216 protein-coding genes, 2 pseudogenes and 2 riboswitches (1 of these 220 only partly in view) are annotated in these 225,609 nt (G+C 62.0%); of the genes and pseudogenes, 126 read left to right on the top strand and 92 right to left on the bottom strand.

The genetic code is table 11. The annotated features are described in order from the left end of the window. The coding region (gmd, locus tag YUO_RS0118050) for a GDP-mannose 4,6-dehydratase (RefSeq protein ID WP_028348552.1) at positions 1-984 on the top strand (984 nt) is incomplete at its 5' end. Next, positions 965-1,918 carry a GDP-L-fucose synthase gene (gene fcl / locus YUO_RS0118055; protein ID WP_028348553.1) on the top strand — a complete coding sequence of 318 codons (954 nt, stop codon included), beginning with the start codon at positions 965-967 and terminating at the stop codon, positions 1,916-1,918. The genes gmd and fcl, both read left to right, overlap by 20 nt. 71 nt (positions 1,919-1,989) lie before the next feature. On the opposite strand, the gene YUO_RS0118060 is transcribed toward fcl, so the two are convergent. The 3 genes from YUO_RS0118060 to galE form a co-directional block, all read right to left on the bottom strand. Beyond that, the gene (locus tag YUO_RS0118060) at positions 1,990-2,691 is read right to left on the bottom strand and encodes a fumarylacetoacetate hydrolase family protein (RefSeq protein ID WP_028348554.1); all 702 of its coding nucleotides are present in this window, start codon (positions 2,689-2,691) and stop codon (positions 1,990-1,992) included. Between the two features lie 99 nt (positions 2,692-2,790). Then, a complete protein-coding gene (locus tag YUO_RS0118065) occupies positions 2,791-4,611 on the bottom strand; it encodes an ABC transporter ATP-binding protein (RefSeq protein ID WP_028348555.1) in 1,821 nt (606 codons plus the stop codon). Positions 4,612-4,715: 104 nt separating this feature from the next. After that, positions 4,716-5,729 (bottom strand): UDP-glucose 4-epimerase GalE, encoded by a 1,014-nt coding sequence (gene galE / locus YUO_RS0118070; RefSeq protein WP_028348556.1) that lies wholly within the window; start codon positions 5,727-5,729, stop codon positions 4,716-4,718. A gap of 128 nt (positions 5,730-5,857) precedes the next feature. On the opposite strand from galE, the gene YUO_RS0118075 reads away from it, so the two are divergent. Then, the gene (locus YUO_RS0118075; RefSeq protein ID WP_028348557.1) at positions 5,858-6,904 is read left to right on the top strand and encodes a glycosyltransferase family 4 protein; all 1,047 of its coding nucleotides are present in this window, start codon (positions 5,858-5,860) and stop codon (positions 6,902-6,904) included. Here YUO_RS0118075 and waaF read toward each other — a convergent pair. Continuing rightward, positions 6,886-7,950 carry a lipopolysaccharide heptosyltransferase II gene (gene waaF, locus YUO_RS0118080; protein WP_028348558.1) on the bottom strand — a complete coding sequence of 355 codons (1,065 nt, stop codon included), beginning with the start codon at positions 7,948-7,950 and terminating at the stop codon, positions 6,886-6,888. The two genes, YUO_RS0118075 and waaF, sit on opposite strands and share 19 nt — an antisense overlap. Before the next feature lie 165 nt (positions 7,951-8,115). On the opposite strand from waaF, the gene rfaD reads away from it, so the two are divergent. From rfaD to YUO_RS41005, 5 genes are all read left to right on the top strand, one after another. Further along, positions 8,116-9,093, top strand: a complete 978-nt coding sequence (gene rfaD / locus YUO_RS0118085) for an ADP-glyceromanno-heptose 6-epimerase (RefSeq protein ID WP_028348559.1) — start codon at positions 8,116-8,118, stop codon at positions 9,091-9,093. An 18-nt stretch (positions 9,094-9,111) separates the two neighbouring features. Next, on the top strand, positions 9,112-10,581 hold the full coding sequence (rfaE1, locus tag YUO_RS0118090) for a D-glycero-beta-D-manno-heptose-7-phosphate kinase (protein ID WP_028348560.1): 1,470 nt from the start codon (positions 9,112-9,114) through the stop codon (positions 10,579-10,581). Beyond that, a complete protein-coding gene (locus YUO_RS0118095) occupies positions 10,578-11,867 on the top strand; it encodes an O-antigen ligase family protein (RefSeq protein ID WP_028348561.1) in 1,290 nt (429 codons plus the stop codon). Before rfaE1 ends, YUO_RS0118095 begins: the two co-directional genes overlap by 4 nt. An 83-nt stretch (positions 11,868-11,950) precedes the next feature. Next, positions 11,951-13,867: an SDR family NAD(P)-dependent oxidoreductase gene (locus YUO_RS0118100; RefSeq protein WP_028348562.1), complete on the top strand. Its 1,917-nt coding sequence runs from the start codon at positions 11,951-11,953 to the stop codon at positions 13,865-13,867. 55 nt (positions 13,868-13,922) lie between these two features. Beyond that, on the top strand, positions 13,923-15,167 hold the full coding sequence (locus YUO_RS41005) for a glycosyltransferase family 4 protein (RefSeq protein ID WP_051379511.1): 1,245 nt from the start codon (positions 13,923-13,925) through the stop codon (positions 15,165-15,167). Here the strand turns inward: YUO_RS41005 and YUO_RS0118110 are convergent. Further along, positions 15,115-16,137, bottom strand: coding sequence for an MraY family glycosyltransferase (locus YUO_RS0118110; protein ID WP_028348563.1), 1,023 nt, complete (start codon positions 16,135-16,137; stop codon positions 15,115-15,117). The genes YUO_RS41005 and YUO_RS0118110 overlap by 53 nt on opposite strands. Before the next feature lie 21 nt (positions 16,138-16,158). After that, the gene (locus YUO_RS0118115) at positions 16,159-17,118 is read right to left on the bottom strand and encodes a lysylphosphatidylglycerol synthase transmembrane domain-containing protein (RefSeq protein WP_028348564.1); all 960 of its coding nucleotides are present in this window, start codon (positions 17,116-17,118) and stop codon (positions 16,159-16,161) included. A 181-nt stretch (positions 17,119-17,299) separates the two neighbouring features. Here YUO_RS0118115 and YUO_RS0118120 point away from each other — a divergent pair, with 181 nt between their 5' ends. The 7 genes from YUO_RS0118120 to YUO_RS0118150 all read left to right on the top strand — a co-directional run bounded on the left by YUO_RS0118120 (position 17,300) and on the right by YUO_RS0118150 (position 26,753). Then, entirely contained in the window at positions 17,300-18,289 is a 990-nt protein-coding gene (locus YUO_RS0118120; protein ID WP_028348565.1) for an NAD-dependent epimerase, read from the top strand. A 7-nt stretch (positions 18,290-18,296) separates the two neighbouring features. Beyond that, complete coding sequence (locus YUO_RS0118125; protein WP_028348566.1) at positions 18,297-19,709, top strand: mannose-1-phosphate guanylyltransferase/mannose-6-phosphate isomerase; 1,413 nt, start codon at positions 18,297-18,299, stop codon at positions 19,707-19,709. 172 nt (positions 19,710-19,881) lie between these two features. Further along, the gene (locus YUO_RS0118130) at positions 19,882-20,898 is read left to right on the top strand and encodes a Gfo/Idh/MocA family protein (protein ID WP_028348567.1); all 1,017 of its coding nucleotides are present in this window, start codon (positions 19,882-19,884) and stop codon (positions 20,896-20,898) included. Positions 20,899-20,925: 27 nt separating this feature from the next. Then, positions 20,926-22,077, top strand: a complete 1,152-nt coding sequence (locus YUO_RS0118135; RefSeq protein ID WP_028348568.1) for a DegT/DnrJ/EryC1/StrS family aminotransferase — start codon at positions 20,926-20,928, stop codon at positions 22,075-22,077. 111 nt (positions 22,078-22,188) lie between these two features. Continuing rightward, positions 22,189-23,730, top strand: coding sequence for a murein biosynthesis integral membrane protein MurJ (gene murJ, locus YUO_RS0118140; protein WP_028348569.1), 1,542 nt, complete (start codon positions 22,189-22,191; stop codon positions 23,728-23,730). A gap of 162 nt (positions 23,731-23,892) precedes the next feature. Next, on the top strand, positions 23,893-26,202 hold the full coding sequence (locus YUO_RS0118145) for a xanthine dehydrogenase family protein molybdopterin-binding subunit (protein ID WP_028348570.1): 2,310 nt from the start codon (positions 23,893-23,895) through the stop codon (positions 26,200-26,202). 104 nt (positions 26,203-26,306) lie between these two features. Then, entirely contained in the window at positions 26,307-26,753 is a 447-nt protein-coding gene (locus YUO_RS0118150; protein WP_028348571.1) for a c-type cytochrome, read from the top strand. A 212-nt stretch (positions 26,754-26,965) separates the two neighbouring features. Here the strand turns inward: YUO_RS0118150 and YUO_RS0118155 are convergent, their stop codons facing one another. Further along, positions 26,966-27,388, bottom strand: a complete 423-nt coding sequence (locus YUO_RS0118155) for a CHRD domain-containing protein (protein WP_028348572.1) — start codon at positions 27,386-27,388, stop codon at positions 26,966-26,968. A 169-nt stretch (positions 27,389-27,557) separates the two neighbouring features. Here YUO_RS0118155 and YUO_RS0118160 point away from each other — a divergent pair, with 169 nt between their 5' ends. Beyond that, on the top strand, positions 27,558-28,487 hold the full coding sequence (locus tag YUO_RS0118160; protein WP_028348573.1) for a c-type cytochrome: 930 nt from the start codon (positions 27,558-27,560) through the stop codon (positions 28,485-28,487). Positions 28,488-28,508: 21 nt separating this feature from the next. On the opposite strand, the gene YUO_RS0118165 is transcribed toward YUO_RS0118160, so the two are convergent. Beyond that, positions 28,509-29,303 (bottom strand): J domain-containing protein, encoded by a 795-nt coding sequence (locus YUO_RS0118165; RefSeq protein WP_028348574.1) that lies wholly within the window; start codon positions 29,301-29,303, stop codon positions 28,509-28,511. Between the two features lie 249 nt (positions 29,304-29,552). Continuing rightward, a complete protein-coding gene (locus YUO_RS0118170; RefSeq protein WP_028348575.1) occupies positions 29,553-29,798 on the bottom strand; it encodes an Lrp/AsnC ligand binding domain-containing protein in 246 nt (81 codons plus the stop codon). Positions 29,799-29,931: 133 nt separating this feature from the next. On the opposite strand from YUO_RS0118170, the gene thiD reads away from it, so the two are divergent. The 4 genes from thiD to YUO_RS0118190 all read left to right on the top strand — a co-directional run bounded on the left by thiD (position 29,932) and on the right by YUO_RS0118190 (position 33,898). Continuing rightward, positions 29,932-30,732 (top strand): bifunctional hydroxymethylpyrimidine kinase/phosphomethylpyrimidine kinase, encoded by an 801-nt coding sequence (thiD, locus tag YUO_RS0118175; RefSeq protein ID WP_028348576.1) that lies wholly within the window; start codon positions 29,932-29,934, stop codon positions 30,730-30,732. Positions 30,733-30,987: 255 nt separating this feature from the next. Then, positions 30,988-31,800, top strand: a complete 813-nt coding sequence (locus YUO_RS0118180) for a UDP-2,3-diacylglucosamine diphosphatase (protein ID WP_028348577.1) — start codon at positions 30,988-30,990, stop codon at positions 31,798-31,800. Next, a complete protein-coding gene (locus YUO_RS0118185) occupies positions 31,797-32,855 on the top strand; it encodes a glycosyltransferase family 4 protein (protein WP_028348578.1) in 1,059 nt (352 codons plus the stop codon). Before YUO_RS0118180 ends, YUO_RS0118185 begins: the two co-directional genes overlap by 4 nt. A gap of 53 nt (positions 32,856-32,908) precedes the next feature. Further along, complete coding sequence (locus YUO_RS0118190; RefSeq protein WP_028348579.1) at positions 32,909-33,898, top strand: threonine ammonia-lyase; 990 nt, start codon at positions 32,909-32,911, stop codon at positions 33,896-33,898. A 71-nt stretch (positions 33,899-33,969) separates the two neighbouring features. On the opposite strand, the gene YUO_RS41010 is transcribed toward YUO_RS0118190, so the two are convergent. Next, positions 33,970-35,655, bottom strand: a complete 1,686-nt coding sequence (locus YUO_RS41010; protein WP_083754623.1) for a caspase family protein — start codon at positions 35,653-35,655, stop codon at positions 33,970-33,972. 173 nt (positions 35,656-35,828) lie between these two features. Here YUO_RS41010 and YUO_RS0118200 point away from each other — a divergent pair, with 173 nt between their 5' ends. After that, positions 35,829-36,863, top strand: a complete 1,035-nt coding sequence (locus YUO_RS0118200) for an AI-2E family transporter (protein ID WP_028348580.1) — start codon at positions 35,829-35,831, stop codon at positions 36,861-36,863. Positions 36,864-36,992: 129 nt separating this feature from the next. Here the strand turns inward: YUO_RS0118200 and YUO_RS41015 are convergent, their stop codons facing one another. Continuing rightward, complete coding sequence (locus tag YUO_RS41015; protein WP_051379495.1) at positions 36,993-38,771, bottom strand: metallophosphoesterase family protein; 1,779 nt, start codon at positions 38,769-38,771, stop codon at positions 36,993-36,995. A gap of 405 nt (positions 38,772-39,176) precedes the next feature. Between YUO_RS41015 and glsA the strand changes: the two genes are divergently transcribed. From glsA to YUO_RS0118220, 4 genes are all read left to right on the top strand, one after another. Further along, positions 39,177-40,175 carry a glutaminase A gene (gene glsA / locus YUO_RS0118210; protein ID WP_051379496.1) on the top strand — a complete coding sequence of 333 codons (999 nt, stop codon included), beginning with the start codon at positions 39,177-39,179 and terminating at the stop codon, positions 40,173-40,175. A 73-nt stretch (positions 40,176-40,248) separates the two neighbouring features. Continuing rightward, the gene (locus YUO_RS0118215) at positions 40,249-41,898 is read left to right on the top strand and encodes an MFS transporter (protein ID WP_028348582.1); all 1,650 of its coding nucleotides are present in this window, start codon (positions 40,249-40,251) and stop codon (positions 41,896-41,898) included. 49 nt (positions 41,899-41,947) lie between these two features. Beyond that, positions 41,948-42,250 (top strand): twin-arginine translocation signal domain-containing protein, encoded by a 303-nt coding sequence (locus YUO_RS48935; protein WP_156908671.1) that lies wholly within the window; start codon positions 41,948-41,950, stop codon positions 42,248-42,250. Between the two features lie 92 nt (positions 42,251-42,342). After that, positions 42,343-42,906, top strand: coding sequence for an HdeD family acid-resistance protein (locus tag YUO_RS0118220; protein WP_028348583.1), 564 nt, complete (start codon positions 42,343-42,345; stop codon positions 42,904-42,906). Positions 42,907-43,204: 298 nt separating this feature from the next. Here YUO_RS0118220 and YUO_RS0118225 read toward each other — a convergent pair whose 3' ends face one another. Further along, positions 43,205-43,912 (bottom strand): TetR/AcrR family transcriptional regulator, encoded by a 708-nt coding sequence (locus YUO_RS0118225; RefSeq protein WP_051379497.1) that lies wholly within the window; start codon positions 43,910-43,912, stop codon positions 43,205-43,207. 160 nt (positions 43,913-44,072) lie between these two features. On the opposite strand from YUO_RS0118225, the gene YUO_RS0118230 reads away from it, so the two are divergent. Both YUO_RS0118230 and YUO_RS0118235 read left to right on the top strand, forming a co-directional pair. Next, positions 44,073-45,356 carry an HlyD family secretion protein gene (locus YUO_RS0118230; RefSeq protein ID WP_083754624.1) on the top strand — a complete coding sequence of 428 codons (1,284 nt, stop codon included), beginning with the start codon at positions 44,073-44,075 and terminating at the stop codon, positions 45,354-45,356. Positions 45,357-45,418: 62 nt separating this feature from the next. Then, the gene (locus YUO_RS0118235) at positions 45,419-46,951 is read left to right on the top strand and encodes a DHA2 family efflux MFS transporter permease subunit (RefSeq protein WP_051379513.1); all 1,533 of its coding nucleotides are present in this window, start codon (positions 45,419-45,421) and stop codon (positions 46,949-46,951) included. An 81-nt stretch (positions 46,952-47,032) separates the two neighbouring features. Here YUO_RS0118235 and YUO_RS0118240 read toward each other — a convergent pair whose 3' ends face one another. Continuing rightward, on the bottom strand, positions 47,033-48,340 hold the full coding sequence (locus tag YUO_RS0118240; RefSeq protein ID WP_028348587.1) for a hypothetical protein: 1,308 nt from the start codon (positions 48,338-48,340) through the stop codon (positions 47,033-47,035). A 76-nt stretch (positions 48,341-48,416) separates the two neighbouring features. Here YUO_RS0118240 and YUO_RS0118245 point away from each other — a divergent pair, with 76 nt between their 5' ends. After that, positions 48,417-49,616, top strand: coding sequence for an MFS transporter (locus YUO_RS0118245; protein ID WP_028348588.1), 1,200 nt, complete (start codon positions 48,417-48,419; stop codon positions 49,614-49,616). Here the strand turns inward: YUO_RS0118245 and dgcA are convergent. After that, positions 49,586-50,581 (bottom strand): N-acetyl-D-Glu racemase DgcA, encoded by a 996-nt coding sequence (gene dgcA / locus YUO_RS0118250; protein ID WP_028348589.1) that lies wholly within the window; start codon positions 50,579-50,581, stop codon positions 49,586-49,588. The two genes, YUO_RS0118245 and dgcA, sit on opposite strands and share 31 nt — an antisense overlap. A 138-nt stretch (positions 50,582-50,719) precedes the next feature. On the opposite strand from dgcA, the gene YUO_RS0118255 reads away from it, so the two are divergent. The 3 genes from YUO_RS0118255 (at position 50,720) to YUO_RS0118265 (ending at position 53,621) form a co-directional block, all read left to right on the top strand. Next, positions 50,720-51,853 carry an MlaE family ABC transporter permease gene (locus tag YUO_RS0118255; RefSeq protein ID WP_028348590.1) on the top strand — a complete coding sequence of 378 codons (1,134 nt, stop codon included), beginning with the start codon at positions 50,720-50,722 and terminating at the stop codon, positions 51,851-51,853. A 2-nt stretch (positions 51,854-51,855) separates the two neighbouring features. After that, positions 51,856-52,626: an ABC transporter ATP-binding protein gene (locus tag YUO_RS0118260; RefSeq protein ID WP_028348591.1), complete on the top strand. Its 771-nt coding sequence runs from the start codon at positions 51,856-51,858 to the stop codon at positions 52,624-52,626. A 110-nt stretch (positions 52,627-52,736) separates the two neighbouring features. After that, positions 52,737-53,621, top strand: coding sequence for an MlaD family protein (locus YUO_RS0118265; RefSeq protein WP_028348592.1), 885 nt, complete (start codon positions 52,737-52,739; stop codon positions 53,619-53,621). Between the two features lie 291 nt (positions 53,622-53,912). On the opposite strand, the gene YUO_RS0118275 is transcribed toward YUO_RS0118265, so the two are convergent. Next, the gene (locus YUO_RS0118275; RefSeq protein WP_028348593.1) at positions 53,913-59,180 is read right to left on the bottom strand and encodes an apolipoprotein A-IV repeat region-like domain-containing protein; all 5,268 of its coding nucleotides are present in this window, start codon (positions 59,178-59,180) and stop codon (positions 53,913-53,915) included. Positions 59,181-59,595: 415 nt separating this feature from the next. Between YUO_RS0118275 and YUO_RS0118280 the strand changes: the two genes are divergently transcribed. Both YUO_RS0118280 and YUO_RS0118285 read left to right on the top strand, forming a co-directional pair. After that, positions 59,596-59,943, top strand: a complete 348-nt coding sequence (locus tag YUO_RS0118280; protein ID WP_028348594.1) for an Hpt domain-containing protein — start codon at positions 59,596-59,598, stop codon at positions 59,941-59,943. 131 nt (positions 59,944-60,074) lie between these two features. After that, positions 60,075-60,395, top strand: a complete 321-nt coding sequence (locus YUO_RS0118285) for a 2Fe-2S iron-sulfur cluster-binding protein (protein ID WP_028348595.1) — start codon at positions 60,075-60,077, stop codon at positions 60,393-60,395. A gap of 25 nt (positions 60,396-60,420) precedes the next feature. Here the strand turns inward: YUO_RS0118285 and YUO_RS0118290 are convergent, their stop codons facing one another. After that, positions 60,421-60,876: an acyl-CoA thioesterase gene (locus tag YUO_RS0118290; RefSeq protein WP_028348596.1), complete on the bottom strand. Its 456-nt coding sequence runs from the start codon at positions 60,874-60,876 to the stop codon at positions 60,421-60,423. Between the two features lie 157 nt (positions 60,877-61,033). Between YUO_RS0118290 and YUO_RS0118295 the strand changes: the two genes are divergently transcribed. Continuing rightward, positions 61,034-62,062, top strand: a complete 1,029-nt coding sequence (locus tag YUO_RS0118295) for an NAD(P)/FAD-dependent oxidoreductase (RefSeq protein WP_028348597.1) — start codon at positions 61,034-61,036, stop codon at positions 62,060-62,062. Positions 62,063-62,185: 123 nt separating this feature from the next. Beyond that, on the top strand, positions 62,186-62,794 hold the full coding sequence (locus YUO_RS0118300; RefSeq protein WP_028348598.1) for a DUF2147 domain-containing protein: 609 nt from the start codon (positions 62,186-62,188) through the stop codon (positions 62,792-62,794). Here the strand turns inward: YUO_RS0118300 and YUO_RS41020 are convergent. Together YUO_RS41020 and YUO_RS0118310 are read right to left on the bottom strand one after the other, a co-directional pair. After that, positions 62,791-64,779: an SGNH/GDSL hydrolase family protein gene (locus tag YUO_RS41020; RefSeq protein ID WP_051379499.1), complete on the bottom strand. Its 1,989-nt coding sequence runs from the start codon at positions 64,777-64,779 to the stop codon at positions 62,791-62,793. The two genes, YUO_RS0118300 and YUO_RS41020, sit on opposite strands and share 4 nt — an antisense overlap. 97 nt (positions 64,780-64,876) lie before the next feature. Then, positions 64,877-65,932, bottom strand: coding sequence for a lysylphosphatidylglycerol synthase transmembrane domain-containing protein (locus tag YUO_RS0118310; protein ID WP_028348599.1), 1,056 nt, complete (start codon positions 65,930-65,932; stop codon positions 64,877-64,879). Between the two features lie 383 nt (positions 65,933-66,315). Here YUO_RS0118310 and YUO_RS0118315 point away from each other — a divergent pair, with 383 nt between their 5' ends. After that, on the top strand, positions 66,316-66,822 hold the full coding sequence (locus YUO_RS0118315; RefSeq protein ID WP_028348600.1) for a YciE/YciF ferroxidase family protein: 507 nt from the start codon (positions 66,316-66,318) through the stop codon (positions 66,820-66,822). A gap of 172 nt (positions 66,823-66,994) precedes the next feature. Continuing rightward, on the top strand, positions 66,995-69,397 hold the full coding sequence (locus YUO_RS0118320; RefSeq protein ID WP_028348601.1) for an EAL domain-containing protein: 2,403 nt from the start codon (positions 66,995-66,997) through the stop codon (positions 69,395-69,397). A gap of 34 nt (positions 69,398-69,431) precedes the next feature. On the opposite strand, the gene YUO_RS0118325 is transcribed toward YUO_RS0118320, so the two are convergent. After that, entirely contained in the window at positions 69,432-69,866 is a 435-nt protein-coding gene (locus YUO_RS0118325) for a hypothetical protein (RefSeq protein ID WP_028348602.1), read from the bottom strand. Positions 69,867-69,937: 71 nt separating this feature from the next. On the opposite strand from YUO_RS0118325, the gene YUO_RS0118330 reads away from it, so the two are divergent. Both YUO_RS0118330 and YUO_RS0118335 read left to right on the top strand, forming a co-directional pair. Next, entirely contained in the window at positions 69,938-70,570 is a 633-nt protein-coding gene (locus tag YUO_RS0118330; protein WP_028348603.1) for a hypothetical protein, read from the top strand. Between the two features lie 80 nt (positions 70,571-70,650). After that, positions 70,651-71,259 (top strand): YdcF family protein, encoded by a 609-nt coding sequence (locus YUO_RS0118335; protein WP_028348604.1) that lies wholly within the window; start codon positions 70,651-70,653, stop codon positions 71,257-71,259. A 2-nt stretch (positions 71,260-71,261) separates the two neighbouring features. On the opposite strand, the gene YUO_RS0118340 is transcribed toward YUO_RS0118335, so the two are convergent. Further along, a complete protein-coding gene (locus YUO_RS0118340; RefSeq protein WP_028348605.1) occupies positions 71,262-72,602 on the bottom strand; it encodes an aminotransferase-like domain-containing protein in 1,341 nt (446 codons plus the stop codon). Between the two features lie 179 nt (positions 72,603-72,781). On the opposite strand from YUO_RS0118340, the gene YUO_RS0118345 reads away from it, so the two are divergent. Continuing rightward, complete coding sequence (locus YUO_RS0118345) at positions 72,782-73,018, top strand: DUF1127 domain-containing protein (RefSeq protein ID WP_028348606.1); 237 nt, start codon at positions 72,782-72,784, stop codon at positions 73,016-73,018. 276 nt (positions 73,019-73,294) lie between these two features. Here YUO_RS0118345 and YUO_RS0118350 read toward each other — a convergent pair whose 3' ends face one another. Then, positions 73,295-73,720, bottom strand: a complete 426-nt coding sequence (locus YUO_RS0118350; RefSeq protein ID WP_028348607.1) for a universal stress protein — start codon at positions 73,718-73,720, stop codon at positions 73,295-73,297. Positions 73,721-73,877: 157 nt separating this feature from the next. After that, positions 73,878-74,432 carry a SixA phosphatase family protein gene (locus tag YUO_RS0118355; protein ID WP_028348608.1) on the bottom strand — a complete coding sequence of 185 codons (555 nt, stop codon included), beginning with the start codon at positions 74,430-74,432 and terminating at the stop codon, positions 73,878-73,880. 94 nt (positions 74,433-74,526) lie between these two features. On the opposite strand from YUO_RS0118355, the gene YUO_RS0118360 reads away from it, so the two are divergent. The 5 genes from YUO_RS0118360 to YUO_RS0118380 all read left to right on the top strand — a co-directional run bounded on the left by YUO_RS0118360 (position 74,527) and on the right by YUO_RS0118380 (position 82,385). After that, positions 74,527-76,011: an NAD(P)/FAD-dependent oxidoreductase gene (locus tag YUO_RS0118360; protein ID WP_028348609.1), complete on the top strand. Its 1,485-nt coding sequence runs from the start codon at positions 74,527-74,529 to the stop codon at positions 76,009-76,011. A 63-nt stretch (positions 76,012-76,074) separates the two neighbouring features. After that, positions 76,075-76,575, top strand: a complete 501-nt coding sequence (gene msrB, locus YUO_RS0118365) for a peptide-methionine (R)-S-oxide reductase MsrB (protein ID WP_028348610.1) — start codon at positions 76,075-76,077, stop codon at positions 76,573-76,575. A 188-nt stretch (positions 76,576-76,763) separates the two neighbouring features. Beyond that, positions 76,764-78,575, top strand: a complete 1,812-nt coding sequence (locus YUO_RS0118370) for a flagellar hook-basal body complex protein (RefSeq protein WP_028348611.1) — start codon at positions 76,764-76,766, stop codon at positions 78,573-78,575. Positions 78,576-78,619: 44 nt separating this feature from the next. Beyond that, a complete protein-coding gene (gene flgK, locus YUO_RS0118375; RefSeq protein WP_028348612.1) occupies positions 78,620-80,500 on the top strand; it encodes a flagellar hook-associated protein FlgK in 1,881 nt (626 codons plus the stop codon). A gap of 7 nt (positions 80,501-80,507) precedes the next feature. Then, complete coding sequence (locus tag YUO_RS0118380; protein WP_028348613.1) at positions 80,508-82,385, top strand: flagellar protein; 1,878 nt, start codon at positions 80,508-80,510, stop codon at positions 82,383-82,385. A gap of 71 nt (positions 82,386-82,456) precedes the next feature. Here YUO_RS0118380 and flbT read toward each other — a convergent pair whose 3' ends face one another. Next, positions 82,457-82,885, bottom strand: a complete 429-nt coding sequence (flbT, locus tag YUO_RS0118385) for a flagellar biosynthesis repressor FlbT (RefSeq protein ID WP_028348614.1) — start codon at positions 82,883-82,885, stop codon at positions 82,457-82,459. A gap of 75 nt (positions 82,886-82,960) precedes the next feature. Beyond that, entirely contained in the window at positions 82,961-83,359 is a 399-nt protein-coding gene (locus YUO_RS46280; RefSeq protein WP_156908672.1) for a hypothetical protein, read from the bottom strand. 88 nt (positions 83,360-83,447) lie between these two features. Here YUO_RS46280 and flaF point away from each other — a divergent pair, with 88 nt between their 5' ends. Next, entirely contained in the window at positions 83,448-83,813 is a 366-nt protein-coding gene (flaF, locus tag YUO_RS0118390) for a flagellar biosynthesis regulator FlaF (protein WP_028348615.1), read from the top strand. Positions 83,814-83,830: 17 nt separating this feature from the next. Beyond that, positions 83,831-84,196, top strand: a complete 366-nt coding sequence (locus tag YUO_RS0118395) for a hypothetical protein (RefSeq protein ID WP_028348616.1) — start codon at positions 83,831-83,833, stop codon at positions 84,194-84,196. Between the two features lie 7 nt (positions 84,197-84,203). Here the strand turns inward: YUO_RS0118395 and YUO_RS0118400 are convergent, their stop codons facing one another. The 4 genes from YUO_RS0118400 to YUO_RS0118415 form a co-directional block, all read right to left on the bottom strand. Further along, positions 84,204-84,584 carry a hypothetical protein gene (locus YUO_RS0118400; protein ID WP_028348617.1) on the bottom strand — a complete coding sequence of 127 codons (381 nt, stop codon included), beginning with the start codon at positions 84,582-84,584 and terminating at the stop codon, positions 84,204-84,206. Positions 84,585-84,742: 158 nt separating this feature from the next. Beyond that, complete coding sequence (locus YUO_RS0118405) at positions 84,743-85,240, bottom strand: hypothetical protein (RefSeq protein ID WP_028348618.1); 498 nt, start codon at positions 85,238-85,240, stop codon at positions 84,743-84,745. Positions 85,241-85,259: 19 nt separating this feature from the next. Then, positions 85,260-85,598, bottom strand: a complete 339-nt coding sequence (flgJ, locus tag YUO_RS0118410; protein ID WP_035727002.1) for a flagellar assembly peptidoglycan hydrolase FlgJ — start codon at positions 85,596-85,598, stop codon at positions 85,260-85,262. Further along, positions 85,598-86,728 carry a flagellar basal body P-ring protein FlgI gene (locus YUO_RS0118415; protein WP_028348620.1) on the bottom strand — a complete coding sequence of 377 codons (1,131 nt, stop codon included), beginning with the start codon at positions 86,726-86,728 and terminating at the stop codon, positions 85,598-85,600. Before YUO_RS0118415 ends, flgJ begins: the two co-directional genes overlap by 1 nt. Before the next feature lie 267 nt (positions 86,729-86,995). Here YUO_RS0118415 and YUO_RS0118420 point away from each other — a divergent pair, with 267 nt between their 5' ends. Next, positions 86,996-87,409: a flagellar assembly protein FliX gene (locus YUO_RS0118420; RefSeq protein ID WP_028348621.1), complete on the top strand. Its 414-nt coding sequence runs from the start codon at positions 86,996-86,998 to the stop codon at positions 87,407-87,409. 62 nt (positions 87,410-87,471) lie between these two features. Here the strand turns inward: YUO_RS0118420 and YUO_RS0118425 are convergent, their stop codons facing one another. Continuing rightward, positions 87,472-87,858 (bottom strand): winged helix-turn-helix transcriptional regulator, encoded by a 387-nt coding sequence (locus YUO_RS0118425; RefSeq protein ID WP_028348622.1) that lies wholly within the window; start codon positions 87,856-87,858, stop codon positions 87,472-87,474. A gap of 114 nt (positions 87,859-87,972) precedes the next feature. Between YUO_RS0118425 and YUO_RS0118430 the strand changes: the two genes are divergently transcribed. The 4 genes from YUO_RS0118430 to YUO_RS0118445 all read left to right on the top strand — a co-directional run bounded on the left by YUO_RS0118430 (position 87,973) and on the right by YUO_RS0118445 (position 90,912). Continuing rightward, complete coding sequence (locus YUO_RS0118430) at positions 87,973-88,584, top strand: NAD(P)-dependent oxidoreductase (protein ID WP_028348623.1); 612 nt, start codon at positions 87,973-87,975, stop codon at positions 88,582-88,584. 200 nt (positions 88,585-88,784) lie between these two features. After that, a complete protein-coding gene (gene dksA / locus YUO_RS0118435) occupies positions 88,785-89,150 on the top strand; it encodes an RNA polymerase-binding protein DksA (RefSeq protein ID WP_141686941.1) in 366 nt (121 codons plus the stop codon). 69 nt (positions 89,151-89,219) lie between these two features. After that, positions 89,220-90,005 (top strand): 2-keto-4-pentenoate hydratase, encoded by a 786-nt coding sequence (locus tag YUO_RS0118440; protein WP_028348625.1) that lies wholly within the window; start codon positions 89,220-89,222, stop codon positions 90,003-90,005. A gap of 94 nt (positions 90,006-90,099) precedes the next feature. Continuing rightward, the gene (locus YUO_RS0118445) at positions 90,100-90,912 is read left to right on the top strand and encodes a hypothetical protein (RefSeq protein ID WP_028348626.1); all 813 of its coding nucleotides are present in this window, start codon (positions 90,100-90,102) and stop codon (positions 90,910-90,912) included. Positions 90,913-90,916: 4 nt separating this feature from the next. Here YUO_RS0118445 and YUO_RS41025 read toward each other — a convergent pair whose 3' ends face one another. After that, complete coding sequence (locus tag YUO_RS41025) at positions 90,917-91,276, bottom strand: ClpXP protease specificity-enhancing factor SspB (RefSeq protein ID WP_051379500.1); 360 nt, start codon at positions 91,274-91,276, stop codon at positions 90,917-90,919. A gap of 576 nt (positions 91,277-91,852) precedes the next feature. Between YUO_RS41025 and YUO_RS46285 the strand changes: the two genes are divergently transcribed. Beyond that, the gene (locus YUO_RS46285) at positions 91,853-92,212 is read left to right on the top strand and encodes a hypothetical protein (protein ID WP_156908673.1); all 360 of its coding nucleotides are present in this window, start codon (positions 91,853-91,855) and stop codon (positions 92,210-92,212) included. 94 nt (positions 92,213-92,306) lie between these two features. On the opposite strand, the gene YUO_RS0118460 is transcribed toward YUO_RS46285, so the two are convergent. Beyond that, complete coding sequence (locus YUO_RS0118460) at positions 92,307-92,666, bottom strand: PRC-barrel domain-containing protein (protein ID WP_028348627.1); 360 nt, start codon at positions 92,664-92,666, stop codon at positions 92,307-92,309. A 312-nt stretch (positions 92,667-92,978) separates the two neighbouring features. Here YUO_RS0118460 and YUO_RS0118465 point away from each other — a divergent pair, with 312 nt between their 5' ends. Continuing rightward, a complete protein-coding gene (locus YUO_RS0118465; protein ID WP_028348628.1) occupies positions 92,979-94,574 on the top strand; it encodes an ATP-binding protein in 1,596 nt (531 codons plus the stop codon). 173 nt (positions 94,575-94,747) lie between these two features. On the opposite strand, the gene YUO_RS0118470 is transcribed toward YUO_RS0118465, so the two are convergent. The 6 genes from YUO_RS0118470 to flgF form a co-directional block, all read right to left on the bottom strand. After that, entirely contained in the window at positions 94,748-95,011 is a 264-nt protein-coding gene (locus YUO_RS0118470) for a GlsB/YeaQ/YmgE family stress response membrane protein (RefSeq protein WP_028348629.1), read from the bottom strand. 51 nt (positions 95,012-95,062) lie between these two features. Continuing rightward, positions 95,063-95,515: a YidB family protein gene (locus YUO_RS0118475; protein ID WP_028348630.1), complete on the bottom strand. Its 453-nt coding sequence runs from the start codon at positions 95,513-95,515 to the stop codon at positions 95,063-95,065. 226 nt (positions 95,516-95,741) lie between these two features. After that, positions 95,742-96,494, bottom strand: a complete 753-nt coding sequence (gene flgH, locus YUO_RS0118480; protein WP_028348631.1) for a flagellar basal body L-ring protein FlgH — start codon at positions 96,492-96,494, stop codon at positions 95,742-95,744. A gap of 5 nt (positions 96,495-96,499) precedes the next feature. Continuing rightward, positions 96,500-97,582, bottom strand: coding sequence for a flagellar basal body P-ring formation chaperone FlgA (flgA, locus tag YUO_RS0118485; protein ID WP_035727004.1), 1,083 nt, complete (start codon positions 97,580-97,582; stop codon positions 96,500-96,502). 10 nt (positions 97,583-97,592) lie between these two features. Continuing rightward, a complete protein-coding gene (flgG, locus tag YUO_RS0118490; RefSeq protein WP_028348633.1) occupies positions 97,593-98,381 on the bottom strand; it encodes a flagellar basal-body rod protein FlgG in 789 nt (262 codons plus the stop codon). Between the two features lie 18 nt (positions 98,382-98,399). Next, positions 98,400-99,164 carry a flagellar basal-body rod protein FlgF gene (gene flgF, locus YUO_RS0118495; protein WP_028348634.1) on the bottom strand — a complete coding sequence of 255 codons (765 nt, stop codon included), beginning with the start codon at positions 99,162-99,164 and terminating at the stop codon, positions 98,400-98,402. 386 nt (positions 99,165-99,550) lie between these two features. Between flgF and fliL the strand changes: the two genes are divergently transcribed. From fliL to YUO_RS0118515, 4 genes are read left to right on the top strand one after another with little or no spacing between them, the layout of a single operon-like run. After that, entirely contained in the window at positions 99,551-100,042 is a 492-nt protein-coding gene (gene fliL, locus YUO_RS0118500; protein WP_028348635.1) for a flagellar basal body-associated protein FliL, read from the top strand. An 18-nt stretch (positions 100,043-100,060) separates the two neighbouring features. Further along, complete coding sequence (gene fliM / locus YUO_RS0118505) at positions 100,061-101,263, top strand: flagellar motor switch protein FliM (RefSeq protein ID WP_028348636.1); 1,203 nt, start codon at positions 100,061-100,063, stop codon at positions 101,261-101,263. After that, on the top strand, positions 101,260-101,697 hold the full coding sequence (locus YUO_RS0118510) for a DUF6468 domain-containing protein (RefSeq protein WP_028348637.1): 438 nt from the start codon (positions 101,260-101,262) through the stop codon (positions 101,695-101,697). The genes fliM and YUO_RS0118510 overlap by 4 nt, the downstream gene beginning before the upstream one ends. Then, complete coding sequence (locus YUO_RS0118515; RefSeq protein ID WP_028348638.1) at positions 101,694-102,476, top strand: MotE family protein; 783 nt, start codon at positions 101,694-101,696, stop codon at positions 102,474-102,476. The genes YUO_RS0118510 and YUO_RS0118515 overlap by 4 nt, the downstream gene beginning before the upstream one ends. A 39-nt stretch (positions 102,477-102,515) precedes the next feature. On the opposite strand, the gene YUO_RS41030 is transcribed toward YUO_RS0118515, so the two are convergent. Together YUO_RS41030 and YUO_RS0118525 are read right to left on the bottom strand one after the other, a co-directional pair. Beyond that, positions 102,516-102,959, bottom strand: a complete 444-nt coding sequence (locus tag YUO_RS41030; RefSeq protein WP_375293125.1) for a hypothetical protein — start codon at positions 102,957-102,959, stop codon at positions 102,516-102,518. A gap of 5 nt (positions 102,960-102,964) precedes the next feature. Then, positions 102,965-103,186 carry a hypothetical protein gene (locus tag YUO_RS0118525; RefSeq protein WP_028348639.1) on the bottom strand — a complete coding sequence of 74 codons (222 nt, stop codon included), beginning with the start codon at positions 103,184-103,186 and terminating at the stop codon, positions 102,965-102,967. A gap of 387 nt (positions 103,187-103,573) precedes the next feature. Between YUO_RS0118525 and YUO_RS0118530 the strand changes: the two genes are divergently transcribed. The 3 genes from YUO_RS0118530 to YUO_RS41040 all read left to right on the top strand — a co-directional run bounded on the left by YUO_RS0118530 (position 103,574) and on the right by YUO_RS41040 (position 109,277). Beyond that, positions 103,574-107,332 (top strand): tetratricopeptide repeat protein, encoded by a 3,759-nt coding sequence (locus YUO_RS0118530; RefSeq protein WP_035727007.1) that lies wholly within the window; start codon positions 103,574-103,576, stop codon positions 107,330-107,332. A gap of 142 nt (positions 107,333-107,474) precedes the next feature. Next, complete coding sequence (locus YUO_RS41035; RefSeq protein WP_051379501.1) at positions 107,475-108,794, top strand: hypothetical protein; 1,320 nt, start codon at positions 107,475-107,477, stop codon at positions 108,792-108,794. A 132-nt stretch (positions 108,795-108,926) separates the two neighbouring features. After that, the gene (locus tag YUO_RS41040; RefSeq protein ID WP_083754627.1) at positions 108,927-109,277 is read left to right on the top strand and encodes a DUF1488 family protein; all 351 of its coding nucleotides are present in this window, start codon (positions 108,927-108,929) and stop codon (positions 109,275-109,277) included. A 33-nt stretch (positions 109,278-109,310) separates the two neighbouring features. Here the strand turns inward: YUO_RS41040 and YUO_RS0118545 are convergent, their stop codons facing one another. Continuing rightward, complete coding sequence (locus YUO_RS0118545; RefSeq protein ID WP_028348641.1) at positions 109,311-110,705, bottom strand: FAD-binding oxidoreductase; 1,395 nt, start codon at positions 110,703-110,705, stop codon at positions 109,311-109,313. Between the two features lie 649 nt (positions 110,706-111,354). Here YUO_RS0118545 and YUO_RS0118555 point away from each other — a divergent pair. Then, complete coding sequence (locus YUO_RS0118555; RefSeq protein ID WP_028348643.1) at positions 111,355-111,582, top strand: hypothetical protein; 228 nt, start codon at positions 111,355-111,357, stop codon at positions 111,580-111,582. Positions 111,583-111,799: 217 nt separating this feature from the next. Here YUO_RS0118555 and YUO_RS0118560 read toward each other — a convergent pair whose 3' ends face one another. The 4 genes from YUO_RS0118560 to YUO_RS0118575 all read right to left on the bottom strand — a co-directional run bounded on the left by YUO_RS0118560 (position 111,800) and on the right by YUO_RS0118575 (position 115,282). Beyond that, complete coding sequence (locus tag YUO_RS0118560) at positions 111,800-112,126, bottom strand: copper-binding protein (RefSeq protein WP_028348644.1); 327 nt, start codon at positions 112,124-112,126, stop codon at positions 111,800-111,802. A gap of 160 nt (positions 112,127-112,286) precedes the next feature. Then, positions 112,287-113,273, bottom strand: a complete 987-nt coding sequence (locus tag YUO_RS0118565) for a GGDEF domain-containing protein (protein WP_028348645.1) — start codon at positions 113,271-113,273, stop codon at positions 112,287-112,289. Between the two features lie 222 nt (positions 113,274-113,495). Beyond that, positions 113,496-114,251 carry a flagellar type III secretion system pore protein FliP gene (fliP, locus tag YUO_RS0118570; RefSeq protein WP_028348646.1) on the bottom strand — a complete coding sequence of 252 codons (756 nt, stop codon included), beginning with the start codon at positions 114,249-114,251 and terminating at the stop codon, positions 113,496-113,498. Then, positions 114,248-115,282 (bottom strand): flagellar biosynthetic protein FliO, encoded by a 1,035-nt coding sequence (locus YUO_RS0118575; RefSeq protein ID WP_028348647.1) that lies wholly within the window; start codon positions 115,280-115,282, stop codon positions 114,248-114,250. Before YUO_RS0118575 ends, fliP begins: the two co-directional genes overlap by 4 nt. A gap of 435 nt (positions 115,283-115,717) precedes the next feature. Here YUO_RS0118575 and flgB point away from each other — a divergent pair, with 435 nt between their 5' ends. The 10 genes from flgB (at position 115,718) to YUO_RS0118625 (ending at position 124,461) form a co-directional block, all read left to right on the top strand. After that, on the top strand, positions 115,718-116,128 hold the full coding sequence (gene flgB / locus YUO_RS0118580) for a flagellar basal body rod protein FlgB (RefSeq protein ID WP_028348648.1): 411 nt from the start codon (positions 115,718-115,720) through the stop codon (positions 116,126-116,128). A gap of 26 nt (positions 116,129-116,154) precedes the next feature. Beyond that, on the top strand, positions 116,155-116,580 hold the full coding sequence (gene flgC / locus YUO_RS0118585; RefSeq protein ID WP_028348649.1) for a flagellar basal body rod protein FlgC: 426 nt from the start codon (positions 116,155-116,157) through the stop codon (positions 116,578-116,580). A 16-nt stretch (positions 116,581-116,596) separates the two neighbouring features. Continuing rightward, positions 116,597-116,908: a flagellar hook-basal body complex protein FliE gene (gene fliE / locus YUO_RS0118590; RefSeq protein ID WP_028348650.1), complete on the top strand. Its 312-nt coding sequence runs from the start codon at positions 116,597-116,599 to the stop codon at positions 116,906-116,908. Positions 116,909-117,046: 138 nt separating this feature from the next. Further along, positions 117,047-117,310 carry a flagellar biosynthesis protein FliQ gene (gene fliQ, locus YUO_RS0118595; RefSeq protein ID WP_028348651.1) on the top strand — a complete coding sequence of 88 codons (264 nt, stop codon included), beginning with the start codon at positions 117,047-117,049 and terminating at the stop codon, positions 117,308-117,310. A gap of 14 nt (positions 117,311-117,324) precedes the next feature. Further along, complete coding sequence (fliR, locus tag YUO_RS0118600) at positions 117,325-118,095, top strand: flagellar biosynthetic protein FliR (protein WP_028348652.1); 771 nt, start codon at positions 117,325-117,327, stop codon at positions 118,093-118,095. A gap of 96 nt (positions 118,096-118,191) precedes the next feature. After that, positions 118,192-119,265, top strand: a complete 1,074-nt coding sequence (flhB, locus tag YUO_RS0118605) for a flagellar biosynthesis protein FlhB (protein WP_028348653.1) — start codon at positions 118,192-118,194, stop codon at positions 119,263-119,265. 148 nt (positions 119,266-119,413) lie between these two features. Next, positions 119,414-121,978 (top strand): cell cycle histidine kinase CckA, encoded by a 2,565-nt coding sequence (cckA, locus tag YUO_RS0118610; RefSeq protein WP_028348654.1) that lies wholly within the window; start codon positions 119,414-119,416, stop codon positions 121,976-121,978. Positions 121,979-122,146: 168 nt separating this feature from the next. Continuing rightward, on the top strand, positions 122,147-123,133 hold the full coding sequence (locus YUO_RS0118615) for a Tim44 domain-containing protein (protein WP_028348655.1): 987 nt from the start codon (positions 122,147-122,149) through the stop codon (positions 123,131-123,133). A gap of 204 nt (positions 123,134-123,337) precedes the next feature. Beyond that, positions 123,338-123,967 (top strand): lectin, encoded by a 630-nt coding sequence (locus tag YUO_RS0118620; RefSeq protein ID WP_035727057.1) that lies wholly within the window; start codon positions 123,338-123,340, stop codon positions 123,965-123,967. Between the two features lie 221 nt (positions 123,968-124,188). After that, positions 124,189-124,461 carry a hypothetical protein gene (locus YUO_RS0118625; protein ID WP_028348657.1) on the top strand — a complete coding sequence of 91 codons (273 nt, stop codon included), beginning with the start codon at positions 124,189-124,191 and terminating at the stop codon, positions 124,459-124,461. Between the two features lie 109 nt (positions 124,462-124,570). Here the strand turns inward: YUO_RS0118625 and YUO_RS47770 are convergent, their stop codons facing one another. Continuing rightward, the gene (locus YUO_RS47770) at positions 124,571-124,783 is read right to left on the bottom strand and encodes a hypothetical protein (RefSeq protein ID WP_235782761.1); all 213 of its coding nucleotides are present in this window, start codon (positions 124,781-124,783) and stop codon (positions 124,571-124,573) included. Here YUO_RS47770 and atzF point away from each other — a divergent pair. After that, positions 124,748-126,049, top strand: a complete 1,302-nt coding sequence (atzF, locus tag YUO_RS0118630) for an allophanate hydrolase (RefSeq protein WP_235782758.1) — start codon at positions 124,748-124,750, stop codon at positions 126,047-126,049. The genes YUO_RS47770 and atzF overlap by 36 nt on opposite strands. On the opposite strand, the gene YUO_RS0118635 is transcribed toward atzF, so the two are convergent. The 4 genes from YUO_RS0118635 to YUO_RS0118650 form a co-directional block, all read right to left on the bottom strand. Beyond that, positions 126,046-126,771 carry a Crp/Fnr family transcriptional regulator gene (locus tag YUO_RS0118635; protein WP_028348659.1) on the bottom strand — a complete coding sequence of 242 codons (726 nt, stop codon included), beginning with the start codon at positions 126,769-126,771 and terminating at the stop codon, positions 126,046-126,048. The genes atzF and YUO_RS0118635 overlap by 4 nt on opposite strands. A gap of 88 nt (positions 126,772-126,859) precedes the next feature. Next, positions 126,860-127,723: an ABC transporter ATP-binding protein gene (locus tag YUO_RS0118640; RefSeq protein ID WP_035727059.1), complete on the bottom strand. Its 864-nt coding sequence runs from the start codon at positions 127,721-127,723 to the stop codon at positions 126,860-126,862. Then, positions 127,723-128,541, bottom strand: coding sequence for an ABC transporter permease (locus tag YUO_RS0118645; protein ID WP_051379505.1), 819 nt, complete (start codon positions 128,539-128,541; stop codon positions 127,723-127,725). The genes YUO_RS0118640 and YUO_RS0118645 overlap by 1 nt, the downstream gene beginning before the upstream one ends. A gap of 11 nt (positions 128,542-128,552) precedes the next feature. Next, positions 128,553-129,554 carry an NrtA/SsuA/CpmA family ABC transporter substrate-binding protein gene (locus tag YUO_RS0118650; protein WP_028348662.1) on the bottom strand — a complete coding sequence of 334 codons (1,002 nt, stop codon included), beginning with the start codon at positions 129,552-129,554 and terminating at the stop codon, positions 128,553-128,555. Between the two features lie 381 nt (positions 129,555-129,935). On the opposite strand from YUO_RS0118650, the gene YUO_RS0118655 reads away from it, so the two are divergent. After that, positions 129,936-130,643, top strand: a complete 708-nt coding sequence (locus YUO_RS0118655) for a glutathione S-transferase (protein WP_028348663.1) — start codon at positions 129,936-129,938, stop codon at positions 130,641-130,643. Between the two features lie 99 nt (positions 130,644-130,742). Here YUO_RS0118655 and YUO_RS0118660 read toward each other — a convergent pair whose 3' ends face one another. The 5 genes from YUO_RS0118660 to YUO_RS0118680 all read right to left on the bottom strand — a co-directional run bounded on the left by YUO_RS0118660 (position 130,743) and on the right by YUO_RS0118680 (position 133,311). Next, positions 130,743-131,102, bottom strand: coding sequence for a GFA family protein (locus YUO_RS0118660; RefSeq protein WP_028348664.1), 360 nt, complete (start codon positions 131,100-131,102; stop codon positions 130,743-130,745). A 16-nt stretch (positions 131,103-131,118) separates the two neighbouring features. Beyond that, positions 131,119-131,793 (bottom strand): methyltransferase family protein, encoded by a 675-nt coding sequence (locus YUO_RS0118665; RefSeq protein ID WP_028348665.1) that lies wholly within the window; start codon positions 131,791-131,793, stop codon positions 131,119-131,121. A gap of 91 nt (positions 131,794-131,884) precedes the next feature. After that, entirely contained in the window at positions 131,885-132,070 is a 186-nt protein-coding gene (locus YUO_RS41045) for a hypothetical protein (protein WP_156908674.1), read from the bottom strand. Between the two features lie 160 nt (positions 132,071-132,230). Continuing rightward, positions 132,231-132,701, bottom strand: coding sequence for a hypothetical protein (locus tag YUO_RS0118675; RefSeq protein ID WP_028348666.1), 471 nt, complete (start codon positions 132,699-132,701; stop codon positions 132,231-132,233). A gap of 79 nt (positions 132,702-132,780) precedes the next feature. Then, the gene (locus YUO_RS0118680) at positions 132,781-133,311 is read right to left on the bottom strand and encodes a hypothetical protein (RefSeq protein ID WP_028348667.1); all 531 of its coding nucleotides are present in this window, start codon (positions 133,309-133,311) and stop codon (positions 132,781-132,783) included. Between the two features lie 210 nt (positions 133,312-133,521). Here YUO_RS0118680 and YUO_RS0118685 point away from each other — a divergent pair, with 210 nt between their 5' ends. The 3 genes from YUO_RS0118685 to YUO_RS0118700 all read left to right on the top strand — a co-directional run bounded on the left by YUO_RS0118685 (position 133,522) and on the right by YUO_RS0118700 (position 136,572). Continuing rightward, positions 133,522-135,174 (top strand): fumarate hydratase, encoded by a 1,653-nt coding sequence (locus YUO_RS0118685; protein WP_028348668.1) that lies wholly within the window; start codon positions 133,522-133,524, stop codon positions 135,172-135,174. 265 nt (positions 135,175-135,439) lie between these two features. Then, the gene (locus YUO_RS0118695) at positions 135,440-135,883 is read left to right on the top strand and encodes a MaoC family dehydratase (protein ID WP_028348669.1); all 444 of its coding nucleotides are present in this window, start codon (positions 135,440-135,442) and stop codon (positions 135,881-135,883) included. Further along, positions 135,880-136,572, top strand: a complete 693-nt coding sequence (locus tag YUO_RS0118700; protein ID WP_198028049.1) for a DUF429 domain-containing protein — start codon at positions 135,880-135,882, stop codon at positions 136,570-136,572. The genes YUO_RS0118695 and YUO_RS0118700 overlap by 4 nt, the downstream gene beginning before the upstream one ends. 8 nt (positions 136,573-136,580) lie before the next feature. Here YUO_RS0118700 and YUO_RS0118705 read toward each other — a convergent pair whose 3' ends face one another. The 3 genes from YUO_RS0118705 to YUO_RS0118715 form a co-directional block, all read right to left on the bottom strand. After that, positions 136,581-136,877: a hypothetical protein gene (locus YUO_RS0118705; protein WP_028348671.1), complete on the bottom strand. Its 297-nt coding sequence runs from the start codon at positions 136,875-136,877 to the stop codon at positions 136,581-136,583. Between the two features lie 125 nt (positions 136,878-137,002). Beyond that, the gene (locus YUO_RS0118710; RefSeq protein ID WP_028348672.1) at positions 137,003-137,560 is read right to left on the bottom strand and encodes an inner membrane-spanning protein YciB; all 558 of its coding nucleotides are present in this window, start codon (positions 137,558-137,560) and stop codon (positions 137,003-137,005) included. A 106-nt stretch (positions 137,561-137,666) separates the two neighbouring features. Continuing rightward, a complete protein-coding gene (locus tag YUO_RS0118715) occupies positions 137,667-139,070 on the bottom strand; it encodes a carotenoid oxygenase family protein (protein ID WP_028348673.1) in 1,404 nt (467 codons plus the stop codon). Positions 139,071-139,180: 110 nt separating this feature from the next. On the opposite strand from YUO_RS0118715, the gene YUO_RS0118720 reads away from it, so the two are divergent. Next, positions 139,181-139,912, top strand: a complete 732-nt coding sequence (locus YUO_RS0118720) for a TetR/AcrR family transcriptional regulator (protein WP_028348674.1) — start codon at positions 139,181-139,183, stop codon at positions 139,910-139,912. A 72-nt stretch (positions 139,913-139,984) separates the two neighbouring features. Here the strand turns inward: YUO_RS0118720 and YUO_RS0118725 are convergent, their stop codons facing one another. Together YUO_RS0118725 and YUO_RS41050 are read right to left on the bottom strand one after the other, a co-directional pair. Then, positions 139,985-140,332, bottom strand: coding sequence for a hypothetical protein (locus tag YUO_RS0118725; protein WP_028348675.1), 348 nt, complete (start codon positions 140,330-140,332; stop codon positions 139,985-139,987). A gap of 108 nt (positions 140,333-140,440) precedes the next feature. Beyond that, positions 140,441-141,019: a hypothetical protein gene (locus YUO_RS41050; protein ID WP_051379515.1), complete on the bottom strand. Its 579-nt coding sequence runs from the start codon at positions 141,017-141,019 to the stop codon at positions 140,441-140,443. A gap of 193 nt (positions 141,020-141,212) precedes the next feature. On the opposite strand from YUO_RS41050, the gene YUO_RS0118735 reads away from it, so the two are divergent. Next, positions 141,213-141,920, top strand: a complete 708-nt coding sequence (locus tag YUO_RS0118735) for an SET domain-containing protein (protein ID WP_028348676.1) — start codon at positions 141,213-141,215, stop codon at positions 141,918-141,920. A gap of 84 nt (positions 141,921-142,004) precedes the next feature. On the opposite strand, the gene YUO_RS0118740 is transcribed toward YUO_RS0118735, so the two are convergent. Genes YUO_RS0118740 through YUO_RS41055 form a run of 4 tightly spaced genes read right to left on the bottom strand, consistent with a single transcriptional unit; the run spans position 142,005 to position 143,412 of the window. Next, positions 142,005-142,646: a class I SAM-dependent methyltransferase gene (locus YUO_RS0118740; RefSeq protein ID WP_028348677.1), complete on the bottom strand. Its 642-nt coding sequence runs from the start codon at positions 142,644-142,646 to the stop codon at positions 142,005-142,007. Between the two features lie 35 nt (positions 142,647-142,681). Further along, positions 142,682-142,972: a DUF6522 family protein gene (locus YUO_RS0118745; protein WP_028348678.1), complete on the bottom strand. Its 291-nt coding sequence runs from the start codon at positions 142,970-142,972 to the stop codon at positions 142,682-142,684. A gap of 28 nt (positions 142,973-143,000) precedes the next feature. Next, positions 143,001-143,135 carry a hypothetical protein gene (locus tag YUO_RS48500; RefSeq protein ID WP_283806417.1) on the bottom strand — a complete coding sequence of 45 codons (135 nt, stop codon included), beginning with the start codon at positions 143,133-143,135 and terminating at the stop codon, positions 143,001-143,003. After that, a complete protein-coding gene (locus YUO_RS41055; protein ID WP_235782747.1) occupies positions 143,110-143,412 on the bottom strand; it encodes an RrF2 family transcriptional regulator in 303 nt (100 codons plus the stop codon). The genes YUO_RS48500 and YUO_RS41055 overlap by 26 nt, the downstream gene beginning before the upstream one ends. 84 nt (positions 143,413-143,496) lie before the next feature. Here YUO_RS41055 and YUO_RS0118755 point away from each other — a divergent pair, with 84 nt between their 5' ends. Both YUO_RS0118755 and YUO_RS48505 read left to right on the top strand, forming a co-directional pair. Continuing rightward, entirely contained in the window at positions 143,497-143,967 is a 471-nt protein-coding gene (locus tag YUO_RS0118755; protein ID WP_035727020.1) for a group III truncated hemoglobin, read from the top strand. Then, the gene (locus YUO_RS48505) at positions 143,967-144,101 is read left to right on the top strand and encodes a hypothetical protein (RefSeq protein WP_283806414.1); all 135 of its coding nucleotides are present in this window, start codon (positions 143,967-143,969) and stop codon (positions 144,099-144,101) included. The genes YUO_RS0118755 and YUO_RS48505 overlap by 1 nt, the downstream gene beginning before the upstream one ends. Before the next feature lie 109 nt (positions 144,102-144,210). Here the strand turns inward: YUO_RS48505 and YUO_RS0118765 are convergent, their stop codons facing one another. Further along, the gene (locus tag YUO_RS0118765) at positions 144,211-144,609 is read right to left on the bottom strand and encodes a hypothetical protein (protein WP_028348680.1); all 399 of its coding nucleotides are present in this window, start codon (positions 144,607-144,609) and stop codon (positions 144,211-144,213) included. Positions 144,610-144,651: 42 nt separating this feature from the next. Then, positions 144,652-144,873 (bottom strand): hypothetical protein, encoded by a 222-nt coding sequence (locus YUO_RS0118770; protein ID WP_028348681.1) that lies wholly within the window; start codon positions 144,871-144,873, stop codon positions 144,652-144,654. Positions 144,874-144,973: 100 nt separating this feature from the next. Here YUO_RS0118770 and YUO_RS0118775 point away from each other — a divergent pair, with 100 nt between their 5' ends. Then, positions 144,974-146,539: a tyrosine-type recombinase/integrase gene (locus YUO_RS0118775; protein WP_235782748.1), complete on the top strand. Its 1,566-nt coding sequence runs from the start codon at positions 144,974-144,976 to the stop codon at positions 146,537-146,539. An 8-nt stretch (positions 146,540-146,547) separates the two neighbouring features. Here YUO_RS0118775 and YUO_RS0118780 read toward each other — a convergent pair whose 3' ends face one another. After that, the gene (locus tag YUO_RS0118780) at positions 146,548-146,757 is read right to left on the bottom strand and encodes a MerR family transcriptional regulator (RefSeq protein ID WP_028348683.1); all 210 of its coding nucleotides are present in this window, start codon (positions 146,755-146,757) and stop codon (positions 146,548-146,550) included. A 1,377-nt stretch (positions 146,758-148,134) separates the two neighbouring features. Here YUO_RS0118780 and YUO_RS44805 point away from each other — a divergent pair. Beyond that, positions 148,135-148,314, top strand: a complete 180-nt coding sequence (locus YUO_RS44805; RefSeq protein WP_083754628.1) for a hypothetical protein — start codon at positions 148,135-148,137, stop codon at positions 148,312-148,314. A 122-nt stretch (positions 148,315-148,436) separates the two neighbouring features. Here the strand turns inward: YUO_RS44805 and YUO_RS46290 are convergent, their stop codons facing one another. Together YUO_RS46290 and YUO_RS43840 are read right to left on the bottom strand one after the other, a co-directional pair. Then, a complete protein-coding gene (locus YUO_RS46290; RefSeq protein ID WP_156908675.1) occupies positions 148,437-148,880 on the bottom strand; it encodes a metallophosphoesterase family protein in 444 nt (147 codons plus the stop codon). Positions 148,881-148,968: 88 nt separating this feature from the next. Further along, the gene (locus YUO_RS43840) at positions 148,969-149,457 is read right to left on the bottom strand and encodes a hypothetical protein (RefSeq protein ID WP_051379506.1); all 489 of its coding nucleotides are present in this window, start codon (positions 149,455-149,457) and stop codon (positions 148,969-148,971) included. 524 nt (positions 149,458-149,981) lie between these two features. Here YUO_RS43840 and YUO_RS47170 point away from each other — a divergent pair. The 8 genes from YUO_RS47170 to YUO_RS0118835 all read left to right on the top strand — a co-directional run bounded on the left by YUO_RS47170 (position 149,982) and on the right by YUO_RS0118835 (position 164,671). Beyond that, positions 149,982-151,316: a Wadjet anti-phage system protein JetA family protein gene (locus YUO_RS47170; protein WP_283806416.1), complete on the top strand. Its 1,335-nt coding sequence runs from the start codon at positions 149,982-149,984 to the stop codon at positions 151,314-151,316. Beyond that, complete coding sequence (locus tag YUO_RS0118805) at positions 151,306-151,947, top strand: DUF4194 domain-containing protein (RefSeq protein WP_028348686.1); 642 nt, start codon at positions 151,306-151,308, stop codon at positions 151,945-151,947. The genes YUO_RS47170 and YUO_RS0118805 overlap by 11 nt, the downstream gene beginning before the upstream one ends. Continuing rightward, positions 151,944-155,444, top strand: a complete 3,501-nt coding sequence (locus YUO_RS0118810; protein WP_028348687.1) for an SbcC/MukB-like Walker B domain-containing protein — start codon at positions 151,944-151,946, stop codon at positions 155,442-155,444. Before YUO_RS0118805 ends, YUO_RS0118810 begins: the two co-directional genes overlap by 4 nt. Then, positions 155,441-156,652, top strand: a complete 1,212-nt coding sequence (locus YUO_RS41065) for a Wadjet anti-phage system protein JetD domain-containing protein (RefSeq protein WP_051379507.1) — start codon at positions 155,441-155,443, stop codon at positions 156,650-156,652. The genes YUO_RS0118810 and YUO_RS41065 overlap by 4 nt, the downstream gene beginning before the upstream one ends. Before the next feature lie 282 nt (positions 156,653-156,934). Further along, on the top strand, positions 156,935-159,298 hold the full coding sequence (locus YUO_RS0118820; protein ID WP_235782760.1) for a TerB N-terminal domain-containing protein: 2,364 nt from the start codon (positions 156,935-156,937) through the stop codon (positions 159,296-159,298). Continuing rightward, positions 159,295-160,629 (top strand): ATP-binding protein, encoded by a 1,335-nt coding sequence (locus YUO_RS0118825; RefSeq protein ID WP_028348689.1) that lies wholly within the window; start codon positions 159,295-159,297, stop codon positions 160,627-160,629. Before YUO_RS0118820 ends, YUO_RS0118825 begins: the two co-directional genes overlap by 4 nt. Next, positions 160,541-162,835: a DEAD/DEAH box helicase gene (locus tag YUO_RS0118830; protein ID WP_235782750.1), complete on the top strand. Its 2,295-nt coding sequence runs from the start codon at positions 160,541-160,543 to the stop codon at positions 162,833-162,835. Before YUO_RS0118825 ends, YUO_RS0118830 begins: the two co-directional genes overlap by 89 nt. Positions 162,836-163,477: 642 nt before the next feature. Continuing rightward, positions 163,478-164,671, top strand: coding sequence for a Fic family protein (locus tag YUO_RS0118835; RefSeq protein ID WP_028348691.1), 1,194 nt, complete (start codon positions 163,478-163,480; stop codon positions 164,669-164,671). Between the two features lie 573 nt (positions 164,672-165,244). Here the strand turns inward: YUO_RS0118835 and YUO_RS0118845 are convergent. The 5 genes from YUO_RS0118845 to YUO_RS0118865 all read right to left on the bottom strand — a co-directional run bounded on the left by YUO_RS0118845 (position 165,245) and on the right by YUO_RS0118865 (position 170,944). Then, entirely contained in the window at positions 165,245-167,128 is a 1,884-nt protein-coding gene (locus tag YUO_RS0118845) for a TRAP transporter large permease (protein WP_028348692.1), read from the bottom strand. Between the two features lie 5 nt (positions 167,129-167,133). Then, positions 167,134-168,159 carry a TRAP transporter substrate-binding protein gene (locus YUO_RS0118850; RefSeq protein ID WP_028348693.1) on the bottom strand — a complete coding sequence of 342 codons (1,026 nt, stop codon included), beginning with the start codon at positions 168,157-168,159 and terminating at the stop codon, positions 167,134-167,136. A 164-nt stretch (positions 168,160-168,323) separates the two neighbouring features. After that, entirely contained in the window at positions 168,324-169,334 is a 1,011-nt protein-coding gene (locus tag YUO_RS0118855; protein WP_028348694.1) for a transketolase family protein, read from the bottom strand. Then, complete coding sequence (locus YUO_RS0118860) at positions 169,331-170,176, bottom strand: transketolase (RefSeq protein ID WP_028348695.1); 846 nt, start codon at positions 170,174-170,176, stop codon at positions 169,331-169,333. The genes YUO_RS0118855 and YUO_RS0118860 overlap by 4 nt, the downstream gene beginning before the upstream one ends. Before the next feature lie 18 nt (positions 170,177-170,194). Beyond that, on the bottom strand, positions 170,195-170,944 hold the full coding sequence (locus YUO_RS0118865; protein ID WP_028348696.1) for an SDR family NAD(P)-dependent oxidoreductase: 750 nt from the start codon (positions 170,942-170,944) through the stop codon (positions 170,195-170,197). A gap of 138 nt (positions 170,945-171,082) precedes the next feature. On the opposite strand from YUO_RS0118865, the gene YUO_RS0118870 reads away from it, so the two are divergent. From YUO_RS0118870 to YUO_RS49275, 3 genes and pseudogenes are all read left to right on the top strand, one after another. Continuing rightward, positions 171,083-171,973 (top strand): LysR substrate-binding domain-containing protein, encoded by an 891-nt coding sequence (locus YUO_RS0118870; RefSeq protein ID WP_028348697.1) that lies wholly within the window; start codon positions 171,083-171,085, stop codon positions 171,971-171,973. A gap of 479 nt (positions 171,974-172,452) precedes the next feature. Beyond that, complete coding sequence (locus YUO_RS48670; protein WP_347335936.1) at positions 172,453-172,770, top strand: transposase; 318 nt, start codon at positions 172,453-172,455, stop codon at positions 172,768-172,770. Positions 172,771-173,432: 662 nt separating this feature from the next. Continuing rightward, a pseudogene (locus tag YUO_RS49275) lies at positions 173,433-173,642 on the top strand (IS5/IS1182 family transposase); the annotation flags it as partial. Between the two features lie 286 nt (positions 173,643-173,928). Here YUO_RS49275 and YUO_RS46305 read toward each other — a convergent pair. The 4 genes from YUO_RS46305 to YUO_RS47775 all read right to left on the bottom strand — a co-directional run bounded on the left by YUO_RS46305 (position 173,929) and on the right by YUO_RS47775 (position 177,360). Beyond that, a complete protein-coding gene (locus tag YUO_RS46305) occupies positions 173,929-174,072 on the bottom strand; it encodes a hypothetical protein (protein ID WP_156908676.1) in 144 nt (47 codons plus the stop codon). Beyond that, the gene (locus YUO_RS48940; RefSeq protein ID WP_430649549.1) at positions 174,006-174,317 is read right to left on the bottom strand and encodes an AbiU2 domain-containing protein; all 312 of its coding nucleotides are present in this window, start codon (positions 174,315-174,317) and stop codon (positions 174,006-174,008) included. The genes YUO_RS46305 and YUO_RS48940 overlap by 67 nt, the downstream gene beginning before the upstream one ends. 2,016 nt (positions 174,318-176,333) lie before the next feature. Next, on the bottom strand, positions 176,334-177,023 hold the full coding sequence (locus YUO_RS0118925; protein WP_028348705.1) for an IclR family transcriptional regulator: 690 nt from the start codon (positions 177,021-177,023) through the stop codon (positions 176,334-176,336). Between the two features lie 46 nt (positions 177,024-177,069). Next, positions 177,070-177,360: a hypothetical protein gene (locus YUO_RS47775; protein ID WP_235782762.1), complete on the bottom strand. Its 291-nt coding sequence runs from the start codon at positions 177,358-177,360 to the stop codon at positions 177,070-177,072. On the opposite strand from YUO_RS47775, the gene YUO_RS47780 reads away from it, so the two are divergent. Next, a complete protein-coding gene (locus YUO_RS47780; protein ID WP_225672882.1) occupies positions 177,298-177,444 on the top strand; it encodes a hypothetical protein in 147 nt (48 codons plus the stop codon). The genes YUO_RS47775 and YUO_RS47780 overlap by 63 nt on opposite strands. Before the next feature lie 128 nt (positions 177,445-177,572). Here YUO_RS47780 and YUO_RS47785 read toward each other — a convergent pair whose 3' ends face one another. Then, complete coding sequence (locus YUO_RS47785; protein ID WP_235782751.1) at positions 177,573-177,776, bottom strand: hypothetical protein; 204 nt, start codon at positions 177,774-177,776, stop codon at positions 177,573-177,575. Between the two features lie 32 nt (positions 177,777-177,808). Between YUO_RS47785 and YUO_RS47790 the strand changes: the two genes are divergently transcribed. From YUO_RS47790 to YUO_RS0118945, 4 genes are all read left to right on the top strand, one after another. Further along, positions 177,809-177,952, top strand: coding sequence for a hypothetical protein (locus tag YUO_RS47790; protein ID WP_235782752.1), 144 nt, complete (start codon positions 177,809-177,811; stop codon positions 177,950-177,952). 123 nt (positions 177,953-178,075) lie between these two features. After that, a complete protein-coding gene (locus YUO_RS48510; protein WP_283806415.1) occupies positions 178,076-178,198 on the top strand; it encodes a hypothetical protein in 123 nt (40 codons plus the stop codon). A 42-nt stretch (positions 178,199-178,240) separates the two neighbouring features. Further along, positions 178,241-179,503 (top strand): CaiB/BaiF CoA transferase family protein, encoded by a 1,263-nt coding sequence (locus tag YUO_RS0118940; protein WP_028348707.1) that lies wholly within the window; start codon positions 178,241-178,243, stop codon positions 179,501-179,503. Positions 179,504-179,566: 63 nt separating this feature from the next. After that, complete coding sequence (locus tag YUO_RS0118945; protein ID WP_028348708.1) at positions 179,567-180,394, top strand: citryl-CoA lyase; 828 nt, start codon at positions 179,567-179,569, stop codon at positions 180,392-180,394. An 824-nt stretch (positions 180,395-181,218) separates the two neighbouring features. On the opposite strand, the gene YUO_RS0118950 is transcribed toward YUO_RS0118945, so the two are convergent. The 4 genes from YUO_RS0118950 to YUO_RS0118965 form a co-directional block, all read right to left on the bottom strand. Further along, positions 181,219-181,803, bottom strand: coding sequence for an anthranilate synthase component II (locus YUO_RS0118950; RefSeq protein ID WP_028348709.1), 585 nt, complete (start codon positions 181,801-181,803; stop codon positions 181,219-181,221). Further along, positions 181,800-183,194, bottom strand: a complete 1,395-nt coding sequence (gene pabB / locus YUO_RS0118955; RefSeq protein ID WP_028348710.1) for an aminodeoxychorismate synthase component I — start codon at positions 183,192-183,194, stop codon at positions 181,800-181,802. Before pabB ends, YUO_RS0118950 begins: the two co-directional genes overlap by 4 nt. A gap of 102 nt (positions 183,195-183,296) precedes the next feature. After that, positions 183,297-183,656: a Dabb family protein gene (locus YUO_RS0118960; protein ID WP_028348711.1), complete on the bottom strand. Its 360-nt coding sequence runs from the start codon at positions 183,654-183,656 to the stop codon at positions 183,297-183,299. Positions 183,657-183,829: 173 nt separating this feature from the next. After that, the gene (locus YUO_RS0118965) at positions 183,830-184,465 is read right to left on the bottom strand and encodes a GntR family transcriptional regulator (RefSeq protein WP_156908677.1); all 636 of its coding nucleotides are present in this window, start codon (positions 184,463-184,465) and stop codon (positions 183,830-183,832) included. Between the two features lie 312 nt (positions 184,466-184,777). Here YUO_RS0118965 and bioB point away from each other — a divergent pair, with 312 nt between their 5' ends. The 10 genes and pseudogenes from bioB (at position 184,778) to YUO_RS0119030 (ending at position 196,432) form a co-directional block, all read left to right on the top strand. Then, entirely contained in the window at positions 184,778-185,773 is a 996-nt protein-coding gene (bioB, locus tag YUO_RS0118975; protein ID WP_028348713.1) for a biotin synthase BioB, read from the top strand. A 54-nt stretch (positions 185,774-185,827) separates the two neighbouring features. Beyond that, positions 185,828-186,181, top strand: a complete 354-nt coding sequence (gene panD / locus YUO_RS0118980; protein ID WP_028348714.1) for an aspartate 1-decarboxylase — start codon at positions 185,828-185,830, stop codon at positions 186,179-186,181. A 78-nt stretch (positions 186,182-186,259) separates the two neighbouring features. Beyond that, on the top strand, positions 186,260-187,414 hold the full coding sequence (locus YUO_RS0118985; RefSeq protein ID WP_028348715.1) for an 8-amino-7-oxononanoate synthase: 1,155 nt from the start codon (positions 186,260-186,262) through the stop codon (positions 187,412-187,414). Continuing rightward, positions 187,411-188,043 (top strand): dethiobiotin synthase, encoded by a 633-nt coding sequence (gene bioD / locus YUO_RS0118990; RefSeq protein WP_028348716.1) that lies wholly within the window; start codon positions 187,411-187,413, stop codon positions 188,041-188,043. Before YUO_RS0118985 ends, bioD begins: the two co-directional genes overlap by 4 nt. Beyond that, positions 188,040-189,302: an adenosylmethionine--8-amino-7-oxononanoate transaminase gene (locus tag YUO_RS0118995; RefSeq protein ID WP_028348717.1), complete on the top strand. Its 1,263-nt coding sequence runs from the start codon at positions 188,040-188,042 to the stop codon at positions 189,300-189,302. The genes bioD and YUO_RS0118995 overlap by 4 nt, the downstream gene beginning before the upstream one ends. 1,071 nt (positions 189,303-190,373) lie before the next feature. Next, positions 190,374-190,574, top strand: coding sequence for a hypothetical protein (locus YUO_RS46310; RefSeq protein WP_156908678.1), 201 nt, complete (start codon positions 190,374-190,376; stop codon positions 190,572-190,574). A gap of 2,037 nt (positions 190,575-192,611) precedes the next feature. Beyond that, positions 192,612-192,788 carry a hypothetical protein gene (locus YUO_RS46315; RefSeq protein ID WP_156908679.1) on the top strand — a complete coding sequence of 59 codons (177 nt, stop codon included), beginning with the start codon at positions 192,612-192,614 and terminating at the stop codon, positions 192,786-192,788. Between the two features lie 181 nt (positions 192,789-192,969). Beyond that, positions 192,970-193,166, top strand: a riboswitch (cobalamin riboswitch). Positions 193,167-193,267: 101 nt separating this feature from the next. After that, positions 193,268-195,596: pseudogene (metE, locus tag YUO_RS41090) on the top strand (5-methyltetrahydropteroyltriglutamate--homocysteine S-methyltransferase). A gap of 325 nt (positions 195,597-195,921) precedes the next feature. Further along, a complete protein-coding gene (locus YUO_RS48945) occupies positions 195,922-196,194 on the top strand; it encodes a Rieske (2Fe-2S) protein (protein ID WP_430649550.1) in 273 nt (90 codons plus the stop codon). A gap of 34 nt (positions 196,195-196,228) precedes the next feature. Then, complete coding sequence (locus tag YUO_RS0119030) at positions 196,229-196,432, top strand: cold-shock protein (protein ID WP_028348719.1); 204 nt, start codon at positions 196,229-196,231, stop codon at positions 196,430-196,432. Between the two features lie 414 nt (positions 196,433-196,846). Here YUO_RS0119030 and YUO_RS0119035 read toward each other — a convergent pair whose 3' ends face one another. The 4 genes from YUO_RS0119035 to fixL form a co-directional block, all read right to left on the bottom strand. After that, positions 196,847-197,536, bottom strand: coding sequence for a helix-turn-helix domain-containing protein (locus YUO_RS0119035; protein ID WP_028348720.1), 690 nt, complete (start codon positions 197,534-197,536; stop codon positions 196,847-196,849). 116 nt (positions 197,537-197,652) lie between these two features. After that, positions 197,653-198,048, bottom strand: a complete 396-nt coding sequence (locus YUO_RS0119040) for a response regulator (RefSeq protein WP_028348721.1) — start codon at positions 198,046-198,048, stop codon at positions 197,653-197,655. An 85-nt stretch (positions 198,049-198,133) separates the two neighbouring features. Continuing rightward, entirely contained in the window at positions 198,134-198,751 is a 618-nt protein-coding gene (gene fixJ / locus YUO_RS0119045) for a response regulator FixJ (protein WP_028348722.1), read from the bottom strand. Then, a complete protein-coding gene (gene fixL, locus YUO_RS0119050; RefSeq protein ID WP_028348723.1) occupies positions 198,741-200,267 on the bottom strand; it encodes a sensor protein FixL in 1,527 nt (508 codons plus the stop codon). The genes fixJ and fixL overlap by 11 nt, the downstream gene beginning before the upstream one ends. 195 nt (positions 200,268-200,462) lie before the next feature. Between fixL and YUO_RS0119055 the strand changes: the two genes are divergently transcribed. From YUO_RS0119055 to YUO_RS41095, 11 genes are all read left to right on the top strand, one after another. Then, on the top strand, positions 200,463-200,903 hold the full coding sequence (locus tag YUO_RS0119055) for a CBS domain-containing protein (RefSeq protein WP_028348724.1): 441 nt from the start codon (positions 200,463-200,465) through the stop codon (positions 200,901-200,903). A gap of 1,180 nt (positions 200,904-202,083) precedes the next feature. Then, on the top strand, positions 202,084-202,803 hold the full coding sequence (locus tag YUO_RS0119065) for a cyclic nucleotide-binding domain-containing protein (RefSeq protein ID WP_028348726.1): 720 nt from the start codon (positions 202,084-202,086) through the stop codon (positions 202,801-202,803). A gap of 402 nt (positions 202,804-203,205) precedes the next feature. Beyond that, positions 203,206-204,828, top strand: coding sequence for a cytochrome-c oxidase, cbb3-type subunit I (gene ccoN / locus YUO_RS0119075; RefSeq protein WP_028348727.1), 1,623 nt, complete (start codon positions 203,206-203,208; stop codon positions 204,826-204,828). A gap of 11 nt (positions 204,829-204,839) precedes the next feature. Continuing rightward, entirely contained in the window at positions 204,840-205,574 is a 735-nt protein-coding gene (gene ccoO / locus YUO_RS0119080; protein WP_028348728.1) for a cytochrome-c oxidase, cbb3-type subunit II, read from the top strand. 11 nt (positions 205,575-205,585) lie between these two features. Then, a complete protein-coding gene (locus YUO_RS0119085) occupies positions 205,586-205,750 on the top strand; it encodes a cbb3-type cytochrome c oxidase subunit 3 (protein ID WP_028348729.1) in 165 nt (54 codons plus the stop codon). Positions 205,751-205,756: 6 nt separating this feature from the next. Continuing rightward, the gene (ccoP, locus tag YUO_RS0119090; RefSeq protein WP_028348730.1) at positions 205,757-206,626 is read left to right on the top strand and encodes a cytochrome-c oxidase, cbb3-type subunit III; all 870 of its coding nucleotides are present in this window, start codon (positions 205,757-205,759) and stop codon (positions 206,624-206,626) included. 77 nt (positions 206,627-206,703) lie between these two features. Further along, on the top strand, positions 206,704-208,167 hold the full coding sequence (ccoG, locus tag YUO_RS0119095; RefSeq protein WP_028348731.1) for a cytochrome c oxidase accessory protein CcoG: 1,464 nt from the start codon (positions 206,704-206,706) through the stop codon (positions 208,165-208,167). After that, a complete protein-coding gene (locus YUO_RS0119100) occupies positions 208,164-208,685 on the top strand; it encodes a FixH family protein (protein ID WP_051379508.1) in 522 nt (173 codons plus the stop codon). The genes ccoG and YUO_RS0119100 overlap by 4 nt, the downstream gene beginning before the upstream one ends. Positions 208,686-208,696: 11 nt before the next feature. After that, entirely contained in the window at positions 208,697-210,889 is a 2,193-nt protein-coding gene (locus tag YUO_RS0119105; protein WP_028348733.1) for a heavy metal translocating P-type ATPase, read from the top strand. Next, a complete protein-coding gene (gene ccoS, locus YUO_RS0119110) occupies positions 210,889-211,074 on the top strand; it encodes a cbb3-type cytochrome oxidase assembly protein CcoS (protein ID WP_028348734.1) in 186 nt (61 codons plus the stop codon). Before YUO_RS0119105 ends, ccoS begins: the two co-directional genes overlap by 1 nt. 155 nt (positions 211,075-211,229) lie before the next feature. Beyond that, positions 211,230-211,637 (top strand): DUF6455 family protein, encoded by a 408-nt coding sequence (locus YUO_RS41095; protein ID WP_051379509.1) that lies wholly within the window; start codon positions 211,230-211,232, stop codon positions 211,635-211,637. A 32-nt stretch (positions 211,638-211,669) separates the two neighbouring features. Here the strand turns inward: YUO_RS41095 and hemN are convergent, their stop codons facing one another. After that, entirely contained in the window at positions 211,670-213,022 is a 1,353-nt protein-coding gene (hemN, locus tag YUO_RS0119120; RefSeq protein ID WP_028348735.1) for an oxygen-independent coproporphyrinogen III oxidase, read from the bottom strand. A 1,053-nt stretch (positions 213,023-214,075) separates the two neighbouring features. Here hemN and YUO_RS0119130 point away from each other — a divergent pair. Continuing rightward, positions 214,076-214,651 (top strand): hypothetical protein, encoded by a 576-nt coding sequence (locus tag YUO_RS0119130; RefSeq protein WP_156908680.1) that lies wholly within the window; start codon positions 214,076-214,078, stop codon positions 214,649-214,651. A gap of 2,096 nt (positions 214,652-216,747) precedes the next feature. Here the strand turns inward: YUO_RS0119130 and bluB are convergent. The 3 genes from bluB to cobU all read right to left on the bottom strand — a co-directional run bounded on the left by bluB (position 216,748) and on the right by cobU (position 218,744). After that, the gene (bluB, locus tag YUO_RS0119145) at positions 216,748-217,380 is read right to left on the bottom strand and encodes a 5,6-dimethylbenzimidazole synthase (RefSeq protein ID WP_028348737.1); all 633 of its coding nucleotides are present in this window, start codon (positions 217,378-217,380) and stop codon (positions 216,748-216,750) included. After that, entirely contained in the window at positions 217,380-218,168 is a 789-nt protein-coding gene (cobS, locus tag YUO_RS0119150) for an adenosylcobinamide-GDP ribazoletransferase (protein ID WP_028348738.1), read from the bottom strand. The genes bluB and cobS overlap by 1 nt, the downstream gene beginning before the upstream one ends. Positions 218,169-218,240: 72 nt before the next feature. Further along, positions 218,241-218,744, bottom strand: coding sequence for a bifunctional adenosylcobinamide kinase/adenosylcobinamide-phosphate guanylyltransferase (cobU, locus tag YUO_RS0119155; protein ID WP_028348739.1), 504 nt, complete (start codon positions 218,742-218,744; stop codon positions 218,241-218,243). A gap of 130 nt (positions 218,745-218,874) precedes the next feature. Between cobU and cbiB the strand changes: the two genes are divergently transcribed. Next, the gene (cbiB, locus tag YUO_RS0119160) at positions 218,875-219,816 is read left to right on the top strand and encodes an adenosylcobinamide-phosphate synthase CbiB (protein WP_028348740.1); all 942 of its coding nucleotides are present in this window, start codon (positions 218,875-218,877) and stop codon (positions 219,814-219,816) included. Between the two features lie 11 nt (positions 219,817-219,827). After that, positions 219,828-220,793, top strand: coding sequence for a threonine-phosphate decarboxylase CobD (cobD, locus tag YUO_RS0119165; RefSeq protein WP_028348741.1), 966 nt, complete (start codon positions 219,828-219,830; stop codon positions 220,791-220,793). Positions 220,794-220,803: 10 nt separating this feature from the next. Here the strand turns inward: cobD and YUO_RS0119170 are convergent, their stop codons facing one another. Both YUO_RS0119170 and cobO read right to left on the bottom strand, forming a co-directional pair. Then, positions 220,804-222,252 carry a cobyric acid synthase gene (locus YUO_RS0119170; RefSeq protein ID WP_028348742.1) on the bottom strand — a complete coding sequence of 483 codons (1,449 nt, stop codon included), beginning with the start codon at positions 222,250-222,252 and terminating at the stop codon, positions 220,804-220,806. A 25-nt stretch (positions 222,253-222,277) separates the two neighbouring features. Beyond that, positions 222,278-222,931, bottom strand: a complete 654-nt coding sequence (gene cobO / locus YUO_RS0119175) for a cob(I)yrinic acid a,c-diamide adenosyltransferase (RefSeq protein WP_028348743.1) — start codon at positions 222,929-222,931, stop codon at positions 222,278-222,280. Positions 222,932-222,970: 39 nt separating this feature from the next. Further along, positions 222,971-223,187: riboswitch (cobalamin riboswitch) on the top strand. A gap of 90 nt (positions 223,188-223,277) precedes the next feature. Here cobO and YUO_RS0119180 point away from each other — a divergent pair. The 3 genes in view from YUO_RS0119180 to cobN are tightly spaced (each overlapping or abutting the next) and all read left to right on the top strand, a layout consistent with a single transcriptional unit that may run on beyond the window. Next, positions 223,278-223,652 (top strand): DUF1636 family protein, encoded by a 375-nt coding sequence (locus YUO_RS0119180; protein ID WP_028348744.1) that lies wholly within the window; start codon positions 223,278-223,280, stop codon positions 223,650-223,652. Next, a complete protein-coding gene (gene cobW, locus YUO_RS0119185) occupies positions 223,649-224,683 on the top strand; it encodes a cobalamin biosynthesis protein CobW (RefSeq protein ID WP_028348745.1) in 1,035 nt (344 codons plus the stop codon). Before YUO_RS0119180 ends, cobW begins: the two co-directional genes overlap by 4 nt. After that, positions 224,683-225,609, top strand: the 5' end (the start) of a protein-coding gene (gene cobN / locus YUO_RS0119190; protein WP_028348746.1) for a cobaltochelatase subunit CobN. Its footprint extends 2,316 nt past the window's final position; 927 of the gene's 3,243 nt are visible here — the first part of the coding sequence; the start codon lies at positions 224,683-224,685; the stop codon falls past the right edge of the window. The genes cobW and cobN overlap by 1 nt, the downstream gene beginning before the upstream one ends.

Below are 225,609 nucleotides of genomic sequence, written 5' to 3' on the forward strand. Positions count from 1 at the left end.
GTCCACGGCATCAAGCGGCGGTCGTCCTCGTTCAACACGGCGCGGATCGATCACCTCTACCAGGACCCGCATTCCCGCAAGGTGCCGTTCCTGCTGCATTACGGCGACATGACCGACTCGACCAACCTGATCCGGCTGATGCAGCAGATCAGGCCGACCGAGATCTACAACCTCGCCGCCCAGAGCCATGTCGGCGTCAGTTTCGAAAGCCCGGAATACACCGCCAACGCCGACGCCATCGGCGTGCTGCGGCTGCTGGAGGCGATCCGCATCCTCGGCATGGAGAAGGAGACGCGGTTCTATCAGGCCTCGACCTCGGAGCTCTACGGCCTGGTCCAGGAGGTGCCGCAGAAGGAGACCACGCCGTTCTACCCGCGCTCGCCTTACGGCGTCGCCAAGCTGTACGGCTACTGGATCACGGTCAATTACCGTGAGGCCTACGGCATGTTTGCCAGTAACGGCATCCTGTTCAACCACGAGAGCCCGATCCGCGGCGAGACGTTCGTCACCCGCAAGATCACCCGCAGCGTCGCCCGCATCGAGACCGGCCTGGAGGAGGCGCTCTACCTCGGCAACCTCGAGGCCAAGCGCGACTGGGGCCATGCGCGCGACTATATCGAGGGCATGCACAAGATCCTGCAGGCGGATGCCCCGGACGATTTCGTGCTGGCGACCGGCGAGACGCGTTCGGTGCGCGAGTTCGTCGAACTGGCGTTCGCCGAAGTCGGCCGCCGCATCGAGTGGCGCGGCCAAGGCGTCGACGAGACCGGCGTCGACACAAAATCCGGCAAGACCGTGGTCCGCATCGATCCGGTCTATTTCCGCCCCACCGAGGTCGATCTTCTGGTCGGCGATGCCAGCAAGGCGCGCGAGAAACTGGGCTGGAAGCCCAAGACGTCGTTCGCCCAGATGGTCAAGGAAATGGTCGCGAACGATCTCGACGAAGCGAGGCGGGAGGTCGCCAATGGCAAGCCTGCCGTTTGAGCTGAAGGGCAAGACGGTCTACGTCGCCGGCCACCGCGGCATGGTCGGCGCCGCGCTGGTGCGCCGGCTGGCGCGGGAAGACGTCGAACTGCTGACGACGCCCCGCAATGAGGTCGATCTGCGCAATCAGGCCGCGGTCAATGCGTGGTTTGCCGCCAACCGGCCCCAGGTGGTGTTTCTGGCGGCCGCCAAGGTCGGCGGCATCGTCGCCAACAACACGCTGCGCGCCGAATTCCTCTACGACAATCTGGCGATTGCTTCGAACGTGATCCATGCGGCGCATCTCCACGGCGCCGAGAAGCTGATGTTTCTCGGCTCCTCCTGCATCTATCCCAAGCTGGCGCCGCAGCCGCTGCGCGAGGACTCGATGCTGACGGGGCCGCTGGAGCCGACCAACGAACCCTATGCGATTGCCAAGATCGCCGGGATCAAGATGGTGGAGGCCTATCGCAGCCAGTACGGCGCCGACTTCATCAATGTGATGCCGACCAATCTTTACGGCCGCGGCGACAATTATCACCCCGAATACAGCCACGTCGTCGCCGCCCTGATCCGCCGCTTTCACGAGGCCAAGGTTGCCGGCGCCAAGGAGGTCGTGGTCTGGGGTACCGGCACGCCGCGGCGCGAATTCCTCTATGTCGATGATCTCGCCGACGCCTGCATCCATCTGATGAAGACCTATTCGGAGAGTGAACTGGTTAATATCGGCACCGGCGAGGACATCACGATCGCCGAATTCGCCCGCGTGGTCGCGGCAATCGTCGGCTATACCGGAGCGATTAGTTTTGATGCCTCGCGCCCCGACGGCACGCCGCGAAAGCTGCTCGACGTCAGCCGCCTGGCAAAACTCGGCTGGCGGGCCAGCACGAAGCTTGAGGACGGCATCCGGCTCGCCTACCAAGCCTATCTCAGCGAGCACGCAATAACCAAGTAGAAATAGGCGTTTCTGCAATAAAAAAGCCCCGGATGTATCCGGGGCTTCTTGCTGTCGAAAGTATCGTCGGCCTATTCCGGCTTACCGATATTCACCTTCAGCGTGCCGACGCCGTCGACGCCGCACTCGATCTTGTCGCCGGGATTGAGCTGCGAGACCCCGGCCGGCGTGCCGGTCATGATGATGTCGCCGGCGGCGAGTTTCACCTGCTGCGAGAGCTGCCAGATGATTTCGGGCACGCTCCAGATCAGTTCGGTGAGGTCGCCCTTCTGCGTTTCCTTGCCGTTGACCGTTAGCCAGATCTTGCCCTTGGCAGGATGGCCGATCTTGGATGCGGGCTGGATAGCGGAGCAGGGTGCGGAATAATCGAAGGACTTTCCGACTTCCCACGGCCGCTCCTTCTTGCGCGAGGCGATCTGCAGGTCGCGGCGGGTGAGGTCGATACCGACGGCGTAGCCGTAGACATGATCGAGCGCCTTGTCGGCCGGGATGTTGAGGCCGCCGCTCTTCATAGCGACGATCAGTTCGACTTCGTGATGCAGGTCCTTGGTCAGCGGCGGATAGGGGATCGTGGCGCCGTCGGGAACCAGCATGTCGGCGTGCTTGGCGAAGAAGAACGGCGGCGCGCGCTCGTCATTGCCCATCTCTCTGATGTGCTCGAGATAGTTGCGGCCGACGCACCAGATGCGGCGAACCGGATAGGAGCCGGTCTCGCCGACAACGGGAAGCGTGGGCTGCGGGGCTGCTGATATGACGTAGGAGGCTGCGGTCATGAAAAGGGTCTCGGGTTACGGTGGAAATCCGGAGTCTTCTAGTTGAGCATGATCTTTTCGGAAAACCGGTGCCCACTTTTCCGGATCATGCTCTAGCTTTTACGCGGTTGCGCTGACCGGCGCCAGACTGGGCGGACCGGCTTCGCGCTGCTGCAGGCGGAAGAAGGAAGCATAACGCCCGCCGCGGCGCAGCAAATCGTCATGCTGGCCGCGTTCGACGATCTCGCCGGCCTCGACCACCAGGATGGCATCGGCATGCATGATGGTGTGCAGGCGGTGGGCGATCACGATGGTGGTGCGGTTCCGGCAGAGATGCTCGATCGCCTCCTGCACGGCTTTCTCGGACTCGGAATCGAGCGCCGCGGTGGCCTCATCGAGCAGAATGATCGGCGCGTTCTTGATCAGCGCCCGGGCCACTGCGATGCGCTGGCGCTGGCCGCCGGATAGTTGCGTGCCGTGCTCGCCGACCGGCGTGTCATAGCCGAGTGGAAAGCCCATGATGAAATCGTGCGCGCAGGCCGCCTTCGCCGCCGCCACGATCTCGTCCTGGCTGGCGCCTTCCTTGCCGAAGGCGATGTTGGCGCCGATCGTGTCGCGGAACAAATAGACGTCCTGGCCGACATAGGCGGTCTGCCGCCGCAGCGAGCGCCGCGACACGCTGGAAATGCTCTTGCCGTCGACCAGGATTTCGCCTTGGTTCACCTCGTAGAGCCGCAGCAGCAGCGCGAGTACGGTTGACTTGCCGCCGCCGGAAGGGCCGACCAGCGCGGTGGTCTTGCCGGGCTCGGCGACGAAGCTCATTCGATTCAGGACCGGCTCGCCTGGCCGGTAGCAGAAGGTCACGTCGCGGAATTCGACCCGCGCGTCAGTGAGCTTTAGCGTCGGCTTGTCACCGTCGTCAGGCTCGCTCGGTGGGCTGTCGACGATTTCGAGCAGCTTGCGCGCGCCGATCAGGTTGCTGTTGAGCTCGATGTTGAGCCGCGCCAGCCGCTTGGCCGGCTCATAGGCCAACAGGAACGCGGTCAGGAATGAGAAGAACTGGCCGGGCGAGGCGCCCATCGCGACCACGCGATAGCCGCCATACATCAGGCCGCCGGCGATCGCGAAGCCGCCGAGGGTTTCCATCAATGGGCTGGAGCGGTTGGAAACGCGCGCCATCTTGTTGGCGTTGCGCTCGACCGCGGCGATGCTGGCGTCGATCCGTTCGCGCATCGCCTGTTCGAGCGTAAAGGCTTTCACGGTGCGGATGCCCTGCAGCGATTCCTGCATCGTCTCCATGATGTCGGCGGTGCCCGAGAACTGGTTGTGTGCAAGACCCTTGATGCGCTTCACCAGCTTGCGCAGGACGATCATCGCCGGCGGCGCCACCGCAAAACCGAGCAGCGCCATCAGGGGATCGGTCATCACCATGACGACGACGAGCGCGATCAGCGACAGCAGATCGCGGCCAATGGCGTTGATCAGGAGATTGAGCACCTGCGTCACCGCGGTGGCGCCAGCAGTGAGCCGCGCCAGGAATTCCGATGAATGCCGCTCGGAGAAAAACGCGATGTTTTCGCTCATCAGCTTGGCGAACAGCCGGCGCTGGTTATTTGCGAGGATCGCATTGCCGATCTGCGACAGGATCACGGTGTGCCCGTAGGTCGCCGCACCCTTGATCGTAAAGATGACGACGGTGACCAGCGACAAGAGCGCAATCCCGCGCACATCCTTGTCGACATAGGCCTTGTTGATGACCTCGCCGAGCAGGTAGGCGGAACCCGCGGTTGTCACCGCCGCCAATCCCATCAGCGAAAAGGCGAGCAGATAGCGCCGCCAGTAGGCGAGCCCCTGTTCAGCGACGAGGCGCCGAATCAGGATCGCCGCACCATAGGGGTCGTCGGTGATTTTCTTCGGAGTTTCTGTAGGAAGTTCGGTCATCCGCGTTCCATTGACGGCGCCTGGATAGCCCGGCGCGTCAGGGCTGCTGCGATGCCTCCTTGCCCGCTTAGAGAGGCTTTTTCAAGCCAAATAAGCGCTTGATTTCAGGCCGATTCCGCACGCTGCGGAAGGCCACCGCGTTCGCTGAACAGTCGCTTTTCCCAGGTCAGCGCGTGGCCGGCAATGGTTTCGAGATTGTCGTATTGCGGCGTCCACTCCAGCATCGAACGAATGCGGCTGGTATCGGCAACCATGGTCACGATGTCGCCCGGGCGGCGCGGCGCATAGGAGACCGCGAAATTGCGCATCGAGACGCGGCGGACGGCCTCGATGGTTTCCAGCACCGAATAGCCGCGGCCGTAGCCGCAGTTCAGCGTGATCGAGCTTCCACCGCCTCGCAGGTATGACAGCGCGGCGCGATGGGCCTCCGCGAGATCGCTGACATGGATGAAATCGCGGATGCAGCTTCCGTCTGGCGTCGGGTAGTCGGTTCCGTACACGTCGACCTTGGCGCGCTGCCCGGTGGCGGCTTCGACCGCAATCTTGAACAGATGCGTCGCGCCGACGGTCGAGAGGCCACAGCGGCCGTTCGGATCGGCGCCGGCGACGTTGAAATAGCGCAACACGACGTACTTCATATCGTGTGCACCGGTGACGTCATGCAGCATGATTTCAGTCATCAGCTTGGATGAGCCGTAAGGCGACATCGGCCGCGTCGGCGCGTGTTCCGGCACCGGCACCTGGTCCGGATTGCCGTAGACGGCAGCCGTTGACGAAAAGATGAAGCGGCTGACTCCACTCTTCACCGCTGAATTCAAGAGGCTGCGGGTCGTCATGGTGTTGTTGCGGTAATAGCCGAGCGGATCGCGCATCGAATCCGGCACCACGACGGAGCCGGCGAAATGAATGATGCTCTCGACGCGGTGCTGGGCGATCACGCCCTCGACGAGATTTTCGTCCCCGGCGTCGCCGATGAACAGCGGCACGGGGCGGGGCAAAAGCGAGGAAAATCCGGTGGACAGGTTGTCGATCACGACGACGCTTTCGCCGGCGTCCACCAGCGCATGAACCGTATGACTTCCGATATAACCGGCGCCACCGGTGACGAGCACGGTCATGGGTCACCTCTCCCGATTTATTTGCAGGCAATGCTAGGGGGCTCGCGGTGAAGAGGGGGTTTCGGCGCTGGCGAACTGGCCACTATGCTTAATGTTGCGTATAGGAACTGGCCGAAACGGAGCCGGACGTGCCGATCGAGAACAATTTGGCCAGTGATCTGCAACTGATCGTGCCGAATCTGCACAGGCGCTATTCGGGCGTCACGGCGACCAACCGGATGGTGGCGCCGAAGCTCGCGCAAATGTACCGCGCAGCATGGCTCGGGCCGCACGCGCCCGACGCCATCGCGCGGATGGGTTTTGCGGATCTGTTGAAACTCTGGCGGCATCGCAACTCCCTGATCTGGCACGCGCGACGCAATGACGAGATGATTGTCGGCGTCTTGCTGCGTGCGCTGGGCTGGCCGCTGAAACTCGTCTTCACCTCGGCGGCGCAGCGGCATCACACCTGGCTGACGCGCTGGCTGATCCGGCAGATGGATGCCGTGATCGCAACCTCCGAACTGTCGGCGTCGTTTCTCAAACGCGAGGCGACGGTCGTGATGCACGGCGTCGATACCAACGCCTACGCGCCGCCGGCCGATCGCGCCGCAGCGTTTGCCGAGGCGAAACTGCCAGGACATTACGCGATCGGCTGCTTTGGACGCGTGCGCGCGCAAAAGGGCACGGACGTGTTCGTCGAGGCGATGTGCCGGCTGCTGCCGCGCTATCCCGATTTCACCGCCGTCATCGTCGGCGCGGTCGTGCCGGAGCAGCAGGGTTTTGCCGATGGCTTGAAACGGCAGATCGAGGCGGCCGGGCTGCAATCGCGCATCGTCATCACGGGCGAGCTCGAAATCGAGGAAGTGCAGCGCTGGTACCAACGGCTGACGATCTACGCCTTCACCTCGCGCAATGAAGGCTTTGGCCTGACGCTGATCGAGGCGATGGCGGCAGGTGCGGCGCTGGTGGCGGCGCGGGCAGGCGCAGCGGAGTTCGTGGTCGAGGACGGTGTGACCGGCGTGCTGACGCCGCCGGGCGATACCGAGGCGCTGGTCGCGGCGCTTGAGCCTTTGATGCGCGATCCGGCCTCGGCACATGCGATGGGCGAGCGGGCGCGTGCGCGCGTGCTGGAAAAGTTCAGTCTTGAGGCGGAGGCAAAGGCGATCGCCGCAGTCTATCGCACGCTCGATTGAGCCATCACGCGCTGCGCGATGTCGGCGACGTCAGACGCCGCGATGTCACGCATGCAACGATGGTTGTTCATGGTGCAAACCGTGCGCTGGCAGGGCTGACAGGCGAGCTTCGATTTGGTCTGCAGCACCGTGGCGGCAAGGCCGTTCAGCGGCGCCCAGAGATAGGGGCTGGTGGGGCCGAAAATGCCCATGGTCGGCGTGCCGATCGCGGCCGCGATGTGCATCAGGCCGGAGTCGTTCGAGATCGCCACGCTCGCCGCCGCCATCGCCAGTATGCCGTTGCGCAAGTCAGTCCCGGTGAGGTCGCGGGCCTTGCCGCCGGTGGCGGAGACGATTTCCTGCGCCAGTGCCTTTTCGCCGGGACCGCCGACCACCCAGACGTCGAGGCCGCGCTCGATCAGGAGCCGCGCGGCTTCCGGATAATAGGTCCATCGCTTTGAGGCGCCGACGGAGCCCGGGCCGAGCGCTACGGCGGGGCCCGTGCCGAGCCCGCTCGCCTGCCGCCAGCGGGCCGTTTCCTCCGGCGGAACTACGAGCTGCGGCACTGGCCATTCCGGCGGCAGCGGCGTGCTGTCGGGCAGCGCCAGCGCGGCATTCTTGTCGATAAAGCGGGGCAGGGCCTTTTCGCCCCAGCGCATCCGGTTGATCAGCCCGAATCGCGCCTCGCCGAAAAAGCCGACGCGCTCGGGGATGCCGGCCAGCGCGGGCGCAATCGCCGCCTTCCAGGTGCGGGGCAGGACGAGGGCGGTTCCATAACCGCGGGCGCGCAGTTCGGTGGCGAGGCCCCGCTGCTTGGCCAGCGCAAGCCGGCTGCGCGGCAGGTTCCAGACGATGCCCGCCCGGACACCGGGCATATAGTCGACCAGCGGTGCGCAAAGGGGGGTCACCAGGAGGTCGACCGGGCGGTTCGGCCAGCGCTGCTTTAATACCCGCACCACGGTATGGCCGCGGACGAAATCGCCAATCCACATATAGGGAACGATCAGGATAGGCCTGGTGTCGGCGCTATCTTCCATTTCGATCCCATTTGGTGAATTGAAATTCATATCTTGGCTTATTTCGTCGCTAACCGATTGCCGGCCCGTCGGTAGCCGCTCGAAGGCGACACGTAAAGCCGGTCGATTCGGTCTTCGATCCGCCGAGGAGCAAAGTTGCCTGCCGCGCGGGAGTGAGGCAAAGCTTTCGCCCGAACAATCATGGCAGGGGATGGCATGTTGCTGGTGACCGGGGGTGCCGGTTTTATCGGGTCGAACGTTGTGGCTGCGTTGAATGACGCCGGCCGGGACGTCGTCGTGTGCGACGTGCTCGGCCATGACGGCAAATGGCGCAATCTGGCCAAACGCCGGCTGGCCGATTTTGTACCGCCTTCGGAACTGATGGACTGGCTGAAGGGCCGCCGGTTGGAGGCGATCATCCATCTCGGCGCCATTTCCGAGACCACGGCGACAGACGGCGACCTGGTGATCGAGACCAATTTCCGCCTGTCGATGCGGTTGCTCGACTGGTGCACGGCCAACGCCACGCCGCTGATCTACGCGTCCTCGGCCGCGACCTATGGCGACGGCGAGCAGGGGTTTGGCGACGACCAGTCAATGGACGCACTGAAGCGGCTGCGGCCGATGAACCTCTATGGCTGGAGCAAGCATCTGTTCGACATGGCGGTCGCCGAACGCTCAGCGCGCGGCGAACGGCTGCCGCCGCAATGGGCGGGATTGAAGTTCTTCAACGTGTTCGGCCCCAATGAATATCACAAGGGCACGATGATGAGCGTGCTGGCGCGGCGCTTCGACGACATTAAGGCCGGCCGTCCGGTGCAATTGTTCAGGTCGCATCGCGAAGGGATCGCCGACGGGGACCAGCGGCGCGACTTCATCTATGTCGACGACGTCGTGCGCGTCACGATGTGGCTGCTCTCGACGCCTGATGTCAGCGGCATCTTCAACGTCGGAACCGGCACGGCGCGCAGCTTTCGCGATCTGATGCTATCGGCCTATGCCGCGCTCGGCATCGCACCGAACATCCAGTATATCGACATGCCCGAGCAGATCCGCGGCAGCTATCAGTACTTCACCCAGAGCGAGGTCGATCGGTTGCTGAACGCCGGGTATAATGGCGGCTTTACCGCGCTCGAAGATGCAGTCGAAACCTACGTGAAGGTTTTTCTCGATCGTCCCGATCGCTTTCGCTGATGGGCACCAGGTAGACAGATGTTCGATTTTGAAGCCCTGAGCCAGGCGATCCCAAATCAGACCGTGCTCTGCGTCGGCGATCTCATGCTCGACGAGTTCGTCTATGGCGACGTATCCCGTGTTTCGCCGGAAGCGCCGGCGCCCGTTATCGCGGTCCAGCGTAGCGAGACCAATGTCGGCGGTGCCGGCAACGTCGCGCGCAACATTGCGTCTCTCGGCGCACGGTGCATCTTTGCCGGCCTGATCGGCGAAGACGAGGCGGGTGCGAAGCTGAAGACCGATTTGGCGCGGGAAAGCCTGATCGAGGCCGTGCTGGTATCCGATCCTTCCCGCCCGACCACGCGCAAGGTGCGCTTCGTCTCAGAGCATTTTTCCACCCATATGCTGCGCGCGGATTGGGAGCAGGCCGTGCCGGCCCCGGCCGATGTCGAGCAGCGGCTGATCGATGCGATCCTGCCGCTTGTGCCCCGCGCCGACATCGTGCTGCTGTCCGACTACGCCAAGGGCGTGCTGACGGCGCGCGTCATCCGCAACATCATCGACGCCGCGAAGAAGCTCGGCAAGCGCGTGATCGTCGATCCCAAGAGCGCCAATTTGGCGATCTATCGCGGCGCCACGCTGCTGACACCCAACCGCAGGGAGTTTGCGGCGGCCACGCGCAGCCGCGACACCGACAAGAACATTGCCGAGGCGGCGCAGGATGCGATGCATCTGGCCGATTGCGAGGCCATTCTGGTGAAGCAAAGCGAGCACGGCATGACGCTGGTGCTGCGCAGCGGCGAGACGATCCACGTGCCGGCGCTGCCGGTCAAGGTGCGCGACGTCTCGGGTGCGGGCGACACGGTCGCTGCATTGCTGGCGCTGACTCTGGCTGCCGAGGCCGATTGGGAGACTGCGATGCGGATGGCGAATGCGGCGGCGGCCGTCGTCGTCGGCAAGAAGGGCACCGCTACCGTGACGCCCGCGGAGCTGCGGCGGAAAATCCTGCCGCATGCGTCGCTGGCGGCCGAAGAAAAGATCGTGCCGGCAGGCGGCGATCTCGCCGTGCATCTGGCAGAGTGGCGCCGGCAGGGGCTGCGCATCGGCTTCACCAATGGCTGCTTCGATATTTTGCATCCCGGCCACGTCAAGGTGCTGACAGCGGCGCGCGGTGCCTGCGACCGCCTGATCGTCGGCCTCAACAGCGATGCCTCGGTAAAACGATTGAAGGGCGAGGGACGCCCAGTGCAGGATGAGCGGGCGCGCGCCGAAGTGCTGGCAGCGCTGGAGGCGGTCGATCTCGTCGCGATCTTCGCGGAGGACACGCCGATCGACCTGATCACGCGGGTGAGGCCGAGCGTGCTGGTAAAGGGCGGCGATTATACGCGCGAGCAGGTCGTCGGCCACGAGATCGTCGAGGCCACCGGCGGCGAGGTCGTGCTCGTCGATATCCTGCCGGGCCACAGCACGACGTCGCTGGTCGGCCGCGCGAGGGGAGGCAAGGCGTGAGCGCGAACGCAGCTACGACGTCGATCGCCAAGGCGCTGCCGATCTGGCGCGATTCCGCCGCATGGATGAAGGTGAGCGACCTCGTCGCGGTCCTGCTTGCGCTGTCGCTGCCGTGGTCGACTTCGCTGGTCGGTATTTTCGGCGCTGTGCTTCTGGTCACGGTTGCGCCGACGATAGAGTTGAAGGGCTTTCTTGCCTCGCTGAAGCGCCCGATTTCCGCGCTGCCGATCGCCCTGTTCGTTCTAGCGTTTGCTGGAACCCTGTGGTCGGACGCCGCTTGGGGCGCGCGATTCTATGCCGTGGGGCCGGCCGCGAAGCTCCTGGTGCTTCCGGTCCTGCTCTATCATTTCGAGCGCTCGGCGCGCGGGTCGTGGGTGTTCGTGGCGTTCCTCGCTTCGTGCACGCTCTTGATGCTTATGTCCTGGCTGGTGTTTCTCCGTCCTGAACTTTCGTTGCGGACGCCGGAGCTCGCCGCACGCGGCATCTTTGTCAAGAACTACATCGCCCAGAGCCAGGAATTCACGCTGTGCGCGGTTGCGCTGGCCTATCCGGTTATCATGCTGCTGCGGGCAAAGCGGATTGCGCTGGCCGTGCTGCTCACCGCCATCGCCTTCGGCTTGTTCGTCAACATGGCGTTCCTGGTGGTGTCGCGCACGGCATTGGTCACGGTGCCGATCATGTTCGCGGTGTTTGCACTGTTGCATCTGAGGTGGCGCAGCATCGTCATCATCCTGTGCGTAGCGGCCGCGTTCGCCGCCGTTGCCTGGCAGACCTCGCCGGCGTTGCGCTGGACCGCGGAGACGTTTGCCCGGGACTACCAGCTCTACAAGGAACAAAACATCCCGACATCGATCGGGCTGCGGCTCGAGTTCTGGCGGAAGTCACTCGGCTTCTTTGCCGAGGCACCGCTGATCGGCCATGGCACGGGCGCGACGCGCGGCCTGTTCGAGCGCGTCGCCACGCACGACTCATACCAGGCCAGCAGCGAAGTGATCGGAAATCCCCATAACCAGACGCTCAACGTTGCGGTGCAATGGGGCATTGTCGGTGTCGTCATTCTGTACGCGATGTGGCTGTTGCATTTGCTCCTGTTCCGTGGCGATGGGCTTGCGAATTGGATCGGGCTTTTGGTCGTAGTGCAGAATATCTTCACCTCGCTGTTCAACTCCCACATCTTCGACTTCCATGAAGGCTGGATGTATGTGCTGGGCGTCGGAGTTGCCGGAGGCATGGTGCTCCGCGCCAGATCAGAGGCAATGGAATCTTCCGGAACAGTCCGGCCATGATCTGGCATGCACGCCAGAGATGAGATATCAGCGGGCGAAGGACGCCCCGCGAATCCCCCTCGTTCCCGCAGCCGGCCAATGGAATGACACCTCTTTCGCAACTGACCCGTCGCAATTACCTGATCGCAGCGCATGATGCGTTGGTGACTGCGCTTGCGCTGCTCGCAAGCTTCTATCTGCGATTCGAGGGCGGCGAGGCCTTCTATGCCCGCCTGCCGCTGCTGTTGAAGATCTTACCGCTGTTCGTCGCCTTCAGCGTCGTTATCTGCTACGTCTTCAATCTGACGACGACGAAATGGCGTTTCATTTCGCTTCCCGATGCACTGAATATCCTGCGCGTGGCGACCCTTCTGGCGGTAACGCTCGTCGTGTTGGACTATGCCTTCATTTTCGCCGCATCGAACGGCAAGACGCCGGTGCTGTTCGGCCGTGTCACCATCGTTCTCTACTGGTTTCTGCAGGTGTTCGCGCTGAGCGCGCTCCGCTTCGGATATCGCTATTTCCGTTACACGCGGGTTCGCCGCCATGCCCGGACCGAAGGCGCGTCGGCGACGCTGTTGATCGGCCGCGCCGCAGACGCCGAGGTGCTGTTGCGCGCGATCGAGAGCGGCGCAGTCAAGCAGCTTTGGCCGGTTGGCGTGCTGTCGCCGTCGGCCGCGGACCGCGGGCAGTCGATCCGCAACGTGCCGGTGCTGGGCGGGATCGACGACGTCGAGGACGTGGTCCGCGATTATGCCGGGCGGGGAAAGCCGATTTCGCGGGTCGTCATGACGCCGTCGGCGTTCGAGCCCGAGGCGCACCCCGAGGCTGTTCTGATGCGGGCCAAACGGCTCGGGCTGTTCGTCAGCCGCCTGCCGTCGCTCGAAAGCGGCGACGTGCCGAGGCTGACCAATGTCGCCGTCGAAGACCTTTTGCTGCGGCCAAGCGAGAAGATCGACTACGCGCGGCTTGAAACGCTGGTGAAGGGCAAATCGGTGATCGTCACCGGCGGCGGCGGCTCGATCGGTTCGGAGATATGCGACCGCGTCGCGACCTTTGGCGCTGCGCGGCTATTGGTGATCGAGCACTCGGAACCGGCGCTTTACGCCGTTACGGAAGCGCTGACGGCACGCGGGGCCAATGCCGCCATCGAAGGCCGGATCGCCGACATCCGCGATCGCGACCGGATCATGGGCCTGATGCGGGAGTTCAAGCCCGATATCGTGTTCCATGCCGCAGCGCTGAAGCACGTGCCGATCCTCGAGCGCGATTGGAGTGAGGGCGTCAAGACCAACATCTTCGGTTCGGTCAACGTCGCCGACGCAGCGCAGGCGGCCGGCGCCGAAGCCATGGTGATGATCTCGACCGACAAGGCGATCGAGCCGGTCTCGATGCTGGGACTGACCAAGCGCTTCGCCGAAATGTATTGCCAGGCGTTCGACCACGACCTGATGACCCAGTCGGAGGGCAAGCCGCACATGAGGCTGATCTCGGTGCGGTTCGGCAACGTGCTGGCCTCGAACGGATCGGTGGTGCCGAAGTTCAAGGCGCAGATCGAGGCCGGCGGTCCTGTTACGGTGACGCATCCGGACATGGTCCGGTATTTCATGACAATCCGCGAAGCCTGCGACCTCGTGCTGACCGCAGCCACGCATGCGCTGACGCCGGCGCGGCCCGACGTCTCTGTCTATGTTCTCAACATGGGACAGCCGGTCAAGATCGTGGAGCTTGCAGAGCGGATGATCCGCCTGTCCGGCCTCGAACCGGGCGTCGACATCGAGGTCGTGTTCACCGGCATGCGGCCGGGCGAGCGGTTGAACGAGATCCTGTTCGCCACCGAGGAGCCGCCGGTCGAGATCGGGGTCGCCGGCATCATGGCGGCGAAGCCGAATGAGCCGCCGATGCAGACCCTGCGCAAATGGCTTGCGGCGCTGGAGGATGCAATCGCGCGGGATGACCGCTCCACCATCCGTGCGGTGCTCAAGGATGCCGTGCCGGAATTCGGATCGAACGCCGCCTGATTTTGGGCCTCGCCCGGTCGGTCCCCGCGGCCGTTCGGGCCCTTCGGAAGCCATGATGCAGAAGTCCGGAAAAGTCGTCGTCGTCAGCCAGCATTATCCGCCCGATCCGAGCACGACGGCGGCGATCATGGCCGCGATTTCCGACCGCGTGGCGCAGGAGGCCGAGGTGCTGGTGCTGTCGGGAACGGCGGGCTCGGCGATATCGGCGCAAGCGGGCAAGCCTGAGGTCGTCGAGGTCAAGAACTGGATGCCGGGCAAGGGCGCGCTGGGAAAGCGCGCCGTGGCTGAATTGCTGTTCACGGTCCGGATGTTTTTCGTGCTGCTGGCGAGGTTGCGGCGCGGTGATGTCACGCTGACCGTGCCGGCGCCCTTCATGCTGCCTTACGCTTTTGCCGCCGCGGCCAAATTGAAAGGCGCGAGATCGGCGCTGATCATGCACGATCTCTATCCCGACGTCCTCGTCATGGCTGGCCTGTTGAGGCCGCAGTCGATTGTGGCGAAGGCGATGCGCGCCTTGAACGCGCCGATGTTTCGCGCGCTCGATGCCGTCGTCATCATCGGCCGCGACACCGAGAAGCTGCTGCTGCGCTATGGCGGAATGACAAGCGACAAGATCCGCTTCATTCCGAACTGGGCGACACTTGCGCGTGGCGTTCGCGCGGTCGACCCGGGCAATCCGTACCGCCGGTCGCTTTCCGCCCGCTTCGTCGTCGGACTGTCAGGCAATCTCGGCTTTACCCACGATCCCGTCATCGTGTTCGAAGCGGCGCGCCTGCTGCGCGACGACAAGGATATCCACTTCCTGCTGTCGGGCTGGGGGATCGGGTTCGACCAGTTGAAGGCCATGCAGGCTGAGGCAAAGCTCCCGAACGTTACCCTGGTCGATCGCGTCGAGGAGGAGCAGCTAGAGGCGTTTCTTTCGGCGGCGGACGTCTGGATCATTCCCTACCGCAGGAACGTCGCCGGCGTGTCGGTGCCCAGCCGATTCTACAATCTGCTGGCGATCGGCCGTCCGGTGATCCTGGTTTCCGAAGCGGATGCCGAGGCGGCGCTGACGGTCATCGAGCACGATGTCGGCTGGGTGGTGGAGCCCGGCAACGCCGGCGAACTGGCGAAAACGGTCAGCCGCGCCGCCCGGGCCGACGACCCACAGCGGGCAGAACGCGCGGCCGAAATCTCCAGGCGTTTTGATTTTGAAATCGCCATGGCCAACTATTGCGGCCTGATCCGCGAGCTCTTGCAGAAGACTAGCCGGGGGACGGGCGCCGGCGCGAGAAGCGGTGCATCAGGAACGCCGTGACGATGCCGCCTGCAACGAAGAGTAGGATTGCGATTGCCGTCGACGACGTCATGACCGAGCCGATTGCGAACGCAGCGAGCAGGATGTTGAGCGCGAATACCTCGCTCACCACGCGCGATACCGAAAAGCCGTTGTCGGTGGCGCGCTGATAGAAATGGCTGCGATGTGCCGCCCAGAACGGTTCGCCCCGCGCGATGCGGCGGAACAGTGTGACGGTGGCATCGGCGAGATAGTAGAGCGGCAACAGCAGGGCGGCCGCGACTTGCTGGTGCCAGGCGAGCTGCAGCAGACACCAGCCAACGAGCAGGCCGATCGGCAGGCTGCCGACGTCGCCGAGAAAGATTTTCGCTACCGGCCGATTGAAGGGCGCGAAGCCGAGCATCGCGCCGAACAGCGCTGCGGCGGCGACCGTCGTTGATGCCGGAAGTCCGCCGAGCCAGCCGAGCAGAACGAGTGCGCCGGTGATGGGCACGATCTCGGCGACCGTCATCAGGTCCAACCCGTCCATGAAATTGACGAGGTTCACGAACCACAGGCCTGCGAGGATCAGGAGGCCGCGCTCGAGCCAAAGCGGGCAGGCGGGAACGATCCTCAAATTTTCGGGCGCGGCCAGGATCACCGCGGCGACGGCAAGCCCCTGCAGCAACAGTCGCGGCAGAACGGGAATCGATTTGACGTCATCGGCGATGCCCACGGCCCCAATGAACAGCGTCGCGGCAAATACAGCGACGGGAATCTTCATCTCCGCTGCCCCGGCAAACACGATGACCGCAACAGTAGTGATCAGCGTGGCCATGATCACCGCGATGCCCGCGCCCTGCGGCGTCGGAATCCCGTGGGAAGAACGCGCGTTCGGTTTTGCCAGTGCTATCCGCAAGAGCAGCGGCCGGAGCGCCCATGTCAGGACGGCTGACAACAGCGCCGCCAGCACCGCGGCGGCAAACGACAACAGTAGTTGCGAATTGGCCATTCTGTCTGCGCTGGGAGAAGATTATTTGGGAACTTCAATGGGCGCCGTGCCCTGCGCGGCCTTCTCGGCGCTCAAGATCCAGACCAGTCCGCCGATCAAACCGACGACGAAGGATACCGCGCCATAGAGCAGGGAGATGTTGACGCCCTCGTTGGCCATCAGGCCGGCATATCCGAACGCCAGCCCCATGGTGGCCTCGCGGACGCCCCAGCCGGCAATCGAAATCGGCAGCATGGTGATCAGCATCACCGGCGGAACAAGCTGGAAGATCTGGCCGAACACCACGGGGGCGGCGATCGACTGCACCACGCACCAGGCGATCACGACGGCAAGCACGTGCACTAATATCGACAGCACCGCGACTTTCGGGCCGTGGGTGCGGCTGAACAGCACGCGATTGGCGATCACCGAGCAGGCGTGGATGTGATGGGTGCCCCACCAGTGCTTCAGCCACGGCCACCGCAGCCTGCCGAGCAGGAGAAATCCGAGGCCACCGGCAAGCGCTGCGAAATCGACGAACAGCAGCGCCGACCTGCCATGGGGATCGGTGATCAGCCGATAGCTCCACGGCAGGCTCGCAACGATGACGACCGCGAGCGCGATCAGGCCGATGGCACGATCGACGAAGATGGAATAGGTCGCCGCCCGCCAGCCGGCGCCGTTGCGCGCGACGAGCCATAGCCTGACCGCATCGCCGCCGATCGAGGACGGTAGCGTCTGGTTGAAGAACATCCCGATCACGTTGAAGCGCATCGCCTGCCGGGTCGGCAGCGGAGCGCCGCATTCCGCACCGATCTCGCGCCATCGCAACACGCCGACGAATATCTGCAGGAACGTCACGGCAATCGCCACGCCGAGCCAGCCGAGGCTGGAAACGTCGATGCGGGCCGCGAGGTCGGCGAGGTCCACCTTGCGCAACGAAAAATACAAGAGCGCCGCCGAGACCAGTATCTTCAATGTCGAAAGCAGGATTCGGCGCATCTCGCCCGTGCCGGGTTTGAGGAGAGGGTGCAAAAAGCGGTGCAATTCGGCGCCTTGGTATGGTTTTCGGGCCGATCTGGCAATAGCGGGGCTGGTAGGTGTTGCGGTGGCCTCGGCAACGCAGGTAAAGAGGCCCAGCGACAGAAATTTCAGCCATTGAGCGGCGCCTTCCAAGGATACGATGCCGGATCAACCCATATTGGTCACCGGAGCTGCGGGTTTCATCGGCTTCCACGTTGCGCGCCGGCTGCTGGCCGAAGGCCGCGCCGTGGTCGGCCTCGACAATCTCAACGACTATTACGATCCGGCGCTGAAACGGGGGCGGCTCGATATCCTGCGCGGGGAGCAGGGTTTTGCGTTCGAGCAGATCGATCTCGCCGATCGCGCGTCAATGGAACGCCTGTTCGCCAAACACCGCTTTCCAAGCGTGGTACATCTCGCAGCCCAGCCCGGCGTGCGTTATTCGATCGATCATCCGCACGCCTATGTCGATGCCAATCTCGCAGGCTTCGTCAACGTGCTGGAAGGCTGCCGGCATCATGGATGCGGCCATCTGGTCTATGCCTCGTCCTCATCGGTCTACGGCGCCAACGCCAAAATGCCATTTTCGGTGGAGGACAAAACCGACCATCCGATCAGCCTCTATGCCGCCACCAAGAAGGCCAATGAGCTGATCGCGCATTCCTACAGCCATCTCTACCGTCTTCCGGTAACAGGCCTGCGGTTCTTCACCATCTATGGGCCATGGGGACGGCCCGACATGGCGGTTTACCTGTTTACCAAGGCGATCGTGGAGGGTACCCCGATCAGGCTCTTCAACCATGGCAGGATGCGACGCGACTTTACCTATATCGAGGACGTGACGCGTGCCGTCCTGCGACTGGTCGACCAGGCCCCGCGCGACGGCGGGCAGGGCGCTGGGGCGCCGGCAAAAGTTTACAATGTCGGCAATAATCATCCGGAAGAGCTGACCCATGTGGTAGCGGTTTTAGAGCGGGAATTGGGCCGCGCGGCGGTCAAGGAGATGTTGCCGATGCAGCCCGGAGATGTGACCGAGACTTTTGCTGACGTAACCGAACTGATGCGCGACACCGGCTTCAGGCCGCAGACTTCGATCGAGGAAGGGCTTCGCGACTTCGTTGCCTGGTATCGCGACTACCATAAGATTTGAGGCGCCGATGAACCGACGAATTATTCCTCTCATCATGTGCGGCGGCGCCGGAACGCGGCTGTGGCCGGCCTCGCGCGAGGTTCATCCCAAGCAGTTCCTCTCCCTGTTCGGCGCGCGTTCGACGTTCCAGGATACGCTGTTGCGGGTTTCGGATGCTGGTCTGTTCGAACGGCCCGTCATCATCACCAACAATGCCTATCGCTTCATGGTGCTCGAGCAACTGGCGGAGATCGGACTGGAAGCCGATGTGCTTCTGGAACCGATGCGGCGCGATTCCGGGCCTGCGATCGCGGCAGGCGCTGCCTTTGCGCAGGCGCGCGACAAGGATGCCATCGTGCTGGCGCTCGCCGCCGACCACGTGGTGCGCGACACGCCCGCTTTCCTCGCCGCCTGCCGCGAGGGGCTGGCTGCCGCGGAAGCCGGCCACATCGTGACGTTCGGCGTGCAGCCCGAACGCGCCGCCACCGAATATGGTTACATCAATCCCGGTGAGGTCATTTCCGGCAAGGTTCGCGCAGTCGCGAAGTTCGTCGAGAAGCCCGATCCGGCAACCGCGGCCGATTACGTCAAGTCAGGCTATCTCTGGAACAGCGGCAACTTCATGTTCCGCGCCGCGGTGCTGTCGGATGAGTACGGCAAGGTCGATGCGGACAGCGTCCAAGCCGTCACGGATGCAGTGACGAAGGCAGGCACCGACCTCGGCTTCGTCAAGCTCGACGAGGGCGCGTTCGGATCGGCGAAATCGATCTCGATCGACTATGCGGTGATGGAGAAGACCTCGCGTGCCGCGGTCGTGCCGGTCGCGTGCGGCTGGTCCGATGTCGGCTCCTGGCATGCGGTGTGGGAATTGTCCGGCAAGGACGGCGAGGGCAACGCGGCGCGCGGCGCAGCCGTGTTTGAGGATTCGCGCAATTGCAACGTATCGACTGATCGCGCGCTCGTCGCGCTCGAAGGCGTCGACGACCTCGTGGTGGTCGCCACCCAGGACGCCGTGCTGGTGAGCCGGCAGAAGGATGCCAACGGGCTGAAGCGGCTGGTCGCGAAACTGAAGACAGTGGCGCCGCAGGTGACGGAAGACCACATCAGGGTGCATCGGCCCTGGGGATCCTATCAGTCGGTCGACAATGGCGATCGGCATCAGGTCAAGCGCATCATCGTCAAGCCGGGCGGGCGGCTGTCGCTGCAGAAACACCACCACCGCGCCGAGCACTGGATCGTGGTGCGCGGAACGGCGCAGGTGACGGTCAACGAACTGGTCAAGACCGTGCACGAGAACGAATCGATCTACATCCCGATCGGCGCGGTGCACCGGTTGGAAAACCCGGGCAAGATCCAGCTCGAGCTGATCGAGGTCCAGACCGGCAGCTATTTCGGCGAGGACGACATCATCCGCATCGAGGACGACTACCAGCGCAGTTGAGCAGACCGTAGTTCTACCGAGTCGACGGTTGTAATTGTTTGAATCAAAACGTGTCCGAAAACCGCCGATCGCGTTCGCCACATCTGTGATGGCGTGCTAGAGAACCGCCGGGGATACTACCGGCGCGGTTCTGCCTAGAATCTGCCTAGAATCTGCTTGGGGTCGACAAATCATGAGTTCCAAAGGGTCCGCATTCGAGGCGAAGGCCGATGCGAAACGCGGCTTGCGCGTCGGCGTGGTCGGCGCGGGTGTGATGGGCAGCAACCATGCCCGCGTGCTGGCCGGTCTGCCCGGCGTGACGCTGGTCGGCATTGTCGATCCGTTGCCCGAGCACCGCGCCCGCGCCACCGCGCTCGCTGGCTGCCGTGCGTTCGCCGAACTCGACGAGCTGTTTGACGAGGGCGTCGATGCCATTACGATCGCGGCGCCGACCCATCTCCATCACGAGATTGCGCTCGCCTGCATCACCCGCAACATCCACCTCCTGGTCGAGAAGCCGGTGGCCTCGACCGTCGAGGAAGGGCAGGACATCGTCAATGCGGCGCGCAGTGCCGGCGTGACGCTGATGGTTGGCCATGTCGAGCGCTTCAATCCGGCGGTCGCCGCGATCAAGCAGGCGATCTCGGGCGAGGACATTCTTTCGATCGGCATCACCCGCGTCGGACCGTTTCCGCCGCGGATGTCCAATGTCGGTGTTGTGATCGATCTCGCCGTCCACGATATCGACCTGATCCGCTGGTTCACCGAGTCCGATATCGTCGAGGTGCAGCCGCAGCTTTCCAGCGCGGTTGCCGAGCGCGAGGACATCGCGCTCTTGCAATTCCGCACCGCCTCCGGCGTGCTTGCCCATATCAACACCAACTGGCTGACGCCGTTCAAGGCGCGCAGCGTTACGGTCGCAACCCGCGGCAAATATGTGATGGGCGATCTTTTGACACGGCAGGTGACCGAGTGCTTCGGCTTCAAGCCGGACGGCAGCTACTCGATGCGGCATCTGCCGGTCGGCCATGATGAACCGCTGCGCGCCGAGCTGATCGCATTCCTCGATGCCGTCCGCACCGGCAATATGCCGGCGGTTTCCGGCGACGAGGGCGTCGCCAGTCTTGAAATCGCCATTCGCTGCCTCGAGCAGCCTGCCAAGCCCGCGGCCTCCGCCACGCGCAAGGGACCGCGCCGTATCGCCGGCTGAATTCCTTCCAGAACCGAGCAAGGCTCCATGAACCAGCACATGCGTCCAGAACCCGTTCCCTTCGCTGATATCGCCGCGCAGCGCCGCCGGCTCGGCAAATCGATCGATGAGGCCGTTGCCCGCGTGCTCGATCACTGCCAGTTCATCAACGGACCGGAGGTCACCGAGCTGGAAGCTGCGCTGGCAAAATTTTGCGGCGCCAAGCATGTCGTGAGCTGCGCCAGCGGCACCGACGCGCTGCTGATGGTGCTGATGGCGAAAAATGTCGGCCCAGGCGATGCCGTGCTGTGCCCGTCCTTCACTTTTTGCGCGACCGGCGAGGTGGTGGTGCTGACTGGCGCCACGCCCGTCTTCGTCGATGTCGATGAGGTGACCTTCAACATCGACCCCGGCTCGCTCAAGCGCGGCATCGTGACGGCGCGGCAGCGTGGCCTGAAGCCGCGCGCCATCATTCCGGTCGATCTGTTCGGACAGCCGGCCGACCAGGACGCGATCAGCGCCATCGCCGAAGCCGAGGGCCTGTTCGTGCTCAACGACGCCGCCCAGAGCTTTGGCGCCAGCTACAAGGGCCGCCGGCTCGGCACCTTCGGTCTGGCGACCACCACCAGCTTCTTTCCCGCAAAGCCGCTCGGCTGCTTCGGCGACGGCGGCGCGATCTTTACCGACGACGATGCGCTGGCCGAAACGCTGCGCAGTATCCGCGTCCACGGCCAGGGCTCGGACAAATACGACAATGTCCGTATCGGGCTTACCGCGCGGCTCGATACCATGCAGGCTGCGATTCTGATCGAGAAGCTGAAAATCTTCGAGGACGAGATCGCGGCGCGCAATGTGGTCGCGGAGCGCTATGCAAGGGGCCTCGGCAATGTTGTGACGGTGCCGCGTCTTGCCAGCGGCTGTAGCTCGATCTGGGCGTGCTATACGATCCGCCTTCCCAAGGGCACGGACCGTGACCGCTTCGCTGCCGACCTGAAGGCGCAGGGGATTCCGACCGCGATCTATTACACGAAATCGATGCATCAGCAGACCGCCTATCGCGATTTCCCAGTCGCGGGTGGCGGACTGCCGGTATGCGAGAGCCTGTCCGCCGACGTCATCAGCCTGCCGATACACGCCTATCTCGACGAGCTGACGCAGGAGCGGGTCATCAAAGCCGTACGCGGCGCGCTTCAGGCGTGATCCCGACCCGAAGCGCCGCGTCGGCAAAGTGGGCCGGTTTCGGTCAACATCATGGCTAAGCTGCTAGCGGACTGATTTCCCCGCTTTGCGAATATGCGCTAGAAGCAGCGCATGCTCGGACGCATCTTCACCGTCGGCGGTTATACGCTGCTTTCGCGGCTGACCGGATTCGCGCGCGATATCATGCTCGCCGCGATTCTCGGCGCAGGCCCCGTCGCGGACGCGTTTTTCGTGGCGCTGCGGCTGCCCAATCATTTTCGCGCTATCTTCGCCGAAGGTGCCTTCAACGCTGCCTTCGTGCCGGCTTACGCGCATCTGCACGGCAAGGGTGAAGCCTCGGCGCGGCTATTCGCCGATCGCATCTTCACGCTGCTGTTCGCCGTGCAGGTGATCCTGCTCGTCCTGGCGTGGTGGTTCATGCCGGAGGTGATCGCCATTCTCGCGCCGGGGTTCAAGGACGACCCGGTGCGTGGCGAGCTGGCGATTTCGCTGACACGGATCACGTTTCCGTATTTGCTGCTGATCACGCTGGTGACGCTGTACGGAGGCATGCTCAACGTGATGCATCGCTTCGCCAGCGCTGCCGCCGCGCCGATCTTCCTCAATCTGTCGATGATGGCGACGCTGGCGCTGGCGGCGTTCTTTCCGGGCGCGGGTTACGCAGCGGCATGGGGCGTTCTGCTCGCCGGCATCCTCGAGTTCCTGCTGCTGGCGGGCGATGCGGCAAAGACCGGCATCCTGCCGAAATTCGCTTCGATCAAATTCGACGAAGACGTGCGCGCGTTCTTCCGGGCGCTGGGGCCTGCGACCATCGGCTCGATGGGAACGCAGATCGCGTTGTTCGCCGATACGATCATCGCGACCTTTCTGCCGGCAGGCGCGCTTTCGGCGTTGTATTACGCCGACCGTCTCAACCAGTTGCCGATCGGCGTGATTGGAATCGCGATCGGCACCGTGCTGCTGCCGGAAATGTCGCGGCGCCTCACGGCAAACGATATTACCGGTGCATCCGCCGCGCAGCGGCGCGCATTCGAATTCTCGCTGCTGTTTTCAGTGCCCTTCGTCGCCGCCTTCCTCACCGTGCCTGACGTGATCATGCGCGCGATGTTTGCGCGCGGCGCGTTCTCGAACGCGGACGCGGTGGCTGCCGGCGCCACGCTGGCCGCTTACGCAATCGGACTCATCCCGTTCGTGACCATCCGTAGTGCGGTAGCGACCTTCTATGCCCGTCATGACACCGCGACGCCGGTCAAGGCGGCGCTGACCGGCGTTGCCGTCAACGTCGCGCTGAAGGTCGCGCTGATGGGCGCGCTGGCGCAAATCGGCCTGGCGCTCGCCACCGCCATCGGGGCCTGGGTCAATCTTTTGCTGGTGCTCGCCTTCGCGGTGCGGGCGGGCTACCTCGAACTCGATCGCGCCTGGATGACGTCGCTCGCCAAGTTCGCCGCGGCCGGTATCGTGCTCGGCGGCGCGCTGTGGGCCACCGCGCGATTCGCGAGCGTCTATTTTGCGCAGATGCACACGTTCCGCGATGAGACCGTGTTGGCGTTGCTGATTGCATCCGGCGCGTTCGTGTACGGGGTTTGTATCCTGCTGCTGTTCGGCAGGGGGTGGCTGTTCTCGCTCCTCCGCGATCGCCAATCCTCGCGCTAAATCTCTATAGTTAAACGAAAAATTCCGACGAACCGCCCGGACGCAGCTCCGCGTGATCCGCATTGCGCCGCAACCACGAATTCGTCGGGCGAAAGCGGTTTGCGCTGAGCCGACAACCGCTGCAATATGGCGGCCGCTCTAAACACCGGGAATGGAGATACGATGGCAGCTCCCATCAAGTTCGGCGTCGGTCAAAGCGTTCTTCGCAAGGAAGACGACGCGCTCATTCGCGGCAAGGGCCGCTATACCGACGACCATTCGCCACAGCCGGCGTTGCACGCGCTGATGCTGCGCTCGCCGCATGCGCACGCGAAATTCACCCTCAACGTCACTAAGGCCCGCGGGATGCCGGGCGTAGCGGCGATCTTGACCGCCGACGACGTCAAGGATCTCGGCGACCTGCCGTGCCTATTCAACTTGGAAGTCGATCCGTTCACCGGCCCGCCCTATCCGATTCTTCCCAAGGACGAGGTGCGCCATGTCGGCGACGCCGTCGCCTTCGTGGTCGCCGACACCATCGACCAGGCCCGTGACGCGATCGAGGCGATCGATGTCAACTGGACGCCGCTTCCGTCGGTGGTCGGCGTCGTCAACGCCGTGAAGAAAGACGCGCCGCTGGTCTGGCCTGACAAGCCCGGCAACGTGCTGTTCGACGTATCGATCGGCGACAAGAAGGCGGCTGAGGCCGCCTTTGCCAAGGCGCATGCGATCGCCGAGATATCGATCGTCAACCCGCGCGTCATCACCAACTTCATGGAGACGCGGGCCGCGGTCGCCGAATACGACGCCAAGCGCGATCATCTGACGCTGACCATCGGCAGCCAGGGCAGCCATCGCTTGCGCGAAATCCTGTGCGGCATGGTGCTGAAGATTCCGATGGAAAAGATGCGGGTGATTTGCCCCGACGTCGGCGGCGGCTTCGGCACAAAACTGTTTCCCTATCGCGAGTATGCGCTGATTTCGGTGGCGGCGCGCAAGCTGCGCAAGACCATCAAATGGACCGCCGATCGCTCCGATCACTTCATGGGCGACGCGCAGGGCCGCGACAACGTCACGACGGCTAAGATGGCGTTGGCCGAGGACGGCAAATTCCTCGGCATGGACGTCGATCTGATGGGCGACATGGGCGCCTATCTCTCGACCTTTGGGCCCTACATCCCGCATGGCGGCGCCGGCATGCTGCCCGGGCTCTACGACATCCAGGCCTTCCACTGCCGCGTCCGCACCGTGTTCACCAATACCGTGCCGGTCGACGCCTATCGCGGCGCCGGGCGCCCCGAAGCGGCCTATGTGGTCGAACGTCTGGTCGACGCGGCCGCGCGAAAGCTCGGCATGACGCCTGACGCTATCAGGCGCAAGAATTTCATTCCGCCGAAGGCGATGCCCTACAAGACCGCGACCGGAAAGGTCTACGATTCCGGCGACTTCACCGCGCATATGAAGCGCGCCATGGAAGTCGCCAACTGGAAGGAATTTCCGAAGCGCGCCAAGGCGGCGAAGAAGCAAGGTCTTGTGCGCGGCATCGGCATGTCCTGCTATGTCGAGATCTGCGGCACGATGGGCGAGGAGACCGCCAACGTCGCGCTCGATCCCAACGGCGACATCAACATCCTGATCGGCACGCAGTCGAGCGGGCAGGGCCACCAGACGGCCTATGCACAACTCGTCGCCGAACAGTTCGGCGTACCTCCGGAGCGCGTTCACGTCCTGCAGGGCGATACCGACAAGATCCCTACGGGCCTCGGTACCGGCGGCTCGTCGTCGATTCCGACCGGCGGCGTCAGCGTCGAGCGCGCCACCCGCGAGCTTGGCAATAAGCTGAAGGAGATCGCAGCCGAAGCGCTGGAGACCAGCGCCGGTGATCTCGAGATCAGCAACGGCCTCGTGCGCATTGCCGGCACCGATCGCTCGATCAGCTTCGCCGACCTCGCAAAACGCCCAGGTGTCGATCCCTCGAAACTGAATGCGAGCGCGACCTTTGCGCAGGCGGACGGCACCTATCCGAACGGCACGCATCTCGCCGAAGTCGAGATCGATCCCGCAACCGGCATCATCAGAATCGTCAACTATGTCATCGTCGACGATTTCGGCGTGACGCTCAATCCGCTGCTGCTCGCCGGTCAGGTGCATGGCGGCGCGATGCAGGGCATCGGTCAGGCCTTGATGGAGCACGCGGTCTACAGCGCGACCGACGGTCAGCTCGTCACCGGCACCTTCATGGACTATGCGGTGCCGCGCGCTTCCGACGGCCCGTCATTCCATTTCGAAACGCACAATGTGCCGTGCACGACCAATCCGCTCGGCGTCAAGGGCGCGGGCGAGGCGGGCGCGATCGGTTCCTGCCCCGCAGTGGTCAATGCGATCATCGAGGGCCTGTGGCGCGAGTACAAGATCGACCACATCGACATGCCGGCCACGGCGGAACGGGTCTGGATCGCGATCCGCGAGGCGCAGAAACGGCATAATCTCTGATATTTTATCGCATGCGGAATGATGCGCCAAATGCGGTGTTTGCAAACAGCCGGTCTGCACCATCTTGGGGCCGGTACAAACCCGAATTGAAGGGAATTTTGCCAATGAAGCGGATCGTCGTCGTCGCAGCCGTGCTTGCATTCAGTGCCGGTGCGGTCGTTGCACAGCAGGACCAGGTCAAGCGGACCCAGGCTATGATGAAGGACAATGGCAAGAACGCAGGCGCGTTGTCGGCGATGGTCAAAGGCGAAAAGCCTTACGACCAGTCGACTGTCAATGCCGCGCTGGCCCAGTTCGATGACACCGCCAAGAACCTTCCGACGCTGTTCCCCGAGAGCATGAAAGGTGTCAGGCTCGAGGGTGATTACGACCCCTCGCCGAAAATCTGGACAGACAAGGCCGGCTTCGAGTCCCAAATTAAGAGTTTCGCCAAGGTCGTCGCCGATGCGAAGGGCAAGGTCAAGAATCTCGACACGCTCAAGGCGGAATTGCCCGTCATCGGCAAGCAGTGCAGTGGCTGCCACGAGACATACCGGATCAAGAAGGGCTGATCGCATTATAACTTTGAGCATGATCTCCGCGCAAACGCGTTCCGCGTTTGTCGCGAGGGAAAGCCGCTACACATTTTTCCGGATCAGGCTGTGACCTCACAAAAGGGCGGACGCCGCGAAGCGTCCGCCCTTTTGTGTTACCTTTTCTTGTTTCTTGTTTACTCGCGTTCGAACCTACCTACTTCGTCACCAAATTTACTTGGTGACTTGATTTATTTGGTTACCTGACCGCGGATTTCGCCGCCCGGATTGGCTGCGGTGTGGATGTTGATGTAGTACCTGCCCGCCACGAGATCTGCGGCCTGCGCATCGGTCAACGTCGCGCTGCCCTCGACCGGGCTCGATGTCGCATTGGGAATGGCGACAGCGACACCGGCATTCTTGCCAGCTTCTGCGGGCCCGTGGAAATGAGCGGCGGTGGCAGGGCCGGACAGGCCGGAATAGGAGAGCTTCCAGCTCAGCTTCTTGCTGGCGGGATCGTAGTCGATGTCGGCGGTACCCTTCGCCGCGCTTGTGTTGGGCGGCACCTGGGTCTTGCCGTCGAGTGTCGCCTTCATCTTGTCGGCAGACGCGGGTCCGGAAAAAGCAATCGCTGCCCCCAACGCAAGCGTGACAAGCATGGTCTTGTTCGACATGGTGTTCCTCCCTGTGGACGTCAAAACGGCGATGTCAGCCTCAAAACAACGCCTTTGCGAATTTATTCCCGAAACGCAGACAAAGGCTCGAAATTTCGCAGAAGCCTATGGCGCAAAGTGCGTCCATACTGGTTGTTGAGTTTGGGACTCCCTGACAACGGATCAGTGAATGCTGCGACGAATTCTCCTTGGCTTGATTTTGGCTGGCGTCGCCGGCGCCGGTGTTTTCTGGTGGCTCACGATCCCGGCGGTGGTTGCCCCAGCCTTGCTTCCTCCCCGCACGCCGAACCTTGCCAACGGCGTTGCAACGTTCAATGCCGGAGGCTGTTCCTCCTGCCATGCCGTTCCCAACCAGCCCGATCGGTTGAAACTGGGCGGCGGGCTCGCAATGCCGTCTCCGTTCGGGACGTTTTACGTTCCCAACATCTCGTCAGATCCCACCTACGGCATTGGCCGCTGGAGCGAGGCTGATTTCGTGACGGCGGTGCTCAAGGGGACGTCGCCGGACGGCGAGCATTATTTTCCGGCCTTTCCATATACGTCATACCAGAACGCGAGCGTCGACAACGTGCGCGATCTCTTTGCCTATCTGAAGACGCTTCCAGCGGTGGCCGGCAAGACGCGCGATCACGACGTGCCGTTTCCATTCAACATCCGCCGCAACATCGGCGTCTGGAAATGGTTGTTCATGGACGGAAAGCCTCACATAGCCGACGCCTCACATTCGGCGTCGTGGAATCGCGGAGCTTACCTCGTCAACGGTATGGGCCATTGCGCCGAGTGCCACAGCCCGCGCAATTTCCTCGGCGGCATCGTCGAAGCGCAACGCTTCGCAGGCGGGCCTAACCCGGAAGGAGAGGGCTGGGTACCCAACATCACCCAGAAAAGATTGGAGGAGTGGAGCGCGAAGGATATCGCCTACTTCCTCGAAACCGGGCAAACGCCGGATGGCGACAGCGCCGGCGGATCGATGGTGCGCGTGATCAAGAACACCTCGCAATTGCCGCCGCAAGATCGCGATGCCATCGCGGAGTATGTCAAGTCGCTGCCGCCGGTCGAAGGACCGCCGCGGCCGAAGAAGGACGCAGAAAAGTCGTGACAGAAATAGCTTCGCGCGCCGTCAAGGCGTAATGGCCGCGGGGATCGGTTGTCGCGGTTCCGGCAGGGTGGGCACGATCGTCAATGGCTTGCGCGGCACGGGCGCGGCAGTCTTGGTCCGTTTCAAATCCGCGGCACGTTTGGCCGACGCAATGTCGGCGAACGAGCGATCGGAATCACCCATCTGGTACAGCACGACGCCGCGATCGAAATAGGCGGTTGCGAAGCGCGGATAATATTGAACGCCCAAATTGTACGTGGCGAACGCCGGGACAGGCTCGAAGCGGCCGATGGGGGCCGCGCCCGATTCCTTGGCCGCGGGTACTGCGGAGGCGAGCGCGACCGCTCCGCCGGTCAAACCCTCTCCACCGGGCTGGATGCGCGGTTCGTCCTGCGCCGGAGCGTCGGCCTGCATGGCCGCAACTTGCTGCACGCCGCGGCTGTCCTCCGGCATTTCTGCGGCGCCCGGTGGTTTTGAAAACAATCCGAACACGGTGTAGCCGCCGACCAGCACCGCGGAAATGATCGTTGCCGCCATCGTATTGGAGGCGACCTTTCGTACGGTCTCGTATGTCTGGACCGCCTTCGTGGCAGGCGGCTGCAGCGCAATGGCGAGCAACTGATCGTAGGTCGCGCGCTGCTCGGTGTCGGTCAGGATGTCATAGGCGCGCATGAGTTCCCGGAACCTCAGCGCGGCCTCGGGATTGTCGGGATTGATATCGGGATGGGTCGCCTTCGCGGCCTTGCGGAATGCCTTCCGCAACTCCTCGGCGTCATCACTCGGAAGCGCTCCGAGCAAATCGTACAGCGTCCCCATGGTGGTACTCGCGACCGTTTCCCCCTCGGACCGTCCCCGCCGCGGAACTTCCGATTGACGACGCCCTAGATAATCAAAAATATCAAGGCGATAGCATGATCCCCTTATGGCAAAAGCATGCCATGGTTAACGTCGTTAACCATCCGTTGCGGTCAGGGCGCTCAATTGGCGTGGCAGGCGGGCAGGGCAGGCAGCCCCTCCATCACAGGCGGGCCTACGGCCGCGCCGGGGACGCGGTCTTAAGTGTGCCTAACCCGCGCCGAACGCCTTGAAGGTGATGATGGTGTGGGTGTCCTGGATACCCGGAATCACCTGCACCCTCTCGTTGACGAAATGGCCGATGTCGGTGTCCTTATCGACGTAGAACTTGACCAGCAGATCGTAGTCACCGGCAGTGGAATAGATCTCCGAGGCGATCTCGGCCTCCGCGAGCGCATTGGCGACGGCATAGGATTGGCCGAGTTTACACTTGAACTGGACAAAGAAGGGAACCATCGCTGTCGTCTCCCGAATTGGTTGGTCCCAATAGGCCAAAAACCGCCGATAATGGCAAGCCAGCTTGCTGCCCATGCCGTGGCGCGGTAGGAGATTCCATGGCCTTCGACATACGACTTGCACGAGGCTTGCGATGACGGCGCCGATCGCGCTGACCATCGCCGGCTCCGATTCCTCCGGCGGCGCCGGTATCCAGGCCGACCTGAAGACGTTTGCCGCGCTCGGCGTCTACGGCGCCTCCGTGATCACGGCGCTGACCGCACAGAATACCGAGGGCGTCAGCGGCATCCATCAGGTGCCGGCGGAGTTCGTGACCGCGCAGATCGATGCGGTGTTTTCCGATCTCGACGTCGGAGCGGTCAAGATCGGCATGGTGGCGCAGCCATCGATTATCGACGCCATCGTCGCCGGCCTCAAGCGCTGGTCGCCGAAGCATGTTGTGCTCGATCCCGTGATGGTCGCAACCTCCGGCGACCGGCTGCTGGCTGCAGAAGCGGTCGAGTCGCTCAGGACCAAACTCATTCCGGTTGCTTCGGTCATAACGCCCAATTTGCCTGAGGCCGCCGCGCTGCTCGACGAACCGGTGGCTGCGGGTGAGGCCGCCGTCGAAAGCCAGGGCAGGCGATTGCTTGCCATGGGGTGCAAGGCGGTGCTGATCAAGGGCGGCCACGGGGAGGGCGCCGAGTGCATCGACTATCTGATCGGCACGAGCGGCACCATCGCGCTGGCCGCGCCGCGCATTGCGACGAAAAACACCCATGGCACCGGCTGCTCATTGTCCTCGGCGATTGCGGCGGAGCTCGCGAAGGGCGAAGGCATGGAAACCGCCGTGCGTAACGCCAAGGCGTGGGTTAGCGCTGCGATTGCGGCGGCAGATCGCTTCAGCGTCGGCCGCGGTCACGGCCCGATCCACCATTTCCATAAGTTTTATTAGCCGTCGTCCCTACGAACGCGCCGCGGCTCATCCGTTGAATTACGGGAATAGCTAACGTCCAGGACAATTGAACCTGGTGGTGATGGGATCCTGCGCGCAAGCATGGACAACATCGAGATGTTGCCTCTCCAATGTCGCTTGCCTGTCGCATCGCGCTGCTATCCGCGAGTCTAAGGGCGCGGCATTGATTCTCGTGGGGTTATCGGTCGCGTGAACAGTCATCGCCCTGTCACAGAAATCTGTCAGGGGACAGGCATGGGTAGTGACTCCTTGAGTGAAGAGAGCCCCGAACGGCGCTTTCGTACCTTGTTTATCTCCGACGTCCATCTCGGAGCCCGCGGCTCGCAAGCCGACCGTTTGCTGGACTTCCTCAAAGGCCACGACGCCGACACCATCTATCTCGTCGGCGACATCGTCGATGGCTGGGCGCTGAAGTCGAGCTGGTACTGGCCGCAATCGCATAACGACTTCGTGCAGAAGATGCTGCGCAAGGCGCGCAAGGGCGCCAAGATCATCTACGTGCCGGGCAATCACGATGAATTCCTGCGCAACTACTACGGCACGCATTTCGGCGGCATCGACGTGGTGGAGAACACCATCCACACCGGCGTCGACGGCAAGCGCTACCTCATCATCCACGGCGACATCTTCGATCTCGTGGTGCAGAACGCGCGCTGGCTCGCTCATCTCGGCGACAAGGCCTACGACTTCGCCATTCAGATGAATCGCCTCGTCAACTTCTTCCGCCGCATGTTCGGTGTGCCCTATTGGTCGCTGTCGCAATGGGCGAAGCTGAAGGTGAAGAACGCCGTGAACTACATCGGCGCGTTTGAACAGACGCTGGCCGGCGAGGCGCGACGTCACGGCGCCGACGGCGTGATCTGCGGCCACATCCATTACGCCACCATCCGTGACGAGCACGGCATCCGCTACATGAATTGCGGCGACTGGGTGGAAAGCTGCACCGCGCTGGTCGAGCACGAGGACGGCCGGTTCGAGATTATCACCTGGACCGATCCGGTGCGAAGGGCGGCGCCCGTTCCCCGCGTCGCGGCGCGCGCCGCATGACGCGTATCCTGGTCGCGACCGATGCGTGGCATCCCCAGGTCAACGGGGTAGTACGCACGCTGACCGCGATGACGGAGGCGGCCACGGGGCTTGGCGTCGAGGTGAGTTTTCTGACGCCGCAATCGTTTCGCACCTTTGCGATGCCGAGCTATCCGGACCTGCGGCTGGCTCTGCCGCTTCCCGGCAAGATCGCGCAACTGATCGAAGCGGCAAGGCCCGACAGCATACATATCGCGACCGAGGGGCCAATCGGGCTGTTGGTGCGGCGCTATTGCCGCAAGCGCGGCTTGCCATTCACCACGAGCTTTCACACCCGGTTTCCGGAATATGTTTCGGCGCGCTCGCCGATTCCGGAATCCTGGGTCTGGTGGGCGCTGCGTACCTTCCACCGGCCGAGCCGGGCAGTGATGGCGGCGACGCCGGCGCTGGCGGCTGAGCTGCGCCTGCGTGGCTTTCGTAACGTGGTGCTGTGGTCGCGCGGCGTCGATACCTCGCTGTTCCATCCGCGCAGCGCCGATCTCTGCCTGCCGACGCCGGTATATCTCAGCGTCGGCCGTGTCGCGGTAGAGAAGAATCTCGAAGCCTTCCTCGATCTCGATCTGCCCGGCACCAAGCTCGTCGTCGGCGATGGGCCGGCCCGGATGGCGCTGGAGCGCAAATATCCTAACGCCGTGTTCCTCGGCGCGCGGCATGGCGAGGAACTTGCCGAAATCTATGCGGCGGCCGATGTTTTTGTCTTTCCCAGCAAGACCGACACGTTTGGCTTGGTGCTGCTGGAAGCGCTGGCCAGCGGCCTGCCGGTTGCGGCTTTTCCAGTCAATGGTCCCCGCGACGTGATCGGCTCGGCGCCGGTTGGCGTGCTGAACGAGGATTTGCGCACCGCCTGCCTGGAGGCGCTACAGATTTCGCGGAAAGAATGCGTGGAATTTGCCGCCGCCCATACCTGGCAGGCCTCGGCGCGGGTTTTTGTCCATCATGCTCTCAATCTTGGTCCTCTGCAGCCGGAAGGCGAGCTGGCCGAATTTGTGGCCGAGGACCCGCATTTCGCCGCCTGATATCACCTGAATCTGTATTGCCCGCCGGTCCGCTTGCGCGATACAAAGTGCGCATGACGGAAAAGGCCTCAACGGCACCGGTCGGTGCTGCAGATATCGATGCGGCGGCGCGAGTAGTTGGCCCGTTCGCGGTGCGGACGCCGCTGTTGTCGTTCCCCGTTCTCAACGAGCGCGTCGGCACCAAGGTCTTTCTGAAGCCCGAAATGCTGCAGCGGACCGGATCGTTCAAGTTCCGCGGCGCCTTCAACAAACTGGCCTCGATCCCGCAGGACAAGCGCGGCGGCGGGGTGGTCGCATTCTCTTCCGGCAACCACGCCCAGGGCGTGGCGGCGGCGGCGCAGATCCTCAACATGCAGGCCACCATCGTGATGCCGGCGGACTCGCCTATCACCAAGCGCGAGCGCACCAAGGGCTATGGCGCGGAGGTGGTGCTCTACGACCGCGACAAGGAAGACCGCGAAGCGATCGCCAACGGCATCGCCGGCAAACGCGGTGCGACGCTGGTACGGCCCTATGACGATCCCTTCGTCATTGCAGGGCAGGGCACTGCAGGCCGCGAAATCGCCGAGGATATGACAGCGCTCGGGCTCGTGCCCGATATCGTGGTAGCGCCGGCCTCCGGCGGCGGGCTGATCGCCGGTGTTGCGACGGCCGTGAAGGCAAAATTTCCGCAGGCGCAGGTGATCGTCGCCGAGCCCAAGGACTATGACGATCACGGCCTGTCGCTCCGCGCCGGCCACCGCGAGGCCCATCACGCCGCCGGCCGCACCATCTGCGATGCTCTGATGGCGGCGATGCCGGGCGAACTCACCTTTTCGATCAACAGCAAGCTGCTCGCAAACGGCGTGACCGCATCCGACGAGGAGGTCGGCGCGGCGGTGGCCTATGCCTATCGTGAACTGAAGCTGGTGGTCGAGCCCGGCGGAGCTGTCGGCCTCGCCGCACTGTTGGCCGGCCGCATCGATGCCAGGGGAAAGAACGTCGTCATCGTACTTTCCGGCGGCAATGTCGACGCGGACCTGTTCGCCAAACTGGTTGCCTGATCATCACGTCTTAAACGGAAGCGGGCAGAGCATGTGCTCTGCCCGCTTTTTTGTTGTCCGGAGCTCCTTATTCAGCGCCTGAAGCCGCCGCCGCCGAATGACCCGCCGAATGAGCTGCGGGACGGGCTTGAGGCGAAGCGCTGGCTGAAACCACCTCCGCCGCCCATGCCGCCGCTGAACCGACGCGGCGCTGTGGTCATCATCGGCCTGGTCATCATAGGCCTGGTCGTGATGGGTTTGGTGACCCGTATCGGATTGTTATGAATCCTGGGCGGCAAGGTCGTGACCTTGCCGACCTTGCTGCTGTTGTTGCCGGCATTGACGGGGATCGGGTTGATCTTACCGGGCAGGGACGTGGCTTTTCCGCCAATGCCATTGCTGTTGCCTGTGAGCTTGCCAGGCAGGGTCGTGATCTTGCCCATCTTGCCGTTGTTGATGCCGCCATTGATCGGGTTATTCGTTGCCGTGCCCTTGGCAGGCAGCGTGATGATCTTGGAAGGCGCCGGCATGTGGGCCTGGGCACCAAGATTGTGCTTGGAGATGCCGAGCATGGGTGAATTGCCGATGTTCGCCGGTTTGAAGTTCGGCGACTGCTTCGCCAGATGCGTGAACTGCATCAGGGGCACGGCCTTCGGCGCAACCTGCAGCTTCAGCGCGGACTTGGCGTAGGGGCTGTTGGAATAATTGTCATGGAACGTCTTGTAGGCGAACGGCGAGTTGGCGACCACCGCTTTGTGCCACGCTGTTGCCATCCGCAGATTGCCGAGCAGCATGCGGATGTGGTCGCACAGCGGGTCATGCGGGTAAAGGCGGATGAATTCCTCATAGTATTCGGGCGAGCCTTCCGACAGCACGTAGTCGTAAGCCTGGCGCACCGAACGCGACGGCAGATTCGACGCGGCCTGGAGGATCGGGCGGCGATCCGGCGCGCGGCCTGCGGCGACCGCGGTATCGCCGAAGAAGTAGAAGTCGGAGGTTAGCGACGAGCTTTCCCACGGTGTCTGCTTTCCGGAGGTGGTGTTGTTCACTTCGAGCCGGACGCGCTTGAACAATTGCTCGATCGGCAGGTTCGGCTCGCGTGCGACATTCAGGAAAGCTGACGTATACGGGCTGTGGTTGCCGTCGCCGTCCTGCGCTTCCATGCCCGGCGCGGTCGAGTAGCCGACGATCGAGCCTCGGGGCGCATCGACGATTGCCAAGCCCCGCCCGGCATCGTTGATCTCGGGGAACGGATTGTTGCGGCAGGCATCGAGCACCACGATGCGCATCCGGCTCGGGATCGATTCCAGCGTGCCCATCACGTCGACCAGCCGGACCGAATTGCCGTCAAGATCGGACGGCGAGGCGATCTTCGCATCGACCGGAAGCAGATAGTTCTCACCTGCCACCTGCACGCCGTGACCGGCATAGTAGATCATGGCGACGGTGCCGGGGCCGCGCTCGGCGACCCTGGCGGAGAAGACTTGCACGACCTTGACCATGTCGCTGCGCGTCAGGTCGGTGGCCTGGGTGACTTCGAAGCCGGCGGAGTTCAAAAGCTGCGCCATCGACTGCGCGTCGTTGCCGGGATTGGCGAGCTTTGGCGCGATCTGGTAATTCGAGTTGCCGATCACCAGCGCGACGCGCTGGTCCGCCGGCGGCGTTTGCATGCCGTTGCGGATGTCGACGTTCGGGGCTTCGGCCAACGCCGCACCAGCGAAGCCGAGCAGGCCTGCCAGCAGGCCGGCACCCAATAGCGATGACTTAAAACGGGACATGGCTGCCTCCTCAGGCGAGACCTCGTTGCGAGGTTTGCTGCCGGAACGCTAAGCCGGGTGCGGGCCGTCGTACGTGACCGCGATCACGGTTGCAGCACGCGGCGCTTCCACGCTTGCCGCCGCACGATGCCGCTGACAATCTCGGGTTGCTGAACGGTCGAAGGAACCCCAAAATGGGCTTCGGACTAAAGACCACCACAGGAATCATCGCGGCCGTGCTGGTCACGGCGGCGCTGGCTCAGGCGAGCAACGTATTCGCGCCGCTTGCGGCGGCATTGTTCATTATTGCGATTGTGTGGCCGATCCAGAAGCAGTTGCAGTCCTGGATGCCAAAACTTGCCGCGCTGGCGATCACCATCATCGCCACCGTGGCAATCTGCCTCGGCTTCGCCTCGCTCGCAGCCTGGGGATTTGGTCGCGTAGGGCAATCACTGCTCGCCGACCTGGCGCGTTACCAGGCCCTTTATGCGGCGACCGTAAATTGGCTGGACGGTCACGGCGTCTCGGTTGCGGGGCTGTGGGCTGAACATTTCAACGTAAGCTGGCTGCTGCGCGCCACGCAATATGTCACCGGACGGGTGAACACGACGCTCAGCTTCTGGGTAATTGCGCTGGTTTACGTCATGCTCGGGCTTCTCGAAGTCGAGAGCATCAGGCGAAACATCGAACGGCTGGATAACCGCACCGCAGCACGCGTGCTGCTCGACGGCGGCACAGCGACCGCGGCGAAATTCCGAAAGTACCTTTTGGTGCGGACGCAGATGAGCGCGGTCACCGGCCTGCTGGTCGGCAGCTTCGCCTGGATTACCGGGCTGCCATTCGCGCTCGAATGGGGCGTGATCGCGTTCGTGCTGAACTATATCCCGTTCATAGGCCCGTTCATTGCGACACTGTTTCCAACCCTGTTGGCGATGACGCAGTTCGAGACCTGGCCGGCGGTGCTCGGCGTATTCGTGTGCCTGAACATCATTCAATTCGCGGTCGGCAGCTACGTCGAGCCGCGGGTGGCCGGCAGCCTATTGTCGATCTCGCCGGTGGTGGTGCTGTTTGCGATCTTCTTCTGGACGTTCCTGTGGGGCCTGTTCGGGACCTTCATCGGCGTGCCCATCACGCTCGCCATGCTTACGTTCTGTGCCCAGCATCCGTCGAGCCGCTGGGTTGCCGATCTGCTCGGCGGACCTGGGCTGGAGAAACCCGGCAAGCTCTAGTCTTGCTGTGTCATAAGCCCCTCATGGTGAGGAGCGCGAAGCGCGTCTCGAACCATGAGGCCCCGTCTGTGGCCTACATCCTTCGAGACGCCCGCTCTGCGGGCTCCTCAGGATGAGGGGTTGAGAAAGTTAGTCGTCGATGTCGCCCTCGATCTCTACCCGCTCGGGCGGCAACAGGCCTAGACGGCCATCCTGGCCGGTCGTCAGCGAATGAATATAGAAGTACGTCGCCGCAGCGTCGGCCGCACCCATCACGGGCGACGGAGCGGAGATGATTTTTAGCCCGCCGCATGCGCCGATCCAGTCGATATGACGGTGGCCATGCATCACGACGGCGCGATCTCCCAGCGCTTCCAGCCTGCGGACGAACCAACTGCCGTTGATCAGCGCCGTTCCGATGCGCTCGGAAAATGCTTTCACCGGCATGGGATATTCCGCCAGGTGGTGGTGCAATGCGACGATCCAGCGCGCCCGCGGAAAATATCCGATCGCTGCCTCGAGGCGATGCGCCTGTTCGACGGATACCAGTCCGAGCGCGTTGGTGAAGGAAAAGTGGGTCTTTGCATTCGAGTTCAGGATAGCTATTCCGAGGCCGTCTTCCGGTTCCGGCGGAAGGATCATCGGAAACTGGTCGTCGAAGAGGCTGTGCAGCGCGGCGACACGGCGCAAACCTCCAAACTCCGCAATGGCCACGATCGCGTCGCGGTGCCGCGCCAGCGCCTGTTGCAGCGTAGCGGCCGGCCTTCCGTCGGCATCGACGACGTGCACCCGTTCACCTTGCACGGCTGCCATCGCCGACAGCGTCCGGATTTGCCGCAGCCGCTTGCCGGTGCTGAACGGCAGGTCGAGCCTGGCCGGATTGGCGCGGTCGACGATGTTGACGTCGTGATTGCCCGGCAACAGGATCGTGCGCGCGGCAAGTTCCGGGTGGCGCGCCAGTGCTTCGAGGACTAGCGCCCATTCGCTGGCGCGACCGGCGTCGGTCATGTCGCCCGTGACCACAACGTGATCGAGCGGATTGCTGGCATGGATGGCGGCCAGCCGCGCGAGGGCTCGGTCGAGCCGGCCATTGCCGCGCGGGCCAGCCCGTCCGCATTCGATGCGAAAACCATATTGCTCGCCGATCACGTGAAGATCCGACAGATGCGCGACGCGCCAGATGCGGCCTTCGGACGAGGCGGCATCGAACATGGCAAGATCGAGCGGTTGGGGCATGCTGGCATCGGCAAAACCCCAAACCAGCGATGCGACCGCCAGATAGCCCGCCATCAGTACGACGGCATTCGCAAGCGTGGGCACGGCGAGCCGATGCAGCAAGAGCAGATCGCTCCAGTTACCAGCCCACTGCGAGGCAGGCCAGGCGAGTATCGCGATCACCGCCGCGCATGCCGATAACAAGATGCCGGCGCCAACCGAATTGACGCTGCGCAAGCGCGCCCGGCCGGCACGGGTCAAGTTTTTTCCCACGATCAGCTCAGCCAGATGACGCAAGGCTTCGCGCACAAACGCATAGCCCGGCTGTACCGCGAGTGCATTGAGCGACCAGAAATTGATCTCGGCGATCCGAAGCAGCGGGCGCCATCCGATCCAACCCGCCGCGACGATCGCGGCCAGCAACAGCGCCGCGCCGATTTCGGTCAGCGCCGCAAGCTGTTCCGACAAGGTGGAAAACCAGGCCGAAGCCAGCAACGGCGCCAGACCGAGCAACACCGCCGGCAACAACAGCAAGATCGTCCAGGCGAACAAGAGCTTCGGCAAACTGATTTCGACCAGCAGGCTTCCGGCGATTGCCAGTAGCGACCGCTGTCCCGGACTGGCGGCATCATCCTCGATATCGCCGTTGCGCGGATCGACCAGCATATTCTCTGCGGCTTTGCTGACGTGTCGCTCGGAGATCGGCTTCGTCATTGGTCCATACCCGCATCCTGCCGCTCGCGCCGTCTCAGGCTAAACGCCCCAGGGGAGGCCCAACAGGTACCACGCGACAAAAAGAAGTGTCCAAAGCGCGGCCATGCAGAGCACCTCGCTGATCGCTCTCACGCTCGGTCAAATTGGTCGCTAATTCGCGGAGGTTTGTCGATGCGGAGCCATCGGCGTTCGCGTGATTTGTCACAAAGTTGTGTAACGGAACACATCCGACGCATACGTACTTTAAGGTTGTGTGATTGACTCGATGCACTTTAGAGCGTTACCGTGCGTGCAAGTCAGACGAAGCTGAGACGGTCGACGCAGACCGTCTATCAGCATGTAACTCGTGTTGCCGAACGGCTCGATCATCTGCGCGCAGCATGTCGAGCTGGATGGAGGAGTCCGATGGACTCACCTTCGATTTCGGAATCCATAGAACGCCCCTACATCTCGACAGGACACCTGCCAGAACCCGAACTGGTGCAAGAGCTGGTGTCGGACGCCTACCGGCGTTTCAAGTCGAACGGAGACGGACAGAATTCACAAGTCTATCCGGCGCTCGCCAGGGTTCCGCGAGAGCTGTTCGGGGTCTGCGTCGTTGGCACCAGCGGGCGTGTCTACGAGGCCGGCGACACCGACTATGAATTCTCGATCATGAGCGTGTCGAAGCCGTTCGTGTTCGCGCTTGTTTGCGAGACGATCGGCCCAGAAGAGGCGCGCAGAAGACTTGGGGCAAACGCCACCGGATTGCCCTTCAACTCCCTCGCGGCCATCGAGCAGGGCGGCGGCCGCACCAATCCGATGGTCAACGCGGGCGCGATCGCGACCACCAGCCTCGTGCCGGGCCTGACGGCTGAAGGCCAATGGCAATTCATTCACGACGGGCTGTCACGGTTTGCGGGGCGCAAGCTCACGCTCAATGAGGAGGTGTACGCCTCGGCGTCGCAAACCAACTATCGCAACCGCAGTATCGCCCGGCTGCTGCAGAGCTACGACCGCATCTATTGCGACGCCAAGCAGGCGACCGATCTCTATACCAAGCAATGCTCGCTGAATGTGAGTGCGCGGGATCTGGCGGTCATGAGCGCGACGCTGGCGGATGGCGGCGTCAATCCGGTCACCCGGCAGCGCGTCGTGGATGCTGCGGTCTGCCACTACGCGCTCACCGTGATGATTACCGCCGGCCTATACGAGACCTCGGGCGACTGGCTCTACGACATCGGCCTGCCGGGCAAGAGCGGGATCGGCGGCGGCATCGTCGCGGTCTCTCCCGGCAAGGGCGGCTTCGGTACCTTCGCGCCGCCGCTCGACGCGGCCGGCAACAGCGTGAAGGGACAGCTCGCGGCAAAGTTCCTGTCGCAGCGGCTGGGAATGGATCTGTTCGTATCGCAACCGGAAAACTGAAGCAGATGCAAAGAGTGACTTGATCGAGCCGATAGCTCGATCGATCCGGGACCGAGCAGCTCGGGAGGACACCATGGCGACGCACTCGATGTCGATCGGAGCAATCCGGGAAGAAGCGCGGGAGTCATGGGTACCGATGATCGCCATCGCGCTCGGCCAGATGATCATGTCCTATAATGTCGCCTCGCTGCCGGTGGCGCTCGGCGGGATGGTGAAGAGTTTTGGCGTCCCGCCGACGACGGTTGCGACGGGTGTCGTGGCCTATTCCATGCTCGTGGCTGGCTTCGTGATGCTCGGCGCAAAACTCGCGCAGCGGTTCGGCGCACTGCAGGTGTTCCGCTTTGCAGTGGTCCTGTTCTGCGCGTCGCAGATATTGATGACATTCAGTCCCACGGCGACGTTGATGATCACAGCGCAAGCGCTTTGCGGCGCGGCCGGCGCTGTGATCGTGCCGTCGCTGGTGGCGCTGATCGCCGAGAATTACACGGGAAGGCAGCAGGCGACGGCGGTGGGTGCGCTCGGCTCTGCGCGCGCGGCGGCCGGCGTGCTGGCGTTCGTCATCGGCGGCGTGCTCGGCACCTATATCGGCTGGCGCCCGGCATTCGGTATCCTGATCGCGGTTTCTGCGATTGTGTTCCTCCTGAGTTTCCGTCTCAAGCGCGACTATGGCCGCCCGGACGTGCATATCGATTCCCTCGGTGTGGTTCTGGCGGCATCGGCGATCGTCCTCATCAGTTTCGGCTTCAACAATCTGAACGGATGGGGGCTGGCGCTGGCCACCGCCAACGCGCCGTTCGACCTTGGCCTTTCGCCGGCGCCGATCATGATCGTTCTCGGCGTCGTGCTCGGGCAGGCATTCCTGATGTGGACGCATCGGCGTCAGGCCGCCGGGAAGACCCCGCTATTGGCGCTCGAGGTGATCGACTCGCCGGAAGAGCGCTGCGCGGTCTATGCGCTGTTTGCCGTGGTCGCGCTGGAGGCGGCGCTCAATTTCACAGTGCCGCTGTACATTCAGATCGTGCAGGGCCGCTCACCGCTTGCGACTGCGATCGCGATGATGCCGTTCAATCTGACGGTGTTCTTCACGGCGATGCTGATCGTCAATGTCTACGACCGGCTGACGCCGCGGCAGATCGGCCGCTACGGCTTCCTGCTGTGTACGGTTGGCCTGGTGTGGCTGGCCGTTGTCGTGCGCAACGACTGGAGCGAGGTTCCTGTGTTGATTGGCCTGGTTCTGTTCGGGATCGGGCAGGGGTCGCTGGTGACGCTGTTGTTCAACGTGCTGGTCACCGCCTCGCCCAAGGAGCTCGCAGGCGACGTCGGGTCGCTGCGCGGCACCACGCAAAATCTTGCCGCTGCGGTTGGAACGGCGGTGGCGGGTGCGCTTCTGGTCGGTCTGTTGAGTGCGATCGCGCTCAGCAGTATCGCGGCCAGCCCCGAGCTGCCGAAGGAGATCCAGAGCCAGGTCGATCTCGACAACATCACCTTCGTCAGCAACGACCGGCTGCGGAGCGTGATGGAAAGCACGACCGCGACGCCGCAGCAGGTCGAGGAAGCGGTGCGCGTGAATACCGAAGCGCGGCTGCGAGCGCTGAAAATCGGGCTGTTGATCATGGCCGGTCTTGCGCTGCTGGCGATCATCCCGGCCGGCCGGCTTCCGAATTATCTGCCGGGCGAGATACCGAGCGATGCGCCTACAGGTGATCGAGCGAGGTCGACCTGACTGAAGACAAGAAGGCGAGGAGAGGGACGTCCCTGCAAGGAGAACAAGGATGGATGCAATTGATCGCCGCAGTGCGCTGCGGGGGCTTCTTTGCGGTGTTGTCGCCGCTGGATTGGGCGCAGGCTTGGTAGCAAATCCGGTCGAAGCGATGCCGCTCGCGATGGAAAAGCATCTAGGAGCCAAGACGGACAATCTCAGGGAGAAGGCCGAGCCTGTGCAGATGGGCCCGCCCGGGCGGCCGATTCACCGCCCGCCACGGCGGCCGATCCACCGTCATCGCTGGCACCGCCACCGGCGTCCCCGCCGCGTCTGCTGGTGGCACCGTGGTCGCCGTGTGTGCAGGTGGCGATAACGATGAGCCGGCGGGCGCGGCGACGGCCAAACTTCGCGCGAACGCGCTAGCCACGACTCCCGCCGGCTTCGCTCCAAATAGAGGAGACTGCCATGACCACAATTAACAACAGCTCGCCGATGGGCGTCACCAACCTGCCTGCGCCGCCGTTCTGGATCTGTGTTCTGCTTGGACTCGCCTTGATCCTGGCCGGCTTCCTGATTCTCGGCGACGTCATGCTCGTCACCGTGATCAGCACCATCTTCATCGGCTGGGTTTCGATCGTCGCCGGCGCCTTCGAGATCGTCCATGCATTCTGGACCAAGGGATGGGGAGGTTTCGTATGGCAGGTGCTTCTCGGCATCCTGTACATCGCCTTTGGCGTCGTGCTGGTGGGCCAGCCGGTCGCCAGTGCCTTGATTCTCACCTACGTCCTCGGCCTGGTGTTGGTGATTTCCGGTTTCGTCCGCATCCTGGTCAGCATCAGCCATTGGCGAGAGGCGGGCTGGATCATGCTGCTATCCGGCGCGTTCGGCATAGTGGCTGGCCTCATCATTCTGACTGGATTTCCGATGACCGGCTTGTGGGTCCTCGGATTGCTGCTCGGCGTCGATCTGATTTCCCATGGCATCGGGTGGTTGGCTTATGCGTGGCAGCCTACCACCCGAAGCGCGTAGCTCCTCCCTGCCTACTAGAGCGAGATGGCTGTTCTTCGAATCGTCATCTCGCTCCTTTTTCTGTTTGAGCATGATCGCCAGCAAACACCTTCCGACATCGCTCGTTACGATCGCGATGTTTCGGTTTCTCGTTGAACCTCTGCGTTTCAGCCCAGGGCGGCTTGATCGAGGTCCGCTATCCGGCGCCTTTTTGGACTCAAGCAGACGTCGCCTGAAGTTCGCCATCTTCCGAGATGGCACGGCGGCGCATGACAGCGTATCGGGCTTCAGGACCGAGTCAGTGGTGTCGTTGCAAGGTTCAGCGCACGCCGCCGCGCCTGCAGGCGGCAAGAAAGAACGGAACGCTGCGTGCCACGTGCGCGTCGATCTCTGCGTCCAGCGTCTTGAGGTCCACCTCGAACAGCGCCCGGAGCAGCATCGGCACGGCGATCAGATCAAGGAAGAAACGTGCAGTCGTTGTCAGTTGCTTTGGGGCAAAAGCCGGCAGCGACCGAAGCTCGTCGGATTGCGTCAACTCGCCCAGCAACCGGACCCCGAGTTCAGTGCTGAGATCACGCGCCTTCCGGCCGACCGTGCTCGCCAGATCAGGAAAGCGGCGCGCTTCCGCGATTGCCAGCCGCATCAGCGCGATCCTCTCGCTGTCCAAACCCCAATGCAGCAGGGTACTTGCGGCACTTATCAGGCGCGCCTCGATTGTTGCGCCGGTCGGCACCTCGGCCTTAAACTCTGCGATACGAGATAGGATGTCCCACGTTACGACTGCAGTGAACAGCGCCCGCTTGTCGCGGAAGCGGGCATAGATCGTCGGCTTACCCGAACGTGCGACTTCGGCGATCTCGTCGATGCTCGCGCCTTCAAATCCGCGCTCCAGAAACACCTTACGCGCCGCATCGAGGATGCGGGTGTCAACCTCGACGGCAAGCTCCTTCGGCGGGCGACCAAACCGCACGGTGGCGCGCCTTGGCTTCGGCGCTCGCTTCTTCTTCAACAGACTGGTGGCTTTCATCGCGATTGAACCGTGCCTTCGAACTCCGCTGAGCTATGCACGCAACTGTGATGTTTGAAGAGAACGAAACGGTTTCGTTCCTATTGATCGACCTGTTTGCCGGACTCAGTTTCGTTTCTTGTGCGGCGTCGCTGAGGCGCCTGACAGCAGGAGCGGCAGCATGTCCGAACACAATGTCTTGGAACGGGACGGGCGGGTGCTCCATGGCGTCGAAAGCCCGCGGTCTGTCCCGGACCTCCGCCAGCCCAGCGTCGAGTTCGATCAACAGGAAGTCACCGCGCGGGCTCGGCTCCCGCACGAAGAGCCGGCTGCCAGAGCGCCTGCGTCAGCCGATCCGCCAGAAGCAAACCGGCCGCAGACTGCCAGCAAAGAGCGCAGGGCCGGCTTCCTGCGTCGTCGCCCCGTTGTCTCCGTGATCGGGGCAGCGCTACTCGCCTCCGCGATCGCCGGCGGCTACCTCTACATGGACTACGCGAGACATTTCGAATCTACCGATGATGCCTTCGTCGCGGCGCGGCAGTTTTCGATCGCGCCGAAAGTCTCAGGCTACATCACCGCCGTCCCCGTCACCGACAACCAGCATGTCAAAGCCGGCGATGTGATCGCCCGCATCGATGACCGCGACTTTCGCACGGCGCTCGAGCAGGCGCAGGCGCAGGTCGCGGCCGCGCAAGCCAGCATCGAGAATATCGACGCGCAGCTCGATGTGCAGCAGGCACAGATCGGCGCCAACCAGGCGCAGGTGGATCAGGCGCAGGCGGCACTGGTGTTCGCACAGCAGCAAGCGGCGCGCTTCCAACACCTGGAGCAAACAGGCTATGGCACGGTTCAGAACGCCCAGCAGTTCACCTCGCAACTGCATCAGCAGCAGGCTGCACTTCTGAGCGCGCAGGCAACCCTCAAGCTGGCGAATCGGCAAGTCGAGTCGTTGAAGGCGCAGCGCAAGAGCGCTCTTGCGAACCTCGCGCAGGCCCAGGCCCAGCGCGACCAGGCGCAACTCAATCTCTCCTACACGACGGTGACGGCGGCCCAGCCGGGGCGCGTCGTCAACCTGAGCGCCGCAACTGGTCAATTCGCCCAGCCAGGCAACAGCCTGACGATGTATGTGCCGGATCAGATCTGGGTGACAGCGAACTTCAAGGAGACGCAACTCGACCACATGCGGCCGGGTGATCCGGTGACGCTCGCGATCGATGCCTATCCGGAGCGCAATATCCTCGGTCATGTCGCGAGCGTCCAGCCCGGGTCCGGCACCGCGTTCTCGCTGCTGCCCGCCCAGAATGCCACCGGCAACTTCGTCAAGATTGTCCAACGCGTGCCGGTCAAGATCGTCATGGACAATCCGCCGACCGATGTCGCGCTCGGCCCGGGCATGTCGGTAGTCCCCACCGCGCGGATCGATCCGAGGCCGTCGCTCTATGAGCGACTGAGGAGCGAACTGTGAACTCCGCGGTCATCCGGGCCGAGCCTCCCGCATCCGCGAGCGGCGGCGTGGCTAATCCGTGGATGATCGCTATGCTGGTCGCGCTTGCAAGCTTCATGGAGGTGCTTGACACCACCATCGCCAATGTTGCGCTACCCTATATTGCAGGCGGCATGGGGGTGAGCCAGGACGAGGCGTCCTGGGTGGTCACCACCTATCTCGTCTCCAACGCCATCATCCTGACGGCCTCCAGTTTCCTGGCCCGAACGCTGGGCCGCAAAACGTTCTTCCTGATCTGTCTCGGAGCATTCACGCTCAGCTCGCTGTTGTGCGGCTTTGCTCCGAATCTGAATGCGCTGCTGTTGTGCCGCATGCTGCAGGGCTTCGGTGGCGGGGGCATGGTGCCGGTCGCGCAGTCGATCCTGGCCGATTCGTTTCCACCGGCGAAGCGCGGCCAGGCTTTTGCGGTGTTCGGCGTCGCCGTGGTTGTGGCCCCGGTGGTCGGGCCGACGCTCGGCGGCTGGCTGTCCGACAATATCTCCTGGCACTGGTGTTTCTTGATCAACGTGCCGGTCGGCGTGATCGCGATGGCGTTAATCGCGCTGCTCCTGCAGGAGTCCCCGACCGCGCGTGCGCAAGCGCAGCAGCAAGGGGATGGGTTCGATGTGGTCGGCTTCGTGTTGGTTGCAACCTTCCTGGGTGCTCTGGAAGTCGTGCTGGATCGGGGCCTGGAGGACGACTGGTTCGGCTCACGCTTCATCGTGATCTTCACGGCCATCTGCATCCTGGCGTTTATGCTGATGATTCCGTGGGAGTTGAGCCGCCGTCATCCGATCATCGACCTGCACATGGTAGCGACCCGCCAGTTCGGCGCCTGCTTCCTGGTGATGTTGTCGACCGGCGCGATCCTGCTCGCGACCACGCAATTCCTGCCGCAACTCGTACAGCAGGATTTCGGCTACACCGCCACCTGGGCAGGCCTCGTGCTCTCGCCGGGCGGAGTGGTCACCATGATGATGATGTTCGTGGTCGGTCGTCTGGCCGCCAAGGTTCAGCCCAAATATTTGATCGCCGCGGGCGCTGTGGTCTGCGCTCTTTCCATGTACGCCATGACTAACGTGTACGCCGATATCGGCTTCTGGTTCTTGGCGCGCTCGCGCATGCTGCTCGGCGTCGGACTGCCGCTGATCTTCGTGCCGATCATGGCCGCATCCTATGACGGCATTCAACCATCAAAGACCGACCAGGCTTCCGCCCTGATCAACGCAGCCCGGAACACCGGAGGCTCGATCGGCGTCTCGATCGTCTCCAACGTGTTGACGCACCGCGAGCAGTTCCACCAGAGCCGGCTGGTCGAGCAGGTGTTGCCGTCCAATCCGCAATATCAGGATACGCTGCAGCAGGTCACGAGTTTCTTCGCGGGCCACGGAAGTTCACTGGCCCAAGCGCATGATCAGGCGATCCAGTGGATCGGACAACAGGTGCAGACACAGGCGTCGTATCTCGCCTACATGGATGCCTTTTGGGTCTTGATGCTGATCTCGCTTGCCGCCGTGCCACTCGCCATGATGCTGCGGACGATCAAGCTTGGTGGAGCTGTTCACGTGGGCCATTGAGGATCGTCCCATCGGGCATGGACGCTGATAAGCCGCCCGCGTGGGCGTGTTGTTAGCGTAATGAGCTTCAGGGGCAGCGCTTCACGAAAAGAACGCGATCTTCTCGGCCTGGCTCATGCGCCGGATCGGAGCCAGCGGGTCGTTCGCCGCCGTGACCGGCTTTCGCAGTATCCCGCTCGCAATGAGTGTCGAGCCGAGCGACACTTCCACCGCCGGCACAGACGCCGATGCGGCCGCGGGCGGTGGGGACGGTTGATCCGGCGGCGGCGGTGCGGCGACCGGCTCGGGCGCCTTGGCGACAATTTTAGGAGCAATCGGCGCAGGCTCCGCCAAGCGGACCTGCTCGGCTATCGCTTCGGCGATCTCCTCGTCACTGATCGGATCCGGTGCGCCCATCTCCATCGCGATCATGTCGAGGACCGCCTCGTCTTGTGCATCAGCGTCTTGCGCATCAGCGGCCTGGGCGTCGGCATTCTGGACGGAGTTGTCTTGGGCGGCCGCGTGCTGGACGGTTGCGTCTTGCACAGCGGTATCTTGGACCGAGGCCTCCGGAGCCGTGGCGCTTTCGGCAGCCAGCGGCGTTTCTGCTTCCGTCAGCACGGCTTCCGCCGCCGCAAGCACGGCCTCCGCAGATGCGGCCATCGAAGCGAACGGCGTCTCAGTTACCGGTGCTTCCTGCGCGAAGGCTGTCTCCGCTGCCGGCGGCATTTCCTGCGCGGCCGGGAAGGGCGATGCCGCCTCGGCCTCGGTAGCCGGCGCTGGCGACTGGTCCTCGTCCCCGAATTCCACTAGCCGGCCCTGGAGAGCGGCGAAGGCCGCACGCAGCGCTGCTCGCGCCTCCTCGGAGGAGAACTGTTCGGTGCCCTTTTCGATGACGGTGACCTGCGAATCAATCAGGTCGCAAATTCGCCCGTCATTGCCGATTTCCCGCAACCGCCAAGCGATTTCGCGCAGCACCCGCGCGCCCTTGCGGACCGGGGCCAGCCGCTGCTCCAGCGCGAGGCTGTCGAGCGCCTCGACCGCGGATTCCTCGGCCGCCTCGACCGCGCCACGGATGGAGGCGAGCGCTTCGGTCAGGCGCTCTTGCGCAGCCGCCGCCGCGGCGACAGCCTCCGCCGCCTGCTGCGCCGAAAGGCCGTCCTCCCGGCGAAGGCTTTCTTCCCGCTGAAGGTTTTCCTCCCGCTGGGCGGCGAGGCTTTGCTCGATCCGCGCCACCGCGTCCAGCACCATGCGGGTGTCGGCATTGCGGTTGCGCTTGGCGTATTCGGTCAGGAACCAGCGGCCTCGCGAAGTCTCCATGAAGGCTTCGGCGATTGCAGCATAGTCCTCCTCGCTCGGCAGCGCGGCGCGTGCTGAGATCGGCGAAAGGGCGAATGCTTCGTCGGCCATGTCAAACTCTTCGCGCAAATCGGCGCGCATTGCGATAACGAAACAACACGATATTGACCGAATCGCAATTGAATTGATGCCAAGCGAATCACAAATCCCCATCGCTTCTCAAGGTGCATCGAAGCGATTTGCGACCCGGGTGGCGCTGTTTTACGGCACGCTGTTCGGCATGACCGGCACCCATCTGCCGTTTTTCACGGTATGGTTGAAGGCAGTCGGGATCGATGCGTTTTGGATAGGCCTGATCACGGCCGTGCCGCCGGTCAGCCGATTTACCGTCCTTCCGGTGGTGACGGGCCTTGCGGAACGGCGGCAGGCATTGCGCGGCGGCATCATCTTGACCGCCTTCGCCACCGCTTTGGGCTTTTTCGTGCTGGGCACCCAGCATTTGCCGATACTGGTGTTCCTGATCTACGCGCTGACCTGCTGCCTGTGGACGCCTATGGTGCCGCTGACGGATGCCTATGCGCTGCGGGGAGTGAAGCGCTACGGCCTCAACTATGGGCCGTTGCGGCTGTGGGGCTCCGCCGCCTTCGTCTTGGGCGCGCTGGTCTGCGGAATGTTGCTCGACCTCATCGCCGCCCGAAACCTGATCTGGATCATCGCCGGCTCGGCGGCGCTCGGGGCGCTGGCCAGCCTTGCGCTGGAGCCGCTGGACGACGTCAAGAGCGCCCGCCCGGTCACCGGCGGCGCGAGTGCATTGCTGCGCGACGGCGGCTTTCTCGCGATCATCGTGGCGTCGGCGCTGATCCAGGGCAGCCATGCCGCCTATTACATTTTCGCGTCGATTGCCTGGCAACAAGCGGGGTTCGACGGGCTGACGATTGCGGTTCTGTGGGTGCTCGGCGTGATCGCCGAGATCGTGCTGTTCGCGCTGTCGCCGCGGTTCACCCTGCAACCATCGATGCTGGTGGTGATCGCGGCGCTGAGCGCGGCCGCGCGCTGGGTGCTAACGGCGCAGGACCTGCCGCTTGCTGTTCTCGCGATCGTCCAGCTCGCGCATGCACTAAGTTTCGGGCTGACGCAGGTCGGCATCATGGGATTGATGCTGCATCACGTGCCTGGCCACGTGATGGCACGCGCACAGGGCTACCTGACCGCCTGCGGCGGCATCGTCGCCGGCCTCGCCTCGGTCGGGTCAGGCACGATCTACGAGACCTGGGGACAAGGCATCTATTATGTGATGGCGGCGATGGCCGCGCTCGGCGGGCTGGTGGTCTGGCTGGCGCGGGACCGGCTCGCGCATCAGCCCCACAAGGCGGCTTCCGGCGGATAGACCAAGCTGCCGTCGTAGCGCAGGCCGCCGTCGCGGTCGCGCGCCAGCAACAGAGGGCCATCGAGATCGACGAATCTCGCCTGCTGCGCGAGCAGCATGGCCGGCGCCATCGCCAGCGAGGTCGCGACCATGCAGCCGATCATGATCTCGAAGCCGAGCGCCTGGGCGGCATCCGCCATCGCGAGCGCCTCCGTCAGCCCGCCGGTCTTGTCGAGCTTGATGTTGACGGCATCGTAGCGCGCGCGCAGGCCTTCCAGCGAGGCGCGCTCATGCACGCTTTCGTCGGCGCAGACTGCGACCGGGCGCTTGATGCGGGCCAACGCCTCGTCGCGCCCGGCCGGCAGCGGCTGCTCGACCAGCGTGACCCCGGCGTTGGCGCAGGCGGCGAGGTGGTATTCGAGATTGTCCGCCGTCCAGGCTTCGTTGGCATCGACGATTAATTCGGAATCGGGAGCCGCCTTGCGGACCGCCGCAATCCGCGCGTCATCGCCATCGCCGCCGAGCTTGATCTTGAGGAGCGGCCGATCCGCGGCCTTGGCCGTTGCCGACGCCATCGCCTCCGGCGTGCCCAGCGAAATCGTGAAGGCGGTGGTGCAGGCGGTTGGCGCCGGCCGTCCGAGCAGCGTCCAGACTCGTTGGCCGGAGCTCTTGGCCTCGAAGTCCAATAGCGCGCAATCCAGCGCGTTACGGGCGGCGCCGGCCGGCATCGATGCCTGCAGGGCCGCTCGGTCCAGTCCCTTGGCAAGCGGTTCCTGCATCGCATTAAGGGCTTCAAGCGTTGCTTCCGCCGTCTCGCCGTAACGCGGGTAGGGCACGCATTCGCCGCGCCCGGTACAGCCTCCCTCGCTCACGGTGGCGACGACGGTGACCGCCTCGGTTTTGGCGCCGCGGCTGATGGTGAACGCGCCTGCGATGGGCCAGCGTTCGATGCTGACGGCAAGCTTTCGAGATAGGCTGGAAGTCATTTTAAAATCTGGCAATTTCGTGAACCGCAAGCTTGCCCACCGCTACCAACTATGGCTGGTTAGGGGCAGATTCGACAAGGCAATACGGCGCGCGGAACCCAAGGGATTCGCATCGGTATCGGCCGAGGGGTGGGCATCGTGAGCGGCGACCCGACATTGGAGCGGATAGCTAGGGGCAACGGGCTGGCGCTGTGCGCGGCCGGCTCCTGGACGGCCCGCTTTGCCCCTGTGCTGGAACGCATGGTCGCCGACGCCGAAAAGCTCAGCGGCACCCGGCCCAACATCTCCATCGACGTCTCGCAGGTGTCGAAGCTCGACACGTTTGGCGCTTGGCTGATCGAGCGGCTGCGCCGCAGCCTGACCCATGGCGGCGTCGAGGCCCAGATCGCCGGGCTTTCGGCCAATTATTCCAGCCTTGTCGACGAGGTGCGGCGGGTGAAGGCCGAGCCAATCGTCGATACCGATCGGCTGACGATATCAGGCATGCTGGAGCAGATCGGCCGCGCCGTGGCCGGTATCGGCGGCACCTTGATCGGGCTGATCGATATGCTGGGCGCGGTGCTCGCCGCAGCCGCCCATGTCCTGATTCGTCCCCGCCACTTCCGCCTGACCTCGACCATCCATCACCTGGAGCAGGTGTGCTGGCGCGCGGTGCCGATCGTGGTGCTGATCACGTTCCTGATCGGCTGTATCATTTCGCAACAGGGTATTTTCCATTTCCGCAAGTTCGGCGCCGACATCTTTGTGGTGGACATGCTGGGCGTGCTGGTGCTGCGCGAGATCGGGGTGCTCCTGGTGGCGATCATGGTAGCGGGACGCTCGGGCTCGGCCTACACCGCCGAGCTCGGCTCGATGAAGATGCGGGAAGAGATCGACGCGCTGCGCACCATGGGCTTCGATCCGATCGAGGTTTTGATCCTGCCGCGGATGCTGGCGCTGGTGCTGGCATTGCCGATATTGGCGTTCCTCGGCGCGATGGCGGCGCTTTACGGCGGCGGGCTGGTGGCATGGCTCTATGGCGGGGTCGAGCCCGAGGCTTTCCTGCTGCGGCTACGAGATGCCATCTCGATCGATCATTTCGTCGTTGGCCTCATCAAGGCGCCGGTGATGGCGGCGGTCATCGGCATCGTCGCCTGCGTCGAGGGACTCTCCGTGCAGGGCAGCGCTGAATCGCTCGGGCAGCACACGACGTCCTCGGTGGTGAAGGGAATCTTCTTCGTGATCGTGATGGACGGCGTGTTCGCCATCTTCTTCGCGTCGATCGGAATGTGACCATGGCGGGCGAAATCTCCGACGCGATCATCCGGGTGCGCGACATCACCGTGCAATTTGGCAAGACGCGGGTGCTCGACGGACTCAACCTCGACGTCAAGCGCGGCGAGATCTTGGGATTTGTCGGTCCGTCAGGCGCCGGAAAATCGGTGCTGACGCGCACCATCATCGGCCTGGTGCCCAAGCTCAGTGGACGCATCGAGGTGTTCGGCGTCGATCTCGATGCAGCGAGCGCCTCCGAGCGCCGCGGCGTCGAGCGCCGCTGGGGCATCCTGTTTCAGCAAGGCGCGCTGTTTTCTTCGCTCACTGTGCGGCAAAACATCCAGTTTCCGGTGCGCGAATATCTCAACGTCTCGCAGCGGCTGCTCGACGAGATCATGGTGGCCAAGCTCGGCATGGTGGGCCTGCGGCCCGAAGTCGCCGACCGCTATCCGTCCGAACTATCGGGCGGCATGATCAAGCGCGTGGCGCTCGCCCGCGCACTGGCGCTCGACCCCGAGCTGGTGTTCCTGGACGAGCCGACCTCAGGTCTCGATCCGATCGGCGCCGGGGACTTCGACGAACTGGTGCGCACCCTGCAGCGTACTTTGGGCCTGACGGTTTTCATGGTAACCCATGATCTCGACAGCCTTTATACGGCCTGCGACCGCATCGCGGTTTTAGGGAACGGTAAGATCATTGCTGCAGGATCGATTGCCGATATGCAGGCCTCGCAGCATCCTTGGCTGAGGCAATATTTTCACGGCAAGCGCGCCCGCGCTGTGATGGGCTAGGGCCCCCAAAAGTGTGATCGGTTTTTCGGATCAGATCGTGCTCAAACATGAGATAAATGACGGGTCTATCGGCGACGCTGGATAGACCTGATTTCGGAGTACCTTGAATTATGGAAACGCGGGCGAATTACGTCCTGATCGGGGCCTTCACGCTGGCGGTGATCGCCGCCGCATTCGGCTTCGTGCTGTGGTTTCAGAGCCTGCACACCACCAAGCAGCGCAGCCCGATCCGCATTGTGTTCGAAGGCCCGGCGTCCGGGTTGCGCAATGGCGGTAGCGTCAACTTTAACGGTATCCGGATAGGGGAGGTTGTCTCAGTCAAACTTGACAATCCGCGGCGCGTGGTCGCGCTGGCGATGGTCGAGAACAATGCCCCGATCCGGAAAGACACCCTCGTCGGTCTCGAATTCCAGGGGCTGACCGGCGTCGCGGCGATCTCGCTGAAGGGCGGCGAGGAGAGCGCTCCTGCGGTGCCGCTGGACGAAGATGGCGTGCCGATGCTGACCGCCGACCCGGGCGCGCTGCAGGATGTCACGGAGTCGATCCGCGCCACGCTGCAGAACGTCAACCGGCTTGTCGCCGATAATCAGGAATCGGTGAAGAACTCGCTGCGAAACCTCGAGACCTTCACGGCTGCGCTCGCGCGCAACTCCGAGAAGATCGACAACGTCATGCTCAGGGTCGATGGCGTCATAGGCAAAGCCGACAGTCTCATGCTTGGGCTCAACACTATCGCAGGCGGCGCTGCCGGCGGCGAACTGAATCTCATGGTAAAGTCGATCCGCGAACTGGCCGAGGATTTCGACAAGCGGTCAGGCGCACTGATGGCCGATGGCCGCCGCACCCTCTCCGACATCAGCCGCGCCGTGAACAATTTCGACCGCAACCCGACCCGGGTGATTTTCGGGGGAGGCAGCAGCAGCAACAGCCAGGCAGCGGCGCCGCCTCCGCAACCTGCGGCGGCCCCAAGGGTGCCGAACGGGCAGAAGCGGTAGTGAATGGCGAATGGCGAGTAGCGAATACAATTGCTGCGAGCAGCGTCATTGCGAGCCACCCGGTCGGCGCGAAGCGCCGCCGGATGACAGGCTCCGCGAAGCAATCCATTTCGCCACTTGCGGAGGCATGGATTGCTTCGCGCGCTTCGCTCCTCGCAATGACGATTGGCTAACGGAATTGCTCGACCTCATTTCGCACGATCGTCGATAACGTGTTCAGGTTGCAGGGTTTCAAAACAAAACGGAGGCATCGCTGCCTCCGTTTTCTTTTCGCTATTCGCCACTCGCTGCTTACCCCAGCCGTCCCGCTGCGTGCGCGAGCAGGGTGTAGACCAGCCCGGTCTCCGAGGTGAGGTGGCCGCGCAGCGCCTGCGGCCCGCGATCCTCGCGAGCAACTTCGTCCAAGAGCCGTTCGAACTCGGCGATATAGCGATCGACCGTCTGCTTGAAGCTGCGGTCGGCGCGATATTTGCGGGCGACCTCATCGAACGCCTTCTGGCCGGCCGGCGTGTAGAGGCGTTTAGAGAACGCCTTGCTCTCGCCGCGCTGGTAGCGATCCCACATTTCGGCGGCGAGGTTGCGATCCATCAACCGGCCGATGTCGAGCGACAGCGACTCCAGCGGATTGACCGGGGCTTGCGGCGGGCGGCCACGGGGAGCCTCGCGTCCTGTACCTGCGTCGGTGCGGTGGAGCAGGTCGGACAGCCATCCATCGCCGCGTCCGGCATCCTGGCTCACCGGACTGACCGGCGGGGCTTCGGCGCGGCGCGGAGCGGGCATGCCGAGATCCGGCGGCGGCAGCGTCGAGGCGCTGCCGGCCTCGCGCATCCGCACTTCGTTGCGGCCGCCGGCGGCTGCTGCCATCACGGGCTCTTCCTGGCGTTGCACGCTGGCGCGGCCGGAGGTCACGACGTCGAGACCGCGGCCATGATGCGCGACAATCCGGTTGAGCTCGGCAAGCGCCTCGATCTGGTCGACGATCACCTTGCGCATCTGCGCGGTGTTGTCAGCCGCTTCCTGCGGCATCTCGAGCACGCCGCGGCGCAACTCGTTGCGCGTCGCCTCGAGTTCCTGATGCATTTCAGCGGCCATCTGCTTCATGGACTGTACCATCGCAGCGAACTTCTCGGTCGACTGCTTGAACATCGCATCGGTTTCATGCGTGCTCTGTTGGTACAGATCGTTCATGGCGTCGAGGGTCTGCTGCCGCTCGTTTTCGGCCGCAGCGCGCACGGCTTCGAACTGGCGGCTAATCGCGGCCGATCCCGCGCCGGCGGTTTCCGCCACGACGCGCGCGATATCACGGGCGCGTTCTTCTGCCGCGGCAAGCGATTCGTCGAGCAAGCCGGTGAAGCGCGACAGCCGCTGGTCGAGATCGGTTGTGCGCAGGTCGATGGTGGTCACCAGCGATTCGAGCTGCGATTTGCGGTCGGCGACGGACGTCGAGGTGGAGCGGTTGGCCTGTTCGACCACGCCGGCTGCTTCGACCAGCTCCTTGCCGTGCTTTTCGAACTCGCTCGACAGCGCGCCGAGATCCTCCAGCGCCTTCGTCGTCTTGGAGTTGAACACGGTCAACTGGTCTTCCAGCGTCTGTGTCGCGACGCCGTTGCGCGCGGTCACGTCGTTCATCGCGGATACGAAGTCGGCCACGCGGGTCACCAGCGCGCGTTCCAGCGAGTTGAGATTGTCGTGGGCGCCGGTCAGCACTTCCTGCAGCAGGATGTTGCCTTCACGCAGCCGCTCGAACAGCGCCACCGTGTCGGTGCGCAGGATCTTGCTGGTCTCCTGCATTTCGGTGACGGCGGCGATCGATACCTGGCGCGACTGGTCGATGGCCGAGCGCGACGCCTGCTCGAGGTCCTTCAGCGACTTGGCTACCGCGCCGGTGGCGAGGTCGCCTGCGGTGGTAATCGTGCGCGCGACTTCCGAACCGTGGGTCGACATCGATTGCGAGAACGCCTGGCCGCGTGTTTCGATCGATTTCAGGGCGTCGCCGGTGACACGGTCGATGTCTGTCGTCAGTTGCGTGGTCCTGGCGCTGAGCGCCTCGACCAACGAACCGCGGCGGCTGTCGACGATCTGCGCCAGACGGTCGGTCTGCTGCTGGACGTAGGTGACGATTTCGTCAGTCTTGCCGGTCATCGTCGAGCCGAAATTGCTGCTCGCGGCGAGCACCGAACGTTCGATATCGGCCGAGGTCGATTTGACCTTGGAGCTGACCTCGTTCGTCGCGGCGACCAGCACGCTCTGCGCGTTCTGCGCGGTGGTCTGGATGGTATCGGTCGTGCTGGCGGTGACGACGCCGAGCGAACGCTCCATGTCGGCGGCGATCGCCTTGATCTGGTTAGCGGCCTCGGCAGAGGTCGCAGAGAACGAGTTCTGGGCCTCGCGCGCGGTGCCGAGGATGGAGGCCGCAGTGTCGGTACCGACGGAAGTCAGCGTGCGTTCGACGTCGATCGCCAGCGACTTGACGTGGTTGGCGGCTTCCGTCGATGCCGTGATCAACGCGTTCTGGGCTTCGCGTGCGCCCGACGTGATCGATTCAGCGGTGGCATTGCCGGCCATCGAGAGCGAACGCTCCATGTCGGCGGCGAGCGCCTTGACTTGGGTCGATGCCTCGGCGGACGCGTTCATCAGGGTATTCTGAGCCTCGCGGGCGCCTGCCGTGATCGCCTCGGCGGTCGCCGTGCCGGCGGCCGAGAGGGAACGCTCGACGTCGGCTGCAAGCGACTTGACCTGATTGGCGGCCTCGGTGGAGGCGGCGACCAAGGTGCTCTGCGCTTCACGGGCGCCTGCGGTGACGGCTTCGGCGGTTGTCGTCCCGGCGAGCGACAGCGAGCGCTCGACGTCGATGGCAAGCGACTTGACGTGGCTTGCGGCCTCAGTGGACGCGGTCACCAGCGTGGTCTGCGCCTCGCGCGCGCCGGCGAGAACCGATGCGGCCGTGGCGTCGCCTGCGGCCGAGAGGGTGCGCTCGACGTCGGCGGCGAGAGATTTGATTTGGGCGGCAGCCTCGGAGGATGCGGACACCAGCGTGGTCTGGGCATCTTTGGCGCTGGTCAGGATCGAAGCGGCCGCGCCGGTGCCCACCGCGGTGAGGGCGGTCTCGACCTCGGCCGAGGTCAGTTTGAGTTGCGCGCCGACATCGGAGGAAACCGTCAGCAGCGCCTGCTGCGCGCTGCGTGCCCCGGTCTGGATGGTCTCGGAGGTATTGACCACGAGGTTGGTCAGAGAACGTTCGGCGTCCTCGACATGCGACTTGATGCCGGAGGAAAGCATCTCGGCGCGCGACATCAGATCTTCGCTGGCCTGGCGGCCGCTGCTTTCGATCCGGCCGGCCACAGCCTCGATGCGCGAACCGAGCAGATCCTCAAATTGCGCCACGCGGGTGTCGATGTCGCTGGCGATGGCGCCGACCCTGGTCTCGACGCCGTTGGCAATGTCGCCGACGCGGGTTTCGATGCCCCGATGAATTTCCTGGAAGCGCGCCTGGATGGTGTCGGTCAAATGGGCGCTGCGACCGTCGATGGTCTCGGTGACGTTGGCAATGCGATGGTCGACCGCGGCAATCGCCTGTGCAGTGCCCTCGGTCAGCGAGGAGGTGAGCAGAGCGAGCCGCTGGTCGATCGACTGGATCGCCTGCGCCGCGCCATCGGTCAACGAGGTTGCCAGCGTGCCGAGGCGGCCGTCGATGGCTTCGGTGACGGATTTGGCGCGGGTGTCGAAAGTGGTTTCCAGCGATTTCAGGCGGCCGTCGATGGTCTCGTCGAACGACTTGATCTTGCTGTCGAGCGAAGCGTCGAGACTGTTGACCCGGGTGCCGAGCTGGGTTTCGAACTGCAGCAGCCGCTGATCGAGCGAAGCGGTGATCTCGCCGCTGTTCGAGACCAGGCGGGTGTCGAAAGTGTCGACGTAGTTCTTCAGGTTGTCCGATATCTCCTGGGTCCGCTGGCCCATGCGCTCAACGATCTCGCCGCCAAAGGTTTTGACGGTGCGGTCGAATTCGGAGATGTGCCGCGTGATCAGCGCGCCCAGCGTGCCGCTGTCGCGGGCGAACTTTTCCGAAAGCTCCGAGCCCTGGTTCTTCACCAGCTCGTCGAAAGCGTTCATCTGCAGGGCGAGGCTGTCGTGCGCGTTCTCGGTCTGGCTGATCACCTTGGCGACCAGCGTGTTCACGGTCACGTCCAGCGCGTCACTGGCCTTGTCGCCGGAGGTGAGAATGCGGCTCGCGAGGCGGTTGCCGGCGTCGTCGATCTTGCTGACGAGATCACCTGAGCGCAACTCGAGCTCGAGCAACAGCGAGTCGGACGAATTCTTCAGGGAGTCGTGGACCTGCTCGGTGCGGTCCGAGATGCCGTCGACGATGGTCGAGGAGCGCTGCTCGAATTCGCTGGTGATGCGATCGAGGCGCTCGTTCAGCATCTCATGGACGCGATCGGCCAGATCGACGAACTCGTCATGGACATGACCGGTCTTGAAGTTGAGGCTGGTGGTCAGCCGCTCGGAAGCGTCGAGCACGGCACGCGTGGTCTCGGCGCTGGCTTCTTCCAGACGATCAAGCAGGTCGCCGCCGCGCTCGCCGAGCGCGAGGATCATGTTGTCGCCGGCGTGGCTCAAGGCGCTCGTGATGTGCTGGCCGCGCTCTTCCAGTGCGCCGGTGATGCTTTTTGCGACCTCGTCGACGCGCGAGGCGATCGCATCCGAGATCAGCGCGATGTCGTGGCGCAAGTCGATCTGGACGCCGGAGATGGCGCTGCGAACCTGCTCGGCCTGGCCGACCAGATTGTCGCGCTGATGGGCGATATCCTGCAGGAGCGCGCGAATGCGAACTTCGTTGTCGCTATAGGCGCGCTCCAGCGCTGCGACTTCATTGGCAACCAGCGTTTCCAGCTCGCCGGCGCGCGCGATCGCGCGCTCGACGCCGTCGCCCATCGCGGCGACTTCACGGCGGATTGCCTGACCGACAGTCACCATCGAATCGGCGGCGGCCCCCTCGGGCTCGGAGAAGCGGATCGCGACCTGCGCCATCGACTGCGCGATCATCCGCATTTCCTGGCCGCGCCAGGCGAGGCTGGCGAGGAAGTAGAACAAGAGCACCGGCGCAAAGAACAACGCCGCAAGCCCGGCGAGCACCAGCACGCCGCCGCTCTGTCCAATCGCCGCCTGCAGCGAGGGCAGGAAGCTAACGGTCAGAAGGGCGCAACCGAGCACCCAGACGCCGCCAAACACGGTGGCAAGCGTATAGACGCTGCGGGCAGGATGGTTCTTCTGGATCGCCTGCAGAATCTGTCCGATGGTTTCGCGATCATCGTTGGCGGCGCGGCGCGGGCCGCGCGGCTCGTCGATCGAATCAAACGCCGGTCGATCGGCGCCTGCGCGCGTGTCGAACTGCGTTTCTGAATAGGGCGGCGCGGCGGTGGGCATGATCGGCTGCGTGAGTTCGCCGCCGATCGAATTTCGGCTGGGCTCGACGTTCGTATCGCTGATGTTGAGCGCTTCCTGAATGGCGGAGAGCGCGACCTCAGTGGGATCTTTGACCTTCTTGGGATTGTTCGCCATGTGCAGTCCGAGCCCTCTTAAACTTACGCATCCGGCCGCTCTGGCAAAAATGCCCCCGCAAGCTCGAAGCCGGATTCATAATCCCCCGCGGACCGCAAGCATGCCCGCCGGCAGCTTGTCCGCTACATCCGCGAACATCCTATTGGTTGAGCGATACGAATGAAATGGCCGTGATTAAGACTTTCTTAATCATCGTTAACAGCTTTGTTCCTTAAGGCCCTAAGGATACACAGTTTTTTGGAACCGAATCTGGGATCGGGGTGGATTGTTGGCAAAAACAAGGCAAAGTTGCGGCGCATTCCGAGAACGTTCCGTTAACCGCGTTGTGATTGGCTGACCAAAATGCCCTCCGGGAATCACGCGGCGGGGCGATCCGGACCTTGCCGTGCCGCTTCATCTCGAACGGGTAGAATGGATGCCATCGCCACCGCTGGTTCCCGGCGACGGGCCGATTGATTTCGAACATCTCGATCGCATGACGTTCAGCGATGCTGGCCTCGAGCGGGAGGTATTGACGATGTTCTCGGCCCAATCGGCAAGACTGGTGCACAGGCTCGCCGCCATGCCAGCGGATGCCGGCGCGCTGGCGCACACGCTCAAGGGTTCGGCCCGTGCGATCGGCGCCTTTGCGGTCGCGGACGCCGCAGCCCGGCTGGAGGCGGCAATCGCTGGCGGCTCCGACGCATCAGCGCCGCTCGCCGAACTGGGCGAGGCGGTTGCGCAGGCGCGGGCAGCGATCGAAGCGGTTCTGCATCGTTCCTGAACGGAAAGCGGTCCGGATCGGCCAAAATCCCGGTAAAATGCTGCCTCAGGTTTTCGTCCCGACCGCTGGCGCTGTGCGTATCGACCCGTTATAGGACTGCCGGGACTCCTATTCCGGCAGCACGAGCGATCATGGCCAAAATCCACTTTATCGACCACACGGGCGAAAAACGAACCATTGAAGTCGAGAACGGCGCGACCGTGATGGAAGCCGCGATCCGCAACGCCATTCCAGGCATCGAAGCCGAATGCGGCGGAGCCTGCGCCTGCGCAACCTGTCACGTCTATGTCGACGAAGCCTGGCGCGAGAAGGTCGGCGCACCGACTCCGATGGAAGAAGACATGCTGGATTTCGGTTTCGACGTGCGGCCGAACTCGCGCCTGTCGTGCCAGATCAAGGTGAGCGACGACCTTGACGGTCTCGTGGTGTCGACGCCGGAACGGCAGGCCTGAACTCCGGAAGACGTCGCCGCGCGCTTCATGCCGGCGTTGCTCCGCGACGGATCCAGCGCTGAAAATTCGCCAGGATCTCCGGCGTCAGCGGCGTCGGCTTGCGCGTGGCTTCGTCGAGCAGCACCGACACCGATTGCGCCGACGCAACGCATTTGCCTTCGGAGAACACCACCTGATCGAAGGTGACGGAAGTTCTGCCGAACTTGACGACGCCCAGTCCCATTTCGATCGTGCCTGGCCAGCGCAATTCGGCGCGGAAATGGATGTCGAGCCGGACCATGATCCAGGCAAAGCCGTCCGGCATCAAACCATAGCTGGGGTCCTTCATCAGCGTGACGCGGCCGGTTTCGAAATAGGTCGCGTAGACCGCGTTATTGACGTGCTGGTTGGGATCGAGGTCGGCAAATCTCACATTGTCCGACAAGCGATAGGGATAATCCTCCAGACGCGGGGTTGCGTCGGGACGCAAGTGGGCATTCACGGGCCATCTCCGAAAATCTCGTCTCCTTACAGCCCACTTGTCGAATGACGGCAAGGGGTTGCGGCCGTCGCAAACGCCATATTATGGCTTTCCTGTTAGCCCCGGGTTGGCTAGACAGATGCGGCCTTCCGCCAGGTTCAACCGAAAAGAAGCTGACATGAGCGAAGCGATCAAAACCGATGTGCTGATTATTGGCGCAGGTCCGTGCGGCCTGTTCGCCGTCTTCGAATTGGGCCTGTTGGACATGAAGGCGCATCTGGTCGACATCCTCGACAAGATCGGCGGCCAATGTGCCGAACTCTACCCGGAGAAACCGATCTACGACATTCCCGGCATTCCCTTCGTCACCGGGCAGGGCATCACCGACGCGCTGCTGGAGCAGATCAAGCCGTTCCATCCGACCTTCCATCTCAACGAGATGGTGGAGACGATCGAGAAGATCGACAATCCAGGCTTCAAGGTGACCACCGATGCCGGCAAGGTGTTCGAGTGCAAGGTGGTGGTGATTTCCGCGGGCGGCGGTTCGTTCCAGCCGAAGCGTCCTCCGGTGCCGGGCATCGAGGCGTATGAAGGCACTTCGGTATTCTATGCCGTGCGCAAGATGGAGCAGTTCCGCGACAAGAGCATCCTGATCGTCGGCGGCGGCGATTCCGCGCTCGACTGGACGCTCAATCTGCATCCGATCGCGAAGCGCGTGACGCTTTTGCACCGGCGCGACGATTTCCGCGCCGCGCCGCACAGCGTCGAGCAGATGCGTGCGCTGGTCGCGAGCGGCAAGATGGATCTGAAGATCGGTCAGGTGACGTCGCTCGAAGGCGAGGGCGGCAAGCTGTCCGCGGCGATGATGAAGGGCAACGACAACGCGGTCTCAAAGGTCGAGTGCGATACGATGCTGCCGTTCTTCGGGCTGACAATGAAGCTCGGTCCGGTTGCGAACTGGGGCGTCGCGCTCGAGAACAATCTGGTGCCGGTCGACACCGCGGCGTTCGAAACCAATGTTCCCGGCATCTTCGCGATCGGCGACATCAACACCTATCCCGGCAAGCTCAAGTTGATCCTGTCCGGATTCCATGAGGGCGCGCTGATGGCGCAGAAGGCGCACCGCTACGTCTATCCGGACAAGCGGCTGGTGTTCCAGTACACAACCTCGTCGTCGAGCCTGCAGAAGAAACTCGGGGTCAGCTGATTCCAAAAAATGACAGTTGGGCTCGCGGAGCTTTGTCGGGCGCGCGGCGATCGTCGCTGGAACCGTCCGCGAAATGGCCTTAGTCTGCGGCCATTCCTCTAGCGAATTGATCAGGTGATGACGATGCGCAAGCTGGCCGGATTTCAACTGATACTCCCGATCGTGATCGGGCTCGCGTTCGCCGGTGAACTCGCCGCGCAGCCGGCGGAACCTTCTGCCGCCGGGCTGTGGGAGAAGGTCGAGAAGGGCAAGCCGGTCGGCTGGTTTCTCGTCGTCGATCGCAATGGCGCCTTCGAGGGCGTGTTCGCCAAGCTCTTTTCCGGACCCGGCGATGCTCCCAATCCGACCTGCTCGAAATGCACTGACGATCGCAAGGATGCACCGTGGCTCGGGCTCTCCTTCATCCGCGACATGAAGCGTGACGGATTGAAATACGAGAACGGCAACGTGCTCGATCCGCGCGATGGCAAGATCTACAAAGCGAAGATGACGCTCAGTCCCGATGGGCAGACGCTGACGATGCGCGGCTATCTCGGCATCTCGCTGCTAGGCAGGGATGAGGTCTGGACGCGGCTGCCGGATACGGCGCTGGCGCAGGTCGATCCCGCGATCATCGCAAAATATCTGCCGGCGCAGGCCGCGGCGATGAAGCAACCCGCCGGTGCGGCAAAGACCCCTGCAGCGCCCAAGAAGACCACGGCGCCAGCACCGGCTCCTGCACCTGCACGCTAGTTCAATCCGGTTCTGCCTGGTGGACGCGGCACGTACGGCAAAACCGGGATCGGCTGCATTGGTTGCGAGGTGACTTCAGGCACCGCCGCATCGAGCTGCAGCACGGCGGCGGCCGCCGGCACAGCGGCATCCGCCATCGCGGCGTGGCCTTCGGCGCTCGGATGCACCGCGCCGCCATAGACCGCGGACAAGACGCCCCAGGTCGCATCATGAATATCGGATGGCTGCTGCGACGCTGGCAGGCCCTGCGGGTAGGTCATCGCCGCGAAGTAGCTGTCGTTTGCGTCGCGGATCCAGCGCGCCCGCGGTAGATAGGCGCGGTACTCGCCGGCGCTGCGGCCGCACAGCATCGGCTGGTTGGCGGCCGTGACGAGATCGGGATCGAAGCTGTCGCCGGTCGCCGAGAAACATTGCCGGTCGAATTCGGGATCGTTTTCGGCGCGTGCGCAGAAGCCGTGATTGGCAAAACTGGCTTGATGGCTGTCGACGAAGGTCATGCGGTCGGCGCGCGGATTGCGGCACAGGATGCCGCCCTCGCAGAGCGCCAGCGCTCGCAACTGCGGCAGGAATTCGCTTTCGACGAAGTTCGACACGGCCGCCAGCCGCTGCGGCTGGGCATTGAACGAGGGATGAATGTCGAAGCCAGCGCGTCCGCCGGGGCAGGGCGCGCCGCCATTCGACAGCGTCGGATTGGCGTAGGCGGTGTAGACCACCCGCGACAGGTCGCCGCCGAGAAGCGGCTTCAGCGCCTCGCGCAGCTTGGCAAAACCCTGCGGCAGGTCCCGCGTCATCGCACTGCGTGCGTCGTCCACCGAGGCCATCACGCCGCTGCGCCGAAACAGCGCGCGTTCGGTCGCCGTGTCGACGATGACGTCAGCGACCAGGCCGGAAAAGTAGATGTCGTTGGCGCCGATCGACAGCAGCACCAGGTCGAGCTGGCGGTCCGACTGACGGCGTTTCGCGGCGGCGAGGGCTTCACGCAATTCCGCCAGTTGCCCGTTGACGGTGCCTTGGCACGCACCGCCCGATTTCGACGGCAGGCAGTCGCGGGCGCGCTGCGAGCCGAACAGCCCATCGGCAATCGTGGCGCCCGTGCAGGCCAGCGGCAGATAGGTCACCGCGATGTGCGGATATCGTACGGCAAGGGCCAATGCGGTCCGGGTCTGATAGCTGTAGAGCGAACGATGGCAGGCAGGGTTGAACCAGAGCGCGCTCTGCCGTTGCCATACGGCGAGGGAATCGGGCGCCTCGCAGGCCCGTCCGCCTTTATACCCCGCGCGGCTCGGCCGGTAATATTGCGAGGCCGCTGTTCCGAGATAGGAGCGGAAGCAAAAACCTTCATCGGCGAGCGCAATGGGGCGGTCCGGATTTCCCTCGCCGGACGCGATGCTGTCGCCGAGACCCGCTATGAAGATGTCGCGCACCGCGATCTCGGTGAAAGCGCGCTGACTGCCCTCCGAGCTGGATATGTCGGCGGTCACGACTGTGGTGCGGCCGTAGCGGACCCGGAGATTGACCGGTTCGGCGCAGTCGAAAGTGGAAGTTTGCGGGCCGTCGCCGTCGTCGACCGTCCAAGCGCAGGTCGCGCCGACCGGCACCGGGCCCGTCAGGCGGATCACAACCGGATGATCGATCGGCGTCAGATAGCTTTCCTTGGTGTTGTCGCGCGTGCAGGGCTCGCTGACGCGGCCCGCAAGATCGATACAGAGTCGGTTCACGGTGTTGCGCGCCCAGCCGCGGCCGTCGCTCTGAATCGCCAGAACCTGCTCCGAAGCCAGCACGCTGCGGCCGCGTCCGCTTTCGGCATGCAGCAGGAAATCCCGCTCCTCGCGGAACAGGCGGAAGCGGTTTCGCACCTCCCAGGAAATCTGCAGCGGCCCGTAGCCGCCGGCGGTCTGGGCTTCCGCAGCGGACGTGATTATTCCAGTCAGCACGCCGGCAAGCAGCGCGGCCGACATCATCGAACGTGGGAGAATTCCAGCCATGGCGTCGTTTGACGTTAGTGGTAAGGCAGAAATAAGAGAATGAGGCAGCTCCGGCCCAAAACACCAGACGGCGCAGATAACGACGCCGTTACCAGCTTCAGGGTTGCCGGCCGTTGATCGGTTGCCGCACCCTGGCCTTGGCCGTACAGGCTTCGCTGAGCCGGCGCCGTTCCTGCCAGGGCTGCACTACGCTGAGCCAGACTTCGCGCGTTCCCATGATCGAAATCGAGATGCCGAAGGGGATCAGGAAGTAGAGGATCCGGAACACCACCAGCGTCGCCAGCAATTCTTCCCTGCCGAACTGCGGCAGCGCAACCAGCATCGCCGCGTCGAACACGCCGATGCTGCCGGGCGCATGGCTGGCAAAACCAAGCAGCGTCGCCAGGATGAACACCACCGCCAGCGAAACGAAATCGATGTGCGGCGTCATCGGCATCAACAGGTACATCGCCAGCGCGCAGAAGCCGAGATCGACGACGCCGATGAGGACCTGCAGCATCGTCAGCCGGGCGGAGGGCAACACGACCTTCCAGCCGTTTTGTCCGAGTTCGCGGCGGCCCTCGCCCATCAACAGCCAGACGAAATAGGCGGCGATGCCGGCAAGGCAGCCGATCGCGATCAAGCGGTTCATGGCCGGCGGCAACAGGTCCATCGCCGACGCCGCCTCCGGATGCCAGGCCATGCCCAGGCCGAGCACGAACAGATTGCCAAGCCAGAAGGTGAGGCCCGAGAGGAAGCAGATTTTTGCGACATCGATTGCCGTCAGACCGTAGTCGGAATAGATCCGGAACCTGATCGCACCGCCGGTAAACACGGTGGCGCCGATATTGTGGCCGATGGTGTAGCTCGTGAAGCTCGACAGCGCGGCGATGCGATAGGGCACGTGCGTCTTGCCAATGGTTCGCAAGGCAAAGAAATCATAGAAGGTCAGCGTGCAAAACGCTCCCACTACGCACAGCGCAGCCAGCGCGATGCGATGCGGTGCGATTTCGGTCAACGCAGTCAGAATGACCCCGGTGTCGACGCCCTTGAGGGTGCGCACCAGATGGGTGATCGCAAGAGCTATGATGAGAAGACTCGCGACAATTCCCAGCCGTTTCCAGCCAATCTTCTCCTTGAAGCCACGCCTGAGCGCGGTCAGCAGCCGATGCATTCATCCTCCCGGCGGGGCGGCAATACGTAAAGATGGAGCCTGTCACGACGGGTGACAGTCGACGGTCAGAGGCACCGTGCGCGAAACCCATAAGCCAAAACCGAGCCCTTGTGCAGCCCTTGACAAGCATGCCTTTTGGCGTCGTTCGCCGCCTTTGTCATACGCCATACATATGTCGCGGCGTTAACGAATTTGAGTCGCAACGAGGTCCGTTCCGCAGGCGCTTTTTGCTGCGCCGTTCCGTCCGTTCCATCGCGGCGCTTTCGCGGCTTTCAGGAACGTCCTTTTCGCAAGCAAGTTAGCTCTAACAGTACCGAACATGAAGCGCGCCCGGCCAGCACGGGGCCTGCGCCGTGCGTGTTCCCAAATGAAGGAGAACCGCAATGGGACTGTTCACCAAAGACATCAAGACGATGAACGACCTGTTCATCCATCAATTGCAGGATATCTACTATGCCGAGAAGCAACTCGTGAAAGCACTGCCAAAAATGGCCGAAAAGGCCACTGACAAGCAGCTCAAGCAGGGCTTCCTGAGCCATCTCGACGAAACCAAGACGCATGTGCAGCGCCTCGAAGAGATATTCCGCATGCACGGCGCCGAGGTGAAGGCGGCCGATTGCCCGGCGATCGACGGCATCATCGAGGAAGCCGACGATATCGCGGGCGACATCGCTGATAAGGCCGTGCTGGACGCGGCCCTGATCAACGCTGCCCAGGCTGCCGAGCACTATGAAATCACTCGTTACGGCAGCCTGGTCGCGTGGGCGCGGCAGCTCGGCCGCAACGATTGCGCCAGCATCCTGCAGAAGACGCTCGACGAGGAAAAGAAGGTCGACAAGAAGCTGACCTCGCTGGCGGAAGGCAAGGTCAATCTGCGAGCCGCAAGCTGATTCATCCCACCATTGAGGCAAAACGCCGCGCCGGCACGTAGCTCGCGCGGCGTCTCCGTGCCGGTATGCCTGGCATGCCAAAAAGCGTTTGTTCACCATCCGCGCAACTGCGTCGCGGCGGTTACGCCAAATATACCAATAGGGGTGCTGTTACAGGCCTTCGGGGGTCTGTATGTACCGCGTCCTAACTTGCCTCACTTCCGAGCATGACTGGCGTCTGGTCGTGCTTGCTGGTGCCATTTGCTGGCTCGCCAGCGCAGTCGCCATCAGTCTGTTTCATCGTGCCAGGGCCTCGCGCGGCCGTACGCGCGCGATCTGGATCGGCCTCGACGCAGCGGTCGGCGGCTGCGGAATTTGGGCTACCCATTTCGTCGCGATGCTGGCCTACGATCCCGGCGCCGGAGCCGGATACAGCATTCCCATTACGCTGTTGTCGCTGGTCTTTGCGATAGGCATCGTCGCCGTCGGTCTGTGCATTGCGCTGTCGAGCGCGCGTTGGCCGGTGGTTGCGATTGGTGGCGCGGTGATCGGCGCGGGCGTCGCAGCGATGCATTATACCGGCATGGCCGCACTCGAGCTTCCGGCGTTCATTGTGTGGTCGCCCGGCATCGTTGTGGCCTCGATCGTGTTTGGCAGCGTGTTTGCCGCCATGGCGCTTCTTGTTGCCGTGCGTCGCGATGATCCCGTTTATACCATGGGCGCCACGGCGCTGCTCACGATCGCTATCGTTTCGCATCATTTCACGGCGATGGGCGCCGTCACGCTGATTCCCGACCCGACGCTCGGGACCGACGGGCTGTCGATTTCACCGACCGCGCTTTCCTTCCTCACAGCGGTGGCGGCGTTCGCCATCCTCGGGCTGTCGCTGCTGGCGGCCATGATCGACCGCCGCGCCAAGGGCGAGCTGCATCAACAGAAAGTCCTGCTCGATACCGCGCTCGACAACATGTCGCAGGGACTTTGCATGTTCGATGCGGACGGCCGCATCCTCCTGTTCAACCAACGCTACGTCGAGTTGATGGACCGGTCCGGCATGCCGCTGCAAGGCCGGTTGCTGATCGACGTTCTGCGCGAATTGAAATCGGTCGGCGAATGGGACGGCGATCCCGATGAATTCTTCGCTGCAGTGGTAGCGGATGCCAAGGCCGGCAACACCGTGACCAAGTCGATGGGCCGCAACGGACGTTCGCTCCGCGTCGTCGACCAGCCGATGAAGGGCGGCGGGTGGGTCGCGACGTTCGAGGACATCACCGAATGGCAGGCTGCCCAGGAACAGATTTCCCACATGGCGCGTCATGACGCGCTGACCAATCTGCCGAACCGCACGTTGTTCCGCGAGCAACTCGAGAAGGCGTTGCGGCTCGCCAAACGTAGCGATCAGCTTGCGGTGCTTTGTCTCGACCTCGACCACTTCAAGGACATCAACGATTCGCTCGGCCATCCGGTCGGCGATGCGCTCTTGAAGGAAGTCGCCCGCCGCCTCGGCGAATGCATCACCGAGAACGACACGGTGGCGAGGCTGGGTGGGGACGAATTCGCGATCGTGCAGTTCTGCAACGATTGCGACCCGTCCGCCGTTTCCTTGCTCGCCAGCCACGTGGTCGAGAAGGTTTCCGCGCCTTACGAGATTGCCGGCCACCAGCTCGTCATCGGGGTCAGCATCGGCATTTCGCTGGCGCCGGAGGACGGCAAGAACCCCGACGAGCTCCTCAAGAAGGCCGACCTCGCGCTCTATCGCGCCAAGGAGGACGGTCGCGGCACCTACCGCTTCTTCGAGACCGGGATGGACGCGCGTGCGCAGGCCCGACGACTCTTGGAGCTCGACCTGCGCGCCGCGCTGCAGCGCGGCGAATTCGAAGTCTATTACCAGCCGATCCGCGACGTCGCCAAAGATGTCGTCGTCGGTTTCGAAGCGCTGGTGCGGTGGAATCATTCGCTACGCGGCATGATCTCTCCGGCCAACTTCATTCCGCTGGCGGAGGAAACCGGCCTGATCGTGCCGATCGGCGACTGGGTGTTGCGCCGAGCCTGCCTTGACGCGGCCCAGTGGTCGCAGGATGTCGGCGTCGCCGTCAATCTGTCGCCGGTGCAGTTCAAGAATCCCAATCTGGTATCGACGGTGACGGAGGCGCTGAAAGCCTCGGGTCTTCCGGCGCACCGGCTCGAGCTCGAGATCACGGAATCGGTGTTGCTGCAGAGCAGCGAGGCCACGCTCTCGGTTCTGCACGAACTGCGCGCCTTTGGCGTCCGGATATCGCTCGACGACTTCGGAACCGGATATTCGTCCCTCAGTTACCTGCGCAGCTTCCCGTTCGACAAGATCAAGATCGATCGCTCGTTCATCACCGAACTGGCGACGCGCGATGATTCGATGGCGATCGTCCGCGCCGTGACCGGCCTCGGCAAGAGCCTCGGTATCATCACCACGGCTGAAGGCGTCGAGACCGACGCGCAGTTCGACCTCTTGCGCCAGGAGGGCTGCACGCAGGCGCAAGGCTATCTGTTCAGCCCGCCGCGTCCCGCTGCCGAGGTGGAAACGATGCTATCGAAGCCACGGGCGCGGGTCGTCGCTTAGTTTCCCCAATCTTGCTTCTTTAAGGCTTACTTCATTAAGCCTTGCGCAACGCGAAATGCGCGCCGCAGAATGCCATCACGGCGCCGAGGCATAAGGCCGCAAGGCCGGCGAGCACGCCCGACACGGTCGGGACCGGGCTCGGCGCCGAGGCGGCCTGTCCGGCGCCGGCAAGGATCAGCACGCCGACCGCGATCAGGAACTGTCGCATTCGCTGCGGAATTTGGCCCGAGGCCGCGCTGTGCATCAGGTTGGCGGTAAAATAGCCGCCGGAAAAGCCCACGGTCGCGATCAGCCACCACGCGATTGCCGCGCCCGCGGGCATGAATTCGCTTGTGTCCGTTCGCCACAGGCCGCCGAGATCGAGCCCGTAACGTGCGCCCAACATGTGCACGGCCAGCGCCAGCAGCACTCCGGAAACAATCGCGCCGGCCAGGATCAGGCGACGCGGAAAATAAGTCGTATCGGCCATGGCCCGCTTGTAAGGTAAAGCCAGCTAGCCGCGCAAGCAGGCCGCACTCAACCGACAACGGGATTTTTGAATTGTCCCCTTCACTAACGGAACAGGCCACGACAGCAGGGGAGGGCACGCCCGGAACCCGCTATGTTTACAAGGCATCGCTGGTCGGATCGGCGCATGAATTCGAACTCAGGGATGAAGGGCTGTCGTGGCAGGCGAGGGGAAAGGCCGGGATCTGGTCGTACCCCGATATCGTGGCTGTGCGTCTCTCCTACCGGCCAATGTCGATGCAGTCGCGCCGCTTTCGCGCAGATATCGAACACAAGAGCGGCCAGCGCATCACTGCTTTTTCGACAAGCTGGCACACCGTCGTGCTGATGACGCCGCAGGACCGCGATTACCGCGCCTTCATCGAGCAATTGCATGCGCGCCTGAAGGCGGCAGGCGGTAGGATCGCGTTGGTCGGCGGCATCGGGCCGATGACCTATGCCGGCGGCTGTCTGCTATTGGCGTTGGTCGCGATCGCGATCGCAGGATTGCTCGCGCGCGCAGTCGCTACCGGTGAATTCGCGGGCGCCTTGTTTCTGGTCGGGTTCGCCGCCCTGTTCGGATGGCAGATGGGCGGCTTCATCTGGCGCAACAAGCCGCGGCTCTACACGTTCGATGAGCTGCCCGAGACATTGCTCCCGCCGCCGCCTCGCAATCCCGCGAAATGAGGCGAAATGAAATGTGACTTCGCCGGACGCGTGACGCGCGGCATCATGATCGGACCGTTTTCGCTATCAGACGAACTGCCGTGACAGATCGAAACAGGCGATCGCCAACTGACGCCGAGATTGCCGCGATCAACACGCGGCATCTGATCGAGACGCCGTTACGGCCGGCCGATCTGCTGTTCGTATTCGGAACGCGCGAGGATGTCGAGGAGCGCGTTGATGAAGCCTGCAGGCTGTGGCACGACGGATATTTTCGCTGGGCGATCGTGAGCGGCGGCGTGACGCCGGGATCGGATCTCTCGGAATGCGAGGTCATTGCGGGTGCCATGATCGCGCGGGGCGTTCCGGCCGATATCATCCTGAGAGAGGACCGCGCGATGAACACCGGCGAAAACGTGATCCTTTCGCTGCCGATCATCGACGCTGCGCTCGGCCTTGCCAAAATCCGCAGCGTGATCTGTCTCGGCAATACCTGGACCGCGCGCCGCTATCCGATGACGCTGCACCGGCACTGGCCGGAAGTGGAGAAGATGCTGGTCATGGTCGACAGCTTCGCAACGCCGCGGGCGCTCTGGCACACCGACGCCGAATTCAGCCGCCGCATGCTCCACGAATGGGACAAGATCGAGCCGTACAAGGCGAGGGGCTTCATCGCGGAATGGCCAGCAAGCCCGGCAGGCGAGCGATAGTTTTACTCGGTCGTATCGACGTCTTCTTTCGCCGTCAGCATTCCCGACAACGTTCGTAGCGCCAGCTCGAGCTGTTCGGTGCTGGGGGCGCCGAGCGCCAGGCGGACCGCGTTGGGGGCGTGGCCTGGACTTACGGCGAAGGTGGTCGAAGGGGTCAGCGCGATGTCGCGCCGGGCCGCGGCCGCGACGAATGTCTGCGAGCGCCAGTGCTGGGGCAAGGTCAGCCAGAGATGGTAGGATTTGACGTTGGCCTGAACATCGAATCCGGCGAGGTATTTGGCCGCCATCTGCTGGCGCCGTGCCGCATCGATGCGTTTCAGGCGTGACAGCTCGGCAACCGTGCCGTCCGCCATCAATCGTTGTCCGGCGGCGAACGCAAATCCCGAAGCCGTCCATCCGCCTGATCGAACCGCGGACATGACGCGTTCGCGCAGCCGCGGCGGCGACACGATGAAGCCGAGGGCAAGGCCGGGCGCCACCTTCTTCGACAGGCTGTCGAGCGTGATGCAGCTATCCGGTGCGAGAGCGGCCATCGGGGTTTCTTCGTCAAGAAAGCCGTAGACCGTATCCTCAATGACGGTGAGGCCGAGCTTCTCGACCACGCGCAGCAAATCGGCCCGGCGTGCCACTGGCATGGTCATGCCGAGCGGATTTTGAATCGTCGGCTGAAGGTACAGCGCAGACAAATGCGCTTCGCGGTGAGCCTTCTGCACGGCGTCCGGGCGAACACCGTACTCATCCATCGCAAGCGGCACCAGCGTCACGCCAAGCCTGACGGCGATGTCCTTGATGAACGGATAAGTCAGCGCCTCGACGCCGCAGCGGCCGCCGCTCGGCACCACCGCCGCTAGCGCCGCAGCGATGCATTGCCGCCCGTTCGCCGTGAAGACGAGTTGATCGGGGGCCGGCGACCAGTCCTCGCGGGAGAGAAACTCGGCGGAAATGGTCCGCGCGGCAAGAGTGCCTGCCGTGGTCGAGTGCCGCAACGCGAGGTCAAGCACTTCGGGGCGTTCCAGCCCTGCAAGGCTTCTTGCGATCATCGCCGATTGTGTCGGCAATATCGGGTAGTTCACTTCCAGATCGATACGCGCGCCGCGCGGCTCGGCCGGCATGGCGATGCCGCGGCGCGTCTCGCCCGAAACGAACGTGCCGCGTCCGACTTCGCCGACCACCAGGCCGCGGCGCAACAGCTCGGTGTAGACGCGGCTCGCGGTCGAGACCGCGATCTTGCGCTGATAGGCGAAGCTGCGCTGCGGCGGCAGGCGATCGCCCGGCTTGAGCGCGCCGTTGGCGATCTCGGCGGCGACGGTATCGGCAAGCTTCAAATACTCGAACTTCGACATTATTGCACCGAGAGCAATGTTTTCCTTGCACCGAGAAATGTATCGGATCATTTTGAACCCATCAAGCCCATGATTGCACTGAGAGGGGTGCAAGCAATCAGAACTCAATAGGTGCAAGCGCTTAGGCGGCGTTTGCGCCGGCGGCAGCGCTTTGCCGCTCGCAAGCAAGGAGAAGAACGATGACGACGATATCCCAGACGGCAGGTCAGCCTGCTTCCCGGAAGGGCCCGGTCGGATTTTTCGGCCTGCTCGGACGCTGGGTGAACGCCATCGTTACTCATTTTGCGCACCGCGAGGCCGTCAAAACACTAAGTGAATTGGACGATCGCGCACTCCGCGACATCGGGGTCGAGCGCAGCCAAATTGAAGCGGCCGTGCGCGGCAGCATTGATCCGATGTACGGGCGGATGATGTGAGACGCGTTCGTCCTCATCGATTTGCAATGGCAGCGGCCCGGTCATCGATCGGGCCAAATTGCTGTAAGCAGGCCTGTCGCACCGCGCCGCGATCCCCTGCAAGGGCCGTCGTACGTCGTGACCAAAACGACTCACCGCCTTGCGCCCTAGTGCAAGGGTCGTCCTACTTTGCATGGGGTTGTTTTCGATATTTTGTGTCCGGGCCATACGGCGTACCGCGCGAAGCGCATCTGCACGTAGTCCGGGATACGAGATCGTTAGTGCTTTGCACTCCAACTAGTGCCGGACCACCAGCACCGAGCACTTGGCATAGCGCACCACATGGCCGGCGTTGGAGCCGAGAAAATAGGTCCGCATCGCCGGCCGGTGCGAGGTCATCACGATCAGGTCGGCCTTGACCGCCGCCGCCTCTTCAAGGATCTCGTGATAGATGCCGCCTTTCCGCACTGCGGTGGAAATGCGCGGCGCGTCGATGCCGGATTCCTGCGCCACGATCGCCAGCGCTTCCTCCGAGGTCGCGCGCTGCTGGGCGTCGAAATCGGCCGGCACGTATTCCGCAAGCATCACCGGCGTCATCGGCAACACATTGAGCAATCGTACCGAGCCGCTCCAGGTTTGCGACAGCGTTGCGGCGGTCGCGATCGCGGGCTTGGCCAGATCGGTATCAGCCAGATCGATCGGCACGAGAATCGACTTGAACATCTGAGCCTCCCGCTGCAGCCGTCCGGTTCTGATTTGTCAGAACCCGACTCCAGCCCTTTGTTTTGACGCGCTTTCTTTTTACGCGAACTTGTCTTAATTCGCTCGAAAACTGCATCGTAGCGAGCTTAGCACGGGAGAGCCTGGATGTCCGCGCGCCTCAATCGTCCAGCGCCTGCTTCAGCAATTTCGGGCTGGTGAAGCGCACGAGCTTGCCGCGGCGGAACGCCACCTCGCTCCAGTCCTCGGTGGCAAAGTCGAGGATCGCCAGTCCCGCGGTCGGCAAATTGTCCTCGAGCGCCTTCTTCGCCGCCGTGTCGCCGCTGCCGGCAAGCATCAGCGCCAGCTCATGCATGCCGGGATTGTGGCCGACCAGCATCAGACGCGCGGGGTCGCTGACCTCGGCCATGCGGATGATCCGCAGGAGCTGCTTCGGCTCGGCGCCGTAGAGTTCATCGAGCAGTTCGACCTGCGGCTTCGGCGGCCGTTCCCGCACTGCATCCTTTATCGCATCGCGTGCGATTTCCCAGGTCTGCCGCGCCCGCACCGCGGTCGAAACCAGAACGGCGTCGGGAAACGGCGGATGCCGGCCGATCCAGGTTCCGATAGCGACGGCATCCCGCCGGCCGCGCTCGTCGAGTCGGCGGTCGTGGTCATGGCCCGAAGGCGCGTCGTGTTCGGTCTTGGCGTGACGCAGCAGCATCAAACGGCGCATTGGCGCGATCTCGATTCGGTCTTAGTCTGGACTAATCTACAAGCTCATGTCTGGGACGAGGTGACAAGCGCTGCAGCCGGCCGTAAGAAACGCCATGCCCGAGACTTTCTCAAGTGCGACCAACAGCCCCGACGACGGCCCTTTTCGCTCGCGTCTTTCGTTCGACCTGGATGTCGACATTTGCGTGGTGGGAGCCGGACTTGCCGGTCTTACGGTAGCGCTGGAGGCCGCGCGCCGCGGCGCCAGCGTCGCCGTACTCGAAGGCCGGCATGTCGGCTGGAATGCGTCCGGCCATCAACTCGGTACGGTCATGCCGGGCTACAGTCTTCCGATCAGCGACCTGATCGAGCGCGTGGGCATCGAAGACGCGCGCGAATTGTGGGCGCTGTCGAAGGAGGGCGCCGATTACGTTCGCGCCGCCGCAACCGAAGAGGCGATGCCAGGAATTGCGCTCACTGAAGGCGCACTGGAGGTCTCCAACGTCGATGCCGGCGAGACGCTGATCAGCCGGCTGCAGACGCTGAGCGAGGATTTCGAGACCGAAGTCGAGGGATGGCAGGTCGATCGCGTTCGCGATCAGCTCGGGACGGCGCACTATTTCCACGGCATCTATTATCCGCGCGCGTTCCAGATCGACGGCCGCAAATACATCCATGGCCTTGCCGCGCAGGCAAGGCGGGCGGGCGCGCGCATTTTCGAAGATACCCCGGTCGTCAGCATTGATCCGTCGGGCATTCGCAAGCGCATCGTGACGCCGTCGGCGCGGCTGCGCGCCTCTTATATCGTGCTGGCCGGCAACGTTCATCTCGGCGCCCCGTTACGCCGCCTGTCGGAGACGCTGCTGCCGGTCTGGCGCTATGCCGCGGTGACAGAGCCGCTCGGCGAACGGCTCGGCGAGGTGATCACCTTCAGGGGCTCGGTGGCCGACAGCGACGGCATCGATCATTTCCGAATCATCGATGGCGACCGGCTGATGTGGGCGAGCCCGGAAACCACCTGGGAGGCGCGGCCGCGCCGCTTTGCCGCCGTCATTCAGCGCCGCATTGCCACCATCTTCCCAAGCCTCGGCAAAGTCCCGATATCAGACGTGTTCGGCGGCGCGGTCGGGGTGACGGTGCACGGCATGCCGCAGATCGGCCAGTTGCGCAAAGGGCTGTGGGTTGCCAGCGGCTTCGGACGGCACGGGCTGAACACTTCGGCGATGGCGGGGCAGATCATCGCGCGCAGCATCCTGTGGGGTGAGGACCGCTGGAAACTGTTCTCGCCATTCGAACTGGTCTGGGCGGGCGGCGCCACCGGCCGCGTAGCCGGCCATTTGATCGGCCTGTGGGGGCGGGGCCATTCCGCGGCGGCGGGCGCGCTGGCCCGTTACCGCGAAGGCGCCCGCGTCCGGGAACGGGTGCGCGAGGCGCGGTTGGCGGAGGCCAACCGGCAGGCCGGAACCAGGCCGCCGCGCCGTCCGCCGGGCGCGCCGCGCCCCGTGCGCCCACAGCCGCCACGGCCGGCAGAGGCCCGCGACGGCAGGATGCCGGACGTTCCCTCGCAGGAAAGTGAGAAGATCCGGGACGGATCGGTGTAACTTCGGTGCTTCCGGGCCGTACTTGATGGCGAACCGTTAGGCCCGCCTCGCACGGAGAATTCCATGTTCGACCGCCGATTCCTGCTCGCATCCGTAGCCGGCCTGCTTGGCCTGGCCGCTTTCCGCTGGCTGCGCACCACGCCGGCGCAGGCCGCCGGGAAATTCGAGGTGGAAAAGACCGACGCCGAATGGCGCGCCCAGCTCACGCCGCAGCAGTATGAAATCCTGCGCAAGCACGGCACCGAGCGGCCGGGCTCGAGCCCGCTCCTGAAGGAAAAGCGCAAGGGCATCTTCGCCTGCGCCGGCTGCGATCAGCCGCTGTTCTCTTCGGACACCAAATATGACAGCGGCACCGGCTGGCCGAGCTTCTGGCAGCCGCTCGACAATGCGCTCGGCAAGACCGAGGACCGCACCTACGGCATTCTACGCACCGAGGTGCATTGCCGCCGCTGCGGCGGCCATCTCGGACATGTCTTCGATGACGGGCCAAAACCGACCGGCTTGCGCTATTGCATCGACGGGTTTGCTCTGGTGTTCCACCCGGCGGGGCCGTCGGCCTCCTGAAGGCCACCACTAGGCAATTGTTGCCCGCCCGGCAAATGTGCCCCGGTCTTTGGACCGGGGCTTTTTTCTTAAAGCATTGATTTGTATTGGTTTTGTTGTTTGGCATAACGCTTGCGACATCTTCTCCCGACGCGGCCTGGGTTTACGTGGACCGGCGAGCCGCCCGGATCGAATTTGGAGAAAATGTCATGGGTATCTTCGGCGCTCTCACCACCGCGGTCGGCGGCCTCCGCGCCAACTCCTACGCATTGGAAAACGTCTCGGGCAACATCGCCAACTCACAGACCACGGCGTTCAAGCGCGTCGACACCTCCTTCCTCGATCTGATTCCGCAGACCTCAGCGACCGCGCAACTCGCGGGCGGCGTGACCACGCAATCCCGCTCCACCAACTCGGTGCAGGGCGACGTGCAGACGGCCTCGGTGGCGACCTTCATGGCGATCAACGGCAACGGCTTTTTTGCGGTGCAAAAGCCTGGCAACTTCACCGACGGCACGCCGGTGTTCGACGGCGTCGACCGCTATACCCGCCGCGGCGACTTCCAGCTCGACAAGAGCGGCTATCTCGTCAACGGCGCCGGCTATTACCTGCAGGGTGTGCCGATCGACCCGACCACCGGCAACCCATCCGGCAGCTCGCCGCAGGTCCTCAGATTCCAGAACGACTTTTTGCCGGCGCAGCAAACCACCAGGATCGACTATCGCGCCAACCTCGCCAGCTATCCGCTGACGACCAAGCATGACGTTTCCGTTCCCGGATCGGAATTGATCGTGCCCGGATCATACAGTGCCGGACATAATCCGCTGGCGCTCGGCACGCCTGCGGCGCCCTATACCGACGCCTCCAGGAGTGGCACCACCCAGAACAACAAAGCGACGCCGTCGGTTGCGAACACGGCCGCGACCATGCTCAGCGGCGCGGCCGGGACGGACTCGATCTCCTCCAACTTCGTCGCGGGCGACACCATCACGGTCAACGGCCAAACCCTCACCTTCATGGCGTCGGGCACCGCCGTCGGCGCCAACCAGATCAACGTCGACGACAGCATCGGAACCCTGCTGAGCAAAATCGACTTCCTCCAGGGAACGTCAGTCGCGTCCACGATCGCCTCCGGCTCGATCACGCTGCATTCCGGCACGGGCGACAATCTCTCGGTCTCGAGTTCAAACACCACAGCTTGGGCCGCGCTCGGCTTTACCGGTACCGTGACGGCGACGCGCGGCGGCGGCGGCGGCGTCGGCACCGGTCAGGTCGTCGGCAACGACAATTCGACGTTCCTCGCCGAGTCGATCGCGGGTGGTGCGGTCACGACCTACGACATCTCGGGCGCGCCGGTAAACCTGCAGTTCCGCTGGGCCAAGGTCGACAGCGCCTCGCTCGGCGCCGGCCATACCGACACCTGGAACCTGTTCTACCAGGTCAATCCCAACGCAACCGGCACTCAGGTCGCGTGGCAAAACGTCAACACCAATTTCACCTTCTCTGCCTCAGGTCAGATGACGCCGGCGATTCCGTCCGTGGAGCTCACCAATGCCGTCGTCAACGGCGTCGCGCTGGGCAGTCCCGTCATCAACTTCGGCACCGGCGGTGTTACCCAATTCGCGGATGCCAATGGCAACGTCCAGGTCAACCAGATCCAGCAGGACGGCTTCCCGGCCGGCCAGTTGCAGTCCGTCGGCGTCGGCACCAACGGCCGCATCGTCGGCAACTATTCCAACGGCCGCAACCTCGACCTCGCCGAAATCTCGGTCGCGACCTTCAACGGCACCAACTTCCTCAAGCGCGTTAACGGCGGCGCATTCGAAGTCACCGACGCATCCGGACAGGCGCTGTTCGGCAAGGCCGGAACCATCGTCGGCTCGTCGCTGGAAGGATCCAACACCGACATCGCCGACGAGTTTACCAAGCTGATCGTCACTCAGCAGGCGTACTCGGCCAACACCAAGGTGATCACGACTTCCAACACGATGGTGCAGGATCTCCTGAACGTGCTGCGATAGTTAGCGGCGCCGTTCGCGACGCGATTTGAGATGGGCAATTAGTCATGGGTTTGAGTCAAGCTCTCTCCACCGCAATGTCCGGCCTGCGCGCGACGCAAGCCGCGATCTCGCTGGTCGGATCGAACGTCGCCAACGCGGAAACGCCCGGTTACGTCAGGAAATCGATCATCCAGTCCGCCGGCGTGACCGGCGATTACGGCTCGAGCGTTCTGCTCCACGGCGTCGACCGGCAGCTCGATCAGTACCTGCAGACCCAACTGCGCACGGAAACCTCCGGCGCAGCCTATGCCGATATCCGCTCGACCTACCTCCAAAATTTGCAGAACGTCTACGGAAATCCGGCTGAAACCGGCACCATCGAGGACGCGTTCAACAAGCTGTTGACCGCCTTTCAGGGGCTGTCCACCAGCCCGGACTCGCAGTCAGCGCGGATCGGCGCCGTCAGCGCCGCGCAGACGATGGCGCAAACGCTCAATGCGGCGACGCAGGGGATCCAGGCTCTGCGCGCCAACGCCGAGATGGGCATCAACGATTCCGTCATTACGGCGAACAACGCGATGGCCCAGATCGCGTTCATCAACAATCAGCTCCAGAACAACGGCAAGACGGACGCGGCGACGGCGTCGCTGCTGGATCAGCGCGATCAATACATCACCCAGTTGTCGAGCCTGATGGACATCAGAACGGTCGTCAACGACCTCAACCAGGTGACCGTATTCACGAATTCCGGCGTGCAACTGGTCGGGACCGAGGCGGCGCAGCTCTCGTTCAATCCCCAGGGCACGGTGACGCCCAACACGCTGTACAATCCCGACCCGACCAAGAACAACGTCGGCACCATCACCATCAACTTCCCGCACGGCGGCAGCTACGACCTGGTTTCGACCAACTCGATTCGTTCGGGCAAGATCGCCGCCTATCTCGAGCTGCGCGACAACACGCTGGTGAAGGCGCAGGCGCAGATCGACCAGTTCGCGGCGTCGATGTCGAGCGCGCTGTCGGACAAGACGACCGCGGGCACTGCCGCTCCCGCGTCCGTGCTGCCGCAGGCCGGCTATGATCTCGATCTCACGGGGTTGCAGTCAGGCAACGTCGTTCACGTCACCTACAAGGACAACACCACCGGCATCACGCACAATCTCTCGATCGTGCGCGTCGATGATCCGAGCGTGCTGCCGCTGAGCAATACCACGACGCTCGATCCGAACGACGAGGTGCTTGGCATCGATTTTTCCGGCGGTATGGCGTCGGTAGTCTCCCAGCTCAACGCCGCGCTAGGGGCGAGCGATCTGCAGTTCTCAAACCCGTCGGGGTCGACCCTGCGCGTGCTGGATGACGGCGCGCCAAACCGTTCGGACGTGCTGGCGGCATCGGTCACCACGACAATGTCGTCGCTCACCAGCGGCAACCCACAGCTTCCGCTGTTCACGGACAATGGCGGCCTCTTTTCCGGGGCGATCACCGCTAACGGATCGCAGCAGACGGGTCTCGCCGGCCGTATCAGCGTCAATCTCGGGCTGCTCGGCGATCCCTCGCGCACCATTGTGTTTTCCACCAGCCCGCTGACGCCTTCGGGCGACACCACGCGATCCGACTTCATTCTCACGCAACTGCAGTCGGGGAATTATCGCTATTCCCCGCAGACCGGTATCGGAACTACCGGCGCTCCGTTCACCGGCACGCTGACAAATTTCGCCAAGCAGTTCATCAGCCAGCAGGGCGAAGCCGCGACCGCCGCCAAGCAACTCGCCGACGGTCAGTCTGTGGTGCTGAACACCCTGCAGAAGAAGGTGACAGATGCCTCCGGCGTCAATATCGACGACGAGATGGCCCACTTGCTTGCGCTGCAGAATGCCTATTCCGCCAATGCGCGCGTGATGTCGTCCATCAAGCAGATGTACGACACTCTGATCCAGGCCATGTGAGGGTATCATGTCGATCGATGGCGTTAACGGCAGGACGTCCTACATCGGGACCTCGATCCTCAATATCCGCAAGCAACTCGATGATCTGACGCAGCAGCTTGCCAGCGGCCGGGTCTCGACGACCTATGCCGGGCAGGGGGCCAATCGCGGTTTCGCGCTCAGCCTGCGCGCGCAGGTCAGCAGCATCGACGCGTTCAAGGACACCGCAACCAACGTCAATACAAGGCTCAACGTCGTTAACCTGGCGCTGCAGGGCCTGGTCGACATCGGAACTTCGGTGAAGAGCGCTGCGAGCACATCGACCATCGTGCTCAACGACAACGGTCAGACCTCCGGCCAGATCACGGCGCAGGCCGCGTTCTCGAATGCCGTGTCGCTGCTCAACAGCCAGTCAGGCGACCGCTATCTGTTTTCCGGCCGCACCACCGACACATCAGCGACGGTGCCGGCCGACGTCATGCTCGACGGCGTGGGTACGCAGGCCGGTCTGAAGCAACTGATCAACGAGCGCCGTCAGGCCGATCAGGGTGTCGGCAACATGGCGCATCTGACGGTTTCCTCGCCGCCACTGACGACGACGGTGACCAGTCTCGCTGAGGATGGCTCGTCGTTCGGGCTGAAGCTGGGCGCCGTCACCTCGTCCTTGACGGGCGCAACCGTGACGCAGCCGGCCGGCGTGCCGCCGGCGATGACGATCGATCTTGGCGCCGTCAATCCGAACGTTGGCGACAAGATCACCTTCAACTTCAATCTGCCCGACGGCACCACCGAGGCGATCACGCTGACCGCGACGACGACGAATCCGCCGCCCACCGGTTCCTTCCTGATCGGCGCCGATACGGTTGCAACCACGGCAAACCTGCAGGCTGCGTTGACTTCCTCGATCCAGACGCTGAGCGACACCGCGCTGGTCGCCGCCTCGGCGATCGAGGCTTCCAACAATTTCTTCAATCCATCGGCGACGGTCGTTGGAAGTGCGGCCAACAACAAGGACACGGTGCCGGCGCCGATTACTGGCGCCACGCTGCTTTCCGGCGCTGCGAATACGGATTCGCTGGCCGTAAACTTTGCAGCGGGCGATACCATTACCGTCAACGGCACGCCGATCACCTTCGTCGCATCGGGCGCGACCGGCAACCAGCTCAATATTACCGACAGCGTTCAGACCTTGCTGGCCAAGATCGATTCGATCACCGGCACCGGTACACCGTCGACCGTCACCGGCGGCGTGATTGCGCTGCATGGTGGTGACGGCGCGAGCCTGACGATTTCCAGTTCGAACGCGGCCGCATTCGCGGCGCTGGGCTTCAGCGCCACGGCGAGCGCAAATCCGGCGCCGCTACGTGTGAACGGTCCGCCGTTTGCCACCGCCACCAATCTGATCGGCGGCACAACCGCCAACACGGTCTCGTGGTACACCGGCGAAGTCGGCACCGATCCGCCGCGCGGCACGGCGATCGCGCGCATCGACCAGTCCATCACGGTGCAATACGGTGCGCGCGCCAACGAGCAGGCGCTGCGCTACGAGTTGCAGAACATCGCGGTGTATGCCGCGGTCACGACTAATGCCGCCAACCCGAATTCGAAGGCGCAGGTGAATGCGCTGCAGCAGCGGATTTCGGCAAACCTGGCGCCGCAGACCGGCCAACAGTCGATTCAGGATATGCAGGCGGAGTTCGCCGGCGCGCAGAACGCCATCAAGGCTTCGACCGACCGCCAGACCCAGCTCAAGGGAATGGCGCAGACCATGCTCGACCAGATCGAGGGCATCAACCAGGATGAAGTGGCGACCAAGATCCTGGCGCTGCAGACCAGTCTGCAAGCCTCGTATCAAACGACATCGATGCTGTACCAGACCACGTTGACCAAGTTCCTGCCGATCTGAAGAAACTTGTTCGCTTCAAAGCAAAAAGGCCTCCCTCGCGGAGGCCTTTGTACTTTAGAGCGATGCGATGGCTACGCGGATTTGCGATCCGGCTCATTGAGCGATTGCATTTTCCGGGCAGTTTCCAGGATCTGCTCTTCATGGCCGATCAATTTCTTTGCTTCCTTCAGCGCGTGGTAAAGATCGCCGTTCAGAGTGTAATTGTTGATACCCTCGATGAAAGGCCATGCGCTCGGCATTGTCGTGAGGATGTCGCGCACCAGGCTGAAATAGGTTGGATGGTGCGCCATCGGATCCGGTGACAGGTACATGAGCTGTACCGCGAGATAGACCAGCTTGGCCGGCGTGTCGGCGGTCTCGGGTGTGAGGATGTCTTTCTCGCGCAGGATCGGAATCCTGTCGCCGTCGATCAACAGCCTGGCGCGCTGATCGGTATTGGTGACCACGCAGGCGCCGATGATGATTCGCTCGTGCGGTTTGAGCTCGACTTTCAAGGCCATGCCTGTTCTCCGTTTGGCGCTTTTGGCGCGTTGTCGATTTGCCCGCCGGCAGATTCGCATCCTTCCCGATGATGGTTAACCAATGGTGAACATGCGAATAGTGCCCATTTGGCGGGGCTTTCTTGCGCCTGGCCAGTAGGAATACGGAGCTGGTTCCAACCCGGCGAATTTCTCCGGCGTCAACTTCAACGCGGCCACTGTCGGTCTCGCCAACTTCATCGACAACCCGGCGACTAAAAATGTTGCTGCAGACGTGGCCAGCGCTTCGACGTTGCTGCGCACGCAGGCGTCAGCCTTGGGGTTCGAACCTGTCGATCGCGCACGAAACTTTTTCGCTCGAGAAAAAATCCCGGCATGAAGAAAAGCACCGAAGGTGAGAATTTGGGCTTCGATGTTAATTCCATCAGAACCTGATGGCCGGCATGCTGACGAAAATGTGGATTTCTGCCGGACTACCGACACAATCGGTAACACTTGCTAACCATATTTAAAGGCGCAACCTGTATGAAAGTTGGGCAGTTTCTGCAGTCCCGCGGTCAACCGCTCCCATCGAGGTTAGTGAATGTCTAATGCAGCCCAAGCCTACGCGCGTACATCGCAAACGACGACGTCCCCCCGTGAAATTGAAGCGCAGGCGCTGCTGAAGGCCGCACGGCAACTCCAGGAAGTCCAGTCCAACTGGAATGGCCCTGATAAAGCCATGCACAATGCGTTGCTGTTCAACCGCCGGCTCTGGTCGATCTTCATGAGCGCCGTCGAAGCGAACGAGAACCCTCAACCGATCGAAGTGCGGCAGAACATCGCGAACATCGGCGTCTTTGTGATGAAGCAGACTGTCGACATGCAATTGAATCCGGATCCGGCCAAGTTGAAGTCGCTGATTGACATCAATTGCAATCTCGCCGCTGGTCTCTCCGGCCGCAGCTAACGACCGAGTGTGCCAAGATGGCTGACCTCTGGAGCATCATATCGGCCAACTACAAGACAGTGGGACTGACCGTTCCGTCCAAGACTCCCTACGTGGCGGTCGATCCCAAGCTCTATGAAGGCACCTGGACCGGGAAATATCCTGACAACAAGACGTTCAAGTTCACGATCTCGAACGTCACCGGCTTTCGCGCCAAGGTGCAGTACCAGAGCGGCGGCACCAATAAATTCCAGGAAGTTCTGATCAAGGATCTTTCGTTCCGGATCGGTGATACCAAGTTTACGCTCACTGCGCTTGGCAAGGCGGAGGTCAAGAACGTCGTCACCGATGCGGCGAGCGGCCAGACCTATCTCGACCAGGCCTACGCCTCACGCTCCGGCTGAAGTCTGCTCACGCCTTGCGGTCGGTTGCGAGAAGCCGCGTCGGGGCGTCCTTGGTCAGGTCGAGCGTGTGGAAATAGGCCCGTCGGCGCAGCACGGCTTCCTCGGGAAACTGCTTCACGACCTGGCTCGTCTTGACGTCGACTACCTGATAGACCACGGCGCGCGCATCGCGGTCGATCACGACCTGGTTCGATACCGCAGGATTTGAAATAGAGACGCGGACCGCGGCGGAATCGGTGCTGGCGTGCGCGCTTGAGTCGACTGCCGAGACGCTCTGGCTCGCCGGCAGTTCGGTTGCGACCGCATGTTGTGCCGCCTCGCTCACGTGCTGAACGATCGGCGCGGCAACCGGTGCCCCCACCGGTTTGATGTTGAAATCTGTACTCATGGCAGCCTCCAGGCTTGCTGCGAGTCAAATCCAACCCCTCATCGATCGCAATATAGCCGGGCACCTCTCAACACGGTGTTAGGGAATACGCTGAATCCCGCTTTGATGCGGGCGCGCAAATTTAGTGAAAATTGTAACGGACCGAAGATCGCGATCGCTTACAGCGAACGGCTGACCGAGAGCGGGGTGATGTTGCGCGGTCCCGGCGCGGCGCGTTGTCCCGAAGCTGTATAGGTATTCGGAATGTTCTTGCGCTGGATCTCGGCGTTGACGCCGCGCACGATGCCCTCCGACACCGCGTGCGCGGTCGCAAGCACGGTGAGATTGATCTGCAGCATCGCGCGGAAGGTGTCGTGATGGCGGCGCAGCGTCGTCAGCAGTTCCGGCGACACTCGCGCCAGATATTTTTGCGCGTTCTTCAGATTCTCGACCGCGACCATGTAGCGGCGTGACAGCTCACCCTTCTGCTCTTCCAGCCGTATCGCCTCGCGCACGTTGCCGGCGCGAACCAGTTCGGTTTCGCGCTCGATGATGCCGAGCAGCCCGCTCATCACGTCCATCAGTTCCTCCGCGAGCTTGCGCGCCTCGGTTGGCGTGGAGATTGCTCTTGCTGGCGCGGGGGCCGGTGCGGGCCTGGCCTGAGGATGCTGATTCATGTCGGGGGTTTCCTTTGGATCAGCCGACGCGGTTGGCTTGCTGGAGGATCAAGGTGCGGAAGACATCGTTGGAGATGCCGATGCCGCCGGACTTAGCGAAGGATTTCGAATACTCGTCCGTTAGCATCGATCGCCAGACGCCGGTGCCCGTCGTGTCACCGAACGGTCCTTCGCCTTTGACGCCGGTGGTCATCTGCGAAAACATCGAGTTGAGGAACATCGCCTCGAACTCCTCGGCCTTGGCGCGTGTCTTTTTCTGCGCTTCCGGTGAAATCTTGGTCAGGGCGTCGGCAAGCAGCGGGTCCTTGCGGCCGTTGATCAGCGAAGTCTTGTCGTAGGAATTGGCGATGCCGTTCATCACATCACCTCGATGTCGGCCTGGATCGCGCCGGCGGCCTTGATCGCCTGCAGGATGCCGATCAGGTCGCGTGGGCCGATGCCGAGACCATTTAGGCCGTCGACGAGTTGCTGCAGCGAGACGCCGTCCTTCACGACCGCGAATTTCTTGCCGTCCTCGGAGACGCTCACGCCAGTGCGCGGCGTGACGACAGTTCGGCCGCGCGACAGCGGATTGGGCTGGCTGACCTGCGGGCTTTCGGAAATTGTTACGGTAAGATTGCCTTGCGCCACTGCTACGGTAGCGACGCGAACGTCCCGCCCCATCACGATGATGCCGGAACGTTCGTCGATGACGATCTTGGCGGCGAGATCGGGATCGACCTGTAGTTGCTCGATCTCGGTGAGAAAAGCGACGACGTTGCCCTTGAATTCGGCCGGGATCGCCAACTGCACCGTGGAGGGATCGATCGGCTCGGCGGTCTTGACGCCGAGGAAGTCGTTGACGGCCGCCGCGATGCGTTTCGCGGTGGTGAAGTCGGCGTTGCGCAGCGCGAGCCGTACATTCGGCAGGCGATTGAGCGCGAATTCGATCTCGCGCTCGATGATGGCGCCGTTGGCGATGCGGCCGACGGTGGGCACGCCGCGCACGATCTTGGCGGCTTCGCCTTCGGCCTGGAAACCGGAGATCGCCAGCGAGCCCTGGGCTACCGCATAGACGTTGCCGTCGGCGCCGAGCAGGGGGGTGACGAGCAGGGTGCCGCCCTGCAAATTCTTGGCGTCGCCGAGCGCGGAGACCGTGACGTCCATCCGCGTGCCCTGGGTGCCGAAGGCCGGCAGATTGCCGGTGACCATGACGGCGGCGACGTTGCCGGTGCGGATGGTGGCGCCGCGGATGTTGACGCCCATGCGCTCCAGCATCGCCTGCAGCGACTGCTTGGTGAAGGGAATGTTGTTCAGCGTGTCGCCGGTGCCGTTGAGGCCGACGACCAGGCCGTAGCCGATCAACTGGTTCTGTCGCACGCCTTCGATATTGGCGAGATCCTTGATCCGCGACGTCGCGCCCGCGGATGAGGGCGTTAGCGCCAGCGCGAGCGCCAACAGCGCGGCGCAGGCCACCCAAATCACTCTTGCCGAACGGATGCCGGGCATCCTGTGCTCCCCTCGAGGTCTTCCACCGGACCGCAGGCGCCACTCCCCATGACGACGGTCCGGCATTAACTATGCGAGCGCCGTGCCACACTCCGTTACCGACGCAATGCATTGATATTGCTGGGTCTTCTTTGGAGGCGCGGCGTCGCGGCGGCTTCACCACGATGGGCGAAACTGCCGCATGTCGGCAGATTTTGCCGGGCCGTTTACGCGTCATTAACCATAAGAAGGCGAAGGTCGCTCCATTCTCAGGGCGAGATCACCACGATGCGCATCTACGGACCGAACGGCACCACGCTTGGATCGCCCGCAAGTCATACGCGGCGAACCAGTTCAACCGGCTTCTCGTTGCCGGAGACGCCGACCACGCCCGAGGAGCCGCGCGCGGCTGTAGCGCCCAAAGCTGCCGGCAACATCGACGCGCTGCTCGCCCTGCAGGGCGTCGAGGATCCGACGGAACGCCGCAAGCGTTCGGTGGCACGGGGCAGGGGCGCGCTCGATGTGCTCGACGAACTCAAGATCGGTTTGCTCTCCGGCAATCTCGATGCTTCTACGGTGAACCGGCTGCGCGACGCCGCCGCCAATCTGAAGTCGTCCTCCGGCGATCCCGGCCTCGATGCGGTGCTGGCCGAGATCGAGCTGCGCGTCGAAGTCGAACTGGCAAAGGCCGGGCGGTTCTAGCCCCTGATGTCGTTGCCCGGCTTGCCGCCTCCGCCAAAGGGGCATGGCGGCGATGGATTGATTCACGCCGCCATATCCTTGCGCGCCGCGTCGTAACGGCGCTGCGCGTTCAGCACCTCCTTCAGGTTCTTCTCTGCCCAGTCCCGCAACGGATCGACCGCGTCGGCGAGCGTCGCGCCGAGCGGTGTGATCGAATACTCCACCGTCACCGGCACGGTCGCGATCGCACGGCGCTTGATCAGCCCGTCGCGTTCGAGCGATTTGAGAACCTGGCTCAGCATCTTCTGCGAGATGCCTTCAATGGTGCGGCGTAACGCATTGAAACGCATCGGCTCGTGCCTGATGAGAAGCAGGATGAGTACGGCCCATTTGTCACCGACGCGATCGAGAATCTGCCGCGTCGGGCATTGAGCCGAATAGGCGTTCGGGGTTTTGGCGCTGGCTCTCACGGCAGTTACTCCGGCGTAATCAGGTGACCCAAAAGTGCTCTCTTAACACTTACATTCATTTCGCTATCTAGTCACCATTGGATACCACATCCACCAATTCGCAGGGAGACCTCCATGAAAATCGCCGTCATCGGCGCGTCCGGCAATGCCGGTTCGCGCATCACCGCCGAACTCGCCCGCCGCGGCCACACCGTGACCGCCATCGCCCGCCATCCCGAAAAGATCGCCGCCCAGGCCAACGTCACGCCCACCGCGGGCGATGCCGCGGACCAGGCGGAACTGGCCCGGCTGCTCGCCGGTCATGATGCCGCGATCAGCTCGATCCACTTTCTCGCCAGCGACCCGGCCAAGCTGATCGGTGCCGCCAAGGATTCGAAGGTCGGCCGCTACCTCGTGGTCGGGGGCGCCGGCAGTCTTGAAGTGGCCCCGGGCGTCCGGCTGGTCACCACCCCGGGTTTTCCCGTGGCATACAAGGCGGAAGCCGAGAAGGGCGCCGCCTTCCTCGATCTGCTGCGGGCCGAGAAGGAACTCAACTGGACCTTCCTGTCGCCCTCGGCCCTATTCACCGCCGGCGAGCGAACTGGCAAGTTCCGTCTCGGGACCGACCAGCTTTTGACCGCTGCCGACGGCAAAAGTTCGATTTCCTTCGAGGATTTCGCAGTTGCACTCGCCGACGAGATCGAGCGTCCCGCCCACATCCGCCAGCGCTTCACGGTCGGCTACTAGACGCCAAGCGGTCCCGATAACTTTGCCTGTGCAAGGCCTTGGGGGAGGTACCCCCAAGGAGACGGCCTATATTGTCTGTCACAACCCGCCGCTATATAAGGCCCGCGCGGACGGACAATTTTCCGCCCCGCCTTGCACGTGAAGATGGGCTGGCCTTGGAAAAGTTGAAGAACTATCGACCCTCCGAAAAAGAGCCTTTCATGAACGACCGCCAGCGCGAGTATTTTCGCGCCAAGCTGCTGGCGTGGAAGGACGAGATCCTGAGGGAATCGAAGATTACTCTGCAAACGCTTCAGGAAGAGAACGTCAATCATCCGGATCTCGCTGATCGCGCCTCTTCCGAAACCGATCGCGCCATCGAACTGCGCGCCCGCGACCGCCAGCGCAAATTGATCTCCAAGATCGACGCGGCGCTGCAACGCATTGAGGACAACACCTACGGCTATTGCGAGGAGACCGGCGAACCGATCTCGCTCAAGCGGCTGGAGGCTCGCCCCATTGCAACACTGTCGGTGGAAGCGCAGGAACGTCACGAGAAGCGCGAGAAGGTTTATCGGGACGAATAGGGCAGGGCCTGGCGGCTGACCGCGAAGGGCGGTCAGCGCAGCAGGCTGCAACCATGAAAGCCGCCGCTGATGGACAAGATTCTCGCGGCCGCACAGAACATCGCTACCGCCCGCCGCAATCGCGCGCCGCTGGCCGCGCTGCCGGTTGAGCTAGCGCCCGCCGATGAAGCCGAAGGCTATCAGATCCAACGCGCCGTCCACGATCTGCTGCTGCCGCAGACCGGCGCGCTGGTCGGCTACAAGATCGGCTGCACCAGCCCAGTGATGCAGGAATATCTCGACATTCCCCATCCTTGCGGCGGTGGCGTGTTCGCCAAGGGAGTGCATGACTCCGGCGCCAAGCTGCGCTTCGGCGATTACGTCCGCGTCGGCGTCGAATGCGAGATCGCAGTGCGGCTGGCACGTAGTCTCGCGCCGTCAGAAGCCCCGTTCACCGCGGAGTGGGTGATGGAGGCAATCGAGGCGTATCACCCCGCAATCGAGATCGTCGACGACCGGTACGTCAAATGGGAGGCGATGGGCGCGCCGACGCTGGTCGCGGACGATTTCTTCGCCGCCGGCTGCGTGCTCGGCAAAGCGGTGGCGCGCACTAAGGCGCCGGACCTGCTCAAGGCCAAGGGCCGTGCCGTTGTCAACGGCAAGGAGGCCGGCCGCGGCACGGGCGCCGACGTGCTCGGCGATCCCCACAACGCGCTGGCCTGGCTTGCCAATCATCTCGCCGAAGAGGGGACGGGGCTGCATGCCGGGCAGATCGTTCTCACCGGCAGCCTTGTGAAAACCGTGTGGCTCGACCAGGGCGATGCCGTGAAGATGGAGTTGGAGGGGCTGGGGACGGTCACCGCGACATTTGCATAGATCTCTCGTGGGCAAAGGCGCGCTTGCGCCGTGCCCACCATTTTGTGTCGGTGGGCACGCTGCTCTTTGCCCATGCTACGTCCGAGTGAGAGTGATGGCTGAGAGCGTTCCGTCGATTCTCGAATCCGAAGCGAGAGGCGAAATCGCAGACATTTTTGCCGACATCCGCAAGGTGCTCGGCGCCAGCGTGGTCAACATGATCTGGCGCAACCTCGCGACCATGCCCGGCGCGCTGCAATGGACGTGGGCGACGGTGCGACCGCTCTATCTCGGCGACGCGCCATTGCATGCTGAAGCCGTCAGGCGAACGATCGCGCTGCCGGACTGGCCTGGCTTCTCCATCGACACCTTGCTCGCCGTCGGCGTGGACGAGACCGAACGCGCGCTGATTCGTGACGTCCTCGACAGCTATCAGTATACCAATGCGCTCGCGCTCGTCGTTCTCTCGGCGTTGCTGGCGCATTATGAGCCGCGCCCGGCCGATGCCGTGACGACCGCCGATAAGGCGCCAACGGCGCCCGGCACCAAAATTCCCGAGCTGCCGCCGATGGAGGCGCTGGACCCCGAGGTGGCGGCGCTGGTCGTCGAACTGAATACGTTCGGCGAGGACACCGAGCCGCAACTGATTGCGAGTATGTACCGGCACCTGGCGTACTGGCCGTCCTATCTGGCGCTGGTGCGAACGATGCTGGCGCCACTGCAGCGGGAAGGGCGGCTGAACGCGCTGACGCTTTCGACTCGCGCGCTTGGGCACGCGCATGGTGCTATTCTCGCAAAGCAACTGAAGCCGCCGGCGCCGCCGGACACGCTGAAGGGCGCGCTTGCTTCCTGCCGCCTATTCGTCGAACACCCGATCGCACGGATGACAGGGCTTTGCGCCCTGATCCGGCGCGCGACGCCGGAGTGAAGCATCAGCCGTCGGAGCACTTCAACTCGGACGTATCCCAGAATGACTTGATTGCATGGAAGGGGACGGTGACCCGTTCCCGAGATCCCCTCAATCGCAGCAGGACATCGAAGCGGTCGTCCTTTACGTTCAACTGCTCGAAGTCGCTCTGCAGGATGATGGTCATATCGTCGGGATATTTCGTCTTGAGGCCGATCGATAGTTTCACGCCGTCGGCGCCGGTGCGAAACGTGAGATTGACAGGCCGCTGCTCCGAGGCGAGGCGGAGCGTCTCAGCAATCTTGGAGCGCGCCGTCGGCTTGCTGCACGGCTCGGCGAATGCAGGCGAGGCCGCAATCAGGATCACGAGAAAGAGAAGCAGCATGGCCCCACAAGAAATGGTCACACCCCACACTTGCGGGGTAGCCAGTACGCCGCGACCTGTCGTTTCCATCACTGCGGTCTCTGGAATACTCGATCGCCTGCTTCTCGGGCGAAGACAAATGGGTGTATGCTCGCGTCCCCGCGGCTTGCCGGGTCATGCTAACGGGTTCCCTCAAAAAAGAAAGAGGGCGCGGGAGCGCCAGATGCCCGCAGCGCCCGCCGTCCGTGTGTATTGGTAGTAAGGATACGGTAATCATCGCAGGTGTGCCGATCACCGGCGCTGCCCTGCGCAATGAGTTTAACGGCTTATATTGTGCTTTCCCCGGCCGTCTCTCCGGCCATGAATCCATCTTGCCATCGTCGCCGGCGAATCAATGGTTAACTAAAAACTTTGCCGGGCTCGAAGAACCTTCGCCGTTCGTCCGCGCGGTTGCTCGCTCAGTTGATGCCGCCCTGCGACAAACTTGCGCACCCGAGCGGCCGCCATGAACAACGGCGCAACGGGCAGCACGACCAACAACTCCAGGCCTTTCATCCAACGACGCCAGCACGCAGGGCGCGGGGACTGCAGGCGGCCATGGACAAGAAGGACGATGCTACTTTCTCCCGGAGGAACCATGAAGAAGTAACGTTCGGGCAGGAACGATTCTTGGCCGGGAAAATTATGCAATTGTGTTTTTGGACACGCGGCAACCCTTCAGGCTCTGGCGCAATCTTCCCCCCGAGAGGCGCCGGGGCCTGCTTTTTGGCCGACCGGTGGCCGACTTCACGCCGGCGCTGTTTGATCGAACTGTTTGGCAGGCCGTTTCGCTGTCACAGGCTGATGACGTACGCGCTCATCGCCAGCAAAACGGCGACGCTGACAGCGATAATGATCAAGAAGAATTTTCCCATTGCTCCGCCTTTCGCAGATCACAACGCAAGGCAGCAGGAATAGTTCTCTGCTGACAGGCGAACGCTGGCTCTGCGTTCGCGCCTGCCAGGCAAAGAAAAAGCCCGCCACTCTGGCGGACCCCAAGGAGCAACCACGATCAGATCGCGATGCCGTAGTAGTCGTTGACGGCGCGGGTCCGAGTCGGATCGCTCCAGTTCCAGGCGCTGTCGTTGCCGTAATGCGGTGCGTTCTTGAGCTGCGCTTCCGTCACGCCGGTGACGTAGCCACCGAGCGAGGTATCGTATTTCAGCGATTGCCAGGGTAGAGGATAGTGGTCGTTGCCGATGCCGAGAAAGCCGCCGAAGGAGAGCACGGCGTAGGACACCCTGCCGCTCTTCTTGTCGATCATGACGCGCTCGATCGAGCCGATCTTGTTGCGATCGGCGCCATAGACTGCAGTTCCCTCGACCTTGTCGCTGCCGATCAGGTTGCCGGTTTCGTTTGCCTTCAGTGTCATGGGATCTCCTCCTGCTATGGATGAACGAAAACGAGGGGCCGGAGGGAGACGTTCCGGAGTTTGGCAGCTACCCATCGACGCATCGAGGAGGGTCGTTCCGCCGATCTGTTAAGCCTCGACGAGTCCTCCGCCTGGTTGTTCCCCGAATACAACATGGGGGTTTGATGACTCTCGAGCGCGCAAAGCAACGTTCGCCGAGGTCAGCGCTACGCTTGTGCGGGTGGCGAAAAACCTGAATAATTTCTGTCGCTCCGACGGACGGATCGGAGGGTTGCGGTTGCATGCTTGCAGCCGCTTGTTGGAGCTATCCACATGTCGACGCTCACCGCGCACGGCGCGTGCTTACTGTGGAAGCCGGAACTGATCTGGCTGAATGTCATTTCCGACGCGGTGCTCGCCGGCGCCTTCTTCGCTACGGCGTTCGTCCTCGCGTTCTTCGTGTGGCGGCGCTACCGCGAGCTTATGTTCCGGGGCATATTCTTGACATTCGCGATCTTCGTCGCGGTCTGCGGAGTGACCCGCCTGCTGTCGATCTACACCATGTGGGTGCCGGCTTATGAAATCGAGGCCCTGACCAAAGCTTTGCTGGCGCTGATCTCGGTCGTGATCGCGGCAGCACTGCTGCTACTGCTGCCGCGCATCCTGGTGCTGCCCACGCGCATCCAGCTTGCGGGTGCCTATGCGGCACTTGAGGAGGAGGTCAGGCAACGCCGCGAAGCTGAGGCCATGGTCAGGCGTTTCGAGGAGAAAGAGGCCACCGAATCCAAGCTCCGGCAAGCGCAGAGGATGGAAGCCATCGGCCAGCTCACCGGTGGCGTCGCGCACGACTTCAACAACATTCTGACTGTGATCACCGGGACCATCGAAATCCTCAGCGATGCGGTCAAGGATCGTCCACATCTTGCTCAGATCACCAATCTGATTAGCGGAGCCGCAGCAAGGGGAGCTGAGCTGACGAAGCATCTGTTGGCCTTCTCCCGTCGACAGCCGCTGCAGCCGCGCAATACCGATGTCAACGCGTTGGTGATCGATGCAGCGAGTCTGCTACGACCGACCCTTGGCGAACACATCGAAATTGAATCGATGCTGGCGCACGATACCGCGCCGGCCCTGATTGATCCCAGTCAGCTCTCGACCGCGATCCTAAACCTCGCCCTAAATGCGCGTGACGCCATGTCTAACGGCGGTAAGCTGACGTTAGAAACCAAGAATGTGGTGCTCGACGAGAACTATGTTCGCCTGAACAGCGAGGCTAGACCGGGCGACTACGTCATGATTGCAGTAAGCGACACCGGGCACGGAATTCCCAGCAGCCTGCTCGAAAAGGTGTTTGAACCATTCTTTACCACCAAGGAGGCCGGGAAGGGATCGGGGCTCGGCCTCAGCATGGTCTATGGCTTCGTTAAACAGTCGAATGGACACATCAAGATCTACAGCGAAGAGGGCCACGGCACGACCGTGAAGCTATACCTGCCGCAGGCCACGGGTGGTGGCCCGGAGACGCCCGCCGGCGAGACTGGCGGGTATGCGGGCGAACACAGCGATGAGTCCATCCTGATTGTCGAGGACGACCCGCTGGTTCGCGAATACGTCGTGGCGCAGATCACCCGTTTCGGGTTCCGCACGCTCGCCGCCGGCAATGCTGCCGAGGCGCTGGCAATCATCGATGGACGCGAACGCATCGACCTGCTGTTCACTGACGTAATGCTCCCCGGGGGGATGAATGGCCGCCAGCTCGCGACCGAGGGGGTCAAAAGGCGCCCAGGGCTCAAAGTTCTTTATACCTCTGGCTATGCGGAGAATGCCCTTGTACATCACGGCCGTCTCGATGCTGGCGTGCTGCTGCTGCCGAAGCCTTACCTCAGCGCCGATCTCGCGCGGATGCTTCTAACCGCTCTGGCATCGTGAGTTCTTCTGGATGAGCAGGCGTTTCCTTGACTTCGACGTACGCGCGGTCTCCGCCCAAAGGAACTCACGGAGACCGCGTTGATCATCGTCTCGTGCCTGAGTTCGCTGGGGGACGACGGATCGCTCCGCTGATCCACACCCAAGCCCGACTATGAAACCATCAGGTCCAGTTCTTAAATCGATCGCCGTTGCCGGCCGGCGAAGAGGCCGTAGACGAAGAGCACAATGATGGCGCCCACTACCGCACCAATCAGGCCCGCGCCTTCTCCGGGCCGATACCATCCGAGCGCCTGGCCGAGATAGGTGGACACGAAAGCGCCGACGATGCCCAGTATGGTGGTGAGAATGAAGCCCGAGGGCTCATTGTCTCCGGGCATAATGAATTTCGCAATCACGCCAGCAATGAAGCCAATGATGATCGTCCAAATTATGCCCATCTCGATGCTCCCTGTTGTTTGCCCCAACGTCACGTCCATTAACTCATGAGCTCATGCTGTGGGCAAACGGCCGTCCGGCGTGTACTTGTCGACGGCTGCCGGAAGCTCGCGAGACAATCTCGCCAGAATCTCTTCCTGCGAAAGTCCGGTCTGCTGTTCGAGTTGTGCCAGAACGTCGGACCCGATCGCTTGCTTCAATTCCGGAGGCGAGACATCCTTGTTCGGGCCTTGGTTGATCCAGGATTCAGCCTTCTCGCCCTGGCCGTTTTGCTTGAAACTTTCGAGCAACTCGCCGATCCCGCCGTTGAGCAGGCCGCCAACCCCGGCGCCGCCCAACATTCCGCTTAAATTGCCCAGCAAGCCGCCCAGCGGCTGTTGTGCCCCGCCTGCGTTCGGCTGGCCCCCGACGCCCTTGAGAAGTTCTGCCAGTTTGTCGCGGTTCTGATATCCCGCAATGGCGAGCAGCCCGAGCAGAGCAGTCATCGATGGCATTCCGCGGCCCATGATTAGCCTCCGTACAGATGGTTGCTGTCAGGAACGCCGGTGGGTAGGTTCGGTTCCAACACGGGAAGACGACGAGGGGCAGGCGGCGCCGGAGCAAGCTCCAAGATGATGCGGCTCCTTGGATCCACAAAACGACCACGGCCTCCGCCAGGGGAGCTGACGGAGGCCGCGTTGATACACTTCATCGCGCCTAGGTTCGCGATGGAGTGTGGGAGCTCGGAAGAAACTAGAACGGCAGCAGCACGTCCATCACCTGTTGCCCGTAACGGGGTTGCTGCACGTCGGTGATCTGGCCGCGGCCGCCATAGGCGATGCGGGCCTGCGCGATCTTGGTGGAATCGATGGTGTTGTCGCTCTGGATGTCTTCGGGGCGGACAATGCCGGCGACGATCAGTTCGCGGATTTCGAAGTTGACGCGGATTTCCTGTTTTCCCTCGACCACGAGATTGCCGTTCGGCAGCACCTGCGTCACGACCGCGGCAACCGTGGTCTGCAGGGCTTCCTGGCGGTTGACCGAGCCCTTGCCGTCGCTCGATGACGTCGAGTCCGTGGTCAGGATCTTGCCGGGCAGGATCTTGTTTGCCTGCGTGATCGTGCTTGACCCAATGAAATCGGTGATCCCCGAGTCTTCCTTGGCGGAGCGGCTGCGTTGGGTCTCGTTGGACAGGTTGGCCCTGTCGGTGATGTTGACTGTCACCGTCAACAAATCGCCGACGCGCGCCGCGCGCTGATCCTTGAAAAAGGCACGCGAGCCATTCCGCCACAGCGAGTTGGCGTTATAGGAGGCCTGCTCCGGCTTCGGCATCGGCATCTGCACCGGCTTGTAGCCGGGCTGCGTGGTCGGGTTTTCGATCTCCGTCAGCTTCGGCTTTTCGCCGATCTGCGACAGACGGTCGATCGAGGAGCAACCGCTCGCCAGGGCGGCCAGCGACAGCATGGCGGCGGAGAGAGCGAGGCGGTTGAGACGGGGGACTGACATTTACATTACTCGGCTTTTGGAGCGACTGGCGAACTGACGGTAGCTACGGCGACGGGTGCGGGTGCTTTGCCGAGCGAGGAGGTGGCATCGCTGGTCTGCGGCAGGCGAGACGCCGGTGGTGAGATCGAGACCTGCCCACGGCCAGTCACGGTGCCGGACACCGTGCGCTTCGACTGCAGGTTCATGACGGTGACGACGTCGCCTTCGGTGCCGCTGTCCAGCGCCTTGCCGCGCATGGTGAGGTAGATTCCGGGCGTCTCGTAGATCAACATCACGTTCTGGTCGCGCTGTACCAGATCGGGCTTGGCGAGATCTGCGGTCCTGATGGCCTGGCCGGCGCGGAGCTGGCGGCGGGCCTGCATGCCCACAGCGCGATCGCGCGCGGCGGCATCAGGGCCGACTTCCGCTTTCGGGCGGCGCTCGATCACCACGTCGGACGATTTCAAGACCTCATTGCGCTCGACGTTGCGCGCCAGCACCGCGGCCTCGACGGTCTCGATCGCCGTGCCGGTAAAACGCAGCTTGGCAGCAGCGGCGCCGTTCTCGTTGGCGATCTCAAAGGTGACGTCGAAGCGGCCGTTGCGGTTGTCGTAGCGCACGGTGGTCGCCTGCAGGCTGCCGCTGAAGCCGGCATCCAGCCTGACGTCGCCGGGATCGCGGTCGAAAGTCATCGACAGATTGGCCGCGTCCCCGAGACCATTGCGGCGCTCCAGCGCGCGCGCCACCTGCAGCTCGATGTCCTTGCCTTCGAGCGTGCGGGCCAGACGCGTTACCGAAATTTCCCTGAGGTCGCGGGTATCGACGCCGATCACGTGATGGGCACGGAGGGTGTTGAGCACCTGCGCTACCGGCAGCGAGCCGGTGGTGCCGAGATCCGGGGCGCGATAGATCGCGATCTGCGCGGCGCTGCCGGCGTTGTCGATCACGTCGCCGATCCGCACAAGGTCGCCCGATACCTGCACGTTGGCACGCAGCACGGGCGCGGCGATCACGTTGCGGTTCGCGAAACTTTGCTGGGTCTGCGCGACAGCAGCCGTACTCGATGCGGCGATCAGGTCGGCGGCCAGGAGGAGGGCGCGGGCGATCATGACCAGTCCTTTAGCGGAACATGTTGGAGGTGGATTGCAGCATCTGGTCGGCCGCGCTGACGACCTTGGCGTTCATCTCATAGGCGCGCTGGGCGGCGATCAGGTCGGAGATTTCGGTCACCACCTCGACGTTGGCTTGTTCGAGGTTGCCCTGCTGCATGTCGCCAAAGCCGTCGGTGTTGGCGACGCCGTCCTGCGGCGTGCCGGAGGCCGGGGTGTCCGTGAATAGATTGTCGCCGATCGGATTGAGGCCGGCCTTGTTGATGAAGCGCGTCAGGCCGATCTGGCCGACGAGCGTCGGCGTGGTCGAGCCCGGCAGCATCACCGTGAGCTGGCCCTGCGCGTTGATGGTGATCTGCGAGGAATTCTGCGGGATCGTGATCGTCGGCTGCACCGGGTTGCCCTGGGCGGTGACGACGCGGCCTTGCGCGTCCATCATGAACGAGCCGTCGCGGGTGTAGGCATAGGTGCCGTCGGGCACCTGGATCTTGAAGAAACCTTCGCCGCGGATCGCGACGTCGAGATCGTTGCCGGTCGGCGACAGTGTGCCCTGGCCCATCAGCCGCGGCGTGCCGACGGTCTTGACACCGCCGCCGATGTCGACGCCGACCGGCAGGATGGTGCCCTGGTCGGAAGCCTGCGCGCCGACGCGGCGCACATGGTCATAGATCAGGTCCTGGAACGCCGCGCGCTGCTTCTTGTAGCCGGTGGTGCGCATATTGGCGATGTTGTTGGAGATCACCTGAACGTTGAGTTCCTGTGCCGCCATGCCGGTCGCTGCTGTGTAAAGTGCGCGCATCGATCTATGCCTTAAGCGTTATGCCGGAACGTCGGCGAGTTTCTCGACTGCGGTTCGGTGCAGGTCGTGCTGCTGCTGCAGCATCGCCGAGATCTGCGTGTAGGTGCGCGTGATCTCGATCATGCGGCTCATTTCGTGGACCGAATTGACGTTCGACTTTTCGATGAAGCCCTGGCGCACCCGCGAAGTGGTGTCGGGCTGGGCGGCGACGCCTTGGCCCGCCGAATAAAGATTGCCGCCTTCCTTGACGAGCTTCTGCGGGTCGGCAAAGGAGACCAGCCGCAGCTTGCCGCGAATGGAGTCGGTGCTGCCGGTGCCCTCGAGGACCGTGATATTGCCGTCGGCGGCGATGTTGATCGCCTTGTCGGTCGGCTGGAACACGATCGGACCGGAGGTCCCCAGCACTGGATCGCCACTCGCGGTCACAAGTTGGCCCTGGTTGTTGATCTGCAGGCCGCCGTCACGGGTGTAGCGCTCGCCGGCAGCCGTCTGCACCACCAGAAAGGCGTTGCCGTCGATTGCGACGTCGAGCGGGTTCTTGGTCTGCTCGGAGGGGCCGGCCGAGAAATCGTGGAACGTGGCGCGGTCGTGCACGAAGGAGACGCGGCGGTCGGCGCGCACGAAATTGTCTTCATGCGCCGGCGAGCGCAGATATTCCTCGAACAACGACCGGTCGGCCTTGAAGCCCGTCGTGTTGATGTTCGCGACGTTGTTGGCGACGACATCCAACTGCCGTTCCAGCGTCATCTGCCGCGAAAGTCCGACGAGAAGCATATTCTCCATCGGTGGTTCTCCCCTTGATCGATCCGAAGCAGGCTCTCCCAAGCCCGTGGTCCGGATCCGTCGTAAACCTTTGGGCTCTCCCAAGCCGGCGGGTCACGCCATTTACTCAGCGAAAGCCGTGCCAAGTCCGGAAGGGCTGATTTTTTAAGGGGTTAGGCATTTTTCTGCGGGCGGAAGGGGCGGCAGAAAGGTCTTGTTGACCATGTTTGCCCGGCAGATTTTTCCCAGTTGGGCGCGAATGGAAAGGTTCCGTTAACCATTATTACCCTAGCGTTGCACGTGTAGAGGGCGCGTGTGCGCTGGCGGCTTTTGTTTCGCGTTGTGGGGGCATCGTTACCCAGGCTGGTGGCAACCGCGTTCGTTCCCAGATGGAAGCGGGCGGGGCAATGGCTGACAACGAGCAGGCGGAAGGCGCAGACGGCGCAGAAGCCGCATCGTCGAAAAAGGGCAAGCTCAAGCTGATCATTGCCGTCGCCGGATTCGTCGCCATCCTTGGCGCCGGCGCCGGCTGGTTCTTCCTGATGCGCGGCCACGGCGAGGAGAAGCACGCCGAAGCGCCGCCGCTGAAGCCGCCGTCCTTCGTCGAAGTGCCCGATATGATGGTCAACCTGGTCGGCGCCCCGGGCGAGCGGGTGCAATATCTCCGCGTCAAGGTCGTGCTCGAGATCAAGGAAGAGAAGCAGGTCGAGGCGATCAAGCCGAACCTGCCGCGCGTCACCGACCTGTTCCAGACCTACCTGCGCGAATTGCGTCCCTCCGACATCAACGGTTCGGCGGGCCTGTTTCGTCTCAAGGAAGAGCTGACCAAGCGCGTCAACAACGCGGTGGCGCCGCAGCAGGTAAGCGCCGTCCTGTTCAAGGAAATCGTCGTGCAGTGATGGGGCGGATCTAGCATCATGGCCGGCAACCAAGACCAGATGGACCAGGACGCCATTGCCGCGCAATGGGAAGCATCGCTGGATTCCGAAGATCCCGCGGCGGCTGCGGAAGAGGCTGCCGCCAATGAGCTCTCCGAGAGCATGGCGCTGCAGTGGGCGGCCATGGTCGAGGATGGCGGCCGCGAATTCGGCAACAAGAATTCCGGCGAGCGGGTTCTGTCGCAGGAAGAAATCGACAATCTGCTCGGCTTCACCGTCGGCGATGTCAATCTCGACGACCATTCCGGCATTCGCGCCATCATCGATTCCGCGATGGTGTCCTACGAGCGTCTGCCGATGCTCGAAATCGTGTTCGACCGCCTGGTGCGGCTCATGACCACGAGCTTGCGCAACTTCACGTCCGACAACGTCGAAGTCTCGCTCGATCGCATCACCTCGGTCCGCTTCGGCGACTACATGAACTCAATTCCCTTGCCGGCCGTGCTCAGCGTGTTCAAGGCCGAGGAGTGGGAGAATTTCGGCCTTGCGACGGTCGATTCCAGCCTGATCTATTCGATTATCGACGTGCTGCTCGGCGGCCGCCGCGGTCAGACCTCGCTGCGCATCGAGGGCCGGCCCTACACCACGATCGAAACCAACCTCGTCAAGCGGCTGGTCGAGGTGGTGCTTTCAGACGCCGAGCAGGCGTTCCGGCCGCTGTCGCCGGTGACGTTCTCGATCGACCGGCTGGAAACCAATCCGCGCTTTGCCGCGATCTCCAGGCCAGCCAACGCCGCGATCCTGGTGCGGCTGCGCATCGACATGGAAGACCGCGGCGGCAACATCGAACTGCTGCTGCCCTATGCGACCATCGAGCCGATCCGCCCGGTTCTGCTGCAGATGTTCATGGGCGAAAAATTCGGCCGCGATCCGATCTGGGAAGGGCATTTCGCCACCGAAGTGGCGCAGGCCGAGATATCGGTCGATGCCGTGCTGTATGAAGCCGACATTCCGCTCAAGCATTTGATGAAGCTGAAGGTCGGTGACACGCTGCCGCTGGAGATGCGGCCCGATGCGCTGGTGTCGGTCCGCTGCGGCAACGTCACGCTGACCGAAGGGCGGATGGGCCGGGTCGGCGATCGCGTCGCCATCCGCGTCACCAAGCAATTGCGCAAACCGAACACCACCTTCGCGATGTTCGAGAAGGCCGACGAGCAAACCAAGTTGATGGAGGCACAATGAGTCATTTCCTTGGCATTGTAATCGAGAGTCTGGTGGCGGTTTTGCTATTGCTCACGATCGGTTACTGCATGCTGCTCAACAAGCGGCTGAAGCGGCTGAAGGCGGACGAGCATTCGCTGAAAGCCACGATTGCGGAACTGATCACGGCAACCGAAATCGCCGAGCGGGCGATCGGCGGCCTCAAGCACACGGTGCGCGACGTCAACGAGAATCTCGGCAGCCAACTCGCCGCCGCGACCCAGATGGCGGGGCACCTGAAGGGCATGCTCGCCGAAGGCGACGGCGTCATTCGACGGCTGTCCAAGATCGCGATCGCGGCGCGGCCCTCGCAAGAAGCCGAACCCGCAGCACCCAGGGTTTCAACAGCCAAGGCGGTAGCCGCGGCGGCTGAAGCATTCTCCGAACGCCGAAAGGCCAGTGGCCTCGCCGCATGAAGTCGTTTCGCGATATCCGTGTCATTCCGGTCGTGCTGGTCGCGATCTTCGGTCTTGCAGTGCTGAAGGTCGCCGGCCTCGTGATCGATGGCGGATACGTGTTCGATTATCAGGTCAGCCAGCCGGCCAAGCGCTCCTGGGCGCAGGACAATCTGGGCTATCCCGGCGCCCGCGGGCCGGACCCCGCCGACATCACGGGTTCGGTCAAGAAGGAGGAGAAAAAGGAGGAGGCGCCGAAGCCGGCCGCGCCGGCTACCGAGGCGCCGAAGCACGACGGTGTCGTGGTGTTTCCCGACCAGAACCCGCAATCGGTATCGCCGTCGGAGCGCGCCATCCTGGAACGGCTGCAGGCGCGGCGCCAGGAACTGGAGCAGCGCGCGCGTGAAATCGAAATTCGCGAAAGCCTCCTGAAATCAGCCGAGAAGCGCATCGAGGGTCGTGTCGAGGAAATGAAGGCCACCGAGGCACGGATCTCGACAGCGAGCGGGCAAAAGGCCGAACAGGACGCTGCCCGCTTCAAGGGCATCATCACGATGTACGAGGGCATGAAGCCGAAGGACGCCGCCAAGGTGTTCGACCGGCTGGAAATGTCCGTTCTCTACGAAATCGCCTCCCAGATTGCGCCGCGGAAGATGTCGGACATTCTGGGCCTGATGCAGCCGGAAGCCGCCGAACGGCTGACGGTCGAACTGGCCCGCCGCGCCGGCGCCGACAAATCTGCTCCCGTGGCCGAGTTGCCGAAAATCGAAGGCAAGGTCCTGCAGCCAAAGCCGAACTGACGCAGGATGCGCCGCCGGCTACTGTATTGATGCGTCCGGTCAGAACCTGCGCGGCCCTGACGAGACAAACGAGCGGTGAGCTACGGCGAGCGCGCCGCGCTCGTTTGTTTCAAGGGCGATTTTCTGCGCCAGCATGACATCGCCGGCGACGAGGTCGCCATCCGGAACAAAGCACCATTTGCAGACATGTTGGCCGGTGCCGCTGATTTCCTCGATGTTCGTCTGCGTCCCATGATGGATCCGATAGCGCGTCCCGGTGTGGCTGCCGACGACGTCGAAATATCGGAATCGCTCGTAAGAGGCCCGCTGCTTCGGCGACAGCCAATCCTTCAAGAGCGTAAGGGCTCGCGCCTCAGTCTCGAAGCGAAACGATTTGCTGCAGGAGCCGGACCGCGCCACTGCCAGCGAAAGCGCCGACAGCAGCACCGTACCGAGTAAAGCCAGCACGAACGAGCAAATCGCAAGGACGATCTGCTGGGTCACTGCCGTCAGCCGCCAACGAGACGCGGATAAAACAGCGTTTCTTCCGCCGTCGGATCGAAGGAGCGGATAACCCGTTGCTCGCCGGGTCCCGTTCGGACGGCTGCGGTAAATCCTGCGCCCGTCAATTCCATAAAGCGCCGCTCGGCCTTTTCGACCTCCGCGCGGTCATGGACGTCGAAAGTATGCCGGGTGTCGCCAGTACGATCCATCACGATCTGGGTTGCCATTTCACGCACTCCGAATTGGCTGCCTGAGGCAGGTTAGCGACCCGGGAGCGTTGGTTGATCGACTGCCGGCCCCGCTTCCCGGGTCCATTGTTTCCCTAAGACGGAACCGCCGATGTTAGTTCCAACGCTGCGTGAGATAAATAATGCGGATCAATCATGGCACGGGCGTGATGGCCCCGAGGCTCGCGACGTTTGAGCGGTGACCCCGAGAAAGGTCCGGATACCGACCCATTACGATGTGTAATTGCTCGAGGCCGCAGGCCCATCGTCCCTTCAATGAAATCAATTGGTTGACGTTAACAAAGCCTTAAGCCGGCCAATCCAAGATTCAAACGTGCGGGCGAGAGCGCTTCGCCGAAGAATTCATCGAGGCACGAGATCTTCTGGATGGGGCGAAGGGCTGCCGCTGAAACTGGGTCGCCGGGCCGTGCATTGGCGCGGGCGGCGCGGCGTTGCCTTCACAACTATCTTGGCCAGCCCCTTGCAGTTGCTTCGTTATTCGTTGGCCTGACGCTTTCGCAGCCCTGCCGGGCCGACGATCCCGTGCGGGGGGAGGCCACGTTCACGTCCGGGGGCGGCTTCGCGCGGCTGGTATTGAAACTGGCCGAGGACGTCGAATCCGACGTTTCGACCGCGGGTTCGATCATTATCATCCACTTCAAGCGCCCGGTGGATATTCCCGTCGACAAACTGTCGGACGCCGTCCCCGATTATGTCGGCTCGGCGCGGCGCGATCCCGACGGCACCGCGATCCGGCTGTCGCTGGCGCGGCGGGCAACCGTCAACACCATGACGGCGGGGCAGCGGATCTTCGTCGACTTCCTGCCCGATAGCTGGACCGGGCCGCCGCCCCCGCTTCCTGCCGCGGTCGTTCGCGAACTGGCGGAGCGGGCACGGGCCGCCGAGCGCGCGCTCCGCGCGCAGCTTGCGGTGGCGTCCGCGAAAAAGAGGCCGCCGGTGCGTGTCCGCGCCTCGGTGCAGCCGACTTTCGTCCGCTTCGTGTTCGAGATGCCCGACGGCGTCAACATCTCGTCGGTGCTGAACGATCAGAAGCTGACGCTGCAGTTCAACAGCGTGCTCAATTTCGACCTGGCGGACGCGAAGGTGGCGGCGCCGCCCAACATCGCCTCGATCAACCAGCGCGCCGACGTCGATTCTTCCGCCGTCGACATTCTGCTGATCGGCGAGGTCGACGTGCATTCCTTCCGCGAGGAAAAGAACTATGTGATCGACGTCGCCTTCCAGCAGCCGGAAAAGCCCGCGCTGGCCGAGCCGCAAGCCGCGGCCAAACCGGTCGTGCCGGCCAAGCCAGGACCCGCCTCGCGGATCGCGCGCGACAAGGCCCTGAAGGAATCGCCGCCACCACAGCAGCCGGCCGAGATTCCGCCCGTCACGTCGGAGATGATTGCCGAACAGGCCAGGATCGAAATCAAGCCCGCGCAGGTGAACGAAGCACCGGCCGCTGAGGAGGCGGCAATGCCCGGCCTCGAAAAGGCGCCGCCGGCCAATGGCAACACTATCCCTCCGACCGAGAAGATGGCCGCCGCACCGGAAAAGACGTCGCCTCCGGCGGCAGTCGCGAAAGCGGCGCAGCCCGCCGAACCGGTGCAGGCCGCCGCGGCGGAAGCGCCAAAGCCCGTGGCATCCAAGCAGACTCAGTCTTCCGCGGAGCTGCCGGAAAGTGGTGCCAAGGACAAGACCCCCGCCGTCGAGGCAAGGCGTGACAGTGACGGCTTCCGCGTGACGTTCTCCTTTGCCGCGCCGACCCCGGCTGCGCTGTTTCGCCGTGCCGACACGGTATGGCTGGTATTCGACCAGACCAAGCCGGTCGATATCGAGCCGATCCGTAACAAGGGCGGCGCCATCATCGGCGATGTCAGCCGGCTGCCGCTGGAAAAGGGCCAGGCCATCCGCATCCGCCTCAACCGGCCGCAGATCCCTTCGCTCGAAAGCGAAGGCCGCGCCAACGGCGCCGAGTGGACGCTGACCTTCGCCGACCGCGGCCAGACACCGCCGCTGCCGCTGATGGTGCTGCGGAATATTACCGATCCCGCGCTTGCCAATGTCACCGTGCCGCTGGCCAATCCCGGCGCGATGCACCGGCTGGTCGATCCCGACGCAGGCGATACGCTGTGGGTCGTGACCGCGCCGCCACCGACCCGCGGCCTTATCAAGCGGCAGGATTTCGTCGAACTGTCGCTATTGGAATCGGTGCACGGCGTGGTCGTTCATCCGAATTCCGATGACATCAACGCCGAGGTCGGCGCCGACAAGGTGATGCTCGGCCGGCCCGGCGGATTGACGCTGTCATCCGCCGACGTCGCGGCTGAACGTGCCACCGCGGCGGTCAGGCCGCTGTTCGACGCCGATGAATGGCGCAAGAACCGGGAAGAAAAATTTCTTGCCCGGCTGGATGCGCTGATCAAGGCCGCGGCCGCCGCAGGCCCTGAGCAAAAGACACACGCTCGCCTCGAACTTGCGAATTTCTACATGTCGCGCGGCATGTATCAGGAGGCGAGAGGGGTGACCAACCTCATCCTCTCCGAAACCAACCCGGGGAACGAAGACGGCACCGTGCTGATGGTGCACGCGGTCGCCAGCATCTTGATTGGCCATCCCGAACACGCGCTGAAGGACCTTGCCAATCCGGCGATCGGCAACGGCTACGATTCCCAATTGTGGAAAGGGTTCGCCTTCGCCCGCCAGGAAAAATGGGTGGACGCGCGTGAAAAGTTCAAGAACGCCGAATTCTCGATCGCCGCGCTGCCGCTGGAACTGCAGCGCATCATCATTACCGACGCGATGCGGGCCTCGCTCGAGGTGAAGGATTATGGCGGGGCCTCGCGGCGGCGCAGCGAGTTGGAAGTGGTCGGCATTCCCAACGAGATGAAGCCCGAGATCGCCGTGCTGCGCGGGCGTCTTGCCGAGGCCTTGGGGCACGACAAGGACGCGCTCGACGCCTACAGGTTCGCGGCGCAATCCAGCGACCGGGAGGCGTCGGCGGAGGCGAGGCTGCTGCAGGCCCTGCTGCGGCACCGGCGCGGCGAACTCGGCCAGGCCGAGTTGATACGCGAACTAGAGACCTTGTCGGTAATCTGGCGCGGCGACGCGATCGAGTTGAAGGCACTGAACAAGCTGACGCAGCTCTATGCCGAAAACGGCCGCTATGCCGAGGCACTCTCCGCCGCCAAGACCGCGACGAAGCTGCAGCCCAACTCCGAGCTGTCGCGGCAAGGCCAGGACGCGGCGTCCGCGCTGTTCGCGGACCTCTATCTCGGCCAGAAGGGCGACGACATGAAGCCGGTCGATGCGCTCGCCATGTTTTATGAATATCGCGAATTGACGCCGATCGGCCGGCGCGGCGATGAAATGATCCGGCGCCTCGCGGACCGGCTGGCTGCCGTCGACCTGCTCGACCAGGCCGCCGAACTGTTGCAGTATCAGGTCGACAAACGCCTGGAGGGCGCCGCGCGCGCGCAGGTGGCGGCCAGGCTTGCCATGGTCTACCTGGCCAACCGCAAGCCGGACCGGGCGATCACGGCGCTGCGCCTGACGCGGATCTCCGATCTGTCCGGCGAATTGCGTCAGCAGCGGCTACTCCTGGAGGCGCGGGCGCAGAGCGATGTCGGTCGCCATGACCTCGCGCTCGATATCATCTCCAACCTCACCGGCCGCGAAGCGATCCGGCTGCGCTCCGACATCTATTGGGCGTCGCGGCAGTGGCGGGAGGCTTCCGAACAGATCGAATTGTACTACGCGGACCGCTGGCGGGACTTCAAACCGCTGAATGCCGCCGAGAAGAGCGACATAGTCCGTGCCGTGGTTGGCTATGCGCTGGCCGAGGACGCGATCGGCCTGGCGCGGTTTCGCGAGAAATACGCGCCCCTGATGATCGGCGAGGCCGACCGGTTCGCGTTCGAGACCGCGAGCAAGCCGGCCGCTTCCAACAGCGCCGAGTTCGCTTTGATTGCCAAGATGGCCGCCAGCGTCGACACGCTCGACGGATTCATCCGTGAAATGAGGATCCGCTTCCCGGATGCCACCGCCCGCGCGCCGCTGTCGCCGGAAATCTCCAGGGGCGAGCCGGTTCACACCGGCGCCTTGCCGCCGATTGCCGGCCTCAGGCGGATCGGCGCGGCAAGATAACGCCAACTTCGTTCCCCAGTGAATTGCTCGCAGTTAGAAGTCGGAGACGGTTTGCTCGCCCGAGCACCGATGCATTTTCGGTGACGTGGACCCAAGGCCCTCTCGGCACGTTATCGCAGGGCAGGGTCGGTCGAAGCCAGCCATGGAAACACTTGAGGCCTATCTCGACAGGAAATACGAGGAAATCACGTTGCTGAACGGTTTCCTCGACACTCCTTTGGCGCTGCGGCATCCGACCTCGGTGATCGAGGTGATTGAACAAAAATTTCACATCGCCGCAGCTCTGAAGGCCCAGCATGCGCTGCACGATTGGGCGTTCACGGAAACAGCCTGGGCACATCCGGGCCGGCTGCGCGCCGGGCCGTTCACGTTCAGCTACGATTATCAGCGTGCAGACCTCGAAGTGCGCGGCCCATCCTTTTACCAGTTCGACCATTCGACGTCGGCGAACCAGACCATCTATACGTCCTCGGGGATGGCGGCGATATCGGCACTGCTGCTGGCCTTCGCACGCTTGGCATCTGAGGCGGACATCCTGGTTTTGCCTGGCGCCTATGGCGAGACCCTGGAGCTCATCGAAAATCATGCACGTCAGTTTCGCTTGGTCCCGCTGAAAAGCTCTCCCGACGAGGTTGCCTTTTGTGGTGATCGACCGCGAATTCTTCTGTTCGATTCATGCGCACCCGCTGCCGCATTCGAGGCGACCCTCCATTGTGCAAGGCCGCGCCTCGATCTCGTGATTTTCGACACGACCTGCTTCTCGACGGGCTCGGGGCGGATCCGCCGGGTTGTGAGCTGGGCGCGACGTTGGAAAGTCCCGATCGCGCTGGTGCGCAGCCATACCAAGCTCGACTCCCTCGGGGTGGAGTACGGCCGGCTTGGCTCGGTGGTTTTCGTCGCTTGCGAAGAGCACGTCGCCCCGGCCAAGCAGGAGCGGCTGGAGGACCTCGCCAACGAAACGCGCAATGCGGTTCGACTGTTCGGCGGCGCGGCGGTGCCTGCGCATTTCCCGCCCTACGTCGGAACGAAGGCCTATCGGGCTCTGACTGACAGGCGGATGGCGGCCATTTTGCGCAACAGCAGGCGGACGGCGCGATGCTTTGCATCCGGGCTTGCCGGCTCGTCGGCGGAGCTGCATTTCGCGCACGGTCTCTATGTCACACTGGCGCCGAAGCGAATGCTCGACGAGAAGCAGACGAAGCAAGTGGCGGCGGATTTGTGCGACGACTTGAGAAGTGCCGGATTGCCGCTGCGGCATGCGGGGAGTTTCGGCTTCGATTTCGGCGCAGCGGAGTGGTTTCGTGATACCTCATGCAATCGCCACGTGGTCAGGATCGCGGTACCCGATCTTCCGACGCTGCTGTGGGACCAGGTCGCTCGAGCTGTGGTGGAATGGTGGTCGACGCACGAGGGGGAGCCTCAACAGCCATACCGCGCAGACGACCACGCCCATTCCCAATGAGCCCGAGGACGTAGCGAGGTAGTGGATTTGGCCGCAGCTTCGGCCAATTTTTGACGTGTTGGCGCATTACGAAAGCTCTAGCGCCTCTTAACGCGCTTCCAGCCACGCCTACCCTTCAAAGCAGATCGTCGGATGCCGTTGACCCGGGACAGAATTGTTGGACATGACAGAGAACGCCTTGCGTTCAAGTTCACCATGCTGAACGATGGCGAGACGGTCGAATGCCAGATCAGCGATGCTGCGATGGATGAACTCGGAGGTGTCAGGGGCACCGAGAGCATCGCAAGGCAGGCGCAGTTCGTGGCCTTGCGCGACGCCGTGGAGGAGATCGCGTCCGATCTCTTCGACAAGCTGCCGCCAGTCAAAGGCCGCGTCATCCGGATATTCACCAAGCATATCCCGACACAGCCGGCTCCGGACAACTTGCCACCCGGGCCGCCACCTGCTTCTGCGGCCGACGATCACCTCGGCATCAGTTCGTAGACCTGACGCTCGATAAGCGATCGCCAAACGCCTTCACACCGTAAAAATTCGCCCCGGGTTCAGGATGTTCTTCGGGTCGAGCGCGCGCTTGAGTGTGCGCATGGTTTCGATCTCTTCTTCGGTGCGACTCATTTTCAGATAGGGGCGCCTGAGGATGCCGATGCCGTGTTCGGCCGAGATCGAGCCGCCGAACTCGCCCGTGAGGTCGTAGACCAGCTTCTCGAACTCATCGTGCTTGTCAGGCGTATGTTCGTGATACACGCTGGGATGCAAATTGCCGTCGCCGACGTGTCCCATCACGATGGTGAAGGCTTGCGGATCGATCGCTTTGACGCGTGCATCCAGCGTATCCGCATATTCCTCCATCCTGTCGATGGCCACACTGACATCGAACCCCATCCGTGCCGTGAATGGAAAGCTGCGACCGAGTTCGACGCTGGAATCGCGGATGCGCCAGATCGCAGCCACGGACGCGTTCGAGGTCGAAATCGTGGCGTCGAGGATCAAATTATCTCCCATCGCCGTCTCCAGCATCTTCTCGAGGCCGTCCCGAATGCGTTCAGCGTCGCTTCCTGAGGCCTCCAGCAGCACATAGAAGGGATGGTGGGTCGGCAGCGGGCCAACCACTCCCTTCACACGCTCGACGGTCTGGCGGTAGTAGGCATTCCACATCACCTCGAACGCGGTCAGATCGCCGCCGAGCGATTTTCGCGCCAGCTTCAGGAATGCCATGACCTGGCCGAACGAGGGCAGGGCGCACAGCGCCACCTGCCGCTCCGCTGGCGCCGGAAAGATGCGCAGCGCAGCACGCGTCACGACGCCGAGGATGCCTTCGCTGCCAATGAAAAGCTGCTTTAAGTCGATGCCGGTGTTGTTTTTGATGTATTTGCGCAGGCCCTTCAGCACGGTGCCGTCGGCTGTGACGACCTCAAGGCCGAGAATCAGGTCACGAGTCATGCCGTAACGGATGACACGGTTGCCGCCGGCATTGGTCGAGATGTTGCCGCCGATGGTGCAACTGCCGCGCGCGCCGAGGTCGAGCGGAAACATCAGGCCGTCCTGCTCGACCCGCTCCTGCAGTTTTTGCAGCGGCGTGCCGGCTTGCACGATGGCGACGCCGGCTGAGGCATCGACCTCTTCGACGCTGTTCATGCGCTCCATCGACAGCACGATTTCGTTCGTATTCGGCAGCGCGGCGCGCACCAGCCCGGTCATGCCGCCCTGCGTCGTAACTGGTACGCCTTCGCGGTGACAGAGCCGCAGAAGCAGGGAGACGTCCTCCGTCGTTCTGGGGCGGACGACTGCGCGCGGTTTGGGCACCGGATTGCCGGTGAGGTCGTGGTGATAGCGCGCGTCGATGTCAGCGCCTGATAGCACCGCGCCCTTGCCAAGCGCGTTGTGCAGTTCGTCAATGAAGCCCTCGGACATGCCCTGCCTCTTCTTCATGTGGAGTTTGGCCGAAGCTATACATGCGGCATTCCTGAGATGAAACCCGGTCCAGCCGCAATCGCGGCGTTTTTCAGGAATTAGGAAAGTCGCGCTCTGAAGCCGGCGATCAGTGTGGTTGTCGCCGGGGGACCCTGTGCGGAGCCTTCTTGCTGCGCGACTTCGGCATCGGCGGGGTGACGGTAGGGCTGATGGTGGGGCTGTCTTGCCGCTCGGGCTCGATCGAAGTGATCTGGTTGCAGGTGTCGCACTTATAAACGTAGACGAGAGGACGCAGTCCGATCCGGGGCAGCTTTCCAATCTGGACCGTGCCACCGCCGCAGATCTCGCAGCGCGGCGGCAGGCCGGTTTCTGAAGGCTGGGCGGGCATATCGAACTATCGCTGAAGCAGCAAACGACTCAATTCAGCAATGCTGGTTGCCGATTGCATCCTAATCGTGGACAGAAAGTCCGTAAGACTACGAGGTTGTGCCACTCATTCGCCGCCGGCGTCCGTTTTTGCCACCAAATCGACCCCACCCGGGCATCCAACCAACACACTGCAGGGTGCAAACTCGCAACGCTGGCGCGTCACTCCATGGAAAGTCCACCGGACCGAGTCCGGTCGGATTGCATTTGTGAGGCGTGCAAAATGTCTTCCACCAACGGTCGCGACACATCGATACGGGCAGCGCTGGCGGCTGTAGAGGCCGCCGCGTCCCGCCCATCGCCTGTCGACAGATTTAATATTGATCGGGAAGGGCCGGCGAAACGCGCCGTCAAACTCGAGGCGCTGCGGCAACGATTCCAGAAGTTGAACGAGTATTGCGACGAGGCGGCCGCCGAAATTCGCGCTTCGCTCGAGCGCTCGGCGCGCTAGCGGGTGATTTGCGGCAGATCAAGGCAGACCTGCCGGATTGCCCTAAGGTGCGTTTCATGCCGAGCGGCCCCTTGATCCGGATGGGGCGGCTCAGGTGACGAGGCCCGGACTCCCAAGCAAAATGACGTTTCGAAGAAACGTCATTTGCCCTGGGGCACTCCGGGCCTCGCTGTTTTCGATCGAAGCAATGCATCACAAAGTGGGATGCTGCTTCGCCTCACTTCTTCTCGATCTTCGTGACCGCGTCCGTCTTGTCAATTTTCGTGATGGTCTTGGTCCCCGGCGTGTCGTTTACGGCGAAGGTGACCCTGTCGCCAGCGTGCAGCGCGTTCAGCCGAGAGCCATCCTGGATCTTGAATTCTTCGGCTGCAGCGCCGGTATTCGCGCCGGTGGTGCCTTCAGGCATATCCCTGATTGTGATGGTGCCGCTGATCCGGTCTATTCTCGTCACCATTCCCGTACGCGGTTGCTGGGCAAGAGCCGCCGACGTACCGGCGATGCTGAGGGCCGCGGCGGCAGCCATAATCATCCCTGCGATCTTCATGGAATACTCCCGGCTGTAGGGCGTCCACGATAAGCCGGGATTGCGGCAATAGTTCCGCGCCGGAGCGGGATAGCGACTTTTTCTCCCGTACGAATTAAGGCAACTCTGCAAACGACACAGGACGAAGGCGCGGTTCTGCTTAATCAGAACGGATAAAGCCTTAGGCCGCGCCGGCCTCGGGCTCGAGCTCGAGCTCGGTTTCCGTCACCGTGCGGTTGCGGCCGAGTCGCTTGGCTCGATAAAGCCCGCGGTCGCAGCGCTCGATCATGGCTTCCGCGGATTCGGCGAGGCGGAATTGTGACACGCCTATTGATACCGTAATGCTGCCGATCTCCTTGCCCGTCGCACGGCGTGTCAGCTTCGCTTCGGCAATGCGCCGGCGAATGCGTTCGGCAACGGCCGTGCAAGCCCGCAGATCGGCGCCCGGCAGCACCGCGATCAACTCCTCGCCGCCGTAGCGGGCGGCGAGATCGACTTCGCGAACGCCTTCCTGCAAGACCTTGGCGACCAGCCGAAGCACCTGATCACCGACCTGGTGGCCATAATCGTCGTTGAATTTCTTGAAGTGATCGATGTCGATCAGGAAGACGCTGAGCGGCTCGTCCTTTTCCATCGCTGCGATCTGGGCGAGGCGAAGGAATTCATCCATCGAGTGGCGGTTGGCCAGCCCGGTCAGCGCATCGGTGTTGGAGCGTTGCTCGGCCGCTTTGAGCGAGTCGCGGATGCTATCCAGTTCCTCCGACGTGGCGGCGAAATTCGCCTCCAGCTTGGCGGCCCGGGCCGTCGCCTTTGACAATTCATCAACCAGTTTTGCAATGATCGCCCGGGGATCGCCGGTAGCAGCGGCCTCGGAAGACACTTCACCGAGCGCCTCGATGTGGCTGCGGTTGTCGGTGACGGCAGTGTTGAGGAATTGCTGCGCGGTCTCGATCAGCCCGCCCAATTGATCGGGAAGGTCGCCAAACGGATCGGCACCGGCTTGCGCCACATAGGTGATATAGAGTTCGTGGTTGGTTGCCGCGTCGAATTTGCGCTTGCCCGCAATCAGAATGTCGATGGTCTTTCGCAGCGCCAGCGAACTGCCCAGGGAATATTCGAACCAGACGGCGAAATTGGTGGGGGTGGGAGGGACCGACTGCTGCGACATCAACCGCATAGCCCGGTCGGCAATCGTCGTGGCGTATTCGGCGTCCATGTCGCCGATCGGCTGGCCTGCCATTTCTAATCCGGTGATGCGTTTGGTAAGTCAGTTCCTGGCATCCATTGTGCACGAAGGAACTAACCTCACCTTAAATTCCCTGCGAAACTCCGCTGCAAATACGTAACTAATGTTGACCTATTTGCACGCGGAACCGGCAGAAATCGGCCGCTAACTCCCGCCGTAGCTCTGCACCAGGCTTCCTGCCACCAGCGACCAGCCGTCCACCAGCACGAAGAAGATCAACTTAAACGGCAGCGACACCACGACCGGCGGCAGCATCATCATACCCATCGACATCAGGACGGATGCGACCACGAGATCGATGATCAGGAAGGGGAGAAACAGCAGGAAGCCAATCTCAAAGGCGCGTTTCAGTTCGGAGATCATGAAGGCCGGGACCAGAATCCGCAGCGACAGGTCTTCCGGCGTCGCCGGCGGCGGCTCGCCGGAGAGGTCCACGAACAGCTTCAGATCCTTTTCGCGGACATTCTTCTGCATGAAGCCGCGCAGCGGCACGGAGGCCTTTTGCAGCGCTTCCTCGACGCCGAGTTCATTGGCGACCAGGGGCTTGATGCCCTCGTCATAGGACTTCTGCAGCACCGGCCCCATCACGAACGCGGTCAGGAACAGCGCAAGCGCAATGATCACAGAATTGGGCGGGGCGGTCGCGGTGCCCAGCGCCGTGCGCAGCAGCGACAGCACGACGACGATCCGTGTGAACGACGTCATCATGATCAGGATCGAGGGCGCGATCGACAGCACCGTCAACAGCGCGATCAACTGGATCGCGCGCTCGGTCACCCCGCCGCCGCCCTGGCCGAGATTGATGCTGATGTCCTGCGCCAGCGCCGGATCGGCGAGCGATCCGGCGATGGTCAGGATTAAGAAAAATAAAACTCTACGCGGAGAAGTCGCCGGCCTCACGAAGGGTTCTTCGGACGGCCCAGCAATGACGCCATCTCGTCTTCGAGATTCTCGAAGCCGCTCTTCTGCGGAGCGGGTGTGGGAGCGGGGGGTTCGCTGCGGGAGGTACGGGCAGGCGGCGTTTCCGGCGCTACCGGCGGCGCCACCGGTTCGGCCGGCCGGCGCAGGGCGGCTTCCAGCCGCTGCGCCATCTCGGCCAGATTCTGGTCGGCGCTCGACGGCGCGGGGGGTGGAGGCGGCGGCGGCGCGGCGGCGCGTTCAGGCGCTCGAACCGGCGCCTCGCGAACCGCAGGTACCTCGCGGACAGGCGGCGCCTCACGGCCTGTCGGTGCCTCGCGGAGCGACGCTGCCTCACGGACCGGCGGCGCCTCACGAGCTGGCGGCGCCTCACGGACCACCGGCGGTGCCTTGGGCAACTCACGCTGCGGCAACTCGCGCTGCGGCCGCGGCATCAGCGGTTCGGTGCGGGTCAGGCGCGGCGGGGCCGCTTCGGGACGACCGGTGATCGATTCCGGCGCAAACCCCGTCAGTGGATCGCTGCGACGCTCCGGCGGCGGCGCGGGCCGGCGGAGATCGTCTGCGAAGGAGGGACGTGCGGGGCGCGGCGGCGGCTCCGGCATTTGCGGTTCGGCGTGATGATCGAAGCCGTCCGTCGGTCGCAAATCGGCTCTCGCCGCTTCCTCGCTCCAGGCGGCATCGGGCAGCGGGGCAATCCGCGGCGGCTGCTCGCCGACCGCCGGGCGCGGCGCCATTTGATCGCGGTTGGGCATTGCGCGCACGATGTTGGGTTCGACCACGATGTCGCTCGGACCGCCGATCATCAGGAGATGCTCGACATTGTCGCGCCGTACCAGCACGAGGCGCCGGCGGCCGTCCACGGCGGCGGCGTCGATCACGGCAAGCCGCGGCATCCGCCCGCGCTGGGTGTTGGCGCCGAGGCGGTTGTTGGCGAAGCGACGGACCAGCCATGCGGCCACGCCGATCAGCGCCAGAACGGCGATGAATGCGAAGAGGAATGTCAGTGTCTGCATTCTTTAGTCCCCGGCCACGGGCCGTTCTCTTGCTGCTGGCTTCGACGAGTGCGGTCTTAGGTATTCCTGTCCGAGCATGTTCCCTTTGGGAAAGCGGTTCCCGTTTGCCGGATCATGCCCTGAGCGATCCGCACCCGGCGAATCATGCCCGAGATCAGCCTTATTTCTTAATCCCCACGGCGAGCGCCGCCATCCGGGTTAATTAATAGACCAAGAATCGTTTGACCCAAAACGACTTCTGAGCGCCCCACGCCGGGTTGGTTGCTGCTGGTTAACGCAGTTTTCGTGGCAAAAATGCGCTCGTTTCGTCGCTGTCAGCGGGTATTGGCCGACGTGGACGGCCGCCAGGCGTGATCTTAACCAGCTGTTAACCATACACCGGGCAAATTCTGCCTACCTCGCGGCGTCTGCCAGAGGTTAACGGGGAACAGCTCGATGGCCATCAACGATCTTCCGATCCTGTCGGCGCTGCGCACCAAGATGCAGTGGCACCAGGAACGCCAGCGGGTGCTCGCTGAAAACGTATCCAACGCAAACACCCCGAATTTCAGGCCGAGCGACCTGGTCGAGCCGAAATTCGACAACAAGGGCACCGATGTCGGCGGCGCGATGGGCTCGCTCGCCATGCTGCGCACCAGTGCCACCCATATCGGCGTCTCCGGCGGCCGCCAGAGCTTCAGGGGGGACGGCGGCAGGAGCGGCTTCCTGACCAAGCCTGCCGGCAACTCGGTCAATCTGGAAGACCAGATGCTGAAGGTCTCGGCCAACCAGATGGATTACGCGGCTGCCACTTCGCTCTACAGCCGCAGCCTCGGCCTGCTCAAAACCGCCATCGGAAAGCGCTGACGCGGCGCGACTAGGAGAACCGGATCATGGCAGATGATGGAAGCGATTTCGCCCGCTCGATGAGCATCGCGACCTCCGGCCTGCGCGCACAGGCGGGGCGGATGCGGGTGATCTCGGAAAACATCGCCAATGCGGACTCGACCGCGCCATCGGCGGGCGGCGATCCCTATCGCCGCAAGGTGCCGACATTTTCCTCGGCGCTCGACCGCACGCTCGACGCCCGCGTGGTGACGCTCGGCAAGGTCAGGGCTGACCAGTCGGCGTTTCGCGTCAAGCACGAGCCGAGCAATCCGGCGGCGGATGCTGCCGGCAACGTCAAGTATCCGAACGTCAATCCGCTGGTCGAAATGACCGATATGCGCGAGGCGCAGCGGTCCTATGAAGCCAACCTCAACATCATCAGCGCCACGCGCCGCATGATTCAACGCACCCTCGACATCCTCAAGGCCTGAACAGGAACCATAGAAAATGGCTTCACCGACCGTTGCAGCAAACGCCTACGCCGCGCTTTCGCGCATCATGGAATCCGGCGGCGCCGAGAAGGGCGGCCAATCCACCGGCGGCCCGTCCTTCAGCGCGCTGCTCAAGGACGCGGTGGGAAGCGTGCTGGATGCCGGCAAGAAATCCGACGCTCAGACCATGGCGATGACCGCGGGCAAAGCCAACGTCATGGACGTGGTGACGGCGGTGGCGGAGACCGACGTCGCGGTCTCCACGCTGGTATCGGTGCGCGACCGGGTGATCCAGTCCTACGAAGACATCATGAAGATGCCGATCTGAGGAGGCGAATGGCGAGTAGGGAGTAGCGAGTAGGGACGGGGTGTCGTGAACCATTCGCTACTCGCCATTCGCCACTCGCGAGCGGCGGCCTCTCTGTTTGAGAGATATGAAGAAGACAACTGAGAGCGAGAACCAAACATGACCGGTGCCGAAACCCTTGACGTGGCGCGCGATGCGATCTGGACCATCGTGGTGGTGTCGTCGCCCTTGATGGCGATTGGCCTGGTGGTCGGCGTCGTGGTGTCGCTGTTCCAGGCGCTGACGCAGATTCAGGAACAGACGCTGATCTTCGTGCCGAAGATCCTCGCAATCTTTGTCACGCTGCTGCTTGCGCTGCCGTTCATGGCCGATTCGCTGCACGGTCACATGATGCGGATATCGTCGCGAATCATAGGCGGTTGATGCATTGTGGATAAATGCGCGTCGACATATCGCTGCTGCCGGCCCTTGCCGCCACCTTCATGCTGGTGTTCGCCCGCGTTGGGGCCATGGTGATGCTGTTGCCGGGGTTTGGCGAGAGCAACATCCCGGTGCGCGTCAAGCTCGGCATTGCATTGCTGTTGACGTTGATCATCCTGCCGCTGCACCGCACCGCTTACCAGGTCGACCTGACCTCGATGACGGCGATCGGGGTGCTGCTGGTGCACGAGATCGCCATCGGCATCGTGCTCGGCGCCACGGCGCGCGTGACGCTGGCGGCGCTTGCGGTGGCAGGCTCGGTAATCGCCCAGCAGCTCGGCCTCGGCTTCGTCACCGCCGTCGATCCGACGCAAGGACAGCAGGGCGTGCTGATCGGCAACTTCCTCTCCATTCTCGGCATGACGCTGCTGTTTGCCACCGACACCCATCACCTCGTCATTGCGGCGCTGAACGAGAGCTACCGGGTATTCTCGCCGGGCGAGCTGATGCCGAGCGGTGACGTGGCGGCGCTTGCCACGCGCGCCTTCGCGACCGCCTTCAAGATCGGCATACAGCTCTCCGCGCCGTTCCTGGTGTTCGGCCTCGTCTTCAATATCGGCCTCGGCGTGCTGGCGCGGCTGATGCCGGCGATGCAGGTCTATTTCGTCGGCGTGCCGCTGTCGATCATGGTGGGCTTTCTGATCTTCGCCCTCGTCCTCACCGGAATGATGGCGACTTATCTCAACTACTTCATCGGCGTGATGCACGAATTGACGCCGCTGAGATAGAGCATGATCCGGAAAAGTGGGTGCCGGTTTTCCCTCGCGACAAACGTGGAACGCGTTTGCGCGGAGATCATGCTCAAACAAAACTAGAGCGCCACGATGGCCGACGATACCGACGACAAAACAGAAGACCCTACGCAAAAACGTCTCGACGATGCGCTGGCCAAGGGCGACGTTGCCAAGAGCCAGGAGGTCAACACCTGGTTTATCATCGCGGGCGGCACGCTGATATTATCGACGTTCGCGGGATCGATCGGCGGCGGCATTCTGATGCCGCTGCGCAACCTGATCGCCAATGCAGGCCAGCTTCGCGCCGACGGCGCAGCGCTGCTCGCGCTTGGCAACACGCTGGGCTATGCCGTGCTCGGCGCGATCGGCGTGCCGCTGCTGATGCTGGCGCTTGCCGCGATCGCCGGCAACATGATCCAGCACCGGCTGGTGTGGTCGTCGGAATCGCTCAAACCGAAGTTCAGCAAAGTATCGCCCGGCGCGGGGCTGAAACGCATCTTCGGCAAACAGGCGGTGGCGAACTTCGCCAAAGGGCTGTTCAAACTGATCGCGCTCGGCTCCGTCATGACGGCGGTGCTGTGGCCCGAGCGTCATCGGCTGGAATCGTTCCTGATGTTCGATCCTTCGGCGATCCTCGACGTTACCACCAACCTGACGCTGCAATTGATGGGCGCAGTGGTGGCAATGCTGGCGGCCGTCGCGATCGCCGATTACTTCTTCCAGTACCGGCAATGGTACACGCGGCAGAAGATGTCGTTGCAGGAGATCAAGGACGAGTTCAAGCAGTCCGAAGGCGATCCCCACATCAAGGGCCGTATCAGGCAGTTGCGCGTGCAGCGGATGAAGAAGCGCATGATGGCCGCCGTTCCCAACGCCAGCGTGATCATCACCAACCCGACCCACTATTCGGTGGCGCTGTCCTACGATCGCGGCATGTCGGCGCCGGTTTGCGTCGCCAAGGGCGTCGACAACATCGCGTTCAAGATCCGGGAGATCGCCAAGAAGCACGACATACCGATCGTGGAGAATGTGCCGTTGGCGCGCGCGCTTTACGCCACCGTCGATATCGACGAGGAGATTCCGGTCGAGCACTATCACGCAGTGGCCGAGATCATCGGCTATGTCATGCGCCTCAAGAACGGGTTTGCTAGCCGAGGAATGTGAGGGGAACCGCTGGAAAAACGCCTTGAAATGCCTTCAACCTGTCAAATAACCGCCTGATGGACTTGCGCTCGCGGGCCCGATTCAGGCACTCAGGAGCGGCGCGCGACCCCGCGCGTCACCTCCTTGCCGACGGGCAGTGCCTCTTCAGATGACCGCCGAAACCGACAGCCGTCCGCCCACCGAGCCCTTCGCGGCCCATGAGCCGGCGCGGCGGGGCGGTAGCATCGTGCTGGTGTTGCTGGTGGCCGCCGGCATCGTCGCGGTGGCGGTGGCCCTGATGACCATCGGCCGCGCCCAGGCTCAGCCTTATATCCTCGGCGTGCTGGCTCTTTTGGCCATGGTCGGCCTGTTCAATCTGTTCGCCTTTGCCGCCGGTATCATTCGCTTCACCGACCGCGGGGCCGACGATCCGGTAATGGGCCGCATCGCCGATCACGCCTATGACGGACTGGCGGTGACCGACCCCAAAGGCCACGTGGTCTATTCCAACGCCGCCTATCAGGCGCTGACCGGAGCTGCCACCGCGCAGGACGTGCGGCCGGTCGAGCGCGTTTTCATCGGCAATCCCGACGTCTCCGAAGCCGTGTTCCGCCTGCTCAAGGCCGCCCGTGAAGGCAAGCGGCAGCAGGAGGAGGTGCGCATCGCCGGCTCTGACGGCGCCCAGGGCCGCTGGCTGCGGATGCGGGTTCGCCCACTCGGCCAGGGCAAGCGCGAAGCAAAATACGCGGTGTGGTCGATCGCCGACATCACGCGGGACCGCGAGCGTCAGGAAGATGTGTTCCGGGAACTGCAGCACGCGATCGAATATCTCGATCATGCGCCATGCGGCTTCTTCTCGGTCGATCCGGCCGGCGACGTCATCTATGTCAACGCCACGCTGGCGAACTGGCTCGATTACGATCTCGCCGAGATTGGATCCGGCGGGCTGAAGCTTACCGATATCGTCTCCGGCGATGGCGCCTCGCTCCTGACCTCGATCGTAGCGGTACCCGGCGAGGTCAAAACCGAAGTGTTCGACATCGACCTGCGCATGCGCGGCGGCAAGACCATGCCGGTGCGGCTCTACCACAAGCTCGCCTTCGGCGCCGATGGCTCGCCGGGTTCGTCGCGCACGCTCGTGATCAGCCGCACGCGCGACGAGCATTCCGACCCCGAACGTGCCGCCGAAGTCCGCTTCATGCGGTTCTTCGACCATACGCCGATGGCGATTGCGACGGTGGACCGCGGCGGCACGGTGGTGCGCGCCAACGCCCGCTTCGCCAAGCTCGCGCAAAGCCTGAGCTCGGACGGCGCGGCCAACAAGTCGATCTTCCGCACGGTAAATGCGCGAGACCGCAGCCTTCTGATCTCGGCGATCAATCAGGCGGCCGAAGGGCAGGGCGACATTGCGCCGGTGGAAGTCATGCTCGACGGCGCCAAGGAGCGCTGGGGACAGTTCTTCGTCACCGCCGTCGAGGAGGACGAGCGCGACACCGAAGCTGCCATCGTCTATCTGCTCGAGACCACCGAGCGGCGCACGCTGGAGAACCAGATCAATCAGTCGCAGAAGATGGACATGGTCGGCCAGCTCGCCGGCGGCATCGCGCACGACTTCAACAACGTGCTGTCAGCCATCATGATGGCGAATGATTTCCTCTTGAACGCGCATAAGCCGACCGATCCGTCGTTCCAGGACATCATGCAGATCAAGCAGAACGCGACCCGCGCGGCGACGCTGGTGCGGCAACTGCTCGCGTTCTCGCGCCGCCAGACGTTGCGGCCGCAAGTGCTCGACCTCGGCGATGCGCTTTCGGACCTCACCATGCTGCTGCGCCGCCTGATCGGCGAGAAGGTCAAGCTCGACCTTGTGCACGGTCGCGATCTCTGGCCGGTCAAGGTCGATGTCTCGCAGTTCGAACAGGTGGTCGTCAATCTCGCGGTCAATGCGCGCGATGCGATGCCCGATGGCGGCAAACTGACGGTAAGGACCGCCAACGTGACGGTGGACGAAGCCGCGCAGCTTTCGCACAAGGGCATGCCGGCCGCCGATTACGTGCGGATCGACATTTCCGATACCGGCACCGGTATCCCGGCCGACATTGTCGACAAGATCTTCGAGCCGTTCTTCTCGACCAAGGAGGTCGGGAAGGGCACCGGGCTCGGCCTCTCCACGGTGTACGGCATCGTCAAGCAGACCGGTGGCTTCGTCTATGTCGACTCCACGCCCGGCGAAGGCACCACGTTCCGCATCTTCCTGCCGCGTCATCGGCCCGAGCTGGAAGCGCAGTCGGAGGCGCCTGCCGCCAATGGCACGGCCAGGGAAGGGGCGGCCGAGCCGCGGAAGCCGCGGCCCGACCTGACCGGGCAGGGCACCATCCTGCTGGTGGAAGACGAGGACGGCTTGCGATCGTTGAATGCGCGCGGCCTGCGTTCGCGCGGCTACAGCGTGATCGAGGCCTCCAACGGCATCGAGGCGATGGAGGCGCTGGACGAAAAGGACGGTGCGGTGGATCTCGTCGTTTCCGACGTCGTGATGCCGGAAATGGACGGCCCGACGCTGCTGCGCGAAATGCGCAAGCGCAATCCGAATTTGAAGATCATCTTCGTCTCAGGTTACGCTGAAGAGGCTTTTGACAAGAGCTTGCCGGAGAACGAACAATTCGCCTTCCTGCCGAAGCCGTTTGCCCTCTCCGCGCTGGTCGAGAAGGTTAAGGAGACGATGACGGCTTCATAAAATCCTGGCCGAGAACCTGCTGCGCATGGTGAATGCGGAGTTTACGGCCAAATCGTCACATCCCCGCGACTGAGGGCCGCAGCCGCCGTTCCCGATATTTGCTTCACTTTTGGCTGGCTCTGCCCATCTTAGGCGCACTTCCCCATGGAGGGGAATGAGGAAAAAGATATGAATTTCACGCAGACTGCGCGCGGAATTGTACGGGCGATGGCCATCGTTCTGTCGGTGGCGGTTCCACTGGCGATCACAATCGAAGCGGCTGACGCCCGCGTTGGCGGCGGCGGCAGCTCCGGTTCGCGGGGATCCAAGACCTATTCGGCGCCCCCGAGCACGACCACCGCGCCGGGCACGGCGCAACCCATGAACCGCAGCTTTACCCAGCCGGGCACCCCCGCAGCGGGCAATCCGGCCGCGGGCGCAGCCAACAAGGGCGGCTTCTTCAATCGGCCCGGCATGGGTATGCTCGGCGGTCTCGCGGCGGGCTTCCTCGGCGCCGGCCTGCTCGGCATGCTGTTCGGCGGCGGATTGTTCTCCGGCCTCGGCGGCCTGTCCTCGATCATCGGCCTGCTGCTGCAGATCGCGCTGATCGTCATCGTGGTGCGTCTGGCGATGTTGTGGTGGCAGCGCCGCCATACGCCGGCCTCCGCCTATGCCAACGGGCCTGCCGCCAGTGGGCCTGCTGAAGGCCCCGGTGCCCAGACCAGCTTCCGCTCCGGACTGGGTGGCTTTGGGCTGGGTTCGAGCCAGCCGGCGCTGGAAATCCAGCCGGCCGACTATGAGGCGTTCGAGCGGCTGCTCGGCGAGATCCAGGCCGCCTGGTCGAACGAGGATGTCGCCAAACTGCATACGCTGGCGACGCCGGAGATGGTGTCCTACTTCTCCAAAGACCTCGAGGAGAACAAGGCCCGCAACGACGTCAACAAGGTGTCCGACGTCAAGCTCTTGCAGGGTGACCTCGCGGAAGCCTGGCGCGAAGGCGAAACCGACTACGCCAGCGTGGCGATGCGATTCTCGCTGGTCGACAAGACCCTTGAGCGCACCACAGGCCGTCTGGTCGCGGGCAGCGAAACCCCGATCGAGGCCACCGAAGTCTGGACCTTCGCCCGCCGCCGTGGCGGCGACTGGGAACTCTCGGCGATCCAGCAAACGAGCTGATCATCTGCACCAACACGAAGAAGGCGCTGCGGTTTGTTCCGCAGCGCCTTTTTTCTTTTGCGGGAATACATGCTCCATTTCGGGCTTCCCCTGCCGGAATAATGATTGCGGCCGCGTGTTGATGAGACACGGCCCACAACAGGGAGGTCTTCAATGAACAGCTTCGCCCGGATCATCTCGCCGGCGTGCTTCGCCCTCACCGCCATGTCGATTCTCGCAAGCGTGCCTGTGCATGCGCAATCCGCCAATACCAGCTTCTTCGTCACGAGCAACGGCATCGGCAATGGCGGCAATCTCGGCGGTCTTGCCGGCGCCGACAATCATTGCCAGACGCTGGCGCAGGCCGCCGGTGCCGGAGGCAAAACCTGGCGCGCCTATCTCTCAACGCAAGGCGCCGACGGAGCGCCCGCAGTGAACGCGCGCGACCGGATCGGCAAGGGGCCGTGGCAGAACGCCAAGGGCACTGTGATTGCCAAGGATGTCGCCGAGCTGCACGGCGCCAACGGCCTCACCAAGCAGACCGCCTTGAGCGAGAAGGGCGAGGTCATCAATGGCCGCGGCGATACGCCGAATCGCCACGACGTGCTGACGGGATCGCAGCCCGACGGCACCGCGTTTACCGCCGGCGAAGATCGCACCTGCGGGAACTGGACGAGTTCGACGCAAGGCGCCGCCATGGTCGGACATTCCGATCGCGTGGGACTGCGCGACGACGACGCTTCGAAATCCTGGAATTCGTCGCATCCCTCGCGCGGGCCCGACGGCGGCTGTTCGCAGGCCGACTTGAAGAGCACCGGCGGCGACGGGCTGTTCTATTGCTTCGCGGCGAATTGACGGGCGGTCGGTCTTGCGCTCGCCCGGCGAGTGACACAAACAGGATCGACCAATCGAAGTCCTTCGCACGATCGTGCGTCCAATGACAGTTCCGCAACATCGGTGCCCTCTCGATGTCGCGGAACTTATTCAGCCTATTTTCTTGCTCGTGCAATCCGGCTGTAGATCGCGGAACTGCTGAGTGTTTGGCGAGTTGCCAATCGGCATTCGGAGGCCTTGCAATGAAACGAGTCCTTGTCGCGTTGGCTTTTACCGTCTTGGCAACGCCGCTGGCGCTGGCCGGCAACACATCGTCGAACTCCAGCTCTAACTCGTCGAATGGCGTGCACACCCGCGTCGATACAATCACTACCGACGACGGCCGCGGACGGACATTTTATCAGCGGCGCAGCGTCCGCATCGACGCTGATCGCGGACGACCGACATACAAGCGCTACGGCGTTCGCGAAGGCTACGGCCCTGTGCGCCGCTGGCACCGTGACGATGATGATTGAGGCCATTCACGCGCGATCATGATATTTGACGAGCGCCAGGTATAGGCTCCGCGGCTTCGTCTGCGGCGCCTTCTACCTATGAAGCGCGATATCTGATTGCCGGTTCAGCTCAGTTCGGCAAGGCACTTAATTGCTTGTTGGCCACGCCGCTCTCCCGCAACTTCATGGCGCCGATGAAGAGGGAGACATTTCGTTGAACCCGTTGAATGCGCGCGCTGAACCGCTCCGCCAAACCGTCGCGAGTTCCTCCGAGCTGCTGGACGCCATCGAGACGGCCTATCAGCGCATTGAGAGCGAGCCTCACCGCAATTGCTGGATCCATGTTCGTCCCCGCGAGCAAGCACTCGAAGAGTGCCGCAGCTTGATGGCGCGCGCCCGAGCCGGCGAAGACCTGCCACTGCTTGGGATACCGTTTGGCGTCAAGGACAACATCGATGTCCAGGGAATGCCGACCACGGCCGCATATCCGGCCTTCAGCCATATGCCGCCGCGTTCTGCGAAGAGCGTCGAGCGGCTGATTGCCGCCGGCGCCATTTGCCTGGGCAAGACCAATCTGGATCAATTCGCTACCGGCCTCTCCGGCGCGCGGTCGCCTTACGGCTCCTGCGCGTCGGTTGCCGACTCGCGCTATGTTTCAGGTGGCTCCAGTTCCGGCTCGGCCGTAGCGGTTGCAGCCGGCCATGTCGTGTTCGCGCTTGGCACCGACACCGGCGGCTCGGGTCGCATTCCCGCGGGCTTCAACGAGGTGGTCGGCATCAAGCCAACGATCGGACTGGTGTCGTCGCGAGGGCTGGTCCCGAACTGCCCGACGATCGACTGCGTTTCGATCTTCTGCAACACCGTGCAGGACGGCGAAGCGATCCTGGCTGTCATCGGGGGGTTTGACGCCGAAGACCCCTACAGCCGTGCCGCGACGGTTTCGGCTGCCGCCGGCCCCGGCAAGGCGTTTCGCTTCGGCCGCATCGCGCCGGCCGATGTCGAATGCTTCGGAATGAGCGAATGCGCTGAACTCTATGAACACGCCTGTCAGCGTTTTTCCCGGCTTGGCGGCGAGGCGGTCGAGATCGACTTTGCGCCTTTCAGGCAAGCCGGCGAGATGATGTTCACCGGCCCATGGGTCGCCGAGCGCCGCTCGGTCATCGCCGCGCTGACGGATATCGACAATGGCGGCTTGCTCGACGTGACAAGAGCGGTATTGCAATCGGCATCAAGCTATTCCGCGATGGACGCCTTTTCCGCCATTCATCGGCTCTATCGGCTGCGCCGCGCCGCGCAGAACATCTTCGCCGATCTCGATGCGCTCGTGGTTCCGACAGCGCCGCGCCCGTTCACGCTTGCCGACATGCACGGCGATCCGGTCACGCTCAACAATCGGCTCGGTTACTACTCGTATTTCGCCAACCTGCTCGATCTCTGCGCAGTGGCCATTCCGAATGCGAGGTTGCCGAACGGCATGCCGATGGGCGTCACCTTGCTGGCGCCCGCCTGGCGCGACAGGGCCTTGATCGGCCTCGCGCAGCGGCTCGAGCCCGACGGAGGCGGCGCTGCGTTCGAACTCAAGTCTCGCGCGCGAGATCGCGAAAGCTAGTCCATATCCTGAACGAGCGCGGCGAGATTCAAAATCGAAATCATCTCCCGATCGTACCGGATGATGCCGTCCTCCTGAAGCCGGGCAAGCTGCACAGTTACCCATTGCCGCGTCGACCCGATCAGATTTGCAAAGTCGCCATGGGTGAATGGGGTGCCAATGACAATCTGGCTACCTCGCTTGACGCCGTAGATGTGCGACAGAAAGATCAGCAAACGGTGCAGCCGCTCGGTCACGGAGCGGGTGCCCAGCATCTGCGCCATGGCGGAATAGCATCGTGCCTTGAAAGCGAGAGCATCGAGCAGGGCAACGGCGATGGAAGGGGATTCCAGCGCAAGCCTTCGCAATGCAACGCCGGGCAGGAACGTCAACTCGCTCCGCTCAACCGCGACCGACGTCCACATATGCGGCCCCGTCCCAAACAGATCGGGACCGCCGACGAAATTGCCGGCAAACCAGTAGGCGAGCGTAACTTCTCGTCCCGACGGTGCAGCGTAGTAGCTGCGGATGCGCCCCGAACCGATCAGGTAGATGCCAATCTGTTCGTCGCCCTGACTCCAGACCAGTTGACCGGCCTCCAGCACCTTTTCCCGGCCAATCGCACGCAGCCGGTTGTAGTCAGCCTTGCTGAGACCGTCCAGCAGGCCGGGAAGGGGCCTGACAAGACTATCCGACTCCACCAACATCACGCCGGCCGCCATTGCGGTATTTGCCCTGTGCATCGCCCGTTCCGCCTCCGCGAGACGGATCAGGTCATTCAAAGATCATGCCAAGCCGGCGCGGCTAGGCGTCCTGCGAGGATGAGCGGATTCACGCCTCGTCCGATTGGCGGAATGCGCGCAATCCCTCAGCACGGATGACATCGAGACAGTCCTTCTTGAGCGCGAGGTAGGCCGGCTCAAGGAGGATCGCGTTCGATCGGGGCCGCGGAAGCTCGACGTTGAGCTGGCGCAGGATGCGCCCCGGCCCGGCGCTCATGATCAGGACGCGGTCGGCCAGCACGATCGCCTCGTCAATATCGTGGGTGACGAAGACGATTGTCGCCTTGATCCTGTTGCGCAGCTCCAGCAGGTTGTCCTGCATCACCGCCCTGGTCTGGGCGTCGAGGGCGCCGAAGGGCTCGTCCATCAGCAGCACCCGGGGCTGGTTTGCAAGCGCTCGCGCGATGGCGACACGCTGCTGCATGCCGCCGGAAAGCGTGTTCGGAAACGCGTCGGCAAAACGCTTGAGCCCAACTATGGCGATCAGGTCGTCTGCGATCGCATTGGCCTGTTGCGCGGACTTTCCAAGCATTCGCGGACCATGGGCGATGTTTCGCCGCACAGACTTCCACGGAAACAGATGCGGCTGCTGAAACACCATGCCGACATCGGGGCGCGGACGATGCACCGGCAGACCTTCCACCAGGATCTCGCCCTCAAACGGCTCCTCGAGTCCGGCGATCGTATTCAGCACGGTCGATTTGCCGCACCCGGACGGCCCGACGATGCAGACGAATTCACCGTGCGGCACATCGAACGAAACCCGGTCCACCGCGATCAACTGGCCGTGATGGGTATCAAAGACAATGCTGAGATTTGAAACCTGAATAGCCGGCTGGCACCGCTCGGTCGCCGTCGCCGTCTGCGGAATAGCAAGCGAGAGCTTGGCATTGGATCGATGGCCCGGCTGCATCAACGCCACCATACGGTGCGTTCGGCGAAAGCGGCAAACATCCGGTCGGCCGCGAACGATATCAGTCCAAGCGCTGCGAGACCGCCCATCACCTGGCCGGTCTGCAGATTCTGCTGCGCGATCTCGATCCTGTAGACGATCCCGGCGAAAGTGCCGGCAAGTTCGGCCGCCACCAGCGTATAGAAGGAGATGCTGACCGCGGTGCGCAATCCGACCACGATATAGGGCAGTGCTCCCAACATAATGATCTCCTGCAGCATCTGGCGCCGCGGCGTGCCCAGCATCAATGCGGCCCGAATCAGCCCGCGATCCACTTTCTGCACGCCGATATGGGTGGAGAGCCATACGGTGAAGAACACGCCCCACACAACGAGAAACAGCTTTCCCGTCTCCGACAGGCCGAACCAGAGGATCACGATCGGCACGAATGCGATCGGCGGGATCGGGCGCAAGATGTGGAACAACGGCGAGAGCAGGCTCGATACGACAGGAAATTGACCGGTCATGATCCCCAGGAAGATTCCGAGCGCCGCCCCCACCGTGAAGCCAGTCGTTACCCGATAAAGGCTGGCCGTGAGGTCCAGGAAGAACTGACCGCTGCGCATCCACTCGAAAATGGCAACCGCGACCACGGACGGCGGCGGAAACAGCACGATGTTGACGATGCCGGACCGCGCGACCAACTCCCAAAGCAGGACGAATGCAGGAACGGAGAGCGCGCCGATCAGAATATTGAGCCGCTGCAAGCGGCCGGCGTCCCTGCGCGCGCGAACACGCCCGTCGCCTTGGTCGGCCGTCAAAGCTTCGTCAAGCGCCATGGATACAGATCCTATTTCGACGAAATCGTCACGCGCGCGGGGTCGAGGCTCTTCAACGGCTCGGAGATGATCACCTTGCTGAAGTCCGGCATCGTGGCGCCCGGTGGATGATTGCCGCTGGCGAGGCGCCAGGCGGCGTGGGTTTTCAGAATTTCAACCAGCCGGTCGTCGATTCGGACGCGGTACACGTAATCGGGCCAGATCGCCTGGAGGTCGTCGCGCTTCATGCCCACCGCATCCGCCACCGCCGTAATCGCCTCGTCCGGATGCGCCTTGACCCAGGTCTCGGCCTCGATCAGCGCCGCGATGAACTTTTTGACCAGGGCCGGATTGGCGTCGAGATAGGCGCGCATGACCACAATGTTGAAAGTCTCGGAGTAGGTACCTTTTGTGTCGAGTTCGGCGGCAGCTTCTCCGAGCGCCTTCTTGGCGTTGGCGATATGCGGCTCCCAAGTGTCGAACGCATCGATGCTGCCGGCCGCCAGCGCCGGCAGCATTTCCTGCGGCCGCAAGTTCACCAGCGTAACGTCGCTGGCTGTCAGCCCCGCAGATTTCAGGAGCGTTGCGGTATAAACCTCGCTGCCGGTGCCGGCGGTGAACGCGATCTTCTTGCCGCGAAGATCGGCCTTGCTCTTGATGCCGGCCTTCGCCGCAACGATCGTCTTGAGATCGGAGTATTCCATGCCGGCGACAAAGGCGATCGGCTGGTTAGCCATGGCGGAGGCTGTGACCGGCGCCTCTGCCGTGGTCGCAATGTCTGCGCCGCCGCCAATCACGGTGTCCAGGCACTGCTTGCCGGAGGTGAAATTGGAAACCATAATATCCAGCCCGTGCTTCTCGAAAATTCCCCTGGATTTGGCGACAATCGCAAGCGCAGAGATCGGTGCTAGGTTTTGCGCAAGGCGCGCCTTGAGCAACTCTGCGGCAAAAGCGCTGTTCGAGCCGACAGCCAGGCACGAAATTGCGGCGTAGCCGGCAAGCGCGGTGATACGGCTGATTGCGTTCTGGTGCATGAAAGTCCCCCTGCGCCGCCTTTGGGCGGCAAAAGCTCTAATCGTGAAACCGCCCTGATCGGTTTCCCCGCAAATCCCCGCGTCCGCCCTGGCTAGATGTTTTTCTGAAAGCTTGTTGCGTCTTCCATCATGCTCGCCCGCGGCCACGCTTGGGGGAAGCAATTAATCGACATGGTACGGGAGGCGATCGCGCCTCGGCGCGACCTGATCGAAAATACAAACGGTGGCGCCCCCGGCATCGGATCGGAACCGTTGGTGGGCAGCGTCCGACATGCCGGTCGGGGCCTGCCCGATCCGCATTTCACGGAGCGCCTTTGCGTGACGAACAAAGCGAGGGATGATTTGTTAGACCTGTCAAACCGGCATCAGGAGGCGCTTTCGATGCATTACGAGCTTTATTACTGGCCGACCATTCAGGGCCGCGGCGAGTATGTGCGTCTCGCGCTGGAAGAGGCGGGCGCCCGCTATACCGACGTGGCGCGCCACGGCAACGGCATGGCGGCGATGACGCGCATGATGGAAGTCGGGAAGGGAACGCCGCCCTTCGCGCCGCCGTTTCTGAAAGCCGGGAAGCTCGTGATCGGGCAGACGGCCAACATCCTGCTCTATCTCGGATCACGGCATGGACTGGCGCCGAAGACGGAAGCCGGCAGATTATGGGTGCACCAACTACAGCTCACGATCGCGGATCTGGTGCTGGAAGTTCACGACACCCACCATCCGCTCGGTCCCTCGCTGTACTACGAGGAGCAGAAGGCCCCGGCGAAGAAACGCACCGATGAATTTTGGAACGCGCGCGTGCCGAAATATCTCGGCTATTTCGAAGATCTGCTGCAGGCCAATGGTGGGACATATGTCACCGGCCGCCGCCTGACCTATGTAGACCTGTCGCTGTTTCAGATCGTCGAAGGCCTGCGCTATGCATTTCCGAAACGGATGAAGGCCTTCGAGAGCGAAATTCCTGGTCTTGTCGAGCTGCGCGACCGCGTCGCGGTCCGGCCTAACATCAAGGCCTATCTGGCGAGCGATCGAAGGATTGCGTTCAATGAGGACGGCATTTTCCGGAGATACAAGGTGCTGGATAATTGATGCTGCCATTCCGGGATGGTGCGCTAGCACCATACCTCAGGTGCGCAATTGCGTACCGAAGTTCGATGCAACGCATCGCCCGGGATGACCGCGCCGCCGTCACATATTCCTTCCATCCACCGGCGTCATCTTCAACTTCGACAGCTCGATGCCGTCGAAGCAGCTCACATTGACCGCCACCACGTCGGTGCCGTCGGGCTTCTTGCCGCGTGCGAAGACGTCGACGCCGCAATCGACGCAGAGCTGGTGGTGGATCGCGTGCTTGTTGAAGAGATACTCTTTCAGATTTTCCTCGCCGGCGCGGAGATGAAAACTCTTCGGGTCGAGGAAGGTGAAATGCAGCCCCTTCTTGGTGCAGATCGAGCAGTTGCAGGCGGTCACCATCGCCAGATCGGTGGTGCATTCGAAGCGTACCTGCCCGCAATGGCAGCCGCCGGTATAGGTCTTGCTGTCGGGCATCTTTCCGTCATCCTTCTCACCAAATTCCAGGCACCAGACGATAGCGCACGCGGGCAGCGTAGTCAGCATAGCCTGGAAGCCCTTCGACCAATGCGCGCTCCTCGATGCGGGCGCGAATGGCGAACAGCACGGCGAATACCGGCACGAACGCCACACCCCACCACGATCCGAGGAGCAGCGGTATCCCGATGAAGTACAGCATGACGGCGCTGTACATGGGATGGCGGATGAAGGCGTAGGGTCCGCTCGAGATCACGCGTTGGTGGCGCGCGGCCTGCACCTTCACGACCGGAGCGGCGAACGAATTTTCGCGGAACACCCACATGACGAACGCGATCGAGAGTAAGAACATCGCGAGGCCGAGCGCCTGCAGCAGCAGCGGAACATCGGAGGCATCGGCCCGCCGGTCGAGGCCGATCGCGACGAGCCACATCAGCAGCGCCGCGACAAACACCAGCATGAATATCTTGTCGGCGGTGGGCTGGTCGGTCTGAAATTTCGGCCGCATGCGCTCGGCGAGCAGCGCCGGATCGGTCTTCGCAAGCCACAATCCGCAGGCGGGGCCGAGGATCGCACTGACGATCAACATCACCCACGCCCCCGGCCAGTCCAGCGAACCGGCCGCGGCGAACAATAGCGCGCCCATGCCGACGACGACGATGGTGTTCTGCAACAGAAGTTTTGCGATCATGCGCGGGCTCCATTGGCCCCACGCGCAACAGGATAGCGCATTTTTTCGGCAAACTTGCGGCGCTGGGTTGCCGCGGGCAGGCCGCCTGCCGTCAAGCCAGTTGGTCGATCCGCGTTCCCTGACCCGGCGGTAGGGGAGCGACCAGCGTCGGCTGCGGCGTGCGGGTGCCGTCGGCGGCAGCGCCGTTCTGCACGTCGGGGGTCTTGTCGGGAGCCTTGAACACGGGGACTTCGGGCGCTTTGACCACCACCGTTGCAGGGACAGCAGAGACATTCATCGGAAGCATCCTTTTGGCTGCCTCCTACACTGGCCGGGTTGAAGCGAACGGTTGGTGAATCCGGCCCGGCAATCCCGCGCCAACGCCGTCAATTCCGTTCAATGGTGAACAGACGGCTCGTGAAATCGTTAGAATGCGACGGATCGGGAGCGGCTTCGGCCTATTCGTCCTTGCCGCGGGTCACCACGATCGAGGCTTCGGTCTTGGTACGCGTGCATTCCATATTGAGCCGGCGGAAGCGCATGGAAACCTTGTCGCCGCGCAGGATGCCCATGCGCTTGATGCAGCGCGAGGAGCCGGTCGCAACGTCGGGCTTCGGAATCGTGAAAATGATGGCGCCGGCCGAGGCGACCAGTTCGAAGAATTGCGGCTTCGGCTTGCGGTCCGTCTTGGCATAGAGCTCGTTGGAGTAATTGCGGCCGCGGCAGCCGAGCGACAGCTCCTTCGCCGCCGGATGCGTCAGATAGATCATGTTGCCGGTATTGACGCTGATCTTGAGGCCGTCGATCTGGTTCTTCAATTCCTTGGCGATATCGTCGCAGCGGTCGGCCTGCGCCGGCGATGCAGCGGCCGTGGCGACCAGCGCCGCGGCAAGCAGGATCGGTCGTCGAAGGTGTGGTCCCAAAGCCATTATGAATGCCCCCATGCACCATTGAAGCCCGGATTTCCTGCAAGGAGCGCGCGCGGAAGTCAATCCGTTCTTGCGAGTGTCAGAACCCGTAGAGGAAAATGCCGATGCCGAAGGCGATCACCGAGGCCACGCCGTACAGCGTTGGAACGCTGACCAGCATAGTGGCCAGTCCCAGCCGCTCGCCGCGTGCGGCAAGCGCGATAGCGCAGGCGGCCATCAGCGGAAACGCGATGATCCGGACCGGCGTCTCGAAGGCGGAGACGCCACGGAAATCCAAGCCGTGCTGCACCACCGAGGGCATGAAATTCAGCCAGGTCATGAGCACGAGCGCGCCAAGCGCAAGGATGGCGTAACGCAGCCTTCCGATGGTTGCAAACCCCAGCGCCGCCAACGCCAGCACCGGATGGCTTGCAATATACGTCTTGATGATCGCACCGCCGACGCCAGGGCCAGGAACTTGCGACATGTCGCCGAACAGGACCGGCGCGTGCGAGAGCCCATCGAAAGCTTCGATCGCGGCAATGATGATCAGAAACAGATACAGCCCAAGCAGCCGCGGGGGACGAGTCGGAACGGAAGCTGCGTCGGGCACTGTGGTGGCGGAGTTCATTACCATCGCAATCGGTTGGGAGTATCGAAAGTCTCGGGTTTGTCTGGAGATGGCTGGGAACGGTTCAATCGCCGATTGGCGGCCGAAAATTGCCCGGCTTCGGCCTCGTCTGCCGGGCCAGCAAAACCTTCCTTTTGGTCGAAAAATGCTTAGAACGGGTCTACCGCGGCGCCGTTCTGGCCGCCGCCGGCTCCAACCCGAGATATCGACATGAACGCCCCGACCGCTTTTCCCGACCAGAAACCCGTTCCGCCCTACAAGCATACGCCGCTGTTTCCGCTAGGGCCGGACACCACGCCCTACAAGAAGATCACGACCGAGGGCGTGCGGGTCGAGAAGGTGCTCGGCAAGGACATGCTGGTGGTGTCGCGCGAGGCGTTGCGGGCGCTGTCGGAGGCTGCCTTCGGCGATATCAACCACTACCTGCGGCCCGGCCACCTGAAGCAGCTCCGCTCGATCCTGGAAGACAAGGAGGCCAGCGACAACGACAAGTTCGTCGCCTTCGATTTCCTCAAGAACGCCAACATCGCCGCCGGCGGCGTGCTGCCGATGTGCCAGGATACCGGCACCGCGATCATCATGGGCAAGAAGGGCTGCAACGTCATCACCGATGGCGACGACGAGGCGGCGCTCTCGGAAGGCGCGCGCGATGCCTACCTGCGCCGTAACCTGCGCTATTCGCAGGTTGCACCCTTGTCGATGTATGAGGAAAAGAACACCGCCAACAACATGCCGGCGCAGTGCGAGATCTACGCCGAGGGTGACGATGCCTACAAGTTCATGTTCATGGCCAAGGGCGGCGGTTCCGCCAACAAGAGCTTTCTGTTTCAGGCGACGCCCTCCGTTCTCACCAAAGATCGTCTGCTGGCGTTTCTGAAGGAGAAGGTGCTCACGCTCGGCACCGCGGCGTGCCCGCCCTATCACCTCGCCATCGTCATCGGCGGTACCTCGGCCGAGCTTTGCATGAAGACGGTGAAGCTCGCTTCCGCGCGCTATCTCGATGCGCTGCCGACCCACGGCTCGGCCGACGGCAACGCGTTCCGTGATGTCGAAATGGAGCAGGAAATCCTGAAGATGACGCAGTCGCTCGGCGTCGGTGCGCAGTTCGGCGGCAAATATTTCTGTCACGACGTACGCGTGATCCGGATGCCGCGCCACGGCGCCTCGCTCCCGATCGGGCTCGGCGTCTCCTGTTCGGCCGACCGCCAGGTGCTCGGCAAGATCACCAAGGATGGCGTCTACCTCGAGGAGCTCGAGCACAACCCAGCGCAGTATCTGCCCGCGGTCGAGCAGTCGCTCGGCGGCGAGGTCGTCAAGATCGACCTCAACCAGCCGATGAAGGAGATTTTGGCGACGCTGTCGAAATATCCGATCAAGACGCGGGTCTCGATGACCGGCACCATGATCGTCGCGCGCGATTCCGCGCACGCCAAATTGCGCGAGCGGCTGGAGAAGGGTGAGTCGCTGCCGGACTATTTCAAGGACCATCCGGTGTATTACGCCGGCCCAGCCAAGACGCCCGATGGTTACGCGTCCGGCGCGTTCGGCCCGACCACGGCGGGGCGGATGGATTCTTTCGTCGACCAGTTCCAGGCGGCGGGCGGTTCGATGGTGATGGTCGCCAAGGGCAACCGCGCGGTCGCGGTGCGCGAGGCCTGCAAGAAGCACGGCGGCTTCTATCTCGGTTCGATCGGCGGAGCTGCGGCAAATCTCGCCGAGCACTGCATCAAGAAGGTCGAGGTGGTGGAATATCCCGAACTCGGCATGGAAGCGATCTGGCGCATCGAAGTGGTGGATTTCCCGGCCTTCATCATCATCGACGATAAGGGCAACGACTTCTTTAGGGAATTGAACCTGGGGTGAGGGCAGTGCGATTGACGGCGCCAGATCGACATCGTCCGTGGCCTCCGTGATCAAGCGACCGGCCGGACGAGAGAACTGTTTGGTCAGGTGCTCGACGGAACGTTACCCAAGGGTGACATCGGCACGGTTTGCAAGAAGATCAGTGATGAGTCTTTGACGCGCGGCACCGATAGGCAGTACGAACCCGATAAGTACGGGGTAGAGCTTGAGCAATTGCTGGATGCCGTAAACAGAGGGCGCCTCTTCTAGCGGAAGCGATAACAGCATGGTCGAATGGTTCGACGACCTGAAGGTCGGCATGCGCTTCAAGAGCGAGGCGGTGACGGTGTCGAAGGACGACATTATCCGCTTTGCCAAAGAGTATGATCCGCAGCCTTTTCACCTCGACGAGGAGGCCGCCAAGAACACGATCCTCGGGGGACTCGCCGCTTCCGGTTGGCACACGGCGGCCATTGCAATGCGGCTTGCCGCGAGTGCTCGCCCATTCGGGCCGCATCCGCTGTTCGGCGCTGGTGTTGACGACCTACGCTGGCTGAAGCCGGTGCGGCCCGGCGACACCATTCATCTCGAAGGGGAGGTGGTGGAGCTGGTGCCTTCGCGATCGAAGCCGCACGGCGTCGCCCGCATCAAATGGACCGCCTATAACCAGCATGGCGAGGCGGTCTACAGCTTCAATCCGATCGCGATCGTGCCGAGTCGCCCGAAGTGAGCGCGAGGACGTGTTGTAGGGCGATTGGCCTCGATGGATTCAGCAAAGGCTGGGTCGGTGTGCATCTCGACGGCGACCGGCAGGAAATCTTGTTCCATCGAGATGTCACCGAAGCGCTGTCGCACCCGTTCGACAGGGCAGGGATCGACATTCCGATCGGAATGACCGACGACGGCGGGCGCGGCTGCGATCTGCTGGCGCGAACGAAGCTGCGGCCGCATACCTCGCGTGTCTTTACGGGCGCACGCCGCTGGCTGTGGCAGGAATTCAGCGATCCCGATGCTGCCAACGGAGAAGCGCAGCGACGCGGGCAGAAACGAGTGTCGCGCCAGCTCTGGCACCTCGGTGCGAAGATCATGGAAGTCGACGCATTCGTGCGTGAGAATCCCTCTCGCGACATCCGCGAGGTTCATCCCGAACTGGTGTTTTTGCGGCTGAACGGCAGCGAGCCCCTGCCTTCGAAGAAATCCACCGAGGGAATCACGCTGCGCCGCGCGCTGCTCAAGCAATCAGGCATTCGGTGCATTGATCGCTGGTTGACCGACGCGCGGATCGGCAGTGGCGCAAAGCCTGACGATGTACTCGATGCCTGCGCGGTCGCGATTGCGGCCTGCGACCCTACGGGCAGCGTCCCGGAGGGGACGCCGCACCTTGATGCGCACCGCTTGCCGATGCAGATTTGGTTCTAGCCGGCGGATTACGCCCGCGACCCCGTGAACGGAAAGCTGCCCATCGGGCCGATGCCCATTTCGCCGGACATGGTGTCGCCGGAAACCTTGCCGGTGAAGGCAAGCGTGAGCGGCATCGGGTTGGTGATAGAGATCTTCCAGGCGACGTCATCGCCGTCGACGGTGCCGTCAAAAATTTCGCCGGAATTGCCGTCCGCGCCTTGCGTGCCGGTCAGCGCGCCGCCCGCGCTTTGCAGCGACAGCGTCGCCTTGCGCTCGCCCATCGGCGTGCTCATAGTGATATTCCAGTTTCCGTCCACGGCCATCTTTGTCTCCCCGACATTTCCACGGCAAGCCGGAATGGCCTGCGAGATCCGCTAAACTCGTGCGCGGTATAGCCTATCTCGCCACACAAGCCCAATCGTCTCAAGCGCCTTTTTGACGCGTATTTTCAGGCTTGTTGGGCGGCGGCGCGAAGCCGGCCGCCGACCAAAATACGAAACGCGACGTATTGAATTGCAAAAGCGGCAATCTTGGCGCCGACCAGCACGACGGTCACATAGAACGTCCACAGCTTCATGTCGCCGGTCATCGCGATACCGATCGTGCCGGCGGCGAGTATGAAGCACAGTGCGGCCCAAGCGTAACCCGCGAAAGTGACGTGTTCGGGAATGGTCTGGGTCACGATGGAGGGCATGTAGCGCAACATCCAGCCGCGCTTGAGCATGATGACGCCGATCGCGAAATGCCCGATTGCGGGTTTCGCCAGCACGAAGCGCGGGTCGTGGGTCAGAAGCGTCGCGCTGCCGAGCACGATGACGAGCCCAAGGCTGGCCCATGTCATGTAACCGAGTTCCTTGCCCTTGATGCGGGAGTAGATCACCTGCGCAATTGCGCCAGCGATCGCGACGGCAGTCGCCAGCAGCACGTTGTCAGTCGTCAGGTAGATCGCGATGAACAAGATGGTGGAGAAAAAATCGGCGCCTAGTCTCGCGAATACGTCCTTCATCGTCTTGCTCTCTGCTGATTGTGTTTCGGTTGGAAGTCTGATTCCGGTTCATCGCTGCGCGATGCCTCCGATGTGCAGTTGCACATCGGAGAATGACGTGCGGCCCTTACGCCGCCCCGACCCAGTTGCCGTGAAAGCCGTCGGGTACGCGGTGGCCGAGGTGCACCAGCGCGACGGGACCTCTTTCGACGTCCTGCGCGTTGAATACCGCAAGATCACTGCGGTTCTCCTGCGCGCGCCAGACCGCGGCAAGCAGCCAGCCATCGCCTTCGGCGGCGTCAGGTCCGCGCTCGACGAACACCGGCTCGGAAATGGTATCGCCGGCAGGCAGCAGATAATGGCCGAGACGTTTACCCTCGCCGTTGACATGGACGATGCCGGACAGTGCGCCGAACATCGGCAAGTCAGGATTGGCGCAGGCGTACCAGCCGTGGCTGTTTGCCTGTCCAGTGCGGCGATCGTCGATGCGCGGGAATTCGCCAGTGAGCTCGTCGAGATAGGTTTGCGTGAAGCGGTCGGTATTGCCCGCGAGATCGAACGTCCAGCGGCAGTACCGCGCGCGCGATTTCTGCGGGTCCGTCTTCGAGCCGTCGGGATGGGGAAACAGCGGCGCTTCCTCGAACTGCATCACATCGGCAATGATGCGGTTGTTCTCCTCCCACGCGTTCATGACGTGGAAGACGTAGCAGCTCTCGGCGCGGAACCAGACGATATCCTTTGGTGAGCTGTTGCGCTTCATGACGCCGACATAAGCGCCCTTGTCCGGCTCCCAGGCGTAAGGCGGCTTGCCCCGCATCGCGCGATCCATGCTGCCGGTGATCGGCAGGATCGGAAACAGCAGGTGATTTTCGGTGACGATGAAGTCGTGCACCATACTGGCATAGGGCGCCTCGAAGCGATCGAACCGCGTCACGATGCCTGAGGCATTGACCGATCCGAAGGAGAGGGCGGGGGTGAGGGGACCGGCGGCGTTGTAGCCGAAGAATGCCATCTCGCCGGTCACCGGATCGATCTTCGGATGCGCGGTGAAGGGACCCTTGATGGCGCCCTTGTAGTCGCAATAGCCAAGGCGGTTGAGCGTGCCGGGCTCGATCTCGGTCGGCAGATGACCTTCCTCGAGCGCCAGTAGTTTTCCGGCATGGAAGATGATGCTGGTGTTGGCGACGCCGCCATCGTCGGTGGTCCCGGCCGGTGCGCCCGGCAGCTTGCGGCCGAAGCCGCCGAACAGCGCGCGGCCAGCGTCGTGCTCGGCCAGCCATTTCGGGGTGCGGACCCAGCGATTGCGATAGCTGGCGCGGCCGTTCTCCAGATGGAAGGCGTGCAGCATGCCGTCGCCGACGAACCAGTGGGCGCCGGGTGCATCGAATTGCGGGTTGGGGCCGTTGCGATAAAGCGTGCCGTTAAGCTCGCGCGGTATCTCGCCGGTTACCTTGAGATGTGGCGCGTCGCATTCCATCGGGATCGGCGCCAGATTGGTCCGGGCCATCTCGGTCGTTGCCTGCTCGAGCATCGCGTTTCCTCCGGCTTTATCTTTACACCGTAAAGATATCAGTAGGGATACTGCGAGCAGCCGTCAAGCAAAATCTTTACAGTGTAAAAATTGCGGTTATAAGAAGTCGCATGGCAAGAACAGCGCGAGAAACAACGATCCGCCCCGCCGCGAAGCGCAGGGCGGCGAAACCCGTAGCGGAGAGGCTGGCGAGCCGGCGTCGTCGTCCGGCCGGCGAGACGCCTTATCATCACGGCGATCTGCACGACGCCTTGCTCGCCGCGGCGGAGCGGGTGCTGGAACGCAACGGGCTGTCGGGCCTGACGCTGCGGGCGGTTGCGCGCGAGGCCGGCGTATCACATGCGGCACCGACCCATCATTTCGACGATCTCACCGGGCTGCTGAGCGAGCTTGCCGCCATCGGATTCCGGCGTTTCAACGCGGCGATGACCGCGGCGGGCAACACCGAAACGCTCCCGCTCATGAAGTCGTTGGCGCGCGCCAAGGCTTATGTCGCCTATGCGCAGGCGCGCCCCGGCATGTACGGGCTGATGTTCCGGACCGAGCGGCTCGACATGACACGGCCCTCGCTGCACGAGGCGGCGACCGCCTCCTTCGAAGGACTGGCCACCGCGGTGAGCCTCAGCCGCAATGAAGAGCCCACCGGCGCAACGCTGGCGGCCTTGTCGCTCGACCAGGCCGCCGCGATTGCCCGCGCGTGGTCGCTGGTGCACGGCTTCACCACGCTGCTGCTTGATGGAAGGCTCAAGGACATCCTGCGCCGGCTGCCCGAGGGGACCGGCGTCGATCAGCTTCTGGATGCAATGTTGCGCTCGACAGTGCCACGACCGCCAGGGGCGTAACACGGTGGCCACTCTGCGGGAGTTCGCAGGCGGGATGGAGCTGCGCGGCGACGGTTGCGGCTGGCGTGCCGCTCAGCAGCCCCTGCAAATTTTGGTCTGCCGCGCGAGCCTTGCGTCGGCTTCCGCGTCTTCGTTGGGCTGCCGCGTCCAGTCTTCGTACGCCGCTTTGACGTCCGATCCGGCTGACCTGTCCCTAGAAGACGCTTCGTTCAGCGGGCCAAGAATGATCTCGCGGTTGCGCGCCGTCCTCCGCTTTGGCTTGGCCACCCCGGCTGGTTCGCCATCTGCGGTCGGCGGTTCACCCAACCCGTCCCAGGCGATCGGCGCGCCCGCGGTCTGCGTCGAGCAGCCAGTTCCGGAGGCGCAGCAGCCGGAGAGGGCGATGCCGACGATGAGGAGTGCCAGGAGTTTTATGTGCATGCTGCCCCGGGGTGATGCCGTGAAATAATAAGGTTTGACAAGGTTCAAGCACTCAAGCCTGAAGCTTTGACGTTAATGCGGCAAGAAAGCGCCGGGCTGCGTCTACCATCACCGCTTTGCCAATTCCACCGCGCGGCCGCGCTCGCCAATCACCTTCACTTCGTCCTTGCCGCACTTGAAATCACGCGCAAATTCGTCAGCGGCCTGGCGCGCGAACTCGTTAGCATTGCGGTTGGCCTGGCCGTCGATATAGGCGACGTGGCAGACCGGCCCGGGCGGCAGCCGCGTCACCGCGAGCATCGGTTTCGTGATCGGGCTTCCGCTCTTGTCCAGGTCGTTGTTATCGGCGATCAGCCAGCGCTGAATGATCGCGAACGGCCTGCCGCCGACCGCCCGCCATTCGACGGTGTGGCCGGTCGAATTGAACGGGCCGAACCAAGCCTCCGCGGCCGGCTCCGTGGCGGCGGCCTCGCGGTTTCGCCCCACCGAGACGGTTTCACGCAGATCGGCCTCGCTGATCAGTATCACCAGCCCCGATTTGCCGGGGCAGACCTGCGTCGTGCTGCCGTCGGATTCGGGCTTGCCGACCGTGTGGCAGTCCTTTGGAGCGGTCGATGTATAGCTGCTGCTGAAAGTTTGGGCGTTCGCCGGGGACATCAAGCCAAATGCAGCGGCGAACAGCGTCATGGCGGCCGACACGGTAAGCCGCCGATGGGAGACGCGTTTCATCTGAACCTTCTCGCGTGGAACCTTTGGGGTAGACGGTGCAATCTGGGGAAGGTTCAAGGCGAATGTGCGAAACACCTGACATTGCCGCGGAATCGTCCTAGAAGGGCGGCTTCAATTCCTCGTTTTTCGAGCGCGCAGTTATCCAATCGTCATGCCCTCCATTCCTTCGAACAAACCCTATCGCGTCGGCCGCTCCCGTACCGGACTTGGCCTTTTCGCCACCAAGCCGATCAAGAAGGGCACCAAGATTATCCGCTATTTCGGGCCGCTTCTTGATTCGAAGAAGAAAGAAGAAGACGCGATCGAGAACAAATATTTGTTCGAACTGAACGACCGCTGGACCATCGACGGCTCGGTGCGCAAGAATATCGCCCGCTACATCAACCATTCCTGCCGGCCGAACGCCGAATCCGATGTCAAACCCCGTAAGCGCAAGGTGTTCATCCGCGCCATCAAGGACATCGAGCCGGGCGAGGAGATCAACTACGATTACGGCACCGATTACTTCAAAGCCTATCTGAAGCCGATCGGCTGCAAATGCGCAGCCTGCGAGAAGAAACGCAAAAAGAAGCGTGCCGAAGCGCGGGAGGAGAGGGCGCGGCTGAAGGCGAAGGCCGAGCGGAAGGCGCTGAAGCAGGCGGAAAAACTGGCCAAGGCCGACGCCAAGCTGAAGGACAAATTGAAGGCAGAGGCTGAGCGGAAGTCGAAGAAAAAGCTCAAGCTGAACGGCCATTCGCCCAATGGCATGTTACTGAATGGGTCATCACTGAACGGCAACAGCCGTGTCAGAGCGTCCGGCAAGAAATTGGCTGCCAGGAAACAGCCGGTTTCCGCGCCGGCGCCGACCCTCCAAGCATAGGGCTGCTTTGCCTTGATTGAATCGGAGCAAGGCTCTCGCCCTTTGTTTCGACGCGCGTCTTCAGGAGAGCCGGGGCTCATTTAGCTAGCGCGAGAATGCCCCCGAAGCATCTGCCTTCACGAAGGCTAAGTTCGTCCAAGTGATGCCGGCGGCGCGATTTCTCCCCTGGTGGGATCCAGAAGCCACATTCAGGACACAGCGCAAGTCGTGCGACTGCGCGAGCGCGATTGTCTCCTCGGCGGGGATTTCAAACATCCGCCGTGCGGGCGGCATGGGCCCATGCCGGATCGTCATAGTGATCGTGCCGCCTGACCCAATCAGCGAGGCCAGATTCGGCATCGCATATTGACGCTGGGTTTGGTCGAGATGCATCCACACCGCAGTCAGCATCACGAGATCAAACGTCTCGCCGCGTGCCCGCAGGCGCACCAGATCGGGCAGGCTGTCGTCGAGCCATTCGATCAGAGGAGAGGGATGCAGCGCCATGGCGGGGATACGCAGGGCGTCGGTAGGCTCGACGGCGGTAACACGATGCCCGAAGCTTGCGAACCAGCCTGCGTCCCGTCCAGTTCCTGAACCGATATCGAGCACGCGGGCCGGGGCTTTGGGTATCAGATGCAGGACATGGCGGTGATTTTCAGCCGCCGGAATGCTTTCGTAGCGCTGGAGTAACCGTTCCGCTTCGCTGGCATATCCTTCCGTGCCGCTGACTTGTGCTGATGTCATCTGTTTCCTGCACGGATTTCTGAGCGTGCGGCGGCTTATCCGCCAGGCTTGCGCACCGATTTCGGCAACGACGAATCGCCGAAATCGACCGCCGATCGTTGAACGATAGTGCCTGTTTCGTCGACCACGACGCGAAACCGCCGATGCGCGGACAGGAAGGTCAGCCGATGCCGGCCAATGTCGGCATCGACGCCGCGCTCGGCAAAGCTCGTGATCCTGCCCGCCCGCATCTCCTCCTGAAGAAGCGGCAGTGCAAGGCCGAGGCCTTCAGCGACGATCGCGGCATCGATCTGCACGATTCCATTCTCGAATTCGATCGGTTTCATGTTTAAATCCTGAGCTTCGATGCGGGCCTCACGCGGTCACCGGACTGCGTCGGACCGGCGCGGGGTAGGCGCATTCCGCCAGCGTCGTGGCGTCGAGCTCGCGCATGAAGGCCTCGCGCGCGGCAGCGAGCCTCGCCTTAAGCCGGCAGCGCGGTTTCAGCACGCAATTGCCATTCGACCAGCGGCGGCCCTTCCAGCGCGCGCACCACCTCGCCGATGGTGATCGACTGGGCCGGGCGGGCCAGCATGAAGCCGCCGCCGGCGCCGCGTTGGGTCGAAATGAAGCCGCTATCGGCGAGGTCGCGCACCACCTTGGCCAGATGGTTGCGGGAAATGCCGAACTCGGCCGCGATTTCATTGGTGGCGAAGGAGCGGCCGGGCTCGCCCGCCAGCCGCATCAGGGCGCGCAACGCAAAATCCGTGAACGACGTCAGGCGCATGGGGCCCCTCTCAAAAGATCTGCTTGCAAATCATCTATAGCCGTTCAAATAGGTATTTGTAATACCTATTTAAGGGCAGGCGGAATGGAAGCGATCGTGGCAGGGCCGGAGCGGCGCGAACGGCTCGTGGCCGAAATCATGGAGCGGACGGGCATCGACGAAGCGATGATCGAGCGCCTGGTGCGCGGCTTCTACGCCAAGGTCCGCGAGGACGCGGTGCTGGGGCCGATCTTCGACGCGCGCATCAAGGATTGGGAGCCGCATCTGAACCAGATGTGCGCATTCTGGTCATCCGTCGCGCTGATGACCGGCCGCTATCACGGCACGCCGATGGCCAAGCATTTGCCATTGTCGGTCGATGCCGCGCATTTCGACCGTTGGCTCGCGCTGTTCGAGGCCACCGCGCGAGAGATCTGCCCACCGGAGGCGGAAGCGCATTTCGTGGAACGGGCGCGGCGGATTGCGGCGAGCCTCGAGCTTGGCATCGCCGGCGTGAACGGCGTCATGCTCGCAAACGGTGAAAGATTTCGACGCAATCAGGCAGGAGCAGTGTGATGGCCTATCGAGCACATATCGTGACGAACAAGGAGCGGGCCGATCCGTATTCGGGCAGCAGCCTGGTGCCGATGCTGGTCATCGGGCTGGTGCTGACTTTTGCCGGAATGATTGCGGCGGTGGTATTGAGCTGACATTTGCTTGCGTCATTCCGGGATGGTGCGTTAGCACCAGACCCGGAATCTCGAGATTCCGGGTTCGATGCTTTCGCATCGCCCCGGAATGACTCTGAGTTATGACGACTTACGCCGCCACCGTCTCACCGCTCTTCCGCAGGCCGATATACTGCAGCTCGGCAAACACGCCGGTTGCAATCGCCTGTGCCACGATGAAAACCTGACCGAGCAGGTTCGGCGACACCGCGCCGGAGAACAGCAGCGCGATGCTGCCAAGCGTCCACGCGGCGTTACCGATGATCACGAACAACACCAGCGCCTTCATCACCGTCGACCTCGTCGCCAGCCAGCCGACCAGCGCGGTATAGGCGATTAGGAACAGGCCAGTTTCGCGCAGCAGGACTTCCGGCAAATTGAGGAACGGCGCGAGCGTGCCGGCGCCGAGCGATAGCGCCACGGCGGCGACGCCGCTGAAGATCGCGTCGGCGAGCAGGGCGCGGCTCAGGAAGGTGGACGGATGGATCATGACGTTCTCCTTTTGCTTTGGAATGGACTCTGGGGGCAGGGATCAGCGTTGCAGCAGCGACCGGAGCTGACGCATCAGCCGCACCGGGCAGAGCGCCTTGCCGACTCTGTTCTCGATCGTTTGCACCTGCACGAACACAAACACACCGGTGTCATGCACCAGGGGCTCGGGCATGTTCAGGGAGCGTGCCACGAGCCAGGTGATCAGATTGAGCACCCGGGGGATCATGGCGGCGACGAAGCGGAACACAGAAAGCATCAGCATGGGTCATCTCCTGTGCCGCCAAGATGACCTGACCTGCGACCCGTTTCGATTACCTTGGACGTAAGAAGGCAGGCTGTTCGAAGACGTTCTAAGATGTTCGATGGTGTTCGCACACGCTCAGAAACGCTTGAAAAATAGGGGTTTCCGCGTACATTCATGTTCGTCACTGTTTGTTCTCGTTCGCGTCCAGCCGCCGACTTTGTTGGTATTTTTGTTGGTATCGGAAGAACAAACGTCGCGGCACAATTCCGATCTTCCGAGACGCGAGAAGTCAAAGCAGATGGCACGCAGTCAGGTTGGCGAGCACGCAAACCCCCAGCAGATCAGGACCGACGTCGACTGTCGCGCCGCCAAACCGAAATTCGAGAACGGCGCTTGGACCGCCACGAAAATTTCTGACGTGACAGGCGGCGGTCTCTATCTCTTCATCAAGCCGGACCTGAACAGGCCGGGCAAAGCCGCCTCCAAGCTTTGGCAGATGGCCTATCGCTTTCATGGCCGACAGAAGACCTACTCCATCGGGCCTTACGGCGATGGCAACGACGGCACCTTTTCACTCGCCACTGCACGTCAGAAGCGCGACGTCGCAAAGGCGCTGCTCGCCCAAAGCCCACCAGTCGATCCCTCCGTCGAAAAACAATTCGAAAGACATCGTCAGGCGGCCGAACGCCCTCTGGGCGTGTGGATCGATGAATGGCTTGCAGAGAAGAAGATCGAGAAGATCAAGCGCGGCAGACTTGTCACAGTTCGCAGTCCTGAAACCATCGCGCTGCTCGAAAGATGGGCTGGTTATCTGAAGGGTCGTTTCGGCAAGCTCTGTCGGAAAGACATCAAACGCCCCGACGTTCTCGCTTTCTTTCGGGCGATGCAGGCTGAAGGCAGACTAGAGACCCGTGACCGAGTTCACAGTATCGGTTCGCAAGTTTGCGACTACGCTGACCTCGAAGGGGATGGCTACAATCCGTTCCGTGCCTGCAAGAAGCAGCTTATTGCCAACGTCTCGACGCCGCGGCCCGGCGTCACTGATCCGCAGGATGTGATTCGCCTGTTCAGGCTGATCATGCCGACATGGGCGAAGGCCAGATTTGGTGATGTCGTCGGTGATGCCCTTCGGCTCGATGCACTTACTATCCCGCGCCCCGGCATGATCAACAACATGGAATGGTCAGAAGTCGACTGGGATGCCGAACGGTGGACTATTCCTGCTGCTAAGATGAAGACCGGCTGGGATCATGTCGTGCCCCTGTCGCGACAAGCCGTCGCTATCCTGCGACGCGTGCGGAAAATCAACGGCAATCGGCGCTACGTGTTCGCTTGTGCCGAAGATGCGCCCTTGTCCGGTAGATCGCTTTGTTCTCGGCTGCGTGCACTCGGCATCGACACCAAGACCGAACATTGCGCCCATGGCTTCCGCACTACATTCTCGACTCTTTGTCACCATGAGGAGATCAAGGAAGCCAAGGCGTGGGATGGCGACGTCATCGAGTTGCAACTTGCGCATCTCGAAAGTGACTCGGTGAAGGCGATCTACAAACGGCACGGACCGCTGGCTCTGATCGGCTCGCGGACCAAGCTGATGCAGCATTGGGCTGACCGGATCGATCGCTTTGCCCTCCCAAAAAAGATTGTGCCGATCAAGGAAATCCTTGAAAGCTGTGCGAACTAAGAGCGCCTTCACGTTCTCGGCTCAATGCGAGGGAGGGTCATATGATAGGCCTCGATGGAATCGGCATCGACCATGGTCTGGCCCTCCATTTTGTAGGCGATGATCTTTCCCTTCTTGATCAGCTTGTAGGCCTTGGTCCGGCCGAAACCACCCCGCTCCAACGCCTTTTTCAAGGGAATCAGGTTCCGTTTTTGGCGGGGCTCATCCGTCATCGCCATCGATCGCTCCCTGCTCGGTTGTTCATTCTTCTCCGCCGCCCAATCGAATCAACATCGGCGGTCTCGTGCGGCTAACGGCCGCGCTTTCGGAACAGCGCGCGCCTGACATGCCTTTGTGAGTTTGGTTCTCGACGCCAGATTGGTGACCGCAAGATTGGTGACCGCAACATAAAAACGAGTGGCAGGGAAGAAAGCTCCGCGTCGATTCATTCAATCACGGCATTCGCTCCTCTCTCCAGTGAAAGCTAAGAAAGCTTCGAGTATTATGGGACAGCTGAAAGAGCCGAGGATCATTGAGAGCCGGTGAGATCGGAGAAGAACACAGCGATCATTTTCCGGTGACTGGATTTTCGCGTCATTTTTGGGTTTGACCAATTTTGCTGAACGCGCATCAAGCCGTCGCCTTTGTTGCTTTAGCTCGCACAATTTTGGCCATGATGAACTGGACAGGCCGACGGCTGGCCTAGCTGGCTGCTCTTGGATCACGTGAAGTGACGATGTGGTGCGGAGAGATGGCCAAAAAGTGCGCGTGATGATTCACGGGCAGAGAATTTGCCCACGGTCGTGTTTGGGAGAGCCAATGCTCCAAGCTGCCAGAGGTGCCGTAATCTGTCCTGTTGAATGCTATTTGGATTCGTCGCTATGTAAGGCTAATCGTAAGGGGTCAGATGGCCCGCCGGGCGCAGCACTAAGGGTGATGGCGCGATCAGGCCAGACGGGAAGAAAGTGCAGGTACAAACAAACTATGCCGCGTCGCAAATTGGCTTATTTAGATCGACTTGAACGGTGACTGGACCGAAATCTACTATAGCCATTTTGAGCTTGTGAAAGCGACGGCGCGATATACGGCGCGCGATAGTAAGCACATGGTGCCGGTAAGCGCGCTGCTCAAAATCGCGACTCTGGATACATGCCGCCGGAAATCTTGCCATTTGTTGAGGCAGGTCGAGGTCGCTCATTTTGCGGATATGAATAACTTTCGACCCGCCGTTCGATGCTCGAAGACACTACACAGCAAAAAGGGTCGGCTAATCTGCGGCCCGACTTTCGAATTTAGAACTGCTGGCTTTTTTTGCACGTGACCGCGCGTTGTCTGCTTTCGCATGCCGTCGTCATTGTTCGCAAGGCGCAGAATCTTGACCAAGGGGTCTGCCTCCTCCGCAAGCGCCCGAACGACGCGCGCTCTATCCACATAAAATCGCTCGCCCATGCTGGTCTACCTTGATATGAGAGGCACATGCCCGTTTTTGCGCCCGACAACAGTAATCCAAATCTCAGGCGACGAAGTCGCATTCACATTCTCGCCTTGTTCATTGTCGCCAATGCAGACTGTCATGATAGAAGCCCGGCTCTGTCCCAATCCGATTCGGAGAAAGAATGGCAAAAGCAAAGAAAGTAGTTCGCCGCGCGTGGACGAAAGACGATCTTCGAAAAATGAAGACCATGGCAAAAGCAAAGTTAGGCGTCGCCAGGATCGCAAAGGCGCTAAAGCGGACTCCCGCTGCCACCACTGCGATGGCAGCAAAGCTAGGCGTTTCATTATCAACGCGCGCTTAACCTGTAGGCGACCGGCCGGAGTGCGGCCTGTCGCCCATTTCCCGCATCGATGAATCCGGCGATTGGTGGTGGTCACGTCGGGGCCAATCAAATGTGAGTCGGCTAAGCTGTTGATTTTTGGTCTAGCTAGCTCCAAAAAACGTGAGTCTGAGAACCAAAGCATTATGAGTCGATTCAAGTCTTGAAACCAAAGATTGCGAATCGCTCTTTGAATGGGCTTGGCCTTGGGTTCGGAATGCCGTGGGCCCAATCCGGATCTTCTTGAAGTCGTTCATCTGGTCGCCGGCGGTCATCATCGCGCGATGCGCGTGGCCGTTGAGGCCGATGTCCGTCCAGAGGGTCGCACCCGCGAACATGACATCGCCGACGCGGACGGTCTCGTTCTCCGCAACGTGCACGTGCATTCCGGCAGCCGCAGCCCTGGCCTTCTCAAGCGTCCTTCCCAGGTCGTGCCGTAACCTTCGTGATTGCCCGTGACGTAGATGCGGGGCCGGTCTGTCATGCGGGAGCAACCAGCGGACGCCGCGCTCAGCCCTGGGGACCAGGTCGCCGGCGACGATCAGCACGTCGTAATCCGGACGCGCCGCGCGGGACGCAGGTCCCAGCCCCGCGTGAGCTCGAGATGGACGTCGGACATGACCCACAAGCGCATGGTCAGTCCTCCTCGCCTTCGCGGTCGAGGGGCTTGGCCCGGCTCAGGCTTTCGATGATCTCATACACGAGCTGGTCGGGAGCGCGAATTGCACCTCGCGCAAGCCGCAGCGCGGGCACTCGTGCCGCTTCGGGTCGTAGACGAAATCGCCTTCCTGGCCGCAAGCGCGACAGCGGAATCTGGCCATCCCATTCCTCCTCGATTCCGGGGTAGGCGGGATCGACGTCCACGAACGCATCGTTCTCCCGGTCGTAGCGTCGGCAGGTGATCCGGCGCTGATCGCCGATGCCGTACCGGACGATGCCGATGTTCTCGAAGCCGGGACGGACCTCGGCAGGGGGCCGGCCCTCGGCGTACCGGTAGCAGCGAGTCGTCAGCCAGCTGCCGCTGCGGAGGACGCCGACCTCGCCGCACACTTCACAGTTGCAGGCGCTGCGGGCCTCGGCCAGATCGATCGCCGCCTCGACCTGGCCGTTCGCGTCAAGAGACAATCGGTCCGTCCAATACAGGGGCCGAGCCATATTTCTCTCTGATTTGCGTCAACTGGAAGGTGCCGCCGTCGGCTTGGACGGCCGTCCGGATCTGGACGCAGCACGGGTCGATGAGATGCTGCCATCCGGGCCCGCGCGCCCGCTATGGTTAACGAAAGGTTTCTCGCAGCGGAGGGGTCAATGGTCGGAAGGAAGAGGGCGCCGCAAAAGGGCAAACGACCCCCAAAGGGGCCCGGGTTACGTTCATTGCGATGATGGACAAGGACGTCATCGCGGACATCAAGCAGGTGCCATCGACGAGCATCGGGCAGCCTGGGATATCATGGATGCCGCGACGGAGTTTCTGAAGCGGAGGAAAGCAAGGAGAATGCCCTGAAACTCTACTGTTTTTCCTTGCAGTTGAAGGAGCGTAACGGTTCAATCCATCGGCTGAAGGACCGATGATGAAGCTGTTTGGTTATCTTCCGGAGACCCTCTTCAAGCCTCTATCGGGGCCGAAGAAGCACGTCTACGCGCGCCTGCTAATGCGTCTCTGCGAGAGGGTTTATTCGGCACGGATCCTCGAGACGCCGCTCAGGGAAGAGGTCGTGAAGCAGATCGAAATCGGCCTCTCGGAGTTCGGCATCGGATCGATGGGCGAGCTTTCCGAGGGCGACCCTGAGGAAGATCAGACCACGAGCCAAGCTCATTACCTTGCCTACTATCGACTGCGCGACACCGGTTGGCTCACGGAAGAGACCGAGAAGTGGCGCACCTACGTCGACATGAATCCGGACGCCTTCATGGTCCTAGGCGCGATCACCGACTTCGGCAACAGCCGGGTCCGCGTCGCCGGAGCCGTTGTCGACGTCAAGAACAACCTTGAGGCCGCGAACCGCGAGCCGGAGACCATGGCCCAAGGTCTGGCCAACGCGCACGACACGGCCCTGCGGTTCGCCCGCAGCATGCGCCGGATCCTCGCCGGCATGCGCGAGATCGAGGACCACATTCTGGGCAATCCAAACGCGGCGGCCATCCTCCGCACTTTCTTCCAGGACTTTGTCGACGGGCTGCTGATCGCCGACTACAAGCAACTCAAGACGTCCAACAACCCCTACCGTCATCGCCGCACGATCGCATCGCTCGCGGGCGACATGCTTGCGGACGCCCAGTGCCTCGGCAAGATCGCGCGTGCCTACATCGAGCAGGGTGTGATGGCTGCGGGCGCCACGATCGCCACAGCCGAGGAACGAGTCATCGCGGAGCTCGAGAAGATCAAGAGCGTGTTCGAGGACGTCGGACCGTTCATGGACAAGATCGAGGACTTCCGGGACCGCCTCGAGCGCCGCATCCGCACCACCGTCCACTACATGGACGTCATGGGGGAGGGGTCCGCCGAGCGGATCGTCCGGCTGATCGAGCAGATCTCGAAAGTCGACAGCAACGAGGTCGAGATCCGTATGAGGTCGCCGGATGTCGCACTGCCGATCACATCACTCGCGCTGTACACCCCGCCGCCGCCGAAGGCTCCGCCCGAGCGGACGCGTTTCAAAGTGCCGAAGCAGGATCCCTATCTGCGCGCCTATGTCCAGGCCACGACCGAGTTCGACCGGATGGTGCGCGTGTCCGATCAAAAGCTGCTCGAGTTCGCTCGCCGGCAGATGCAAGGTCGAGATGCAATGTCCTCTTCCGAGATCGAGATCCAGAGCGTTCCGGATCTCTTCGCTTACCGAGCCCTTCCGAATCTGGCGGCGGTGGGCCGCTCTGTGCGTTTGGGTGAATTCACGATCGCGCTCGAGGAGGAGCGCACCTCTAACGACTGGATTGACGTGACCGCATTCCGTATCGAGAGAACGAGGACCTCGGCCGATGCTGCGTGATGTTTCCAAACTGATCGACGACGAGGATTCCGAGGGCGGCGACGGCGACCGGTTGCAGAAGGATCTGCGCCAGGCCGCGCAGTCGCTCTGGCGCGCCCAGTTCATCTATGAAAACGACTGGGGCATGAAGACCTCTTACGAGGTGCTCCGTCGCTACATTGGCTACTTCGAGAACCTGTTTGACGCCCTGGGTTACCGCGTCGTGGGCAGGCCGAACGACGGATACGTCGGCCTCGTGGCGAACGAACTGCCTCCCCGTCAGAGCATGAAACTGGACGAGAGTCTGCTCGTGCTGGTGCTGCGGCTCCATTACGAGGAGGCGTTCACGCGGTTCGAGGCTAAGGAATTCGGCGAGGTGGAGGTCGAGAGCGAGCAGATCCTGCAGATCTACGAAGACCGGACCCATCGGGAGCGACCGAACTTCGGGCGCGTGAAGGAAATCCTGGCCGGCTTCAGGCAGCGCGGGCTCGTCCGGATTGAGGATCGTGACGATAGGAACTTCACCCTGTTCCTGCGGCCTGCCCTGCCGATCGTGGTCTCAAAGGACACCCTCGGCTCTCTGGAGGAGTTTGTCTCGCGCTCCACCGCGGCGACGGCAAAGACCGACGCCGCGAGCGAGGTGCAGGCGTGATCGAACTGCGTCGCATCATCCTGATCGACTGGTACCTGTTCCGGGCACAGCAGGTCGACATGCGCGGCATGACCGCGATCATCGGCCCGAACGGGGCGGGGAAATCGGCGATCATCGACGCCGTGCAGACCGTGCTCTCCGGCGCGAGTATGGCTAGCATCCGGTTCAATCCGAGCGCCCAGAGCAACGTCAGGAGCAAGCGGACGCTGCGAGACTATTGCCTTGGCGTGGTCTCGCTCGACGAGAAGGGCGAGCGGTCGGAGCCGACTCGCCAGCATGCCTACACCTACATCATCCTGGGCTTCGAGAATCTGGAAGACGGCTCGGCGGTAAGCCTGGGTGTGGCTTTTTCGGCATCGGCATCGAGGAGCGACGAGTTCTGCGAGGCGCGATTCATTGCCAAGGGTGCGATGATGAAGGAAGACATCCTCACTGCGGTTGGCGACGATGAGGTCGAGACGCTGCAGTGGCATGCGGTGCGCACCGCGTTGCGCGCCCGGAATATCGAAGTGGACGACGCGTTCTCCAGCGCCACGGACTTCGTGGCGGAATCGCTCCGGGTCTTATCGCCGACAGGCTTCCCGCTCGATCCGAGGCGCTTCCAGAAGGCGTTCCGGAACGCGCTGCTGTTGAAGCCGGTGGACAATCCCACGGACTTTGTCCGGAACTACGTTCTCGACGTTCAGCCCCTCCAGGTCGATAGGCTTCGGCGCGGGATCGAACATTGGCGTTCGCTGACCCGCCGTATCGAGGAGTTGAGGGCGCAGAGCGCGAGCCTCGCCGGAATCCTCCGCATCGTCGGCCGCGCCGTCGAAAACGAACGGGTTATCGCGGTCACCAATTGGCAGATTGCCTGCCTTGAGTGGGAGAAGTTCCGGCGGGATGCGCGACGTCAGGAAGAGAACACTGCGCAGCTCAAGAGCGCCGCTGCAAAAGCGGAAGTGGAAGCCGTCGCTGCCTCGACCCGGCACTCGACGCTCGAAACGGAGCTCAAGGCCGTCGAGTTGTCGATCAACACTAGTGACGGCGAACAACTTGCCCAAATGTATGAATCGGACAAGAATTTCACCCTGGGTCAGCGGGCCAATGCAATGGCGCCGGTCAACGAGATCGATGGGCTCATCGCTTCGATCAAAAAGGCCGTCGAGCGCAATCTGCTGGTCCGCCGGGACGATCTACTGCATGCACTGCTGAGTGCAGTCGTGGTCGCTCGTGGAAGGGCGCCACTTTCCGAATGGGACAAGACGCTCCCGGAAGACTGGAAGGATAGCGCCTCGCATCTGGATGCGGCGCTCGCCGCAGTCGATCAGGAAAGGCTCGCGACGGTCCGCAAGACGTTCTCAGATGTCCATCTCAACGCCCGCATCGCGACCAAGGATCTTCAGGATCGCATTGATCAAATCGACAGCAATCTCAAGCGAATGGACCAGGGACTGAGCCCCATCGAGCGCGGCACCCGGGAGCTGATCGACCAGCTTCGTTCGCATGGCATCGAAGCTGAACCCTTGTGCGATCTGGTGGAAATCCGCGACGATAAGTGGCGGATGGCGGCTGAAGCCGTCTTGGGGCGGTCCCGGGAGGCGCTGATCGTCGACCCTAGTCGGGCGGTGCGCGCCCTCGAAATCTATCGGGAAGGCGGGGAGTATTCGTTTCAGCACGCTGAGGTCATCAACACGACGAAGACCGACAGTACCAGGCCGCCCGAAAAGGGCTCGCTGGCACAGATCATCGGCACGGATAACCGGCACGCGCGGGCCTTCCTCAACTATCGCCTCGGCCGACTGATGATGGTGGAGACCATGGACAGGATGGTTGCCGCTCAGAACGCCATTACGCCCGATCGCATGATGCAGGGCGGCAGGACGGTCCGGCGGCTTCCTAAGCCGGAGTACCTGAAACTCGGTCGCGCCACCCAGGCCCAAATGCGCCAGCAACTTCAGACCGAGCGGGAAGAGCTTGAGCTCAAGCTCGCCGAACAGGCTCGCGAGGTGGGGCGCTTGGAAGAAGAGGACCGTCTCTTCGAGGGCATGTTCGCGCAATTCCAGAAAGTACAGGGCGCGGGGCTGAGCTGCTTGTTGTGCGGCGCTACGTTGGTCGAATTCGATCGCAAGATCTCGGATGCTGAGAAGAATATCCAGGATGCCAGGCGTAATCGCGATCCCAAGCTCATATCAGAGCGAGATCGTCTGCGGTCTGAAGCGGCGATGGTCGCCCGGCTGAAAAACACGACTCAAGTGACCTTCAACGGGGCACAAACGGCGCGGGATCGCGCCGAGGGCGCATACGAAATCTATGTGAAGCAGAACCGCGACCACTTGTCGTCGGTCCGGCGCGGTCGCGCGCGCCAGATGCGGGGTAGCTTTCCGCAGTCGACGGCCATGCGCGAGTACCGGGGGCAGGTCCCTGCGATCGCCACTGAATCTATACAAAACCTCATCGCTGGCTTCGTGGCCGATCGGGATCGCCGCTCGACGGATCGCCGCTCGAGTCTCATGCGCGAAATGACCGGCGCAATGAACAAGCATGGTCAGGAATTCCATGTCGTGCCGCCATTCACGGCTGAAGAAGCGACGCCGGCGGCCGTTGAGAAGTGGGCCGCGGCGGAAAAGCAGCGCCTCGACACACATGAACTGGTCCAATACGAGGAGCAGTGCCGGAACGCCGCGACCGAGATGACCTCGGCATTCCGCGATGATCTCCTGCATCGCCTCGACGACGCCTTCACCGGCATTAAGGCCACCCTGAACGAGCTCAATCGTCACCTCAAGGATCGTCAGTTCCACGGGCGCGACTACTACTCGTTCAAGGCGCTGGATGCCCCGACCCATGTCGACATGATCGAGCTCGTCGCGGAATCCAGGAAGCCAGAGTTCAATCTGTCTCTCTTCGGGGATCGCAGCGGCGACGCGAACTCTCCCATGATCCGGGCGGTTCGCCAGATCGAGGAGATCCTGTCGAATGTGGAGGCGCGGACCGAGGATATCGAGGACCCGCGCAAGTATTTCAATTTCGAACTCTACATCCAGGATGCTGAAGGCAAGATCCGATCGTCGCTGACGAGCCGTGCGGGCACGGGATCCGGTGGTGAAGGCCAGTTGCCCTTCTACATCGCCATCGGTGCCTCGTTGGCCGCCACGTACCAGAACCGGCGCACCGGCGAGAGCGGACTGTCGCTCGCCATCTTCGACGAGGCCTTCAATCGACTGGACACGAGGGCGATCGGTCAGTGCTCGGAATTCATGCGGGATCTCGGGCTCCAGGTCATGCTGGCCACCCCTGACGAAAAGCGGCACGTGTTCATGGAGGTGGTCGACACCGTGGTGAACGTGAATCGGTTAGGCAACCAGGTGATGATCGACACAGAATTCCTGACGGACAAGGCTCGCGACGCAATCGTTGCTGCCGATCCATATCGCAAGGGCTTTGATGTCTTCAAATCCGAGCTGATCGCTGCGGAGAGGGCTGCCTCCATCCCGCAGGACCAGGCGGCGGAATGACCCACGTTCGTACACCGGATGCCGGCGTCGAATTTCTCGAACGTCTGTTGGAGCGGAGCGAGCGCAATCCCGATCGCTCCCGACCGGCTTCCGCGGCTCCGGATTATGACAGCCTGTTGACCGCGCAGCAGATGACTCGCTTCCACGATCAGATGGCGGCGGCGGAGAGGTTCGGCGCCGTCGAACTGCTGCGGGGCAAGAGAGACCGGAGCCATCTGATCGAGCGGGTTCGCGTGCGCGATCCTGAACTGCTGGCCAGAACCCTGGGGCGTCCGCCGGCGCCAGCGACCGCGCAGCGCGTCAGGAACGAGCTGCTTCCGGTCGCTACGGCCGGTGAGCCGTGGGTGGTCGGCCTATTGGATGAAATGACGGCTAGGTGGACCCGCAACGAGCCCGCCTATCGCCTGACGGCCGGCCAGGCCGATGCTGCCAAGGAGTTCTTCACGCTGTTGGCGTCCATCTCGCGGCAGGAGGCCAAAGGACTGGACGCGCGAACCTTCTCCCAAAAGGCGACGAACGACACGAAGGCGTTCGATCGGCACGCTTCGCGGCTCGCCGCCGTTCTCGGCGTCCAGATCGGGCAGCCCGGTGCAGCGGCGGACGTAGTCTGGGCGCACATCGGCCTGGAGCGTTTCAGCCACCCTGTTCATCTGAAAGGGCCTATTGCCGTGGACGGGGCCAGTGGCCGCGTGGTCGACGGTCGCGCCGAGCCGTTCGCATCGATCCATCCGGAGATGCTCTCGCAGCTATCGGTCTTGGTGCGGCCGACGGCCGTCCTGACGATCGAGAACTACGCGAGTTTCAATCGGCAGGTTCGCGAGATCGAGGACGGCAGCCTGGTCGTCTACACCGGCGGTTTCCCGGCGGCGGGAGTCATCGAGCTCCTGTCGAAGGTTCTGGTCACCGTGCCGGCCGAGGTGCCGTTCCTTCACTGGGGCGATGTAGATGCCGGCGGTCTGCGGATTTTCAGGTATTTGGAGGAAAACTTGCCGCGTGGGCCGCGGCCGCACCTGATGACCAAGGAGCTGGCCGAGAAGGCCGGGCAGCCGGCCGATCCGGAGCCGAGCCTAGGGTCGATCGCAAGATCCGAAAGCGCTATCCGCAATTTGGCTGACTGGCTGGCGTTTGGATCCGATGTGCGCCACCTGGAGCAGGAGGCGCTGGAGCCGCGGTCCGTCGTGCCAGCTGCGGATCACGGCCTCGGCTGAGCGTCAGGAAAACAGGCGCAGGGGGGAGCAGGTGTGCAGATGGAAACGAAACGGTTTTGGGGCATGACGGCCGATCGTTCGCGCCTAATCTTCTTATGAAGTCAAAGTCATACATCGCATAGGCCTTCAAAACAGGTGGAAACGGCAGTGGAGTTTCTCGATTGCGCTTGCGACAATCGGCAACTCCATGGGACGGTCTCGTAATTACGGCCCCCATTTGATCGGTGCCTGCATTTATGACGAAACTGAGCGATGGGGCGACGTAGCAATAATTCGGCGGGGATGGGCCTATTGATCGTTTTGGGTCTCGTTTATTGGGCCCTGAGCGCGGCGTATCACTTCGTCCTGCAAAATGGCGCTGCCATCGCAGGGTTTGCAATTGTTGTGGGGGTGCTACTCCTGATCTGGGCGATAGGGTCGCGGGCGCTGTTTTCGGGCAAAGCTCCCCCGCCGTTCCCCGCGCAGACCGACCAGGGATCAGTTGCCGCGCCGGTAAACCGGCCGGCAGCAAAGCGGGCTCCAGCGCGGTGGGTTGATCCTTCGGAAACTGTGGTCGTGCAGGGCGCGCAGATCCCGGGCGGGTTGTTCTATCTGGGCGATTTCGTGCAGTTGGACGACCGGCGCTCGACGGATCAGTACGCAATCAATCCGAAGCTCTCCGCGAGCGCAACTCGGCCTGACGTCGAAGGAAGTTCGATGCCCTATTGGCCGTCCTATGCCGGCATCACTCCTGCCGCCCGCCGCGCCTTCCTGAACTGGATGGCCGAAGGGCGCAGCAGCCGAGCTTACGGCGTGGGGCACGTGTTCCTTTTTTTCTACGGTCTGGAGCACCGCGCCTTCATCGAGACGAATCTTGCGTCGTTGCCTGCGCTCATTCAGGAAGTGGAGCGGCTGCTGACTGTCTACGCGGACAACAACTCTTTCCGCGGCTACGCCACGCGCTTTTTGAGCTATGCCAGAATAGCCGCCGGGATTCCGATCTCGCCGCCAACTCCTTCCCCGGAGCGGACAGTCTCCTCGGAAGTGGATGTCGCGATCCGACTGCACCTCGGGCGGGCGCTTCAGCAGGATGGAGCGCTCGGCCCTCACGACGCCTTGCTGTGGGCGCTTGCAATTCCGGACGTCTATCTTCGGACGCCCGCAGTCCGGTGCTTCGAGGAATTCGAGCGGCTCTTCCACTATCGGTTCAACGAGCGCTATCCCAGCGGCCTTGCGCTTCGAGCAACGGGCAACATCCGCCTCAGCTATAAGGCCGCGAGCGGCGCGTTCGAGGTTCCCATAGCGGGTAGTCACGAGAGATATCCGGACATTTGCCAGACTTCGGGAAAGGTGCCGGCCGATCTGAAGAGGATCGTGCAGGAGTGCACGGACGAACTCGACAGCTTCAGTCGCTTCGTCGGACGGCGTCCCGACTCCCGCGAGTCTATGCAGGCCGCGCTTTTGTTGCCGGAACCGCTGCAACGAGACCCTGCGGATGGCCGCATTCACCTCTTTGGCCAGAAGATGCACCGCTCGATGGGCGAACACAAACGCGCCAGCACGAAGATGCGCAACATGCTGGAGGCGGCGGGCTTCGACATGCCGGCGAACGGGAAAGTCACGCCCACGCTTGCCGACCAGCTCGGCTCGGCTCTGGACCGCATCGACATCGCGATAGAGCCGGATCGCCGCTATGGGAGCGGCGTCCCTCAACTCGAGGATCAGGTCATCATCTTCAAAGCGGATGGCGGCGGAAAGGTCGATTCCGACCGATCCAGCTACAGAGCCGTGAAGGCTCAGGTTGAGGTGGCCGTGTTGGCCGCGGCCGCTGACGGCGATGCCTCCGCCGACGAGTTGAAACGCGTGGTCGCAGGAGTTCGAGACGCTTCGGATCTATCCCCGATCGAGCAGGCACGGCTGATCGCCTACGCCGCGACCGTGTTCAACAGTCCGCCCAAGCAGGACCGGGTAATGCGCAAGCTGGGCGAGCGCAGCCCAGAGGAGCGCACGATCATCGCCGATGCCGCACTAGCGATCATCGCTGGCAACGAGAACGTTGATGCGAGCGAAGTGCGCTTTCTGGAGCGGCTCCACAAGGCGCTCGGTCTTCCAAAGGAACGGGTGTATTCCGCCTTGCACCGCGCAAGTCCAACCCAGGCAGCCGACGAGCCCGTTGCCATCTCACAAGAAGTCCGTGCCGACGGGGTACCGATCCCCGTCTCGGAGAAGGCGCTCATTCCGGCCGAGACGGCCAAGGCGCAGGCGGAGTCGGCGCCGGCATCGACGATCCGCATAGATGCCGCCCGGCTTGCACGTACGCAACGCGAGACCCAAACGGTTTCGGCGCTCCTAGCGAATATTTTCGAAGAAGACGCGCCATCGCCGCCCGAACCATCCCCCGCTGTCTCCGGCACGACCGGTTCGCTCGATGGGCTCGACGCCGCCCATGCCGAATTGGTCGAGCTCCTCGAAATTAAGGGATCCCTGCCGAGGGCGGAGTTCGAGCAGCGCGCGAAAGACCTCAAGCTGCTGCCGGACGGGGCCATCGAACGGATCAACGATTGGGCCTTTGACCGGTTCGAGGAGGCGATCATCGAGGACGGCGAGGACGTCGTCATGGTAGAGCACCTGCGCGATAAGCTGGCTGAACTGAGAGAAGCGGCATGAATCCATCCACTGCACGCCCGATCAAAGCGAAGGACCGGGACACCATCATCCAGGCGCTCGCCGCCGGTGTGGTGCCACGCATAGGGTTGCCGCACATCCAAGTCGGTCGCGCGGCAGAGATCACCGCGCTGGTTCGAGACATCGAACGGATCTCCGATGGCGGCGCCGGCGTGCGCTTCATCATTGGCGAATATGGTGCCGGCAAGACGTTCTTTGCCAACCTGATCCGTCTCATCGCGTTGGAGCGGAAGTGCGTCACCGTCCACGCCGATCTTGCGCCGGATAGACGCATCCACGCCGGCGGCGGACAGGCACGGGCGCTGTACTCCGAGGCCATTCGCAATATGGCCACTCGCACGAAGCCGGACGGCGGTGCCCTGGGCGCGGTAATCGAGAGGTTGGTCACGGACGCCGTCAAGGAGGCTGCTGATCGGCAGCTTTCCGTTGAGACCGTGATCGATCAGAAGCTCGCTCCCATTCAGGATTTCGTTGGGGGATACGATTTCGCCGTCGTGCTGAAGGCCTATTGGCGCGGCAGTGAACATTCCGACGAGTCGTTGAAAACTTCGGCCTTGAGGTGGCTCCGCGGGGAGTTCTCGACCAAGACGGAAGCCCGCCAGGCGCTTGGGGTGCGGACCATCATCGACGACGACAACGTCTACGACTCGCTGAAATCCCTCGCTTGTCTGACGCGGTTGGCAGGATATGCCGGCCTGATCGTGATGTTCGACGAGATGGTCAACATCTACAAGCTGCAGAATTCCCAGGCCCGCAATCAGAACTTCGAGGAAATCCTTCGCATCGTAAACGACGCCCTGCAGGGCAATACCACCGGCATCGGCTTCATGATGTGCGGGACGCCGGAATTCCTCCTCGACACGCGGCGCGGCCTGTACAGCTACGAAGCGCTTCAATCGCGTTTGTCCGAAAACCGCTTCGCGGCGAACGGGCTGGTCGACTATAGCGGTCCGGTCATCCGACTGCAGAGCCTCACGCCGGAAGATCTCCTCGTGCTTCTGTCCAACATCAGGAACGTCTTTGCTGGCGGTGACCCCGCGAAGTTTCTGGTGCCGGACGAGGCCTTGACCGCTTTCATGGATCACTGCAATCGCCGCATCGGAGAGGCGTATTTCCGGACGCCACGCACCACCGTCCGCGCGTTCGTGCAGATGCTCGCCGTTCTTGAACAGAACCCGGGCGCACGCTGGCAGGACCTGATCGGCGGGATCCAGATTGCGCCCGATGCGCCCGATATCGCCGTCACGGAGGAAACGACGCAGTCCGCGGGAGGGGAGGGCGATGAGCTCACCAGTCTCCGTATCGGCAACTGAAGGGGCCTTCGATCGGCTTCATCCGAAGATCAGACGTTGGATACGCGACCAGGGCTGGGATGAACTTCGCGAAATCCAGGCACGCTCCATTGGCACCATTCTCGACGGGGCGGGGGACGTCGTAATCGCTGCTGCGACCGCCGCCGGAAAGACGGAGGCGGCGTTCCTGCCGATCCTGACTTTGATCGCGGAAAGGAAGGGCGGCGGATTCTCTGCAATCTACGTCAGCCCTCTGAAGGCGTTGATCAACGACCAATTCCGGCGACTGGATGAACTCTGCGAAGCGATGGAGATCCCTGTCGTCAAATGGCATGGGGACGCCTCTCAGGCGGAAAAGCGGAAGGCCATCGCGAAGCCTTCGGGTATCGCGCTGATTACGCCTGAATCGATCGAGGCGATGTTGACGCGGCGCCCGGGCGATGCGCATCGCCTTTTTGCGTCGCCAGACTTTATCGTCGTCGACGAACTCCACGCATTCCTGCAGGGTCCGCGCGGACTGCATGTGGCCAGCCTCCTGAAGCGCATCGACGCGATGGCTCAGAAGCCAGCCCGCAGAGTCGGATTGTCGGCTACCATCGGTGATCTGACCCAAGCTACGGCCTGGCTTCGTCCGTCGGCTCCGCAAAATGTCGACCTTCTTGTCGCGAAGGCGGATTCTCCAGAGTTGCGGCTCCAGATACGTGGCTACGTCGAGCCGCCGGATCTCGACGATCCCGATCATGCGGAAGGAGGCAGCCAAGACGCTCAACCGCCTAAGCGCATCGCGCTGGACGCGATCTGTGACCATCTATTCTCGACCTTGCGCGGCACGAACAATCTGGTCTTCGGCGGGTCTCGGCGAACCGTGGAGTCGGCCGCCGACCGTCTTAGGCGTCGATGCGAGAAAGCGGGCGTTTCGAATGAGTTCTATCCTCATCACGGCAGTCTTTCGAAGGCTCTCCGAGAGGATCTCGAGATTCGGCTGAAGGACGGCAGCCTGCCGACGACGGCGGTATGTACGTCGACCCTCGAGCTTGGCGTCGACATCGGCTCCGTCAAATCGGTCGCCCAGGTTGGCGCGCCTCGCTCTCTTTCGTCTCTGCGACAGCGTCTCGGCCGAACTGGTCGGCGGCGCGGGACCCCGTCGATCCTACGCGTGTACGTTCGCGAGCCCTACGTCGACGTCAAGTCGGGCATCCTCGACCAATTGCGTCCGAATACTATCCGGTCGGTGGCTGTGGTCCGCCTGCTGCTGGCTGGGTTCGTCGAGCCTGCTGCGCCCAGCCCGGAAACGACCTCCACGCTGATCCATCAAGTTCTGTCCGTCATCGCCGAACGGGGCGGCATCCGTCCGAAGCCGTTGTTCGATCTGCTGTGCGGGCCGGGACCGTTCAACTCGATCGATACGGCGGACTTCGCGCAGCTGCTGCGTCATCTGGGATCCGGTGAGGTCCGGATGATCGAACAGGCGCCAGACGGCGTCCTGATGCTCGGTTCGGAGGGCGAGAAGATCGTGCAGTCGCGCGATTTCTTCGCTGTGTTCGAGAGTTCGGAGGAATGGCGTCTCACCGCGGCCGGGCGCACGCTCGGCACTCTCCCGATCTCGTTCCCGGTTCACAAGGACAGCCTGGTGGTCTTCGCCGGGCAACGGTGGATCGTTCTCGACGTCGACGAGGCCGGAAAGGTCCTGTCGGTCGCTCCGCATCCGGGAGGCATGGTGCCGCGGTTCGAGCCATCTCACGGTGAGGCCGCGCACGACCGATTGTTGGCCGAGATGAGGGCGGTCTACCTCGACAACGATGTTCCGGAATACCTGGACAAGGCAGCCCAAGAATTGTTGGCCGAAGGGCGCGATACCTTTCGGGCGCTCGACCTCGATCGGCGCTCCCTCATCCAGGAAGAGCGCGACCTCCACCTCTTCGTCTGGAGGGGCTCGCAGACGACGGCCGTCTTCAGCGCTGCGCTCGGAATGGCCGGCTTGGAGTGCGGTGTCCACGATTTGGGAGTGACCGTGCCCGAGACCACGCCGGCGCAGATGGTGCCGATTCTCGAGAAACTCGGCTGCATGTCCGCGCTCGACCCTATGGACGTCGCAGCTTTCGTGAAGAACGTACGCTCAGGGAAGTTTCAGGACTTCGTGCCGGAGGCGCTCGCTCAGAAGCAGTGGGCACTTCAGAACGGGCAGTTCGTTGGCACGGCCACGGCAATCGCCAAGACTTTGCGCTGACCATCCGCCGATCCTCACTGGACGCGTGTGTAGCTCCGGGAAAGGAGATCGAATTCCCCGGAAGCCGCGGTAAAGCCGTAGGACTGGCTTTTCGGATTTCGAGCGGCATGCTTTTTACCGATCACGGCATCGAGTCCTTAAAAGTGATGCAAACCGGCGCCGTCTTGATCGGGCGAAGTTGCCGAAGAGTTCAGCCGATGAGAGTGCTCCACGCTTTTGAAGATTCAGGCTGCGCCAAAGTACTGTCAATTCGAGGCGCACCAAAGGCGGGACTTTTTGTCGGCAGATGTAATTGTGCAGAAGGGTGGTCGTTCATACGACTCTCGTGCGCGTCGCAACGAACCCGGCGTGCACGTCATGACCATGGGCCAGCTTGCCGAGAGGCATGCAGGTGGCACGAGGTGCGGGTAAGGGCGTGCTGCACCCCCAAGTGACCGGGTGGTCTGGGGCAGGATCCCGGAGCGCTGAAGGGAGACCGGCAGGCATGTTGCCGCTGGCAAGTTTGATGGAACGTATCGGGAACAGAGCCTGTTGAAACTTTCGGAAAGCCAAAACAAGCGCCCCCGCGATCGCAGCCTGTTGTGGCTTTTTGCAGGAACCCAAAATATAAATAGGAAAATATGACCTTTATTTTGGGTTCCCATGAAGCGCAGCGATCTCAGCCACACGATCCGCGAGACCCTTAAGAGGCTACCGCCGCCCTACGACTCCCATTACGGGATCGTCCCGCCTGCCCCCCCGGAGGCCGGCGTCTTCGTTGGAGGAGCGACGAAGGCCTTGGAAGCCGCTCAAGCGGCCTTCGGCAAGGTCGACGCCATCGCGGCCCAGATGAAGGACCCCTACATCGTCAGTCGGGTCCTTACCAGACGCGAGGCAGTCAGTTCCTCGTCGATCGAGGGTACCCAGAGCACTCTCGACGAACTGCTTTCCGTCGAAGAGTCGGGTGACGACGGCGCCCGGGACGAAACGCGCCAAGTCCGCAACTACGCCGTTGCCTTGGACGGATTCATCCCGAGAGCCGCCAAGGACGGCTACAGCGTCTTCACGATGGACCTGATCAAGGATCTCCATCGCGCCGTGATGAAGGACGACCCCGACTACCAGGACGTTCCCGGCGACCTCCGCACGCGCGTTGTGTGGATCGGCGGAAACAAAGACATCGCATATTCTAGTTTGAATCCTCCCCCTCCTGCCGACGTCCCCGACTGCCTCGCCCAAACGGTCGATTACCTACGGAACGAGGGGATGCAGCAGATGACGCAAGGGTTCATCACGCGCATGGCGATCGCGCACACCCATTTCGAGGCAGTGCACCCCTTTCGCGACGGCAACGGACGTGTCGGTCGCCTTCTACTTCCACTCATGATGGCGGCGGAGAAGCATGTGCCTCTGTACCTTTCGCCTTACATCGAAAGCAAAAAGGGCGCGTACTACGCTTCGCTTAAGGATGCTCAACAACGGCTCGACTGGGAGCCCATCATCACCTTCATGGCCGACGCCGTGACCGGTACCGTCGAAGAACTCATCCGAACCCGGACGGCACTTTCGGAATTGTCCGAGCGCTGGAGGCAGCGCCGAAAATTCCGAAAGGGATCTGCGGCCATGCGAGCCTTGGACGAACTTCATAACTATCCGGTCGTGACTGCGAAGCGGCTCGGCCAACTGCTCGATATCTCGCCTGCACAGATAAATCAGGGCATTGCGCAATTGCAAGAAGCCGGCATTCTGCAAGAGAGGACCGGATACGCGCGCAATCGAATCTACGCCGCTCCCGAAGCTCTCACTATCATCAACCGTCCGTTCGGCGAAGAGCCTATCTTTGCCGAGGTCGATTGATCCGGACGCGGTTTCGGCCGGCCCAAAAGGGCCGTGATCCGCGTTACATTCGAGGACCAGGCAGTCGATCTTCCCTGAGGTCGGCGGCTAGTAGAAGCGACGGCACGCTGACGATCATCACCGGCACGATCGAGATGCTGGCATCACGATCATGGTGGCCGGCACCAGACGATCATCATCATCGGTGGTGCCGCCGGCGATCAGTAGCGCCTGATTCATCGAGTTCGATCTTCCTAGCACTGAGCGGATCGGCGTGGTGCCTGCCGGCGGGAGTCATTCTCCGGTAACCCTGCACGATCGTTGATGCGCGGGTGAGGGCGCCCCGAATTCAGGTCGGGTCTTTGTTCCAAGAGTTGCACGGCGATCTGATCGATGCGTGATCCGTAGTCGCGGATGTCCCTGAACGCGCTGCGTCGCTTCGTGCCCGGAGGAAGGCGAACCGTTGCCTCGACTAGGGCAAAGAACTGCTCGAACAGGCTGTCAAGCTCGCCGAAGCTCACCTTTTATCCTTCCCAAGCTGCAGGGAACGCGGAGAGGTGCGGACGATCTCCGCACCTCAAGCTTTTCGCGGACTTACAAGAACCCGACGGAAATCCATGGCACTGCAGCCACTATAAGTGTGCCGAGGAGCAAGGCCACTATGTAGGCGACGATCGGACCCATGCCTTCGTCGGGATGAATCCGACTGATAGCGCACGCCGCGTAGTAGCCGACCCCAAATGGCGGCGCGAAAAGCCCAATTCCCATCGCCAGAACGACGACCATCGCGTAGTGGACCTCATGCACGCCGACTTGACGAGCAATGGGGAAGAGCAGCGGGCCAAAGAGCACGATGGCAGGAATGCCTTCGAGTACGCTGCCCAGGATGACGAAGGCAATGATAGTGACGATCAGAAAAACCGGCACACCACCAGGCAAGGAGGTCATGAACTTCGCAAGCGACGCCGAGAAACCCGACTGGGTTAAGGCCCAGGCCATTCCTGTCGCCGCACCGATGATGAAGAGGATCGCGCCGGAGAGAGCCGCGGTCTCAACTAACATCGGATAGAGGCGACGCCAGTCAAACTGGCGATAGATGAGAAGCCCAGTCAATATGGAATAGACGATGCCTATCGTCGAGACCTCGGTGGCAGTCGCGACCCCTTCGACAACCGCGGCGCGGATCACAAAAGGAAGGGCGATAGCGGGAATCGCAATCAGGAACGCACGACCAATTTCTCGGCCCGTCGCCCGCTGAACGTGCGATAGGTCCTCCCGACGATATCGCCACCACACGACTGCACACAGTCCGATTGCGAGCACGATGGCTGGTAGCAACCCGCCGGTGAACAGAGCCGCGATCGACACGCCGGTTACCGATCCGATCGTGATCAGCACCAAAGACGGTGGGATTGTCTCGGTCTGAGCGCCGGTGGCCGCCAAGAGTGCGACGAGGTCTCCGCGCTTTGCGCCGCGCTTGGTCATTTCGGGGAAGAGCACGGGCGCGACTGCCGCCATGTCGGCCGCCTTGGATCCTGAAATACCTGAGACCAAGTACATCGCACCGACCAGCACATACTGGAGCCCACCCCGAACGTGGCCGAGCAGGCTGGCAAGGAACCCCACCATGGCGCGGGCCATGCCGGTCATTTCGATCAGCAAGCCGAGGAACACGAACAGCGGCACCGCCAGAAGAATGAGATGGCTCATGCCTTCGTCCATGCGGCCGATGACCACAACATCTGGCGTGCTCGTGGTCAGCGAGATGTAGCCGATAGTGGCAAGGCCGAACGCGAAAGCAATCGGTACCGCAGCAAAAACCATCGCTCCAACGATGAATACAAAGAAGATCAGCAAGTTGAGATTGCCAAGCGGCTTCAACACCGGCCCCAGGAGTGCGAGAATCCCGATCAGCGCTCCGACCGCGGCGACGGCCGCCAGGAGGTGCTTGAGATCGGCCGTGGCCACCAATCTCAGAGTTGCGACGATCAACATCAAGCCAATGCCGACAGGAAGCGCGGCGGCGCGCCAAGTGTTGACTATTCCCAAAGCGGGAGTGGTCACAAACACCTCGTCGGCCGCGAACTCATACGCTGGGTGAATGACCAAAAGCAGGAACACGAACGATGCGGCCGTAGCGAAGACGTCAAGGAACAACCTCGCTTCCGGTCGGATTATGCCAACGATTGCCGTCATCCGCATATGCTCGGCTCGCTGGAAGGCGATAACCGAGCCCAGCATCGCGAGCCACAAGAACAGAATGCCGGCAAGCTCGTCGGACCAGACGATCGGCGCGTGGAGTACGTAGCGGGAGATGATGCCTACAAAAAGGACGATCACCTCCGCAACGACCAGTAGCGCGGCTGGAATGGCGACGACAGGCTTGAGAGCTTTGTTCAGGTCCACAATGGCCTTAGGCCACCCGATGGTCGGCTCAGGGAGGGCAAGTGTCGCTCCGTCTACGTGTGCGTGCTCCATGGTGCTCACCCCAACTTGCCGGCGGCTTTTTCGAGTTGAACCCAGGCTTCCTCACCGAACTTGGTTTTCCAGTCGGCATAGAAGCTCGTCTTCGCCAGCGCCTGGCGGAAGATGGACCGGTCGACCTCGAGAAATTGCATTCCCTTGGCGCTCAAGTCGGCACGCAACGACTGACTGAGCTTCGCGATGTCTGCTCGTTCATCTTCGGCCGAGCGGTCGAACTCGCGCGTCACGATTGCCTGCACGTCCTGAGGCAGCTTCTGGAACGCGCGCTTGTTGCCGAGGATCCAGTAGTTGTCCCAGACATGGCCCGTCAGGCTGCAGGTCTTCTGCACTTCGTAAAGGCGAGCGGTCGCAATAATCGGAAGAGGATTTTCCTGACCGTCGACGACCTTGGTCTGCAACGCGGAATAGACCTCGTTGAAGTTGATCGGCGCCGGTCCTGCCCCGAGCGCAAGGAACAGCGAGGTCAGATTGGGGGCGGCAGGTACCCTGAGCTTGAAACCCTTGAGGTCCTCCGGCGTCCTGATCTCTCGACCGGACGATGTGATGTGGCGGAAGCCGTTGTCCCACGGCTTGGAGACCGTCATGATCGGCGTCTTGGCGATCTGCACCCGGATGTAAGCACCGAGCTCACCATCCATGGCTCTCCAGATCGCATCGTAGTTCGGAAAGAGGAAGCCCAGGTTCACGATCCCGGCGGCCGGCACGAGGGTGGCGAGGATCAGCGAAGACAGGTTGAAGAACTCGACGCTACCGTTGCGGACCTGCGTCAGCAAATCGGTATCCGAGCCGAGCTGATTGGCCGGAAAGAGATTGATCTCCAGGCGCCCGCCCGTCGCTTCCTTGATGCGATCGGCGGCCTCTTTGGCTCGAACATTCACCGGATGCGTCGGGTCCTGCCCGGTCGCGAGCTTGTAAGTAAACTCCGCCGCCGCAGCGGGGCGGCTGAGTACGGCGCACAACGGAACGGCTGCGCCGGCCAGGAGCAACTTGCGACGAGTTATGCCAGTTGGTCTGCGTTGGGTCATTGCTTCCTCCTTGTTGAAACGAATCGGTTCATCGGCAGCTGCACTTGTCTGCAGCTCCGGCCGGTTCTCGGACGCCGGCCGTCAGGGCAGTGGCCATTGTTCTCCGCGGCGATGCCGCGTAGGCGATGTTTCCTCAATCGAACTTGACGAATGGCGCTGCGTGCTTAGCGCAGCCACCCCTTGATCTGCCGTGCAACTTCGGCAGTAGAAATGCCGTAGCGATCATGCAGTGTAGGCAGTGCCCCGGCGGCAAGAAACTCGTCCGGCAATGCGATCTGGCGGAAAGCCGGATGGACGCCGGACCGCATCAACAATGCTGCAACCGCCTCTCCAAGGCCGCCGATGATCGTATGGTTCTCTGCGACGACGACGAGACGACCGGGCTTGCCGGCTTCGCGCAAGATCGCTTCGTGATCGAGCGGCTTGATGGTCGGTACATGCAGCACGGCCGCATCCACGCCGTCGCCGGCGAGTTCCTTTGCGGCTTCCAGCGCACGCATGGTCATGATCCCAGAGGAGATGATCAGGACTTCCTGACCGTCGCGAATGAGGGACGCCTTGCCGAGCTTGAACTGATAGTTGTACTCGTCCAGTACAAGCGGCACCTGACCACGCAAGAGCCGCATGTATACCGGCCCATGATGGGCCGCGATGGCCGGAACGATCTGTTCGATTTCAAGAGCGTCGCAGGGATCGATCACGGTCATGTTCGGCATTGCGCGGAAAAGGGCGAGGTCTTCCGCCGCCTGGTGGCTCGGGCCGTAACCGGAGGTGAGGCCGGGCAAGGCGCAGACGATCTTCACGTTGCGGTCTTCTTCCGCGATGGTCTGATGGATGAAATCGTACGCCCGGCGCGAAGCGAACACCGCATATGTCGTGGCAAAGGGCATGAAGCCTTCGGCCGCCATGCCTGAAGCTGCACCGTAAAGCAGCTGTTCCGCCATACCCATCTGATAGTAGCGATCGGGAAACTCCCTCGCGAAAATATGCAGATCAGTGTACTTGCCGAGGTCGGCGGTGAGTCCCACGACCTCGAGGCGGCTCCGCGCCAGCTCGACCAGTGCGTGACCGAACGGTGCAGGCTTCGTCTTTTGGCCCTCGGCCGCGATCGAGGCGATCATGGCAGAGGTGGTGAGCCGCGGTTTTCCGGGCGTAGCTGAGATTGCTGATTTCATGACCTGTCTTCCGCATCAAGTTCTGCCAACGCCAGCTTCCATTCGTGCGCCTCGACCCGAATGAAATGATTCTTCTCTCGCTGCTCCAGGAATGGAACTCCCTTTCCCATGAGGGTGTCAGCGACGATCACGCGCGGTTGCGGTTGGGGGTGCGAACTCGCCGCATCGAAGGCGGCCACGACGGCGTCGAGGTCATTGCCGTCAACCCGGCGTACGAACCAGCCAAAAGCCTCGAGCTTGTCGACCAGCGGCTCAAATCCCATCATTTGCTTCGAGGGGCCGTCGGCCTGCTGGTTGTTTACGTCGATGATCGCGATCAGATTGTCGAGCTTGTGGTGTGCAGCCGACATCATGGCTTCCCACTTCGAACCCTCGTCGAGTTCTCCGTCGGAGAACAGCGTGAAGACGCGGCTCTTGGAGCCCTTCCGCTTCAATCCGAGGCCCATGCCGACCGCGATACTCAGTCCGAGCCCCAGGGACCCGCCGGACATTTCCATGCCGGGCGTGTAGGAGGCCATGCCCGACATCGGAAGACGGCTTTCGTCGAAGCCGTACGTCTCGAGTTCGGTTTGGGGGATGATGCCGGCCTCGATCAGTGCGGCATAAAGGGCGATGGCGTAGTGGCCGTTGGAAAGAAGGAAACGGTCGCGATCTTCCCAGGTGGGCTCCTCGGGCCGGTAGCGCATCGCGTGAAAGTATGCGACCGCCAACACGTCGGAGATGTCGAGCGCCTGCGCGATGTAACCCTGGCCTTGAACTTCACCCATGCGCAGGGCGTTTCGGCGAATGTTGCGCGCGCGCTGCGGAAGGGTCGGCGCGTTGACAAGCGTATTTGTGGACATCCTTCTCTCCATCGCCCCCTAGTGAATGAGCATCCCGCCGTTGACGTCGATCACGGCGCCGGTGACGTAGGACGAAAGGTCCGAAGCGAGGAACGTGTAGATTCCCGCGACGTCCTTCGCTTCCCCGAGCCTTCCGAGCGGAATGCCTTCCAGGATCTTTGCCCGCATATCTTCTGTGAGCTTGCCGGACGTGATGTCGGTGCCGATCAATCCCGGCGTGACGCAGTTGACGCGAATTCCATCGGGACCGAATTCCCGCGCCATCGCCTTGGCAAGCCCAAGAACGCCCGCCTTCGCGGCCGAGTAGTGTGGACCACCGAAAATGCCGCCGCCGCGCTGGGCTGATACCGACGACATGCACGCAATCGATCCGGCCTTTCGCTTCTGCATGTGTGGAATCACCGCCTGAGAGAGGAACAGTATGCCCTTGAGGTTGACGTCCTGGATCCGATCCCAGTCGCCCGGCTTGATGTCGAGGAATTTGACCGGCTGGGTAATGCCGGCGTTGTTGATCAAGATGTCGATCTGACCGAAGGCGCCGGCAACGGTTTCGACTGCCTTCAGGCAAGAAGCCTGGTCGGCGACGTCACACGCAACACCGATATGAGCGTCGCCAAGGTCTTGTGCGGCGGCTTGGGCAGCGGGCCCATCGATATCGAGGATGGCTACCCGAGCTCCCTCTTCGACAAACCGTCTGGCCGTCGCGAGGCCAATGCCGCGGGGCGAAGCCGCACCTGTAATGATGGCTGTTTTGCCGCGAAGCAGCATTCGATCCTCCCTTTGTCTATTCTTCCAGGCGCTGCGGTAGGCAGCCGGACCTCTTGATCCCATTCCTAGGTCCGAGGCGCTTCAGGGACAAACGCGCTGTTGTCTTGCATATGTGAATCTGGTTCACTCATGGGCATGTTGCTGTCAAGTATCCCGATCTCGGCCATCCGAGCCTTCGAAGCGGCTGCGCGCACTGGCTCGTTCAGCGACGCGGCAGACGAATTGCATTTGACGCCGAGCGCAGTCAGCCATGCTATCCGCAAGCTGGAAAGCACGATGAGCACCACTCTATTCGAGCGAAGTGCCCGTTCCGTCCGTCTAACGCCCGCGGGCGAAAACCTGATGCGTCACGCGGGCGCGGCTTTTGACAATCTGCGACGCGGCATCGAAGAGGTTGCCGGTCGCGGGCCGCAGCTCCTGAGGGTGCACTGTGCGCCAAGTTTCGCAGCGCAATGGCTGGCTCCGCGCCTGACCAAATTTCTGGCTGCCGAACCGAAACGGGAGGTTCGTCTCGCCGCCAACACCGAGTACGCCCGCTTCACGAACGACGATTTCGATCTGGACATCATCTACGGTTCGCCTCGCGGCGAGGGTCTCGAAGCGATCCCACTTGGTGAGGAGACCGTCACCCCGCTGTGCGTTCCTCAGATCGCAAAGAGAATTCGCCAGCCAAAGGATCTGTTGAGCCAGGTGCTGATCCGCTCGGACGTTAAGCAGGTTCAGTGGCATCAATGGTTCACCGCGAACGGACTTGAAGCCCCAGCGATCCACGGAATGCGATTCGACCGCAGCTTCCTCGCCATAGCTATGGCATGTGGCGGCGTTGGCGTGACTTTGGAATCAACTCGCTTGGCCGAGCGCGAAATGGAATCGGGGCGCCTGATCGCGCCGCTGGCCGGTCGCTCCACCGACATCCGCTATGTCGGCCATCATCTCGTCTTCCCTCGCGCGGGCCGTCAGCGTCGCGCCCTGCGAACCTTCGTGGAATGGATCACGTCTGAACTCGCGCAGGCCGATAAGAAGGCGTAGTGCAAGGCCGGCCACTGGCCCACGTCAATGCCGGCGCAAAGCTTTGGCGGACATGGCGTCGAGCTGAGGTCGACTTCTGACCCTGGCTGTGTAAAAACGCAATAAGTCGAAACGCGACGAGAATGACATTCTTCAGATCGATTTCTAAGTTGAATGCGCTTGCGAATCGAAGGCCTAATGCGGCCTTGGACGAACAAACTCTTCTATAACCATTGAGCGTCTTCGGTTTTTCACACAGCCAAGACCCTTAGCGGACAAAGGGGAGGGGCTGAGGTCCGCTAATGCCCCTGGCTGTGTGAAAAGTCACGAGTCGGTTACGATTCTCCCGTTTCTTGATGGGGGATAGGGATGGGACGCTTCGTTGAAGGCGCGGACAGATCCCAGCTGACGCTCTTGCCGGTATGTCTGGAGGATTGGATAAGCGAGGTCAACGCGGTCCATGTGATCGATGTGTTGTCGAGGCGCTCGACCTGCATGGAATGGGATTTGAGCGTGTGATCGCCAAGGAGACGGGTCGGCCCTACTATCATCCGGCAGTCCTTCTGAAGCTTTATATCTACGGTTATCTCAATCGGGTGGAATCCAGTCGCCGTCTGGAACGTGAGGCGTGCCGCAATGTCGAGGTGATGTGGTTGATCGGCCGCCTGGCTCCCGATCACAAGACAATCGCCGATTTCCGGAAGGACAATGGCGCGGCGATCCGGAAGGTTTGTGCGAAGTTCGTTCCCTATGCCGGCAAATGGGCCTGTTGCAGACCCCAAGCGTCGCGATCGACGGCAGCAAGTTCAAGGCGGTGAACAACCGCGACCGCAACTTCACGCATGCCAAGATGGCGAGGCGAATGGCGCAGATCGAGGAAAGCGTCGGTCGATATCTGCGTCAACTCGATAGCGCCGATCGACAGGAGCCATCGGAAGCGATCAGCATCAAGACGACGAGGATCAAGGAAAAGATCGCTCGGCTGAAGCAGGAGATGAGCCGCTCGGAAGTGCTTGACGCGCAGATGCGCAACACGCCGGATCAACAGATATCGCACCGATCCGGATGCCCGTTCGATGGCCACCAGCGGACGCGGATCGGGCGTCGTCGGCTACAATGTCGAGGCCGCCTTCGACACCGAACACCATTTGATTGTTACGCACGAGTTCATAAACGTCGGCAACGACCGTGGGCAGCTTGCGCGGATGTTGAAGCAAGCCAAAGAAGTGCTCGAAGTAGACAAACTCGACGCGGTCGCCGACCGTGGCTACTTCGACGGAGAGGAGGTATTAGCCTGCGAAGAGGCTGGCGTTGCAGTCACCTTGCCCAAGCCCATGACGTCGAACGCCAAGGCGGAGGGCCGGTTCGGCAAACAGGACTTCGCCTATCTGCCTGATGAGGACGTCTACCGCTGCCCGGCCGGCCAGCTGCTGCCCTATCGTTACACCAATGTCGAGCATGGGATGACGCTGCGCCGTTACTGGTCGACGGCGGCATGCCAAGGCTGCGCAATCAAGAGCCAATGTACGCGTCCAAGGAGCGCCGCATCACGCGTTGGGAGCATGAGCATGTGGTTGAGGAGGTCCCGAGACGGCTCGATGCCAATCCCGACGCCATGCGGAAGCGACGTGAGACGGTCGAGCATCCCTTCGGCACGATCAAAGCTCGTATGGGCGCGAGCCACTTCCCGATGAAGCGCTTACGGAACGTTGCCGCCGAAATGGCGTTGCATGTCCTTGCCTATAACATCACCCGGGCGATGAACATCGTCGGCAAACCAAGCCTGATTGCTGCCATACGCGCCACCTGAACGCCGGAAAGTGCGTCCAAAAGCGCGGCAACACGTGCCTATAATCACCTGGGCCGTTACTGGACGATCGGACGCGAAAACATCGGTCGGCCTGCCACGATTGTCGACCACGGCCGCTTCCGAGGTATCCGTTTCCACACAACCAAGCCCCATAGCTGACCTACCCTTAATCCTGAATTTTTTTCAGCATCATCTCGGCGTCAGCTCGTACCGCCGCCGCTCGAATTTCAAATGGCGATCCGTTCACATTCTCATTGATGAGCGAGACGAACTCCTTAGGTCCTCCCAGAATTGATGCCATTGCGGCCACGTCGCCGCTCCTATCGGTTCACCGGCCATTATAGTTTCAAGGTCTGCGTGAGCCGTCAGTTTGTTTCGTGCATTTTTAATGCGTTCCCGATGTTCTTCCAAACTCGCTTGGAGTCCGGTGAGACGCTGATGCAGACGCTCAAACCTGCTCAACAGATTTGTGAAGAACCCAATGGTGAGGTTTCTACTATCGAACTTGTCGATCCAAGGATCAGTGACGCGGCAGGTTGGCGGCGTCGAGGCAATTGGCTGACGAGTTCGACGTTAGTCTCACGGCAACCCTTGTGAAGATGACCGCGTTGAACCACTTTCCCATGATCGTAGCTTGCCACAACAAGCGCGAGCGCGTCTGGTACAAGGCGTCGCCGATGATTCAGCAATGGTGGCGCCCGGTCCGGAAACTGGACGATTAGACCTTCGCCGCCGACATGCTGCTTCGAGGCGCTGACGAACAGAATTTTCCTCGGAAGAACCCGCCTGATGCGTGGTTCGATTTCAAGGGATGCGATCGGTACGAAGTGGAAGAGCAGTCGTTCCTACTGCCGGACGAGGAAATCCTAACGGTGCTCACGCTGCCCCGGCAGGTGATCGCTTAGTGCGCTTACAAACTGCCCCGAGTCGGCCTCCGGAACAGACAGATTCGACCAACGTGGCTATCGAGAACCTCGAAAAGACCCCCCTCGGCTCTTTCGCGGGCGGACTGACATTGCTGAATTCTGGGCGAAACAGTTGAATTGTATCAGCGATCTACAAAATCGAGTCACTCTTAAAGTTTCAAATCGCGTCACTCTGATTCGAAAATCGAGTCACTCTTACGAGGTCCGCACAACCTAAACCGCAAGGGCGATCCCGGCAGGACTCGAACCTGGAATGAGACCGCTATGAAAGGCGGGGTCTAACTATTCAAACGCGCGAGAGACATTTGCGGTCGCCCTCGTCGCAAGCGCCCGTTATTTGGACTTTCGTCGCTCCAGCTGTTGTGTCGCGGCTTCCTTCATTACATCCCACACGGCGCGGTCGTCCTCAAAGCGGCCTGCTTTATCGCCTTTGTGATTTGTGCCGACATCATCGTCAGGAACTGCCTGCTATTACCGAGCGGAGTCCTCCTCCGTCTTTTCGGCGACTTTCTCTTTTCAACCATGCCGCTCCCGTTGTGACCGGTTTTAGCCCCGGAACTTCCCATGCATGGTGAGTCGCCAACGTCATCGGCGGCTCGGACCTGATCTTCTTCCCCGATTCAGCTTACTGTCGATCGCCGCTTTGTAGAACTTGCGCGCGGCGTGTTTTGGTTGGCCGAACGTCGGTGGTTTGCGCATCGCCCTTTGGCGCAACAACGCTGATTTGATGACGAAGATCCCGGGCGCAACGTCGCCCTTTGGCAGATCGCGCGATTTCACTTCAGTTACGAACGACCAGCGCGATTTGGCTCAAGGCGCTGACTCAGCTGACGGCACTGGAGTTCGCCGCGCGTTCGATTTGGTTGATCAATCGGGCGGACTCAGCAGGCAGGGCAAGGCCTCTACGGCGTCATCATCACCCTCAGCTCCTCGCGATGGGCACCACCACCATCATGGCAATGGGAAGACGACACTCAGAGGACCCGCCGCGCGGACGGGACAGTTCGTGGCTGGGACGGTCGGCACAAGACGCGCAGCGGGCAGCTGCATGTGCTTCGAATAAGGGAGCCAGTGTTCCGGCTAGCCGGTCTCAAGGACGAAGTCGGCACTGACCTACGGCTCTGCTTTCGAGGGCGAAGCGGAAATGTTGTCCTTGATCTGAGACGCACCGATTTTGAGGCTGACCTTCGCCTGGTCCAGAAGTGCCGACAGGAACATCCCGATCAGAGGAAACTTCGGAATCTGGCGAGTTCCGTGATGTGATCGGCTAACAAGATTTCCGTTACGAGCGGAGGCTGTGGCGCTGTGTGGATCTCGTAAAGATGACGTGTGACCTCAGGCTTCGTCATAAACTCTCGTATGCAGTCGTCCAGCGTGCCTTCCGCCAGCAGATAGGTGCTTCTGTCTGCACGACGTTCGTTGTTTATGGACGGCCATTTGCGAAGCATGGCGGGCGCATCGAATCGCATGTGAATGTCATTCGCCTCCATCATCTCTGTTGTCGATCGTTCAACGTGGCTGCTCCGCCTCTGAACAGTCGGGAACTGCCTGATTGCCTCATGCTGCGCCATAAGACATTGCTAGCCATGACCGAAGCCGCGTCTGCTTCTTTACAAAATGGCCGCAAAGCGGACGCCCTCAATGATTAGCATTCGCTTGCGGGCAGTAACCCCGCTAAGGCCTTGGCTTCCGATTTGAGAGCATCGATTGCCGACTTGCGGGCTACAGCATCGAAGCGCGTCTTGATCGCTGATAGCGAAAGGGCGCCCCTCAGTTTGCCGTGTACGTCCATCAACGGCACGGCTGCCGCGGCGACCTCCGGATCCCGCTCTCCGATCGAAACATAAAAGCCTCTATCGCGGATCTTCTTCCCTTCTACGTTCGTTGGCTCGCGGTATGCAGTGAGAATTCGACCGGCGGCGCCGCAATCAATCGGCAATCGCTGGCCTTCTTCGAGGTGGTGTCGAACTGAACGTGGAGAATTGACGCGGTAAAGACAGATGCGTTCGTCGCCATCTGCAACATAAAAGGATGCAGTTTCTCCCGTTGCCTCAACCAGACGCCGAAGGGATGGCCGGATGACTTCGCCAAGATCCAGACCGCGCTGATAGAGCGCCCCAAGACGCCACAATTCCGGTCCCGGTCGAAACAACCGGTCCGCGCCGCGGACGAGAAAGCCATCAGCTTCCAAGGAAGAGGCCAATCGGAGCACTGTGCTCTTGTAGAGGTCTGTCATTTCCGCAATCTGCGTCAGCGTCATCGCAGACTGCTCCGCGTCGAAACTTTTCAGGATCGCGAGCGCTCTCCTTACCGCGTCAACTCCTATCTTGCTCATCTCTGCTCCAGGTTCTGAAGAGTAGAACCATCATAAAATTGAGGTATTAGAGGCCATCAAGTAGGGAGGATGTTGGTTCTGTACGCCAGAACAGATTGACTTTTTTCACACGCAGGACTATGGGTGCACATAACAGAACGAGTTCTGAAATGCGAGACAATGGAAGGCCACCAACGCTGGCCGTTGACTTGCGCGAGGTGATGATCCGCTTCGGCGCATTCATCGCAGCCAAAAGCATGAACTTCCAGGTACGCGACGCGAGTTCGTTGCGGTCGTGGGCCCAACCGGTTGCGGCAAGTCCACCATCCTGAACACTGTCACAGGTCTCTTCAAACACTCGTCGGAGACGTTCAGATCTTCCGCAAGCCGCTCACGGGACTCAATGATCGGTCCGGCTACATGCTCCAACAGGCGGGCCTAATGCCGTGGAAGATCGCGCAGGACAACATTGGGCTCCGGCTCGTTCTTCAGGGCAAGTCAGTCGAGGAGGCGTGCGCCGAGGCTCGGTTCGGCCCGACGGGGTTTGAGCAGCGTTATCCGCATCAGCTATCAGGACGGCAACGCAAGTGCGCGGCGATGCAGACGCTCATCACGGAGCCGAGAATTGTTCTTCTGGACGAGACCTTCTCGGCGCTCGACGTTCACACGCGCCGGTTGATGCACCGCATCCTGCTTGATCTCTGGCAGGCCGAGCGCCGCTCCTTGATCTTCATCACCCATGATCTCGATGAGGCGATCACGCTGGCTGACCAAGTCGGCGTGACGTCCGCGGGGACTGCAAGCGGGTGGTCGGCGAGGTCAGGATCTCGCTGCCTGATCGCCGGGACGTCTCCGCGCTGCAGACCACGGACGAGTTCGTCGCGCTCTATCGCGAAATCTGGTCGCCGCCTGGCGCTGAAGTGGAGAAGAGCTATGCCGCCCGGAACTAAGCTCGTTGTCACGCAAGTCGCCATATTTGTTGATCTTGTCCCGATCTCGGAGCTCGGGGTGCGATCAGGCCTCATCGACGCCTTGTTTCCGGCGCCGTCGACCCTCGTCGGCAGGATGAGGAAGTGGACGTCGACGCCGGATTTCCGGGGCGATGTTGGCATAACGCTGGTCGAGACGATCCTGTCGACTTCAGCCAAAACTTCACCAATCGCTTCGCCGAGCTTGCGGCCCAGCAACTGAAGTAGCAACCGCAGCGGCCGAAGATACCGCAAAGAAGGCTTCGTCGGATGTCCCTGCCGCTCACCGGTATCCGTGTCCTCGACCTTTCGAACGTATTGGCAGGCCCGTTCTGCGGCTACCATCTCGCGCGCCTCGGCTCGGAGGTTATCAAGATCGAAAACTCCAATGGAGGCGATCTCGCGCGGCGCCTTGGCGCAGATCCGCAAAGGGCAGAGCGCCTTCAGGGGCTCTCGTTCGTCGCCGTGAACGCCGGTAAGCAGTCGGTGGCGCTCGATCTGAAGTCTGAAGCGGGCAGAGAAGTGTTTTTCAGGCTGGTGTCCAAGGCCGACGTCCTTCTCGAAAACTTCCGGCCCAAGGTCATGGAGCGGCTTGGTCTCGGTTTTGACGCGTTGTGCAAGCGCAACCCGCGGCTCATCTATTGTGCGATCTCAGGCTTTGGGCAAAACGGTCCTTGGTCCGCCCGCCCGGCCTACGACCAGATCGTCCAGGGCCTTTCCGGCGCGATGAGTATAACCGGTGATGCAGCCACGGCTCCGCTGCGGGCCGGCTTCCCGATCTCTGACACCATCGCCGGGCTAACGGCCGCCTTTGCCATCTCCGCCGCCCTCGTCGAGCAGCAGCAAATGGGCAGGGGCCGGTTCATCGACGTGTCGCTGCTCGAGGCGACAATCGCAGCCATGGGATGGGTGGTTTCCAATCACCTGAACGGCGGAGTCGAGCCGCGGCCGATGGGGAACGAGAATTTCACGGCCGCACCCTCCGGCACGTTCCGCACGGCGACCGGCCCGCTGAATATAGCCGCTAACGAGCAGAAACAGTACCGGACCCTTTGCGATCTGATCGGCCGGCCGGATCTGAAGACAGATCCGCGCTTCGCTAAGCGCGAAGCACGTAAAATGAACCGCGGGGCGCTTAGCGATGAGTTGAATGCGGCCTTGAGCTGCAGGCCTGCGGAGGAGTGGGAGGCACTGTTGAATGCCGTCGGCGTTCCCGCTGGCTGTGTGCTGACCGTTCCGCAAGTTTTGCGCGAGCCGCAGTTGCTGGAGCGCGGCTTTGTCGAGACGCTTGCGCTCGACAGGGCTGGCGAACCACCATTACGCATTACGCGCCCTGGTTTTCGGTTGGATGAGGCGTTTCCTGTCCCCGCACTCCCTCCGTCGCTCGGTGCGGACACAGAGCGATGGCTGGCTCGGCTCGGTTATACCTATCCGGAAATTGAGCACCTGATCGCAAGCGGTGCCGCCGGAACTGCACGTCAAGGAGGAGCGGATTCTCCGCGGGTCCGCCCGGCGACGGATGGAGCAGCGTGACGGGCAGGTAGTTGCGCCAAGCAAGCTTCGGCCGGACATAGCCTGACGAGATTGGAGAACAGAATGAGCGAAACGCAGCTGCGAGAGCAGGCCGCCCATTGGTGGCGGACCTCCATATGCGACATTGCGCCCGGGCGGATCGCCTATCGCGGATACACGATCGAGGAATTGATTGATCAGATTTCCTTCCCCGCAATGATCTGGTTGATGCTGCGCGGCGAGTTACCCACAACGGCGCAGGAGCGGCTGTTGCAGGCTGCACTGGTTGCATCAGTGGATCATGGCCCGCATGCACCTTCTATCGCCATCGCGCAGATGGCTGTCAGTTGTGGGCTGCCGCTCAATGGCGCGATGGCTTCCGCGATCAACACGCTCGGCGACCTGCATGGCGGAGCGGGGGAGCAGGCGATCGAGCTCTACGACGAGGTCCTACGACGGAGCGAGACCAAGGATATGGATGAGGCTGCCGCTGAGGCAATCGATCATTTCACCACCACGCGAAGCAAATATCTGCCCGGCTTCGGTCACCGGTTTCATCCCGTCGACCCGCGCGCTGACCCGCTGCTCGCACTAGTCGATGCCGCGGTCAGTGATGCTGCCGTCAGCGGTCGCTACGCCAGCGCTGCGCGCGCGATCGAGCGCGTCATGCGCGAGCGCAAAGGCAAGCTCATCCCGATGAACGTCGATGGAGCCACTGCAGTCATCTACGCGGAGCTGGGCTTTGCTCCACCCCTAGCCCGCGGCATCTTCTGCTTGTCACGCGCGGTAGGCATCCTGGCGCATGCATGGGAGCAGACCGGACGCAAGGACCGCAATAAAGGGCCAATGCCCAAGCAGTTCGCCTACAAATATCAGGGGCAGCCAAAGCGCAGCCTGAAGGAAGCGCCATGATCTACCTTGAGGGACTGCCCCAACTCATCCAAACCGGCGCCTTTCAGCCGTGCCGCCAAATTTCGCCGGCCCGGAGTCCGCTCCGATTGGACGGACGTCAACCGTGGAGGCAAGCCCGGCTGACTGCTTCATCGAGGAGCTGTCGTTCGATGCGTCTGGAAATCTTCATCTTGTCGATGTTCCCTTGGCCGCATCTTCAGCATTGCACCCGATAGCTTCTGATCCTTGATCATCGAATCGAGGTTGGCCGAATGGGTTGAAGATTGCGCTGATGGCCACATTCTGGTCGCCGACTACATGAATGGGCTCATGCGAGCTTAATGCTAGTCGCGGCATAATGCATTACTCGGTCACCTGTATTCCGAGTCGTTCATGGGCGCAACGGCCTGTGTATCGCCTCAATCGTCGACATCTACTTTAACGATCAAGGTTACGAAGACTATGACTAAGATCTTATCGTCTGAATCGGTGAGCCGCTCAAAAAGGTTGTGATCCAGGCTGAGCGCATCGCAGCGCAGGGACCGATATTAAGCTGAAAAACGTTCGCCCTGCGACTTGGCGGGGTTGCGCGAGCCAACGCCGCGCCGCGGGCCACTGGTCACTAACGTCCGTAACACCCGCGCACTGGCGCATCTGGCTCAAGGCGCAGAGCCGCCGCTTAGTGCCCGGCAAAGCTTCGCCGGGTGATCGCGGCACGGATTTGATCTAATTTGATGCCATTACCTGCCCTAAGGCATCTGCTTAGTATCTATCAGACTCGTAGAAGGTGACGATTCGCTTCCGTGCGTTGAGCTGGCAAGTGTGCGACACGCTCTCCGATATGCTCACGATTGGCAAGTCTCTGCGAGTCGCAAGAAGTTCATCAGTAGCACCTGCCCTTGTTGGGTAAGTATCGATTCCGGGTGGAACTGTACGCCATAGGTCGGGTGGGAGCGATGTGCGAGGGCCATGATCTCGCCCTCATCCGAACGCGCTGTTACCGTTAGTTGCAGTGCGCATGACTCATCGAGCTCAACAACAAGAGAATGGTAGCGGCCAACGCAAAGTGGGGAGGGGAGGTCCTTGAACAGTCCGCGGCCGTCATGGGTGACGTATGAGGACCGGCCGTGCATCGGACGACGGGCACGCGCGACGCGTCCGCCGAACACGCTCCCAATACACTGATGTCCGAGGCAGATGCCGAGAATTGGGAGATGACCTGACAGCTCGCGGATTACGGTTGTCGACAGTCCGGCCTCCATTGGCGTGCAGGGACCGGGGGAGAGGACCAGGGCGTGCGGCTTGAGGCAGGCAAGATCGCTGACGCTGACGACGTCATTCCGGATCACTGCCGTTGCGGCACCCAGCTGGCGAAAATAGCGGGCAATGTTGAAGACAAAGGAGTCGTAGTTGTCGATGATGACAATCAAGATGCACCAGGTGTGTCAGCACGAAACGCGTCAAATATGCGCTGCGCCTTGGCGAGCGTCTCCTCGTATTCGGCCTCTGGATCCGACATGGCCGTGATCCCGCTCCCTGCATGAAATAGAGCCAAGTCATCGTCGATCGTGACCGTGCGGATCGCGATATTTGTATCCATGTGCCCGTTGAAGCCGATAAAGCCGATCGCCCCGCAATAGACCTCTCGCGCCAACCGCTCGATCTCTGCAATGATCTCCATCGATCGCACCTTGGGCGCCCCGGTGATGGAGCCGCCGGGAAAGCAAGCTCGCAATAAGCTGACGGCGTCTTCATCTACGGCAAGTTCACCCGTCACGGTGGACACGAGGTGGTGCACTGAGGCATAGGATTCCAGGGCACACAGCGCTGGAACCTCGACCGAGTGCGGCGTGCAAACGCGTGACAGATCGTTGCGCAGGAGGTCGACGATCATGGTGTTCTCGGCACGGTCCTTTTCGGACGCGAGGAGGAGTTCAGCGCGGCGCCGGTCGTCTTCGGAATCAGCGGAGCGCGCGATCGTGCCCTTGATCGGCCGCGTTTCGACCTGCCGTCCATCAAGCTTGAGGAATCGTTCCGGCGAGCTCGAGGCAATGGTCAGCTTGCCGTACCGCAGGAGGGCTGCAAAGGGAGCCGGGTTCAATGACCGCAACTGGCAATAGAAGGCCAGCGGATCAAATGAGCTCGATAAGCGGGCGCTGAAGCGCTGCGCAATGTTCGCTTGGAAGACGTCGCCAGCCAGAATCAAATCGATGACGCGCTGCACCGCCGCAATGTAGCCCTCACGGCTGAAGTTAGAATGCCATGCGCCCGCTGTGGCGGGGAAGTCATTCCGCGGCGTCCTTGGGCGGTCGAGCAGCGCTGCAAACTCATCGGCCCGACGACGTGCACGCTCGCGCCGTCGTGCGGGATCCTGCTCCGGCCATCCGGTCGAGACGATCCAGCATCTGTCGTCACGGTGGTCGAAGCTGATGACCACGTCATAGAAATGCAGGATAGATTGCGGCAACCTCTGACCGGAGATTGCCGGCGCGGGCAGTCGCTCCAGTGTCCTGTTCAGATCATAAGCAAAGAAGCCGGCCGCACCGCCCTGGAACGGCGGCAGATCAGGACGATGCTCTTCTGGGTACCTCGCGAGCAGGGTGCGAAGAGCTCGCCACGGATCGCCCGCGAGAGCCTCTGTGTTGTAACTCGCCTGTCCGTCCGTGACCGTATAGGTGCTGAACGGCTCGCAGCTCAGATAGGAATAGCGCCCAAGCAGCTCATGCGTTGCCGCGCTGTCGAGAAACGTCAGGTGCGCTCGATGCGCGAGACAGCGCATCGCGGTGACAGGCTCAATCCACCGCAGTTCGCGGACGTGCATCGCCTTGTCAGTCACCGACAACGGGCGTGCTGGTGGGACGCGCTGCGATTGCGAATCCCACCCTCGTCTGGCACCCACAAGCTTTTGAGACCGATTGCCAGATTAACCCCCGCCAGTTGACCCGAAGCGCTCACTAACTTCGCTTATCGCTGCCGTCGAGGCGAACCGCGCATCGGCTGATACATTATAGTCGGCCGCGAACCGCAGCTCCCGAAGGGGTCGTACCCGCCTGATCGATTCCTGATACAGATCATGCGCTTTGTACGCCGCCAGCTCCGTCTCGTTGTCGAACTCACCATACACCACCACGTCGATCTCGTTACCGAGCTGGTCGGTCTTGCAATTGCGCGCAATCTCGAGCCGACGTGCATGCGGGATTGTGGTGAGAACCGATAGGCCTTCGATGATTTGCTCGATATGGGCCTGATCCTTGGCGCTGAACAAGACGATGTGACGAATCATGGGTGGCCTTAAGGAGTGATGTCGCAAGGAGGTCGCTTTACTATCTTGGGACCGAGCCCGCTGCAACGGGGCCGCAGCCGCAAGCCGCGTCGCGCGGCAAAAAGGTCGGAGGTTTGGCGCTCTTGCGCTTTGCCCCGGGGTTTGCAACGGACCTCGCCAGATCTCGTTCGCGGTCATGACGAGGGAAGGGCAAGGCGCTCAATGGTTTGAATGTGGCGCGCGAGCAGACTACAGGCTTGATCGACGTTGCGCGCCCGCAGGGCTTGCAAAATCAGGCGGTGATCCTGATTGGACCGCGGTCGCCAGCCGCTACTGCGCGCCATCGCGAACACGAGTCGTGAATTTGCAAGCTGTAGTCCGTCAAGGCTCGCGAGCAGGCGCGGCATCGCGCAGGGCGCCACCAGCGCGTGGTGAAAAGCGCGGTTGGCCATTTCAAACTCCTGAATGGTCTGGGCGGCGTCTCCTTCAATCAGAGCGAGCTCGATCCGTGCCAAATGGCTAGAGGTGAGCTTTGGCGCCGCATTGCGCAACGCGACCACTTCGAGCGCGGCGCGCATCTCGGCGATCTCCTTCACGGAATTGATATTAAGTGGGGCAACTCGCACACCGCGACGGGGCACGGCGACGACAAGATGTTGGGCCTGAAGTTGCCGAAAGGCCTCGCGCACCGGGACGTGGCTCGAATTGAATTCTCGCGCAATATGGTCCTGCCGGAGTGGGGCGTCCGGCTGCAGCTCGCCGCTGATGATGCGCTCGCCGATTGCCTCTGCGATGCGCCCCGCGGTCGTCGTATTCTCGTCGTCAGTCATTATAGATTATCTATCATAAACGTTTGCACTCGGGAAGCAGGCGAGTGCCCGGCCATGCGCAATGGCCAGGCGTCAAAATCTAAGAGGTGCCCTCATTTTGCGGCATTTCTCCAAACTTTGGCTGATTTCGCGGTCTTTACGCGCCAACACACTTTACACCATTGCGTTGAGCGCTAATTGGGGCGCCTGCACGCCGCTCCAAGAGTTCTTGAAGGTCATCTCCTGAACGTCCAAGTACTGTTGCCGTGAGCAGTTGTCATAGATTATAGCTTCCATTATCTACGGTAATCGCTGATGGGAAAGCAAATCTTAATGGTTGGTGGAGCGGGAGCGCAACGGAACGAAGGCGGCAACAACGCGCCGGTTCGCAGTAACTGGGAGCGCGCCGAGGCCGAAGCACTTTATGGCCTGCCGTTTGCCGACCTGATGTTTCGGGCGCAGAGCGTTCATCGCGAGAACTTCGATCCAAATCACGTCGAAACCGCAAGCCTGCTCAGCATCAAGACCGGCGGCTGTCCCGAAGACTGCGGCTACTGCGCCCAGAGCGCGTATTATGACACTGGCCTGAAAGCCAGCCGCCTCAAGGCTCGCGCCGATGTGGTCGCCACCGCCCAGCGCGCCAAGGAGGCCGGCGCGAGCCGCTTCTGCATGGCCGCCGCCTGGCGCAGTCCAAAAGACCGTGATCTCGATCAGGTCTGCGAGATGGTTAGCGCGGTCAAGGCTCTAGGCATGGAGACCTGCGTCACGCTTGGCATGCTGACGTTGAGGCAGGCCGCGCGGCTCGCTGAGGCCGGGCTCGACTTCTACAATCACAACGTCGACACCTCGCCGGAGTTCTACGGCAGAGTCATCACCACTCGCACCTTGCAAGACCGCATCGACACACTGGCGCAGGTGCGCAAGGCCGGCATCAAGGTGTGCAGCGGCGGCATCATCGGCATGGGCGAGCGTGTCGAGGACCGACTCGGCATGCTTGTGCTGCTCGCCAATCTCCAAAAGCATCCGGAAAGCGTGCCGATCAACCTCTGGAACGAGGTCAAGGGAGTACCGGTCTACGCCACCGCCGAGCGCCCCGATCCGATCACGCACGTGCGCCTGGTGGCGACGGCCCGGATCATGATGCCCAAGAGCGTGGTGCGGTTGTCCGCCGGACGGCAATACATGACCGATGAACTACAGGCGCTGTGTTTTTTGGCCGGCGCGAATTCAATCTTCATTGGCGATGTGCTGTTGACCACCGAAAACCCGAAAGCCGACCGGGATGCCAATTTGCTGAACCGGCTCGGTATCACGTCCGGGCTTGCCTGAGTAAAGCAGACCAGCGGCGAGCACCCCCCGCGGAAACTTCAGTCTAGGTGAACAATGCAGATTACTTTGATGAAAGGTAAAATCCATCGCGCGTCGGTAACCGAAGCCGATCTACACTACGACGGCTCGATATCGATCGATCGTACGCTGCTGGATGCGGCGGGATTTTTGATAAACGAACGCGTTGAAATCTATAATATCGAAACCGGAGCACGCTTTGCTACTTATGTGATCGAGGCGCCCAAGGGCTCTGGCACGATAAGCCTCAACGGTGCGGCCGCTCGAATCGCGATGCCCGGAGAGAAAATCATCATCGTTGCATATGCCTCCTTCGATGAGGCGGAAGCGAAAGTCTTCAGACCACGCGTTGTTCTGGTTGATCAAGAAAATCGGATCTTACCAGGTTGAAAACATGAAGGCCGATGGATGAAGCCTTCTTGGCTGCCAATGGAATATCTGCGCGTAAATGCGACGTGGGAGTGAAGGATGAGCTCGACCCATGCGGCCAAAATGAGAAATTTTGCCACGGCCCTGCATGCCTTAAAAGAGGACGACCGGCTGCGCTGCCTCAAGCCGCGCGCTGGCGTCGACTTTTCTTCGAACGATTATCTTGCGCTGGCGAGCGCGCCTCGTATGAAAATGGCCGTCGTGGCCGCGCTCGAAGCCGGCACCCCAGTAGGAGCCGGCGGCTCGCGGCTCTTACGCGGCAATTGCGAGGAACACGAAAGTCTGGAAGCAGATGCAGCTCAGTTCTTTGGGGCGAAGACGGCCCTTTTCTTTAGCGGCGGCTACTTTGCAAATTTTGCCGTCCTGACAACGCTGCCGCAGCGGGGCGATCTGCTCGTTCTCGATTCTCTTGTGCACGCGAGCATTCATGAAGGCGCGCGCGCTGGCCGGGCGCAGTTTCGGATAAGCGATCACAACGACGCCCAGTCGGTCGAAGACAAAATTCGTGACTGGCGGGTCAAGGGCGGAACGGGCCGGGTCTGGATCGTGGCCGAAAGTCTCTACAGCATGGATGGCGATTTCGCACCACTTAAAGATTTGGTCGCGATCGCGGACCGGCACGACGCCTTCCTGATCGTGGATGAGGCCCATGCCACAGGCGTCTACGGCAGGCAGGGACGGGGGCTCACCGCGCCGTACGAGGGGAGCGAAAATCTCCTGGTTGTTCATACCTGCGGCAAGGCGCTGGGCGCTGCCGGTGCGCTCGTCACTTGCACACGCGTGCTGCGTGACTTCTTGGTCAATCGTTGTCGCCCGTTTATCTTCGCCACCGCTCCCCCACCGTTGATGGCTGTCGCCGTGCGGGAAGCACTCTCAATTCTGCAGGAGGAACCTGAGCGTCAGCAGCGTTTGGCCAAGCTGGTCGCCTTCACGCATCGGGAGATTCGTTTGCGCGGTCTGCGCAGTCCTTCGGACTCGCAGATCGTGCCCTACATCATTGGCGACAACGCCCATACGATGCGGCTCGCCTCTTTACTGCAGGCGCGCGGCTTCGACATACGTGGAATCCGGCCGCCAACCGTGCCGGCGGGAACGGCACGATTGCGAATTTCACTCACGCTTAACGTCAGGGAAGGTGATGTATCCGAGATGCTTGATGCGTTTGTCGAAGAGACGTGGGGCGATTCGCGATGACTCAGCGGATCGTGGTGACAGGCACAGATACCGGGATTGGGAAATCGGTCTTTTCCGCAGGGCTCGCCAATCTCCTCGGCGCAAACTATTGGAAACCGATTCAGGCCGGCCTTGAAGGAGAGACTGATAGCGAGCTCGTGGCGCGGCTGGGCAGTCTCTCACCCGATCGCATCGTGCCGGAGCTTTACCGGCTTCGAACGCCCGCTTCGCCCCATTACTCAGCCGAAATCGACGGAGTTCGCATCGACGCAGATGCGATTGATGTGCCGGACAGCGGGGAGCGCCCGCTCGTGATCGAGGGCGCCGGCGGGCTAATGGTCCCGCTGAGTGGCGGCACACTTTTTGTCGACGTCTTCGAGCGCTGGCGGCTTCCCGTGGTGCTTTGCGCAAGCACGCGACTTGGCACCATCAATCACGCGCTGCTGTCGATAGAGGCTCTGCGAAAGCGCCAGATCAGCATTCTCGGAATTGCATTCATTGGCGAACGAAATTTTGAGCCGGAGAGGGCAATTTGCGAAATTGGACGCGTGCGTTGGTTGGGGCGATTGCCTTGGCTTTCTCCTCTCACGGCAAACGCGCTGCAGGCGGTCTTCAAAGACTCGTTTGTCCCTTGGGACTTCAAACCATGATCAAGACGAAGTCGCCGATCTGGCATCCTTTCACGCAGCACGCGCTTCAGGATGAAATGATCAAGATCGTGCGTGGTGACGGCGCTTATCTCCACACCGCGGACGGTCGCCGTATCATAGATGCAATCTCATCTTGGTGGGTCGTGACCCATGGTCATTGCCATCCACATATCGTGCGCGCGATTCAGAAGCAGGCAGGCAAGCTCAACCAGATGATCTTCGCCGGCTACACCCATGATCCAGCTGAAGAGGTTGCTGCGCTAGTTTTGAAACTCGCGCCTCGCGGCCTCGACCATGTCTTCTTTTCCGACAGTGGCTCAGCCAGTGTGGAAGTAGCTTTAAAAATGGCACTCGGTTATTGGCATAACATCGGCAAGCAGCGAATACGCATTGTCGTGATGCAACATTCCTATCACGGCGACACGGTTGGGGCCATGTCGGTAGGTGCTAGAAGCGTGTTCAACGCGGCGTACGGGCCCCTTCTATTCGAGGTTACCTCAATCCCGTTCCCCGCGAGAGGTCGTGAGCAGGTGACGCTTGATGCGCTCGAGTCCGTTTGTCGAAACGAAATTCCGGCCGCCTTTATTGTGGAGCCTCTGGTATTGGGTGCGGGCGGAATGCTGATGTACCCAGCCTGGGTGCTAAAAGAGATGAAGCGAATCTGCGAAGCATCCGAGGTTCTGTTCATAGCCGATGAGGTCATGACGGGCTGGGGCCGTACCGGAACCTTATTCGCCTGCGAGCAGGCCAATGTGACGCCCGATATTGCCTGCTATTCGAAGGGCCTCACGGGAGGAGCGCTTCCGCTCGCGGTAACAATCTGCCGCGCGGATATTTTTGATGCGCATTATTCGAAGGACCGTACACGTACGTTCTTTCATTCGAGTTCATATACCGCCAATCCAATTGCCTGCGCCGCCGCAAAGGCCAACCTGGATCTCTGGCAAAGTCAGGAACCTCGCCAGCTCGTGGCGTCGGTTGCCGCCATGCAAGAGCGGGCCATTGAGCCATTCCGCGCCGACCCGCGCTTTGCAAACGTCCGTCGGGCGGGCACCATCACAGCACTCGATCTGCAAACGAGCGATGCCGGCTATCTCGCTAGCACCGGACCGAAGCTTCAGGCCTTCTTTAAAAACCGAAATCTGTTGCTGCGTCCGCTCGGCAATACGATCTATGTGATGCCGCCTTACTGCGTCACGGCGACAGATCTTGACCAAATCTATGCCGCCATCAGGGATTCTGCTGATGCGGTGGCTTGAGGATGCGCTTGGTGCGTGTAGCCACTAGGAGCTTTTGACCGTTTCGGCGCTTGGCCGATCGTTATCTAGCTGAATATCAATCTACAGCAAGCTTTAGAACCGATCTGAGAGAGTGTTGCTGATACACCAGATACCAAACGCACCTGTAGATGGCGTGAATTCTGCTAGTGTTGCTGGTAGCGCTCCCACAGGGTGTACGGCAGCGCGACCCAAAGACTCTCCCCATGAGGAAAGCGCGGCTGAGAAGTTCTTATTCGATGGTCCGCGGTCAAAACGTCTCCGCACGTTCTTGTGAGGAACGCGAACACCTCGGCTCCCCAAGGCAGCCGCAATATCTACATCTTACCCAGCCCACAGTGACCATGCATTTCGAGCAGCAGAACGTAAATATCGGATTGCCGCCCTTTGACAGCGCAAAAGGATGAGGCGGCAGTCACGAGATCGGGCGAGCGCTGCCACACGCCCCCTCAATTCGGGTAGTTGAAATTCGTCGAAGGAAGTCGTTCGATCGCAGGATTTAACCGCCGACGCGACGCTCATTGCATTAATCAAGACGAATACATTCGTTACAAATTGGAAATCTCAGCGAAGCACTCCGATTGAGCGGTCGCTTCACCAAAGCGGCGCACATCAGGGTCAAACTCTTGCGCCCAGTGCCCGTACGCTACCGGGAGACTTGGCATCGCCGACGCGGCATTTCACGTGCGGGCGTCGTGCTGAGGCGAAGAAAGTGCAGGGGCTATCCACCTAACTCCGACAGGAGGCGAAATGCGCAACACCTCCCATATTTCCTACCACGGTCCAGTGAGGTGCTGTGCGATATGCGGCGGAAAGTTCGGGCTGATCCGCTACTACTGCTGGCGAACGGCCCTTTGTTCCATGAAATGCGTCGACCGCTTCAAGGCGCGGCGGGAGGCCGACCACAAATGGCTTCGCTGGTTGCGAGCGGCTTAATACGTGGCACCGAGACGCCGCGGGAGACGGGCTCGAGGCAGAAGCGCATTAGCGGAGTTGAAAAAGTTGTCATTAGAATTCGGTGTGACGCGTTAAAGAGTAGCATGGAAGTATCAAGTGACAGAGATGTCAGCAACAATCATCGACTTTACGGCTTACAGGATGAACAAGCGTGCTGCGGCTGACCTGTCGCGCGACGAAATTTGGTTGACCGCGCCGTATCCAGCGGTCGCATCCTTCTATTTCTTCTGGCCGTTTCTGGCCTGGATTCCGTTTGGTTTGCCGGATCCGTCAGTCTCGGAACAGGAGCCTTCGTGAGCAGTCTTCGGACGCGGCGCAGGGAACTAGCGACCGGGATGGATGCGCGACTGTTAACTTTGTGCGTAGGTCACCAATTTTGGAGACGAGATCGTTCTTGCCACCATTGACGGTTTTCTCTCGACTTCCATAGGACGCACTGACTGCAGGGATACGAGACAAGCGATCGATCGAGATCTAAAATAAGTCACAGTTAAGAGCAGCCTCCTTGAACGTGTCGCGATTCCAGTGCTGCAGCGGTGGATGGTGGAGGGACGTCGTGTCGCCTGGGCCACCGCGTACGACATTATACGGCACGCATGGCCGATACCATCGTCGAAGTATGGTCGGAGATAGTCGGCAACGTCGGCCTGGGATTCGGCAAGACAGCGTCTGTCAGCATGGCCTAGGGAATTATCACTTAGATGCGGCTGCCGCCCAGACAGGCAGACCCATGCCTTGCTTCTGGCGGAACGCCGGACCATCTCGGTCTCACCCCCGGAGCGTTAATGTCATGCGTATATCCGAGGTGCAGGGAATGAAAGCCGACCAAACGACTGAGTGTGTGTGCTAAGATATACGTAGACTTGCACTGAATAGGTGTTTTCGTGGATGAGCAGTTTTTAAAGGACCGGGCCCAGATCATTCGCGATCTAGCGGACAAAGCAGACCCTTTCACTAGAAAAAGGCTGCTTGACCTAGCGGAACGGTATGACAGACGTATGAGACCGACGGTCTCAGATGACAAAGCGCGGCGAAACTAATTGGTCGTGGAAGTGTTCCGACCGATCTGGCGGCTCACCATTGATTGCACGTGGCCGATTTCGTGGTCGACATACATGAGCGACGCTCTGGAGTCCGCCTAAAGAGACCCGACCGCACCTTTTCTTGCAGAGCCGCTCGCGCCTGAAGACGCGGAGGCGGCTTATTACATTACGAGGACGTCAATCGCCGGTCTTGCGGAGGCGTCCTCTTCTCGAAATTAGGATGGGTGACCGTACGCCGTCATCTACGAACAACTGTTCGCCGAGGCTAATGACCCTGTATCTGCGCGAGAACCTACTCGCACCATGCGTTTTTGCGTTCAAAGCTCATTAAATCCTGCAAATCGATCTCTTGCCGGATGCAGAAAAAAAGGCCGCGCGAACGGTACGCGCGGCCAAGTCAGGGAGGAAACGCCCCAAGGGGCCGCTGAAGGAGCATCGAGATGAGTAGATCGATCACTCACCGAGAACTCCAAGCTTGTGAGAGCATCAGTGTCACGAGATGCTTTTTTATTCGTCTCTAGTCGCGCGAAGTGATCGAATACTTGAGTTCTTGCGCGGTTTGGCGGTAATTTTTGTGCATGTCTCGCATGTTTTGTGCAAAGATGATCAGCTGGACGCAGCGTTCAGCTCGACGTATCAGTCGGTCTACTGCGATAAGCCCGGATACCTAGGGAGGTCACCGTTCCCTTCTTTGTTCAGGCGGGATATGGTTTCGGCGACACTCATCACGGGTTTCGGTGATCTATTACAAGCCTGTACGTGACGTGCATTGCGAGTTCAGAATCGTGAGCAGCTACAGGCCTATGGGAATGTCAATGTAGCGCATCGATGGCTCGTCGGCATCGGTCGGACCGAGCTGGTCCGAGGCTGACAGGCAAGCCGCAAGCACTGCCGATGTCTGCTCCATGGCCTGCAAATGGCGAAGCGTCACGCGGATATGGCGCGGGCAAAATGGTCGTTTCGGAGTGCGACGGTGGACGGTTCAAGTCCGCAGACGACAGAATGGATGACATGCCGCTCGAAGGCCACGAGATCGGGGTTGCCCGTAACTTTCAATCAAAGGCCTGGAAGGTGATTCGGCAGTCATTCCTGGATGGGCGTTTTTTGGCCTAGTTGGTCGCGGAACGGACGCAGGGGATAGAGGTGCGCGCAGGTGGGCAACCCTCGGGCACTGGCTATGTCACAAGGGTATGGCGATGCGACAGTAGTTTCGGCAAGATATGGGTGTGACTCGCGATACAGCACATAAGCGCGTGCAGAGTTGGGGCGGGCGCTTACCGAGTTTCCTGGCGTGCTCAACACCGCGGAAATGTGCGTGCCTTTGCCGGGCGTGCCGCTGCTCGCCAACATGACCGTCTTCGGCAAGACGCCGTTTCCTTGCGATGGCAGAATTCGAGGTAACTATTCAATCGTGATCTGGCCGGTGTCTGCGCTGCGGGTGGCGAACAAGGGGCAGGAAGATCTGTAAGCTGCGATCGCGCGACCGCCGCACCCACAAGATTGTCGATCGAATCCAGACGCGCGCCCAACTCTATGCGACGATCGGGCCGCACGATGACGAGGCGCTAGATGCTTGCGTTCTCCAGACAGTCGCTCCCGAGAAACCGCACAGGTGATTATCGAGAGGTTGACGGAACGGTCCTCTTGCAGGTAATCGGAGATGTCGAGGTTCTCCGGATCAATCCGGAGCCAAGAGGGAAGCCGGTGCGATGCCGGCGCTGCCCCCGCAACTGTAAGCGGCGAGCCACTGTCCAATAGAAGTCACTGAAGCCACGCGGCTTCGGGAAGGCCGGACAGCGGGCGACGACCCGCGAGCCAGGAGACCTGGCCCGACAATATATTCGTCCACGGGCGGGGTGTCCGGTGGTGCGCCAAGCAGTTGCCGCTTCGGCGGCTTTTTCTGCACGCGTCCGCCATGGCCTTTGCTCCCAACATGGGGTTGAAGCTATGTCTCTTCTCTCGATTCCTGTCGCTACACTCGGCACGCCGCGCATCGGTCCGCGCCGCGAACTGAAACTCGCGCTCGAGAGCTATTGGGCCGGAAAGTCTGACGAAACGCAGCTTCTTGAGGCTGCGGCTGCGCTTCGCGCCGCTAACTGGTCGCGGCAGAAATCGCTCGGCGTAACCGTTATCCCTTCAAACGACTTCTCGCTTTATGACCATGTGCTCGATACCAGCGTAATGGTCGGTGCCATTCCGGAAATTTACGGTTGGAGTGCAGGCCCCGTTTCGCTCAAGACCTACTTTGCGATGGCACGGGGCGCACAGCGCGATGACCATGATGCGAATTGCGGTCACGCCGAGCACGGCGCGGCAGCGCAGCAGATGACCAAATGGTTCGACACCAATTATCACTACATCGTGCCGGAATATCACAAGGACCAGACCTTCACGCTTTCCTCTCGCAAGCCGATCGAGGAGTATGAAGAAGCGAAAAGCCTGGGTTATCAGACGCGCCCGGTGCTGGTTGGTCCAGTCACCTTTCTCAAGCTCGGCAAGAGCGCCGATCCTGCATTCGATCCGCTGTTGCTACTCGATAGGCTGCTGCCGGTCTATGTAGATGTTCTCCGCGAACTCACCTTAAGGGGCGCCGAGTGGGTGCAACTGGACGAGCCATGTTTGGTCCTGGACCTCGATGATGCCACACGCGACGCGCTGCGCCGGACCTACGCCCATCTGGCCAAGAAAGTTCCCGACATCAAGATCATGCTCGCTACCTATTTTGGAACGATCGGCGACAACCTGGAAACCGCTTTGACGTTGTCGGTCGCGGGCCTTCACATCGACCTGGTCCGCGCCCCGGAGCAGTTGAACGCGATTGTCACCGACGCTCGAAGGGATCTTGTCATCTCCCTCGGCATCGTCGATGGCCGCAATGTCTGGCGTTCGAACCTTCCAGCGGTGCTCGATCGGCTCGAACTTGCGATCGCAAAGCTCGGCAAGGACCGCGTGCAGATTGCACCCTCATGCTCGCTGCTTCATGTCCCGATCGACCTCGAACTCGAGACGGATCTTGATCCCGATGTGAAAAGCTGGCTTGCTTTCTCCGTCCAGAAGATCGGAGAACTCGCAACGCTGGGGCGCGTGCTGGCTAAAGGATGGGAGGAAGCGGCGGATGTACTTGAGGCCTCGGAAGGCGCGGCCATCGCGCGCGAAACGTCACCCAACGTTCACAATGCGAACGTCGCCAAGCGAATGGCTGCAATCGATGACAGCATGCGGCGTCGTCACAGTCCTTTCGCCCGGCGCGCCGAGGTTCAGCGCGCGCGGTTCGGATTGCCGACATTTCCCACGACGACGATCGGATCGTTCCCGCAGACGGTGGAGGTTCGCAACGCTCGCGCAGCCTATGCGCGGGGAAGGATGAGCGAAGCACAATACGAGCAGTTTCTCAAAGTGGAGACGGCGCGCGCGGTGCGCTGGCAGGAAGACATTGGTCTCGACGTTCTCGTGCATGGCGAGTTCGAGCGCAATGACATGGTGCAGTATTTCGGTGAGCGGCTGTCCGGCTTCGCATTCACCAAACATGGCTGGGTTCAGTCCTACGGCTCGCGTTATGTCCGGCCGCCCATCCTGTTTGGCGATGTCTCCCGGCCGAAGCCGATGGCGATGGAGTGGTGGCGCTTCGCGCAATCGCTGACCAAGAAGCCACTGAAGGCGATGCTGACAGGGCCGGTGACGATCCTGAACTGGTCATTCGTCCGTGATGATATTCCACGGAGCGAAGCATGCCATCAGATCGCGCTCGCGATACGTGACGAGGTGATCGATCTAGAGAGGTCCGGCGCGATGATGATCCAGATTGACGAGGCTGCGCTCCGAGAAGGATTGCGCGCTGCGCAAGTCACAATGGAAGACCTACCTCGGCTGGGCAGTAGACAGCTTCCGCATCTGCTCGTCTGGCGTGGCCGACGAGACCCAGATCCACACCCATATGTGTTATTCCGAGTTCAACGACATCATCGATGCGATCGCGGCAATGGATGCCGACGTCATTTCGATCGAGACGTCGCGGTCAAAAATGCAACTGCTTGATGCCTTCAAGAGCTACAAATATCCAAACGAGATCGGACCCGGCGTTTACGACATCCATTCGCCGCGCGTGCCGGACGTAGCCGAGATGAAAAACCTCATTGCGCTGGCGCGGCAGCGGCTTTCCGATGCGCAGCTCTGGATCAATCCCGATTGCGGCCTAAAAACGCGCCGATGGGAGGAGGTGCGTCCCGCGCTCATCAATATGGTCGCGGCTGCCCGCGAATTGCGGATGGCGTCCTGATCCCGAGGCAGTCGCCGATCTCCGACCTCTTTTTTCACAGGGAGCCCCGATGCGTTTCTGAATCAAATGCACCCCGCTTTGGAAAGGAGGAGCCCTGTTGCGTGAATTTCTCGCTTGTCAGGGCGATGTGGCGTGACGGCGAGAAAACGATCCTGGAGTTCGTCGGAAGCAACGCCCAAACGATCGAGGTGGACGAGGCGCCGGGACGAAATCTCTCGATCCGTGTCAGTCGGGTTATTGAGTCGATTGTTGCAGACTTCGGGAACCGGAACCGGCGAAGTGTCGGTCGGTTTGCGAACGGGCGATGCGCATCCGGACCATTGGCATGCTCTTGCCTAGTCGCGTGAGATCAGGCCGGAGAACGGTTTTTGCTCCCTCGTCTCGCGAGGGAACCGTCGTCGTTCGCCTGATAAAGGGTGAACTGTTCGCGCTGGAACATCGCTGCGCCTATCGGCAGGTGCCATTGTCGAAAGGCCTCGTCAGAAACCGGCTGCATTGCTGCTATCACGGCTCAACGCGGCGGAGCTGGCGCACTAAAGCTAATCCTAATTCCGCAAATCACTTGAGGCGAGCAGGTCTGTCGAGTTTAATGATCTGATACGCCGTTAATTAGGTGATTCGGAGAGAAGAACATGCCCCAAGGCAAGGTGAAGATGTTTAAGGACGATAAGGGTTTCGGCTTTATAGCGCCTGATACCGGCGGTGAAGACCTATTCTTCCACGTGAGCAGCTTGTTGCCCGGTGTAACGCCCAAGCAAGGAGACCGCGTCAGCTATGAAATTGGTGTAGACCGCAGGAGTGGACGTAGTCGAGCCGAAAAGGTCGTGATCGGTTGATCATAGAGACTTGGGCTGATTCATTTCCCGGCCGCCATACGAAGGCTTTCTTATCATCGCGGGCGTTTCAAAGCGCCTCTAGCTTCTCCCACTCCATGAACCCGCAATCCCGGTCGCCCCGCAATCACGCCTTTTCATCAGGACCGAGCAAGTCAGGATAGGCATTTGCGGTTACCTCGCAAGGTAAATGGCCAGGTCTGGGCAGGCGGTGCAACATCAAGCCCCTGCTCGCGGACCAAGCGGGCGGAGGCGAGGCGGCGGTGGCGTAATTTCGATCTCCCGTCGGCCGCGCTCCCGTTACCTCGAGCCGATCGGATGCAACGTCCAATCGCGGAACGCTTCAGGTTGGATTGACTGCTTATTCACATCGACCAACCTGAATTCACTCGACTTGGCCTCGCCATATGAGGCCGATCAGATATCCATGTTGCGCAGGCGCTGGCGGTTGCGCAGCACGATCTGGCGGGCGCCGGAAAAGCCCAACACGCCTTCGTCGTTCAATTGCGACAGGGCACGTGACACCGTTTCCAGCGTAAGGCCGAGATAATCGCCGATGTCCCGGCGGCACATCGGGAGCGCCATCGTGCCGGCCACCGTAAGGCGGCGATCCATCTCCAGGAGGAAGTTGGCGACTCGTTCGATCGCGCTTTTGCGACCAAGCAGCAGGATGTGCTCCTCGGCGCGCTTGAGGTCATCAGCCGTCATGGTCCAAAGCTTGTGGGCGACACGGACGTCGGTGCCAGCCGCCTGTTCGAGGCTGCGGCGCTTCACCAGGCGCACGGTGCTGTCGATGATGGCTTCGGCGGCCAGGCGGTGCTTGGTGCCGGACTCCAGCCCGAACACGTCGCCAGGCAAATGAAACGCGCCGATTTGACGACGTCCGTCGGACAGCAGCTTGTAGGTGCGCACCGCGCCGCGAACGACTTGGTAAACATATTCCGCCGGCTCCTCCTCACCATAGATTTCCTTGTCCTTGCGGTAGGTGAACTCCGCGGCGATCAGGCCAGCATGGCCTGTGATGCCGAAAAACGGTTCGACAGGCCCAAAAGCGCCGGGAGCGGCTCGGTTGACGTTGAGGGACGGGGCAGTCGATCGAGTGAGCATGAGCCATCTCCTGTGCAGCGGATGGCGAATTCGTAAGTGGAACAAAACGGCTGGGAAATTTCGCTCCATGCCTTAAGGGCAATGCCTTACGTAGGATCCCGGAGCTGTGCCGGTTTTCAGGACGCAGAGGGCCGCTCCGTATTGATCGCGTCCCAGATATGGGAGGAAAGGCTGTCCTCGACATGCGGCTTGACCAGCACATGGCGAATACCGGCAACTGCTGCTTTGGCCGGAATGGACGCGTCGGGGTGACCGGTGATCAGGATGATAGGCGTATCGATATCGCGCCGGCGCAAGAGACCGGCAAGGTCGATGCCGCTCATGCCCGGCATCTTGTAGTCGATCACGAGGCAGTCGGCGCCGCTCATAGTCATGGCGTTCAGGAGCGCCTCGCCGCTGCGGAAAGTGCGTACACAAAAACCGTCGGCTTCCAGGAGAAAGCGCAGCGATCCGAGCACGTCGGTGTCATCATCGACGACGTAGACAAGGGGCGTTCTGCTAAGTGAGGGCATCACAGGTTTTATGCGGCTTTCTGATCAGCCATGCGGTCGATCAGAGCATCCATAAGGTCTTCCTGCGGGGCCGACTTGATCCAGCTCAATCTTTAAGCGCCCCGGCTCGCATGGCGAGGCGGACGAGTTCCGAAAGATTCGAAGCCTGCATCTTGGTCATCACGTTGGCTCGGTAGACCTCGATGGTGCGCGGGCTGATATTGTAGTCGCGTGCGATCATCTTATTGGACAGGCCAGCCACCAATCCCTCCATCACCTGCCGCTCGCGCGGGCTCAGCGAGGCGACCCGCGCGGCGATGTCCTGCGTCATTGCCTCGTCGCGGGCGCCGGCTTCAGCCTGCCGGAGCGCGGCGTCGATCATCGCAACCAGGCGGTCATCCTCGAACGGCTTCTCCAGGAAATCGACCGCACCGAGTTTCATCGCCTCGACGGCGAGGGGGACGTCGCCATGGCCGGTCATGATGATGACGGCCAAGGAGGCGCGGCTCACCTTCAGGCGCTTTAGCAACTCGACGCCATCGATGCCGGGCATGCGGACATCCGAGACCACACAGCCGAATTCGATGCTGGAAAGGTGATCGAGGAATTTCTGCGCCGTCTCGAACAGACTGACCTCAAAGTCCGCGGAATCGAGCAAGAAGTGCAGCGAGTCACGCATCGCCTCATCATCGTCGATGACGTAGACATTTCCTCTAGTTGCCATCAGTCAAAATCTCGTTGGGTGCAGCCGGCAGAGTGAAGCGAAACGTCGCGCCGAATGCGTGATTGGATTCGGCCCACATCCTGCCGCCATGGGCCTCGATGATGGAGCGGCTGATCGACAGCCCGACTCCCATGCCGGTTTCTTTGGTCGTAAAGAAGGTCTGGAACAGGTGCTTCTCCACATCTTCGGGGAATCCGTGACCGGTGTCGAACACCGAGACTTCTGTCATATCGTCGTCGATCGGCCGGTTAGAGACGATGAGCTCGCGCCGTGCGGACTGGGCCATGGCTTCCAGCGCGTTACGAAACAGATTGACCAGCACCTGCTGGATCTGAACGCGGTCGACCAGGACATGGTCATGCTGCGGGTCCAGGCTGAAGCGGATCCGCACGTCCTGTTCGCGCGCACCGGCCAGGCCAAGCGCGCCGGCTTCTTCAACCATCTTCGAAAGGCTCTCGACGCGCTTTTCGGATTCGCCGCGGGCGACGAAATCGCGCAGCCGCCGGATGATCTGCCCGGCGCGGATCGCCTGTTCCGCCGCGCGAGCCATCGCGTTCTCGATTCTTGCGCGGTTCGGATCGGGGCTCGTGGCAAGCAGCCGGCGCGAGCCCTTCACGTAGTTGCTGATGGCAGCAAGCGGCTGGTTAAGCTCATGTGCCAATGCAGAACCCATCTCTCCCATCGCGCTCAGCCGTGACATGTGGACGAGCTCCGACTGCAGTTCCTGCAGCCGCGCCTGGGTCTGCTGATGCTCGGTGAGGTCACGGACGAAGCCGGTAAAATAGGGCATGCCGCCGGATTGCATCTCGCCGATCGACAGGTGCATCGGGAAGGTGGTACCGTCCTTTCGCTGACCGGTGACGATGCGGCCGATGCCGATGATGTGCCGTTCGCCGGTGGCGACGTATCGTGCCATATAGCCGTCATGGCGTGAACGGTCGGGCTCGGGCATCAGGATGCTGACATTCTGCCCGATTGCCTCGCTCTGGAGGTAGCCGAACTGGCGTTCCGCCGCGCTCGAGAAGAACTGCATGATGCCGCGGCCGTTGATAACGATCATCGCGTCCGGGATGGTCTCCAGTATCAATTGCAGGTGCCTTTCGCGCGTGCGCAGGTCCTCCTCGAGCCGCTTCTCCTCGTCGAGGTCGAGCACGACGCCGGAAAGGTGGGACGGAATGCCATCCTTGTCCCTGATGACGCTGCCGCGGGCGCGGACCCAATGGCTGCCGCCGTCCTCGGGTCTTAACCGGTAGGAGAGGTCAAACGAGGCGCCGGTCTCGAGTGAACGGGAGATCGCCTGCTCGGTTCGCTCGCGGTCCTCAGGCTCGAGCAGCGAAAGGAACAGATCGTAGCTGACCGCAGCGGCATTGGAAACGCCGAACAGTTTTCGCGCGGTATTCGACCAGAACAACTCTCTGGTGGACAGGTCGATATCCCAGCCGCCGACGCCAGCGCCGTCGGCACCCAGCCGAAAGCGCTGATCGTGGCTGCCGTCGTCACACGGGAAGGGCGCCATGCCGCTCAATTGTCCTTTTCCAATTCCGGAGCGCGGATTCGGTTGAGATTTTCCCGATTATGGGCCGAATGCCCGGCCCTACTCAAGGGCGAGAAAATTTGTACGATCGCGCTGATTTCATCCGTTTGACCTTACTCAATGTGCGCGGCCGCCCCGCGTGCTTGAAGTGGCGCCGTCGACAGCGAGGATTTCGCCTTGTACAAGTTTATCGAGCAGACGGTTGCCAATTACATGACGCGCGAGCCTAGGACGGTTGCGCGCGATATGACGATGTGTGAACTCGGCGATCTCTTCGAGAAGCAAGATTTCAACGCCTATCCGGTCATGGACGAATCGCAGGTGGTCGGCGTCATCTCGAAGTTTGACTACCTGTCCTGCTTCGTTTTCACGCCGGCGCGCATCATCCCGCGCTACCGCGACCTGATGCAGCGGGCCGCCGTTGATCTGATGACAGCGGAATTCATTTATGTCGCTCCCGAAACTAGGCTGACCCGCGTGCTGGAGCTGATGGTCAACCACCGACTCCGCAGCATGCCAGTGCTCGACAACGAGCAGCGGCTTGCCGGCATTATTTCGCGGAAGGACGTGATGCGGGCGCTGCAGGATTGCGCCGCGGCGGACGCTGACCGAGTCTGATCGCAGCAGTGCCGCGTATGACCGGCAGTCGCTTGAGGTCAATGAGTTGAGCAGCGTTCGGATCGGGCGCGCCATCCTCCGAACTATCCCGGCGGGGAATGTGGGCCATCCGGATTGTCGTCTTGAACTGCGACGTCTGGTGGAGCATTGGTTCGTATGGGTCTATAGCGGCCTGCCCTCTCCGGGGGCCAGGAGTTCAGTCGATTCCGAGCAACGTAGCCAAACGTTAGCGCTCCGGTGAGCACGAATCGGGTGCTCGCCAGGCATGCTTGATCGGTCGTTTCTCCCAAGAGGTGCTGCGCTGTCGATTTATCCAGTACAACACCAGGGTGACTGGAACCACCGGTAGCATAGCCTCGAAAGGATAGTCGCGCACTGGCTGGCGACTCCAACACGAAATCCGAGACTGGATTGATCCGGACAGTCCAAACCAACACAACTTCCACAATTCGGATTTGTGAGGTGGAACGGCACTTCCGCCTTCCTTGCTCCTCGCGGACCCGGCAGGGCGGCGACCCGATCAGACCGTCGATCGAGGCATATTCGCCGGGAGCGAACGCTCGTCCTTGAATGAATCGGACTTCGTGGGGGCCGGCGGCGTGAGGAATCATAGTGCAACACCAGCCGCCTCCTTGACGGCGAACGAGTTGGCCGAGCGCATTTGCCAACGATCACATGGCCCGTGCCCTCACCGCCTTCGGGGTGACCCGGCTGTTGCCCAGGCTCCAGCCGGATGTTGCGAAAACTGCAATGGGAGGGAGGATCAAGAATCGGCTTCAGGGAATTTCTTCGTGGCGATCTTGCTCTGTTCAACAGGCAGCTTAAGTGGGATCTTTAGTGGGAGCTGGCTAGCTGCGGGCTTGATCAAACCTTGATAATGATGCTGACCAGCGGCACGAGCAGGCTGACCGTCCGTTCAAGGGATGGTGCAGCAGGCCCGAGACCCGCGATAGCGTGGCGCCTCGATCTGGAGCGCGTCAAGGGAGGTGCCGTGGATCTCATTGGCAAGCTCGAGCTCGCGCCTTTAACGACCTCCGCGGGGCGCGGAACGACGCAGCCTCAGGGCGTCTCCGGCGATTGATCTGCATCAACAACATCTCATCCCTACGGACGCTACACTGCATCGACCCGCAGGGAAACGCGCCCATGAGGCGCCTGCAGGCGGCAATCGGAGGGACGTGTGAAGATTTCGGTTTTGGGGGAAGGAATGCATTGTCGATCGTGTCACGATTGCACGGCGAGGGGCTTTGCCATCTGCGCAGCGCTCGACAAGGCCGAATTGCGCGAATTGGCGCAGCTGTCGCGGCATGTTCGTTTCGAATCAGGCGCCACCGTGTTCGCACAGGCAAACATAGCAACGTCGTTCTTCAGCGTGCATGCGGGTACCCTGCGCCTCTACAAGCTGTTGCCGGACAGTCGGCGGCAGATCGTCGGTTTTGCATTGCCAGGCGATTTCCTCGGGCTCCCCGGCTTGCCGCACCACGAATTCTCCGCTGACGCGGTCGGCCGTGTCACGCTGTGTCAGTTCCCCAAGGAGTCATTCGCGACATTCGCCGAGAAACGGCCGCAGTTGCTGCGCCGCATGGTCGAATTGGCGGGCCACGAGCTGGCCCGGGCACAGGAACATATGGTCTTGCTCGGACGGCGCTCCGCCGAAGAGAAGATAGCGACCTTCCTGATCAGCTGGCGCGACCGACTGAGTGGAATTGGACGTGGCGGAGAAATTCTGCCGCTGCCGATGAAAAGGCTGGACATCGCGGATCATCTGGGGCTCACCATCGAGACGGTGAGCCGTACCTTCTCGAAGCTCGAACGTGATGGTGTGATCCAAACCTTTGCGAGTGGCGTCGTCCTCTTGGATGCCCCGCGCGCCGAAGCGTTGTCTGCGGGCGTAAGTTGAAGCGCGTCGCGTAGGGTTCTTTTGTCCTGGTTTGATCAAGGTCAAAGACGTCTCTGTTGAAACGGCGTTATATCCGCATCAGCTTCAATGGAGGTCGTCATGCCCGCCGATGCGCTCTTGGTTTCCGCAGCCGTCATCTCGGTCTTCATGATTTTCGCCGCTGCTCTTGCTTGGGCCAGTGTCCAATCACCAAGGTCGCATCAGGCAACACCGGGAGCGCGCAAGCGTCGTCCATTCTGATTCCTTCAGGCAGCTGCTGGAGCTGGTGCAAAACGCTCGCCGGCCGCAGGGGTAGCTGACGGGTTGATCTCAATCAAGGACAACACAGCGAGACCCGGGCTGACGGGGCAGGCGTCCATGCAAAGAGAATCACACATGCAGCAATCTCAATGCACGAAATGGATGACTCACGGCGAAGCCGGGCTGATGCTATTCTTCTCGATGGCGGCCTTCGTCTGCGCGTTCGCAGCCGCCAAGGCGCTGGACGCGCCGTTCGCGTTTCATGCTTCGCTCGCTGCAGTGGCAAGCGGCGTCGCCTCCTTCGCCATCATGAATCGGTATCTCGACCGCCCCGCGTCGTTGCCGCCGGAGGAGATCAACGGGAAGCCGAACTATAATGTCGGTCCGATCAAGTTTGCTTCCTTCATGGCGATGTTCTGGGGCATCGCCGGCTTCGCCGTCGGGCTCTTGATCGCATCGCAGCTCGCCTGGCCGGCGCTGAACTTCGATCTACCGTGGACCAGCTTCGGCCGGCTCCGGCCGCTGCACACCTCGGCGGTGATCTTCGCCTTCGGTGGCAACGTGCTGATCGCGACCTCGTTCTATGTGGTGCAGCGGACCTGCCGGACGCGGCTCGTGGGCGATCTCGCGCCATGGTTCGTCGTGCTCGGCTACAACTTCTTCATTTTGATCGCGGGCACCGGCTATCTACTTGGCGTGACGCAATCCAAGGAATATGCCGAGCCCGAATGGTACGCCGATCTGTGGCTAACGATCGTCTGGGTCGTCTATCTCGTCGTGTTCGTGATGACGCTGGTGAAGCGCAAGGAGCCGCACATCTTTGTCGCCAACTGGTTTTATCTCGCCTTCATCGTCACCATCGCCGTGCTGCATCTCGGCAATAACCCGGCGCTGCCGGTCTCGGTGTTCGGCTCGAAGTCCTACATCGCCTGGGGCGGTGTGCAGGATGCCATGTTCCAGTGGTGGTACGGGCATAACGCGGTCGGCTTCTTCCTGACGGCCGGCTTCCTCGCCATCATGTACTACTTCATCCCGAAACGCGCCGAGCGGCCGGTCTATTCCTATCGACTGTCGATCATTCACTTCTGGGCCCTGATCTTTCTCTACATCTGGGCCGGCCCGCACCATCTGCACCACACGGCGCTGCCGGATTGGACGCAGACGCTCGGCATGACCTTCTCGATCATGTTGTGGATGCCGTCCTGGGGCGGCATGATCAATGGCCTGATGACGCTGTCCGGCGCCTGGGACAAGCTCCGCACCGATCCCGTGCTGCGCATGCTCGTGGTGTCGGTCGCCTTCTACGGCATGTCGACCTTCGAAGGGCCGATGATGTCAATCAAGGTCGTGAACTCGCTGAGCCACTATACCGACTGGACCATCGGCCATGTGCATTCCGGCGCGCTGGGCTGGGTCGGCTTCGTTTCCTTTGGCGCGCTGTACTGCCTGATTCCATGGCTATGGGATCGCAAGGGTCTCTACAGCTTGAAGCTGGTCAACTGGCACTTCTGGACCGCCACCATCGGCATCGTGCTCTACATCTCCGCGATGTGGGTCTCCGGAATTCTGCAGGGCCTGATGTGGCGTGCCTACACCTCGCTCGGCTTTCTCGAATATTCTTTCCTCGAGACGGTGGAAGCGATGCACCCGTTCTACGTTATCCGTGCCGCCGGCGGCGCGCTGTTCCTGATTGGCGCGCTGATCATGGCCTATAATCTATGGATGACGGTGCGGGCAAGAGAGGCGGATGTCGGCACAGAGCTCGCGTTGCAGGCGGCGGAATAAGGAGCGATCGGATGTCCTTCTGGACCCGCCATCAAATCTTCGAGAAGAATTCGGTCATCCTGATCGCGGGCATTCTGGTTGTGATTGCGATCGGCGGCCTAGTCGAGATCACGCCGTTGTTCTACCTGAAAAGCACGATCGAGGTGGTCGATGGCGTCAGGCCCTACACACCGCTCGAACTAGCTGGCCGCAATATCTATGTCCGCGAGGGCTGCTATCTCTGCCACTCGCAGATGGTCCGGCCGCTCCGCGATGAGGTTGAGCGCTATGGCCACTTCTCGCTGGCTGCCGAGAGCATGTACGACCATCCATTCCAGTGGGGTTCGAAGCGCACTGGGCCGGATCTCGCGCGGGTCGGCGCAAAGTATTCCGATGAGTGGCACGTCACTCACCTAACCAATCCGCGCGCCATTGTGCCGCAGTCGGTGATGCCGGGCTATCCGTTCCTCGCCCAGACCGAGGTCGACACCGCTGTTGTCGCCGATAACCTCAAGGCCAGCCGCGTCGTTGGCGTGCCCTATTCGGACGAGCAAATCAGGAACGCGGTCGCCGACCTGAAGGCGCAGGCCGATCCGGACAATGTCGGCACCGATGCGTTCGCGAAGCGCTATCCAAAAGCTGTGATCCGCAATTTCGACAGCAAGGCCGGTGCGCCGACCGAGATGGATGCGCTGGTCGCATATCTGCAGATGCTCGGCACGCTGGTCGACTTCAAGCTCTACAACGAAAAGGCCAATCTTCGCTGAGAGGCAGGACGATGAAAGCAATCTTGACCGTGCACAACATCGCGTCGGACCTCGTCACCAGCGTGTGGACGCCGGCCTTCGTCGGCCTGTTCATTGCGATCGTGATCTACGCACTTTGGCCGCGCAACCAGGCGGTTTTCGACCAGGCATCTCGGATGCCGTTGCGGGAGGACTGAGAGGTCATGGCGGAAAGCGAACTCGACAAGGTTTCCGGCAAGACCACCACCGGTCACCAGTGGGACGGCATCAAGGAACTCAATACACCGCTGCCGCGCTGGTGGCTGATCACCTTCTACGCCACCATACTGTGGGCGATGGGCTATTGGGTTGTGTACCCGGCTTGGCCGCTTCTGTGGAGCTACACCAGGGGCGCGCTCAACTATTCGACGCGCGCCGCGGTCGCCGTCGAGCTTGCCAATCTGGAAAAGATCCGCGGCGACAAGATGATTGCGCTGGGTGCGGCTTCGCTCGCCGATATCGAAAAGGATCCGGCGCTGTTGGCGCTGGCGCGCGCTCGCGGCAAGGCCGCGTTCGGCGACAATTGCGCGCCTTGCCACGGCTCGGGCGGCGCCGGCGCAAAAGGCTATCCCAACCTGAACGATGACGACTGGTTGTGGGGCGGTTCGCTCGACCAGCTTGTGCAGACCATCCAGTTCGGCGCGCGCTCGGGTCACACCAAGACCCATGAGGGCGCGATGCTCGCCTTCGGCAAGGATGGCATCTTGAAGCCGGACGAGATTGGCACGGTCGCCAACTATGTGCGCTCGCTCTCGGGCTTGTCGACGCGCCAGGGTTACGATGTCGCCGCCGGCGCAAAAATTTTCGTCGAGAATTGCACGAGCTGTCATGGTGAGGCGGGCAAGGGCAACCAGGAGCTCGGCGCGCCCAATCTCACTGACAAGATCTGGCTCTACGGATCGGATGAGGCGACCCTGATTGAGACCATCACGATTGGTCGGGCCGGCGTGATGCCGGCGTGGGTGGGCCGGCTTGATCCCTCCACCATCAAGGCGCTGGCGGTCTACGTCCACACGCTCGGCGGCGGCAAGTAGCGGAGCAAAGGGAAGCGGCGTTGGGTTTGCGCTGGATCAACCTGGCAGAGAGGAGGAGACTAGGAGAGCGCGGGCCCATGAACAAGATCGTCCAAATAAAACCCGACCAAGTCGAAGATGTTGGGTCGCTTTACGCGGCCCGCAAGAAGGTCTACCCGCAGAGTGTTTTCGGGACTTTCCGTCGGATTAAATGGGGCCTGATGGCGTTCTGCCTGGGCGTCTACTACGTGTTGCCTTTCGTGCGCTGGAATCGCGGCCTTGGCGCCCCAGATCAGGCGGTGCTGATCGATCTGCCGAACAGTCGCTTCTATTTCTTTTTTATCGAGCTGTGGCCGCAGGAGGTCTATTACTTCACCGGCCTCCTCATCATCGCCGCGCTCACACTATTCCTGATGAATTCGGTCGGCGGCCGCATCTGGTGCGGCTATCTCTGCCCGCAAACGGTCTGGACCGACCTGTTCTATGCGGTAGAGCGCCTGATCGAGGGCGACCGGCGCGAGCGCATGAGGAAGGCGGCTTCCGCCGATCCCCTAAAACTCGAGCGCATCTCCGAAATCATGCTCAAGCATTCGATCTGGCTCTTGATCGCCTGGTGGACGGGCGGCGCCTGGGTGCTCTATTTCACCGATGCGCCGACGCTGGTGAAGGAGCTCGTCACCTTCCAGGCGCCGGCGATCGCCTATATCTGGATCGCAATCCTCACCGCGACAACCTATCTGCTCGCTGGCTTCATGCGCGAGCAGGTCTGCGTCTACATGTGCCCCTGGCCACGTATCCAGGCGGCGCTGACCGATGAGTGGGCGCTGAACGTCACCTATCGCTACGACCGCGGCGAAAAGCGCAGGTCGGTAAAGAAGGCGAACGAGCTGCGGGCGCTCGGCCTGCCTGCCGGCGACTGCGTCAATTGCTATCAATGCGTGGCGGCCTGCCCGACCGGCATCGATATCCGCAATGGCCCGCAGATCGATTGCATCCAGTGCGGCCTGTGCATCGACGCATGCGACAACGTGATGAAGAAGATCGGTCGGCCGACTCGGCTGATCGGCTACGACAATGACATTAACATCCAGCGCCGGATGGCCGGCAAGCCGCCGATCTACGGTATCGTGCGGCCACGCACGATCATCTACACCGCGCTGATCGCACTCGTCGGTGGGATCATGCTGTATGCGCTGCTCACCCGTTCGCTGCTCGACATCAACGTGCTGCACGATCGCAACCCGGTTGCTGTGAAGCTCAGCGACGGCTCGATCCGCAACGCCTACACGGTCCGTTTCCTCAACAAGCGCAGTCTTGACCGCGTGGTGACGATCGATGTCGATGGTCCGCCGTATGCTGTGCTGCACGTCGTGGGCGACGATTCGATCACACCTGATAGGCCGATGGTCGTGCTCGGACGCGACGGCACCACGGAATTGCGCGTGCTGGTGACCGCCCCATCTGAGAAGAACTCCGAAAGATCGATCCCGATCAAATTCCGGATCACCGATATCGGTCTAGGCGAGGTCGCTTCCGCGATCGACAATTTCGTCTTGCCATGAGAACAAGTGGAGCTGTCGTGAACAGAGCCAGTGCATCGCCAAAGCCGCTCACCGGTCGCAAGGTGCTTTTCATGCTGCTTGCGTTCTTTGGCGTCGTCATCGGCGTCAACCTCACCATAATAAGTCTTGCTTCCATGACGCTGCCCGGCACTGACGTCGAAAGCGCCTATGCGGCGAGCCTTGCCTATGAGAAGGAGATCGCCGCCGCACGCGAGCAGGATGTGCGCAGCTGGAAGGTGGACGCGCATCTTGCGCGCAGTGCGGACGGCGACACCGCGCTGGAAGTCAAGGCACGCGACGGGAGCGGAAAGGCGCTGACCGGACTAAAGTTCACCGGTCGCCTAGAACGGCCGACCGATCGGCGGGCGGACCGGGTGATCGCGCTATCGGAGGTGACGGGCGGCGTTTATCGGGGCAGCGGCGGCGCGGTCGGGCCGGGACAATGGAATCTGGTGCTGGAAAGCGAAGCCGACGGCCGGCGTCTGTTCATGTCTAGGAACCGCGTGGTACTGAACTAAGGGAACTCTTCATGCAGGCGACGCGGGATTTTTCGCATTATGTCAAGCATCTCGGCTCCGGACTGGCGCATATTGATCTCGCGGTCGAAGGCGTCAGCTGCGCCGGCTGCATCTCGAAGATCGAGCGAGGCCTTTCAGCCATCCCGGACGTGACGCTGGCGCGCGTCAACCTGACCGACCGCCGTGTCGCGCTGGAGTGGAAGGAGGGCGCGCTCGATCCGGCGCGCTTCATTGATCGCCTGGCCGAGCTCGGCTACAAGGCCTATCCGTTCGAGGCTGTCACCGCCGAAGCAGTAGAGGCCGAGAACTCCCGCTTCCTGCTGCGCTGCCTGGGTGTTGCGGCATTCGCGACCATGAACGTCATGATGCTGTCGATCCCGGTGTGGTCCGGCAATGTCAGCGATATGCTGCCGGAGCAGCGAGATTTCTTCCACTGGATCTCGGCGCTGATCGCGCTGCCCGCGGCAGCCTATGCCGGCCAGCCTTTCTTTCGCTCGGCGTTCAACGCGCTGCGCACTGGCAACGTCAACATGGATGTGCCGATCAGCATCGGCGTGATCCTGGCGCTTGCGACCTCGATCGTCGAGACCATCGGCCATGCCGAGCACGCCTATTTCGACGCCCCGATTATGCTGCTCACCTTTCTCCTGGTCGGGCGATACCTTGACCAGAACATGCGGCGGCGGACCCGCGCGGTGGCCGGCAATCTCGCCGCGCTGAAAGCCGAGACGGCGACCAAATTCGTCGGTCCAGACGAGATATCCGTGGTGCCGGCCGCGGCGGTCATGGCCGGCGACATTGTGCTGCTGCGGCCGGGCGAGCGTTCCGCGATAGATGGCATTGTCATCGAAGGCAGGTCGGAGATCGACCAGAGTTTGATCACGGGTGAAACGCTGCACGCGTCGGTCGAGCCCGGCAGCGAGGTCTATGCCGGCTCGCTCAACGTTTCCGGGTCCTTGCGCATCCGTGTCTCGGCCGCTTCCGAAGGCACCCTGCTTGCGGAAATCCAGCGGCTGCTTGACCATGCCGTGCAGGTGCGCTCGCGCTATGTGCAGCTCGCCGACCGTGCCTCGCGCCTCTACGCACCGGTGGTCCATGCGACCGCTTTCCTGACCATGACCGGCTGGTTGATCGCCGGCGCAAGCTTCCATGACTCCATCATCACCGCGATCACGGTGCTGATCATCACCTGTCCTTGTGCGCTTGGGCTTGCCATCCCGACGGTGCAGACGGTGGCGTCGGGAGCAATGTTCCGCGCCGGCGTGCTGCTGAATTCGGGCGACGCGATCGAGCGTGTCGTTGCGGTCGATCGTATCATCTTCGACAAGACGGGAACGCTAACGTTGCCTGAGTTCGATGTGGTGAACTCGGCGGCTGTTCCTGCCGACGTGGTTGAGCTCGCGGGCCGGCTTGCGTTGGCAAGCCATCACCCCGTCGCCGCTGCGCTAGCGCGTGCGGCCGGTGCGAAATCGCCGCTGCCCGGGATCACGGAACAGCCGGGGCAGGGCGTTCGCGGCATTCTTAAAGGTGAAGAGGTGAGGCTTGGAAGTCCAACTTTCTGCAAGGCCGATGGTCTCGCGAACGAAATCCTAAGCCGCGATCCCGAGGCTTCCGTCGTTGCCTTCGCGCGTGGCGAGAAACGTTATGTGTTTGCGGTCTGCCAAAGCATGCGGCCGGACGCGCGCGCGGTCATCGCGGCGCTTCAGAAGCGTGGCGTGGCGGTAGAAATTATTTCCGGTGACCGCGAGCCGGCGGTGCGCGCCGCGGCTGAGATGCTTCAAATCCCCGAATGGCGCGCCGGCGTCACGCCCGCCGACAAGATCGCCCGGATCGAGGAACTGAAGCGGCAGGGCTTTAAAGTCATGATGGTCGGCGATGGGCTCAACGATGCGCCATCGCTGGCGGCGGCGCATGTCTCGATGTCGCCGATCTCGGCGGCGCATTTGAGCCAGGCGACGGCCGATCTCGTTTTCCTCGGCAACCGCCTCGCGCCGGTGATTGCCTCGCTAGACCATTCGCGGAAAGCGCTGCACCTGATGCGGCAAAACCTCTATCTCGCCCTTGGCTACAATTTCCTCGCCGTGCCGATTGCTATTCTGGGCTTCGTGACGCCCCCGATCGCGGCTGCCGCAATGTCGGGCTCATCGATTCTGGTGATGCTGAATGCACTGCGGGGCCGCCATGTCCCGCAGGAGACTCTGTGATGGAAGTGATCGTGTTCCTGGTGCCGCTGGCGCTCTTACTCGGACTGTTCGGGCTGCTCGGATTTCTGTGGTCGTTGAAGAACGGCCAGTATGACGATCTGGATGGCGCGGCCTGGCGGGCGATTTCTGACGACGACGGAACGCCGGCTCGCCCCGTCGAGCTGAGGTCGGAATCGCGACCGTAACGCCTCACCGTAACGCCTTGTCGTCGCGCGTCCCGGAATGCTTCCAATTTTGATCTGACGCAATACGGTCGGCTATTTCGCCCCGCATACTTGACGTGCTCAAACCGTACCGGAAGGGTACTATGGCAAGAACGGAATCCATCGGCGGTAGGCTCATGGGCAAGTTGTCGGAGTGGCTCGGCCGGCTCGGTGATACCGCCGAGCTCCGCGCCCTTGGAGCCGCCAAGCTCGATTGCATCGCGCGCGACGTTCGCGTCTCACGGACCGAGCTCGAAACCCTCACTTACCAAGGGCGGCGCGGCGCTGATGAGCTGTCGGGACTACTCAAGGCGCTCGGCATCGACGAGAGGGCCATTGCGCGCAAGGAGCCGGGCGTGCTGCGCGACATGACGCTGGTATGTGCATTGTGCGCCGAAAAGATCCGATGCAACCGCGAGATAGAGGCGGAAACAACGGCGCAGCACCTTCATGAATACTGCGCCAACAGCTACACGATCGATGCGCTCCGGACGAAGCCAAAGCCAGATGCGATGGATCTCCTTCGTGGTCCGAGCTGCTGCTGACAAGCTACAATGGTCTAAGGGCCTCTCAGCCTTTAAACCGCGCGACTGTGCACGCCTGTTGACCGCGAAAGGTGCGCATCAAACGCTGAGGCGACGCTACGCACCAGGAATTCCGATCCTTCGCTGACGGTTAGCCGACCTTGAGACATTGTCGCAACTCCGTCGGCTAAAAGCCGGTCCATGCGCGCGCGATCGACGACTGCTGTCCGTAGATCCCGACGATGGATGCGGGATATCTGCTCCAGGTCAACGGTCAAATCGCACATGATCCGCTCGATGATGTCAGCGCGGAAAAGATCATCCTCGGTGAAAGCATAACCCTTCACCGTGGCTAGTCGGCCCTCCGCGATGCGGTTCAAGTAGTCGCGGATGGCCACCACGTTTTGGATAAAGCCGCGTGGCATCCGACCGATCGCGCTCGCCCCGAGGCCGATGAGTGTGTCAGCGCCGTCATCGGTGTAGCCCTGGAAATTGCGCCGCAATCGGCCATCGCGCTGCGCCGTCGCGAGCGCATCGTCTGGGAGCGCGAAATGATCCAATCCGATGCGCACATACCCCGCGTCCTGAAGGGCCTCTGCGATGGTCTCGGACTGAACGTGTCGCTCGACACTGTCAGGTAAGCTCTCCTCCGCGATCTTGCGCTGATGCTTCTTGAATGAGGGGACGTGTGCGTAGCCGAAAACCGAAAGCCGGTCGGGGCGCAATTCGACGCACTTGGCAATGCTGTCTAGACAAGAGCTTACCGTCTGAAAGGGGAGACCATAGAGAAGGTCGAAGTTGATCCCCCGCACACCTGCCCGGCGAAGCCTTTCGACTGCAGCTGCCGTCTGCTCGAAGCTTTGCAATCGATTTATTGTGCGCTGCACTCTTGGGTCGAAGCTCTGAACTCCGAGGCTCGCGCGGGTGACCCCGCAGTATTTAAAAGCTTGCGTCAGGTCATTGGTCAGAGTTCGCGGATCGACCTCAATGGCAATCTCGGCATCCGGAGTTACGAAAAAGATATAGCGCAAGGCGTCAGTGAGATCGACGAGCAGTTGCGGAGCCATGATGGTCGGAGTGCCCCCGCCGAAGTGCAGATGCGCGACCGGCAGGCTTTTCTCTATCGTGTCCGCGACTAGTTGCGCCTCCCGACGCAAAGCTGCGACGAACGCGGCGATCGGCCCGTCGTGCGTGGCCACCGATGTATGGCATCCGCAGTACCAGCACATTGAGCGACAGAAAGGTATGTGAAAATAGAGCGAGACGGGTCGGTGGACCGAAACCGATCTGAGCCAATGCCGATACACCTTCTCGCCGATTGCAGAAGAGAAGTGCGGGGCTGTTGGATAGCTGGTGTACCGGGGGAGCTTGTCTTGCCCGTAGATGTCAGCCAAATCCGATCGCATATGCGAGTTCCCCCCATTCCTAGCCACATAACAGGCTTGGCGCCGACTGGACTTGCGCTGGGTCAACTGGATTCCGATAGCCGGGCGGCTTCGGGCCCCGCTTGCCGCGGAGCTCCACTGCACCCGACCTGCAAAGTCAATTCGCTATGATCGCTAAGCGTGCCGTCCTCATTTATCACCGCAGGCTGCTGATGTGACAGCGCAGCATGATATTGGCGGCATCCATGATGGATGTATGTGAGAGATCTCTCTCTCTCTGGTATCGGAGGCAACCGCTAGTAGAAGGTGAGTGGGACATCAGCGTCGGCACAGTCATGGACTGAAGCATTGCTCGCGTGAGAGCCGAGCACGGTTTCCTTGAGGCGCGAATGCCGGTAGCCGCCGGACGGATTCAACATGGCAGCGCGATCCCAATTGTTGACCCACATCAAAGCCGCCGGCCTTTCTTGCGTTATTTGGCAAAGATGCAGGTCACGAAGACAGGAGAGAGATTGGCATGGCACGCATTGCATTGGATACGGGCAGCATCCGGGGCATCGGCGCCGTAGTTGCCCGGGGACCTGATCCGCGGGCCACCGCGTGGCCGTCACCTGTGCCGGCAACACCACAGCCGCCGGATTGGCAATGCGAAGATCGATATGGTGAGGCTGCAGCGGACGCTGAGCTTCATCGTCTTCTGGTTACCCACGACGTCAAAAGCCTCCATGCGGTCTACGACCGTGTCGCGGCGCTGGTGGACGGCAGGATTGCCGCGCTCGGCCCGCTGCAGTCAGTGCTGGCGTCCGATCACGGCGCGATGATTCCGCCAAAGGCCACGCTTGAGGGAGAGGTGGTTGAGCTTGGCGTTGCTGGAAAAACAAATGACGAGCGCGCTAGATGCTCGAGCATTCCGCTGAACAGGCGCGATCTTAGGTTCGCACCATTCACGACAGACAACGCAAGCGCCCCGAAACGCTCGCAGGAGGTAACTCCGACAGAATCGGCTCGCGCTCGCATCAAGGTAGCACCGCCGACATGGCCCTGCGATAAGGAGCCCGGTGCTGGAGGCGAAAAATGCCGGATCTCAGAGCAAAACAGCCGTTTTCGGCTATCGTCCGGGCCGCGATCAGCGCTCCCGTGCGGTTCTTGATTGCGCATTCGCTTGTAGCGAGGCGGAGAAAGCTAACGTTTGAAATAGAAGAGACGCTGGATCTAACGCGCGAATTGCGAAACGCATTTAAGAGCAGAGAGCTAGGAGTTGGATTCGACGGAGGCACGCTTCGGTCGCTGACCCGCGTCATCACTCGGGTGCGGAACGACGGCAATACGGCTATCGAGGGATTCTCATTTGAGATTGAAATCCCGGGTGAGCATCACAATTGCTTAACATACATTGCAGCGCGCAGTCGCGAGCTGGATCGAGTGGCTTCCATCAGCTTCACTGGGAAAGCGGCCAGTAACAGCATGACCGGCGAGATCAGTGATTCAAAGCCAATGGGCTTGATCGTCAAGGTTATGGTTGGTAGCGTTCTAAACCGAGGGGAAATTATCAATTTGGGAATGTTTTTCGATGGCTCCCCAACCGGTTGTCTGGTGCATTGTCGCATCCCGGATACGAAAATCCGGATACGGAGCAGCGTGCACTTCTAATCGGATTGGACGCTACCGAAAGACCTATTGAAGGTGATCAATCTAGGGAACTGCACTTTTCAGCGCCGCGACGCTCTGGCGCAAGCGCTGCCTCCTGCTCACCCTGAGCGTTACCGCTGCGTCTGGCGAAGGAAGTGGACCTAATCTCGGCGACCACAATGCCGCGGGTCGCCGAGAGCATCGCCATGCATCGGGTGTTTGGCGCCGACATGGATTCGTTCGGCGTCTCCTAAAATGTGCGCGTATACTTCATCGGCGTTCCAATTTGCATTCACCGGAGGACAGGCAGATGTGTGGAAACTTGCAAGGACGTGTCTGTATGACGACCGAAAAAGCCCGACGCACTTTGCAAGAGAGGACCAAGAGGTGCGTCGGGCTGCAACCTTAAGGTTGCGGGCATCGGCACGGGTGACCATCCGCGTCCACGCCCAACATCATCTTTGCAAATGACGTGCCGCTCGAAGGCTGCCGATGATGTGCGTCTTGTCGGCCCGGGGCACGGCCGCGCGATATTCTTGGATTGAGAATAGTGTCGCAATTACCACATTGCTGAGTGAGACTTTGTCCGCCATCAAACAATCTGCGCCATGATGAGCCGGTGCCTCGCCGTTTGGGAGCCATGTCCGTGCAAGCCTTGCTGATTACCTTCGCCGCACCAGCCGTTGGCCAACGCGCCCCCTCAGCGGTCCGTAAAAGTAGCGCAAGCCTCGCAGCGGGTCTTGCAGGTGGGAAAAGCGCCAAGGCCGCGTAAAGAAGTCGGCCACCGCGAGGTCTTGATAGAATAGATTGCTATGTGGCCAGAGCTTACGCCGGGTCATCAGAGCGTCCGGCACGAACGACGCGACTTAGATTAAGGCCGCTGAACGCATGTCTTTATGTATCAACAGTATAGATGTATCCCATCAAAACAATCGATTTCACCAATTTTACGGAATACTGCATAGAAAAAGCGCATAGGCTGGTGCAGATGGCGCGCACACTCGGCGGATTTTCGTCGTGGATGACGATCAATCGATGGGTGAAGCATTGACTGACAGCCTCTTTTCCGTGGGTTTATCTCAGAAGCATGATCTTTGGCGACCGTCCTAAGATTACGTGAAGGGAAGAACTGATGCCGTTGTTGATCTTGCCGCGAGCGTTGGGCCGAATTCCCTGAAGAGAGCAGAAGGAAGCGAAACCAGATTTCTTTGGAACGGATATCGGCCTTCCCGTGGCTAAAGTTAACGGCGAATGCCCTCGCCGTAAATGAACCGTCGGCACCCTCCCTCTGCCGACGGAAGCTGGTGCGATGTGTAGCAGCGTCGCTCCTCCCAGACTGACTTCGGCCCGGCCGCCGAAAGGCGGCCGGGCATTTTTTACTATGGCGAGTATTGAGCGCCGGCTTGCAGATCTTGCATTTGATCTAACTCACACCCATAAATTCAGTGGTTGGCCGCGTCCTCGCACCAATCCATCGCTAAGTCAGAACGGCCCATCGGATTAGTTGATGTCTGTTCGGCCTATTACTTCGCAACGATACTGGGCCGGCAGAAAAGCGTTTTGAAGGACAGGCATGGCATTACCAGTTGTGGCCTCGCATAGCTGAAGTGGCGACCGGTATTATTCTTTCCCGTCGAATTGCGAGCACATTGATCGATCATCGTGCGAGCGTACTCTGTAGATGGCTGTGGGTGCCTTCTCACGCGCTCTACCCATCATTGCTGGGCGATCGATGTCGGTTAGCGCCTAGCTTTAAGCGCGAGGCCAACCGGTTTCGGCGGCAGCCAGCAACAGGGGCAGCATCGATCGCGCCGATCCGGGGCCTCAACCCGAACGAGTTTCTCGCTTCTTAGCTGCGCACGGAGTATTGCGAGCGAACACAGACGTCCGGAACGGGAAATTCTCCCTCTCTCTGGAAAAACATCGCAGTCCGGGTCTGCAGTGCCAAACAAACCAGTGTGGGGCCAATATCTAGCCGAGAGAAATCTAACGTTGCCCTTCGGCCAATCGCCAGGTCGTTAGCATCATGATGCATCGCGACCGGCATCCTGGTTGGTTGACCTACACGACGTTGACGCGCGACGAAAGCTCCGGATGGAAACTTGAAATTCTGGGCGCTAGCGTCGAGTGGTAAATTCCTTTGCCGATCGCCGATATTCCCAGTTGGCGCGCTCAAGCTCGGGTCGATCAAACTCTTTCTGGGGATAGCCGACGCAGAGATAGCCGATGAACTTCCAGGTCTCCGGCACTTCAAGAACCTCGCGGATGCGAGCCGGGTTAAGGATCGATACCCAGCCAAGTCCGATGCCGTCGGCACGTGCGGCGAGCCACATGCAGCAGATGGCGGCGGCGACGGAGTATTCGACCGTATCCGGCATGGTTGCACGTCCGAGGCGGTGCCCCATATCGTTCGTTTTGTCCGCAAACACGGCCAGGTGACCCGGGGCCTCTTCGAGGCCGGCGAGCTTGAGGCTCGCGTACCGCGCCGCGCGTTCGCCTGAATAAGAATGCAACGCATCGGCGTTGCAGGCACTGAAATCCTCGACCACGGCACTGCGCCTTGCGCTGTCTTCGACGATCACGAACCGCCAAGGCTGGCTCAAGCCGACCGACGGGGAAAGGCAGGCGATCTCAATCAGCCGCTCCATGGCGCCGCTCGGCAGAGGATCGGGACGAAAGCGCCGCACGTCGCGGCGCCACACGAAGAGCTCGCGCAGTTGCCGGCGAAAGGCTTCATCGAAAGCGACCATCAGGGTCCTGGTTCCGTGTGGAGGAGGGCGGCTGTCATCAGCAAAACCACGATCTCGCCAATCTGTTCGAACGCACCCAATATATCACCTGTCTGTCCGCCGACCTGCCTTGTGGCAAGCCATGCCAGCACCAACCCGGCCAGTGAGAGCAAAATCACTCCGATCATCGCCTTGCTTGGCCCGGCACCGAAAACAAGGCAAAGAGCCCCGAGAGCAAATGCAATGGCGGCGCTTCGCCCCGGCGGCCGTCCGGCTCGGGCCGAAAGCCCATCCGATCGCGCTGGCGGAATCAGCCACATGAAGGCGGGCATGCCGGCGCGCGCCGCCGCATGTGCAACTGAAAGCGCCGCCGCAATTGACTTTGGCTCGGCGATCGTTTCGAGCGCGCTCCATCGCAAGATGAGCGATGCGATGAGCGCGCACGCACCGTATGTACCGATTCGGCTGTCGCGCATGATCTCGAGCTTGCGCTCGCGCGTCCGGCCGCCGCCGAGCCCGTCGGCGGTATCGGCAAGGCCGTCCTCGTGCATCGCGCCGGTGACGAGAACCGTGGCCGCCAGCGCCAGCATGGCTGCAGGGCTTGGCGTCAAGCCCACCTCACATGCGATCCAGTAGACCGCCGCACCGGCAAAGCCAACCAGCAATCCTGCCACTGGCAACGCCCAGCTCGCGCGGGCAACATCGCCATCGCCGACCGGCGTCGCCGGCCCAAGAGGCAGAAGCGTGGAGAGCGAAATGGCGATTCTCAGGTCAGCGACGATGCCCCTGAGAAGCTCGGAATGATACATGTGTCTTCAGCCCTCGAACCGTCAACTCGCTCGCGCTCACTCCACGACGCGTCGCTTCCGCCAAGCGCGGCATTACTTCAGCTTCATCGGCAATCCTGCCACGACGAATTCGACCTCATCCGCAACGGATGCAATCGTCTGGTTCAGGATACCCGCTGCGTCACGAAACGCGCGCGCCAGGGCATTGTCCGGCACGATACCGAACCCGACCTCGTTCGTGACGATGATGACCGGGCTGCGCTGGCGGGCAAGCGTGTCAGCGAGTAGCGAAGCCTCATGCGACCAGTTGCGTTCCGCGTGGAGCAGGTTCGAAAGCCACAGCGTTAGGCAATCGACCAGCCTTGCGCCACCGCCATCGGTTTCGATCAAGGCCTGCACGAGATCGAGCGGAACCTCGCGCTCGATCCAGTCCTTTCCTCGCCGCGCGCGATGCTTCGCTATTCGCTCGCCCATTTCCTCATCGAGCGCCTCTGCCGTGGCGATATAGACGGGCTGTTCCGGAAAAGCGCGGGTGCGGACTTCTGCGCGTAAGCTTTTGCCGGATCGGGCGCCGCCCGTGATGAGTATGATGGCCATGACGTCCTCCAGTTAAGGCCAGCACTAATCACCAATTCTCGACAAAGACAAAGGTGAAATCACGCGATATGGGGCTTGCCTTGATACCGAATTCTTGTGCATCAGGGCCAGGCACGACGGGAGATGATGCGTGGTCTTTGCGGGAGCGATGGCGGTGGCAATGACGGTGGACGCCCTGTTGGGCTGGCCCAACGCGCTGTTCGTCCGCATTGGTCATCCCGTCACCTGGCTCGGGAGGCTCATCAACATTCTCGACATCAGCTTCAACCGGCCCATCGATCCGCCTGCAGTTAGGCGGATCGCTGGCGCAGCCGTGGCGCTTTTCGTGATTGGAGTTTCGGCCGGAATTGGATGGGCGGTTCAGGCCGCGCTCGCCTTTGAATGGAGCCGCATCGTCCTCTTGGGAATTCTCGCATGGCCCCTGGTCGCGCTGCGTTCGCTCTATGATCATGTCGCCGCCATTGCGAACCCCTTGCAATCCGGTGATATCGCAGCCGCGCGTGCCGCGGTCGCGCACATCGTGGGACGCGATCCCACAGCTCTTGATGAGGCGGGCATTGCGCGCGCAGCCATCGAGAGCCTGGCCGAGAATGCTTCCGACGGCATTGTGGCGCCCGTGTTCTGGGGAACGTTGTTCGGGCTGCCCGGCATTGTCGGCTACAAGGCAATCAATACGCTCGACTCCATGATCGGCCATCGCACGCCGCGTCACGAATCCTTCGGTTGGGCCGCCGCGCGCATCGACGATCTCGCCAATTTCGTACCGGCGCGCCTCACAGGCTTTTTGTTTGTAGTGCTGGCGACGCGGCCTTCGAATGCGTTGTCTTGCATGGCGAGGGATGCGCGCCGCCACCGCTCGATCAATGCCGGCTGGCCGGAAGCAGCCATGGCCGGCGCGCTCGGCGTGCGGCTCAGCGGGCCGCGCATCTATCACGGTGACACCGCCAACGAACCTTGGCTCAACGAGGGAGCGCGCGATCCGTTCGCTGCGGACATCCGGCAAGGATTGAAGCTCTACGTCCGCGCCATGGTTCTTTTGGCCGGTGCGCTTGCGATTCTGGCCTTCGCGTGACGGAGAGGGCAATGCTCGAGCATGGTGGAAATCTCGATCTCGCCGTTCGCCGCTTCGGCGGGCGTGCGCAGGACTGGATCGACCTCTCAACCGGGATCAATCGGCAGCCTTATCCGATGGGTGAGGTCGAGCTTAGGTACTGGAGCGCGCTACCTTCGCGATCAGATATCGCGTCCCTCCACCAAGCTGCCCGAGAGGCCTACGCTACCCGGGCGCCACTCGTGGCGCTTACTGGCGCACAAGCGGCCATCCAATTGTTGCCGAATCTTTCATCGCACGGCTGCGCGCGAATTCTTGCGCCGACCTACAACGAGTACGCGGCGGTTCTTTCAGCCGCAGCCTGGGACGTGGCCGAAGTTTCCGAACTCGAAGGGCTGGCGGGAGCGGATCTTGCCGTGGTCGTCAATCCCAATAATCCAGATGGTCGGCGCCATAATCCGACCGAATTGGTGGCGCTCTTGCCGAAGGTCGGTCGGCTGTTGGTTGACGAGAGCTTCGTCGATGCCGTCTCCGGCCTGTCGTTGGCACCGGAGGCGGGACGGTCAGGGCTGTTGGTCCTGCGCTCGTTCGGAAAGTTTTACGGGCTTGCCGGACTGCGGCTCGGTTTCGTGCTCGGCAGCGAGGCTGACGTCGCGGCGCTGGCGGCGATGGTGGGTCCGTGGCCGATTTCCGGCGGAGCGATTGCGATCGGACGGCGCGCCTTGCTCGATCGCGAGTGGACAAAGGCAACCGCGACGCGTCTGGCGCGCGATTGCCTCCGGCTGGATGCCGAGGTGCGATCGCAGGGCTGGCAACAGGTCGGCGGCACGCCGCTGTTCCGGCTCTATGAGACCGGGGACGCGCAGGCTGCGCAGGAGAAGCTCGCGCGCGGCCAGATATGGTCGCGTGTTTTTGAGCAAAAGCCGGGATGGCTCAGGGTGGGCTTGCCGGGTAACGGGGCGGAATGGTCGCGGCTTGCTGCCGCGCTCTCGCGTTGATCAATAATACTCAGCGCGCGAGCGCAAGCAGCCCATTTACATCGAGATGGTTGTCGATGTGATCGGCAAGCGCATCGAGCGCGCTCTCCACCCTGGCGCGGTACTGCTGGTCTGCGGCCGGAATGTCCAGTTGCGCGAGAAATGCGCTGCGGAAACTGTCTGAAGCAAACAGGCCGTGCAGGTAGCTACCGTACACGCGTCCGTCGCTGGAAACTGCGCCTTCCGGCGCGCTGCCAACCAAAGCAAATGGCCGTGCACGGTCCGGCCCGTCGGTATGCCCAATGTGAATCTCGTAAGCCTCGATCGGCCGGTCCGTCGCGGCATGGACCGCCGCAACGCGCGTGAGAGTCTTTTGTGGCGTCATCACCGTCGTCACGTCGAGGAGTCCGAGGCCGGGCGTTTCTCCCGCCGGTCCCTCGATTCCTGTCGGATCCGCCACACTGCGTCCGAGCATCTGGTAACCGCCGCAGACGCCGAGCACATGGCCGCCGCGACGATGATGCGCGAGAAGATCGATGTCCCAGCCCTGCGCGCGCAGGAAGGTGAGGTCGCCGCGTGTCGACTTCGAGCCGGGAAGGATCACGAGTTTTGCATCGCCCGGGATTGCCTCTCCAGGCCGGACCATCACAAGGTCGACATCAGGCTCGAGCTTCAGCGGATCGAGGTCGTCAAAGTTCGCGATCCGCGACAGCACGAGAAAGGCAATCTTGCCCTTGCCTACCTTGCGGGCGTCAGCAAGCCCCAGCGCATCTTCAGCCGGAAGCTCGCTAGCGCGGGCGAAATAGGGGAGAACCCCAAACCCCCGCCAGGATGTGCGTGCTTCTATCAGCCGGTAGCCGTTGTCAAACAGCGTCGGATCGCCGCGGAACTTGTTGATGACGAAGCCGCGGATCATGGCCGCATCGTCGGCATCCAGCACAGTCTTAATGCCGACGAGCTGCGCTATCACACCGCCGCGATCGATGTCGCCGACCAGCACGACTGGCACGTCGGCCTTGCGGGCAAAACCCATATTGGCGATATCGGCGCTCCTCAGATTAACTTCGGCTGGGCTGCCGGCGCCCTCGACCAGAACAAGATCGGCACGATCCTTCAGGCGTCCGAAACTTTCGAGGACCGGCTCCATCAGCGATGACTTCATCGCAGCGTACGCGCGGGCTCGCAGCGTCGCCACGCGCCGTCCCTGCACGATGATCTGGGCGCCAACATCTGTTTCCGGCTTGAGCAGGACGGGATTCATGTCGGTGTGCGGCTCGACACATGCGGCCTGCGCCTGCAATGCCTGCGCGCGTCCGATCTCGCCACCGTCGATTGTCACGGCCGCATTGTTCGACATGTTCTGCGGCTTGAAGGGCAGCACCCGATAGCCGCGCCGGGTCGCGGCGCGCGCAAGGCCGGCGACGATGAGCGACTTGCCCACGTCCGATCCCGCACCTTGGATCATCAATGTGCGCGCCATCGAATCGGATTCCGCGGTTGATCCGTCAGTACTCGACGCCGGGCTGCGCCTTGATGCCGGATCGGAAGGGATGCTTCACGAGCGTCATCTCTGTGACGAGGTCGGCGGCATCGATCAATTCCTGCCTGGCATTGCGCCCCGTGAGGACGACATGCGTCATCGGCGGCTTTGAATTCTTCAGGAACTCGACCACCTCTCCGATCTCCAGATAGTCGTAGCGAAGCGCAATGTTGATCTCGTCGAGAACGACCATGCGCAAGGCTTCATCGGCGATCAGCTGCTTGGCCTTTTCCCATGCGGCGCGCGCCGCGGCGATGTCCCGGGCGCGGTCCTGTGTTTCCCAGGTGAAGCCTTCACCCATCGCGTGGAATTGGCATAATTCACCAAAATGTCCGGTCAGCAGGCGGCGCTCGCCAGTTTCCCACGCACCCTTGATGAATTGCACGACCGCGCAGGGAAAGCCATGCGCGACGCACCGCATGATCATGCCGAAAGCCGAGGAGGATTTTCCCTTGCCCGCACCGGTGTGGACGAGGACGAGACCCTTCTCGCCGCTCTTGGCGGCCATCATCCGGTCGCGCGCTGCTTTTTTCTTCGCCATTTTGTCCGCATGACGGGCGTCCAGCGAGGCTTCGGAGGTCACGGTTTCATCCTCAGCGGCATCAGGTTCGGAAGTCATCGGCACGCTCCTTTGGCTTGACAAGTTGCACGCTTGGGCAAATGGTGGGGTGGCGTTGGTTCCTGTCCTACGACAGGCGAAGAGGGAATGCGATAGGGGTCTAGCCTTGAAAGCTTGAGCCTGAAACGCAGCCGCCCCCGCGACCGTGACCGGAGAGATCTTCAAGAGCCACTGACCCGTCAGGGTTGGGAAGGCGGAGATCGAAGGGAAAACCTGCTCCGCAAGCCGGGAGACCTGCCAGCGCAGAGACTTGAGACCGGCGGACGGGGTGCTCCGCGACGGCAACGAACCCTTATGTCTATGGTTCGTGCGCCTCATCGCCTCCGCCAAAACGTTGAGGAGGGCGATGACCGTCACGCTTCATGTCTGCATCACCTGCCGTGCCGGCCAATCCTTGAGGGAAGGCGAGACCGCGCCGGGCGCGCGTCTGCATAGCGCCATCCTTCAGGCTGGCGTGCCCGAAGGCGTCAGCGTCGTTCCGGTCGAGTGCCTGTCCGCCTGCAGCCAGGGCTGCTCGATTGCTCTCAGCGCGCCGCGACGCTGGTCCTATGTCTACGGACGCCTATCCGATGCAAACGCGCCGGACGTAGTTGCTGGAGCTGCGGCCTATGCGGCGGCGCCCGACGGCATCGTGCCGTGGCGCAGCCGGCCGGAGATCTTCCGCAAACAATCGCTTGCCCGCATTCCACCCATCACCATCCTGCCGGAGCCCGCAGAATGAACACGCTCGCCAAGGTTCCGGTCACGGTCGTCACCGGCTTTCTCGGTTCGGGCAAGACGACGCTGATCCAGCACCTGATCGCCAACGCGAATGGCAAGAAGCTTGCGGTGCTCGTCAACGAGTTCGGCAGCGAGGGCGTGGACGGAGAGATCCTGAAATCCTGCGCGGATGTCAATTGTCCCGCCGAGAACATCGTCGAGCTCGCCAATGGCTGCATCTGCTGCACGGTGGCCGATGACTTCATTCCCGCCATGGAGCAGCTGCTCTCGCGCCGCGTGAAGCCCGACCATATCCTGATCGAGACATCGGGATTGGCCTTGCCAAAGCCGTTGCTCAAGGCGTTCGATTGGCCGGAGATCCGCTCGCGGATCACCGTCGACGGCGTGATTGCGCTTGCGGATGCCGAGGCTGTGGCGGCCGGCCGCTTTGCGCCAGACCCCGTCGCGGTGGAAGCACAGCGTGCGGCCGATGAAAACCTCGATCACGAGACGCCGCTGTCGGAAGTGTTCGAGGATCAGATCGCGTGCGCGGATATCGTGCTGCTCACCAAGGCGGACCTTGCCGGCGTTGAAGGACTTGAAGCGGCCAAGGCGGCGATCGTCGCCGAAATGCCGCGTCGCGTGCCGATGCTGCCGGTCGTCGACGGCGCGGTCGATGCGCGTATCATCCTTGGTCTCGAAGCGGCGGCAGAGGACGATCTCGCTGCGCGCCCGTCGCACCACGACGGCGAGGACGAGCACGAACACAACGATTTTGCCTCCGTTGTCGTCGAACTCCCGGAAGTTGCCGATATCGAAGCGCTGGTCGCATCGATCCAGCGACTTGCGCGTGAGCAGAATGTGCTGCGCGCTAAGGGATATATCGCAATTGCGGGCAGGCCGATGCGATTGTTGCTGCAATCAGTTGGCGAGCGGGTGCGGTATCAGTTCGATATGGCTTGGGGCACGCGGCCGAGGCGATCGAAGCTGGTTCTGATTGGTGAACACGACGATATCGACGAGGCTGCCATCAGGATGGGACTTGGTGTTTGATGCACGTCGTGTTTCGCGAGAGCCGCGGTCTTGAGGAGACCGCGATCCCTAGGGATCTCGGCCAGGACCCGGCCGACCTTGTCGTGCTCTCGTTCTCGGACAGCGATCTCGCCGCGTTCGCGTCCGGCTGGCAGCGTGGGCGTACTTGCCTGCCGTCGCTGAGGCTCGCGAACCTTGCGGAACTGCGTCATCCGCTTTCGGTCGATACCTATATCGAGCGGACGCTATCGCATGCGCGCGGCGTACTGGTGCGTCTGATCGGTGGCGAGTCCTACTGGCCATATGGACTGGCTGCCCTGCATCAATTGGCCAAGGACCGCGACATCGCGCTTGCGGTGCTGCCAGGTGATGGTCGCGACGACCCGCGGCTGAATGCGCTCTCAACAGTGCCTACCTTGACGCTCGGACGGCTAAAGGCCTTGTGCGACAAGGGCGGAGCAATGGCGGCGCAGGCTGCAATCGCCCAGCTCGCACTAGCCTCGGGCCTTTATGCGGGGGCTGTAGCCGGCGAGATCGAAATATCCGAGATCGGTTTTTATGATCCGGCTCGTGGCGCAATCGCGGCGCTGCCAAATTGCGACCGGCGGCCGCGCGCGCTCGTCACCTTCTATCGCTCCTATCTCACCGCGGCAGATACCCTCCCGGTCGACGCGCTGATCACAGCACTGCGGCAAACGGGTTTTGATGCCTATGGCGTATTCGTCACATCGCTAAAGGCCGCCGGTGTAGCGGACTGGCTGAAGGGGCAGTTCGAGCAATGCCCGCCTGCAGTGATCGTCAATGCAACCGCCTTCTCTGCGGCCGCCGACGGCACGACGCCTTTCGATGCCGCCTCCTGTCCGGTGTTCCAGGTTGCGTTGTCGACGGCCCGGCGCGAGGATTGGGCGGAGTCGCTTCGCGGTCTCTCGCCGGCCGATCTGGCGATG

It is taken from the genome of Bradyrhizobium murdochi, from assembly GCF_000472965.1.
Taxonomy (GTDB): Bacteria; Pseudomonadota; Alphaproteobacteria; order Rhizobiales; family Xanthobacteraceae; genus Bradyrhizobium; species Bradyrhizobium murdochi.

What these genes read in the sequence shown, in the direction of transcription:
- cobO (WP_028348743.1), bottom strand. Translation starts at nt 222,931, where the DNA reads ATGACTTCCGAACCTGATGCCGCTGAGGATGAAACCGTGACCTCCGAA.
- ccoG (WP_028348731.1), top strand. Translation starts at nt 206,704, where the DNA reads ATGAACAAGATCGTCCAAATAAAACCCGACCAAGTCGAAGATGTTGGG.
- YUO_RS0118300 (WP_028348598.1), top strand. Translation starts at nt 62,186, where the DNA reads ATGCGCAAGCTGGCCGGATTTCAACTGATACTCCCGATCGTGATCGGG.
- panD (WP_028348714.1), top strand. Translation starts at nt 185,828, where the DNA reads ATGCAGATTACTTTGATGAAAGGTAAAATCCATCGCGCGTCGGTAACC.
- YUO_RS0118180 (WP_028348577.1), top strand. Translation starts at nt 30,988, where the DNA reads ATGGGTAGTGACTCCTTGAGTGAAGAGAGCCCCGAACGGCGCTTTCGT.
- YUO_RS0118130 (WP_028348567.1), top strand. Translation starts at nt 19,882, where the DNA reads ATGAGTTCCAAAGGGTCCGCATTCGAGGCGAAGGCCGATGCGAAACGC.
- YUO_RS0118965 (WP_156908677.1), bottom strand. Translation starts at nt 184,465, where the DNA reads ATGACTGACGACGAGAATACGACGACCGCGGGGCGCATCGCAGAGGCA.
- YUO_RS0118680 (WP_028348667.1), bottom strand. Translation starts at nt 133,311, where the DNA reads ATGAACTCCGCCACCACAGTGCCCGACGCAGCTTCCGTTCCGACTCGT.
- YUO_RS0119085 (WP_028348729.1), top strand. Translation starts at nt 205,586, where the DNA reads ATGAAAGCAATCTTGACCGTGCACAACATCGCGTCGGACCTCGTCACC.
- bluB (WP_028348737.1), bottom strand. Translation starts at nt 217,380, where the DNA reads ATGGTCGCTTTCGATGAAGCCTTTCGCCGGCAACTGCGCGAGCTCTTC.
- cobS (WP_028348738.1), bottom strand. Translation starts at nt 218,168, where the DNA reads ATGTATCATTCCGAGCTTCTCAGGGGCATCGTCGCTGACCTGAGAATC.
- YUO_RS0118725 (WP_028348675.1), bottom strand. Translation starts at nt 140,332, where the DNA reads ATGCACATAAAACTCCTGGCACTCCTCATCGTCGGCATCGCCCTCTCC.
- YUO_RS0118430 (WP_028348623.1), top strand. Translation starts at nt 87,973, where the DNA reads ATGAAAATCGCCGTCATCGGCGCGTCCGGCAATGCCGGTTCGCGCATC.
- galE (WP_028348556.1), bottom strand. Translation starts at nt 5,729, where the DNA reads ATGACCGTGCTCGTCACCGGTGGCGCCGGTTATATCGGAAGTCATACG.
- YUO_RS0118510 (WP_028348637.1), top strand. Translation starts at nt 101,260, where the DNA reads ATGAGTCATTTCCTTGGCATTGTAATCGAGAGTCTGGTGGCGGTTTTG.
- flgB (WP_028348648.1), top strand. Translation starts at nt 115,718, where the DNA reads ATGGCCATCAACGATCTTCCGATCCTGTCGGCGCTGCGCACCAAGATG.
- flgH (WP_028348631.1), bottom strand. Translation starts at nt 96,494, where the DNA reads ATGTCAGTCCCCCGTCTCAACCGCCTCGCTCTCTCCGCCGCCATGCTG.
- YUO_RS0118560 (WP_028348644.1), bottom strand. Translation starts at nt 112,126, where the DNA reads ATGAAGATCGCAGGGATGATTATGGCTGCCGCCGCGGCCCTCAGCATC.
- YUO_RS47170 (WP_283806416.1), top strand. Translation starts at nt 149,982, where the DNA reads ATGCGTCTCTGCGAGAGGGTTTATTCGGCACGGATCCTCGAGACGCCG.
- YUO_RS0118715 (WP_028348673.1), bottom strand. Translation starts at nt 139,070, where the DNA reads ATGCTCGAGCAGGCAACGACCGAGATGGCCCGGACCAATCTGGCGCCG.
- YUO_RS41025 (WP_051379500.1), bottom strand. Translation starts at nt 91,276, where the DNA reads ATGCTGCTTCTCTTTCTCGTGATCCTGATTGCGGCCTCGCCTGCATTC.
- bioB (WP_028348713.1), top strand. Translation starts at nt 184,778, where the DNA reads ATGGTTGGTGGAGCGGGAGCGCAACGGAACGAAGGCGGCAACAACGCG.
- flgG (WP_028348633.1), bottom strand. Translation starts at nt 98,381, where the DNA reads ATGCGCGCACTTTACACAGCAGCGACCGGCATGGCGGCACAGGAACTC.
- YUO_RS41015 (WP_051379495.1), bottom strand. Translation starts at nt 38,771, where the DNA reads ATGACGAAGCCGATCTCCGAGCGACACGTCAGCAAAGCCGCAGAGAAT.
- flgC (WP_028348649.1), top strand. Translation starts at nt 116,155, where the DNA reads ATGGCAGATGATGGAAGCGATTTCGCCCGCTCGATGAGCATCGCGACC.
- YUO_RS0118245 (WP_028348588.1), top strand. Translation starts at nt 48,417, where the DNA reads ATGCCAAGCGAATCACAAATCCCCATCGCTTCTCAAGGTGCATCGAAG.
- YUO_RS0118625 (WP_028348657.1), top strand. Translation starts at nt 124,189, where the DNA reads ATGAAACGAGTCCTTGTCGCGTTGGCTTTTACCGTCTTGGCAACGCCG.
- YUO_RS0118325 (WP_028348602.1), bottom strand. Translation starts at nt 69,866, where the DNA reads ATGGCCGATACGACTTATTTTCCGCGTCGCCTGATCCTGGCCGGCGCG.
- YUO_RS0118945 (WP_028348708.1), top strand. Translation starts at nt 179,567, where the DNA reads ATGAGCGAAACGCAGCTGCGAGAGCAGGCCGCCCATTGGTGGCGGACC.
- YUO_RS0118525 (WP_028348639.1), bottom strand. Translation starts at nt 103,186, where the DNA reads ATGGCAACCCAGATCGTGATGGATCGTACTGGCGACACCCGGCATACT.
- cobW (WP_028348745.1), top strand. Translation starts at nt 223,649, where the DNA reads ATGAACACGCTCGCCAAGGTTCCGGTCACGGTCGTCACCGGCTTTCTC.
- YUO_RS0118315 (WP_028348600.1), top strand. Translation starts at nt 66,316, where the DNA reads ATGGGACTGTTCACCAAAGACATCAAGACGATGAACGACCTGTTCATC.
- YUO_RS0118350 (WP_028348607.1), bottom strand. Translation starts at nt 73,720, where the DNA reads ATGTTCAAGTCGATTCTCGTGCCGATCGATCTGGCTGATACCGATCTG.
- YUO_RS48935 (WP_156908671.1), top strand. Translation starts at nt 41,948, where the DNA reads ATGGATGCAATTGATCGCCGCAGTGCGCTGCGGGGGCTTCTTTGCGGT.
- YUO_RS0118735 (WP_028348676.1), top strand. Translation starts at nt 141,213, where the DNA reads ATGCCCTCCATTCCTTCGAACAAACCCTATCGCGTCGGCCGCTCCCGT.
- YUO_RS0118770 (WP_028348681.1), bottom strand. Translation starts at nt 144,873, where the DNA reads ATGCTGATGCTTTCTGTGTTCCGCTTCGTCGCCGCCATGATCCCCCGG.
- YUO_RS0118740 (WP_028348677.1), bottom strand. Translation starts at nt 142,646, where the DNA reads ATGACATCAGCACAAGTCAGCGGCACGGAAGGATATGCCAGCGAAGCG.
- YUO_RS0119040 (WP_028348721.1), bottom strand. Translation starts at nt 198,048, where the DNA reads ATGCCCTCACTTAGCAGAACGCCCCTTGTCTACGTCGTCGATGATGAC.
- YUO_RS0118995 (WP_028348717.1), top strand. Translation starts at nt 188,040, where the DNA reads ATGATCAAGACGAAGTCGCCGATCTGGCATCCTTTCACGCAGCACGCG.
- YUO_RS0118280 (WP_028348594.1), top strand. Translation starts at nt 59,596, where the DNA reads ATGCCATCGCCACCGCTGGTTCCCGGCGACGGGCCGATTGATTTCGAA.
- YUO_RS0118820 (WP_235782760.1), top strand. Translation starts at nt 156,935, where the DNA reads ATGGGCCTATTGATCGTTTTGGGTCTCGTTTATTGGGCCCTGAGCGCG.
- rfaE1 (WP_028348560.1), top strand. Translation starts at nt 9,112, where the DNA reads ATGTTCGATTTTGAAGCCCTGAGCCAGGCGATCCCAAATCAGACCGTG.
- YUO_RS0118160 (WP_028348573.1), top strand. Translation starts at nt 27,558, where the DNA reads ATGCTGCGACGAATTCTCCTTGGCTTGATTTTGGCTGGCGTCGCCGGC.
- YUO_RS0118340 (WP_028348605.1), bottom strand. Translation starts at nt 72,602, where the DNA reads ATGTCGAAGTTCGAGTATTTGAAGCTTGCCGATACCGTCGCCGCCGAG.
- YUO_RS0118765 (WP_028348680.1), bottom strand. Translation starts at nt 144,609, where the DNA reads ATGATCCATCCGTCCACCTTCCTGAGCCGCGCCCTGCTCGCCGACGCG.
- ccoP (WP_028348730.1), top strand. Translation starts at nt 205,757, where the DNA reads ATGGCGGAAAGCGAACTCGACAAGGTTTCCGGCAAGACCACCACCGGT.
- flgJ (WP_035727002.1), bottom strand. Translation starts at nt 85,598, where the DNA reads ATGAACGGCATCGCCAATTCCTACGACAAGACTTCGCTGATCAACGGC.
- YUO_RS0118360 (WP_028348609.1), top strand. Translation starts at nt 74,527, where the DNA reads ATGCCCGAGACTTTCTCAAGTGCGACCAACAGCCCCGACGACGGCCCT.
- YUO_RS0118120 (WP_028348565.1), top strand. Translation starts at nt 17,300, where the DNA reads ATGCCGGATCAACCCATATTGGTCACCGGAGCTGCGGGTTTCATCGGC.
- YUO_RS0118320 (WP_028348601.1), top strand. Translation starts at nt 66,995, where the DNA reads ATGTACCGCGTCCTAACTTGCCTCACTTCCGAGCATGACTGGCGTCTG.
- YUO_RS0118405 (WP_028348618.1), bottom strand. Translation starts at nt 85,240, where the DNA reads ATGAATCAGCATCCTCAGGCCAGGCCCGCACCGGCCCCCGCGCCAGCA.
- YUO_RS0118720 (WP_028348674.1), top strand. Translation starts at nt 139,181, where the DNA reads ATGGCAAGAACAGCGCGAGAAACAACGATCCGCCCCGCCGCGAAGCGC.
- YUO_RS48670 (WP_347335936.1), top strand. Translation starts at nt 172,453, where the DNA reads ATGGGATTTGAGCGTGTGATCGCCAAGGAGACGGGTCGGCCCTACTAT.
- YUO_RS0118355 (WP_028348608.1), bottom strand. Translation starts at nt 74,432, where the DNA reads ATGCGCCGTTTGATGCTGCTGCGTCACGCCAAGACCGAACACGACGCG.
- YUO_RS0118470 (WP_028348629.1), bottom strand. Translation starts at nt 95,011, where the DNA reads ATGGGCATAATTTGGACGATCATCATTGGCTTCATTGCTGGCGTGATT.
- YUO_RS0118515 (WP_028348638.1), top strand. Translation starts at nt 101,694, where the DNA reads ATGAAGTCGTTTCGCGATATCCGTGTCATTCCGGTCGTGCTGGTCGCG.
- YUO_RS0118200 (WP_028348580.1), top strand. Translation starts at nt 35,829, where the DNA reads ATGGGCTTCGGACTAAAGACCACCACAGGAATCATCGCGGCCGTGCTG.
- YUO_RS0118145 (WP_028348570.1), top strand. Translation starts at nt 23,893, where the DNA reads ATGGCAGCTCCCATCAAGTTCGGCGTCGGTCAAAGCGTTCTTCGCAAG.
- YUO_RS47770 (WP_235782761.1), bottom strand. Translation starts at nt 124,783, where the DNA reads ATGGATCCAGCAATTGCGGTGAGGCTCGCTCTCAATGCGCTGATAGGC.
- YUO_RS0118545 (WP_028348641.1), bottom strand. Translation starts at nt 110,705, where the DNA reads ATGTCCGAGGGCTTCATTGACGAACTGCACAACGCGCTTGGCAAGGGC.
- glsA (WP_051379496.1), top strand. Translation starts at nt 39,177, where the DNA reads ATGGACTCACCTTCGATTTCGGAATCCATAGAACGCCCCTACATCTCG.
- YUO_RS0118825 (WP_028348689.1), top strand. Translation starts at nt 159,295, where the DNA reads ATGAATCCATCCACTGCACGCCCGATCAAAGCGAAGGACCGGGACACC.
- dksA (WP_141686941.1), top strand. Translation starts at nt 88,785, where the DNA reads ATGAACGACCGCCAGCGCGAGTATTTTCGCGCCAAGCTGCTGGCGTGG.
- YUO_RS0118705 (WP_028348671.1), bottom strand. Translation starts at nt 136,877, where the DNA reads ATGGCCGTGGACGGAAACTGGAATATCACTATGAGCACGCCGATGGGC.
- YUO_RS0118235 (WP_051379513.1), top strand. Translation starts at nt 45,419, where the DNA reads ATGATCGCTATGCTGGTCGCGCTTGCAAGCTTCATGGAGGTGCTTGAC.
- YUO_RS0118855 (WP_028348694.1), bottom strand. Translation starts at nt 169,334, where the DNA reads ATGAAATCAGCAATCTCAGCTACGCCCGGAAAACCGCGGCTCACCACC.
- YUO_RS46285 (WP_156908673.1), top strand. Translation starts at nt 91,853, where the DNA reads ATGGACAAGAAGGACGATGCTACTTTCTCCCGGAGGAACCATGAAGAA.
- thiD (WP_028348576.1), top strand. Translation starts at nt 29,932, where the DNA reads ATGACGGCGCCGATCGCGCTGACCATCGCCGGCTCCGATTCCTCCGGC.
- cobU (WP_028348739.1), bottom strand. Translation starts at nt 218,744, where the DNA reads ATGGCCATCATACTCATCACGGGCGGCGCCCGATCCGGCAAAAGCTTA.
- YUO_RS0118440 (WP_028348625.1), top strand. Translation starts at nt 89,220, where the DNA reads ATGGACAAGATTCTCGCGGCCGCACAGAACATCGCTACCGCCCGCCGC.
- YUO_RS0118555 (WP_028348643.1), top strand. Translation starts at nt 111,355, where the DNA reads ATGTCTTCCACCAACGGTCGCGACACATCGATACGGGCAGCGCTGGCG.
- fliR (WP_028348652.1), top strand. Translation starts at nt 117,325, where the DNA reads ATGCGCGTCGACATATCGCTGCTGCCGGCCCTTGCCGCCACCTTCATG.
- YUO_RS0118170 (WP_028348575.1), bottom strand. Translation starts at nt 29,798, where the DNA reads ATGGTTCCCTTCTTTGTCCAGTTCAAGTGTAAACTCGGCCAATCCTAT.
- YUO_RS0118475 (WP_028348630.1), bottom strand. Translation starts at nt 95,515, where the DNA reads ATGGGCCGCGGAATGCCATCGATGACTGCTCTGCTCGGGCTGCTCGCC.
- flgF (WP_028348634.1), bottom strand. Translation starts at nt 99,164, where the DNA reads ATGGAGAATATGCTTCTCGTCGGACTTTCGCGGCAGATGACGCTGGAA.
- fcl (WP_028348553.1), top strand. Translation starts at nt 965, where the DNA reads ATGGCAAGCCTGCCGTTTGAGCTGAAGGGCAAGACGGTCTACGTCGCC.
- YUO_RS0118805 (WP_028348686.1), top strand. Translation starts at nt 151,306, where the DNA reads ATGCTGCGTGATGTTTCCAAACTGATCGACGACGAGGATTCCGAGGGC.
- YUO_RS0118165 (WP_028348574.1), bottom strand. Translation starts at nt 29,303, where the DNA reads ATGGGGACGCTGTACGATTTGCTCGGAGCGCTTCCGAGTGATGACGCC.
- YUO_RS0118845 (WP_028348692.1), bottom strand. Translation starts at nt 167,128, where the DNA reads ATGGAGCACGCACACGTAGACGGAGCGACACTTGCCCTCCCTGAGCCG.
- YUO_RS0118675 (WP_028348666.1), bottom strand. Translation starts at nt 132,701, where the DNA reads ATGGCTTTGGGACCACACCTTCGACGACCGATCCTGCTTGCCGCGGCG.
- fliQ (WP_028348651.1), top strand. Translation starts at nt 117,047, where the DNA reads ATGACCGGTGCCGAAACCCTTGACGTGGCGCGCGATGCGATCTGGACC.
- YUO_RS0118710 (WP_028348672.1), bottom strand. Translation starts at nt 137,560, where the DNA reads ATGAAGGACGTATTCGCGAGACTAGGCGCCGATTTTTTCTCCACCATC.
- YUO_RS0118110 (WP_028348563.1), bottom strand. Translation starts at nt 16,137, where the DNA reads ATGGCCAATTCGCAACTACTGTTGTCGTTTGCCGCCGCGGTGCTGGCG.
- msrB (WP_028348610.1), top strand. Translation starts at nt 76,075, where the DNA reads ATGTTCGACCGCCGATTCCTGCTCGCATCCGTAGCCGGCCTGCTTGGC.
- murJ (WP_028348569.1), top strand. Translation starts at nt 22,189, where the DNA reads ATGCTCGGACGCATCTTCACCGTCGGCGGTTATACGCTGCTTTCGCGG.
- YUO_RS0118155 (WP_028348572.1), bottom strand. Translation starts at nt 27,388, where the DNA reads ATGTCGAACAAGACCATGCTTGTCACGCTTGCGTTGGGGGCAGCGATT.
- YUO_RS41040 (WP_083754627.1), top strand. Translation starts at nt 108,927, where the DNA reads ATGCCGTTGACCCGGGACAGAATTGTTGGACATGACAGAGAACGCCTT.
- YUO_RS0119035 (WP_028348720.1), bottom strand. Translation starts at nt 197,536, where the DNA reads ATGCTCACTCGATCGACTGCCCCGTCCCTCAACGTCAACCGAGCCGCT.
- YUO_RS0118985 (WP_028348715.1), top strand. Translation starts at nt 186,260, where the DNA reads ATGAGCTCGACCCATGCGGCCAAAATGAGAAATTTTGCCACGGCCCTG.
- bioD (WP_028348716.1), top strand. Translation starts at nt 187,411, where the DNA reads ATGACTCAGCGGATCGTGGTGACAGGCACAGATACCGGGATTGGGAAA.
- YUO_RS0118190 (WP_028348579.1), top strand. Translation starts at nt 32,909, where the DNA reads ATGACGGAAAAGGCCTCAACGGCACCGGTCGGTGCTGCAGATATCGAT.
- YUO_RS0118060 (WP_028348554.1), bottom strand. Translation starts at nt 2,691, where the DNA reads ATGACCGCAGCCTCCTACGTCATATCAGCAGCCCCGCAGCCCACGCTT.
- YUO_RS0119180 (WP_028348744.1), top strand. Translation starts at nt 223,278, where the DNA reads ATGACCGTCACGCTTCATGTCTGCATCACCTGCCGTGCCGGCCAATCC.
- YUO_RS0118115 (WP_028348564.1), bottom strand. Translation starts at nt 17,118, where the DNA reads ATGCGCCGAATCCTGCTTTCGACATTGAAGATACTGGTCTCGGCGGCG.
- YUO_RS41095 (WP_051379509.1), top strand. Translation starts at nt 211,230, where the DNA reads ATGGGCAAGTTGTCGGAGTGGCTCGGCCGGCTCGGTGATACCGCCGAG.
- YUO_RS0118940 (WP_028348707.1), top strand. Translation starts at nt 178,241, where the DNA reads ATGTCCCTGCCGCTCACCGGTATCCGTGTCCTCGACCTTTCGAACGTA.
- YUO_RS0118395 (WP_028348616.1), top strand. Translation starts at nt 83,831, where the DNA reads ATGGCTGACCTCTGGAGCATCATATCGGCCAACTACAAGACAGTGGGA.
- YUO_RS41055 (WP_235782747.1), bottom strand. Translation starts at nt 143,412, where the DNA reads ATGCGCCTGACGTCGTTCACGGATTTTGCGTTGCGCGCCCTGATGCGG.
- cckA (WP_028348654.1), top strand. Translation starts at nt 119,414, where the DNA reads ATGACCGCCGAAACCGACAGCCGTCCGCCCACCGAGCCCTTCGCGGCC.
- YUO_RS0118285 (WP_028348595.1), top strand. Translation starts at nt 60,075, where the DNA reads ATGGCCAAAATCCACTTTATCGACCACACGGGCGAAAAACGAACCATT.
- flhB (WP_028348653.1), top strand. Translation starts at nt 118,192, where the DNA reads ATGGCCGACGATACCGACGACAAAACAGAAGACCCTACGCAAAAACGT.
- fliE (WP_028348650.1), top strand. Translation starts at nt 116,597, where the DNA reads ATGGCTTCACCGACCGTTGCAGCAAACGCCTACGCCGCGCTTTCGCGC.
- YUO_RS0118640 (WP_035727059.1), bottom strand. Translation starts at nt 127,723, where the DNA reads ATGCAGCCGGGCCATCGATCCAATGCCAAGCTCTCGCTTGCTATTCCG.
- YUO_RS0118775 (WP_235782748.1), top strand. Translation starts at nt 144,974, where the DNA reads ATGGTGTTCGCACACGCTCAGAAACGCTTGAAAAATAGGGGTTTCCGC.
- ccoS (WP_028348734.1), top strand. Translation starts at nt 210,889, where the DNA reads ATGGAAGTGATCGTGTTCCTGGTGCCGCTGGCGCTCTTACTCGGACTG.
- YUO_RS0118655 (WP_028348663.1), top strand. Translation starts at nt 129,936, where the DNA reads ATGCATTACGAGCTTTATTACTGGCCGACCATTCAGGGCCGCGGCGAG.
- YUO_RS0118310 (WP_028348599.1), bottom strand. Translation starts at nt 65,932, where the DNA reads ATGCATCGGCTGCTGACCGCGCTCAGGCGTGGCTTCAAGGAGAAGATT.
- YUO_RS0118830 (WP_235782750.1), top strand. Translation starts at nt 160,541, where the DNA reads ATGCGCCCGATATCGCCGTCACGGAGGAAACGACGCAGTCCGCGGGAG.
- YUO_RS0118685 (WP_028348668.1), top strand. Translation starts at nt 133,522, where the DNA reads ATGAACGCCCCGACCGCTTTTCCCGACCAGAAACCCGTTCCGCCCTAC.
- YUO_RS0118380 (WP_028348613.1), top strand. Translation starts at nt 80,508, where the DNA reads ATGTCGATCGATGGCGTTAACGGCAGGACGTCCTACATCGGGACCTCG.
- YUO_RS48505 (WP_283806414.1), top strand. Translation starts at nt 143,967, where the DNA reads ATGGCCTATCGAGCACATATCGTGACGAACAAGGAGCGGGCCGATCCG.
- YUO_RS0118925 (WP_028348705.1), bottom strand. Translation starts at nt 177,023, where the DNA reads ATGAGCAAGATAGGAGTTGACGCGGTAAGGAGAGCGCTCGCGATCCTG.
- YUO_RS0118575 (WP_028348647.1), bottom strand. Translation starts at nt 115,282, where the DNA reads ATGCAGACACTGACATTCCTCTTCGCATTCATCGCCGTTCTGGCGCTG.
- YUO_RS0118100 (WP_028348562.1), top strand. Translation starts at nt 11,951, where the DNA reads ATGACACCTCTTTCGCAACTGACCCGTCGCAATTACCTGATCGCAGCG.
- YUO_RS0118225 (WP_051379497.1), bottom strand. Translation starts at nt 43,912, where the DNA reads ATGAAAGCCACCAGTCTGTTGAAGAAGAAGCGAGCGCCGAAGCCAAGG.
- YUO_RS0118695 (WP_028348669.1), top strand. Translation starts at nt 135,440, where the DNA reads ATGGTCGAATGGTTCGACGACCTGAAGGTCGGCATGCGCTTCAAGAGC.
- fliL (WP_028348635.1), top strand. Translation starts at nt 99,551, where the DNA reads ATGGCTGACAACGAGCAGGCGGAAGGCGCAGACGGCGCAGAAGCCGCA.
- pabB (WP_028348710.1), bottom strand. Translation starts at nt 183,194, where the DNA reads ATGCACGTCCGCGAACTGCGGTGGATTGAGCCTGTCACCGCGATGCGC.
- YUO_RS0118370 (WP_028348611.1), top strand. Translation starts at nt 76,764, where the DNA reads ATGGGTATCTTCGGCGCTCTCACCACCGCGGTCGGCGGCCTCCGCGCC.
- YUO_RS0118960 (WP_028348711.1), bottom strand. Translation starts at nt 183,656, where the DNA reads ATGATTCGTCACATCGTCTTGTTCAGCGCCAAGGATCAGGCCCATATC.
- flgK (WP_028348612.1), top strand. Translation starts at nt 78,620, where the DNA reads ATGGGTTTGAGTCAAGCTCTCTCCACCGCAATGTCCGGCCTGCGCGCG.
- YUO_RS0118835 (WP_028348691.1), top strand. Translation starts at nt 163,478, where the DNA reads ATGAAGCGCAGCGATCTCAGCCACACGATCCGCGAGACCCTTAAGAGG.
- waaF (WP_028348558.1), bottom strand. Translation starts at nt 7,950, where the DNA reads ATGAATTTCAATTCACCAAATGGGATCGAAATGGAAGATAGCGCCGAC.
- YUO_RS0118860 (WP_028348695.1), bottom strand. Translation starts at nt 170,176, where the DNA reads ATGTCCACAAATACGCTTGTCAACGCGCCGACCCTTCCGCAGCGCGCG.
- fixJ (WP_028348722.1), bottom strand. Translation starts at nt 198,751, where the DNA reads ATGGCAACTAGAGGAAATGTCTACGTCATCGACGATGATGAGGCGATG.
- YUO_RS0118635 (WP_028348659.1), bottom strand. Translation starts at nt 126,771, where the DNA reads ATGCACAGGGCAAATACCGCAATGGCGGCCGGCGTGATGTTGGTGGAG.
- YUO_RS0118620 (WP_035727057.1), top strand. Translation starts at nt 123,338, where the DNA reads ATGTCGATTCTCGCAAGCGTGCCTGTGCATGCGCAATCCGCCAATACC.
- YUO_RS0118850 (WP_028348693.1), bottom strand. Translation starts at nt 168,159, where the DNA reads ATGACCCAACGCAGACCAACTGGCATAACTCGTCGCAAGTTGCTCCTG.
- YUO_RS0118660 (WP_028348664.1), bottom strand. Translation starts at nt 131,102, where the DNA reads ATGCCCGACAGCAAGACCTATACCGGCGGCTGCCATTGCGGGCAGGTA.
- YUO_RS41005 (WP_051379511.1), top strand. Translation starts at nt 13,923, where the DNA reads ATGCAGAAGTCCGGAAAAGTCGTCGTCGTCAGCCAGCATTATCCGCCC.
- YUO_RS41010 (WP_083754623.1), bottom strand. Translation starts at nt 35,655, where the DNA reads ATGTCCCGTTTTAAGTCATCGCTATTGGGTGCCGGCCTGCTGGCAGGC.
- YUO_RS0119030 (WP_028348719.1), top strand. Translation starts at nt 196,229, where the DNA reads ATGCCCCAAGGCAAGGTGAAGATGTTTAAGGACGATAAGGGTTTCGGC.
- fliM (WP_028348636.1), top strand. Translation starts at nt 100,061, where the DNA reads ATGGCCGGCAACCAAGACCAGATGGACCAGGACGCCATTGCCGCGCAA.
- YUO_RS41045 (WP_156908674.1), bottom strand. Translation starts at nt 132,070, where the DNA reads ATGAATGTCTCTGCTGTCCCTGCAACGGTGGTGGTCAAAGCGCCCGAA.
- YUO_RS0118415 (WP_028348620.1), bottom strand. Translation starts at nt 86,728, where the DNA reads ATGCCCGGCATCCGTTCGGCAAGAGTGATTTGGGTGGCCTGCGCCGCG.
- YUO_RS0118445 (WP_028348626.1), top strand. Translation starts at nt 90,100, where the DNA reads ATGGCTGAGAGCGTTCCGTCGATTCTCGAATCCGAAGCGAGAGGCGAA.
- rfaD (WP_028348559.1), top strand. Translation starts at nt 8,116, where the DNA reads ATGTTGCTGGTGACCGGGGGTGCCGGTTTTATCGGGTCGAACGTTGTG.
- YUO_RS0118745 (WP_028348678.1), bottom strand. Translation starts at nt 142,972, where the DNA reads ATGAAACCGATCGAATTCGAGAATGGAATCGTGCAGATCGATGCCGCG.
- YUO_RS0119170 (WP_028348742.1), bottom strand. Translation starts at nt 222,252, where the DNA reads ATGGCGCGCACATTGATGATCCAAGGTGCGGGATCGGACGTGGGCAAG.
- flgA (WP_035727004.1), bottom strand. Translation starts at nt 97,582, where the DNA reads ATGATCGCCCGCGCCCTCCTCCTGGCCGCCGACCTGATCGCCGCATCG.
- YUO_RS41065 (WP_051379507.1), top strand. Translation starts at nt 155,441, where the DNA reads ATGACCCACGTTCGTACACCGGATGCCGGCGTCGAATTTCTCGAACGT.
- YUO_RS0118185 (WP_028348578.1), top strand. Translation starts at nt 31,797, where the DNA reads ATGACGCGTATCCTGGTCGCGACCGATGCGTGGCATCCCCAGGTCAAC.
- YUO_RS0118780 (WP_028348683.1), bottom strand. Translation starts at nt 146,757, where the DNA reads ATGGCGATGACGGATGAGCCCCGCCAAAAACGGAACCTGATTCCCTTG.
- YUO_RS0118275 (WP_028348593.1), bottom strand. Translation starts at nt 59,180, where the DNA reads ATGGCGAACAATCCCAAGAAGGTCAAAGATCCCACTGAGGTCGCGCTC.
- YUO_RS0118565 (WP_028348645.1), bottom strand. Translation starts at nt 113,273, where the DNA reads ATGTCGCAGCAGTCGGTCCCTCCCACCCCCACCAATTTCGCCGTCTGG.
- YUO_RS0118755 (WP_035727020.1), top strand. Translation starts at nt 143,497, where the DNA reads ATGGAAGCGATCGTGGCAGGGCCGGAGCGGCGCGAACGGCTCGTGGCC.
- flbT (WP_028348614.1), bottom strand. Translation starts at nt 82,885, where the DNA reads ATGGCCTTGAAAGTCGAGCTCAAACCGCACGAGCGAATCATCATCGGC.
- YUO_RS0118125 (WP_028348566.1), top strand. Translation starts at nt 18,297, where the DNA reads ATGAACCGACGAATTATTCCTCTCATCATGTGCGGCGGCGCCGGAACG.
- YUO_RS0118865 (WP_028348696.1), bottom strand. Translation starts at nt 170,944, where the DNA reads ATGCTGCTTCGCGGCAAAACAGCCATCATTACAGGTGCGGCTTCGCCC.
- YUO_RS0118295 (WP_028348597.1), top strand. Translation starts at nt 61,034, where the DNA reads ATGAGCGAAGCGATCAAAACCGATGTGCTGATTATTGGCGCAGGTCCG.
- YUO_RS0118065 (WP_028348555.1), bottom strand. Translation starts at nt 4,611, where the DNA reads ATGACCGAACTTCCTACAGAAACTCCGAAGAAAATCACCGACGACCCC.
- YUO_RS0118615 (WP_028348655.1), top strand. Translation starts at nt 122,147, where the DNA reads ATGAATTTCACGCAGACTGCGCGCGGAATTGTACGGGCGATGGCCATC.
- YUO_RS41035 (WP_051379501.1), top strand. Translation starts at nt 107,475, where the DNA reads ATGGAAACACTTGAGGCCTATCTCGACAGGAAATACGAGGAAATCACG.
- YUO_RS41020 (WP_051379499.1), bottom strand. Translation starts at nt 64,779, where the DNA reads ATGGCTGGAATTCTCCCACGTTCGATGATGTCGGCCGCGCTGCTTGCC.
- ccoN (WP_028348727.1), top strand. Translation starts at nt 203,206, where the DNA reads ATGACTCACGGCGAAGCCGGGCTGATGCTATTCTTCTCGATGGCGGCC.
- dgcA (WP_028348589.1), bottom strand. Translation starts at nt 50,581, where the DNA reads ATGACTTCCAGCCTATCTCGAAAGCTTGCCGTCAGCATCGAACGCTGG.
- YUO_RS0118400 (WP_028348617.1), bottom strand. Translation starts at nt 84,584, where the DNA reads ATGAGTACAGATTTCAACATCAAACCGGTGGGGGCACCGGTTGCCGCG.
- YUO_RS0118420 (WP_028348621.1), top strand. Translation starts at nt 86,996, where the DNA reads ATGCGCATCTACGGACCGAACGGCACCACGCTTGGATCGCCCGCAAGT.
- YUO_RS0118260 (WP_028348591.1), top strand. Translation starts at nt 51,856, where the DNA reads ATGGCGGGCGAAATCTCCGACGCGATCATCCGGGTGCGCGACATCACC.
- YUO_RS48945 (WP_430649550.1), top strand. Translation starts at nt 195,922, where the DNA reads ATGCTCTTGCCTAGTCGCGTGAGATCAGGCCGGAGAACGGTTTTTGCT.
- YUO_RS0118215 (WP_028348582.1), top strand. Translation starts at nt 40,249, where the DNA reads ATGGCGACGCACTCGATGTCGATCGGAGCAATCCGGGAAGAAGCGCGG.
- YUO_RS0118530 (WP_035727007.1), top strand. Translation starts at nt 103,574, where the DNA reads ATGGGGCGAAGGGCTGCCGCTGAAACTGGGTCGCCGGGCCGTGCATTG.
- YUO_RS0118240 (WP_028348587.1), bottom strand. Translation starts at nt 48,340, where the DNA reads ATGGCCGACGAAGCATTCGCCCTTTCGCCGATCTCAGCACGCGCCGCG.
- YUO_RS0118135 (WP_028348568.1), top strand. Translation starts at nt 20,926, where the DNA reads ATGAACCAGCACATGCGTCCAGAACCCGTTCCCTTCGCTGATATCGCC.
- YUO_RS0119130 (WP_156908680.1), top strand. Translation starts at nt 214,076, where the DNA reads ATGCCGGATCTCAGAGCAAAACAGCCGTTTTCGGCTATCGTCCGGGCC.
- fixL (WP_028348723.1), bottom strand. Translation starts at nt 200,267, where the DNA reads ATGGCGCCCTTCCCGTGTGACGACGGCAGCCACGATCAGCGCTTTCGG.
- ccoO (WP_028348728.1), top strand. Translation starts at nt 204,840, where the DNA reads ATGTCCTTCTGGACCCGCCATCAAATCTTCGAGAAGAATTCGGTCATC.
- YUO_RS44805 (WP_083754628.1), top strand. Translation starts at nt 148,135, where the DNA reads ATGGCAAAAGCAAAGAAAGTAGTTCGCCGCGCGTGGACGAAAGACGAT.
- YUO_RS0119105 (WP_028348733.1), top strand. Translation starts at nt 208,697, where the DNA reads ATGCAGGCGACGCGGGATTTTTCGCATTATGTCAAGCATCTCGGCTCC.
- YUO_RS0118650 (WP_028348662.1), bottom strand. Translation starts at nt 129,554, where the DNA reads ATGCACCAGAACGCAATCAGCCGTATCACCGCGCTTGCCGGCTACGCC.
- YUO_RS0118230 (WP_083754624.1), top strand. Translation starts at nt 44,073, where the DNA reads ATGTCCGAACACAATGTCTTGGAACGGGACGGGCGGGTGCTCCATGGC.
- hemN (WP_028348735.1), bottom strand. Translation starts at nt 213,022, where the DNA reads ATGCGATCGGATTTGGCTGACATCTACGGGCAAGACAAGCTCCCCCGG.
- YUO_RS0118665 (WP_028348665.1), bottom strand. Translation starts at nt 131,793, where the DNA reads ATGATCGCAAAACTTCTGTTGCAGAACACCATCGTCGTCGTCGGCATG.
- YUO_RS0118465 (WP_028348628.1), top strand. Translation starts at nt 92,979, where the DNA reads ATGTCGACGCTCACCGCGCACGGCGCGTGCTTACTGTGGAAGCCGGAA.
- YUO_RS0118345 (WP_028348606.1), top strand. Translation starts at nt 72,782, where the DNA reads ATGACGACGATATCCCAGACGGCAGGTCAGCCTGCTTCCCGGAAGGGC.
- YUO_RS0119100 (WP_051379508.1), top strand. Translation starts at nt 208,164, where the DNA reads ATGAGAACAAGTGGAGCTGTCGTGAACAGAGCCAGTGCATCGCCAAAG.
- YUO_RS0118220 (WP_028348583.1), top strand. Translation starts at nt 42,343, where the DNA reads ATGACCACAATTAACAACAGCTCGCCGATGGGCGTCACCAACCTGCCT.
- cobD (WP_028348741.1), top strand. Translation starts at nt 219,828, where the DNA reads ATGCTCGAGCATGGTGGAAATCTCGATCTCGCCGTTCGCCGCTTCGGC.
- YUO_RS0118265 (WP_028348592.1), top strand. Translation starts at nt 52,737, where the DNA reads ATGGAAACGCGGGCGAATTACGTCCTGATCGGGGCCTTCACGCTGGCG.
- YUO_RS0118150 (WP_028348571.1), top strand. Translation starts at nt 26,307, where the DNA reads ATGAAGCGGATCGTCGTCGTCGCAGCCGTGCTTGCATTCAGTGCCGGT.
- YUO_RS0118460 (WP_028348627.1), bottom strand. Translation starts at nt 92,666, where the DNA reads ATGACACTGAAGGCAAACGAAACCGGCAACCTGATCGGCAGCGACAAG.
- flaF (WP_028348615.1), top strand. Translation starts at nt 83,448, where the DNA reads ATGTCTAATGCAGCCCAAGCCTACGCGCGTACATCGCAAACGACGACG.
- YUO_RS0118645 (WP_051379505.1), bottom strand. Translation starts at nt 128,541, where the DNA reads ATGGCGCTTGACGAAGCTTTGACGGCCGACCAAGGCGACGGGCGTGTT.
- YUO_RS41050 (WP_051379515.1), bottom strand. Translation starts at nt 141,019, where the DNA reads ATGACGCTGTTCGCCGCTGCATTTGGCTTGATGTCCCCGGCGAACGCC.